This window comes from Bacillus sp. FSL K6-3154, from assembly GCF_040869395.1.
Classification (GTDB): Bacteria; Bacillota; Bacilli; order Bacillales; family Bacillaceae; genus Bacillus; species Bacillus safensis.
The window spans coordinates 283,873-514,558 of sequence record NZ_CP152033.1 but is presented as its reverse complement, the minus strand read 5'-3'; the positions used below and the strand labels follow the sequence as shown (position 1 = coordinate 514,558).

Genomic DNA, 230,686 nt, shown 5'->3' with positions numbered 1-230,686 from the left:
GTCTGAGCTCATGGAAATTGCAGGACTATTATATGCTGTGAAGAATATGAAGCATTTTCTCAAGTCCATGTATGAAGATGGTGTAGACATACCACGACTTCATACATATGCAGAGACACTGATTTTACTGCCTGAAGTCAGAAAAGAAATCGAAAGCTGTATTGGTGATAATGGAGAAGTTCTCGACCATGCCACCCCGGCACTTCGTTCATTGCGCATACAATTACGTTCACTTGAATCAAAAGTTCGAGATAAATTAGAATCCATGATTCGCTCACAATCTGCTTCGAAAATGCTGTCAGACACGATTGTCACTATTCGTAATGATCGGTTTGTGATTCCGGTAAAGCAGGAGTACCGCTCGAATTACGGCGGAATTGTTCACGATCAGTCATCATCTGGGGCAACCCTTTTTATCGAGCCGCAAGTGGTCGTGGATTTAAATAACACCTTGCAGCAAACCCGTTTAAAAGAAAAACAAGAGGTCGAAAAGATCCTGCAAATGCTGACAGAGAGTGTGTCAGAACACATTGAGGAACTGCTTCACAATGTAAAGGAGCTTCAGACGTTAGATTTTATTTTTGCTAAAGCAAAATATGCAAAGGCAGAAAAAGCCACAAAGCCTGCTGTGAACGATCAAGGGGAAATTTATTTAAAGCGGGCAAGACATCCTCTATTGCCTAGGGATCAGGTTGTGGCAAATGACATCGAGCTCGGCAAAGATTTTTCAACCATCGTCATTACTGGCCCAAATACAGGGGGTAAGACAGTTACCTTAAAAACGCTTGGTCTTCTCACGCTGATGACGCAGTCAGGCCTTCATATTCCAGTTGAAGAAGGATCGGAAGTGGCGGTGTTTGACCAAGTCTTTGCTGATATTGGAGATGAACAGTCGATTGAGCAAAGCTTGAGTACGTTCTCATCTCATATGGTCAATATTGTGGATATCTTAAAGAATTTGACATCTAACTCACTCGTGTTATTTGATGAATTAGGGGCAGGAACAGACCCTGCTGAAGGTGCCGCGCTGGCCATGAGTATCTTAGATGAAGTGCATCAAACAAATGCACGCGTCATCGCAACGACTCACTATCCTGAGCTGAAGGCTTACGGGTATAACCGAGAAGGTGTCACAAATGCGAGCGTGGAGTTTGACATTGAAACCTTATCACCAACGTACCGCTTGCTCATCGGTGTGCCCGGACGAAGTAATGCATTTGAAATTTCTAAACGTCTTGGTTTGCCAGATCACCTCATTGACCGGGCAAAAGCGGATATGCATGCCGAACATAATGAAGTAGACCAAATGATTGCTTCATTAGAAGACAGCAAGAAACAAGCAGAAGAAGAGCTGCATGAGACAGAAATCTATAGAAAAGAAGCAGAAAAGCTTCATAAAGAATTGCAGAGACAAATTCTTGAATGGAATGAGCAAAAGGACAAACTGCTAGAAGAAGCTGAACAAAAAGCGGCAGAAAAAATTGAACAAGCCTCAAAAGAAGCAGAAGATATTATTCAAGAGCTTCGGTCGATAAAAAATGAGCATCGCTCATTCAAAGAGCATGAACTCATCGATGCGAGAAAGCGTCTTGAAGAAGCAGTTCCTGAGTTTGACCGGAAGAAAAAGCCAGAGCCGGTGAAAAAAGCAGCAAGACAGCTAAAATCAGGCGACGAAGTGAAAGTGCTCACCTTCGGGCAAAAAGGAACGCTGCTTGAACAAACAGGTGACAAAGAATGGAGTGTCCAAATGGGCATTCTGAAAATGAAAGTAAAAGAAAAAGATATGGAATTTATCAAATCAGCACCTGAATTTAAGCAGGAAAAAGCCATTACGGCAGTCAAAGGAAAAGACTATCATGTATCGCTTGAGCTTGACTTAAGGGGCGAGCGTTATGAAAATGCCTTAAGCAGAGTCGAGAAATATTTAGATGATGCTGTCTTAGCTGGTTATCCGCGAGTGTCAATCATTCACGGAAAAGGAACTGGCGCCCTTAGAAAAGGGGTTCAGGAATTACTGAAACAGCACCGAAGTGTGAAAAATGCTCGTTTTGGGGAACAAGGCGAGGGAGGATCAGGCGTTACCATCGTCGAATTAAAGTAAAAAGGAGAAAACGCATGAAAGCCTTTTGGGAAAATGAACTTGTGGAAATTGCCGCCTATTACAGCGTGGCCGTCCTATGTCTTGTCTTATTTCTAACCATTTTTGAACTCGTTACCTCCTATAAAAACTGGGAGGAGATCCAGCGTGGGAACTTAGCTGTTGCCATGGCAACAGGCGGAAAGATTTTTGGGATTGCGAATGTGTTTCAGCATTCAATCGCACAGCACAATTCCCTTCTGCAAATGGTTGGATGGGGCGTATACGGCTTTGTGATGCTGCTTGTCAGCTATTTCATTTTTGAATTTTTAACACCGCGATTTAAAGTAGACAAAGAGATTGAGAATGATAATAGAGCGGTCGGGTTTATTTCACTCATTATTTCAGTTGGGCTGTCTTACGTAGTAGCAGCCGGCATTTAAGGAGACGACATGGAAAAGCTAGCAAAAGTATTAATCGTAGTTGCCTGCACTTTTGCGGTCATTGGTGCCGTTTACATGTTCCTGTGAAATGAAGAAGACAAAGTGAGAAAGCTGTCAGGGGTCCCTTGGCAGCTTTTATCTCACCCAAAGGCGGCGAATCACATGAAGAAAATTCTGCAAAAAGACGAACTCATAAAGCGCATTGATACATGTCTCCAAATGACATCCCTGCCAAGAGACATATATGAACCGTATATTGCACGCCCATTTCAAACGACTGGATTTTTTGATGATTTGAGCCCTTATATTCAAATCGATCCGAGTGGCTATATTCTCATTCAATATGAACGAGGAATCCAAATGCTGCATAAAAGAACAAAAGCGGCGGATGAAGTCATTTACTGGATTTTAGAAGACACGATCTTTCTTACAGTCTACATAGACATGATGAGGCAGTATCAAGTCGACAACATCCAGACGCATTTACCTAATGACCCGAGTATCCATCAACAGATCGTGGAGAGAGTAAATGAGTCATTCCGTGCAATTGGTGGATTATATGAACAGTGGCATCATGAAGGAAAAAGAGCATCGATCGAAACACCAGCGAAGAAATAAAGATGGCATGGAACCAAGCTCTATTTGAAAAAAGCAAACTGCCTTAAGGAAAAGTTTGCTATAATAAAATAGTACGAAAGTTCAGGAAGGAGGGTTTTTATGCAGTCAGATAAACGTTGGCTTCTGCATTACCCGAATCAAATTCCCCACGAACTCACCATCCCAAATGAGACGTTACAATCTTACTTATTCAGCTCCGCAGAGGCTGCACCTGAGCATACAGCCATTCATTTTCTAGGAAAAAACATCACCTATGAACAGCTCCAGGAAGAAGCATTGAAACTAGCTGGTTACCTGATGAAAATTGGCGTGAAAAAAGGCGACAGAGTAGCGATCATGCTGCCAAACTGTCCTCAATCTGTCATTTCTTATTATGCTGTTTTAATTGCAGGCGGCATTGTTGTTCAAACGAACCCGCTTTATACGGAGAAAGAACTGGCATATCAAATGGAGGACAGTGGCTCAAAAGTGCTGATTACACTGGATTTATTGTATCCAAAGGCCTATAAAATGAAAGCGCTGACAAGTATGGAGCACTTGATCATCACCAAACTACAGGATTATTTACCATTTCCGAAAAACATTCTGTTTCCTATCGTCCAAAAAAGAAAAAATAAAATGGTCATCCAAGTGGAGAAAAGTGAGACCATTCATCACTTCTCACAAATTATGAAAGAATCGTCAGAAGAACAGATTCCGGCGCTTGCCTTTGAACCGAAAGAGGATGTCGCTGTTTTGCAATATACAGGCGGAACGACTGGTTTACCAAAAGGGGTCATGCTGACGCATGAAAATATTTTAGCGAATACTGAAATGTGCGCTTCTTGGATGTATAAAACGACAAGAGGCAAAGAACGAATCCTCGGCATCATTCCGTTTTTTCATGTATACGGAATGACGACCGTATTAAATCTTGCTGTCAAAGAAGGGCATTCAATGATTCTCCTTCCGCGATTTGACGCAGCTGATACCCTCAAAACGATTGAAAAACAGAAACCGACGCTCTTTCCAGGTGCACCCACCATGTATATTGCCTTGCTGCATCATCCGAACATTGAAAAATATGACCTGTCGTCCATCACTGCATGTTTAAGCGGCTCGGCGGCTCTTCCTGTTGAAGTCAAACAGAGCTTTGAGAAATTAACAGGAGGGCGTTTAGTAGAGGGGTATGGTCTTTCAGAAACTTCACCAGTGACCCATTCTAACTTTTTATGGGGAGCGAACAAAACAGGCAGCATTGGCTGTCCGTGGCCTGGGACAGACGCAGGCATTTATTGCGAGGAAACGGGTGGCCTTAAAGAGCCGTATGAGCACGGAGAAATTATCGTCAAAGGGCCGCAAATTATGAAAGGCTATTGGAATCAGCCAGAGGAGACAGCAGCTGTATTAAGGGATGGATGGTTTTTCACCGGAGATATTGGGTATATGGATGAGGACGGTTTTTTCTATATCGTTGACCGGAAAAAAGATGTCATTATTGCGAGCGGTTATAATATTTACCCAAGAGAGGTCGAAGAAGCCCTATATGAGCATGAGCTTGTACAAGAAGTCGTTGTCGCAGGTATACCAGATCCTTATAGAGGCGAAACAGTAAAAGCGTTTGTTGTACCGAAAAAGGATGCTTATTTAACAGAGGATGAACTCGATCGCTTTGTCAGAACGAGAATTGCTTCATTTAAAGTACCGCGCGTGTATGAATTTAAAGAATCACTGCCTAAAACGGCTGTCGGAAAAATTTTGCGCAGAGTATTAATTGAAGAAGAAAAAAGAAAGCAAGCTTCATCATCTGAGACACCTGTCGATCAATTGAAGAAATAACGGCCTTCATCATCCGGTCGAGCGGCCGGATGATTTGAATGCTGACAGTCTGCTCTGGTATGATAAAGGTTGAAAAGAAAGAAGAAGATCACTTGACAAATCACCCGTTTCTTTTTAACATAAAGTTATGAATGAATGCTCATTCAATTTAGAAAGGGACGAAGCACATTGAAGCAGAAAAGACCGAAGTACATGCAAATTATTGATGCAGCAGTTGTGGTGATTGCGGAGAACGGCTATCATCAATCACAAGTTTCAAAGATTGCGAAACAAGCAGGGGTGGCAGACGGAACCATTTATCTTTATTTCAAAAACAAAGAGGATATTCTCATCTCATTGTTCAAAGAAAAAATGGGACAATTCATCGAACGGATGGAGACAGATATTCAAAAGAAGCCGTCTGCCAAAGAAAAGCTACTACTGCTGATTGAGGAGCATTTTCGCATGCTGGCGCAAAATCATCATTTGGCTCTTGTGACACAGCTTGAACTCAGGCAGTCAAACCTTGAGCTGCGGCAAAAAATCAATGAGGTGCTAAAAGGGTATTTAAATATGCTCGAGTCGATTTTAACAGAAGGAAAGAAAACAGGAGAATTCAGACAAAATTTAGATGTCCGCTTAGCAAGACAAATGGTATTTGGGACGATTGATGAAACCGCAACAACATGGGTCATGAATGATCAAAAGTATGATCTGCCTGCACTCGCAGAAAGTGTACATGATCTGCTGTTAAACGGAATACATCAATCCTAAAGACAATGTGAAAAAGGATGATTGACATGGAAAAAATACTCAGCTTACATCATGAAGGAAAGACAGCGCTCATCACGATTCAGAACCCGCCTGCAAATGCCTTATCCTCTCAGCTGCTCACTGAGCTTAATGACATGTTCGATAAGCTCGAACAGAATGAAGAAGTAAGAGCGATTGTGATCCACGGAGAAGGCAGATTCTTCTCAGCAGGTGCTGATATTAAAGAATTTACGACTTTACAGGAAGAGTCTGATTATGCAAGCCTCGCTGATAGAGGACAGCAAGTCTTTGAACGGATTGAACAGTGTCCAAAGCCAGTCATTGCCTCGATTCACGGAGCAGCATTAGGCGGGGGCCTTGAGCTTGCTATGTCTTGTGATATCCGAATCGCAACAAAAGATGCAAAGCTTGGACTGCCAGAACTAAACCTTGGCATTATTCCAGGATTCGGCGGCACGCAGCGCCTCCCGCGCTACGTTGGTTCTGCTAAAGCGCTTGAAATGATGGGAACAGCTGAACCGATTACAGGTGAAGAAGCATTTACGTGCGGCCTTGTTACAAAGCTGGCAGAAACAGAGGAAGAAGCGCTCGAAGCGGCCAAAACACTTGCGGGGAAATTTGCCGCGAAAAGCCCAAAATCACTTGAATATGTGCTTGATTTATTGAACGCCACAAAATTGTATTCATATGACGGCGGAATGAAGCTGGAAGCCAAAAAGTTTGGTGAGGTTTTCCAATCAAATGACGCCAAAGAAGGCATCCAGGCCTTTATCGAAAAGCGCAAACCGAACTTTAAAGGGGAATAAGGGATAAGTACGACACAAGGGGGAGAAATAAATGAATATATTTGTTTTGATGAAGCGTACGTTTGACACGGAAGAGAAAATTTCGATTCAGTCTGGTGCAATTCAAGAAGATGGAGCAGAGTTCATTATTAATCCTTATGACGAGTATGCCATTGAAGAAGCTATTCAGCTTCGCGATGAGCACGGGGGAGAAGTGACCGTTGTGACAGTTGGCGGTGAGGATGCAGAGAAACAGCTGAGAACAGCGCTTGCTATGGGCTGTGACAGGGCCGTCTTATTAAATGTGGAGGATGACTTAGAAGAGTGGGACCAATATTCTGCTTCTACCATTCTTTATCACTATTTAAAGGACAAAGAGGCTTCCTTGATCTTAGCAGGGAATGTAGCAATTGACGGCGGCTCTGGACAGGTAGCCCCGCGTCTTGCTGAATTACTCGGTTTTTCATACGTGACTACGATAACAAGTATTCAAATTGACGGCGGCTCTGTATCGATTGAACGAGATGCAGAGGGGGATGTGGAAGTTATTTCTGCCGAACTTCCGCTTGTCGTCACAGCTCAGCAAGGACTCAATGAGCCTCGCTATCCATCATTACCAGGCATTATGAAGGCAAAGAAAAAGCCTTTAGAAGAATTGGAACTTGATGATTTAGATCTGGATGAAGACGATGTACCATATAAAATCAAAACAATTGAACGTTTCTTACCGGAGAAAAAAGAGGGTGGCAAGGTGCTGAGCGGCGAGCTTCAGGATCAAGTCAAAGAACTGACAGATCTACTCAGAAATGAAGCAAAAGTCATCTAAACATCCACTTTACGATATCACGAGAACAAGGGGGAGCTTGAAGATGAGTAAAAAAGTTGTTGTACTTGGAGAAAGTCGTGACGGTAAGTTAAGAAATGTGACATTTGAAGCCATTGCTGCCGCTCACAAAGTGGCAGAGGGCGGTGAGGTCATTGGCGTGTTAATAGGGGATGACGTCAAAGGCCTAGCGGATGAACTGCTTTACTATGGAGCGGATCATGTCATGATTGTGGAGCATCCGCACCTTTCATATTATACGTCAGATGGTTTTGCGCAGGCGCTTCAAGCCATATTAGATCAGGTTGATCCAGATGCTGTACTCTTTGGCCATACATCTATCGGAAAAGACTTGTCGCCGAAAATAGCCGCACGTCTCCAGACTGGCTTGATTTCAGATGCGATTGATGTAAGCGTTACCGGTGAACATCTTGTTTTCACTAGACCGATTTACTCTGGAAAAGCCTTCGAAAAAGTCATTTCGACAGACCGTCTGCTTCTAGCAACCATCCGGCCAAATAACGTGGCACCACTTGAGCGGGATACGTCACGAGGCGGAGAAGTCACACCAGTTACTGTCGACATTCAAAACCTTCGGACGATCGTGAAGGAAGTCATTAAAAAAACGTCAGAAGGTGTAGATTTATCAGAAGCAAAGGTCATTGTTGCTGGAGGGCGCGGGGTTAAGAGCAAGGAAGGCTTTGAACCGCTGAATGAACTCGCTGAGACGCTGGGTGCAGCAGTCGGAGCCTCGCGCGGCGCCTGTGACGCCGACTACTGTGATTATGCCCTGCAAATTGGCCAGACAGGAAAAGTCGTCACACCAGACCTTTATATTGCATGCGGGATATCAGGAGCGATTCAGCATTTAGCGGGAATGTCTAACAGTAAAGTCATTGTGGCCATCAACAAAGACCCAGAAGCGGAAATCTTCAAAATCGCCGATTATGGAATTGTTGGTGACTTGTTTGAAGTGGTACCGCTTTTGAATGAAGAGTTAAAAAAGATGAATATCCACTCGTAACGCTCATACACTCAGAATGCCTAGGTATTCTGGGTTTTTTTGTATGTTATTAAGAAGAAAAGGAGCGGTTGACAAGTGAAGGGGACAGTAAAAGTCAATGACGTGATCGGACGCATTTCTAAACACATTTACGGGCACTTTCAAGAGCATTTAGGAAGAGGGATTTATGACGGGATTTGGGTAGGAAAAGACTCAGAGATTGATCATATTGAGGGGATTCGTACTGATGTACTGAAGGCCCTTCAAGCATTACATATTCCGGTGCTGAGGTGGCCGGGGGGCTGCTTCGCAGACGAGTATCACTGGGCAAATGGTGTAGGTGATCTGAGTGAACGAAAGCCGATGGTCAATACCCATTGGGGTGGTACGGTTGAATCCAATGCATTTGGTACGCATGAATTTATGGCATTGTGTGAGCTGCTTGAATGTGAACCTTACATTTGCGGCAATGTGGGAAGCGGGTCTGTTCAAGAATTAGCCGATTGGGTCGAATACATGACATTTCCAAAAGGGATACCTATGTCAGATTGGCGCATTAAAAATGGAAAACAAGAACCTTGGAAGCTGACCTATGTTGGTGTAGGCAATGAAAGCTGGGGCTGCGGCGGGAATATGACGCCTGAATACTATGCAGATTTATATAAACGCTATCAAACGTACGTAAGAGAGTTTGCAGGGCAGCGTATTTATAAAATCGCCTGCGGCGCGAACTCTAATGACGTGAATTGGACGAAAGTATTGATGGAGCGGGCCGCACCGTGGATGGATGGGCTCAGTTTACATTATTACACCGTACCGGGTACATGGGAGAAGAAAGGATCAGCGACTGAATTCGATGAGGATGAATGGTTTATCACGCTGAAAAAGGCCTATGAGATGGAACGGCTTGTCGAAGACCATGGAGAAATCATGGATCGTTATGACCCAGACAAGCGAATCGGGATGATTATTGATGAATGGGGGACATGGTATGACCCAGAGCCAGGGACAAATCCTGGGTTTTTATATCAGCAAAACACACTAAGAGACGCCCTTGTGGCCGCACTCCATTTTCATATTTTTCATCGCCATTGCGAGCGGATTCATATGGCAAATATTGCTCAGACGGTCAATGTGCTGCAAGCGATGGTATTAACAAAGGACGAAAAGATGCTTCTGACACCTACGTATCATGTATTTCACATGTTTCAAGTGCATCAAGAGGAAGAAGCGCTTGAAGTGGAGTTCGTTTCACCGCCGTATGAACGAAGAGGTGAAAAAATTCCTCAGGTCAGTGTGTCCGCCTCGCGTTCATCAGGTAAGATGCATATTAGCTACTGTCACTTGAATCCGCATGAACAAACAGAGATATCCCTTGCCATTGCAGGGATTGAAGAACAAACGAAAGTCACTGGACGTGTACTGACGGCTGATCGCATGAATGCCCATAATACATTCGATGATCCTCATTCTGTTCAGCCAAAAGACTTTCAGCAAATGGCTGTAAAGTCCGGCGAATTAACGGTGGAGCTGCCGCCAATGTCAGTGGTCATGATAACTGTCGACCTCGCTTAATTGCATATTTCGATGTTTGATGAGAAGAATGTTGGGGCATCATACATTGTAAATGAAGCGGAAAGGGTGTCATGTCATATGCTTAGAACCATTCTTATGATCATCGGTGCGATTGTTGTTATTGGTGCGATTATACGGTTTGTTTTTTAATTCATTTCCTAAAAAATGATTCGTAAGCATTTCATTCGCAAGTCACATTGGTAGATGCTATACTAAAAAGCATAATTTACATTGGAGGAATGAATAATGGCAATCGTAAAAGCTACTGACGCAACATTTTCACAAGAAACTGCAGAAGGTGTTGTTCTTGCAGACTTTTGGGCACCATGGTGTGGACCTTGTAAAATGATTGCTCCAGTTCTTGAAGAACTTGATCAAGAAATGGGCGACAAAATGAAAATCGTAAAAATTGATGTAGACGATAACCAAGAAACTGCTGGTAAATACGGCGTTATGAGTATCCCAACACTTCTTGTTTTAAAAGACGGTGAAGTTGTAGAAACTTCTGTTGGTTTCAAACCAAAAGAAGCACTTGCTGAACTTGTCAACAAACATCTATAAACCGATCTATGTCCAAGCGGCATAATCATTGAAGCGGTTCTCGTAAAGACGAGAGCCGCTTTTCTTTCAGCATGGTATAAAACAAATGTTCGTGATACACTAGAAGGAGTGAAAGAGGAAAACAAGGACGGATGAAAATATGAACAAACTAATCAAAGAAAAGCTGTCAGTCCTGCCGGATCAACCAGGCTGTTACTTAATGAAAGATAGACAAAATACGATCATTTATGTAGGAAAAGCAAAGGTTTTAAAAAACAGGGTGCGCTCTTATTTCACTGGATCACATGACGCCAAAACGCAGCGGCTTGTCAGTGAAATTGAAGACTTTGAATACATTGTCACCTCTTCTAATATCGAAGCGCTCATTTTAGAACTGAATTTAATCAAAAAATATGACCCAAAATACAATGTCATGCTCAAGGATGACAAGACGTATCCTTTTATAAAAATTACGAATGAACGCCATCCTAAGCTGATCGTCACCCGCAATGTAAAAAAGGACAAAGGAAAATATTTCGGTCCATACCCAAACGTACAAGCAGCAAGAGAAACGAAAAAGCTGCTCGACCGCCTATATCCACTGAGAAAATGCGCCACCCTTCCTGATCGCGTCTGTCTTTATTATCATCTTGGACAATGTCTTGCGCCATGTGTGTATGACATTTCCGAGGAAACGAATAAGCAGCTCGTGGACGAAATCACAAGGTTTCTAAACGGAGGACATCAGCAAATCAAAAAAGAACTCACCGAAAAGATGCAGGAAGCCGCTGAAAATTTAGAGTTTGAACGGGCAAAAGAACTGAGAGACCAAATCGCATATATCGACTCAACGATGGAAAAACAGAAAATGACGATGAGTGATTTATCAGATCGAGATGTCTTTGCCTATGCCTATGATAAAGGCTGGATGTGTGTCCAAGTCTTCTTTATCAGACAGGGGAAATTGATTGAACGTGACGTCAGCCTTTTTCCAATGTATCAGGACCCTGAGGAGGAATTCCTCACGTTTATGGGGCAGTTTTATGAAAAGAACAACCATTTTCTGCCGAAGGAAATTCTGGTTCCGGACAGTGTTGATCAAGAGATGATTGAGCAATTGCTTGAGACGAACGTTCACCAGCCGAAAAAAGGAAAGAAAAAGGATCTGCTTTTACTTGCGCATCAAAATGCCAAAATCGCCTTAAAAGAAAAATTTTCGCTCATTGAGCGTGATGAAGAGCGGACAATTGGTGCGGTGAAGCAGCTCGGGGATGCGCTTAATATTTATATGCCATACAGAATCGATGCATTTGATAACTCAAATATTCAAGGAGCAGACCCGGTTTCTGCCATGGTCGTCTTTCAGGACGGGAAGCCCTATAAAAAGGAATACCGAAAATACAAAATAAAAACCGTCTCAGGGCCAGATGATTATGCATCCATGCGTGAAGTCATTAGAAGACGATATACCCGTGTGTTAAAGGATGAACTGCCGCTGCCAGATTTAATTTTAATTGACGGAGGAAAAGGACAGATCAACGCAGCCATCGATGTGCTTGAAAATGAATTGAATCTGTCTGTCCCAGTCGCAGGTCTTGTAAAAGATGAAAAACACCGGACATCGAATCTCATGATAGGAGATACACTTGAAATTGTTGCGCTGGAGCGGAATAGCCAGGCCTTTTACTTATTGCAGCGCATTCAAGATGAAGTGCACCGCTTCGCTATTAGCTTTCACAGGCAGCTCCGCGGAAAAAATGCATTCCAGTCTATTTTAGACGATGTACCAGGTATCGGAGAAAAGCGTAAAAAGCAGCTCCTCAAACATTTTGGCTCTGTGAAAAAAATGAAAGAAGCCTCTATCCAAGACTTTCAGGAGGCTGGCATTCCGAAACAGACGGCTGAACTTTTAATGGAAGCATTAAAAAAATAGATTGTACTTTTATTAAAAGTCTGTTAAGATGTGACTAATTTAATAAATGAACGTGTTGTTTGTTGAAGATAGAGGTGCGAACTTCAAGAGTAAGCCTTCGGAGATCGATGGGATCTAAGAAGAGGGCTGAAAGGGGAGCGTCGCCGAAGTGAATAAAATCCACTCATTTTATTCGCTGGCTGTACATTGAAGAAATGTAGGGCTGTCAAGAATTCATTTCTTGGAGGGCTATCTCATTGTTTGCATCGTTTAATGATGATTTTAAAGCAATGGGAGATTTGTTCTCTCATTGCTTTTTTATTTGCAGTGAGCGGACAGTCTCCAAGCTGCCTCTTCTCTCACACGTGAACTTTTGAAAAAGGGTGGTAGACATGGGACTAATTGTACAAAAATTTGGCGGAACTTCCGTTGGGTCGACAGAAAAAATTCGCAATGCCGCAGAGAGAGTGATCGCTGAACGCGAGGCAGGACATGATGTGGTTGTGGTTGTATCAGCGATGGGCAAATCAACGGATGTTCTAGTAGACCTAGCGAAAGAACTCACAGACGATCCAAGCAAAAGAGAAATGGATATGCTGCTCGCAACTGGTGAGCAGGTGACCATTTCATTATTATCGATGGCGCTACAAGCAAGAGGTTATGATGCCATTTCCTTTACAGGCTGGCAGGCTGGTATGAAAACAGAGCATGTACACGGAAATGCAAGAATCGTGGACATTGATGAATCAAGAATAAAAGAGGAATTAAGTGCGGGGAAAGTCGTTGTTGTGGCAGGCTTCCAAGGAATTGCAGATAACTTACATATCACAACTCTTGGCCGCGGCGGATCAGATACAACAGCTGTGGCACTGGCTGCCGCACTAAAAGCTGATAAATGTGATATATACACAGATGTACCAGGAGTGTTTACGACAGATCCGCGTTATGTATCATCTGCGCGGAAACTTGCAGGCATTTCATACGATGAGATGCTTGAGCTGGCTAATTTAGGAGCTGGGGTTCTGCATCCAAGAGCTGTTGAATTTGCGAAAAATTATCAAGTCCCACTAGAAGTCCGTTCTAGTATTGAAAATGAATCGGGTACGTTAATTGAGGAGGAATCATCCATGGAACAAAACTTAGTCGTCAGAGGCATTGCATTTGAAGATCAGATTACACGTGTGACAGTGTGCGGGCTTTCAAGTGGTTTAACAACATTATCGACCATTTTTACGACGCTTGCGAAACAGAATATCAATGTCGATATCATCATTCAGTCTGTCACAAGCACCAATCAGACGTCGATTTCTTTCTCTGTCAAAACGGATGATTTGTCCAAAACAGTTGAAGTATTAGAAGAATATAAAGGGGCGCTTGGCTACGAACAGATTGAGACAGAAAGCAAATTAGCGAAAGTATCCATCGTGGGATCTGGAATGGTCTCAAATCCAGGGGTAGCTGCTGAAATGTTTGCTGTGTTAGCGCAAAAAGACATTCAAGTGAAAATGGTCAGTACGTCTGAAATCAAAGTCTCAACGGTCGTTGGCCGTGATGATATGGTCAAAGCGGTTGAAGCGCTGCATGACGCGTTTGATTTATCAAAGGTGAGCGCCGCTGCTCACTCTTAAAAAGGTAAAGAGGTGATCTCACGAAAGAGGGTCGCCTCTTTTTTCTATATGGAAACGGCTGAAACGGGCGTAAACCCATTCATTAAGTATGCTATGATAGATGTAGACATATAAAAAAGGCGTGACCTGAAGTCCGCGCCTTTTATCAAGAGTATTAGCTAGGGTCTCTTAAATCCCATTTAACAGTTAAAATGACTTTCTCAGCACGCTTTTTCACTTGTTCGTAGGATTCAGCCACGTGCTCATTCAGAAGCTGAATTTGTTCAGCAATAAAACCCGCTTCCATCTGAAAGCATGGCTCCTTTTGATAGGTGAGACGATTGGATACTAGTGGACCTTCGAGCTCAAACTCAATTTCCTGTTTTTTCGAATGGACCATCGTGAGAGTCCCCCATCCGGCATCATGGAAAAATTCGGGGATCTTTTCCCATGACTCTTGAGGAAATTTACGAGCAAGCAGTTTACCCGCAAAATACATCATAGATGAATGGTCCTGACCAAGAATATCAGGCAGCAGAACTTCGCGTATCAGCTCGTAGGCAAATCCATTGACTTCAATTTCTTTTAGCTGTTCTAAGTTAGATTCGAATTTATTCATTGTACGGCTCCCCTCTTTCAACAATTTATTATAGCTTATGTGGGCATATGATGACAGAGTTTTCCCTGAAGTCTAAGAAATTCTTATTGTAGTAAAACGAATTTTGATTTAAAACTTTTAAATTTCGGAAAATTTTAATTTATGTACGCGGTTTCTTGACGCTTTTTTGACATAGGAGTAAAATGAAATTGTCAATAAATTTGAATAAAGTGCTTACAATTGAAAGAAGCGGGGGTAAGACAATTTTCAAGCAATTGCACTTTTTTTACTAGGGGGTAAAGTAATGTCGGGGAACAAAGAATTTTTTTATCGGAGATTGCATTCTTTGCTTGGCGTCATTCCGGTCGGTCTATTTTTAATACAGCACTTAGTGGTTAACCACTTTGCGACAAATGGACCAGAGGCGTTTAACAAAGCTGCACACTTTATGGAACAGCTTCCTTTCAGATATGCACTTGAGCTGTTCGTGATTTTCTTACCACTGATCTATCATGCTGTTTATGGGGTGTACATAGCCTTTACGGCACAAAACAACACGTCTCGCTTCAGTTACTTAAGAAACTGGCTGTTCAGATTGCAAAGGATTTCAGGTATTATCACATTGATTTTTGTCTCTTGGCACGTATGGGAAACACGAATTCAAGCTCAGCTTGGAGCTGAAGTCAACTATGACATGATGGCGAATATTTTAAGCTCTCCATTTATGCTAGGCTTCTATATTGTCGGCGTTTTATCTACTATTTTCCACTTTGCTAATGGCTTGTGGTCATTTGCTGTCAGCTGGGGAATTACCGTTTCACCACGCTCACAACGAATCTCCACATATGTGACATTAGGTATATTTATAGCGCTTTCATATGTAGGGCTAAGAGCAATTTTCGCTTTTGTTTAAGAGGAAATAGATTAGTAGAAGAGGGAGAGGGGCTACAATGAGTAATTCTAGCATCATCGTTGTCGGAGGCGGCTTAGCTGGTCTCATGGCAACTATTAAAGCAGCAGAAGCGGGAACAGCTGTTCAACTATTTTCAATCGTACCTGTGAAACGTTCGCATTCTGTATGTGCACAGGGCGGAATCAACGGAGCGGTCAATACAAAAGGTGAAGGGGATTCACCTTATGAGCATTTTGATGACACGGTATACGGCGGAGATTTCTTAGCCAACCAGCCGCCAGTAAAGGCAATGTGTGAAGCAGCACCGTCCATTATCCACTTACTTGATCGTATGGGTGTTATGTTTAATAGAACACCAGAGGGATTATTGGACTTCCGCCGCTTCGGGGGAACACAGCACCACCGTACAGCGTTTGCTGGAGCTACAACAGGCCAGCAGCTATTATACGCACTGGATGAGCAGGTTCGCCGCTATGAAGTAGCAGGACTTGTCACGAAATATGAAGGCTGGGAATTCCTTGGCGCTGTTTTAGATGACGAGGAAGTATGCCGCGGGATTGTCGCGCAAAACTTGACGACAATGGAAATTGAATCCTTCCGATCAGATGCAGTCATTATGGCAACAGGCGGTCCTGGAATCGTGTTCGGTAAATCAACAAACTCTATGATTAACACTGGATCTGCAGCATCTATCGTCTATCAGCAAGGTGCGCATTATGCAAATGGAGAATTCATTCAAATTCACCCGACAGCGATCCCAGGAGATGACAAGCTTCGTCTTATGAGTGAATCAGCTCGTGGTGAAGGCGGACGTGTTTGGACATATAAAGACGGGAAGCCTTGGTACTTCCTTGAAGAAAAATACCCAGCATACGGGAACCTTGTACCACGTGACATTGCAACGCGTGAAATCTTTGACGTATGTGTCGAGCAAAAGCTTGGCATCAACGGAGAGAACATGGTATATCTTGATCTTTCTCACAAAGATCCAAAAGAGCTTGATATTAAGCTTGGCGGAATCATTGAAATCTATGAAAAATTCATGGGTGACGACCCGCGTAAGCTGCCGATGAAAATCTTCCCGGCTGTTCATTACTCTATGGGCGGATTATGGGTCGATTATGATCAAATGACGAATATCAAAGGTCTATTCGCTGCCGGAGAATGTGATTACTCAATGCACGGCGGAAACAGACTTGGTGCAAACTCACTTCTTTCTGCGATTTACGGCGGAATGGTCGCTGGACCAAATGCGGTGAAGTACATTAACGGTCTTGAAAAATCTGCGGAAGACCTTTCTTCTGCACTATTTGACAGCGCCGTGAAGAAAGAGCAGGAGAAATGGGACAACATCCTCAGCATGGATGGTACTGAAAATGCGTACGTGCTTCATAAAGAGCTTGGAGAATGGATGACGGATAACGTTACAGTGGTTCGTTACAATGACAAACTCTTAAAAACAGATCAGAAGATCGAAGAACTAATGGAACGCTACAAGAAGATCAACATCAATGATACCGCATCATGGAGCAACCAAGGCGCTGCCTTCACGCGTCAGCTTGACAATATGCTTCAGCTGGCAAGAGTCATTACGATCGGGGCATATAACCGGAATGAAAGCCGAGGCGCACACTATAAACCGGAATTCCCAGAAAGAAACGATGAAGAATTCCTTAAAACAACGATGGCTACGTTCAAAGGGAAAAATCAAAAGCCTGCATTCCACTATGAGGACGTCGATGTATCGTTAATTGCACCTCGTAAACGAGATTACTCGAAGAAAAAGGTGGAGAAATAAGATGAGTGAAAAAAACACAATTCAATTCATTATCACACGTCAAGATACAGCAGATGGAAAGCCTTATGATGAGGAATTCGAAATCCCTTACCGTCCGAATATGAACGTCATTTCTGCACTCATGGAAATTAGACGTAACCCGGTCAATAAACAAGGTGAAAAAACAACGGCGATCAACTGGGATATGAACTGTCTTGAAGAGGTGTGCGGAGCCTGTTCTATGGTTATTAATGGAAAACCGCGCCAGTCATGTACAGCCTTGATTGACAAGTTAGATCAGCCGATCCGTCTCCAGCCGATGAAGACATTCCCGGTCGTGAGAGACTTGCAGGTTGATAGAAGCCGCATGTTCAACTCCTTGAAAAAAGTAAAAGCATGGGTGCCGATCGATGGCACATATGATCTTGGACCTGGACCAAGAATGCCTGAGAAAAAACGTCAATGGGCGTATGAGCTTTCTAAATGTATGACATGTGGTGTCTGCCTTGAAGCTTGTCCAAACGTAAATGATAAGTCTTCCTTTATGGGCCCTGCTCCGCTTTCGCAAGTTCGTCTATTTAACGCACATCCGACAGGTGCGATGAATAAGTCTGACCGTCTAGAAGAAATTATGGGAGACGGCGGTCTTGCGAACTGCGGGAACTCTCAAAACTGTGTGCAGGCTTGTCCGAAAGGAATCCCGCTGACAACGTCAATTGCAGCACTTAACCGAGATACAACATTACAAGCTTTCCGTAACTTCTTCGGAAGCGATCACGCAGAATAACATCACATTCAGTCCTCTTTGCCAATCATGATGAGTGTTTACAAGAGGCTGGATGGAACACAAAATAAACGCCTCTTCCAATATGGGAGAGGCGTTTATTGATGAATAAGGAGATGATGAAGTGAGACTTCCATCATATATTGAGGAACCATTTGAAGAATGGAGAGCATCCTTTCGATTTTATGTCGAAACGACTGTCCGTTTTTCAGAAACGGATATGTTCGGCCATATGAACAATGTCACCCCTTTTGTGTATTTTGAAGAAGCACGGATTGCCTTTTTTCAAAAAACAGGAATTGTGGATAAACGAATGAAACGTGTGAAAGAGACGATTACAGTCGTGGCAAACCTGCAATGTGATTACATCAAACAGGTGGAGATTGGGGAGCGGCTTCGTGTGTATGTAAAGCCGGAAAAAGTCGGATCAAGCTCACTTATCCTTCATTATTTAGGAGAAAACGAGCAGCAGGAACCATGCTTTACAGGCTCAGTCACCATGGTGCAAATTAATAAAGAAACAGGCGCATCTGTCCCATTTACAGAGGAAGAAAAAGAGACATTTCAAGCTCAGCGAAATGGGTAGCATGCAGCCTCAGCAACGTGTAAGCTTCATTTTGTTATAATAAAAAGATCATATCAAGAAGAACAAAAGGAGAACACATGAAGATTTTTCAATATGACACCATTGATAGTACAAATAATGAAGCGAAAAGGCTCATTCAGCAAGGAGAAAAACCTTCATTTGCTGTCTATGCACATCAGCAGACTGAAGGAAGAGGCAGGCTAGGCAGGCCGTGGGAAACGCCAGCAGGGAATGTCGCTTTGACCATGACGGTTTTGCCGCCAGAAGAACTCTCCACCCAGTCAACGATTGCTCCGCTGACGGCACTAGCGATCTACGATGTACTCAAACCTCTCATAAGGGCTGAGGATCAGCTGGCGATCAAATGGCCAAATGATATTCTCATCAATGAAGCAAAGGTATCAGGCACATTGATTGAAGCGGACCGTATCGCCATTTATATCGGGGTTGGCATCAATGTGAAGACAAAGCCGGAGCATGTTCCGTACAAAACCATTTGCCTATCAGAGCTTACAGAGGTAAAAGCTGATCAGCTTGTGAAAGAACTTGCCGCCGCTTTTGAAAAATATCATACACGCTGGAAGAATGAAGGGTTTGAAGCACTCACTTCCCTCTATAACAAACGGTTATATCGTCTTCATAAACCGCTGCGGATCTCGTTAGACCGTGAAAAACAAACATGGGAAGAGGGCATTTGCTGCGGAGTCAACCGCTACGGTCATCTCCAGCTCAAAGATGAGAAAGGGCAGATAAAAGCTCATTCTGCCGGAGATATCGATGCACCGCTACAGCATTAAAAAAAGCAGACGATATTCTCGTCTGCTCAGCGTGTAGACAAACCCTCGCATTCGTTGTCAGGTCTGCGCTCCGGTGCTCACGAATGTCACATTCGCTCCGCTCCTGTGCTCGTCCTTCCTAGACTTCAAAGGTTTTCTATCACGCTGAATAGAAGACAAAGGGCTAAAAGAAAACCCTTTTAGCCCTTTGTCAACAATCTGAGCAGACGATGTTCTCGTCTGCTTAAGCTTCTCTTTTAATATGAGGCTGAATCACATAGTCTTGTTTTGTGAAAACAACTCCGTCTAGAATTTCTCTTGCAGTTCGAATGACTTTGACTCTGTTTTGAGAGATGTCAATTTCCGTTTGCATAATCCCGGCAGGATGCCCAATACGAAGGGTGTCATCTTGACCTTGGAACAGCTGAGAAGGAAGCGTTTCATCCAAGAAACAGCTGGCCGTTACACAGACAGAACCAGTAATGGCAAGTGCTTGGTGTGGCCTTTGCATCGATAGCATACGAACGATGATGTCCATATCTTCTGCTCGTCTCAAGATTCCATTTGTATCTACATAATCAGCAGGCTCGCTGATGAGCGCAAGCTTTGGAACAGCTGGAGACTGTAATGTGGCCATTTCTTTTGGTGCAAAATGACACATTTCAGCAGCGAGAGAACGAATTTCTTCTAAATCATCCAGTAATTCGTCTGTAAACTCTTCAGGTAATTCAGTTCCTTTTAATTGAATATCTTTCGCGCGAATAAAGGCAATTGGATTTGCAATGTCAACGATCGAGATTGGAATCTCCCCAAACTTTGTTTGAATCGTATCAATTTTGTTTCCAGTCGGATAGGTTTTACCTGTGACAGCTCCTTCAGGTTTCTCAAAGGATAAATAAATGGGAGAACCAGTTCCTTTTACGCCTGGAATTTCTGCCTGTCCTTCAAATTTTACTTCCCCATTTTCAACTTCGACCTCTGCCGTAATGACTTTATTTGTATTGGTATTGAGGATACGTACAGTCGTAATGGGCTCAACTGCTTGAACAAGTCCTTTAATGATCGCATATGGTCCAACGGCTGATGAGATGTTCCCGCAGTTTCCTTTAAAGTCGACATATCTCTCATTAATACTGACCTGTGCAAATGTATAGTTCACATCCACATCCGGGCGTGTGGCTTTATCGATAATGGCCACTTTACTTGTTAAAGAATTACCGCCGCCGATCCCATCGACCTGCAGCCGGTCAGGACTGCCCATAATGTCTAATAGAAATGCCTCGAGCTCATCGTGTTCATATGGTGCATTGTCAGCGTGAATGAATACTCCTTTGCTTGTACCGCCTCGCATGATTGTGATTGGAACTTTTCTCATGACTCTCACCCTCAATTTTTAATTAACTGTTTATCTAACCAAAATGGTAAAGTATAATAAGAAATAAGTTAAATACATTATTTTAAGAGAAATCAATAAAAATATTTTATAATTAGTAAAAAAGGAGGGCATACAATGGATGAAAAAGATTGGCGGTTTTTAAAGGTACTTTATGAAGAAAAGAACATCACAAAAGCGGCAGAAAAATTATTTGTCTCTCAGCCTGCCTTAAGCTATCGATTGAAACAGCTTGAAGAGGAGTTTGATATGAAACTTTTCTTTAAAAGAAAACGAGGAATTGAATTTACATCAGAGGGCGAATACTTGGCTAAATACGCAAATGACATGCTCAAACAGCTGCAGCAAACGAAAGATGGCATGCTCAATATGCAAAAAAAGGTCAAAGGAACGATCCGGTTAGGGGTCTCAAGTAACTTTGCCCAGTATAAACTGCCAGAAATATTAAAAGAATTTTCTAAGCAGTATCCACATGTTCAATTTATGGTCAACACAGGCTGGAGCACAAAGGTAATGGATTTATTAGGAACATCAAGTGTGCATTTAGGGATTTTAAGAGGTGATTATGACTGGAATGGAGAGCGTTTTTTGCTTGATAAAGAGCGTCTTTGCATTATTTCAAAATCAGAAATTCAGCTAAAGGATCTCCCGAATCTGCCGCTCATTGACTATCATACAGACAGTTCATTAAAACGGCTGATTAACAGATGGTGGCAGGAAACATTCACAATGCCTCCGCTTGTCACGATGGAGACAGACCGTCAGGATACATCAAAAGAGATGGTGAAGCATGGTTTAGGCTATGCCATTGTCCCAGAAATTTGCCTCAGACCAAGTGATGAGTTATTTGTAAAAGGACTTTCGTATAAAGATGGACAGCCTGTTTTAAGAGATACATGGCTCATGTACCAGCCAGACTCACTTCATTTGTCTGTGGTGAAAGCGTTCATTGAGTTTTTAAGAAATCAGCAAGGTTGATTATAAAAGAAATTTATTGAATATACGAAAAAATCGATATTTTCATTATAAAAAAAGCTATTATATCCTTGAAATAGAAAGCGCTAACATATAGATCGCAAGTGCAAGGGGGCGCTTGCAGATCATGTAAAGAAGAGGATGGAGGGATATAAAGTGCTAGCTATTTTAGGGATCTTGATGGTCTTGACATTTACATTTCTCATTATGACAAAACGTATGCATCCGGTGGTGGCTCTAACCGTTGTACCTATCATATTTGCATTGATCGGCGGCTTTAACAAAGGGTTAGGGGACATGATGCTTGATGGACTGAAAACTGTTGCACCATCAGCTGCTTTATTGTTATTTGCGATTTTATTCTTCGGTGTCATGCTGGATGCTGGATTGTTTGATCCTCTGATTAAACTCATTCTACGTATTGTAAAAGGTGATCCTGTCAAAATTGCTTTTGGGGTAGCGATTTTGTCTATGCTTGTTGCATTAGATGGTGATGGAACAACAACGTACATGATTACCGTATCAGCTATGCTGCCACTTTTCTTAAGAATTGGGATGAACCCATTAATTTTAGGAACAATTTCATTATTATCATTAGGAATTATGAGCGGAATGACGCCATGGGGCGGTCCAGCTACTCGTGCAATCGCGGCGCTTGGATTAGATGCAGGCGAATTTTTCATTCCATTACTCCCAACGATGGTTGGAGGCGGTCTTTTTATACTTTTTACTGCTTATGTACTTGGGAAAAAAGAAAGAAAACGGATTGGGATTGCAGAGATTCAGTACAAAGAAGAGCCGTCCATCTCTCCTGAATTGGCTGCGTCAATTGAAGATGGAGTAGCCGATATCAAGAGACCGAATCTGATTTGGATTAACTTCTTCCTTACAGTTGCTGTCATGGTCACACTCGTCATGGATATCATACCAATTCCTGTACTCTTCTTAATTGGATTTGTCATCGCTCTGATGATCAACTATCCAAAGGTTGAAGATCAGCGCGAGCGAATTTTATCTCATGCAGGAAACGCATTAACGGTTATCACACTTGTATTTGCAGCAGGGATTTTCACAGGGATTTTTTCTGGAACAAAAATGGTTGAGTCCATTGCCAATTTGGTCATTTACATGATTCCGGATTCCTACAGCTCATTTTTCCCGCTGATTGTTGCTTTGACGAGTATGCCATTTACATTTGTGCTCTCAAACGATGCTTACTATTTCGGAGTACTGCCAATCCTGGCTGAAGCCGGCGCAGCTTACGGGATTGATCCGGTGGAAATTGCACGTGCCTCTATCATAGGGCAGCCTGTTCACTTACTGAGTCCGCTTGTAGCTTCAACATTGCTGCTTGTCAGTATGCTGAACAAAGATATTGGTGATTTGCAAAAATATGCACTGCTATGGACCGTGTTAACTGCCCTTTTTACAACACTTATTGCATTGTTAACAGGCGCCATTTCAATCTTTTAAATACCACGCAAAAAAGGACGATGTCTCGGGGAAGAGACTCGTCCTTTTTTGCGTGGAGGAAAGCGCATAAATTGGACGCTGATATGCGGGATTTCTTGATTTTAACGTCACCTACCTCAGGCACCCGGCATATGATATCTCGACTATACAGAATCCCATTCTATAGAGACTAGAGCTCTCACCTTAGCAAGGAGGGTTACAATACTTGAAGGAGAAAGAGTTTCAATCCAAGCCGCTATTAACCAAAAGAGAAAGAGAAGTATTCGAATTGCTCGTCCAAGATAAAACAACAAAAGAAATTGCAAGCGAGCTTTTTATTAGCGAAAAGACTGTTCGAAATCATATTTCGAATGCCATGCAAAAGCTAGGAGTCAAAGGCCGTTCACAGGCCGTAGTCGAGCTTCTGCGTATGGGTGAGCTAGAGCTCTAAAGTCAGCCGGTTTTCCTTCCATATTGGGGAGGAACCGGTTATTTCTATATGGTTTCCATGAGTCTCTTCTTGCATTTTCTTTAAAAAACGAGGAAAATAGACATATACGTTTTAATCAAAGTGAGATGCTATAGTGAGGTATCAATAAAATGGAAACGAATGAATCAGGCCATGTTGCAGAGATTGAAAAATCATTACGCCACATTGCCGCAATTATTAAGCAAAAAGGCAGAGAAATCCTCAATCAATATACGATTACACCTCCACAATTCATCGGGCTTCAGTGGCTTTATGAATTCGGAGATATGACAATAGGTGAGCTGTCACAAAAGATGTACTTGGCTTGCAGCACAACCACTGATTTAATTGATAGAATGGAAAAAAGTGAACTTGTCGAACGGGTGAAAGATCCATCTGACCGCCGCGTGGTTCGCATTCATTTATTGCCTGAAGGCGAGCGGATCATTCAAGAAGTGATTGCTAAACGCCAAGAATACGTCAGTGAACTTCTAGGGGCTTTCTCAGAAGAAGAAGCCATCGTTTTCAACCAATCCTTAACGAAACTACAGCAGCAAATGAAAAGAAAATGAGGCGATTTTGTTGGATCAACCAATCGGCGTCATTGATTCCGGCGTCGGCGGTTTAACCGTTGCAAAGGAAATCATGAGACAACTGCCAAAAGAAAAAATCATTTATGTAGGCGATACAAAACGATGTCCATATGGCCCGCGGAAAGAAGAAGAAGTTCTTCAATATACGTGGGAAATGGCACACTACTTACTAAAACACCACCATATTAAAATGCTCGTCATTGCATGCAACACAGCAACGGCGATCGCACTGGATGAAATCAAAGCAACGCTTGATATTCCGGTCATTGGCGTCATTCAGCCTGGCGCCCGTACAGCGATCAAGGTGACAAACAACCAGCATATTGGCGTTATTGGCACAATCAATACGATCAAAAGCGAGGCATACAAAGAAGCGCTGCTGTCACTAAAAGCAGGTCTAACGGTTCAAAGTCTGGCGTGTCCGCTCCTTGTCCCATTTGTGGAAAGCGGTACGTTTTTAGATCAGACAGCAGAGGCAGTGGTCAAAGATTCCCTTGAACCGATGAAAGAAACAGGAATTGACACTCTTATTCTTGGCTGCACACACTATCCGATTTTAAAAGAGCCGATTCAGCGCTTTATGGGCAGTGATGTCAGCATTATTTCATCAGGAGATGAGACAGCGAGAGAAGCAAGTACGATTCTTTCATATAAAGGGCTATTAAATACCTCTAAAGAAACGCCTGTCCATACATTTTACACAACAGGGCAGCAGCAAAATTTTCAAAACATCGCTCGTGACTGGTTTGGCTACCTGCCAGGGAAGGTCGAAACCGTGTCACTTGAACACATCTACCAGCAATAACCCGCTTCTATTTGAAGTGGGTTATTTTTTTATGAAAAGGGTCTAATCCTCTGGGGGAGCTCGTATACATAGTAGTACAAACTACTAGAGGAGGGTGAAGTATGCTGAAAAAAGGATCTACAGCAGCTGTTACGTGTATCGCGTCAGCCATGCTTTTGTCAGGATGCGGATTGTTTCAAACAGACCAAGCGAAAACAGAGATTGATCCACCACAAAACGTCACATATGTGAAAGAAAATAAAGACGATAAACAAACAGCCAAAGAAGGAAAAGAAGAGAAGCAGGCAGATACGGTCATGAGAGAATTATATTTAATTGATAAAAACGGGCATGTCGTCTCTCAATCCATTCCACTGCCGAAAAATGAAGGAAGTGCCAAACAAACCCTTGAATATCTCGTGGATGGGGGACCTATTTCTAACTTAATGCCGAATGGCTTCAGAGCAGTGCTGCCAGCGGATACGCGCGTATCTGTCGATATTAAAGACGGAACGGCGGTTGTCGATTTTTCAAATGAATTTAAAAACTATAAAAAAGAAGACGAGCAGCGCATTTTGCAATCTGTCACTTGGACGTTAACTCAGTTTGATTCCATAGCCAAAGTCAAATTGAAGATGAATGGACATGAACTAAAAGAAATGCCTGTGAACGGTACACCTATCTCAGATGATTTAAGCAGAGAAGACGGTATTAATATCCAGCACGAGGCTGCTGCTGATATGACAGCGACAAAGCCAGTGACGGTTTACTATTTAGCTGAATCTGATGAACAGACGTACTACGTTCCGGTGACCAAAAGAGCGCCAAAAGACGAGGATGATCCGATTACAGCAGCAATTGATGAGCTCGTCTCTGGACCAAGCAAAAAAAGCCATCTGCTTACAGACTTTGATCAAGATGTGAAGCTGAATGATGTACCAAAAGTAAAAGATGGCCATGTGACACTTGATTTCAACGAATCTATTTTTGGCAGTGCGGATGAAAAGAAAAAGGTCATTTCACAAAAAGTTCTTGATAGCATTGTGCTCACATTAACCGAGCTGCCGGACGTCAAAAGCGTATCTGTCAAGGTGAACGGCAAGGCTGAGCTTGTGAACGAAAAAGGAGCAGAGCTCACAAAGCCGGTTTCACGACCAGAACAAGTGAATACAGGTAGTTTTTAACGTCACACATTGATATAATGGAGAAAAAGAGGCATGCATATTCGCTGCCTCTTTTTTATTCCAAGCGATTAGAACGAGCTGAGGTTGTCAAAGTTAGTAGGAGAACCCCGCTGGCACTCGCGAGGAATGTATATCGTAACGGAGGTAAAACATGAGATTAGATGAAAGACAATATGACGAATTGAGAAAAATTGAAATAGAGGCAGGCTACATCACGCACCCAGAAGGCTCTGTCTTAATCTCAGCGGGAAATACGAAGGTGATTTGTAACGCATCGATCGAAGACCGCGTACCTCCTTTTTTAAGAGGAGAAGGAAAAGGCTGGATCACAGCAGAATATAGCATGCTTCCAAGAGCAACTGCACAAAGAACGATAAGAGAATCATCTAAAGGAAAAGTCACAGGACGTACGATGGAGATTCAGCGTTTAATTGGACGAGCACTCCGCGCAGTCGTTGACTTAGAAAAGCTTGGCGAACGCACGATTTGGATTGATTGTGATGTTATTCAAGCAGACGGCGGCACACGCACAGCATCCATCACAGGTGCTTTTGTTGCCATGACACTTGCGATTCAAAAGCTGCGAGCTGAAGGAGTCATCAAAGAAAACCCGATTACTGATTATTTAGCGGCGATATCCGTCGGAATTGATTCTCAGCAAGGTCTTCTGTTAGATTTAAACTATGAAGAAGATTCTTCTGCTGAAGTAGATATGAATGTCATCATGACAGGCGCTGGTCGCTTTGTTGAACTTCAAGGAACAGGCGAAGAAGCGACATTCTCAAGAGAACAGCTAAACGGACTGCTTGATTTAGCCGAAAAGGGCATCAAAGAATTAATCGAAAAGCAAAAAGCAGTAACAGGAGAAGTCATCGAATAAAGAGAAGGGTTTGATCAGGATGAAAACAGCCATCATTGCAACGCACAATGCGGGCAAAGCGAAAGAATTCAAAGCCATTCTTGAGCCAAAAGGATTCACGGTCAAAACACTAGCAGACATTGGCTTTACTGAAGAAATTGAAGAAACAGGACAAACCTTCGAAGAAAATGCCATCATCAAAGCGGAGGCCATTCAAGCCAAGGCAGGTGAAATGGTCATTGCAGACGATTCCGGTCTGTCGATTGATTATCTGGGCGGAAAGCCTGGCGTGTATTCAGCGAGATACGCAGGTGAGCATAAAGACGATGCGGAGAATGTGGAAAAAGTGCTGAGCGAACTTCAAGGCATTGAAAAAGAAGACCGAACAGCCAGATTCAGATGTGCCCTTGCTGTCAGCATACCGGGAAAAGAAACAAAGACGGTAGAAGGATCAGTAGAAGGCTTCATCGCAGAAAAACCAATCGGCGAAAATGGCTTCGGATACGACCCAATTTTCATCGTCAAAGACAAAGACCAGACGATGGCCGAATTATCACCAGAGGAGAAAAACAAGATCAGCCATCGAGCGGTCGCGCTTCAAAAGCTTTCATCACTGCTAGACGCAAATGAATAAGGGGGAATGAAGCCATGAAGATACTCATCATTAGTGACAGTCATGGACTCACAGACGAACTTCAAACCATTGCCAAACGGCATGCGGCTGAAGTTGACATGATGATTCACTGCGGAGATTCAGAACTCGAAACGAACCACCCAGCACTTGAAGGATACAAAGTCGTCAAAGGAAATTGTGACTTTATGGGCGATTTTGAAGAAGAGCTCCTGCTCCCACTTGATGGAGGCGGAAAACTATTTCTCACTCACGGACATCTGCATGGCATCAAACAATCCTTGCTTCAAGTCTACTACCGTGCAGAAGAGCTGGGCGCAGACATTATCTGCTTTGGCCACTCGCACATTCCAGGCAGTGAACTGCTAAGAGGAAAACTCCTCATTAACCCAGGCAGCGTGCACTTGCCAAGAGTGCGAAAAGAGCGCAGCTATGCTATACTGTCACTAGATGGAAGCGAAGCAAACGTACAGTTTTTCACGGACGAAGGTCAGGCCATACAAGACCTCGAAAACACTGTCACATTGGAAGGTATTTCATAAGGGTGCAGCATTTGCCCCTTATGAAAAAACTTTCGAAAAACCGTTGACTTTAAAGAACAATAGTAATATAATAAATCTTGTCGCTGAGGTAATACACCAAAGCACAATACATAACAACATGTCCCAGTAGCTCAGCAGGATAGAGCAACGGCCTTCTAAGCCGTCGGTCGGGAGTTCGAATCTCTCCTGGGACGTACTAAGAAAAAAGCCTGAAACCCTTTATTATCAAGGATTTCAGGCTTTTTTTGTTCTTTGGAACATAAGTTCGTAACTCGCTTCAAAACAGGGTGTTGGGAGCGGATTTATTTTTAAGTATTTCCGTTCCCTGTTTTTGTATCAAAGAAGCGTAAATTGACATAGTTGTATCCATTTTTGTATGCCCTAAACGTTCCTGCATAACTGCGATTTATTTAAATGATTGGATCATTCAGTTCGTAATTTGGGTAGCAATAATAAGGCGGTCTACGTCCAATTTCAGGCATTAGCCATGAATGTTCCAGATAAACCATGGTGACTTTTTCCATTGAATGATTCACAAGTAATAACTCTACTTCTGGATTAAATTCATATCTCAATCCAATGACCTCCTTATATTAGGAATGTGTGGATTCCCCGCCGTCAACATGCAGCACTTGACCTGTAACAAAACGTGAATCATCAGAAGCGAGATAAACAAATGTTGGTGCGAGTTCAAATGGATGCGCAACTCGTTCCATTGGGTTAAACGCTCCATATACAGCCACTTGATCTGACGAGAAACTTGCTGCAATGAGCGGCGTCCAGATTCGACCTGGAGCAACGGCGTTTACACGAATTCCTTTTTTTACAACATTTTTAGCCAAAGCACGTGTCCAACCAACAATTGCACCTTTTGTGGCTGTATAATCAATCATTTGTTGCTCACCTACATACGTTACGACTGAAGAAGTACCGATAATAGAACTGCCTGGTTTTAAGTAAGGAAGCGCTGCTCTGGTTGTGTAAAAATGTGAGTATATGTTGACTTTAAAGGTGTCATCGAATTGTTCGTCTGTAATGTCAAGAAGGCTTGGTTGTTGAAATTGGATACCAACGTGGTTACATAGAACATCTAGACGTCCGAAGGTTTTTACTGTTTTCTCTACAATGGTGATACATTGCCTTTTATCTCGCAAGTCTCCTGGCATCAATAAACAACGTTGCCCAAGTTCTTCAATTCTTGCTTTTGTTCTATTAGCATCTTCGTGTTCATCTAAGTATGCAATCGCAACGTCAGCACTTTCCTTTGCGAAGGCAATGGCTACGGCTGCACCAATACCGCTATCCCCTCCTGTAATAAGAGCAACTTTTCCCGCTAACTTACCACTCCCTTTGTAATTTGTATTTTCAATAATTGGAAGTGGTACCATTAAACCTTCTACACCAGGATGACGAAGTTGACGTTGTTCAGGTAAATTAATTGGGATTTCTTCATAGCGTGTGATTTTTCCGTAATTAGGGTACATGGGATAAGGTTGAGTTTTCATTTTCTCTAAAAACATCTGTTGCATTTGTTTTATTTGTTGCAACTTACTCTCATCAGAATCTTGTGTCATTGAATTCCCTCCAAACGTACTTATTCCCTTTTAATATCTATGTTGTTTACTGCTAATCCAAGTATTAATAATGAATAAACTTGTGAAGGAGTTATTTGAAGGGTTGCAGTAAGCTTTTATGAGTAGGTTGGAATTTCCATGTATTTGTACATGCGTCAGCAATCAAGGTTGGGAAGTAATAAAAGTTGCAGACAAATTTATCGGAAGTTGAAAAATGTATGAAGGCGAAGGAGAGTAGTTTACAGATCTTATTAGGTATCCCAATTTTGTTCATGAGATTTTCAAAGTAGGTGGTCAGACTTCACTCTTTAAATATGTAAAGCTAATTGCCGCAGAATTGGTTTCCCTTTCTCTTATTGGTAAAGAAACTTTTGAAGTTTCCGACCTTTACTTTGAGAAAGACATTTGGTTATTGGCACTATAAGAAATTCAAAGGCGTTGCCTTGTTGCAAGAAATATTCAATCATTCAACACCAGACGTTAGATTACGATATATCGGGATTATACAAGATACAACGGATAAGACAAAGGACAATTTCGGTTTATAGTCCCACATGTACTCATGACAGGTGGATGTTTAAATGTTTCAGTAATTAGTTTAAAAATGAAATTCGACTTTTTATCAGGAAACCCCATATTCCAAGAGAGTAGGCTTGTTGTAATAGGTCATAAATTTAAAGACTTTTTTATAGCAGAGGGTGTTTCGTTCGACAAAATTTGCATTTACTTCAAATTAGGCAATTATGTTCGATAATCATTATGAAATCTGTATAGGAGGAATTAGATTGAAAGAGAAATTTCGCGAATTTTATTTTGATAAAGAAGATAAAAATATTTGGGAAGAGTCAATAATTGTTATTGATACCAACGTTTTATTAAATTTATATAGATACACTAAGGAAACTTCAGATCAAATTCTCGAACTATTAGATAAATATAAAGAAAATTTATGGATGCCACATCACGTAGGATTAGAATATCATTACAATAGAAAATCAGTTATTTTAGAACAGAGAGGATCGAATGAAAAAGTATGTTCAGCTTTTCAACAGATACCTGACAAAATTAGAGACATACTCAATAAAGATCTGTCAAATTTTAAAAAAAGACATAAAGATGACTTAGATTCTTTAGTTTACGAGATTAAAAAAGTAATTGAGGTAAAGGTACATAATTTAAAAAAGATTAGTGAAGAAGATGATCTTTTACAAAGTGATTCGATAAAATCAAAAATCACTGATTTGTATAGTAATAGAGTCGGTGACCCCTATTCTGAAGAAGAATTAATAGATATTATGAAAGAAGCAGACAATAGATTTAATAACGAAATACCACCTGGATATAAGGATGTTAAAAATAAAAAAGGTATTAAATATTATAATGGGGTACAGATACAAAATAAGTATGGTGACTTCATTCTTTGGAAACAGGTATTGGATTATGCTGTCGAAAATAACACAAATATAATTTTCATAACTGATGAAAAAAAAGAAGATTGGTGGTATGAAGCTAAAGGAAGAATTATTGGTCCTAGAGTAGAATTGTTAAATGAATTCTCTAATAAATCAGAGAAAGATTTTTATATGTTTAGCTCTATTGGATTTATAGAAATAAAGGGTGGTTTAGATCAATCAGCTGTTTCAGAGGTTAAAGAAGTAAGTGAAGCGTTTAAAACCAAGTTGTTTGAAGAGAAATACGAAGATGCTATTTTTTATAATATGAAAGGTGAAAAATTTAAAATCCCTTTTTCATTTAAAATGAATGAATTAAGTGAAGAAGATAAGAGTGAATTAATGATTAAATTTTGCAAATTCATAGTAAATAAGCTGCACTATTTTAATGAAAAACCTCTTTACTTCGATGAGTTATTCAATCTACTTAAAAAGAAATTTGGTAGACCATATACTGAAATTATATTAGAAATTCTAATGAACGATATTGAAATTAAATTAATAAATGATGTGTCGGGCCTTATAGTAGATATTGATAGTTTTAGTCGTTATGTCTATAATGAGCTCTTTTAAAAAATAGGAGGATATAAATGAAATTTGATAAAAATTTGATTAGTTGTTTTAATATTTTTAAAAGGATTCAAATTAGTTATGAACCTGATATTCCAGGATTTGATGAGAGTATATGGCATAAAATACTTGGTCATGATTTATTTGTAACTAGAACAGGAGTACTTTTATTGATTCATTTGGAGAATCCAGAAAATGGTGAAGAGTATACATACAGTTTTCCCGATATCATAAAAGTGGAGTTAGCTAATTCCTCTAATAGTCATGAAAAATGGTATCTTTACTCTTTGGATAGGTCAAAATTTAAAGAAGATATTCGCAATGAAGAAATGATTTATCGACTTATTTTTAGTAAATAAAGCATCCTCAGGGGTGCTTTTTCTAACGATATGCTAAAAATCGGGTTATTTAGTCACTTTAACTTAAATAATATGTTGGAGGTTTCCAATGAAAAATTTTCTTCTTGTTTTATTCGTACTTTTAGTTGCTTTATTCGGATGCTCTAATCAAAATTTTACTAAGTTCAATGGAGATAAACTTAAAGAATCATCAAGAGAAGAAAAAATAACTCAAAAGAAACATGACCTCACTAAAGAAGACAAAAAAATTATTAATTTTATTAAAAATAAAGAATATGATCATGTTATTAAAAAGACAAGGGATTTAGAAAATGAATTTAAAAAAGATTATTATTTTATAGCTTCCGCATACAAAAAGTTAGAACAGTTAAAAGGTGCTAAAGTGAGTTTAGATAATTATGATGATTATACTTATGTTGATGCAATGTTAGATAAAGTAAAATACAAAAACAGTCATGCAGATTTAGATTTTCTTCAAACCCAAGAAAATAATAAAAAACACATAGATGCTTTGCAAAATGATAAAGATGACCAAATTCAAGAAAATATTAAGGAAGTGGAAGAAGCAGAAAAGTATTCTGCTATAAGAGAAAGAGCAACTGTGATAGAAGAGAGAACTAATAGTCCTCAAAGTGTTTCTGTTGGTATGTCTAAAGAAGAAGTATTAATTGAAGGATGGGGGAAGCCTGAAAAGATAAACAAAACTCAAACAGCAGATCATACTATGGAGCAGTGGATTTATAAAGGGAATAAGTATTTATATTTTGAGAATGGGATTCTAAGCACTATATCAAATTGAAATAGGTGTATAGAGTTAGTTGAAAGTCCTCGGTATTAAACGTGGGCTTTTTTTGAGATTATTTTCATCAACTCACCATAACGAGAAAATGTCCAGCTCATTTTAAATAAAATGGCTGAACAGCAAGAAGGGCAAAGGATTCAGCGATTCCCTGAGTTAGACACAATAATAGATATGGTTAATTGGTGGATTGTGTGGATTAATAACTATTCTAGTTATATAATGTCTTTAAAAAGAGAATGGGGATTTATGGTGATAAATAAAAAAATAGGCATTGGTCATTTTGTATACAATATTATTATTGCACTCTTAATCATTACATTTACATTAGTATTAGCTTTTGGTAGCGATAAAGATGCCGGAAATCAAGTTAATGTTATGGCTACAGGAATTTCTATAATACTAGCGGTTATAGCTATTTTAATGACTTTAGTAGACGTAGCTGGTCAAAGGCAGTCTATCGTTGATATTAGAGAGACTGCTGAGAAATTAGCTGAGTCACAATCAGTTTCTCAAGATACTATACAGAAATTAAAAGAAACATTAGAAGAATTAATTGATTTTAGACAAGAATTATTAAAATCTGTTTCAGATTACAGAAATGGCACCGAGGAATTAATACAAGGATTATTTAAAAAGGAAGAGCAATCTATAAGCAGAGAAGAATTAGACGAATTATTAATTAAACTTAATAAGAAAACTTCAGATTTAGACACAAAAATTGCTAAAGGTGAATCCATTAGAATTATCCCAGAAAAAGTAATAATTAATGATTTTAAATACTGGGTTAGAAAAAAATACGAAAATCAGGAAAAAATAGACATTATCAGTTTTTTAAATGAAATCAATCGAAACTTTTCTTCTCGAGATTCTCAAGTAATTACTGTGTTCATCAAATATAAACACTTTACATATTACGATACACAAGAAGAAGGTGAATATGTTGACTTAGAAGCGATAAAGAAAGTTGAATATACAGGGACAGGTAGTGGTTTCAAGCCAATTATATAAGTTTTAATAAAATGGCACACTTTTGGCAAAGCATTTTGTCTGAGTGCGGTTATGATGGTATTAGGTGATAAATTGAGAGCGGCTTCCATTGTAGAGGTCGTTTTTCGTTTGACAAATTTCGAAATTCACCGGTAAAAATAAAAGGGGGAGATTTAATGAATGAAGTTATAACCGCTGCAATTATTGCAGGTATTGTTTCTGTTGTTACTGGTATTATAACAATTGTGATTCAAGTAAAAAATGCAAGAAGGACGTCTATTGTGGACACTATAAGTAGTCAAAGAATTGAATGGGTTAATAAAATGAGAGATAATTTTGTGGAAATTAATGACTTGATATTTCTACATATTGTCAAATGGGATTCGTTATTGAGACATTCACAAGAAGAGAAAGAATGGAAGGATGATTTCAACTTCGGTGAGAGTATCGCAACAATAAGGAGATTACAAATTAATATCAGTTTACTGGTCAATCCAACAGAGGAATATGCGAAAAAACTTATTAATGAATTCAATTATGTTCTCTTGTTATTATTAAAAAATGACGAATTTGATAAAGATGTTGCAATGAAACATCAAAAAGAAATAATAATGTTTCAGCAAGTAATCCTAAAATCAGAATGGAGTCGAACTAAGCAAGAAATACAAGATGGAAAAGTTTTGTCAGATAAGGAAGTTAAAGCGATATATACTAAAAAGGCAAAAGATTTAAATTCAAATTAAGTTAGATATATTATTATGCTATAAAACGTTTATCTTTAGCCTCTCTTTTAAGAGAGGCTTTTTATTTTATAGAGGGGATAAAGAACATGAATGAAAAAGTCATTAAAGCCGTGTAATGAACCTGGATGTCCTCAACTAACGTGCGAAGGATATTGCCAGCAGCATAGGACATCAAAGCCTTTATATGATCTGTTCCGTGAATCATCGTCACGCCGTGGGTATAACAGCCGATGGCGTAAAGCGCGTGAAGGTGATCTAGCAAAGCATCCTTTGTGTCAGTCTTGTATGTTACAAGGCAAACGGATTGCTGATACAGTAGTGGATCACTTCAAACCACATAAGGGAGATAAAAAATTATTCTGGGATTCTTCTAACTGGCAGCTGCTATGTGTATCCTGTTACGGTAGGAAGACAGCTAAAGAAGATGGAGGGTTTGGAAATGGATTATAAAAAATGCACATGTGATCAATGTGGAACTATCTTTATAATCAAGTTCTGTTCTAGGATTATGAAAATCGGACGTGGCATTAAACGACATCTTCTTTGTCCAGGGTGTAAAGCTGAGTACACATCCTACTAAAATATGTTGAAATAAAGCAGAAGTAAAAGAAAAGCCCTTCCGACGGGACTGACCCCATAAGATGAGACAAATAAAAAACACCTTCAAGTTTGAAAACGGATCGTTGTAATCCGAAATAAAACATGGAGGTGTTTTTTCTATGGGGACAAGAGTGAGTTATCCGGTTGAAGTCAAACAGAAGGCTGTAGAAATGAGATTGGCAGGCGTATCAATGAAAGAGATTTTGCGGGAATTGAATATCAAAAATAAAACGCAGGTTCAGACATGGGTGAGGTGGCATAAGGCTGGGGATACACACCGGTTCGAACAGCCTGTTGGAAAACAATATACCCATAGAAAGGGTCCCGAGTACTCTTCCGAATTAGAGAGACTGCAGGCAGAAAATCGCTATCTGAGTCAACAGAATGAAGTTTTAAAAAAGTACAACGAATTGGAAAGGAAGTTGATAAGGAAACGTCAATCAAACTGGTAGAAGAATTGTGCAAAACAATGACAGTACAGGACATCTGTGTCCATTTAGGCGTCTCACGCGCTTCGTACTATAGATGGAAAAAAGATCTGACTCAGAATCATTCTAAAAAACAACTAGAGGAACAAATCGGCACGTTGTGCCGAGAGCACAAGTATCGATATGGATATCGAAAAATCACAGCCATACTAAAAATGAGGATGCATATTAACCATAAAACTGTTCAACGTATCATGCAGAAAAACCAGTGGCAGTGCCGGGTTAAAATGAAAAAGCGTAAGAAGAATGGGCAGCCCTATGCCGTGGCCGGTAATATACTGGATCGGAACTTTCAGTCTGATCGCCCTCTTGAAAAACTAGTAACGGACATCACGTATTTGCCTTATGGACAGAAACAATTGTACCTTTCCAGTATATTGGATTTATATAATGGAGAAGTGATTGCGTTTACGATTGGTGATAAGCAGGACACAGACTTTATTTTAAACACACTTGATCAGCTCCCAGCACTGCCTGAAAACTGTGTGTTACATAGCGACCAAGGTTCTGTGTATACATCTTACGAGTATCAGAAAGCTGTTCATATAAAAGGCATTACCATGAGCATGTCCCGTAAAGGGACGCCCGCTGATAATGCCTCCATCGAATCGTTTCATTCCTCGCTAAAGTCTGAAACGTTCTATCTTCACAGCATTGATCGAACTACAACCAACATTGTAGAACGCACTGTCAAAGAATACATTTATTATTATAACAACATTCGTATTCAAACGAAACTAAACAACCAATCACCGATCAACTATCGGCAATTGGCTGTATAAAGGTGTTTTGATCCCTGTCTCAAAAACGGGGGTCAGTCCCGACATGGAGGGGCTTTTCTTAGTTATTCATCACTGGCCAATTCCCATATTTTTTGACCGTCTGTTATATAAACTGCACGTGGTGTATCTTCATAAAGAGAAATCTCAAACAAAGTGTTTCCCTCAATTAACCAAGTATATAAACTGTCTTTTTCATTATTAAGGGGAGGCGATAAAATTTTATTTACTTGAAAGACTGTAGCGTAATATTCTTTATAATTGATGTCATCATCTTCTAGACCGTTATCAGTTTCAAAAAATGTATCAGTTCTACCGATTAGCCTTAATCCATTTTCATATTCCAATGTAAGGTCTCTATTTTTGTATTTTGATAATGTTTTAAATAAAGAATCAGGTTCCATGTCAATCCTCTTTTCTCATATTTATGATGGTTGTGAAGGCACGATGTGAGCACCGTTTTTACTATAATGTATAATGCCTCTTGTAGTCTCTTCATACTTATTGGTCTCTGTATTGTAATGCTTTCCTATGACTTGACCAAAATCCACTCTTTCTTTATTTTTTGTTTTTAACATATCACCAGTACCTGCATGTTTATCAAGCAATTTTTGTGCTTTTTTATTATCTCCAAAGAAGATACTCTTTGTTTTACCATTAGCTATCTCCTGTTTATAGTTAGGTGCATCAGGAATATGTTTTTCTTGAGCGCCTGGTTTTACTTTTACAGGGAAACCATTTACTTCACGATACGGACCTTTTGGTACGGAGTGTTTGCCGAAGGAAGGTGTTTTGACAATCTTCTTGGCTACTTTCTCTCCTTTCATTATTTTAAATACGTATTTTCCAAGTTTAGCGATTTTAGCTCCGGGTATCATGTACAAGCTTGATACTAGACGGTCCATGTCAGCGACTTTGTCACCTGTTACAGGGTCTCTTCCTGTGATGACTCGAATGGCATCATTTATTCCTGTAAATTCAACTGTTGTATTTAAAATGTTTGAGGTTTGTTTCAAGTCAGAAATCTTTGTGATGCTTTCAATATTCACTTTGTTTTGATCCGATATTCGTAACCGATATAGCATTCCATCTCGAATAACTTCAACTGTTTTGGCATTTGCGAAGTCAATCTTTTCATTTGTATTATATACTTTTCCATTTACGAATACGGCGTTTTGATTGATTTTATTAGACGGTTTCTTCTTCACAAGAGTATCCACATTCGATTGCTCTTTATCATTCAGCTTGTTCAGCATGATCATCATTGGGTTTTCTTTAGGGTTGTCTATTTTTTCATTCAATCCGCTGATGTTGCTGCTGATTTTTTCTTCTTTTCCATCTTTGAAAATAGAGCCCTTTTGATAACTGGTAATCTCAATTTTCGGGCTAGTGAACATCGGGCTTAAGGTGTCCAAATATTGTTTCATTGTGTGAAGCGAACTTTTTGTTTCATTTAGTGCACTTGTTTGTTCTCTGTCAAATGCATGAAGTAGACCAATGGTTTTGGACGTCTCAAGCCATGCTTTTTGATAGCTTTGTTGGAAAGTAGATTCGTCTACATGAGGCAAATGCTCAATATGGCTGACCCTGCTGAGGGCTTGATTCACATCTGATACAATATCAGAAATGGTCCGTTCGGCTTTTTTTAATCCTTGGTCAAGCTCGTGTTCAATGAATGATTGAGAGATAAAACCATTCGGGTTTGATTCAAAAGCATGAAGTGCCTGTTTTGTCTTTTTTAGCGCTCCGCTGTATTCTTCAATGACGATCTGAAAGAATTGCAAAAAGGGAATGTGACACTCCGTATAAAAATCTTTTATCGCTTGTCCAGCTTCTCCCTTTAATGCGCCATCTAAAGAGATGATTTGATTGATTTGTTTTTCTAGGGACTTAACATTATGTGATTGCTGCTTTAACTTGTTCAGCGTTTGGTCAATTCCATCCTTCAACTCAATGACATCAAGGGTTTTCATTCCGTTCTCCTTTACTTTCTGTTAGTACTCGAAGCAATTAAGCGTCCACATAAAGAAAGGGAGCTGCATAAACGACAGCTCCCAAGATGAGGAGTTAATTTTTCTTTTTTCTGTAGTCTTTTACTAAGCTTGAAACAACTAAACCCATCACACTAAAAGCCACAAGATAAAATAAAACATTTGTTACAGGTGTATCAATTTTCCCTAAGATCATCACAAGGGCAATAATAGAGGCGGGTAAAGTAATTAATAACATTTTGGATGGCGTGCTTTGCTGTGACACTTAATGACCTCCTGATTAATCCATTAAATAGATATTTTAGTTGATTTTAACATATGGAAATTGTGCGAACAACATAAGGGGGATAGCAATCTACTTTAAGAGCGGACAAATGAAACTTACTGATTTTATGGAAATCATTTCAATTAAACCTTTTGTGTAATAAAATGTATATGATTTATACAAAGGGGTGAGATGGCGGTGCAGCATTTTTTAACGGCAATCGTAGTGGCTATCATTGTGGGGATCATTGTATATGTTGCTGATGATCGTTTAAGCATGTTTCCGTTGATGCTGATTATAGCGGTTGCGATCTATATCGTAAGCAGGTTTAGCGAATCATTGATTAAGAAATACTTAAAAGAAAATAGTTAATAGCACCGCCCTCCATTGGAAGGGCATTTTTAAATTAACCTCCCTAATGAAAAAGGCATTGTAAAGCGGTAAACGTTCAAAAGAGAGAATATTCTTTCTCCCACTAAAAAAAGTAAGGTGTATAAGATGAAAACGAAGAACCAGTTTGTCTTGTGACGGATTTTCTTATCATGCAATACGAGAAACCCATGAAATCATGGGTTCTTTTATTTCTCTAGTCAAACTAAATTAAGGTGCCACCAATTCAACTTTCATTCTATCAGGATCTTCAAAATAAACAGCGTAATGTTTATCGCCGCCTGCGAAGGGGTGTGTATCGGTATAAAGAATTTTAACACCCATGCTTTTTAACTTTTCAGTCATATCATCTACTTGCTGCCGGGAACTGGCATGAAAAGCCAGGTGGTTTAGACCTGCCCTGCGTCTATGATAGGGTATGTCCATAAATCGTTCCTCCGTTTGTACGAAAACGATATAAGTTTCTCCCAATTTCCAACTTCGACCGCTTTCCCAGGTTTGATACGGCTCGTAGCCTAACTCCTCTAAAAACCACCCCCAAAAAATAATCGAATTCTTTAAATTCAAAACATTTAGTTCAATATGATGAATAAGTCCTTTTGACAATAGAAGAACCCCCATTTAGAAGATTAATGATTATATGACTTAATGTAACTTAATTCAGATGAATATGGAACTCTATTTAATGGTTTAACTGTTAATGAATACATCTAAAGAAGAATATGCTGCTTCTCGACAGCTTTCAGCAATTTTAAGGCAAATTTAAGATCGGATTTCATTTCAAATTTATTAAATCTTTGTTACAATAAGACAGCTTTGCTCAAAAGAGACGTTCCAAGGTTCGACATTTTTTTAGTATTTCTTAAAAATTTTATGGTTTGATATGAAACTCTTTGATTGAGTCATGCGTCTCTATAAGTGTCAAAAGAAAAGAGGTTATCAATATGCTATTCAAAAAGCTATCAGAAAATAAGTCTGTAAAATGGATAGGATATACAAGCTTTTACTTACTTATTTTGCTATTATTGTTCTTTATTTACGGATTCCACACAGCAAATACGGGATCATTCATTTACAACGATTTTTAATTGGAGATTAAATTATGAAACTATTACAAACGATTCATGAATACCAGCAAACGAAACCAACACAGCCAGCATTTGTTTCTCAACATGCGTCGATCACATATGATGAGCTTTGGCATTTATCAGACCAAATGGCTGGTGCGATCGATGCAGTCGCAGCTGGCAGTGAACCTGTCATTGTATACGGTCATATGGAGCCAGAGATGCTGATTTCTTTCTTAGGCAGTGTGAAATCAGGCAGACCGTATATTCCGGTCGATATCTCAATACCTGTCGAGCGCATCATCTCAATTATTGAAAGCTCAAAAGCCGGTCTATTGATTTGTGCAAATGAGCAGAATGTATTAGATGTAGAAGAACACATTGAAGTGAAGAGTGCGGCATCGCTTTTAGCACTTGAAAAAGAAGCACCGCCATCCACGCAGTGGGTTCAACAAGATGATGTTTTTTACATTATTTATACGTCTGGCAGTACCGGAAAACCGAAGGGCGTTCAGGTAACCGCCAATAATTTAGAAAGCTTTACAGAGTGGATGTGCCGTGACTTTCCAATTGGTGAGGGACGCACATTCTTAAATCAAGCACCATTTTCTTTTGACTTATCAGTGATGGATCTCTATCCAGCGCTTCAATCAGGCGGCACGCTTTACTGTTTAGTAAAAGATCTCGTCAACAAGCCAAAGGATATGTTTGCAGCACTTGGTCAATCTGACGTTGAAGTGTGGACATCAACACCTTCTTTTGTGCAAATGTGCTTAATGGACCCTTCCTTTACAGGGGAGCTTTTACCTGAGCTGAAAGTTTTCTTGTTCTGCGGTGAGGCGCTTCCTGTAGCTGTAGCAAGTGCACTTCTGGAGCGTTTTCCAAAGGCGCAGGTCTTTAATACGTATGGTCCAACTGAAGCAACTGTTGCGATCACATCGATTGAAGTCACACAGGAGATTCTTGATCAGCACGATTCTTTACCAGTCGGCTATGCCAAACCTGATACAGATATCGTCATTTTAGATGAAGAAGGCAGGACACTTCCTGATGGTGAAAAAGGCGAAATTGTCATCTTGGGGCCAAGCGTCACGAGCGGCTATTTAGGTGAACAAGCCTTGACAGATAAAGTGTTCTTTGAATACGAAGGACGTCCTGCTTACCGAACAGGTGACGCGGGTGTGGCGCAGGATGGTTTAATTACGTGCCATGGCCGTCTCGACTATCAAATTAAGCTTCATGGATACCGGATGGAGCTTGAAGAAATTGAATATCATGTGAGCGAGACAACCTATGTCAATGCTTGTGTGATTGTGCCATTCCAGCCAAACGGTCATGTCGAGTACTTGATTGCAGCGATTGTTCCAGCAGCTCATTCATTTGAAAAAGAGTATCAGCTGACAAGCGCGATTAAGAAAGAAATGGCGGATTCACTGCCAGCGTACATGATCCCAAGAAAGTTTGTCTATCTTGAGCAGCTGTACATGACGCCAAACGGGAAGGTTGACCGTAAGAGAATCGCGAAAGAGGTTCTTCTATGATTCCGTTTAGTTCATTCTTTTTCTTCATTCTAATTGGTATTCTTCTTTTGCCGACGATCATTCTTGGTCTTCGCGGCAAAAGAATGCAGGGCTACAACATGTTTGCAACGGTTGTGGCGCTGGCACTTATTTTCTCAAAGGATGCCCATGGCGCGTTGCTGCTCTTCTTGTTCACGGTGTGGCAAGTCTTCATCATCCGCCTGTACCTTGCATACAGGTTAAAGGCGAATCAGGCATCTGTTTTCTATGCAGCAGTGGTGGCATCTATTTTGCCGCTTGTGCTTTCAAAGATTTTACCGTTCTTTTTAACTCATCAGCCGCACCAGCCGCCGCCAATGAACTGGCTGAGCTTTTTGGGGATCTCGTACTTAACATTTAAAGGTGTTCAGTTAATTATCGAGACAAGAGACGGCTTGATTAAGAAGAAAATTCCGATTCACCGTTTGGTCTATTTCATTGTCTTTTTCCCGACGATTTCATCAGGTCCGATTGACCGTTACCGCCGATTTGAAAAGGATATGGATACGCCGCCTGAAAAGGAAGCATACAGTGATCTTCTATATGCCGGTATTCATAAAATTTTCATTGGCTTCTTATATAAGTTCATTATTGGTTATCTAATTCACACATATATTCTGATGAATATTCATCATATTAGCAGCAGTCACTTTGTTCAGCAGTTAACGTATATGTATGCTTACAGCCTGTATTTGTTCTTTGACTTTGCTGGATATACAATGTTTGCTGTAGGTGTGAGTTATATTATGGGTATTAAATCGCCAGAGAACTTTAATAAACCGTTTATCAGCCGAAATATTAAAGACTTCTGGAATCGCTGGCACATGTCCCTGTCCTTCTGGTTCAGAGACTACGTGTTTATGAGATTTGTGTTCTTTATGACTAAAAAGAAGTGGATTAAGAACCGTATGGCTGTATCAAATATCGGGTACTTTGTCCTCTTTCTATTGATGGGTGCTTGGCATGGTCTTGCCCTTCAATATATTATTTACGGACTATATCATGCAGTTGTCATGTCCGGTTACAATTTATTTGAGAAATGGAATAAAAAGCACAAGTGGTGGCCGGATAATAAGGTCACAATGGTTGTGTCAATCATTATTACATTCCATGTGATTTGTTTCGGATTTTATATTTTTTCAGGAAAACCATTTCATCATTAATGATTAAGGGAGTAGAAAATTATGGAATTTAAAAATCAAGTATACGGTATTATTGCAGAGGTTTGTCAGGATGACGTTGTGAAAGAAAATCCAGAGATTGCGATTTTTGAAGAAGGTCTTCTTGATTCATTTGGTACAGTAGAACTGCTTATGGCAATTGAAAGTCAACTCGGAATCACTGTTCCGATTACAGAATTCGATCGTGATGTGTGGGATACGCCGAATCATATTGCTGAGCAGCTGGCAGAGATGAAGTAATGAAAAAGCGTTTTTTTGGGCCGCTTATTTTAGCGGCTGTTCTATTCATTGGTGTTCTTCTTGTACCAAATGCATGGCTCTCACACCTGATCCCAAAAGACAAATTACAAAAGTCAGCCACAGAATTAGATCCAGGGATGTTCCAAGGGCTCTATTTACAAGATGAAATGCTAAAAGATCCAACTTATTTGCCGATCTATGGTTCTTCTGAACTTTCACGTTTTGATCCATATCACCCTTCGAATTTCTTTCATGAGAATCCTCAAGGGTTTACACCTTATCTTATTGGAAAAGGTGGATCGCAATCATTAATTCATGCGATGAACTTCGCAGCGCATATGGATGAATTAAAAGGGAAGAAGCTTGTATTTATCGTGTCCCCGCAGTGGTTTGTGAAATGGGGATCTGACGAGAATCACTTTGCACCTAACTATTCAGCGCTTCAAGCGCTGAATCTCGCCTATAATAAAGAAATTGATCCAACTGTGAAAAAAGAACTGATTAAAAGAATTATGAAGTTTAAAGCAGTCAAAAACGACATGGTGATTACAGAGCTTTTTAAGGCAGAGCTATCTGGGAACAAGTTCGCTTATGGCGCGATTTCTCCTATTGCGAAAATGTACTATGGCATGCTTCAAAAGAAAGACATGTACTATACGATTGGATCGGGGCATGAGCGCAAGCTTCAACCGTCTCCTTCAGTCAAAGGAAAAACATGGGCTGAGCTTGAAAAAGAAGCGAGCATTTTTGGTGCGAAAAGAGCAGGGGACAACCCGTTTTATATTAATCAAAAACTGTTTGACCACAAGCTGAAACCGATCATGAAAAAGATGAAGGATTCCCGTGAAGGTCATTCTTATGCGGAATCACCAGAATACAAAGATTTTCAAATCATGCTTGATATTTTAAAACAGGCAGGGGCAAAGCCTTTGTTTGTAACGATTCCTGTCAACGGAAAGTGGTATGACTACACCGGTTTTCCGAAAGAAGGCCGTACAGGTTATTATGAAAAAATCAATCGTCAAATTCGAGATAATGGGTATGAAGTCGCTGATTTGACTAAGCATGAGTACGATCCTTATTTCTTTAAAGATACGATTCATGTGTCTTATAAAGGATGGGTGTACATCGATAAGGCAATTGAAAAGTTTTACAAAGAGCAGTAGAATGCAGCAGCTTTCTGCTGCTTTTTGTTTGTCGAATCGGCGGATATCTTGTATAACTAAGGGAAAAGGGCTATGCTGTAGATGGAGGCGATATGATGAATCGTTCTGAGAAAAAAGAACTATTAAAGCGTTCGAAGAAGCATTTTAATGATCATGCCTTTTGGGAAAAGTTAAAAAAGACGGCACAAAAAGCTGGTGTCTCTCTTGTCTATGCTGTGCTATTACTTTACTATACATTGCAAAAACCCGAAGTGCCGGTCAAAGCAAAGACCTTGATTATTGGAGCACTCGGCTATTTTATCCTTCCACTTGATCTTATTCCGGATACATTGGTTGGTGTCGGCTATACAGATGATTTAGGAGCCATTACATTTGCTTTGCTTCAAGTAGCAATGTACATTGATGATGATGTGAAAGGGAAAGCAAAAGACAGGCTGTCAAAATGGTTCGGCGAAAAAACCGATACGTCTTTGATTGATCAAAAGCTTGAGGATGGCGGTATGCCGTCTGTATAAAGAAAAGCCTCCGTTATTGGAGGCTTTTTTCTTTACCCTAAAAATTTCACACAAACTGGATGAGGGACGGTAATGTCTGATTGTAAGACAGTGAGTCGTCCTGTTTCTTTGTCGCGTTTGTATAACACAAGATTGCTAGATTCTTGGTTTGAACCGACGAGGAATTCTTCTGTTGGATCAAGTACAAAATCTCTAGGCCAGTTTCCTTCAGAAGAAGCAATCTCGACAAGGCTTAATTGGCCGTCAGCGTCTGTTTTAAAAATCGCAATGCTGTCATGACCGCGATTTCCTGCATAAACAAATTGTCCGTCTGAAGAGACATGAATGGCACTGCCTTGATTGTTTTCCGTAAAATCGCTTGGAATGGTCGCGATTGTTTGGATCTCTTCAAAATGGCCATCTTCAAAGTAACGAAGCACAATGACCTCTGAGCTTAGCTCTGTCATGACATATGCCACAGGTTTCGTTGGGTGGAATGTGATATGACGAGGTCCGCTGCCTGGCTTTGTTTCAAATGTATGAGCAAGCTCAAGTTTGCCGTCTTCTTTCTTATACGTATAAATTCCATCTGTTCCAAGGTCAACAGCCACTGCAAATTGTTCATCTGGCGTGAGACCCATAAAGTGAGTGTGCGGCTTTTCCTGACGATCTTCGTTAGGGCCAGTTCCTTCATGCTGCGCCTGTGAGAGCGTGCGGATCACTGAGCCGTTTTCAGCATCGATTTCATACATCTCTGCTGTCCCTTTATGATAGTTCGCTGTATACGCCGTTTTCGTTTGACTGTCCACGCTGACGTGGCAAGGAGAAGCTCCATCGGCAAGCTCTTGGTTGATGAAGTGAAGTCTGCCTGTTGTTGAATCAATTTGATACGCAGCAAGGCCGCCCTGTGATCCTTTTTTCACAACAGCATAAACAAACTTTTGATCCTCTGACACGGTTAAATATGTAGGATTTTCAAGCTCAGCAGCGACTTCTACTTGCTCAATCTGCTGCTTGTCCGTATTTAATGTAAACGTATAAACACCTTTACTGTCTCCCTTTGTATACGTACCGATATAACCTCTGATGTTAGCCATGTATTGCCCTCCTTCTATTAGATGCTCTCATTCTATCATAAATTCATAGGAAAACGCTTTAGAAAGGCATGCCAAAAGAAAAACAAAGCCAAAGAAATCTCACAATATTCATCAAAAATGTCGTGAAAAAATATCACAAAAGTTTTCTCAAAAGAAAACCGTTCATGTAAAGTAAATAAATTGAAGAAAAAATACAAAAAATTTTAAGTTTTTTCATTCCTTGTCTAGCAAAGGTGTAAGCGTATACATTTAATTTTGATTAGTCTAAATTGTCTAATAATTTTAAAAATGCTGTTGACACTGTATGGAAAGCGGCGTAAGATGGGTTCAACAAAAGCTAAACAAACACGCAGTGCAAGCGAGAGACACTTCAATATAAAGTGTCTGAAAATTCAACTACTTTTTGTTTGAAAGAGAGGGTGCTCACTGAAAATGGAAGACCAAAAGGAACAGTGGATCTTTTTAAACGATGAACTCGTGAAAAAAGAGGATGCGAAAATTTCAGTTTACGATCATGGCTTCTTATATGGCGACGGTGTTTTCGAAGGGATTCGCGTGTATAACGGAAATATCTTTCGAATGAAAGAACATTTAGACCGCCTGTATGATTCCGCTAGATCTATTATGCTGAACATTCCATATTCACTTGAGGAACTCACGGAAAAAATGATTCATACAGTTGAAAGGAACGGCTTAAAGGACGCCTATATCCGCCTTGTCGTCTCAAGAGGAGCAGGTGATCTTGGATTAGATCCTAACAACTGCGGGAGAGCCAATACAGTGATCATTGTAGAGCCGCTGGCCATTTTTCCAAAGCACCTATATGAAACGGGTATTGATATTGTAACGGTTCCAACAAGACGAAATCGTCCAGATGTCCTTAGCCCAAAAGTGAAATCATTAAATTATTTGAATAACATTCTTGTCCGAATCGAAGCCCATATGGCCGGTGTGAGTGAAGCGCTGATGCTGAACGATCAAGGGTACGTGGCGGAAGGTTCTGCAGACAACGTGTTTATTTATAAAAAAGGCAAGCTTTATACACCGCCAGGTTATATCGGCGCACTTGAAGGCATCACAAGAAATGCCATCATGGAGATTGCAGAAGACTTAGGCTACGAAGTGAAAGAAGAACCATTCACAAGACATGATGTGTATACAGCTGAAGAAGTATTTCTAACAGGAACCGCAGCCGAAGTCATCGCCGTTGTAAAAGTTGACGGCCGTACAATCGGTGAAGGAAAACCTGGGTTCCACACAAACAAACTTCTTGAACAATTCCGTAAGCGAGTAGTTGAAGAGGGAGAAAAAGTCGTTTTTGCAGATGAAAACATTCATGCAAGTTAAATAGATATCGATAAACGTTGAAGAGGACTAGTAGCTTTAGAGTCAGTATCTACAGAGAGCCGGTGCTAGCTGGAAACCGGTGTTACTTTCTAAAGTGAACTCACCTCTGAGTGTCTGCTTGAAATGATAGTAGGGCAGACCGAGTGACATTGCTCACTCGTTACCAAAATGGACGAAAGATGTCCATGAGACGGCAGCAGGGTTTGCCGTGAACAAGGGTGGTACCGCGAAAAACAAAGCTTTTTCGCCCCTTTGACCTAGTGAAAAGTAGTGTCATTGTGGGGTGAGAAGGCTTTTTTATATGGTCTCATATCTCTATCTTGAATAGAAAAGGGTGAAAGGACTTGACTGAAGCAAGACAAAGAGGAGGAAATCAAATGGGGACAAATGTACAAATGGAGACGGAAAAATCAAAAGCACCACAAACGATGAACGGTGCACTCATGTTAATTGAAGCACTCAAAAGAGAAAAAGTAGAAGTCATTTTTGGATATCCAGGTGGAGCGGTTTTGCCGATCTACGATAAAATTTACAATTCTGGTTTGTTTCATGTCCTGCCAAGACATGAGCAGGGAGCAATTCACGCAGCAGAAGGATACGCAAGGGTATCTGGTAAACCGGGAGTTGTCATTGCAACATCAGGGCCGGGAGCGACAAACCTTGTCACAGGAATTGCAGATGCGATGATTGATTCACTTCCCCTTGTTGTATTCACAGGGCAGGTGGCAACCTCAGTCATTGGATCGGATGCTTTCCAAGAAGCAGATGTACTCGGCATCACAATGCCAATTACTAAGCACAGCTACCAGGTAAGAAATCCAGAGGAATTGCCGGGTGTCATTAAAGAGGCATTCCATATCGCAACAACAGGCAGACCTGGTCCAGTTTTGATTGATATTCCAAAAGATGTCGCAGGCATTGAAGGAACGTTTGAATATGATCAGCCAATTGATTTACCTGGTTATCAGCCAAAAGTAGAGCCGAACTATTTGCAAATTCGCAAATTAGTAGAAGCTGTCAGCAGAGCGAAGAAACCAGTCATTCTAGCAGGAGCAGGCGTTCTTCATGGCAAAGCATCTGAAGAATTAAGACAGTATGTAGAGCAGCAGCAAATCCCAGTCGCTCATACACTGCTTGGACTTGGCGGATTCCCGGCAAAGCACCCTCTTTTCCTAGGGATGGCTGGTATGCATGGCACATATGCAGCGAACATGGCTCTTCATCAATGTGACCTGCTCATTTCAATCGGAGCGAGATTTGATGACAGGGTAACAGGAAACCTCAATCATTTTGCGAAACATGCGAAGGTCGCTCATATTGACATCGACCCAGCGGAAATCGGCAAGAACATTCATACCCATATCCCAGTTGTTGGAGACAGTAAGCTAGTCCTTGAAGAACTGATCAAGCAAGACGGGAAACAAGCAGACGCTGACGAATGGAAAAATCAATTAGATCAGTGGAAGGAAGAATATCCACTCTGGTACGTTGAAAACGAAGCTGAAGGCTTTAAGCCTCAAAAGCTGATTGAATACATTCATCAATTCACTAAAGGTGAAGCCATTGTCGCAACTGATGTCGGACAGCATCAAATGTGGGCAGCACAGTTCTATCCATTTGAAAATGCTGATAAGTGGGTAACATCTGGAGGCCTTGGCACAATGGGCTTCGGATTACCAGCAGCCATCGGCGCTCAGCTGGCTGATCAAGAGGCAACCGTTGTAGCGATTTTAGGAGACGGAGGTTTCCAAATGACCCTGCAAGAACTTGCCGTTATCCGTGAGCTGAACCTTCCAGTCAAAGTGATTGTACTCAATAATCACTGCCTTGGAATGGTAAGACAATGGCAAGAAATTTTCTACGAAGAACGCTACTCGCATTCTAAATTTTCAGATCAGCCAGACTTCGTCAAATTATCTGAAGCTTATGGCATTAAAGGAATCAGAATCTCATCAGACGAAGAGGCGAAAGAAAAGCTTGAAGAAGCCTTAACCTCTAGAGAGCCTGTTTTCATCGATGTCAATGTAGCGAGAGATGAAAAAGTATTCCCGATGGTAGCACCGGGGAAAGGACTTCATGAGATGGTGGGGGTGAAACCTTGAAAAGAATTATTGTGTTGACTGTATTAAATCGATCAGGCGTACTGAACAGAATCACAGGCCTCTTTACCAAAAGACACTACAACATTGAAAGCATTACGGTCGGCCATTCTGAGATTCAAGATGTATCACGCATCACGTTCGTCGTCCATGTAGACCAGGAGAAAGACATCGAACAGCTGACAAAACAGCTGAACAAACAAATCGATGTTCTGAAAGTAACAGACATTACAAACCAATCAATCGTTCAGCGAGAGCTGGCTTTGATAAAAGTCGTATCTGCACCAGCATCTAGAATGGAGATCACAGGGGTCATTGAACCTTTTAGAGCTTCTATTGTAGATGTGAGCAGAGAGAGTGTCGTCATTCAGGTGACAGGTGAGTCTTCAAAAATTGAAGCACTCATTGAATTACTTAAGCCATACGGCATTAAAGAAGTCGCCAGAACTGGCACTACGGCCTTTGCGAGAGATAATCAGCAAAAGCCGCAAACAAATAAAACAATTTCAATTGTCTAAACAAAAGGAGAGAGTCAAATGGTAAAAGTATATTATAACGGTGATATTCAAGAAAACGTATTAAATGGTCAAAAGGTAGCAATCATTGGTTACGGTTCACAAGGTCATGCACATGCATTGAACTTAAAAGAAAGCGGCGTAGATGTGATCGTCGGCGTAAGAAAAGGCGGATCTTATACAAAAGCACAAGAAGACGGTCATCAAGTATTCACAGTAAAAGAAGCAGCGGCACAAGCAGACGTCGTGATGGTACTACTTCCAGATGAGCAGCAAAAGAAAGTATATGATGAAGAAATCAAAGATCAATTAGAAGCTGGCAACTCACTTGTATTCGCACACGGATTCAACGTTCACTTCCATCAAATTGTTCCTCCAAGTGACGTAGACGTGTATCTTGTAGCTCCAAAAGGACCAGGACATCTTGTGAGAAGAACATATGAGCAAGGCGCTGGTGTACCTGCCCTATTTGCTATCTATCAAGATGTATCTGGCCAAGCGAAAGACAAAGCACTTGCTTATGCAAAAGCGATCGGCGGAGCAAGAGCGGGCGTTCTTGAAACAACATTTAAAGAAGAAACAGAAACGGATCTATTCGGTGAGCAGGCAGTTCTTTGTGGAGGCCTTACTTCACTAGTAAAAGCAGGATTCGAAACGTTAACAGAAGCTGGTTATCAGCCAGAGCTTGCATACTTCGAGTGTCTGCATGAACTAAAATTGATCGTTGACCTTATGTATGAAGAAGGCTTAGAAGGCATGAGATATTCAATCTCTGATACAGCACAATGGGGTGACTTCGTATCAGGACCACGCGTTGTAGATGCAAAGGTAAAAGAGTCAATGAAAGCTGTTTTGACTGATATCCAAAACGGAACATTTGCAAAAGAATGGATTGTTGAAAACCAAGTGAATCGTCCACGTTTCAATGCGATCAATGCAAATGAAAATGAGCACCAAATTGAAATCGTTGGTAGAAAGCTTCGTGAAATGATGCCTTTCGTTAAACAAGGAAAGAAAAAGGAAGCGGTGAGCGTCGGTGCGAAAAATTAATTTTTTTGACACAACACTTCGGGATGGAGAGCAATCACCAGGAGTGAACTTAAATGCACAAGAAAAGCTAATCATTGCAAAGCAGCTTGAGCGCCTTGGGGTTAATATCATTGAAGCGGGATTTCCCGCTTCATCCCGAGGGGATTTCTTAGGCGTACAAGAAATTGCAAGAACGATTAAAAACTGTTCTGTTGCTGGTCTTGCACGATGTGTGAAAGGTGACATTGATGCTGCATGGGAAGCATTAAAAGATGGAGTGGAGCCAAGGCTTCATGTCTTTATTGCCACTTCTGACATTCACCTGAAGCATAAACTAAAGAAAACACGTGAAGAAGTCGTAGAACAGGCTGTCGCAATGGTGAAATATGCGAAAGAACGTTTTCCAGTTGTCCAATGGTCAGCAGAAGATGCGTGCCGTACAGATCTTGCTTTCTTGGCAGAAATTGTAGAAAAGGTCATTGACGCTGGGGCGAGTGTCATTAACTTGCCAGATACAGTTGGATACCTAGCGCCAAAAGAGTACGGAAACATCTTTAAATATATGAAGGAACACGTTCCAAATATCGACCGCGTCAACTTGTCCGCTCACTGTCACGATGATTTAGGAATGGCTGTAGCAAACTCACTTGCTGCCATTGAAAATGGAGCAGATCAAATTGAAACGGCTGTCAACGGAATTGGCGAGCGCGCTGGAAATGCCGCGTTAGAAGAAATTGCAGTAGCTCTTCATATTCGAAAAGACTTTTACCAGGTCGAATCAACGATTCAATTGAATGAAATTAAGCGTACAAGTGATGTAGTGAGCAAATACTCAGGAATGATTGTGCCGCGTAATAAAGCAGTCGTTGGAAACAACGCATTTGCACATGAATCAGGTATTCACCAAGATGGCTTCCTCAAAGAAAAAACAACCTATGAAATTATTTCTCCAGAGCTTGTCGGCGTGACAACAGATGTGCTTGTCCTTGGAAAACACTCCGGAAGACACGCGTTTAAAGACCGTATGAAAACACTAGGCTTTAAACTAACGGAAGACGAAATCAATAAATTCTTTGAGACTTTCAAGAACTTGACAGAGAAGAAGAAAGAAATTACAGATGATGACTTGATCTCTATTATATTAGAAGAAAAAGTAGCAGACCGAAAAATTGGCTACGAATTTGAAAGTCTGCAAGTACACTATGGAACAGAACAAATGCCAACAGCAACAGTTTCTCTGAAAAATCAAGAAACACAGGAAGTCATTCAAGAAGCAGCCACAGGTGCAGGCAGTGTAGAGGCTGTGTACAACACGCTTGAGCGCTGTATGGAAGAAAGAATTCATTTGCTGGACTACCGCATTCAATCAAATGGAAAAGGCAGAGATGCACTAGCAGAAGTATATGTCACTGTTTCAATAGAAGGAAAAGAAACAGCAGGACGCGGTGTAGCGCAAGATGTACTTGAAGCATCTGCAAAAGCTTACGTCAATGCAGTGAACAGACATTTAATCTTCAAATCAAATCTGATTGAAATTGAGAAACATCACGCGATCTCATAGGAAAGGAGGAAGGTTCTCATGAAAAAGAAAATTGCACTTTTGCCCGGCGATGGAATCGGACCGGAAGTCGTGACATCTGCAGTCGCAGTCCTTCAAGAGACAGCGGCTCAATTTAGACACGAATTCGAATTTGAAACTGCGCTTATTGGCGGTATCGCAATAGATGAAAAAAACAACCCGCTTCCAAAGGAAACAGTAGATGTATGCAAAAACGCTGATGCGATTTTATTAGGAGCAGTCGGTGGACCAAAGTGGGATCAAAACCCGCCAGAGCTTCGTCCAGAAAAAGGCCTGCTCGCCATTCGTAAACAGCTGGACTTATTTGCCAATATCCGCCCTGTAAAGGTGTTCGATAGCTTAAGCGAGGCATCTCCGTTAAAACAAGATCACATTAACGGAGTCGATTTCGTCATCGTTCGTGAATTAACAGGCGGTCTCTATTTTGGTGAACCAAGCGAACGCTATACGGATGATGAAGGAAAAGAAGCTGCCGTTGATACGCTCCTTTATACAAAGGAAGAAATTGTCCGCGTATTAAAAGAAGCGTTCGACATGGCCTTAACAAGACGGAAAAAAGTGACGTCTGTGGATAAAGCGAATGTCCTTGCTTCTAGTAAACTATGGCGGGATGCAGTAGAAGAAGTTGCTGCTCAATATCCAGAAGTTGAATTTGAGCATATGCTCGTCGACAATGCTGCCATGCAGCTGATTTACAAGCCCGCTCAATTTGATGTCATTGTGACGGAGAATATGTTCGGTGATATTTTAAGTGACGAAGCTTCTATGATTACTGGATCACTCGGCATGCTGCCATCTGCTAGTTTATCAAGCACTGGCCTTCATTTATATGAGCCAATTCATGGTTCAGCACCCGATATTGCGGGGCAAAACGTTGCAAACCCTCTGGCAACCATTTTATCAGCAGCAAGCTTGCTTAGAACATCCTTTGCATTAGAAGAAGAAGCGGCTGCAATAGAAGAAGCTGTCGAAGCTGTTCTTGTCTCTGGCAAACGAACAAAAGATTTAGCAGCAAAAGAGGGAACTTATCAAACGACTGAAGAAATCACTAATGCGGTTGTAGACGCACTCAAGCAGCGCGTGCAAACCATTGTGTAAATAGAATCTTGTGGAATTAGGTAGAGGGAGGAAAAGGGTTATGCCTCGAACAATCATCGAAAAAATATGGGATCAGCATGTAGTCAAAAGCGGCGAGGGAAAACCAGACCTTTTATATATTGATCTGCACTTGGTGCATGAAGTGACATCACCTCAAGCATTTGAAGGATTAAGACAAAAAGGGCGCAAGGTGAGAAGACCTCAAAACACGTTTGCGACGATGGATCACAACATCCCAACTGTGAATCGATTTGTGATCAAAGATGAGATTGCTAAAAAGCAAGTAAGTGCCTTAGAGCGCAACTGTGCGGAATTTGGCGTTCGTCTTGCTGACCTTCACAGTGTTGACCAAGGAATCGTCCATGTCGTTGGACCTGAGCTTGGATTGACACTTCCGGGGAAAACAATCGTTTGTGGAGATAGTCATACATCAACTCACGGCGCGTTTGGTGCACTTGCCTTTGGGATCGGTACTAGTGAGGTTGAACATGTACTTTCTACACAAACACTTTGGCAGCAGCGTCCGAAAACGCTAGAAATTAGAGTAGACGGAAAGCTTCAAAAAGGGGTAACCGCCAAAGATGTCATTTTAGCCGTCATTGGTGCGCACGGCGTGAAGTTCGGCTCAGGTTATGTCATTGAATACACTGGGGAAGTATTCAGAAACATGACGATGGATGAGCGGATGACCGTTTGTAATATGTCAATTGAAGCAGGCGCAAGAGCAGGATTGATTGCACCTGATGAAGTCACCTTCGAATATTGCCGCGGCCGCAAATATGCACCGCGGGGTGAAGACTTCGAAGCAGCTATTAAAGAATGGGAAGAACTTAGAACAGATCCAGGTGCAACTTACGATAAAACCATTGTATTAGATGGAAATCAGATTTCACCAATGGTTACGTGGGGAATTAACCCAGGAATGGTACTGCCTGTGGATGCATCAATCCCAGGACCTGAGGACTTTGCACAAGAAGATGATCAAAAAGAAGCGATTCGTGCTTACGAATACATGGGTGTCCACCCGCATCAGCGTATAGAAGATATTACGATTGAGCATGTCTTTATCGGCTCATGTACGAACTCAAGAATGACTGATTTACGCCAAGCCGCTTCTATGATTGAAGGACAAAAAGTAGCAGATCATGTCAGAGCGATTGTGGTGCCTGGCTCTCAAAGTGTCAAATTGCAAGCAGAAAAAGAAGGTCTTCATGAAATCTTCCTTGAAGCTGGATTTGAATGGAGAGAATCAGGCTGCAGTATGTGCCTTAGTATGAATAACGATGTGGTACCGGAGGGCGAACGCTGCGCGTCCACATCAAACCGTAACTTTGAAGGGCGTCAAGGGAAGGGTGCGAGAACACATCTTGTCAGCCCGGCAATGGCTGCAATGGCTGCGATACATGGCCGCTTTGTCGATGTCAGGAAGTTTAATCAAGAGAAAACAGTCGTGTAAGGAGTTGTCATAGATGGAGCCTTTAGTCACTCATAAAGGAAAAGCCGCTGTGCTTAACCGTATCAATGTAGATACAGATCAAATTATTCCGAAACAATTTTTAAAAAGAATCGAACGAACAGGATATGGCCGCTTTGCCTTTTTCGACTGGCGTTATTTAGCCGATGGCAGCCCAAATCCAGATTTCGAACTAAATCAGCCGATCTATGAAGGAGCATCCATTTTGATCGCAGGGGAGAACTTTGGCTGCGGATCATCTAGGGAACATGCTCCTTGGGCGCTTGATGATTATGGCTTTAAAATTGTCATCGCACCATCATTCGCAGATATATTTCATCAAAACTGCTTTAAAAATGGGATGCTTCCGATTCGCCTTGATTATGATGTGTGGAAAACCTTCGCTGCGTCATATGAGAACAAAGGGTATGAGATGACGGTTGATCTTGAAAAACAGCAGATAGAAGATCATGAAGGGAATATCACCCCTTTTCAAGTCGACCCTCACTGGAGAGAAATGCTCCTAAATGGTTATGATGAGATTTCATTAACATTACTTCTAGAAGATGACATTCAAGCATTTGAAGAAAAGCGCAGCAGCTGGCTGCGCGCTTAAGCAACGAGAAGCTGTCCGCCCGAGGTGTGACGGCTTCTTTTTTGCATGAAAACCTCTCGTTACTTGTGTTTACTAATCTTCGTTGGTAAACTGATAAAAAATATGCGCCCGAAAGGAACGTAAGCATGAAGCATGACAAGAAGAAAGATAATGTCATTTTGTTTCCTGGTCTGAAAGAAAGACTGATTGAAAAAGGAATGGCAGCATTAAAAGATAAGCAGTATCAAGAGGCGCTTCACTTGTTTTCAGAAGCTAAATCGTACGATGACGATGAAGAATCCGATATTCACCTTGGAATGGCCATTTGTTTTCTGGAGCTGGGTGAGCTACAGGATGCAAAGCGTGTTTGTGAAAAAATGCTGCATGAAGGATATGGCCACTATTTCACTGTGCTCCAAGTGTATATGACGATCCTCATTCAGCTGAAAGAATATGAAGAAGTCAAACAGACAATTGAGGCTGTGCTCGAGGAAAACCATCTTCCGGCAGAAAGTGCGGAGCATTTTTACAAGCTGCTCGAATTTAGCAGAAAAATGATCGAATCACCTGAAGAGATTTTAGATGAAGATGAGGACGCCGGAAGTGAGGTCAACATAGATGATATGCTGAAGCGTCCGGAAGAACAGGTCCAGTTCATTCATTCATTGAAAGACCGGAATATTACACCGCATATGGGTCTATTAAATACCATCTTACAAAATCCTGATGGGAACCCTTTGGTCAAATCAATGATCCTGCAGCTTCTGGCAGAGCATGATGTGGCAAAACCGGTTCATGTGACAAAATTCGGTGATTCTTTAACCCTTATTCCTTCTGAGGCTGTAAAGCCAGAGCAGATGCCGCTTCTTCAGCAAGTCCTTCGTATGCTTGATGACACGCTTGGCAATGAGAATCCGACCCTTTACCAAGCCGTGGAAGAGTTATGGCGCCGGCACTTATTTGTGCTGTATCCATTTCTTCCTAAATACACAGATCCTAGTCTTTGGGCAGCGGCACTTCATAAAGTCGGCTATGAAATGCATGGGATTGAGATTGAACTCGAAGAATTGCATCTATTGTATGAATTTAACGAACGAGAGCTGAGAGAAGCTTGCACAATGCTGAAAGATATTGAAGAAATTTCTTATTTGTAATTTGTCGATTTAGTTGAAAGACGGACTTGTTATGTTATAATATAATGGTTGTATTTGTGCATATATAGTGCAGTTGTCAGATTCCAACGGTTGAAAGACGATATGTATAATCAAGTCAAATGTTGTATACATAATGCAAGCTTCTTAGCGGAGTGCGTGGTTTTTGATTGGACGAAGTCTTTATGATGCTTTAGAATGGAGCAACGCACAATCTGAATAGATTTTTGGAGGGAAACACACATGTCAGTAAAATGGGAAAAACAAGAAGGTAACGAAGGCGTACTAACTGTAGAAGTTGACGCTGAAACATTTAACAAAGCACTTGATGATGCATTTAAGAAAGTGGTTAAGCAAGTATCGATCCCTGGATTCCGTAAAGGGAAAGTACCACGTGGTCTTTTCGAGCAGCGTTTTGGTGTAGAATCTCTTTATCAAGATGCATTAGATATTCTTCTTCCGGTTGAATATCCAAAAGCAATCGACGAAGCTGGTATCGAGCCAGTTGACCGCCCTGAAATCGATGTTGAGAAAATCGAAAAAGGCGAAAACTTAATCTTCACTGCAAAAGTAACAGTGAAGCCTGAAGTAAAACTTGGTGACTACAAAGGTCTTAACGTAGAAAAAGACGACACAGCTGTTACTGATGAAGATGTACAAGAAGAGCTTAAAGGCATGCAAAACCGTCAAGCTGAGCTTGTTGTCAAAGAAGAAGGCGCAATCGAAAACGGCGATACAGTTGTTCTTGATTTCGAAGGATTCGTTGATGGAGAAGCATTCGAAGGCGGAAAAGCTGAGAACTACTCTCTTGAAGTAGGTTCTGGTTCATTCATCCCTGGTTTCGAAGAGCAATTAGTTGGTCTTGAAGCTGGCGCTGAAAAAGACGTAGAAGTTACATTCCCAGAAGAATACCATGCTGAAGACCTTGCAGGTAAACCAGCTGTATTCAAAGTGAAAATTCATGAAATCAAAGCAAAAGAACTTCCAGCACTTGACGATGAGTTCGCTAAAGATGTTGATGAAGAAGTAGAAACGCTTGCTGAGTTAACTGAAAAAACGAAGAAACGTCTTGAAGAAGCAAAAGAAAACGAAGCAGAAGGAAAACTTCGTGAAGAGCTAGTTGCGAAAGCTTCTGAAAATGCGGAAGTTGACATCCCACAAGCGATGGTTGACACTGAGCTAGACCGCATGATGAAAGAATTCGAACAACGTCTTCAAATGCAAGGAATGAACCTTGAGCTTTACTTCCAATTCTCTGGACAAGATGAAGATTCGCTGAAAGAGCAAATGAAAGAAGATGCTGCTAAACGCGTAAAATCTAACCTAACACTTGAAGCAATTGCTGCTGCAGAAAACTTACAAGTGTCTGACGAAGAAGTGGAAGAAGAACTTTCAAAAATGGCTGAAGCATACAACATGCCAATTGAAAATATCAAACAAGCGATCGGATCTACTGAAGCAATGAAAGAAGATCTAAAAGTTCGTAAAGCAATTGATTTTCTTGTAGAAAACCGTTAATATGGTGCATAATAATAAAACAGGGCGCGAGTGACTCGTGCCTTGTTTTGTACAATTTTTGACTTATCATCGCTTCTTTTGGAAACGATAGTGTAAGTCGCATCTTTCTGTCATACATATCTCAATGTGCAGTGTTAGAAACACATCGTTACCGTCTTTTAGGAAAGTATGGTAAAATGCATACATACTGGACCCAGAAAGGTAGCTGACTGTTAGCTACAGGCAAGTGAAGAAGAATAAGGGGTGAAAGAATGTTTAAATTCAACGAGGAAAAAGGTCAATTAAAATGCTCGTTTTGCGGAAAAACGCAAGATCAAGTGCGTAAACTGGTCGCAGGACCTGGCGTATATATATGTGATGAATGTATCGAGCTTTGCACGGAAATAGTTGAAGAAGAGCTCGGCACAGAGGAAGAAGTTGAATTCAAGGATGTTCCGAAGCCTCATGAAATTCGGGAGATTCTTGATGAATATGTCATCGGACAAGACAATGCGAAAAAATCCTTAGCTGTAGCGGTGTATAACCACTACAAACGGATCAATTCCAACAGCAAGATTGATGATGTTGAGCTTTCGAAAAGTAATATTTCTATGATTGGACCAACAGGAAGCGGTAAAACATTACTTGCTCAAACACTTGCACGTATTTTAAATGTGCCATTTGCGATCGCAGATGCAACATCATTAACTGAAGCGGGTTATGTTGGTGAAGACGTAGAGAATATTTTACTAAAGCTGATCCAGGCAGCGGATTATGATGTAGAAAAAGCGGAAAAAGGCATTATCTACATCGATGAGATCGATAAAGTAGCAAGAAAATCAGAAAACCCTTCTATCACTCGCGATGTATCTGGGGAAGGCGTCCAGCAAGCCCTTTTGAAAATTCTTGAAGGAACAGTCGCTAGTGTACCGCCTCAAGGTGGACGTAAGCATCCGCATCAAGAATTCATTCAAATTGATACGACGAACATCCTCTTCATTTGTGGAGGAGCCTTTGACGGGATTGAGCAAATCATCAAACGCCGCTTAGGTCAAAAAGTAATTGGATTCGGTGCGGAAAATAAAGTCGAAGATCTTGAAAAAGAAGTCCTTCTATCAAAAGTACTGCCAGAAGACTTGCTTCGCTTCGGTTTAATTCCAGAATTCATCGGTCGTCTGCCGGTTATTGCAAGCCTAGAGCCGTTAGATGAAAAAGCACTTGTAGAAATCTTGACGAAGCCTAAAAATGCGCTTGTTAAGCAATATACAAAAATGCTTGAGCTTGACGATGTAGAGCTTGAATTTGAAGAAGATGCTCTTAGCGAAATTGCGAAAAAGGCAATTGAGCGTAAAACAGGAGCTCGTGGTCTTCGCTCGATCATTGAAGGCATCATGCTTGATGTCATGTTTGACCTTCCATCTCGTGATGATATTGAAAAATGTGTCATCACTGGTGCAACGGTTGCTGATGGTGAGCCGCCGCGTCTTGTGTTAAAGGATGGCACAGTCGTCAACAAAGATACTAAAACATCTGCATAAGAGAAGTCTCGCTCCTGAATCATTTTGATTCAGGAGTTTTTTATTTATCGTCGAAGACGTGTTTATTCCGTCCAGCTCTAGGAAATACTAGCAGACAGAAACCAATACATACGATAGATGAAGGAGGGAGCACCGATTGAGCTGGACAGGAATCGTATTATTTATACAGCTGTTCTTTGGTATCGTCATCGGGCTGTACTTTTGGAACTTACTGCGAAATCAGCGCACACAAAAGGTGACGATAGATAAAGAATCAAAAAAAGAAATGGAAGCACTCAGAAAGATGCGGTCAATCAAGCTGAGTGAGCCTTTATCAGAGAGAGTCCGGCCAAAGGGGTTTCAAGATATTGTAGGGCAGGAAGACGGCATTCGTGCTCTAAAAGCAGCGCTGTGCGGACCGAATCCTCAGCATGTCATTGTCTATGGACCACCGGGGGTTGGAAAAACAGCCGCTGCCCGTCTTGTCATGGAAGAAGCGAAACGTCATGCTGATTCACCGTTTAAGAAAGATGCGGTATTTGTGGAGCTCGATGCCACAACCGCAAGATTCGATGAACGGGGCATCGCAGACCCGCTCATTGGTTCTGTGCATGACCCAATTTACCAAGGGGCGGGAGCGATGGGACAGGCAGGCATTCCGCAGCCAAAACAAGGAGCCGTTACGCATGCGCATGGCGGGGTTCTGTTTATCGATGAAATTGGGGAACTGCATCCGATTCAAATGAACAAAATGCTGAAAGTCCTTGAAGATCGGAAAGTATTTTTAGATAGCGCCTACTACAGTGAGGAAAACACTCAAATTCCGAATCACATTCATGACATTTTTCAAAATGGACTTCCGGCTGATTTTCGATTGATTGGCGCCACGACAAGAACACCTGAAGAAATTCCCCCAGCGATTCGATCGAGGTGTTTGGAAATTTTCTTTAAGGACCTTGACCAGCATGAACTGAAAATTGTCGCTGCTAAGGCTGTCCAGAAAATCCAAAAGGAATTATGTGATGAAGGGCTGAACCTGTTAACCTCTTATGTGAAAAATGGCCGTGAAGCAGTCAATATGGTGCAGATCGCTGCTGGAATGGCCGTCACGGAAAACAGAAAAGACATCACGATCGCCGATGTCGAGTGGGTCATTCACTCAAGCCAGCTGACACCAAGATATGAACAAAAAGTACCGGAAAAGCCAAAAGTCGGTGTAGTGAATGGTCTGGCAGTCTACGGACCAAACAGCGGTGCCTTGCTCGAGATTGAAGTGAATATATGTAAGGCACTCGAAAAAGGAAGTATCAACATTACAGGCATTGCAGAAGAAGAAAGCATTGGCAGTCAGTCTAAATCTATTCGACGAAAAAGTATGGCAAAAGGATCTGTTGAAAATGTATTAACAGTGCTGAGAAACTTAGGGATACGGACAAATGAATATGACATCCATATTAATTTTCCAGGCGGTGCCCCTATTGATGGACCGTCTGCTGGGATTGCCATGGCGGCGGCGATTTTCTCTGCCATTCATCAAATCCCGATTGATCATCTGACAGCAATGACAGGTGAAATCGGATTGCAGGGTCAGGTGAAGCCGATCGGCGGTGTGATACCGAAGATTAAGGCGGCGAAACAAGCTGGTGCCACAACCGTGATTATTCCTTATGACAACCAGCAGTCGATCTTAAAAGAGATTGAAGGCGTCACTATTGTGCCTGTGAAGCACTTCCAAGAGGTGCTGGATCACTGTTTGGTCAACCCGCCAGACGAGAAGAAAGATGGACTAGAAGAGGAAATGAAAAGAAAATCTGTTTAATCCCCATCACATATGGGGATTTTTTAGTGAAATAGATCTTTTTTTCTTTTTCAAGATAAAAAGAAAGGGTATACTACGGTAAGATCATCATTTCTCAAGTCTTTTACATTGTACAAGACTGAAACAGGTATATTATAATGATTCATACTAGTGACGGAGGTGTCAATCAACATGGCAGATGAAATCAAAAAGAATGTTCCGCTCCTCCCATTGCGAGGCTTGCTTGTTTATCCAACAATGGTCTTGCATTTGGACGTTGGACGCGAGAAGTCTGTTCAAGCTTTAGAACAGGCGATGATGAACGATCATATGATTTTTCTAGCAACACAGCGGGAAATTTCAATAGATGAACCAGGTGAAGAGGAAATTTTCAAAGTCGGCACCTACACAAAAATCAAACAAATGCTGAAGCTGCCGAATGGAACGATTCGTGTACTCGTTGAAGGCTTAAATCGAGCGCAGATCGAGTCATATGTGGAGCTTGAGGACTATACGTCCGTCGATATTAAAGAATTGGCAGAAGAAGAGTTAAAGGACGCAGAAGCAGAAGCACTCATGCGCACTTTGTTAGATCATTTTGATCAGTACATAAAAATTTCAAAAAAAATCTCAGCTGAAACATATGCAACGGTGACGGATATTGAGGAACCGGGGAGAATGGCAGATATCGTCGCTTCTCACCTGCCGCTCAAATTAAAGGACAAACAAGAAGTACTGGAAACAGTGGATGTCAAAAAACGTCTGAATCGTGTCATCAGCTTAATCCACAATGAAAAAGAAGTGCTGGAAATTGAAAAGAAAATTGGCCAGCGTGTCAAACGTTCAATGGAACGAACGCAAAAAGAATATTATTTGCGTGAACAAATGAAAGCCATTCAAAAGGAGCTTGGAGACAAGGAAGGAAAAACAGGCGAAGTCAGTTCATTAATGTCTAAAATCGAAGAGTCCAGCATGCCTGAGTCTGTTCGTGAAACGGCGTTAAAAGAATTGAACCGTTATGAAAAAATTCCTTCAAGCTCTGCGGAGAGCTCTGTCATTCGAAATTATATTGATTGGCTGATCAATCTTCCATGGGGCATCTATACAGAAGATCGTCTAGATTTAAAGCTTGCAAGTGAAATTTTAGATGATGAGCATCATGGGCTGGAAAAAGTCAAGGAACGTGTGCTTGAATACCTTGCTGTACAGAAGCTGACCAATTCATTAAAAGGACCGATTCTTTGCTTAGCAGGACCTCCTGGGGTAGGGAAAACGTCACTTGCCAAATCGATTGCTAAATCACTTGATCGAAAGTTTATCCGTATCTCTCTTGGCGGGGTGCGTGATGAATCTGAAATTCGCGGACATAGAAGAACGTATGTAGGGGCGATGCCAGGCCGTATCATTCGCGGGATGAGTAAGGCAGGCACAATGAATCCAGTGTTTCTTTTAGATGAAATCGATAAGATGTCCTCTGATTTTAGAGGTGATCCGTCTTCTGCGATGCTTGAAGTGCTGGATCCAGAGCAAAATCACAACTTTAGCGATCACTATATTGAAGAGACATTTGATTTATCGCAGGTGTTATTTATTGCCACTGCCAACAATTTAGCAACCATTCCAGGTCCACTTCGTGATAGAATGGAGATTATCACGATTGCAGGGTATACAGAGGTTGAAAAAGCAGAGATTGTGAAAGATCATCTTCTGCCGAAGCAGCTAAAGGAGCACGGATTAAAGAAAGGGAACTTGCAGCTTCGTGAAGCAGCGATTTATGATATGATTCGCTATTACACAAGAGAAGCAGGAGTTCGTGGATTAGAGCGTCAGCTTGCGGCCATTTGCCGAAAAGCGGCAAGAGCGATTGTGGCTGAAGACCGCAAGCGCATCACAGTGACGGAAAAGAACTTATCTGAATTTCTCGGAAAAAGACTTTACCGTTATGGTCAGGCTGAAACGACAGACCAAGTCGGGGTTGTCACAGGACTTGCGTATACGACTGTTGGCGGAGACACCTTATCAATTGAGGTATCGCTTTCTCCTGGTAAAGGCAAGCTCTTGTTAACAGGTAAGCTTGGTGATGTCATGAGAGAATCTGCACAGGCGGCATTCAGTTATATTCGATCCAAAGCAGATGAACTGAACATTGATCCTAATTTTAATGAAAAGCACGATATTCATATCCATGTTCCAGAGGGTGCGGTTCCAAAGGACGGGCCATCAGCTGGTATCACCATTGCGACGGCTCTTGTATCAGCACTCACAGGACGTCCTGTGTCAAAAGAGGTTGGTATGACAGGAGAGATAACGTTAAGAGGAAGAGTGCTTCCGATTGGCGGACTAAAAGAAAAAGCATTAGGCGCACATCGTGCAGGATTGAAAACCATTATTCTTCCAAAGGACAATGAGAAGGATATTGATGATATTCCTGAAAGTGTGAGAGAAGGACTAACCTTTATTCCGGTCTCACATTTAGATGAGGTGCTTGAGAAAGCGTTGGTAGGAGAGGGAAGATGAAAGTAACAAAATCAGATATCGTCATTAGTGCGGTGAAACCAGAGCAGTACCCGAGCGGCGGACTGCCTGAAATTGCGCTTGCTGGACGATCAAATGTTGGAAAGTCCTCGTTCATCAACTCATTGATTAATCGTAAAAATTTAGCGCGTACGTCTTCTAAACCAGGTAAGACCCAGACGCTTAATTTCTACATTATTAATGATATGCTCCATTTTGTGGACGTTCCGGGCTACGGTTTTGCCAAAGTATCAAAAACAGAGCGCGAAGCCTGGGGTAGAATGATCGAAACGTATATTACAATGCGTGAAGAATTAAAAGCAGTCGTCCAAATTGTGGATCTGCGCCATAAGCCATCAGTAGATGATGTGAACATGTATGAGTTCCTTAAATATTACGGAGTTCCCGTGATCGTCATCGCAACAAAAGCGGATAAAATTCCAAAAGGCAAATGGGAAAAACATGCGAAAGTCGTCAAACAGACGCTCGACATTGACCCTTCAGATGAACTCATCCTATTCTCTTCTGAAACAAAAAAGGGGAAAGATGAAGCCTGGAATGCGATTCTTGCGAAGGTAAACGGCTAAAAAAAGCATCTGCGATGAGCAGATGCTTTTTTTATTCTTTGTCTTCTTTTCAGCGTGATAAGAAAACCCTTGAAGTCTAGAAAGGACGAGTACTGGCGCGGAGCGAATTTGTGATTCGTGAGCACCAGCACGCAGGACTGACACCGAATGGGAGGGTTTGTCTTTACGCTGAAGGCATCTGCCATGAGCAGATGCCTTTTTTATTGTATAAGTTATTTCCTTTTTAAAAATAATAAGAGGAGACTGACAGCAATCAGTACATAAGGCCAGTACAATTCAAAGCCGGAAGTAGGGATCGAAAGGGAACTTAGCTGTTTTGTAATTTGCTGAAAGAAATAAAGGAACAAACCGAGTGCGATCAGCACAACACTTTCAATTCGATATTCTTTTTTCTGAGATGATTTCACAAAGAGTGCAAGTCCTACGATGAACACAATCATTGTAAATGTGTCAGGCCAGTGGTCCAATTTAGGCTGTAGAATAAAGTGTAGCGAAAGGCCTGTCATGAGCATACCGATAAACACATGAGCGCTTTCTTGCTCCTTTTTTCCTTGATATAAGAACGCGAGGCCAAAAAGCAGTACAAGTGTATACCATTTCTCTTGATCCTTCCAAATGTCAAATTGACCTCCTGAGAGAATGGCATATAGCGCTACAGCCAATAAAGTGAGCGGCAGCAAAATGGATTTCTTCTTCAAAGATGTCACCTTCTTTTAAGCAGATCATTTGTCCGCACGCGCCAAATCTGGTAAATTGCTTGAAGTGATGATATGGCATAATTGGTGTCGAACATTTTTCTACTATATCACAACATTTTTGAAATCTGTTCACAATTTTTATCCAGTTAAAAATGAATATATGTTATAATCATTATAAATAATAAATTCTATATTGTAATTATTATAAATTAGACAGGGCGTTGGGGGTGCAAGCTGAAGTTATGCATATTCTTGTTGTGGGTTTAGATTATAAAACAGCCCCTGTTGAGATACGGGAACAGCTGAGCTTTGAACCGAGTGAGCTCGGAACAGCGATGTCCAAGCTTAAAGAAGAAAAAAGCATTCTAGAGAATATCGTCATCTCAACATGTAATCGAACAGAGATCTACGCAGTAGTAGATCAGCTTCATACTGGACGGTTTTATATAAAAAGATTTTTAGCCGATTGGTTCGGTTTAGAAAAGGAAGATGTCTCTCCATATTTGAAGTTTTATGAAAACGATGGAGCGGTTGAGCATTTATTCCGTGTGGCTTGTGGACTTGATTCCATGGTCATTGGTGAAACGCAAATACTCGGTCAAGTGCGTTCCAGCTTTAAAGTAGCTCAAGAGGAGAAGACCATTGGTACCGTTTTCAATTATTTATTTAAACAGGCGGTAACCGTTGCAAAGCGCTCTCATGCAGAAACGGATATTGCGTCTAATGCCGTATCTGTCAGCTATGCAGCTGTTGAGCTTGCCAAAAAAATCTTTGGACGTCTTTCTGATAAGCATGTCCTGATTCTTGGTGCGGGCAAAATGGGCGAACTGGCGGCTCAAAACCTTCAAGGTCAAGGAATTGGCCAAGTAACGGTCATTAACCGAACGTTTGAGAAGGCAAAGGAATTGGCGGGTCGTTTTTCAGGAGAGCCTAAGAGCTTAAACCAATTAGAAAAAACATTATCCGAAGCGGACATTTTAATCAGCTCAACAGGAGCGAAACAATTTGTCATTACAAAAGAAATGGTCGAAAGTGCGAATAAAAAGCGGAAGGGCAGACCTCTATTTATGGTGGATATTGCTGTACCCCGTGATTTAGATCCAGCTATTTCTGAAGTAGAAGGTGCTTTTTTGTATGACATTGATGACCTTGAAGGCATCGTGGCTGCCAACTTAAAAGAGCGCCGTGCAGTGGCTGAGCAGGTTGAGCTTCTGATTGAAGCAGAAATTGTGGAATTTAAGCAATGGCTGAATACGTTAGGTGTTGTTCCGGTCATTTCTGCACTTAGAGAAAAAGCACTCACAATTCAAGCCGATACGATGCAGAGTATTGAGCGGAAGCTTCCAAACCTCACAAACCGTGAAATGAAGCTGTTAAATAAACATACGAAAAGCATCATCAACCAAATGCTGAAAGATCCTATCTTAAAGGCAAAAGAAATTGCCGCGGAGCCGAATGCAGAGGAAAAGCTTTTACTCTTTAAAGAAATCTTTGATTTACAGGTTGAAGATGAAGAGCAAAAGGTCGAGCCGATGCAGGTGGAGCAAGGATCATTTCAGCTGTTCAAACCAAATATGGCGCAAGGCTTTGCTACAGTTGCCAGTGAGTGATTAAGCGATGATGGAATCCATTGTAGCGAGACTCAATGAAGCAACGATCTTAATCTATGCACTAAGTGTCTTGTTCTATTTCATAGATTTTCTTCAACACAACCGGAAGGCTGGAAAAATGGCTTTCTGGTTGCTTTCTATTGTCTGGCTGCTGCAAACAGTCTACATGTTCTATATTATGATGGAAACAGACCGATTCCCTGTGTTGAATGTGGCAGAGGGGTTATATTTTTATACGTGGGTGCTTGTGACACTTTCTCTTGTGCTCACAAAGGTATTGCGCGTTGAATTTATTGTCTTTTTTACAAATGTGATCGGTTTTTCCATGATGGCGATTCACACCTTTACACCATCTGATCTCCATTCAGCAGAACTAACGGGGAAGCTGACGAGTGAACTGCTCGTGATTCATATTACGATGGCGATTTTATCCTACGGTGCCTTTTCACTTTCATTTGCGTTTTCACTGCTTTATCTCTTTCAATATCGTTTACTGAAAAAGAAAAAATGGGGAAAATGGCTTCTGAGAATTGAAGACTTATCAAAGCTGGATCATATGGCGTACGTATTAAACATTATTGGTGTGCCTATGCTCTTGCTTAGTTTAATTCTTGGCATCATATGGGCATATATTTCGTATGATACGTTGTACTGGACAGATGCAAAGGTGCTTGGTTCGTTTATTATGCTGTTTTTATACGGCTTTTACTTATATATCAGATTGGTGAGAAATATGCAGGGCAAAATCGTGGCACTATGGAATGTCGCTTCATTTCTTGTGCTGATGATTAATTATTTTCTGCTTGGTAGCTTATCAACCTTTCATTGGTTTCAATAATGATGAGTCTTAAAGGCATTGTCGGGAGGAAGACGTATTGCGTACAATTAAAGTAGGTTCTAGACGAAGTAAGCTGGCAATTACACAAACAAAATGGGTCATTCAAAAGCTGTCTGAACTAAACCCTTCTTATTCTTTTGAAATAAAAGAAATTGTGACAAAGGGTGATCAAATTTTAGATGTGACTTTATCTAAGGTTGGCGGAAAAGGACTGTTTGTTAAAGAGATCGAGCAGGCGATGCTGAATCATGATATCGATATGGCGGTGCACAGCATGAAGGATATGCCGGCTGCTCTTCCAGAAGGTTTAGTTATTGGCTGTATTCCTGAGCGTGAAGATGTGCGGGATGCACTTATTTCGAAGGATCATCTAAGTCTCAGCGAACTGCCTAAGGGCGCAATTGTAGGAACAAGCAGCTTACGGCGCAGCGCCCAGCTTCTTCAGGAAAGACCAGATCTTGAGATTAAATGGATTCGAGGAAACATTGATACGAGATTGGAAAAGCTGAAAAATGAAGAGTATGATGCCATTATTCTAGCGGCTGCCGGTCTGTCCAGAATGGGATGGAGCAAAGAGGTCGTGTCGGAATTTTTATCTCCTGAGACTTGCCTTCCTGCCGTTGGACAAGGCGCGCTATCGATTGAGTGCCGCGGGGATGATGAAGAACTGCTTAAGCTTCTTGCTCAATTTACGAATGAATATACGAAGAAAACAGTCCTTGCAGAAAGAGCCTTCCTCAAACAAATGGATGGAAGCTGTCAGGTGCCGATCGCTGGCTATGCAACGATGAATGAGCATCATGAAATTGAACTAACAGGTCTTGTTGCATCTGCTGATGGCCACACGATTATTCGAGAAACCGTCACAGGCACTGACCCTGAAGCCATTGGAACAGCGTGTGCGAAGCAGATGGCCGATAAGGGAGCAAAGGATTTGATCGACAAGGTGAAAAAGGATCTGTCTCAATGAGCATAGGCAAATCGCTTCACGGACAGACGGTGCTTGTCACTCGAAATGAACGTCAAGCGGGCGTGTTTCAGCAAAAGATCGAAGCGCTGAACGGCCATGCGGTTTTAACCTCTCTTATTCGGTTTGAGGCTACGCTCACAAAAGAAAAAGCGCAGGCCTTTTTAAAGGACTTACAAAATAGCCAATGGCTTGTTTTTACGAGTGTGAATGGTGCGTCTTTTTTTCTGAATTACATAAAAGACCATCATTTACATAAGAGCTTAACCCATTTGAAAGTGGCTGCTGTAGGAGAGAAAACTTCTGCCTATCTTGAGCAGCACGGCTTGAAGGTGGATGTGGTGCCAGAACGATTTATAGCGGAGGAACTGGCAGATGCATTACTTGACCATGTACGCCCAGGAGAGCGTGTGTTTGTAGCAAAAGGGCATCTGTCACGAGATGTGGTGAAAGAAACCCTCATTCCGCTCGGCATAGAGGTAAAAGAATGGATTTTATATGAAACAGTCAAGGATGAGGAAGGAATTGCTGCTCTTAAATCGGCAATGACGAAGCAATCATTTGATTTTATTACATTTACTAGCTCATCCACTGTTCATTCTTTTATGCATGTGATGGAACAAGACGCAGCGAAGCTTGCTGCATCTGACACCTGTTTTGTGACGATCGGTCCTCTGACAAAAGAGGCACTGCTTCAATACGGGATTTCTTCTGAAACCCCAGATACTTATACGATAGACGGAATGCTTGATTTAATGTGCCGTTTATCTGAAAGGAAGTTGAACCATTGATGAAATTTAACAGACACCGCAGATTGCGGACAAGCGCAGGAATGAGAGAATTAGTCAGAGAAACCTTTTTAAGACCATCTGATTTCATTTACCCGATCTTTTTTGTAGAGGGAGAAAATGTCCGAAAAGAAGTCTCTTCAATGCCGGGTGTATATCACATTTCTGTAGACCTCGTGAAAGAAGAAGTCCAAGAGCTTGTTGATCTTGGCATCAAATCGATCATTGTATTTGGTGTGCCGGATCATAAAGATCATGTAGGCAGTGAGGCGTATCACGATCATGGCATTGTTCAAAGAGCAACGCTTGAAATCAAAAAGCATTTCCCAGAGCTCGTGGTCATTGCAGACACTTGCTTATGCCAATATACAGATCACGGACATTGCGGAATCGTTGAAGATGGAGAAATTTTAAATGATGAATCTCTTCAGCTATTAGCGAAAACTGCTGTCAGCCAAGCGCGTGCAGGTGCAGATATCATCGCGCCTTCAAATATGATGGACGGATTTGTTGTTGCCATTCGTGAGGCACTTGATGAAGCAGGCTTTATTCATGTACCTGTCATGTCATATGCGGTGAAATATGCAAGTGCTTTTTACGGTCCGTTTCGTGATGCGGCACATAGTACACCGCAGTTTGGAGATCGTAAAACATATCAAATGGACCCTGCAAACCGTTTAGAGGCTCTAAGAGAAGCGCAATCTGATGTAGAAGAGGGAGCTGACTTCTTGATTGTCAAACCATCTCTTTCTTACTTAGACATTATGCGTGATGTGAAAAATGAATTTACACTCCCTGTTGTTGCTTATAATGTGAGCGGAGAGTATGCAATGGTGAAAGCCGCCGCTCAAAATGGCTGGATTTCTGAAAAAGAGCTTGTTCTTGAAATGCTGACAAGCATGAAACGTGCAGGAGCAGAACTCATCATTACGTATCATGCAAAAGATGCAGCAAAATGGCTCTCAGAATAAAGAACGGATAGACAGGAGGACGTTGAAATGGGACGTAGCTATGAAAAATCAAAGCAAGCATTTGAAGAAGCACAGCAATTAATGCCTGGTGGTGTCAACAGCCCTGTGCGTGCATTTAAATCAGTCAACACAGGCCCGATTTTTATGGAACGAGGCAAAGGCGCCAAGATCTATGATATTGATGGAAATGAATACATCGATTATGTCTTATCATGGGGACCGCTTATTTTAGGACATACGAATGATCGTGTCGTTGAAAGCATTCAGCGAGTAGCGGAAAATGGGACAAGCTTCGGTGCTTCTACGTTAGTTGAAAATGAATTAGCTAAACTTGTATCAGAACGGGTTCCTTCCATCGAAGTTATTCGCATGGTCAGCTCTGGTACAGAGGCGACGATGAGTGCACTTCGTCTAGCTCGTGGTTTTACAGGCAGAAATAAAATTGTGAAATTTGAAGGCTGCTATCATGGCCACGGTGATTCTTTGCTCATTAAAGCTGGTTCTGGAGTAGCAACGCTTGGACTGCCGGATAGTCCTGGTGTTCCTGAAGGGACTGCAAGTAACACAATCACAGTACCGTACAATGATTTAGAAAGTATTCAAGTTGCTTTTCAAGAATTCGGAGATGATATCGCTGGTGTTATTGTAGAGCCGGTCGCAGGAAATATGGGGGTTGTCCCTCCGCAAGAAGGTTTCTTGCAAGGACTAAGAGACATCACGGAGCAATACGGATCATTGCTTATTTTTGATGAGGTCATGACAGGCTTCCGTGTGGATTATCACTGCGCGCAAGGCTATTTTGGCATCACACCTGATCTGACGTGCCTTGGTAAAGTGATTGGAGGCGGTCTTCCAGTCGGTGCTTATGGCGGAAGAGCGGATATTATGAGACAAATTGCGCCAAGCGGTCCAATTTATCAAGCAGGAACGTTATCTGGTAACCCTCTTGCGATGACAGCAGGCTTAGAAACCCTAAAACAGCTGACACCTGAGTCTTATGAAGAATTTAAACGAAAAGGTGATCGTTTAGAAGAAGGCATTTCGAAAGCGGCAAAAGCATACGGAATTCCATTAACGTTTAACCGTGCGGGTTCCATGATCGGATTCTTCTTTACAAATGAAGAAGTGATCAATTATGACAAAGCGAAAACAGCTGATCTTGCTTTATTCGCTGAATTTTACAAGGAAATGGCCGATCACGGCATCTTCCTCCCGCCTTCTCAATTTGAAGGACTATTCCTGTCAACAGCTCATACAGACGAAGACATCGAATATACGATTGAGACAGTGGAAAAGGTTTTTCAAAAACTACGTCGATAAAACAAAAGGCCGATATGGAGACATATCGGCTTTTTGCATTAGAGAAAACCAATCATATTTTCACTTCCTCCCTCATACAACTGTATTGACATCTAATTTTATTTTTTAAGGATTAGATGAAAGGAGGACACCGACTTGTCTCAAAACAATCGATTACAGTTTTCGGTAGAAGAATCCATTTATTTCAAAAGCGGACAGGAAGTCAGTGAGCTGCTGTCAATTTCTCTCGACCCTGACATTCTCGTTCAAGAAGTGAATGATTATGTTTCTATTAGAGGTTCACTCGAGCTAACAGGAGAATACAACATAAATCAAGAGGAGCTATTGGGTGAATTGAGTTCCTTTCCAACATACAGGGAAGCAGATGAGGTAAAGGTCAGAGAAGACGGAACGGCGGAGCTTTTGCATCAATTTCCAGTCGATATCACCATTCCGAAGAACAAAATTAGTCATTTAAATGATGTGTTTGTGTTTATTGATGCGTTTGATTACCAGCTGACAGAGAATCGTTTGCTCACCATTCAGGCTGATTTGGCCATTGAAGGCTTATTAGACGAGGAAACGCCTCCGGCGCCTGTAGAGGAGCCGTATGAATTTGTCCATCGTCCTGAAGTGGATTATGGCGATATGGCCTACGATTATCAGTTGCAGCCAGAACAAGAAGAACAAGAAGAGCTGCAAGGCGAAGAACGTGAGCATGATGAGAATCAGCCTGTATTCCAACATGATACGCGCGCGGAGCAAGAGGAACAGGAAGTGCAGGAAGTACAAGAAGAAGAGGAAGAAGAAATTAAGATAGAATTGGTGAACAGGGAAGTAGAGGAAGCGTCCGACGAACCTGAAGAATTAGAAGAACCTGAAGAGCCAGAACAGCCAGAACAGCCAGAACAGCCGAATAATCAAGAAGAAGCTGTGGCGCTTGGTTATCGATCCATCCCTGAAGCTCAGGTGCAGGAACCGCCATTTTTTGAACCGCCAAAGCTATTAGAAGAAGAGGAGCGGGAAGAGCCGTTCTTTGAAGTGGAAGTAAGAAAGGATCCGGAAGCTGCTGAAGAGCAGGAAGAAACGGTACAGTCGTATCCGGCTTTTGAATCACCTGCTGATCAAGTGGAGCCTGAGCTTGAGGCGCACGATGATGAATATCAGCTCGGGCGGTTATATGAACGGGAAGCACCTAAAATATATGAGTCAGCTCAAGAAGAAGAGGAGCTTGAAGAAGACGTGAGAGAAACGTCTGGCAGTGAGAATTCTCTTTATTTAACAAAGCTGTTCGCTAAGCAGGAGGAGGAAGATTTTTCCCGCATGAAAATATGTATAGTTCAGCAAGAAGATACGGTCGATCGTATTTGTGAGAGATATCAGTTGAATGTGCAGCAGCTTCTTCGCACAAACTCATTATCGATTGATGCGGAGCTTGAGGAAGGGCAGATTCTTTATATTCCTGAATATCAAAAAAGCAATGCATAGCAAGCGATGACTGACCGAGAAAATGTGGTGAGTGAACGTGGATGAAATCCAATCTGTCTTATACGAATACGGACTTGAGGCTGAATATATTGAACCTGTCAGTCCTGCTGTCATTAAGGTATATACAAAGCAGGGTGTATTTGCTCTAAAGCGAGTAAAAGCCAGCCGGCATATGCAATTTACAGAACAAATGCTTGAACTGGAATCAAAGGGCTATCGCTCCTTTGTGCCGATTTATCGGACGACGAGCGGTTCCTTTTTCTCAAGTCATCGGGAAAGCCAGTATGCATACTATCTGATGCCGTGGCTGACGAATGAAAAGAGAGAAGAGCAGGACGATAAGCACGAATATTTATTTCAAGAGATTGCAAGACTTCATAAGCGGACTGAAGTCATGATGGATATCACAGAGCAAGAGATAGAAGCACATTACACACAAATCAAGACCAAATGGGAAACAGAGAAAGACATGTATGAACGATTCATAGAGCGGGCAGAACAAACGTGGTATATGTCGCCATTTGAGCTGGCCGCTGCTATGTATTTTTCAGAGGCGATGTCTGCCAGTGAATTTGCGCTTGAACGTTTAGAAGATTGGCATGAAGAAATGAAAGACAAAGAGACAACGCGTGTTGTGCTAAATCATGGGCAGCTATCGATCCATCACTTTTTGTATAACGATGTAGGGACAGGACATTTCACCAATTTTGAGCGGTCTAAAAAAGCCGCCCCCATTTATGATCTTCTAACCTTTTACTTTCGGACTTTCAAAACCTATCCCACGTCTTGTCCTGAATGTACTTCCTTGTTTTATACGTACCAAAAAGGAAACCCTCTTCGGGAGGAAGAATTGCATTTATTTCTGAGCTACCTTGCTTATCCGCAAGGTCTGTTTGATACGATAAAAGCCTATGAAGCAGGCGGGCAGGATGAAATGGAAAGCTGCCAGCAGCTGTTAAGAGCGTATTGGCAGATGAAAAATTCTGAGCCGACCGTCATGAAAATTCACGAAATTGAGCAGGCTAGACGGCTTGAAGAAGAACAAAGTGCCTCGTCATCGGCGGAATGACGAGGTTATACTGCGTTAGCTTTATATGGGCAGGTACATAATGATGAGTTTTTAAAACCAATCAAGATGAAAGGCACAGGCGAGAAAAATAAGAATACCTAGAATGAGGACGTCAAATGTCGTAGGGAAAATGATCGTACGAAATCCTTGAAATATAGCAATCGGGAGAACGACTTGGGAAGCAACTGCCCGAATTTGTCTCAGCCAGGGGGGAAGTGTGTAAGGATTGATCTTCTTCAAATCAAACGCCCTCCTTCTTCATTTTGTTATTATCATATGGGCAAAAGGGCGAAGGGTGCCTGCCCAATTTGTATAAAGAAGAAGAAAAGCGGAAAAGATGATTGACGAAAACAAAAGGCATTTAGTAATATTAATAAAAGATGAGTATGTGCTGATGAACGTGATATATCGTAAGCGTGGATCAGGAAGAGTACGAGCAAGACCCTAAAGAGAGGGAAGCCAAGAGCTGAAAGGTTTCCTAGGATGTACTTGTTTGGAAGGTCGCCTGTGAGCTTAATTTCTTGAATGAACAAGTAGAGAAATTCGGGAGAACCCCGTTATCCTTTAGAGTGTATGGGACACGTGTATGTGTCTCGTGAAAAAAGGTGGTACCGCGAAAAAGCTTTTTCGTCCTTTTATAAGGATGGAAAGGCTTTTTTTATGTTTCATCAGCCGAAAAAATGTGGAGGTTACACAAATGGGAACAAATAATCAAGAAATGCCAACAAAGTACGATCCAAATGCGATTGAAAAAGACCGCTATACGTACTGGCTTGAAGGGAAATTCTTCGAAGCACAAAATGACAAAACGAAAGATCCATATACAGTCGTCATTCCTCCACCAAACGTGACAGGAAAACTGCACCTTGGGCATGCATGGGATTCTACACTCCAAGACATCGTGACACGTATGAAACGGATGCAGGGGTATGACGTTCTTTGGCTTCCAGGTATGGACCATGCCGGTATTGCGACTCAAGCAAAAGTCGAGGCAAAGCTTCGCGAAGAAGGCGTAAGCCGGTATGACCTTGGCCGGGAGAAATTTGTGGAAGAAACGTGGAAGTGGAAAGAAGAATATGCAGATTTTATTCGCAGCCAGTGGGCGAAAATGGGACTTGGCCTCGATTACTCCCGTGAACGTTTTACTTTAGATGAAGGTCTGAATAAAGCCGTTCGCCAAGTGTTTGTTCAATTGTATGAAAAAGGGCTTATTTATCGCGGAGAGTACATCATTAACTGGGATCCAGCAACGAAAACGGCACTTTCTGATATTGAAGTGATTTATAAGGATGTTCAAGGTGCATTTTATCACTTGAGATATCCGCTTTCAGATGGAACAGGTTCAATTGAAATTGCGACAACAAGACCTGAAACTATGCTGGGAGATACAGCCGTAGCCGTACACCCTGATGACGAACGCTATCAGCATTTGATTGGAAAAACAGTGGTTTTACCAATCACAGGCCGTGAAATCCCAATCGTCGGTGATGATTATGTCGATATGGAGTTTGGCTCAGGTGCTGTGAAAATTACACCTGCTCATGACCCGAATGACTTTGAGCTTGGAAACCGCCACGGGCTAGAGCGTATTCTTGTCATGAATGAAGATGGCACAATGAATGCGAATGCCCTGAAATACAAAGGAATGGACCGTTTCGAATGCCGCAAACAGCTTGTGAAGGATTTACAAGAGGAAGGCATTTTGTTCAAAATTGAAGACCACATGCATTCAGTTGGTCATAGTGAGCGAAGTGGAGCTGTCGTTGAACCGTATTTATCGACACAATGGTTTGTGAAAATGCAGCCGCTGGCAGACGAAGCCATTCATCTGCAAAAAGGAGACGACCAAGTTCAATTTGTTCCAGACCGATTTGAAAAGACATATTTACATTGGATGGAAAATATCCGTGACTGGTGTATTTCTCGTCAGCTATGGTGGGGACACCGCATTCCGGCTTGGTATCATAAAGAAACGAAAGAAGTATACGTTGGACTTGAAGCGCCAGAAGATATTGAGAACTGGGAACAGGATAACGATGTACTTGATACATGGTTTAGTTCAGCGCTGTGGCCGTTTTCTACAATGGGCTGGCCAGATGCAGACAGTGAAGACTTCAAGCGCTACTACCCAACCAATCTGCTTGTAACAGGCTATGACATCATTTTCTTCTGGGTATCCCGCATGATCTTCCAAGGTCTTGAATTCACAGGAGAAAAACCGTTTAAAGATGTCCTCATTCATGGGCTCATCCGCGACGAACAAGGACGTAAAATGAGTAAGTCGCTTGGCAACGGAATTGATCCAATGGAGGTCATCGACAAATACGGTGCGGATTCATTAAGATATTTCTTAGCGACTGGAAGCTCACCAGGTCAGGATCTTCGTTTTAGCTTTGAAAAGGTTGAATCCACTTGGAACTTTGCGAACAAAATTTGGAACGCATCCCGTTTTGCTTTAATGAATATGGATGGTTTAACGTATGATGAGCTTGACTTATCAGGAGAAAAATCAGTTGCTGATCAATGGATTTTAACACGCTTAAATGAAACAATTGAAAGTGTCACACAGCTTGCTGACAAGTATGAATTCGGTGAAGTGGGCAGACATTTATACAACTTCATTTGGGATGATTTCTGTGATTGGTACATTGAAATGGCGAAGCTTCCGCTTTATGGTGAAGACGAAGCAGCAAAGAAAACGACTCGTTCGATCCTTGCGTATGTATTAGATCAAACAATGAGACTTTTACATCCGTTTATGCCGTTCTTAACAGAAGAAATCTGGCAGCATCTACCGCATGAAGGTGAGTCTATTACTGTAGCGGCATGGCCTGAAGTGAAGCCGGAGCTTTCCAACGAACAAGCTTCTGCTGATATGAAGCTGCTTGTTGAACTCATTCGTTCTGTTCGTAACATTCGCAGTGAAGTGAACACGCCAATGAGCAAACAAGTTGAGCTTTACATTAAAGCATCTACGTCTGATGTTCAGGAACGTTTAGAGAAAAATCGTTCATATATTGAGCGATTCACGAACCCAAGTGTTCTTGAAATTGGCACAGATGTCCCAGCTAGTGATAAAGCGATGACGGCTGTCATTTCTGGAGCAGAACTCATTCTGCCGCTTGAAGGCTTAATCAACTTAGATGAAGAAATTGCTCGTCTGCAAAAAGAGCTTGATAAACTGACAAAAGAAGTGGAACGAGTTCAGAAAAAGCTTGGCAATGAAGGCTTTATGAAAAAAGCGCCTGAAAGTGTCGTAGAAGAAGAGCGTGCGAAAGAACGTGATTATGTCGCAAAACGCGAAGCTGTTCAAAAACGTATTGAAGAGCTGAAAGCATAAGAGTGAAAAGACGGCTCCTAATGAAATGGAGTCGTCTTTTTTGAAAATTTCGTATGAAATGAGAGATGACATTGTTTACAAACTACCATGAAGCAATTGAGTGGATTCACAGCAGATTGGCCTTTGGCGTAAAACCGGGTCTTGAACGAATGAAATGGCTGATGAACAGACTAGGAAATCCGGAACAAAGCATAAAAGCAGTACATGTTGCAGGTACAAATGGCAAAGGATCAACCATTGCGTTTACACGTTCTGTTTTACAGGAAGCCGGCTATTCAGTCGGAACCTTCACCTCTCCGTTTATACTAACGTTCAATGAAAGAATCAGCGTGAACGGAGCGCCTATAGAGGATGAAGAATGGCTGAGTTTGGTGAATGAAATCAAGTCTCTTGTTGATGAATTAGATCAAACAGAGCTTGGTGCAGCAACAGAATTTGAAATCATTACAGCATGTGCATTTGCTTATTTTGCTCATGTGCACCAAGTAGACTTTGTCCTCTTGGAAACAGGGCTTGGCGGAAGGCTTGATTCTACAAATATTGCTGTGCCAATCTTAACAGCGATTACGTCGATTGGTCATGATCATATGTCCATTTTAGGTGACACACTTGAACAGATTGCAGCTGAAAAAGCGGGTATTATCAAAGAGGGTATTCCAATGATTACGGCAGTCCACCAGCCAGAAGCTCTTGCTGTCATTCGAAACACAGCAAAAGAAAAGAATGCCGAATGTATTTCCTTACAAGATACTTGCAGCTTTGATGAGCAGCAGCCGACAGAAACAGGTGAACGTTTCACGTTACGCACATTGAAAAGGCAGTATCCTCAGCTTGAAACAGGATTAATTGGAACGCATCAAAGGCAAAATGCTTCCCTTGCTGTTTTACTCATTGAATGGCTGGAGCAAGAAGGCTATATTAGCGTGACAGAAGAGCAAATATATGAAGGCATTCGGCAGGCAGTTTGGGCTGGGAGGTTTGAAAAGGTCAAAGATCATCCTCCAGTGTATTTAGACGGCGCACATAATGAAGAAGGGATCGACCGTTTAATTGAAACCGTACAAGCTCATTTTTCTAGTAAACAGGTGCATATTTGTTTTAGTGCTTTAAAAGATAAGCCGTACAAGAAAATGATTCAAAAGCTTGAAGCTGTAAGTTCTTCTATCCATTTTGTTTCATTTGATTTTCCAAGAGCCGAATCAGCTGAAAAGCTTTATGTATGCAGTCATTTAGAAGCAAAGTCGTATGATGATGACCCTCGTACAGTGCTTGAGTTCATTCAGAAAAAAAGTGATGATCCTTCAGCGGTGATTCTTGTGACTGGCTCTCTTTATTTTATTTCAGATATAAGAAATCGTATGATCGGATAACAAAAAACGCAAATGGCTTCAATGCCTCTTGCGTTTTTTTCTTTTGATACGCAGAAGAGAAGTAAAATCATATTTTTGCTATGTGCACAATGAATACGGTCATGGTAAAATCCGGTCTATCTTATTCTCGGAAGGGGTCACGATATATGATAGGTATTTTTGTGTTTCTTGCGGGCGTCACCATGGGGTCATTCTTTCATCTAGTCGGTGAAAGGCTGCCACTGAAGCGGTCTATTCTTTTTCCTCGTTCTCACTGCACAGCCTGTAAACAGCCGCTTTCCTTGCGCGAGATGATTCCGCTAGTTTCGTATGCATTATTGAGGGGGACTTGTAAACATTGCGGCACTCGGCTGCCAATGCTATATCCACTGATTGAGCTGCTGTCAGGCAGTCTTTTTTTGCTCATGTATAGAATCGCTGGTATTTCGTTTGAAGGTCTTTTTCTTGTGATTCTTTGTAGTTTATTTGTGATTGCTGTCGTGAGCGATCTCCTTTATATGAGGGTGCCAAACGAGCTGTTTCTCTTCTTTTTCCCTCTTTTCGTCATATACCGCACGCTTGAACCTCTTCTTATTTGGTGGGAAGGAGCGGCTTCGCTTCTTTTTTGCTTTCTCTTGTTTTATAGTTTAGATCGTTTCAAGCCAAATAGCATGGGCGGAGCTGATATGAAGCTGTTCGGTGTGCTTGCATTTTGCTTTGGCTTAAAGCCATTCCTTCTCATTCTTTTTCTCTCGTGTATCGCTGGAATCGTCTATGCGAAGGTTTTTTCTTTTCGATTAGATGAGCCATTTCCCTTTGTTCCTGCGATCTCTTTTTCTTTTTGGCTGTATCTCTATGGAGTTCATGTCATGCTCCCGTTGGCCGGGTCGATCGGTTGAAAAAATTGGCGAACACTTTTTTTCCGTGCCGACAAAAGTCTTGTTCTTTTTTTTATCTGCTATGTTAAAGTGTGAAACAGAAAGAAGGACGGGTTACATTCGCGCTGATTCATTGGACAAAAAGGTCTTTCTTACAAACAATGTCAGAAAGCGGGGAATGACAGTGAAAAAAAGGCAGGCAAAAAAACAAGGGTTAAAAGTCAATATTAATGGCAAAGAAGAAATGCTTCATGAAGATGACCACCAGCCGCCAAAACAGCAAGAGGATGATCAAGTGACGTTTTCGAATTGGGAGGAAAAAAGGCAGTCAGAACAGGAGACAGCTGCTTCTGAGGAAGAACCGGCTAAACCGAAAGAAGAAGACTTCCAGTGGGATGACGCAGCTGATCATATTTATCATTCTGACCCAAAGGTCGTCACACCTTATCAAAAGAAAAAAGGCTCCTTTGACCAGAAGTTCGGTAAAAACCGCGGCCCGTTTAAGAGAGTGATGACAACGATTGTGTTTGCAGTGGTTCTTGGGACAGGCCTTGGTGTGTTTGCCCTTAGCTTAAGTCAAGATGGTTCTCAGAATCCATCAGGGGGAGATATCAGCGTTTCAGCGTCCGGAAATCAATCATCAATGAAAGCGGGCGGGGATGCGCCGCCAGCAGATACTGCTGATGAATCAAAAGAGAATAAGGATGAAAAAAGCGCCTCTGGCAGTTTTTCAACCTATGTCGTACAGGCTGGAAAGTTTTCCTCTGAAAAAGGAGCAGATGAATTAGTTGGCAGTTTAAAAGAAGCAGGATATGCGGGGAAAAAGGTCTCGATGGATGATGGCTATTATGTCATTGCCGGGCTTGCGACAGAACAGGGCATGACAAGTGCTGTTGGGAAGAAGCTGATTGATCAGCACTTTGAGGCGTGGGGAGGCAAGGAGCTCTCATTTCAAGTACCGGAGGAGCTGACTAGTTTAATAGAAAAGGCATCTGTTTTATCCTCTAAGGTCATTGCAGGGGATGATGTGGATCAAAAGGACGTTGCACAGCTAATCTCTGAGCTTGAAAGTGCCAAAACAACGGACGCACCAGCTAAAAGCAGTTTGCTGAAAGCGGTGCAGCTGTTAAATGAACCTACTGCTGAAAACGGGTGGAAATCTCAGCAGGCACTGCTTGATCAATTAAATACGTAAATTCATATTTTAAGAAACCAAACTAGTCAAAAAATGACTAGTTTTTTTCTTTTGCATCCAACATAATGATGAAGGAACATGAAAAATGAATTTTCGTAAATTGTCGGTAAGATGTACATTTGATAGGATGAATGGGTATCTTACTTCTTAGGCTAAACCCTGAAAGGATGAACAAACATGAACCAATTGATTCTCGCATCTCAATCCCCTAGAAGAAAAGAATTGCTTGATCTAGCAGGGTTTTCTTATGACATTCAAGCAAGTCAATTAAAAGAAGAAATAAATCGAAACTTTTCTCCTGCAGAGAACGTCCAATGGTTGGCAGAACAAAAAGCAAGTGATATTCAAAGATTATATCCCGAAGCTGTGATTATTGGTGCAGATACGATTGTTGCAATTGACGGCAAATGTCTTGGGAAACCAAAAGACAAGGAAGAAGCGGCCTCAATGCTTCAATTATTGTCAGGAAAGACACATCAAGTCTTGACGGGTGTCACGATTCAGTCAGAGAATAGAAAAGAAACATTTTATGAACAGACAGAAGTGACGTTTTGGACACTTACGCAAAATGAAATAGACCGCTATATCGAAACGGGAGAACCGCTTGATAAAGCGGGAAGCTATGGCATTCAAGGAAAAGGCGCACTGTTTGTTCAAAAAATAGATGGTGATTATTTTTCCGTTGTAGGTCTCCCTATTGCCAAAACAGTTAGAGTGCTCGAAACATTTGGAATCACCCCTTTTTGATGACAGGAAGGAATCTAAAAGGAGTGGGCATCATGAACGATTTCCCTATGTTGCTAAAGCATTTTCCTCAAGATGAAAAGCCGAGAGAACGATTGATCAAATATGGTCCCGGCAGTCTGTCAAACCATGAACTTGTTGCGATTCTTTTAAGGACAGGCACAAAAAAGGAATCAGTTCTTCAAATTTCTGCAAGACTTCTGCAAACATTTGGCGGTCTTCGCTCTGTAAGAGAAGCCTCAATTGAAGAAATGTCGAAGATTCGAGGAGTTGGAAAGGCGAAGGCGGTCTCTCTTTTAGCTGCTTTAGAACTCGGCACTAGATTACACCATCAAACGACGGACAACCGCTATGTGATCCGCACACCAGAGGATGGGGCAAACTTTGTGATGGAAGATATGAGGTTTTTACAACAGGAAAATTTCGTTTGTCTTTATCTCAATACTAAAAATCAAGTCCTTCATAAACATACCGTGTTTATTGGCAGTTTGAACTCATCCATCGTTCACCCGCGTGAAATTTTCAAAGAGGCCTTTAAACGGTCCGCTGCTTCATTTATATGTGTGCACAACCATCCATCAGGAGATCCGACGCCGAGCAGGGAAGATATTGAAGTCACACAGCGACTTTTTGAATGTGGAAAGCTGATTGGAATACAGCTGCTTGATCATCTTGTCATAGGTGATCAAAAATTTGTGAGTTTGAAGGAAAAAGGGTATTTGTAACACTTTTTTTTTCAATGTTTTACGATATAATAGAGTTTATGAGTTTTTCCCTAAGGGAATTTTGGTTTAAGAAAGGAAGATACATACATATGTTTGGAATTGGTACAAAAGACCTTGGAATAGATCTTGGCACAGCGAATACGCTTGTTTTTATTAAAGGAAAAGGCATTGTTGTAAGAGAACCTTCGGTCGTAGCCTTGGAAACTGATACGAAGTCTATAGTGGCAGTCGGAAATGATGCTAGAAACATGATTGGCCGTACACCTGGTAATGTTGTGGCACTACGCCCAATGAAAGACGGTGTCATTGCAGATTACGAGACGACAGCAACAATGATGAAATATTACATTAATCAAGCATTAAAAGGCAAAGGGCTTTTTGCTCGTAAACCTTACGTCATGGTATGTGTACCATCTGGTATTACAGCTGTAGAAGAGCGTGCAGTCATTGATGCAACAAGACAAGCTGGTGCACGTGACGCATACCCTATTGAAGAACCATTTGCTGCGGCAATCGGTGCTAACCTTCCTGTATGGGAACCAACAGGAAGTATGGTTGTAGATATTGGCGGCGGTACAACAGAAGTAGCGATTATTTCTCTTGGCGGCATTGTGACATCACAATCAATCCGTGTGGCAGGAGATGAGATGGATGATGCGATCAGCAGCTACATCCGTAAAACGTATAATCTAATGATCGGTGATCGTACATCAGAAGCGATTAAAATGGAAATCGGTTCTGCGCAGCCTGACGTACATGATGAGATGGACATTCGCGGACGTGACCTTTTAACAGGTCTGCCAAAAACAATCTCTATTACGGCAGAAGAGATTGCAAAAGCGCTTCGCGATACGGTGGAAACAATTGTCGATGCAGTGAAAATGACTCTTGAAAAAACCCCGCCTGAGCTCGCAGCAGATATTATGGACCGCGGAATTGTTTTAACAGGAGGCGGTGCATTACTGCGTAATCTTGACAAAGTCATTAGCGATGAAACGAAAATGCCAGTCATTATTGCAGAAGACCCGCTTGACTGTGTGGCAATCGGGACAGGGAAAGCACTAGAACATATTCATTTGTTCAAAGGAAAATCAAAAGATAATCGATAATCGGGCGTAATTAAAGAGGTGTAAGACATGCCGCAGTTTTTTATGAATAAAAGATTAATGTTGCTCCTTGTCTGTGTCATCGTACTGGTGGCCATGATTGGTTTTTCAGTGAAAAGCGGCAGAGGTGCTTCATGGCCGGAAAAATTAGTGGGGGATACGACAGGCTTTTTTCAAGGTGTCTTTCATAAACCATCACAATTTATTGCCGGTATTTATGGGAACGTACAAGATTTAAAGAACACATATGATGAAAACGAGCGTCTTCGAAAAAAACTTGATGGACAAACTCAATATGAGGCGAAACTTCAAGAACTAGAAGATGAGAACAAAAAGCTTCGCAAACAGCTTGGCTATGTGAACTCTATTCGTGACTACACGCCAATTCTATCAACTGTTATCGCAAGAAATCCTTCTCTTTGGGATAGCTTTGTGATGATTGATAAAGGGAAAAAACAAGGCGTGGAAAAAGATATGGCAGTCACAAATGAAAGTGGCGCATTAATTGGGAAGATTGAAAGTGATAAGCTCAACAATTTTACTTCGACTGTAAGATTGCTAAGCTCTACTGACCAAAATAATAGAATTTCAACGAAAATTTTTGCGAAAAAGGGCAAAGAAGAACTCAATGGAATCATTAACGGTTATGACAGCAAGAAAAAAATGCTGACTATGAATATTCTGAAATCCGATGCAGATGGGGATGTCAAAAAAGGAGATCTTGTTGAAACATCTGGAGCAGGGGGCGTATTCCCGCAAGGCTTAACGATTGGTAAGGTAAGTGAAATCGAGCCAGACCATTACGGCCTGACAAAGATCATTTACGTAGAACCAGCGGCTGAACTCAACAATTTAGACCGCGTGATTGTGGTGAATCGCAGCACAAGTACAGCAGATGCATCTGAATTGACGAAGGAGGAAGGCTCGTGAAACGTGTCCTTCTTGCTTTCGTCATGTTGTTTATCTTCGTATTTGACAGCATTTTTGTTGATTTAGTGAAGCTCCCATTTGTTTCAGAGAATCAAATTTTAGCTCCTCATTTCATTTTACTCGCACTTGTATTTATGACTGCTTTTGTGAATCAAAAATATGGTGTGATTTACGGATTTATCTTTGGACTTTTATATGATATTTCATATACAGGCATACTTGGTGTTCATATGTTTGGCTTTGGGGCGCTTTGCTATTTGTTAGCAAAAGCCTTTAAAGTTCTGCAAACGAATATGTTAGTCGTTGTCTTTCTGTCGATTATTGCTGTTTCCGTGATGGAGTTTTATGTATACGGCGTTCAAGCGACAATTCAACCAGGGATTATGCCGTTTAATACGTATGTCATCGAACGCTTTATTCCAACGATTCTTTTAAATACTGCTGCGTCTCTCATACTTGTTGTGCCGTTTAGGCTCTTTTTCACCCACGTGAAACAAGGACTGATCGACGAATAAAAGCAGGAGTTTGTCCAATTACGGCGAAATGAGTATGTTGTTGAGGTGAGCATCTTGAAAACTCAAAAACAGCAATATGTGACGATAAAAGGTACAAAAAACGGATTAACATTACAGTTAAATGATGACTGTTCGTTTGATGACCTTCTTTCCGGCTTGCGAGAGGTTCTATTACTTGAGCAATATACAGATGGAAGAGAAGGACATAAGGTCAATGTGCATATTAAGCTTGGTTTTCGGTATTTAACAGAGGATCAGGAGACGCGTTTGACTGAAGCGGTGTCTGAAAATGAACATCTCGTCATCCACTCCATTGAAAGTGAAGTCATGTCAACTGAAGAGGCGAGACGATTAAAAGCAGAGGCTGAAATTACTTCTGTAGCAAAAATTGTACGCTCTGGACAGGTGCTGCATGTCGAAGGAGATCTTTTATTAATAGGAGATGTCAATCCTGGCGGAACGATTCGCGCAGGAGGAAATATTTTTGTGCTTGGCGCTTTAAAAGGTGTGGCGCATGCTGGATGTAATGGCAACAAACAGGCTGTTATTGCAGCATCTCATATGATTCCAACACAGCTTCGCATCGCACAAGTTTTTAACCGCGCGCCAGACCAAAAAGAAGATGGAAATGAAATGGAATGTGCTTATTTAGATATAGATGGCAATATGATCATTGAACGCCTGCAGCAATTGGCTCATATAAGACCTAATCTGACAAGGCTTGAGGGAGGAATGTGAAATTGGGCGAGGCTATTGTGATTACCTCAGGAAAAGGCGGCGTTGGCAAAACAACAACATCTGCAAACTTAGGCACAGCACTAGCAATTCAAGGAAAAAAAGTGTGTCTAGTTGATACCGATATCGGCCTTCGGAATCTGGATGTCGTGATGGGGCTAGAAAACCGCATTATTTATGATCTAGTCGATGTAGTAGAAGGAAGATGCAAAATTCATCAAGCGCTTGTAAAAGATAAGCGTTTCGAGGATCTTTTGTATCTTTTACCTGCTGCTCAAACAAGTGATAAAACGGCTGTAGAGCCGGAACAGATCAAAGAATTAATTCAATCATTGAAACAAGACTTTGATTATGTTGTTATTGACTGCCCTGCTGGAATTGAGCAAGGCTTTAAAAATGCTGTATCCGGTGCAGACAAGGCCATTGTCGTGACGACGCCTGAAATCTCAGCTGTGAGAGATGCGGACCGAATCATCGGTTTGTTAGAACAAGAAGATATCGAACCGCCTCGTTTGATTGTCAATCGTATTCGTACACACATGGCGAAAAATGGCGATTCAATGGATGTAGATGAAGTGGTACATCACTTATCGATTGATCTACTTGGCATTGTAGCAGATGATGATGATGTGATTAAGGCTTCAAACAATGGTGAACCAATTGTTATGGATGCTAAAAACAAAGTATCGATTGCCTATCGCAATATTGCCCGCCGGGTACTAGGCGAATCTGTTCCGCTTCAATCTTTTGAAGAAGAAAACAAGGGAATGTTTGCAAAGCTCAAAGCATTTTTTGGTGTAAGAGCATAATCACTGAACCGTGATAGAAAACCTTTGCAGTCTAGGAAAGACGGCTACCTTTGCGAAGCGAATTTGACATTCGTGAGTACCGGAGCGCAGACCTGACACCGAATGCGAGGGTTTGTCTGTACGCTGAGGCCGATTCGATGAGAATCGGTCTTTTTGTTGCATATCAGATGGGGTTGTCACATAAAATGTACAAACTGTTTGTATGTAAAGGGTGATCTCATGAAAAGAGTGGACGAGTACCGAAAGAAAATCGCACAGCGCCGCAAAATGATGCAGCCAGCTGCTCCCCCTAAGAAGACGGCTTTCAAGAAAAAAGAAGATATCCCGCCATGGGTTATGATGACAGAGGAAGAAAAGCATTCTGGCTCGACCTCCTATGAACCGGCGTCCCATCAGCCAAAGAAATATCGTCATCCCTTATTTAACCCGAATACCTTTGTGCTTAAATGCTTATTATCAGCGTCCCTTGTTTTGATTGCAGCCATTTCATTTAAAGGTCAGACAGGTCCGTTTCAGCAGCTGAAGCCGATGATTACTCAGACTTTTGAGCAAGATTTTCAATTTGCTGCTGCTAACCGCTGGTTTGAAAAAACAGTTGGACATCCGCTGGCTTTTTTAACAGAGAAAAAAGATGGCCAAAAGGACGTACAAGCGAATCAAGAACTAGCTGTTCCTGCCTCTGGTAAAGTGCAGGAATCCTTTACGCAAAATGGAGCAGGTGTCAAAGTGGAGACATCCGCTGAAGCCATTGATAGTATGAAGGAAGGCTATGTGGTCGAGGTGAAAAAGCAAAGCGATACAGGGCTTACCGTTGTAGTGCAGCATGCAGATAACAGCTATAGCTGGTACGGTCAATTAAAGAAAGCCGATGTGGCCTTATACGATTTTGTCGATAAGGGTGAAAAAATTGGCCAGATTTCGCTTGATGATCAAGGGAAGGGCACGTATTACTTTGCTATTAAGCAAAATGAACAATTTATCGATCCTATTCAGGTGATGACCTTTGAATAGATGGCTGCTCATGCTGACGAAAATTCACATCCATCCGCTGCTGTGGATTGTGATGGCGTTTGCGATTCTGTCAGGTCAAATCAAGCCGCTGCTTTGTCTGCTCGTGATTGTCTGTGTCCATGAACTTGGACATGCAGCGGCTGCCTGCTATTATCATTGGCGCATTCGGCGGATTTTTTTACTGCCATTTGGCGGAACGGTGGAAGTAGAGGAACATGGGAACCGTCCGTTAAAAGAAGAGCTGGCGGTCATTTTGTGCGGGCCGCTTCAGCATGTACCGCTCCAGCTCATGGCATGGCTTTTCATGGAGGCTTCTCTTATCTCGCACGACGTCTTTACGATGTTTACCTTTTATAATATGGCGATTTTCCTTGTGAATCTTTTGCCCGTTTGGCCGCTTGATGGCGGAAAATTATTCTTTTTGCTCTTATCTGTTTTTTACCCTTTCCAACGTGCACATGCCCTAGCAATAAAAGGCTCACTTGTCTTTTTCGGTCTATTGACAGGAGGGTTACTTTTGTTTGCACCGCTGCAATTCAATGGCTGGGTGCTGCTTACTTTTTTAGCTTATTCACTCGTGATGGAGCACAGGCAGCGGCATTACGTCAGGGTTCGCTTCTTACTAGAACGGTATTACGGTAAAAAAGAGCAAAAGGTAGAAAAACTGATTCCGCTGAGAGCAAGTGCAGAGGAAAAAGTATACGAAGTGATGGCACGATTTCAAAGGGGCTGCAAGCATCCGATTATTATTGAAAGAGATGGCGTGAAGATGAGCCAGCTTGATGAAAATGAACTGCTCCATGCGTATTTTTCAGATCGCAGAACCACCTCCTCAATGGAAGAGCTTCTTTTACCGTACTAATAGTGAAAATACATTGACATTCTGCGTCTAGTTTGATATATTTTTTAATGTTATGGATATGTAGCACCCGTGCTACAACCGCGCGGAGCAGGTGTAAAGTGCCTATGGCCCCCTGTATTCGGCGAGTCTGAGTTTATTAGGAGGTGCAGAGATGTACGCAATTATCGAAACTGGTGGTAAACAAGTAAAAGTTGAAGAAGGTCAAACTGTTTATGTTGAAAAACTAGCTGCTGAAGCAGGTGAAACAGTAACTTTCGAAAACGTATTGTTTGTCGGCGGAGACACTGTCAAAGTGGGTAACCCTTCAGTTGCTGGAGCAACAGTAACGGCTAAAGTTGAAAAACAAGGTCGCGGTAAGAAAATTACTGTGTTCAAGTACAAACCGAAGAAAAACAACCACAAGAAACAAGGTCATCGTCAACCTTACACTAAAGTTGTTATCGAAAAAATCAACGCTTAAGGCGTGTGAGTGATATGATCAAAGCAACCATTACTCGGTCTTCAGCAGATGAAAGCATTACGTCTTTTCAGATGACTGGACATGCCGAGTTTGCTGAAAAAGGTCAGGATCTCGTTTGTGCAGGTGTATCTGCTGTTGTTTTTGGCTCAGTCAATTCAATTATTGCACTGACAGGATTGGACCCACTGCTTGATATTGGTGAAGATGGCGGCTACTTCTCTTTTGAACTGCCGGCTGATACAGATCCAGTATCCTTTGAAAAAGCCCAGCTGCTTTTAGAAGGCATGGTCGTTTCCTTAGAGACAATTGAACGAGATTATCACGATTATGTGAGAATATCAACAAAAAAATAGGAGGTGAACTTCATGCTTAGATTAGATCTTCAATTTTTCGCATCTAAAAAAGGGGTAGGTTCTACAAAGAACGGACGTGACTCTGAGTCTAAACGTTTAGGCGCTAAACGTGCTGATGGTCAATTCGTAACTGGTGGTTCTATCCTTTATCGTCAACGTGGAACGAAAATCTATCCAGGTGAAAACGTTGGACGCGGAGGCGACGACACTCTTTTCGCTAAAATCGACGGAACAGTTAAATTCGAACGTTTCGGTCGTGACCGTAAAAAAGTGAGCGTATATCCTGCGGCACAATAATTGCTAAAAACTCCGGTCATTGACTGGAGTTTTTTCACTTTTTACAAGCAGTACCGAAGATGATAAAAGAAGATGCACTCCATAAATATCAAAGAACGTTTGCTGACTTTGCCTCATTTTCTCCTATACGATCAGAAAAAACAACCTTTCCTCACATAACTAGTGTTTTTCTATGCTGTCTTCTCTGTTATAATTCAGGGAGACATATTGATGATAAGACTCCTAAAAGAGAGACCAAACGATTGGGAGTGCGATAATGGAAGAGATACCAAGTAAAGAAAATGAAAAATTAACTCACGTTGCATTAACAAATGAATTGATCTATCTGCTCAGTCGTTCAAGACACGACTGGATGAATAAATTACAGCTGATCAAAGGCAACTTGACATTAGAAAAATATGACCGCGTGTTTGAAATTATAGAAGAAATGGTCATTGAAGCACAGCATGAATCCAAACTCTCAAATTTAAAAATTCCCCAATTGGCCTATTACTTTCTAACATTTAATTGGGAGTCGCATTTTATCACCTTAGAATATGAAGTGCTTGGTGAAACCCGAGACTTATCAGCATATGAATCGCAGCTGCTAACGGTATCACAGGAGTTGTTTTCGATATTCGATCAATCAGTTTGCCAAAAAACTGAAAATCATTTAACGGTCACTTTCCAAACAGATCATGAAGAAAATGATGTGATCTTATATTTTGATTTCAAAGGAAAATTAACAAGTTTGGATGCGTTAAATGCGTTTCATGACGCAAACTATCCATGTATGAGTATAACGCAATTTCATGTGACGCCTCATGAGTCCATGATTGAGCTTTGTTTGAGGCAAGAACGAGATATGTGATGCAGAGAAACGGAGGAAGTTATGTTTGTAGATCAGGTTAAAGTGTATGTTAAAGGCGGTGACGGCGGAAACGGTATGGTGGCGTTCCGTCGTGAAAAATATGTACCAAAGGGCGGCCCAGCAGGCGGCGACGGCGGAAATGGTGCAGATGTTGTATTTGAAGTAGACGAAGGGCTTAGAACGTTAATGGACTTTCGTTATAAGCGCCATTTCAAGGCTGACCGCGGCGAGCACGGAATGAGTAAAAACCAGCATGGCCGAAATGCGGAAGAAATGATTGTCAAAGTTCCGCCGGGTACGGTTGTGACAGATGCAGAGACGGAACAAGTACTAGCTGACTTGACAGAGCATGGGCAGCGGGCTGTAATTGCCAAAGGCGGACGTGGCGGACGTGGGAATTCACGCTTCGCAACACCAGCAAACCCTGCACCACAGCTGTCTGAAAACGGTGAGCCAGGTAAAGAACGTGACGTCATCTTAGAATTAAAAGTACTTGCAGATGTTGGACTTGTTGGTTTCCCAAGTGTCGGGAAGTCAACGCTGCTCTCGATTGTCTCTTCTGCGAAACCAAAAATTGCGGATTATCATTTTACAACGCTTGTACCGAACCTCGGGGTTGTTGAAACAGACGATAACCGAAGCTTTGTTATGGCGGATCTGCCAGGACTGATCGAAGGAGCGCACGAAGGCGTTGGCTTAGGTCATCAATTTTTACGTCATATTGAGCGTACACGTGTCATTGTCCATGTCATTGATATGTCTGGACTTGAAGGACGTGACCCATACGAAGACTACGTGACGATTAATGAAGAGCTTGAGCAGTACAATATGAGATTGACAGAGCGTCCGCAAATCATTGTTGCGAACAAAATGGACATGCCAGATGCAGCTGACAATCTAGAGGCATTTAAAGAAAAATTAACGGATGACTATAAAGTGTTCCCGATTAGTGCGATCACAAGAGAAGGGCTTCGTGAGCTCTTATTTGAAATCGCCAATCAGCTTGAAACAACACCGGAATTCCCGCTCTATAATGAAGAGGAGCTGTCGGATAACCGCGTGATGTACAGGTTTGATGAAGGCGATGCACCATTTGAGATCTCTAGAGATCCTGATGGCACATTTGTCTTAACGGGTAAAGCACTTGAGCGTCTGTTTAAGATGACAGACTTCTCAAGAGATGAATCTGTTAAACGATTCTCTAGACAGCTGCGCGGAATGGGTGTCGATGATGCCTTGCGTGAGCGCGGAGCAAAAGATGGCGACATCATTCGTCTGCTTGAATTTGAATTCGAATTTATTGATTGATCAAAAGGAGGGTCCAGACCATGGGCTCTCCCGTTTTTAAAAGGGGAGAAAACAGGTGAAAGAAGAAACGTTCTATTTAGTAAGAGAGGATGTACTTCCAGATGCGATGCGAAAAACGCTTGAAGTCAAAAAGCTTCTCGATCGCAAAAAAGCGGATTCAGTTGCCGATGCTGTTCAAAAAGCGGATTTAAGCCGCAGTGCTTTTTATAAATACCGAGATGCTGTTTTTCCATTTTATACAATGGTGAAAGAGCAGATCATCACATTGTTTTTCCACCTTGAGGATCGGTCTGGGGCTTTATCAAGACTGCTTCAAATTGTGGCTGACTCTGGCTGTAATGTGTTATCCATTCACCAAACGATTCCGCTGCAAGGAAGAGCGAATGTCACCTTATCAATTAGTACAGCTGGTATGGCAGATGATATCAACACCGTCATGAATCAATTAAGAAAGCTTGAATTTGTCGAAAAAGTCGAAATTCTCGGTTCTGGGGCGTAAAAGGAGAGATCATAGCAGATGAAGCAATTAACTGTAGGTTATTTTGGACCAGAGGCAACATTTACTCATTTGGCCGTATGCTCTTGTTTTCCAAAAGATGCGGTGCAGCGTGCCTATGCAACGATTCCGCAATGTATGGATGCTGTGTCAAAAGGCGAAGTCGATTTGGCGGTCGTTCCACTTGAAAATGCACTCGAAGGCTCTGTGAACTTAACGATTGATTATTTAATTCATGAAGAAGCGCTGTCCATTGTGGGGGAGATGACAGCACCAATTCGGCAGCATTTGCTTGTCCACCCATCAAGAGCGGAGAGCTGGGAGACGTTAGATGTCATTCAATCGCATCCTCACGCGATTGCCCAGTGTCATCAATTTCTGAAAAAGCAGTACCCTCATATTCCTCATCGGCCAGTGGAATCAACAGGCTATGCAGCAAAATACATCAGTGAGCATCCAGATGAAGCTGTCGGGGCTATTGCCAATGAAATTGCCGCAAAAACGTATGGTTTGGCGATTGCAAAAAAAGACATTCATGATTATCCGCACAACCATACACGCTTTGTGATTTTACATAAAGATCCTAACGCATCGTTCCCAATGAATTCTGGTTTCTCATCAAAGCCAAAAACGACCATTGTGGTCAGTCTGCCTAAGGATGACCAATCAGGCGCATTGCACCGCGTGCTGTCTGCTTTTTCTTGGCGGAATCTTAACTTGTCAAAAATTGAATCTCGTCCGACAAAAACAGGTCTTGGACATTATTTATTTATTATTGACATTGAAAAAGAAATGGATGATGTCCTCGTCCCTGGTGCGATTCAAGAATTAGAAGCGATTGGCTGTGAGGTCAAGCTGCTTGGCAGCTATCAAACATATGAATTAACGAATGAAAAATAGTGTCCCGTGCAGGACACTATTTTTTTAGTCTTTTATTAAAAACCCAGCGTCATCCAGCGCTTGAATGGCTTGGTCAAGCTGCTTTTGGCTGTAAGAAGTGAGAGTATGCAGATGCACGCCGTCTGTTAGTTCTGACAAGTAGGACGCGCGGGTGTTAGAAATATGATGGACAAAATCAGCGACTTGTTTCCGTGTGCTGACGCGAATAGAGGCCGTTAGTTCACCATAAACAGGGTGCTCAATGATCACATCTTTCACCGTCACTCCAAAGTCTACAATCAAGGTCAGTTCCTCTTCTGTACGAGCAGGATCATGTTTGCAGGCGATGATTTGTTCAATTTCTCTTTCTGGCGCATGCTGCGCTGCCATATACACATAGCCTTGGCTTGTGGCAATAATGGGTTCGTTTTTTGCTTTTAATAATGAAATATCTTGTACAATGACTTGCCGAGAGACAGCAGCCTTTTTAGCTAAAAAGCTTCCAGTAAGGGGTGTATCTGTTTCTTTCAGCCACTCTAAAATGGCGTTTCTTCTTTCTTCGCCAATGAGTTTCCTCTCTTGCTCCACGTCCTAAGCTCCCTTCTTCTCCTTTTGCAAATGCTCAAATGTATGCAAAAGCTGATCGATGTCATCTTTTGATGACTGATATCCAAATGATAGTCGAATAAATTGTAGGGCATCACGATCTGATACACGCAATGCCTTCACAGCAGGGGAAGGATGGTGATAACCGGAAGCACATGCGCTTCCAGTAGATAGACAAATCCCATGCCGGTTACATGCTAACATTACATATTGTCCTTCAAACCCTTCAAAAAAACAACCAATAATATGAGGAAGCGTGCGGCGATTGTCATTGTCCTGAAGTGTACGAACTGGCAGCTGTCTTATTTTTAATTGCTGAAGAAAATAATCACGCAGCTGCTTATCTAATTTTTGCTGTTCATCCAGCCTAAGCATCGCTTGTTCACTTGCGGCAGCAAAAGCACCGATACATGGAACGTTTACTGTCCCTGGACGTAAGCCATTTTCCTGAACTGCTCCTGTATATAAAGGTTTCCAAGGAACATGAGCGCCCATATAAACGGCACCAGCGCCTTTAGGAGCATACACTTTATGACTTGAGATGGACACAGCATCGACTCCAAGTTCTTTGATGGACACACGAATCTTTCCAAATGTTTGCACAGCATCTGTATGAAAAAGAATGTTCCTTTCTTTTAAAAGAGGCGCTAATTCAGCAAGCGGCTGGATAATTCCTGTTTCTGAATTAGCATGCTGAATAGATACTAGTCCTGTTTCAGGCAATAATGCTTTTTTGAGAATGTCCTTTGTTATGATTCCATCCTGATTCGGTTCAATGATCGTGACTTTTATGCCAAGACGCTCTAAGCTGCTAACTGCATAATGAACAGAAGGATGCTCAACTGAAGTTGTGATGACATGCTGTTGATGTGCTGGCAGTCCATTGATGATCGATTGAATCGCAAGGAGATTGGATTCAGTTCCACCGCTTGTAAAATAGATCCCATCCGGTTCACCCTCGATCATGGCAGCGAGTGATTGTCTGCTGTAAGTCAATATGTCATTTGCTTTTCCCCCAGCATCATGAAGGCTGCTTGCATTTCCGTAGAAATTTTTGCTTAGCTGCTCAAAAACATGCAGCGCTTCCTCTGAAACAGGTGTAGAAGCTGCGTAATCTAAATAAACCAACCCATCCATCTCCCGTGTGAAAATTTTTTCTTGTATTTATTTTAGTGTTGTGTAATGATATGTGTCAAGACAGGTGTAAATGACAGGAGGGGCAATGGTGTCATCAATCAAAAAAGTTATTGTGGTGGGATCAGGCATTGCAGCGCTTTCCTTTGCAAAAACCATTTCGAAAAGCTGCCAGGTCATCATGATGACAAAAAAACAATGTTCATCTAGTAATTCCATGCTGGCTCAAGGAGGAATCGCTGCTGCCTTTTCAGCACATGATTCAGCTGAGCAGCATGTGCAAGATACACTAGCTGCCGGCTGTGATCACAATGATGAAAGAACGGTACAAGAAATCGTGAGACTTGGAAAACACCTTGTGGAGCAGCTCGTAGCAGAAGGTTGTCCATTTGATCAAGATGAGGCGGGAGAGCCGCAATTAGGCAAAGAGGGAGCACATACCACTCATCGCATCTTGCATGCAGGAGGAGATCAATCAGGTAAAACTCTTGTACAGTTTCTGAAAAGTCAGCTCGGCTCACATATTCATTTATACGAATATCATCATGTCATTGATCTATTGATTCATGAAGGGACATGTACGGGTGTTGTATGGAAAGACGAGACAGGACACGTACATACGATGACCGCAGATGCCGTTGTTTTATCAACTGGCGGCTGCGGCTCCCTATATGAGACAAACACAAATGATCCTTCTATAACAGGAGACGGACTGATGATGGCCTATCGAGCCGGGGCACAATTAGTGGATCTCGAATTTGTTCAATTCCATCCAACTCTTTTAACAATCGCTGGAAAAGCAGTTGGCCTCATTTCAGAGGCAGTACGGGGAGAGGGAGCTTATTTAGAAGATGAAACAGGCAGGCGGATCATGAAAGGTATTCACCCACAAGCTGATTTAGCACCTAGAGATGTGGTCGCTAGAGCTATTTTTCATGAGCAGCAATTAGGTCATCAATTGTATCTTAACATCCATGATATCCCGCATTTTTCAGCTCGTTTTCCGGCCATAGCTCAGATGTGCCAGCGTGCAGGCGTCGATATGGAAAGCGGCAGGCTGCCAATTTCCCCCGGTATGCACTTTTTAATGGGCGGCATCAGCGTCAATGAATATGGAGAAACGACTGTTCCAAAGCTATTTGCCATTGGAGAAGCGGCCTGTACTGGCTTACACGGTGCGAATCGATTGGCGAGTAATTCTCTTCTGGAAGGTCTCGTGTTAGGCAGCAAAGCGGCACAGAGAATTGAACAACTGCCTAAACAGAAAGAAACAAGTCCACCTTTTTCAATTCAAGAAATATGGATGGTCCCAATGATTTCAACATCTCAACTGAGACAATGGATGACTACATATGCAGCCATTGTGAGAGATGAAAAAGGTTTACAGACTTTGCTTCATTCGTTGCAGCGTGTCAATTTTCAGCAAATTAATGTGAAGGATATCACAAATGAACAGATCGAATTAAGCAATCAATGGGCATTAGCGGTTTGCCTTGCCAAATCTGCATTACTCCGTACAGAAAGCAGAGGCGGCCATTATCGAATGGATTATCCAGAGCGGAGCGATGCGTTGTGGCGGGGCAGGCAGATTGTTCATGAAAAAGGTCACATTCATATCATGAAAAATGAAAGGATCGGTGCCAAATGGAACGTTTACAGTTAAAACAGATGCTCACTCATTTTTTCACAGAAGATATTGGCTTTGGAGATGTATCAGCAGATGCCATCTTTGGGGACAAGAAGGGAACAGCTTTTATCATTGCGAAACAATCTGGTGTATTGGCAGGATCACAAGTGATTGATCTAGGGTACCGCCTGTTGAATGAACAGATTCAAACGGAGCTGTATTTTCAAGAAGGTGATTGGATTCATTCAGGCGCTGTACTGGCGAAAATAAAGGGCCCAGTCAACGACTTATTAAAGGGAGAGAGGGTCATTTTAAATCTTTTGCAGCGAATGACAGGTATCGCCACCTTAACACATGAGGCGGTGCAGCGATTAGGCGACCCGTCTATTACGATTTGTGATACGAGAAAAACGACACCCGGCCTGCGTATGTTAGAGAAATACGCAGTGAAGACAGGCGGTGGAAAGAATCATCGCTTTGGCTTATCGGATGGGGTGATGATTAAAGATAATCATATTGCCGCATGCGGTTCTATTCGTGAAGCTGTAGAGAAAGCAAGAGCATATGCCGGTCATATGGTGAAAATTGAAGTGGAAATTGAATCAGAAACGCAGCTTATAGAAGCCATTGATGCAAAAGCGGATGTCATCATGTTTGATAACTGCTCTCCGGACGAAGTAAAACGTTTTAAACAAATGACGCCAGAGTCCATTCTGACAGAGGCTTCAGGGGGCATCACGCTAGAGACATTGCCAAGCTACAGGGGGACAGGAGTCGACCTTATTTCACTTGGTTTTCTGACTCATTCTGCTCCAGCATTTGATTTTAGTATGAATATGGAATTCAGTCATAAAGGGGGAACAACTCATGTCCATGCTTAATGTATTAGCCAATCAACATGCAGTCATGATGCCAGATGAATATAAACACCGCTCTGATGATGAGATGAAGCAGCGAGTGTTAGACATTAAGCGGGCTTTTGGTTCAAAGCTTTTTATACCAGGCCACCATTATCAAAAGGATGAGGTCATTGAATTTGCAGATGCAACAGGAGATTCATTGCAGCTGGCACAAATAGCGGCTGACAATCATGAGGCTGAATACATTGTATTCTGCGGTGTTCATTTTATGGCAGAAACGGCAGATATGCTGTCAAACAAGAATCAGAGCGTTGTATTGCCAGATATGAGGGCAGGCTGTTCCATGGCAGATATGGCAAATATGAAACAAACAGACAGAGCATGGGAGCAGCTCACTAATTTGTTTGGGGATACAATACTTCCGCTTACGTATGTCAATTCAACAGCAGACATTAAAGCATTTGTTGGCAAACATGGCGGGGCAACAGTGACTTCATCAAATGCTAAAAAAGTACTCGAGTGGGCGCTGACACAAAAAGAGCGGATTCTGTTTCTCCCTGATCAGCACCTAGGACGTAATACAGCATTTGATTTAGGTATTCCGCTAGAAGAAATGGCTGTCTGGGATCAGATAGAAGAAAAGCTTATCACCGATCAGCCGCTTTCCCGGATCAAGATGATTTTATGGAAAGGCCATTGCTCTGTACATGAGAAGTTTACCGTTCGGAATATAGAAGAAATGAGAAAAAAAGATCGTGACATTCAAATTCTTGTTCATCCTGAATGCACGCATGAGGTCGTAAGGGCTTCTGACCTAGCAGGTTCAACGAAATTTATTATTGATACGATCAAACAGGCGCCAGCAGGAAGCAAATGGGCGATTGGAACAGAGATGAATTTAGTCAAACGGATCATAGCGCAGCACCCAGATAAACAAATTGAATCCCTTAACCCAGATATGTGTCCATGTTTGACTATGAACCGGATTGATCTGCCTCATTTGCTATGGTCACTGGAAAGCATTGAGAAGGGTCAGCCGGCCGGGTTGATACAGGTCAATGAAGACATCACGAAAGACGCTTTGCTTGCACTTGAGAAAATGCTCGCCATTAAATAATGAATCAGCCCCTCCTATCAGAAAACAAGTTTTTATCATATCGGCTTGTAAATAGGCATAAATTTATGTTGAAACATATTGTACTTCTGACATAACCGTTACGTTCACGTTTTGCATAGGAGGGGAAAACGTTGAAAATTCATATTGTGCAAAAAGGAGACTCCCTTTGGAAAATTTCAAAGAAATACGGAGTCGACTTTCAAGAATTGAAAAAACTAAATTCACAGCTCAGTAATCCTGATTTAATCATGCCGGGTATGAAGATTAAAATTCCATCTAGTGGTGTTCCTGTAAAAACAGATCATCACAAAGCAAAAGAAATGCCAAAAACGAAAGAACATCCGTATGTGAAAGAAAAGCCAAAAGATGTCGTGCAAGTGCAAGATACGAAACCGAAGGAAAAGCCAAATGAACCGGTACCATATGTACCGCCAGTGCCAAAAATCGAGCAGCCAGTTTTTCCGCAAGTGGATGTGAACTATTATCAGACCAATCTCTACCAGCCATTCACACCTCCTCCCAAAAAAGATCATCATGAAAAAAAAGATCACGTTCATGAGAAGAAAGATCATGTTCATGACAAAAAGGATCACAAGGATCATTTTCATCATGAAAATAAAGACCACAAAGATAACAAGGGTCATGTCCATCATGAAAATAAGGAACATAAAGATCACAAGGACCATTTTCATCATGAAAATAAAGGTCATCTAAAAGATGAAGTGGCAAAGGGGTATGATCCGTTTATTCATATTCCGCATCAAAAAGAGGAGGGAAAAGACATGGAGCATGGCAATTATCCGAACCTTCCTAACTTCCCGCAAATGCCAAATGTGGGAGGGGCAGCGGTAGGGGGAATGGCTGAAAATAACGAGCATCATCACCAGCATCATCATCATGAACCATATGATCCTTATTTTGGTTATGGTCATGGTCATTACATGCCGGCGATGTATCCATATCCGCAGCAAATGGTGCCGGCATCGCCAATTTTACCGGGATCAGGCTTATGTTATCCTATCCATCCATATTATCACCATCATATGATGCCATATCCATACCCGGCTCATCCTTATTATCCTGCGTATCAAGCGCCTGCTTACTACGGAGAAAATCATGAGCACCATGCAAACGACGGACATCACTGGCATCACCATACGCATCCAAACGCCAATGCAAATGCCAACGCAAATGCCAACGCAAATCAAGGCTTTTTTCCAAACGTTTCAAATGCAGCATATGGCAAGGAAGATTGCGGATGCGATGATGGCATGAAGCATCATCAGCCTTGGCCGGGACATTATCCGAATCCTGTTCCTTATGGCCAAATGGGGGCTTATCCAGCTCAGCCTTACATGCAGCCATATCCAGGTCAATCCGTTTTTGCAAGGCCGGAGGAAGAAGAAGAAGATTAATGACAGAAGGAACGATCTCAATCGTTCCTTTCAGCGTGTAGACAAACCCTCGCATTCGGTGTCAGGTCTGCGCGCCGGTACTCACGAATGTCAAATTCGCTCCGTTCCGGTGCTCGCCTCCTAGATTGCAAAGGTTTTCTATTACGCTGAAAAGAAGACAAATGGCTAAAATCAAGAACATTTTAGAATTTGTCACCAGTCAGAAGGAACGATCTCAATCGTTCCTTTTTTTGTTTATAACTGACAGCTTGATTTTTTTCCTAACTGTACATGCTAAAACAGAGCCTGTTTCGCGCTCATGAGATTGAATTTGTACAGGGGGTTTTTCGTTTGAGACAAAAATGGCAAAAAACAATCGCATTAGTGCTTCTTCCTATTGGTTTAACGGCATGTGGTGCAAATAATAACGCAGGTGTCGATACACGTCATAATCAATCAGGCCAGCCGGTTGGTTATCATTCGAATCAACGAGCGGAAGACAACAACCAAGATCATCAAGGACCAGTTTCTGAACTCATGGAGGGAATGAACGGGAGAAATACAACAAATGTTGATTACCGTACACGTCCTCAAGCTGATGATCGAATGCCTCTCACAGGTGGAGATGGACGCTACAGTCATGGAGATATGAACTATCATAACCAAATGTCGTTCTCAGGCTACGATAAACAAGAGAACATCCAGCGTTCAAGAAAAATTGCCAACCGCATCAATAAAATGAATCACGTGGCAGACTCTCAAGTCATGGTGACGGATGAGAATGTGTATATTGCCATTAAATCAGATGGCCGCCTGACGTCAGAAGGCGTATCACAAGTAGAAGAAGCAGCGACTCGTTATGCGGATGGAAGAGCAGTCCAAGTCATAAAAGATGAAGGTGCATTCACACGCTTTAGAGACATGAGAAGAACGCAATTTGAAACAGGCCAAACAGGCATGACCCGATAGTTTGACACAAAAAGGCTAAAGTTCATTACGAACTTTAGCCTTTTCTTAAAAATAAACCTTGATGCCTATATAAAATTCGTAAAAGAAATAACAGCCAAACCCTAGTAATAAAATACCAGCAATAATGGATGTCCACTTGATCATCGTTCGATTCATCACTTTTCTTGTTAAGGATACAAGTGTGAGAAGACCGATGTCATGAAGGAGAATCCCTGCCAAAATACCGCCGGCAGCCAGCATAAATTCAGATGAATCTGTTTTTGTATACGCATCCGCAAGTACAGCACCAAAAACAGAAACCCAGAACACAAGATTTCCAGGAGATACCGCCACGAGCAAGCCGTTTCGATATGTTTTTGCGAATGATTTATTGACCTTTTCTCCTGCTAAATGGATATCTTGATCCGCATTTTTAATGGAATCGTATGCGAGAATCATTAAAAATACAGCTCCGATCAGCCAGAGCGGGATTTGAACAAACGGCAAAGATAAAAACTGAGCAAATCCAGCATATAAAGCCATAATAAGTAATAAGTCTATGGTCATACCGCCTGCTCCGACAGTTAAACCATGAAAGAATCCGTTTTTGAGTCCCTGTTTTGTCATTTCAACCGTGATTGCTCCAACAGGCAGAGCAATTGAGAATCCTACGACGATAAATGTGAGAAATGTTTGCAATCGACTAGAACTTCCTTTGAATAAATTGTATAAAAATTCTCCGTTTAGATTAATTATACATAATAGGAGAAAAGGATCAATGTTTATTTCAGATTTGATTGAAATGATAGAGATAGATGATGTATAGAAGACTGTATATCAACATGATCCATAACGCTTGTAGGGGAAAGGAACTATTTTCCTGAATCTTCTTTTCTTCATGATGTCTCTATGCTACACTGATGTGGAAATCAATTAAAGTGACTAGGGGTGCCCGTAAATGGGCTGAGAGAGAAGCATAAGCTTCTTAACCCTTTGGACCTGATCTGGCTCGTACCAGCGTGGGGAAGTTAAAGATGATGCATGTATCCTATCAATGATATGCATGTTTATTTCTGACGACGAAACCAGGTTCTTTAAATAGAGCCTGGTTTTTTGCTGGTGCTGATTCCATCCTGTCCGGTGACAAGAAGAAAAGGAGAGAACAGCAAATGAAGGAAAAGAAAAGTGTCCCATCCAACCAATCATTATTATCCAGCTTTGACGGCAGCCGAAAGGTGTATGAGAAAGGATCAAGGCCCGATATCTTAGTACCGAAAAGAGAGATTGTGCTCTCACATACTGTGACAGAGGCGGGCGACATAAAAAATGAACCAGTCCGAGTATACGATACGAGTGGACCGTACACTGATGAGAACGTTCATATTGACGTCACAAAAGGATTAAAGCGTCTTAGGGCAGCATGGATTGAAGAAAGAGGAGATACAGAAAGCTATGAAGGGCGTCATGTAAAACCGGAAGATAACGGATATCGGTCAAGGGAGAAGGAGTCCTTCCATTCTGTCCAAACTGATTTTCATCATAAGCCGCTCCGCGCGAAACAAGGAGCACGCGTGACGCAAATGCATTATGCCAAAAAAGGCATCATTACGCCTGAAATGGAGTTTATCGCAATAAGAGAAGAGCTAAGCCCTGAGTTCGTTAGAGAGGAAGTAGCGAGCGGAAGAGCCGTTATTCCTTCGAATATTAACCATCCAGAAAGTGAACCAATGATTATCGGAAGGAATTTTCATGTCAAAATCAATGCGAATATTGGCAATTCAGCTGTCACGTCATCCATTAATGAAGAGGTAGAAAAGATGACGTGGGCGATCAGATGGGGGGCAGACACAATGATGGATCTGTCTACTGGAAAGGATATTCATACAACGAGAGAATGGATCATTCGGAATTGCCCAGTTCCAGTAGGAACCGTTCCTATCTATCAGGCCCTTGAAAAAGTGAATGGAGTCGCAGAAGATTTGACGTGGGACGTGTACAGGGACACATTAATTGAACAAGCAGAACAAGGTGTAGATTATTTTACAATTCATGCGGGCGTGCTGTTAAGATATATTCCGCTCACAGTTGATCGGGTGACCGGAATTGTTTCAAGAGGCGGGGCAATTATGGCAAGATGGTGTCTTGCTCATCATCAAGAGAATTTCCTCTACACGCACTTCGAAGACATTTGTGAAATTATGAAAACGTATGATATTGCCTTTTCACTTGGAGATGGACTAAGACCAGGTTCGATTGCTGATGCCAATGATGAGGCGCAGTTTGCAGAGCTGGAAACGTTAGGTGAGTTAACAGAGATCGCTTGGAAACATGATGTGCAGGTGATGATTGAAGGGCCCGGCCATGTCCCAATGAATAAAATTAAAGAGAATGTGGACAAGCAAATGGACATTTGCAAGGAAGCCCCATTTTATACATTAGGGCCTCTTACAACAGATATTGCGCCGGGGTATGATCACATTACATCCGCCATCGGTGCGGCCATGATCGGCTGGTACGGAACAGCCATGCTATGCTATGTAACGCCAAAAGAGCATTTAGGTCTGCCGAATAAAGAAGATGTGAGAGAAGGCGTGATCGCCTATAAAATTGCCGCACATGCCGCTGATCTAGCAAAAGGACATCCTGCGGCTCAAAAGCGCGATGATGCATTATCAAAAGCGAGATTTGAATTTAGGTGGCGGGACCAATTTAACCTGTCACTTGATCCAGAAAGAGCCTTGGCGTTCCATGATGAAACATTGCCTGCCGAAGGTGCTAAGACCGCTCACTTTTGCTCGATGTGCGGACCGAAGTTTTGCAGTATGAAAATTTCTCATGATATCCGCAATCAATCTGAAGAAGTGAAAAGAGAGATGGAAAAGAAGGCGAAGGAGTTTGTCAGCCAGGGAAGTCAAATTTATCAGCCCTAAAAAAAGAACCTCGCACGATGCTGTGCGGGGTTTTATCAAACGGCTGAGAAGGCTTTTCTTAAAAGGTGAAAAAATGCCTTTACTGCATATGCCATCATGTCCACACTCGGAATGAGGGCATCTGTTAAATGAAAAAAGACTGTTTTTCTTTCTGGAGATGTTCGTTTCTTTTTCTGCTTCATCAAGGGCAGCCTCCTTTTTAACTAATATACTTCTTTGCAGATTTGAGAGATAGATGTTTGTTTGAATTTAAACAAAATTTAAACTTCTTGGGTTTGAATGGAAACAAGGAGGGGAAACGAGTTCAATAGAGAATGAATGAAAAGAGCTGATCTAATTGACCAGCGAACAAGAAGAGTGGAAGGTGATCTTATGATGAAAGTATTTAAGGTAACATTTCATATGAACAATGGGGAAGTGCTTGATTTCGAGCTCAAACGTCCAGCTACCTATGATGTGTATAAAAAAATTGAAGAAGCCAATCATTGGTTTAAGCTGAATAATGAAATCATTAACCTATTAAACGTCAATAGTATCCATGTAGAAACAGAATAACGCAGAAAGCCGCTCAGATAGAGCGGCTTCCATTATGCAGAAAAATCATTTCGATTATTAAGCTGCCCGCGGGACAGCCAGTTCTTTTTATACAAATAAGCAATAACTTCAAGCCACAGACGCGGTGCTTTTTTAGGGAAAAAAGGTTTTTGGTAATAGGCATAAGCGGCTTTTAAATCATCCCATTGATGACATGCTTTCGTTTGCGTGAACCTGGCAACGTCAATGACCCTGATCCGCCCTTCTTTTGTTAAGATCAGATTGCGCAGATGAATATCAGAAGGATTCAATCCTTTCTCGCGCGCTTCCTCCAGCGCATCATCGACTTGTTCAATCATTTGTTTTTTAATAGGAATTCCTTTTGTAAGGCATTCATAGAATGTGTAGCCTTTAATATATTCCATTAAAATATACTGATCCCCAGACTCATAAATCTCAGGGTAGTAAGACGAACCAGAAAGTTTTTCGTAAATGGCAGCCTCTTTGCGGGCAATATGCTGATAAGAAGGGAAAAAGACTTTTAGTGCCATTTTCTTGCCGTCTTTTTTGTATAAAAAGACATAGGCACTTCTTCCTTTGCCGCACAGTTCAAGCTCTGCCGGTTTATAGGCAAGCTTATGAAAACGTTTCTCTTCATGATACTGAATCGATTCGGCTAATCTTTTGACCTCTGACATTGACTTCACCTTCTTTGGTTTCAGTTTATGCGGCTGAAAAACGAATGATGAAAAAACCGTGTCATTCGATAAAGCAATGGATTGTATAAAACATAACATTTACGAATGAAGGATACAACGAAAGACTCTTAACATACATTTGAATCATCGATTTGGTTAATGTTTAGAAAAATGGGTCAAACTACATATGTCATGCATCGATCTCATGTTCTAAAGAGGTGTAAATAGTGAAAGTGAAGATGAAATGTTTCGTTACAGGACTTATCATGACAAGTGTGCTTTTTTTCGCTGCGGATATGGAAGGAAAAGAACACTTGCAAAAGCAGTCAAACTCTATTACCGTCCAGCTTGAAAAAGTCTATCTAGACGGCGATGTGAGTATTGAAAGACACCGGGCATCATTAGAAGACAAAGACACATTCTGGGCGCAGTATAAAGGCTGGACGCTGGTAGAACAAAAAGAGGATTTTGCCCTTTTTAGAAAGCAAATTGATGATATCTCTCCATTAAGTAAAGCAAATGGATATATCGGATTATCAGAGGACGGTGTGATTTCTACGTTTCATGGAAGGCCTGACGGCTGGGCGGAGCCTATTCATCTCTTTTTTCAAATTGATACGTCCCGTTTAGAAAGCCATGTGGAAAAGCAGCTTGAGCAAGGCATTCCTTTTCGAACAAAGGATGAATTTGAGCATGTGCTTGAAGTCATGAAGCCTTATCGAAATGAAATATCGTTTTAAAGCGTGTAACAGCTTGCTGGTGTGAAGACCGCAAGCTGTTTTTCGTGATTTCATCATAAAAATGTACTGAGCGAACGTATGTTAACTTTTATTGCGGTTTTCTCTTCGATTTATGTTACAATGAAGAACAGTCAAAGAGGTGAAAACGGTGATAGAGTTTGTAAAAGGGACCATTGATTATGTGTGCCCGCAATATGTTGTCATTGAAAACGGCGGAGTGGGATATCAAGTCTATACCCCAAACCCGTTTATCTATCGAGTAAATAAACAAGAAACGATTTATACGTATCATTACATAAAGGAAGACGCCTTTTCGTTATACGGTTTTCAAACACGAGAAGAAAAAGCGCTGTTCACAAAACTGTTAAATGTCACAGGAATTGGGCCAAAGGGTGCACTCGCGATTCTTGCTTCCGGTGATCCTGGCGCTGTCATTTCAGCGATAGAACGTGAAGATGAAGCCTTCCTGATTAAATTCCCTGGTGTAGGCAAAAAAACAGCACGTCAAATCATTCTGGATCTAAAAGGAAAACTGGCAGATGTGGTGCCAGAAATGATTGGCAACTTATTTAATCACGAGGACCACATTCAGGTCGAAACGCAGCAAACTGCATTAGATGAAGCGCTTGAAGCCTTAAGTGTCCTTGGATACGGTGATCGTGAAATCAAAAAGGTTCTTCCATTATTAAAAGAAGAAAAGAATCTCACAACCGATCAATATGTGAAAAAAGCTTTACAAAAAATGTTGAAATAGGGTGATGTCTCATGGATGAACGGCTCGTCTCAACTGAAGCAGACAACCATGAATCAGCCATTGAGCAAAGTCTGCGGCCACAGACACTTAGCCAATATATCGGTCAGCAAAAAGTAAAGGATAACCTCAGCGTATTTATTGAAGCTGCCCGCATGCGGCAGGAAACGCTTGATCACGTCCTTTTATATGGACCTCCTGGACTTGGGAAAACAACGCTTGCGTCGATCATTGCCAATGAAATGAATGTTCAGCTGCGTACAACGTCAGGACCAGCGATTGAGCGTCCTGGTGATTTGGCGGCCATCTTAACATCTCTAGAGCCAGGTGATGTATTGTTTATTGATGAAATTCACCGCTTGCAGCGCTCAATTGAAGAAGTGCTGTACCCAGCAATGGAGGATTTTTGTTTAGATATTGTTATTGGAAAAGGAGATACAGCACGCTCTGTACGGCTTGATTTACCGCCATTTACGCTTGTAGGTGCAACGACTCGTGTCGGGCTGTTAACAGCGCCGCTTCGTGATAGGTTTGGGGTACATGCAAGATTGGAATACTATGAGCAAAGAGATTTGGCTCACATTGTGGCAAGAACAGCCGAGCTGTTTGAGATTGGGATCGATATTCGCTCTGCCGAAGAGATTGCGAGACGTTCCCGGGGAACACCGAGGGTTGCCAATCGTTTGCTCAAAAGAGTAAGAGATTTTGCGCAGGTGCTTGGGAATCATGCCATTACGCAGGACATTGCGGAAGATGCCCTTGAGCGTCTTCAAGTCGACAGGTTAGGCCTCGATCATATAGACCATAAGCTCCTTTTAAGTATGATCGAAAAATTTAGAGGCGGTCCTGTTGGGCTTGATACGATCTCAGCGACAATAGGAGAAGAATCACATACGATTGAAGATGTGTACGAACCGTACTTACTGCAAATTGGTTTCCTGCAAAGAACGCCAAGAGGACGGGTCGTCACAAGAGAAGCGTATGAACATTTTCAAATGGAGGTTCCGATTCGTGACTGAATTCCCTAAAATATTAATGATTTTAGGTGGTGTCCTTTTTGCCGCAGGATTAGTGTTTCAATTGGTTGGTAAGCTTCCAGGTGATATTTTTGTGAAAAAAGGGAATGTAACGTTCTTTTTTCCTGTCATTACCTGCATTGTCATTAGTATCGTACTGACCATATTACTGAATATCTTTGGACGGATGAAATAACGTTAACTAGTTAACTACAGAATAGGTGAAGGAAATGAAGCTAGAACTATTTGATTTTGATTTACCAGAAAGATTAATTGCACAAGTGCCGCTTGAAAAAAGAGATGCATCAAGACTGATGGTCTTAAACAAACAAACGGGTGCGATTACACATGATACATTCTCACAAATCATCGATTATTTTCAAAAGGGTGATTGTCTCGTTCTAAACAACACGCGCGTTCTGCCTGCACGTCTGTTTGGGATGAAAGAGGATACAGGTGCCAAAGTTGAACTTCTTCTATTGAAACAAGAAGAAGGAGACAACTGGGAAACACTTGTCAAACCAGCCAAACGGGTGAAAAAAGGGACGGTTATCACGTTTGGTGATGGACGGCTCCAAGCTGTATGTACAGAGGAAATGGAACATGGTGGAAGAAAAGTCGAGTTTCAATATACAGGCATTTTTTATGAAGTGCTTGAATCCCTTGGTGAAATGCCGCTGCCTCCATATATTAAAGAGCAGCTTGACGACCGTGAACGCTATCAAACCGTTTATTCAAAAGAGGTTGGCTCCGCTGCTGCGCCAACTGCCGGTCTCCACTTTACAACCGAGCTGCTGGATGCGCTGAAAGCGAAAGGTGTACACATTGCTTTCATTACGCTGCACGTAGGGCTTGGCACGTTTCGTCCGGTAAGTGCAGAACGTATTGAAGAACACGAAATGCACGCAGAGTTTTATGAAATGAATGAAGAAACAGCTGATGAGCTTAATCGCGTTCGCAATGAAGGCGGACGGATTATTTCAGTCGGCACAACGTCGACAAGAACGCTTGAAACCATTGCAAGTGCACATGATGGTGCGTTCAAAGCCTCGAGCGGCTGGACGTCGATCTTTATTTACCCTGGCTACACATTCAAGGCAATTGATGGCATGATCACGAATTTCCATCTGCCAAAATCCTCGTTAATTATGCTTGTCAGCGCATTAGCTGGACGAGAGCACGTACTAAAAGCGTACAATGAGGCTGTGAAAGAGGAATACCGATTCTTCAGCTTTGGCGATGCCATGCTGATTCAATAACATTATACAACGAAGACAGGAGGGCTCATTTTTGTCGCAATTACCGATACGTTATGAGTTCATTAAATCATGCAAACAGACAGGTGCACGTCTTGGCCGCGTTCATACACCGCACGGCTCCTTTGAAACACCTGTATTTATGCCAGTAGGTACACTGGCTACAGTCAAGACAATGGCGCCTGAAGAATTAAAGGCAATGGATGCAGGCATCATCTTAAGCAATACGTACCACTTATGGCTCCGTCCAGGTCACGATATCGTAAAAGAAGCAGGCGGTCTGCACAAATTTATGAACTGGGATCGAGCAATTCTAACTGATTCAGGCGGATTCCAAGTTTTTTCATTGAGTGAATTTAGAAAAATTGAAGAAGAAGGCGTTCACTTCCGTAATCATTTAAACGGAGACAAGCTGTTCCTATCTCCTGAAAAAGCGATGGACATCCAAAATGCACTTGGCTCTGATATTATGATGGCATTTGATGAATGCCCGCCGTATCCTGCAGAGTACGATTACATGAAACGTTCTGTGGAGCGGACAAGCAGGTGGGCAGAGCGCTGTCTAACAGCGCACCAGCGTCCTGAAGATCAAGGGCTGTTTGGAATTGTCCAAGGCGGAGAATACGAAGAGCTTCGAAAACAAAGTGCAAAAGACCTTGTTTCACTTGATTTCCCAGGCTACGCCATCGGAGGCTTATCTGTAGGGGAACCAAAAGATGTGATGAATCGTGTACTTGAATTTACAACGCCATTCTTACCAGCAGACAAACCGAGGTACTTAATGGGTGTCGGCTCACCAGATTCCTTAATTGACGGCGCCATTCGCGGTGTAGATATGTTTGATTGCGTACTGCCGACGCGAATTGCAAGGAACGGTACCTTAATGACAAGTGAAGGCCGTCTTGTTGTGAAAAATGCAAAATATGAGCGTGACTTTAGACCAATCGATGAAAACTGCGACTGCTATACATGTAAAAACTATACACGCGCCTATATTAGACATTTAATTCGAACAAATGAAACGTTCGGAATTCGATTAACAACTTATCATAATCTTCATTTTCTGTTAAAATTAATGGAGCAAGTGAGAGAAGCTATCCGTGAGGATCGTTTAGGTGATTTTAAAGAAGAGTTTTTTGAGCGTTACGGCTTTAACAAACCGAATGCGAAAAACTTTTAACGCATAAACGAAAGGCTTTACAATGCTTTAGAAAGGGGTGAAATAGAATGGATGGTGGTATGGGTTCAATCATTATGATTGTTGTCATGTTTGCTGTGCTTTACTTCTTGTTAATCCGTCCACAGCAAAAGCAACAGAAAGCTGTGCGTCAGATGCAGCAATCTTTATCAAAAGGCGATAAAATCGTCACAATCGGTGGTTTACACGGTGAAATCGACTCAATTGATGAATCAAAAGTGGTCATCAAAACAAGCGAAAACAACCGTTTAACTTTCGATCGTCGTGCTATTAGAGAATTAGCTGACAAAGGCTAATCCTCTGATACATAGCCATAAAAAAAGAGCGATATGACCGCTCTTTTTTTATTTGCCTCGAAGATTGACGCCAATCATTCCCCCCAGCATACAAATGCCTAAAAATGCTCCATGATAGATAAACTGCTCTGGTGAAAACGTTTTTCCAAACCCTAAATATTGAAATAAAAAGACAGTGAGAGAAAAAATGATAGATGTGACCGCACCAATCAGCCAGCCGCGCTCCTTTGCTTTCCCGCCAGAAATGATGCCTCCTAATAAAAGGGCAGCAAAGGACAAAATCATAATCATCCATTTAAATGATGATTCCTGCATACTTGTGAATGTAAGCATGAGCGACACAAGTAAACTGGTGACAACCATCACGACAAAAATGGCAATTAAGCCGGATAAAATGCCTTTTCCAATTTGTTTCGTTTCCTGCATGTAGATTCGTCTCCTCTCCAATTGAACGAAGCTTGTCTTTTACTAAAATGTATTCACAGTGAAGAAAAAATAGACATGTTTCAGACGTTTCTTTTCTACATAAATAAAGTGTTTTGACACAAGCTATGTTGGAGAAGGAGGGTTTACATCACATGCAGGACATCTTGATCATTTCCATGAGAACCATCATCTTATATTTTCTTATTTGGTTTATATTTCGCTTAATGGGCAAAAGGGAAATTGGCGAGCTGAGCATTTTAGATCTAGTCATTTTTATGATGATCGCAGAAATTGCGGTTCTCGCCATAGAAGAAGTAGAGGATAACATGTTACATACGGTATGGCCAATCCTGCTGTTAACCTTCATTCAAATCACACTTGCCTACCTCTCATTAAAATTTCAAGGTGTCCGGCGCTTTCTTGACGGAAAACCGGCCCTGCTTATCATCAATGGGAAAATAGACGAAGGTGCAATGAGAAAACAGCGATACAATTTTGATGATCTGCTCATTCAATTAAGAGAAAATAACATCGACAGCATTCAGGATGTCTCTTACGCCATTTTAGAGCCGTCTGGAAAGCTCGCCGTCGTCGAAAAAGAAAACAAGCGCAAACATGCAGCGCTTGAGCTTCCACTTGTTGCGGATGGTGTGGTGCAGCATGACCACCTAAAGCAAATCAATCAAAATGAACAGTGGCTGAAAGATGAGCTTGCTAAAAGAGGCTATCATGATATCGAACAAATCTCTTACTGCAGCTTTAATCAAAAAACATTTTATATTGATTTGAAAGATGAAGTGATCAAAAAGAGATGAGCTAAAACAGCTTCCCAATGAACGGGATGCGGCGCAGCTCTTCTCGTTTCACTAGACCTAGGCAGATTAATAGAATGACATACAGCGTGCACGTAACAAAAATGAGCGTCACAAGTTCAATAGGAGCAGAAAAGAGTCCGTTTACTTGAGATTTCAGCCAAAGGCTGACAGCCCCCGTACCGATAATCACAAGGACGCATAGTCCATATTCCTTTAATGGTAAATGAATAGGCAGCACCTTTCCAACAGTTGCCGCATGGAGCAGTGTGACAAGGATGATACCGATTAATATCGCCAGTGCAGCGCCCATAATGCCAAAGCCTGGCTGTGAAGCAAGAACAAAAATCATCCCTGTTTTTACAATAGCGCCAATCAGGCTGTTGGTCATCGCCGCACCAGCTAAATTGAGTGCTTGAAGCACGGCTTGAAGGGGCCCCTGAAAATAATATAGAAGGAAAAATGGCGCCATGAATTTCACATAAATGGCCGCGTGCGATGAACCATACATAAAGAGCGTTAAATCTTCGGCGTAAACGAAAAGAATAATACATGAAATGCCTCCGCTGAGTAAACATAGGCGCATCGCCTGCTTCAGGCGGTATTCGACCGTTTTACGTTTGTTCTGCTCCATTCCTTCACTGATCGCCGGAACTAATGCAGTGGAGAGTGAATACGTAATAAAACTAGGCAGTGTCAAAAGGGTCAGAGCAAGCCCGGTCAACTCCCCGTACTGTCTTGTCGCCTCTACAGCCGCATAACCAGCAATGGCAAGACTTTGCGCGACAACAATCGGCTCTAAAAACCACGAAATATTCCCGATAAAACGGCTGCCTGTTGTTGGCAGGGCAATGCTCATCAGCTGTTTAAATGTGTCCTTCCCGTCATGAATCGCTTTAAAAAATCGTTTTCGAATACGAATGGTCTTTTTATAGCGAAAGGCGATCAGTAAGTAAGCAAGGGAAATCATCTCTCCAATCACAGATGACACCATCGCACCTGCTGCCGCAAATTCAATCCCGTAAGGAAGGAAAGCCGTTGTACATACCGCCACTAGCGAAATTCTTGCGACCTGCTCCAGAACTTGAGACATCGCAAGCGGACTCATTTGCTGTCTGCCCTGGAAATAGCCTCTTAACACACTGGAAATGGCGATGACTGGTACGACAGGTGTAATAGCCAGCAGTGGATAGACCGTTCTAGGGTCTGTCAGCATATTTTCTGCCATGATGGGCGCAAACCATAAAAAGAGCGGCGTGAAAATCAGACTGAGTGTTCCTGTTATCGCAAGGGACATGACCAGAATACGTTTTGTTTTCTGTTTGTCACCCCGGGCTTCTGCTTCTGCGACAAGCTTACTAATGGCGACAGGCAGTCCGAATTGTGTGAGTGTCACGGCGAGAAAAAAGGTTGGTGCAGCCATCATATAAAGCCCGACCCCTTCTTCGCCAATGAACCTCGCAATGACAATTCGATTGACAAAACCCAATATTCTCGTGATAAAACCTGCTAAAATTAAAATAATGGTCCCCTTTAAAAACGTTTGCTTCGTCAAATCACAGATCACCTGCCTTCTCAAACGACATAGAATCATATACAATAAGATATGCGTGTATATCGTCCAAGCATGACAAGTCTCTCGATAAAAAACTGAAAAGGGGGAGCTACGCAATGACACAACACCCAGCTGCTATTTACAAAGACCATTTAAAGCCTTTTCTGTTCAGTAAGCTTGAAGAATTCATCGTTTTGGGCTATAAAGATGTAGATTTAGAGGAATTATGGTCATACTTAGAGAATAAGAAGTGGAAGAAAAAACAAGAGTATCCGATTCATGAAATGGTTGCAGATATTTTATCTGTGAAAATAGGCGAATTTATGAACTATGCAACCGTTCAGTCGTTTAAAACGTCTGCTTTTTTGGACAGTGAAGATGGCAAGAATATGCTTGATGAACTGTTGAAATAAGCCATCTTAATGGATTTAGGTGTTTAAGGAGGAAATACATAATGAAAAAAGGGCGCATTCTTGCGTTTTTCTTAGTGGTTCTGTTAATCGGAACTGGCGTGGGCTTACTGACAAAGCCTGTTGCGAAAGATATGACGCTAGGGCTGGATTTACAGGGTGGATTTGAAGTCCTGTATGAAGTACATCCAGTGAAAAAAGAGGACAAGATCACAAATAGTGTTCTCGTTAGTACAGTGGAGGCTCTTAACCGAAGAGCGAACGTGCTTGGTGTAAGTGAGCCGAACATCTCGATTGAAGGCAACAACCGTATCCGCGTGCAGCTTGCGGGGGTAAAAGATCAAAACAGAGCAAGGGAAATTCTTTCCACTGAAGCGCAGCTATCCTTCAGAGATACGAATGATAAAGAACTCCTTAACGGGGCTGACCTAGTCGAAAACAGTGCAAAACAAACATTCAGTCAAACGAATGAGCCAATTGTGACGGTTAAACTAAAAGATGCGAAAAAATTTGGTGACGTCACAAGAAAAGTAGCAGCGATGGCACCAAATAATCAGCTTGTCATTTGGCTTGATTACGACAAAGGAGATTCCTTCAAAAAAGAAGTCTCAAAATCAAACCACAAATATGTATCTGCACCAAATGTGAATCAAGAGATTAACAGCAGTGACGTACAAATTGAAGGGAAATTTACTGTCCAAGAGGCAAAAGACCTTGCAAGTATTTTAAATGCTGGTGCATTGCCAGTAAAATTAACAGAAAAATATTCCACATCTGTAAGTGCACAGTTTGGTGAACAAGCACTGAACGAAACAGTGTTCGCAGGAATAGTAGGAATCGCATTTATCTTCTTATTCATGCTGTTTTATTACCGATTACCTGGTCTTATTGCAGTCATCACACTCTCAGCTTATATCTACATTACGCTGCAAGTGTTTGACTGGATGGGTGCGGTCATGACACTGCCTGGAATTGCTGCACTGATTCTAGGGGTAGCGATGGCTGTCGATGCCAACATTATTACTTATGAGCGGATCAAAGAAGAGCTGAAACTCGGCAAATCTGTCCGGTCTGCTTTTAGATCAGGGAACCGCAGATCATTTGCGACCATCTTTGATGCCAACTTAACAAGTATTATTGCCGGCGGAGTGCTGTTCTTCTTCGGGACAAGCTCTGTAAAAGGATTTGCAACAATGCTCATCCTCTCAATTTTAACAAGCTTTATCACAGCTGTTTTCCTATCAAGATTCCTTCTTGGACTGCTTGTAGAGAGCCGCGCGCTCGACCGCAAAAAAGGCTGGTTTGGTGTCCGCAAAAAAGACATCATGAATATCCACGAAACAACAGAAAATACCGAACCGAAAACGCCATTTGATAAATGGGATTTTGTCAGCAAACGTAAAGGCTTTATGATTTTCTCAATAGCTGTTACCATTGCGGGAATCATCGTCCTTTCGATCTTCAAGCTTAATGCTGGTATTGACTTTGCTAGTGGAACGAGAATTGATGTTCAAAGCGATCACAAGCTGACAACTGCACAAGTAGAGCAAGACTTTAAAAAGCTTGACCTTGAAGCAGACAGTGTTGTGCTATCGGGGCAAAATGAAAATCAGGCAGCGGTTCGATTTGTCGGGGTGCCGAATAAAGAAAAAATTGCTGAAGTAAAAGATTACTTCAAAGATAAATACGGCACTGAGCCGAACGTAAGTACAGTATCACCGACTGTCGGAAAAGAGCTTGCCCGTAATGCGCTATATGCCGTCATCATTGCTTCAATTGGGATCATTATATATGTATCCATCCGCTTTGAATATAAAATGGCGATTGCGGCGATTGTCTCATTGCTGTACGATGCATTCTTTATTGTCGCCTTCTTTAGTATTACGCGCTTAGAGGTGGATGTCACCTTCATTGCCGCGATCCTCACAGTCATTGGATACTCGATCAACGACACGATCGTTACCTTCGACAGGGTTCGTGAACAAATGAAGAAACGTAAACCGAAAACCATTGAAGATCTATCTTACATTGTGAACTTAAGCTTACAGCAAACCTTTACGCGATCTGTCAACACGGTGCTGACTGTAGTTGTCGTTGTTATCGCACTGCTTATCTTCGGATCAGCGTCGATTACAAACTTCTCCATCGCCTTACTTGTCGGCTTATTAACAGGGGTATACTCATCCCTTTACATCGCGGCACAAATTTGGCTGATGTGGAAAGGCCGTGAGCTGAAAAAACCAGCTAAGATAGATACAGATCAAGATATTTAATCTAGAAAGACTGCCTTTTCGGCAGTCTTTTTCTATCGTTTTTTCCCGAAAAGTAGACGCTTTGAAAAAACATTTTGGGTTTCATTGATCTTGAAATGGTCTTTTGCTATAATGACTTACGTTTAGACCAGTATAGAAAGCAAGTGTCTGTTTAGGGCATTTGGCTTTATTCATTGGAGGGGCTGTTATGAAGGTTCGGGAAACTGAACTGCCAGGTATCGGTCATAAAGCCGAAATGATCACAAGAAATAATGAGAAGCTTGCCATCATTACACATGATGACGGCAGAAGAGAAATGTATCATTTTCAGGAGGACGACCACGAAGAAACGATTTCTGGCATCCTGCTAAACGATGAAGAAGCAAGACAAATCGCGGCTATTTTAGGCGGCATGGTCTATAAGCCGAAAGCGCTTGAAACCGTGGAGGTAGCCATTGATGAACTAGTGATTGAATGGTTTAAAATTGAAAAGAATGCACCAGCTGTTCAGAAAAGCATCGGTGACCTCAATGTTCGCCAAAACTATCAAGTAACAGTCATCGCCATTGTGAGAAAATCACATGAGAAGATTTTAAATCCAGGACCAGATACCATTATCGAAGAAGGGGATACCCTTGTCATTTCTGGAGAAAGAAAAGAATTAAAGAATCTGATTAAAGAAAAACTCAGCAGCTGATCATGCCCATGCTGATAGGTTTTCTTCCACTGCTTTCTTTCGGTGTTTAAAAAAGGCAGTGAAAAGGGAAGAATAAAAGAAAAAGCTTGGGGGATTTGTAGATGAACAAACAACAATGGACCATCATACTCGCATTTATTTTCGTATTAATTGTCTCAGTATTTGCCGTGATTAATGTACGGCCTGTCGAGGTACACTACTTATTTGGAACGGCTGAATGGCCGCTGATCCTTGTCATTATCGGTTCAGTTTTAATGGGCGGACTGATTGTGGCATTTGCAGGGATCTTCCAAATTGTGAAACTGAAACGTGAACTAAAGGCATTAAAAGCTGAGCGTGCAGCCGCTGCACCTGCTGCTTCGACGAAAAAGGCAGACAAAGATCTTCCAAAAAAATCTCATGTCACGCCTTTAAAAGAACAGCCAGCATCATTTGACCGGAAGGAAAAATAATCTTCCAGCACAATTTCATAAAATAAAAATTGAAACCCCTCAGGCCACTCTAGTATAATAGTGTGGTTGAGGGGTGAATTTATGTTATTATCCAAAATGCGCTGGGAATATGAACATCCAAGCGAAGAAAAAGTGAAATCACTCTCTGAAAATCTGAATATTTCAGCGCTGACTGCATCGCTTCTCGTAAAAAGAGGATTTGAAGAAGTAGAAGAGGCGAGGTCTTTTTTATTTGATCAAAAAGCCGAATTTCATGATCCATTCCTATTAAAAGGAATGAAAGAAGCAGTAGAGCGCATCAACAAAGCGATCGAAGAGCAGGAATCGATTGTGATCTTCGGAGACTATGATGCAGATGGTGTGACAAGTACGTCTGTACTTTTACATACATTAAAAGAGCGGTCTGCGATAGTAGACTTTTATATTCCAGATCGATTTAAAGAAGGCTATGGACCTAATGAACAGGCTTTTCGATATATCAAGGAGCAAGGAGCATCGCTTGTCATCACGGTCGATACAGGCATTGCTGCTGTAAATGAAGCACGTATTGCAAAAGAAATAGGGTTAGACCTGATCATTACAGATCACCATGAACCAAGTGAGGAGCTGCCTGAGGCACTTGCCATTGTCCATCCTAAGCAGCCTGGCTGTGAGTATCCCTTTAAAGAACTTGCTGGTGTAGGTGTCGCGTTTAAAGTGGCGCATGCACTTCTTGGAGAGCTGCCAGTTCATCTGTTAGATCTTGCAGCAATCGGGACAATCGCGGATCTCGTACCGCTTCACGATGAGAATAGATGGCTCGCCAAAAAAGGGCTTGTGCAGCTTCGGCAGTCGAATAGACCGGGGCTGAAAGCGTTATTGAAAGAAGCGGGAGCCACTCTAGAAGAAGCGAGCGAGGAAACGGTCGGCTTTCAAATTGCGCCAAGGCTGAATGCTGTTGGGCGAATTGAACAGGCAGATCCTGCCGTTCATCTTCTGATGACTGAGGATAAGGATGAAGCAGAAGAGCTCGCTCGTTTTGTACAGGAACTGAATAAAGAACGTCAAAAGATTGTCAGTACGATCACAGAAGAAGCCATTCAAATGGTGGAAGAGGCAGGTGATGACCAGTCTGCGATCGTTGTAGCGAAAGCTGGCTGGAATCCGGGCGTTGTCGGAATTGTTGCCTCTAAATTGACGGATACTTTTTCTCGTCCGGCGATTGTGCTTGGAATAGATGAAGAGACGCAAATGGCAAAAGGATCAGCCCGGAGTATTCCTGGTTTCGATCTATTTTTCCATCTAAGCAAATGCCGCGACATCCTGCCGCATTTCGGCGGGCATCCGATGGCAGCAGGGATGACACTTCGAGCGGATGATGTATCTTTACTAAGGGAAAGATTAAATCAATATGCAAATGAAACATTGACGGAAGAAGATTTTATTCCAATTCAGCGGGTCGATGCCGTGTGCAAGGTAGACGAATTGACGGTTCAAGCGATTGAAGAAGCGGGGATGCTGTCACCATTTGGTATGTCAAACCCAAAACCGTTCATTATGATTGAAGATGCGAAGCTTGAAGATATCCGAACGATTGGGGCAAATCACAACCATATTAAAATGTCTCTGAAAGACGAAGACACACTGCTTGACTGTGTTGGCTTTCACCAAGGGAAATTAAAAGAGGAAATTGTTCCAGGAAGCCGCATTTCTGTGATTGGAGAAATGTCTGTCAATGAATGGAATAACCGGAAGAAGCCCCAGCTGATGTTAAAAGATGCACGAGTTGATGAATGGCAGCTGTTTGATCTGCGCGGGAAAAAGGATTGGGAGAAGAAAGTTTCGACACTTGATTCAGAAAAATCATTGGTTGTCTGTTTTGATGAAGCAACAAAACAGGACGTCGATCTCCCCATTCATCATGTTCATGCAGAAAATGTAACAACATTTGATGTACAAGGAAAGTATGTGGTCTTTGCAGATGTTCCCGCAGATGAGCAATTGCTGAAGCAGCTTTTAGAAAATCAAAAGCCTGCGAGAATTTATACGGTTTTTCAAAGAAAAGAAGATCATTTTATGTCCTCTTTCCCAAGCCGTGACCAATTCAAATGGTTTTATGGGTTCTTGTTTAAACGGGGAAGTTTTCCTATCAAAGAACAAGGAATGGAGCTTGCCAAACATAGAGGCTGGACAAAAGATACAATCATTTTTATGACAAAGGTGTTTTTTGAACTCGGTTTTGTTAAAATAGAGAATGGTGTGCTGTCAATAGTACTTGATGCCCCTAAAAAAGATTTAACGGCGTCAGCGTCCTATACAGCAAAACAACGATTGATGGAACTCGATCAAACACTAACATATTCCTCAGCTAAAGAGCTGAAGGAATGGCTGAATAGCATGATGAGCGAAGTCTCACCTGTGCTTTGACGTACGAGGAGGAAAAGGAAAAGATGGATTTAAAACAATATGTGACAGTTGTACCTGACTACCCAAAGGAAGGTGTACAATTTAAAGATATTACAACGTTAATGGATAAAGGCGAAGTGTACCGTTATGCAACGGATCAAATCGTTGAATACGCGAAGGAAAGAGACATTGATCTCATTGTTGGACCTGAAGCGCGTGGATTCATTATTGGCTGCCCTGTAGCATACGCACTTGGTGTAGGTTTTGCACCGGTTCGTAAAGAAGGAAAGCTTCCTCGTGAAGTCATTAAAGTCGATTACGGCTTGGAATATGGTAAAGATGTATTAACGATTCATAAAGATGCGATTCGTCCTGGTCAGCGTGTCCTGATTACAGATGACTTACTGGCAACTGGTGGAACAATTGAAGCGTCCATCAAGCTTGTAGAGGAATTAGGCGGCGTTGTGGCAGGGATTGCATTTTTGATTGAGTTGACGTATCTGGACGGCAGAAAGAAGCTTGACGGCTACGATATCATGACGTTAATGCAATACTAATGGAGTTTTTCGTAAAAAGCACTCAGTAAGAAGGGTGCTTTTTTCCTATCAAAAATCTTTTAGCGGACTTCTTCTCTTTACATCTATCGAATTTTTCTTGATAATAAACTACAATACAGTTTTCATTTAAAAAGGTGATTCCATGGCGAACGAACAAGTTTTAACGGCGCAGCAGGTCATTGACAAGGCAAGAGAATACCTGTCCGCTGAACATATTCAATTTATAGAGCGAGCATATGAATATGCTGAAAATGCACACAAGGAGCAATACCGGAAATCTGGTGAGCCCTATATTATCCATCCAATTCAAGTGGCGGGTATTCTTGTTGATCTTGAAATGGACCCATCAACCATTGCAGGCGGTTTCCTGCACGATGTAGTTGAGGATACAGATGTGACATTACAGGATTTAAAAGAGCATTTTAACGAGGAAGTAGCAATGCTTGTTGATGGTGTCACAAAGCTCGGGAAGATTAAATATAAATCACAAGAAGAACAGCAGGCCGAAAACCATCGAAAAATGTTTGTTGCAATGGCGCAGGATATTCGCGTGATCTTGATTAAGCTGGCAGACCGTCTTCATAATATGAGAACGCTCAAACACCTTCCGCAGGAAAAGCAGCGGAGAATTTCAAATGAAACACTTGAAATCTTTGCACCGCTTGCGCACAGATTAGGGATTTCAAAGATTAAGTGGGAGCTTGAAGATACAGCACTCCGCTATTTAAATCCGCAGCAATATTACCGGATTGTGAATCTGATGAAGCGTAAACGAGCGGAACGTGAGGAATACTTGGACGAGGTTGTCAATGAAGTGAAAGACCGCGTGTCTGAGGTGAACATCAAGGCTGAATTTTCTGGCAGACCAAAACATATTTATAGCATTTATCGCAAAATGGTCTTGCAAAATAAGCAGTTTAATGAAATTTATGATCTGCTTGCCGTTCGTATTTTGGTCGACAGCATTAAAGACTGTTATGCGGTGCTCGGAATTATCCATACATGCTGGAAGCCGATGCCGGGCAGGTTTAAAGATTATATTGCGATGCCAAAGCCGAACATGTACCAGTCTCTTCATACAACGGTGATTGGGCCAAAAGGTGATCCGCTTGAAGTTCAAATCCGTACAGTGGAAATGCATGAAATTGCAGAATACGGAATTGCGGCACACTGGGCATACAAAGAAGGCAAAGAGTCAGCAGAATCAACGGAAGAAGCGGTATTCCAGAAGAAGCTCTCTTGGTTTAGAGAAATTCTTGAATTCCAAAATGAATCCACAGATGCAGAAGAATTTATGGAGTCGTTAAAGATCGATCTCTTCTCTGATATGGTGTTTGTGTTTACGCCAAAAGGAGACGTCATTGAACTGCCGTCGGGCTCAGTTCCGATTGATTTCTCTTACCGGATTCACTCGGAAATTGGGAATAAAACGATCGGTGCCAAGGTCAATGGCAAGATGGTCACACTCGATCACAAACTAAAAACAGGTGACATTATTGAAATTCTGACATCAAAGCACAGCTACGGGCCAAGTCAGGATTGGGTCAAGCTTGCCCAAACCTCCCAAGCGAAGCACAAGATCAGACAGTTTTTCAAAAAACAGCGCCGTGAAGAAAATGTCGAAAAAGGCCGAGAGCTCGTGGAAAAAGAAATCAAAAACCTTGAGTTTGACGTCAAAGACATTCTGACCGCTGAAAACCTGCAAAAAGTGGCTGACAAATTTAATTTTTCAAACGAAGAGGACATGTATGCAGCTGTTGGATATAACGGCATTACTGCACTGCAGGTCGCCAATCGTTTAACGGAAAAAGAAAGAAAACAAAGAGACCAAGAAGAGCAAGAGAAAACCGTTCAAGAAGTGACGGTGGAACCAAAGACGTATCACGGGAAAAAACGGGAAGCTGGCGTAAGGGTCAAAGGGATTGATAACCTGCTTGTCCGCTTATCTAAGTGCTGTAATCCTGTTCCTGGTGATAGCATTGTCGGTTTTATTACGAAGGGCCGAGGTGTATCTGTTCACCGCGACGATTGTCCGAACGTGAAGACAGGAGAAGCGCAGGAGCGGTTAATTCCCGTCGAGTGGGAGCATGAGCAGCCTGCTCAAAACCGTAAAGAATACAATGTAGAAATTGAAATATTAGGATATGATAGACGCGGCTTACTCAATGAGGTGCTTCAAGCAGTCAACGAAACCAAAACGAACATCTCCTCTGTTTCTGGGAAGTCTGATCGTAACAAAGTGGCGACGATCCATATGGCGATCTTTATTCAAAATATTAATCACTTGCACAAAGTGGTCGAACGCATTAAACAAATCAAAGACATTTACTCTGTTCGCCGATTCATGAATTAGAAAGGAAGTATATCGTCTATGAGGCTTGTTGTGCAGCGTGTGACAAATGCATCTGTGAAGGTAGAAGAAGAGATCACAGGTGCCATCAACGAAGGATATATGGTGCTTGTTGGTGTCACACACGAAGATACAGAAGAAGATGTGCTTTACTTAGCTGAAAAGCTTGCACATTTACGTATTTTTGAAGATGAAAATGGGAAAATGAATCGTTCATTATTGGACATAAAAGGAAGCGTTCTGTCTGTATCACAATTTACCCTATATGGTGATACGAGAAAGGGCAGACGGCCGAATTTTATGAAAGCCGCCAAGCCGGATGCAGCCAACTCGCTTTATGAATGTTTCAATAAAACCCTTAGAGAAAAAGGCATCCATGTCGAAACTGGCCGTTTTGGTGCGATGATGGACGTGTCATTGACCAATTCAGGACCAGTCACGATCTTGATGGACAGCAAAGAATAGATTCTCTTTAGACTGTAGATGAACTCATGCGGGAGTTTGTTTAGAGTCTTTTTCTTTTGCGGATAAACAAAAAAGAGGCGCAGCGGCCTCTTTCTTTTTAACGGAAATATTGTTTTAATCCTTCAGTCATTCCTTCTGTGACTCGTTCTTGGTAAGAGGCGCTATAAATGATCGCTTCCTCCTGAGGATTGCTTAAGTACCCGAGTTCATATAAAAGGGAAGGGCGTTTGTTTTCTCTTAAAACAAAGTAATCTCCGAATTTGACACCCTTATCAGGGATTTGAGAGCGTTTGGCGACTTCGGAATGAACGCTTGACGCTAATTGCTGATCTTTTGCTGCTTGATAATAATACGCTGTACTTCCTCTAACACTTTGATCCATAAAACTATCGTAATGAAGACTAATAAATGCATCTGCATTTCGGTAATGAGAGGTTGCCACCCTTGATTGAAGGCTGATAAAGGTATCATCACTTCTTGTTAAATATACATTTGCACCAGAAGCCCTTAATTTGCCTGCCAGTAAATTGGCGGTTTTGATGGTGATGTTCTTTTCAAAAGCACCGTCTGCGCCAATTGTGCCGCTGTCTTTTCCGCCATGACCAGGATCAAGAACAATCGTTTTTCCTTTTAAAGAACCAGTTCCAGACGATGAATCGTGCTGAGGTCTTGGCGCGTCGCTGCTATTTTTCTTCGTTTGAACGACCCAGCTCGCCACATAGCCGGTTCCGCCGTTTGATAGTGTCACCTCGTACCAGTCACCTTGCGTCCGAACGATTTGATAGGCAGCTCCTTTTGTTGCTCTTTCTGCAATCCCAGCAGAGGTAGAAGCGCTTTTTCGAATATTGGTGCCATCATAGACAATGTACGCTTTTTGTTCAGAAGCCGAAGAGGATGAACTCTTTTCAGGTGCAGAGCCTGCTCCTTTGCCTGTGACAATGTAATAGCTTGCAACCCAGCCTTTTACGCCTTTCCCCTCAATTTCATACCAGCCGTTCTGCTCTCGCAAAATGGTGATCTGTGTGTTGCGGGCAAGTGAAGCGACGACTTGTGCATTTGGTGCGGCCGATTGCCTTACATTCAAGCTCGATACGCCAACTGTGCCTGTCTGGTTAGAGCGAGAGGACTCGCCGGAGCTTGATTGAGAAGTTTTCTGCCCCCCTGAAACATAATCAGAGTGAACCCAGCCTTCTGCTTGTTTATACGAAATTTTCGTCCATTCGCCGCTTGTCTCGAGCTTTTTAGCGGTAGCACCTTTCGGGAAAGTACCAATCACTTGATAGGAAGTCCCAGGGCCTGTCCGGATGCGAAGGTCGGAAGCTGTCGATGTAATTGTACTGCCTCCAGCCGTGCTTTGCGCCTTTGGTTTCGCGGATTTTTGAGCGCCGGATGATGTGGTAATCAGCCATGAGACGACCCAGCCTTTTTGTCCGTTTGATAATTGGATCTGCACCCATTCTCCTTGTTCAGTGAGTATAGGATAACTTTCGCCGCGTTTCACAACAGCTGCAATTCCATAGCTTAAACCAGGGCCCGTTCTCACATTGATTTCATCTGTTGCGACAACAGCTTGATCTGTTTGTGCTGTAGCATGTGTTATAGGCAAAGAACTCGCGATGAGAACAAAACAAGTAAGCAGCATCATCATTTGATTGTGTTTTTTCAGATTCAAAACGGTGTTTTCCCCTCCCTTGTAAAACCGATGAATGTTAATTCGTTATGTAGTGGATGAATTCCTTGCAGTTTCCCTAATAAAAATGAATCAATCTGTTTATACTAAATAAAAATGTGATAAAAGGATGTACAAACATGAGATTAAGCAGAAAATTAGGACGAGTGCAATATAATGGACATCGTGATATCGACCGCTGGCAGCACGACGAAATGGATCAGCCAGGCTTCCTTGAAGAGACCGCATCTGAATACGGATGTACGTCAAAAGAAGAGCTGGAAAAGAAAAAGAGGCACGGCAAGGGTTGACAGAGTGGCAGCACCGACCTTATTATAATATAAATCAACACACTTGAAAATTTAAAATGTGGAACTGATGATAGAGAATAGTAGGGTAAATTGCGTGAGCAGAGAGGACTCGCCTTAGGCTGAAAGCGAATCCGCATGGCATTTATCACGAAAGAACACTCTGTAGGTTTCCTGCTGAACGCTCTAAAAATGAGTCAATAGGCGGAGAACGTGAATCTGCGTTAAGGATTTGAGCGGGAACATGGCTGGATCATGTTCCAACTAGGGTGGCACCACGGGTATAACTCTCGTCCCTACTATACACATAGTAGAGGCGGGGGTTTTTTATATGTCCACATAAAAAATGAATGATGGTCGTAGGAGGACGAAAAATGAGTTTTAATATTCCAAGAGGCACACAGGATATTTTACCTGGAGAGTCAGAACGCTGGCAGTATGTTGAACAAATTGCGAGAGATACATGTGCAGCCTTTCAATACAAAGAAATCCGCACACCGATTTTTGAGCATACAGAGCTGTTTGCACGGGGAGTAGGCGAATCAACTGATATCGTTCAAAAAGAAATGTACACATTTGAAGACAAAAAAGGACGCAGCATCACACTTCGTCCAGAGGGAACAGCTTCAACTGTACGCTCTTATGTTGAAAATAAATTGTTCGCACAGCCGGCTCAGCCAACAAAGCTTTATTACATCGGACCAATGTTCCGCTATGAACGTCCGCAAACCGGAAGATATCGTCAATTTTATCAATTTGGAATCGAAGCGATTGGTTCCAAGGATCCTGCTATTGATGCAGAGGTCATTTCACTTGCGATGAGTGTGTATGAGAAAGCAGGCCTTTCTAACTTAAAGCTCGTCATTAACAGCCTTGGTGACAAAGAGAGCCGTGCAGACTACCGCACAGCACTGGTCAAGCACTTTGAACCAAGAATTGAGGAATTCTGTCACGACTGTCAAACGCGTTTACATCAAAATCCGCTGCGCATTCTTGATTGTAAAAAGGATCGTGACCATGAACTGATGGCAACAGCCCCATCCATTCAAGATTACTTAAATGAAGAATCTCGGACGTATTTTGAAAAGGTCAAACAATACTTATCAGATATAGGCATTGAGTATGTCGTCGATCCAAATTTAGTACGCGGTCTTGATTACTACAATCACACAGCATTTGAGATCATGAGTAATGCAGAAGGCTTTGGTGCGATTACAACATTAGCCGGCGGCGGCCGTTATGATGGACTCGTTGAAGGAATTGGCGGTCCTGAATCACCAGGGATTGGATTTGCGATGAGTATTGAGCGTTTTTTATCTGCGATCGATGCTGAAGGAATTGAGCTTCCTCTCCAGGATGGTATTGATCTATACATTGCTGCTCTCGGAGATGAAGCGAAGGATTATTCTGTTTCATTATTAAACCGTCTGAGAAAAGAAGGTATCTCAAGTGAAATGGACTATACAGGGAAGAAACTAAAAGGACAATTTAAAGCGGCTGATCGATTAAAAGCCAAATTTATTGCAGTTCTTGGTGAAGATGAGCTAGCGCAGCAAATTGTGAATGTGAAAGATACAACAACGGGTGAACAAATTGAAGTGAAGCTTGATGAGCTGATTCAAATGTTGAAGGCCCACCAGAAAGCGTAAAGAAGGAGTGGAATGTTTGTGTTTGGTAGAACTTTTTATTGTGGAGAAGTAACAGAAGACCAAATTGGTCAGTCAGTTGTATTAAAAGGATGGGTTCAAAAAAGGCGTGACCTAGGCGGATTAATCTTTATTGATTTGCGCGATCGTACAGGGATTGTACAAGTTGTCTTCAATCCAGACTTATCAAGAGAGGCGCTTGAGACAGCAGAATCAATTCGTAATGAATATGTCCTTGATATTAAAGGAACGGTTGTCGCAAGAGAAGAAGCAACGATCAATCCAAATTTAAAAACGGGCAAAATTGAAATTCAAGTCGAAACGGTTACCGTTTTAAATGAAGCGAAGACTCCTCCATTTGTGATTTCAGATCAAGCAGACGAGGTATCAGAAGATGTTCGTTTAAAATATCGTTACCTGGATCTTCGCCGCCCTGCAATGTTTGAAACAATGAAAATGCGACATGAAGTCACAAAAGCATTCCGCCATTTCTTAGACGACAACGGCTTTCTAGACATTGAAACGCCCATTTTAACAAAAAGTACGCCAGAAGGTGCGCGTGACTATCTTGTTCCAAGCCGTGTACACGAGGGAGAATTTTATGCACTGCCTCAGTCTCCGCAGTTATTTAAACAATTGCTGATGGTTTCTGGGATGGACCGTTATTATCAAATTGCCCGCTGTTTTAGAGATGAAGATTTGCGTGCTGACCGTCAGCCGGAATTTACACAAGTCGATATTGAAATGTCCTTCATGAGTCAAGAGGACATCATGACGCTTGCTGAAGAGATGATGGCGAAGGTGATGAAAGATGTCAAAGGTGTAGACCTTACATTGCCATTACCTCGTATGACATATGATGAAGCGATGAATTCCTATGGATCTGATAAGCCGGATACTCGCTTTGAGATGAAGCTCGTGAACATTTCAGACACGGTAAAAGACTCAGATTTCAAAGTGTTTAGCGGAGCTGTGAAAAATGGTGGAGCTGTGAAAGCCATCAATGTCAAAGGGGCTGCAGCAAACTACTCAAGAAAAGACATTGATGCACTTGGTGCATTTGCAGCGAACTACGGTGCAAAAGGTCTAGCTTGGCTAAAAGCAGAAGGGACTGAATTAAAAGGTCCGATCGCTAAATTCTTTGATGAAGCAAAGCAAGCTGAATTAAAAGAACAGCTGCAAGTTGAAGAAGGCGACCTTTTACTCTTTGTTGCAGATAAGACGTCTGTTGTCCATGATGCGCTTGGTGCACTTCGCTTAAAACTTGGTAAAGAGCTTGAACTGATTGATGAGTCTGTATTCAATTTCTTATGGGTTGTCGATTGGCCGCTGCTTGAAAAGGATGAAGAAGAAGGCCGCTTCTATGCTGCCCATCATCCATTCACAATGCCGGTTCGCGATGATCTTGAATTAATTGAAACAAGCCCAGAAGACATGAAGGCCCAGGCTTACGATCTTGTGCTGAATGGCTACGAGCTTGGCGGAGGTTCTATTCGTATTTTCGAAAAGGACATTCAAGAAAAGATGTTTGGCTTACTTGGTTTTTCAAAAGAAGAGGCTTACGAACAATTTGGCTTCCTGCTGGATGCGTTTGAGCATGGTGTTCCTCCGCATGGCGGAATCGCGCTTGGGCTTGACCGTTTAGTGATGCTGCTTGCAGGCCGCTCTAACTTAAGAGATACGATTGCATTCCCTAAAACGGCAAGTGCGAGCTGCGTTCTTACAGATGCCCCTGGCCATGTAAGCGAGGCACAGCTTGATGAGCTGAGTTTAGCGATTAAAACAAAAGTAAAACAGTAAAATAGGCGCATGTTTATAGGTATGTAAACGCTTGAAAAAGAAATATGCCTATGATATGCTTTCATCAATCAATAAATAAAGTCCTGATACGTACGGTGGTTACCTAGTTTTGACCGAACATTTTTTTATACGGGAGCTTGCCTTTCCTTTCTGCATAAATGCCTCTTTAGAGGACTTATAAAGTCAGGAAGAAAGCACCCACCTGCATGGTGCGGGGTTCAAAACGAAGGAAATGCTGGCGGCGTCATCGGGACTTTTTTGTGTTTTTTTCTTTTAGAGAAGGATGACGGAGAAGTCTGAATATGATATGATTCTTTCGATTCATTTTAAATAAAGGTGGAGTGAGGCACTTGTTACATCAGTTTTCAAGAAACGAGCTTGCCATTGGCAAGGAAGGCTTAAATATACTAAAAAACAGTACAGTTGCAGTGCTTGGTGTGGGCGGCGTTGGTTCATTCGCAGTAGAGGCACTCGCGCGTTCAGGCGTTGGCCGTATTGTTCTTGTTGATAAAGATGATATTGATATTACAAATGTAAACCGTCAGCTTCCAGCATTGCTATCAACAGTTGGCCAGCCAAAGGTTGACTTAATGCAGGCGAGAATCGCTGATATTAATCCAGAATGTGAAGTTGTTGCGCTGAAGATGTTTTATACAGAGGAAACATACGAGCAATTTTTTGAGTATCCGCTTGATTATGTCATTGATGCCTCAGATACCATTCACTATAAAATTCATTTAATGAAAGAGTGTCTGAAACGAGGTGTGAACATCATTTCAAGTATGGGAGCTGCGAACAAAACAGATCCGACACGCTTCAAAATTGATGATATTTCAAAAACACATACCGATCCTATTGCAAAAGTTGTGAGAACACGTTTGCGTAAGGAAGGGATTCGTAAAGGAATTGAAGTCATTTTCTCTGATGAAAGTCCAATTGTCATTCGCGAAGATGTCAGAAAAGAAGTTGGAAATGATGAAGCGAAGATTCGCAAGGCGCAAATGCCGCCATCATCTAATGCATTCGTTCCGTCTGTTGCCGGACTGATCATGGGTGGTCATGTCATTATGAAGCTTTTAAAAGATATTCCGATTACACGTGTGAAGGATAAATAAACAGCCCGCCTGCTAACATGCAGGGGGCTTTTTTTATTTCTGGCGTTTTAAATTTTCATAGACCTGTTTCAATGCACCTTCAAATTTTCCGGTTTGTTTCGGTACATAGTATTGCTTGTTTTTCAGCGGATCAGGTAAATATTGCTGCTTCACCCAGCCGTTTTCGTAATCATGTGGGTATAAGTAATCGACGCCTCTTCCGAGTGCTGTGGCGCCTTTGTAGTGAGCATCCTTTAAATGAACTGGAACTTCTCCAATTTTCCCTGTACGAATGTCACCAAGTGCCGCATCAATCGCCTTATATGCCGAATTAGACTTAGGAGAAAGACACAGCTCAATCACTGCGTTCGCCAGCGGAATCCGTGCTTCTGGGAAACCGATTCTTTCTGCTGTTTGTACTGCGCTTAACACGCGGGGGCCTGCCTGCGGACTGGCTAAGCCAATGTCCTCGTAAGCCATCACGAGTAATCTCCTTGTAATGCTTTCAAGGTCTCCTGCTTCGATCAGTCTGGCAAGGTAATGCAGCGCCGCATCTGTATCAGATCCTCTAATGGATTTTTGAAAAGCCGAGAGGACATCATAATGAGCATCACCATTCTTGTCATGTGAGAAGCTCTTTTTTTGTAAGCATTCTTCTGCTGCGGCAAGAGTGATTGTGATATGCCCTGTCTCATCAGCTTTTGTCGATAAGACAGCGAGCTCGAGTGCATTTAAAGCAGAACGCACATCTCCTCCGCATCCATTGGCAAAATGATTCATCGCTTCATCGTCCACTGTCACCTCATAGCCGCCAAGCCCGCGATGCTCATCCTGTAAGGCTCTTGTTAACGCAGCTTTGATTTGCTCTGTTTCAAGCGGCTTCAGCTCGAATATTTGTGTCCGGCTTCGAATGGCAGGATTGATCGCATGATAGGGATTAGCCGTTGTTGCCCCAATTAAAATGATCATGCCATTTTCTAAATAAGGAAGAAGAAAATCCTGCTTTCCTTTATCAAGCCGGTGGACTTCGTCTAAAATAAGGATCACCTGGCCGCTCATTTTCGCTTCAGCGGCAACAGCTTCCATATCCTTTTTGTTATGAATGACCGCATTCAGCGTTCGAAAAGCAATGCTTGTACTGCCAGCAATCGCGGTTGCAATCGATGTTTTGCCGATGCCCGGCGGTCCATATAAAATCATCGAGGATAAATGTTTTGCCTCGACCATTCGCCTAATAATTTGACCTTCTCCAACAAGATGCTCCTGCCCAATAATGTCTTCAATATGACTTGGGCGCATCCGGTACGCTAAAGGTTTCATAATTATCTCTCCTATAGCAATGTCTTGTTTGTATAGAGTACCGAAATTTCTTCAAATAGAAAAGGGATTCGTCCTTCTATCATGCTCAGAACCCGTAAATGAAAGTTGGCTGAAAGTATGATATAATTGCTTTTGGTCTATATATCAGCGTATATGAAATCAGAAAAATAATTGATGACATAGAATAGAAAACGCAGAGGTGTTTAACTTGAAAATATCAACTAAAGGCAGATACGGTCTGACGATCATGATCGAATTAGCCAAAAAACATGGCGAAGGCCCTACATCATTAAAATCAATCGCTCAAAACAATGATTTGTCTGAGCATTATTTAGAGCAGCTTGTATCACCACTCCGCAATGCCCGTCTTGTAAAAAGTATCCGCGGAGCGTATGGCGGCTATGTTCTTGCACATGAACCAAACGAGATCACAGCAGGTGATATTATTCGTGTATTAGAAGGACCCATTAGTCCTGTTGAAGTCATCGAAAACGAAGAACCAGCAAAGCGTGAACTATGGATTCGTATTCGTGATGCAGTAAAAGACGTACTAGACAATACAACTCTTGAAGACTTGGCAAGCTACACAGATGACGGGGATCAAGACTCGTATATGTTCTATATTTAGATCAGAGGTGTACCGGAAATGGAACGAATCTATTTAGATCATGCGGCCACTACGCCGATGGATCAGCGTATTGTGGACAAGATGATGCCGTACTTTACAGAGATATTTGGCAATCCCTCTAGTATTCATTCATATGGGCGCGAGGCAAGAAAGTGGCTCGATGAAGCAAGAGAAGTCATTGCAGGAGAATTACACTGTAAACCGCAGGAGATCATCCTCACAAGCGGTGGAACCGAGGCGGACAACCTGGCAATTACAGGTGTTGCCATGGCAAGACAGCATGAAGGAAAACATATCATCACAGTGAAAACAGAGCATCATGCGGTGCTGCATACATGTGAACGCCTAGAAAAACTAGGATTTGAAGTGACATATTTAGATGTGGACGAAACAGGATTGATTCATCTTGATCAATTAAAACAAGCATTGAGAGATGATACAATTCTTGTGACCGTCATGTACGGCAATAATGAAACAGGTGTGATTCAGCCAATCAAAGCCATTGGCGAACTTCTGCGTGATCACACGGCTCATTTTCATACAGACGCAGTGCAGGCGTTTGGCACAGTGCCTATTGATGCAGCAGATCTCCATATTGATCTTTTATCTGCTTCTGGCCATAAGCTGAATGGTCCGATGGGAACAGGTTTTTTATATGTAAACGAAGGCGTGAAGCTTTCTCCGCAAATATTCGGAGGCGAACAAGAAAGAAAGCGCCGTGCTGGCACTGAAAATGTGGCAGGAATTGTTGGGCTTGCAGAAGCTGTTCAATTAACGAAGCAAAATAGAAGAGAAAAAGCGATGCATTATGGTAAGCTCAAAGAAACCATGCTGCAAGTATTCGAAGAGGAATCTCTCAATTTCTCTATCAATGGACATCCGAAAGAGACATTGCCGCACATTTTAAATGTTCATTTCCCGGGCGTCTCCATTGAATCGCTGCTTGTGAATTTAGATATGGAAGGAATTGCTGTTTCAAGCGGATCGGCATGTACGGCTGGATCTGTCCTTCCTTCGCACGTGTTAAGCGCCATGTATGGCGAAGAAGCAAAAGAGCTGACGTCCTCAGTCAGAATAAGCTTCGGTCTTGGGAATGAAGAGGATCATGTGAAGCAGGCGGCACGTAAGATAGCGGCTGTTGTCAAACGCCTAGCCAAATAAATACTTCCTTTTGTTCGTGTGTGAAAAATGAAACAGCGAAGCACCTGAAGAACGAAACGCGCATGTTGTTTCATTGAAATTGGAGTTGATGAAGATGACAAAAAGACCAGAAGATACAAGAGTTGTGGTCGGTATGTCCGGAGGAGTCGATTCATCAGTTGCCGCTCTTATGTTAAAGGAGCAAGGCTATGATGTCATCGGCATATTTATGAAAAACTGGGATGACACTGATGAAAATGGTGTTTGCACAGCAACGGAAGACTATGAGGATGTCATCCGCGTATGTAACCAAATTGGAATCCCTTATTATGCAGTGAATTTCGAGAAGCAATATTGGGACAAAGTGTTTCAATATTTTCTTGATGAATATAAAGCGGGCAGAACGCCAAACCCAGATGTCATGTGTAACAAAGAAATTAAGTTCAAGGCATTCCTTGAGCATGCACTTTCACTTGGAGCGGATTACTTGGCAACAGGACACTATGCCCGTGTTGACAGAACAGGCGATGAAGTCAAAATGCTGCGAGGTCTTGATGCAAACAAAGACCAAACGTATTTCTTAAATCAGCTGACTCAGGAACAACTTGATAAAGTCATGTTCCCAATCGGTGATTTAGAGAAAAAAAGGGTTCGTGAATTAGCTAAAGAAGCAGAGCTCGCAACAGCAGCGAAAAAAGATTCAACTGGTATCTGCTTTATCGGAGAAAGAAACTTTAAAACGTTCCTTAGTCAATATTTGCCTGCACAGCCTGGTGTGATGCAGACAATGGACGGAGAAGTAAAAGGGGAGCACGATGGACTGATGTATTACACGATCGGTCAGCGCCAAGGACTTGGCATTGGCGGCAGCGGTGATCCTTGGTTTGTCGTTGGAAAAGACTTGGAGAAAAACATCTTGTTTGTTGAACAAGGCTTCCACAATCCACTTTTATACTCTGAAAGCATTTCAGCCGTTAATATCAGCTGGACTCGTCCTCATATTGTCGGAGAAAACGGTGAATTAACCTGCACAGCAAAATTCAGATACCGTCAAGAAGATCACCATGTGAAGGTCAAAATGACAGGTGAGCAAGAAGCGATGGTTATCTTTGATGAACCTGTTCGTGCTGTTACCCCGGGACAAGCGGTTGTTTTTTATGATGGCGACGAATGTCTTGGCGGCGGTACAATTGACGATGTCTTCAAAGATGGTCAAAAGCTGTCGTATGTGTAGCATGTTTCAAAACCTCAACGTCGCTGTTGAGGTTTTTTAATGAAAGGATGAGAGAGCGAATGAATCATAACGAAATCGGCATAGAAGCCTTGAATCAAGGGAATATCGAAAAAGCAGCTGAAGCTTTTACAAAAGCGATCGAAGAAAGCCCGAAGGACCCGGTTCCATATATTAACTTTGCGAACTTACTTTCAAGTATCAATGAATTTGAACGTGCTTTAAACTTTTTTCAAAAAGCAATTGAACTTGATCATACCGCAGCTGCAGCCTATTATGGAGCAGGAAATGTATATACGTTAAAAGAAGACTTTATGAAAGCGAAAGACTACTTTGAACAAGCACTAAAAGCCGGCATGGAAAATAGTGATTTGTTTTATATGCTCGGGCAGACGCTCATCAAATTAGAGCAGCCAAAGCTTGCGATGCCATATCTTCAGCGTGCCGTTGAACTAAACGAAGAGGATAATGAAGCAAGGTTTCAATTTGGCATGTGTTTAGCCAATGAACACATGCTGGAAGAAGCGGTGACAACTTTTACTGAAGTCATCACGCGTGATCCGCAGCATGCAGATGCCTTTTATAATTTAGGGGTTGCGTATGCGTACTTAGAGAAAAAAGACGAAGCACTTGAGATGCTGGGTAAAGCCATTGACGTGCAGCCTGACCATATGCTGGCACTACATGCGCAAAAGCTGATTCAAGAGGCAGAATAGATGGAAGGAGGGAAGACCTGTGCAGGAACATCCAGATCAAATGAAGCTTGAGGACGAACCGTTTTTAAAGGGGACCATTCAAGCCGTTATTTTCCATAATGAAAGTAATTTATACTCGGTGTTAAAGGTAAAAGTCATTGAAACATCGGAAAACTTAGAGGAAAAAACTGCATCTGTCACAGGCTACTTCCCCGCACTTCATGAGGAGGAAACCTACACCTTTTATGGCAAAGTGACAAGCCATCCGAAATTTGGTGAACAGTTTCAGGCCACTCATTTTCAAAAGGAAGTGCCGACAACGAAGCAAGGCATCATACATTATCTCTCAAGTGATTTATTTGAGGGGATAGGAAAAAAGACGGCGGAAGAAATTGTGGGACAGCTTGGCAATCAGACGCTTCATAAGATTATGCGTGACCCAGCTGTTTTGTATGATGTACCGCGCTTATCAAAAAAGAAGGCGGATAAGCTTGCCGCAGCGCTTCAGGAGCATCAAGGGCTGGAACAAATCATGATCAGCCTGAATCAGTATGGCTTTGGTCCGCAGCTCAGCATGAAGATTTACCAAGTATACGAGAGTGAAACACTGCAGAAAATCGAGGAAAATCCCTATCAGCTCGTTAAGGATGTTGAGGGAATCGGGTTTATTAAGGCGGATGAGCTTGGCGCTAGAACAGGCATCTCAGGAAATGACCCAGAACGGATTCGCGCCGCCTTGCTATATACAGTGGAGACAGCCAGTCTACAAGACGGTCATACGTACATACAAACGAAAGATTTGATCGTCGAAACCCGCAAGCTGCTCAACCAAACCGGCAATGATTACAAAGTGACTGAAATGGATGTTGCCAATCAGATCATTGCACTTGGCGAAGGAAAAGAAATGATCATTGAAGATGACCGCTGCTATCATCCATCCTTATTTTATGCGGAGCAAAGTGTCGCCAAACGCATTCAAAAAATCGTCTCCCAAACAGAATATGCAGATCAATTTCCTGAATCAGAATTCCTGCTAGCACTTGGCGAGCTGGAGGAGCGGTTAGGCGTCCAATATGCACCGACACAAAAGGAAGCGATTCAAAAGGCACTCATGTCCCCGATGCTGCTTTTAACAGGCGGGCCTGGAACAGGGAAGACGACGGTCATTAAAGGAATTGTCGAGCTTTACAGTGATCTTCACGGTGTTTCTCTTGATCCGAGTGATTATAAAAAAGATGAATCCTTCCCATTTGTGCTTGCGGCACCAACTGGACGGGCGGCTAAACGGATGACAGAATCAACAGGGCTTCCAGCTGTCACCATTCACCGGCTGCTAGGCTGGAACGGTTCGGAGGGCTTCTCTCATGATGAGGAACAGCCGATTGAAGGAAAGCTTGTCATCATTGATGAATCAAGTATGCTGGATATTTGGCTGGCGAATCATTTGTTTAAAGCGATTCCTGATCATATCCAAGTGATTATGGTAGGGGATGAACATCAGCTGCCATCTGTCGGACCAGGCCAAGTTTTACGGGATTTGCTTGCCTCAAAAGCCGTGCCGGCTGTTACCCTGACAGATATTTACCGGCAGGCAGACGGCTCAACCATTGTTGAACTTGCACATGATATGAAAAATGGTGTGCTGCCAAAGGATATCACTGCACGCTCAAAGGATCGGTCCTTCATTCAGTGTTCAGCTGATCAAATGAAAGAAGTTATTGAGAAAGTTGTCAGCAATGCTGCTCAAAAAGGGTTTTCAGCAAAGGATATTCAAGTGCTGGCACCGATGTATAAAGGAAAAGCAGGCATCAATGAGCTCAACAAAATGCTGCAGCACATTTTGAATCCTAAAAAACCAAAGGGCAGAGAAATCCCGTTTGGTGATGTGGTGTACCGGACAGGTGATAAGGTGCTTCAGCTTGTGAATCAGCCGGAGAACAACATTTTTAACGGCGATATCGGTGAAATTGTCTCGATTTTTTATGCAAAAGAAAATACAGAAAAAGAAGACATGGCTGTGATCTCCTTTGATGGAAATGAAATCACCTTTACAAAAAAAGATTTTCATCAATTTACACATGCTTATTGCTGCTCTATTCACAAATCACAAGGAAGTGAATTCCCGATTGTTGTGCTGCCAGTCGTCAGGAGCTACTACCGAATGCTTCGGCGGAATCTGCTGTACACAGCCATTACACGCAGTAAAAAGTTTTTAATACTGTGCGGCGAGGAATCAGCGCTGGAGTGGGGCGTGAAAAACAATGAGGATTCCCTCAGACAAACGTCCTTAACGATGCGGCTAGTACAAACCGAACAAATCATGGATGCAGAACTTGAAGCGCTCCAAAAAGAGCTTCCGTTTAGCGTACATGACGCAAATATTGGCATGGAGGGAATCACTCCATTTGATTTTATGCATGAGTAGAAGGTTCAGATTGTTGACAAAGGGCTAAAATGATTTTTATTTTAGCCCTTTGTCTTCTTTTAGCGTGAAAAGAACTTCACCCATTCCGTTCATGGAAGCCATTTCTTCGTATGAGTCATGAAGCAAACGCACACGATAAGACTGTTCCGCAAAAGGTGGTTGAGCACATTTTGAGAACATGCCGAGAACTTGAAGGAATGACGATCTATACAGATGAGCTGTCCCAATCGCTTGGTTCCATAAAAGATATTTGCTTTTTAGCCGGAGGCAGCTGCGGAGGATATGTGTTAGAGGGGAAAAAGAAAGACTGTGCACTCGTTCCATTTTCTGCTTTTGATCAGCTGACAGACAAAGGTTTGTATGTGAGCTGCCAGGAGGGAGTGGGCATGGATTCCTCTGCTCCATTCTTGTTATTTTCGAAATTAAAGAAGAAAATGATGCAGTCGCCTGATGGTGAAAATTTAGGCATTTTGGAAGATGTATACTTTTGCTCAAATTCGGGCACAATCGTAGCATATGAACTCTCGGATGGCTTCTTTACAGAGCTATCAGGGATTCGGAAACAGCTGCAGGCTGCCGGAACCTTGATGAACGTTCAAAAGGAAGCACTGGTTCTAAACCGAACGTAAAGAGGTGCTGATTATGCTCATTTGCCCAAATTGCAAATGTAAAGACATCGGAAAAATTGGGGTCAATCAATATTATTGCTGGGGCTGTTTTATTGAATTGACGCTGTCAAAAGGCAAAATATCTACACACCAAGTGGAGGAAGACGGGACACTAAGCAGCTTAGATGATCTGTTTAGTGACGATGAACGTTCAATTCAACTATAAGTGTTAAGGGGGAATTTCGAATGGGCAAAATGACTTCTTCACTATTAACGCTTGGTGCAGGTGCACTCGCATATCACTTTGCAAGCCGATATGATATGCCATCAAAGCGGGATATGAAAAAGCTAAGAAAACGTGTTATGAGAATGATGTAAACAAAAAGGGCTAAAATGATCTTCATTTTAGCCCTTTGTTTTGCGTGATAGCCAACCGGTCTATACGCTGGCATTCGCCAAGAGCGGATGTTCTTTTTATGCCTGCCTGTATTCTAATCGTCTTGCAAGAATGGATAAGCTGAAATTGACGACAAAATACATCATAGCTGCCAATAAGAAAATCGGCAGTAAATAGGATTGGCTTTGACCGTTTAATATTTGAGCGTGATGTAATAATTCTGGAAGCGCAATGACAACGGCAAGCGACGTATCTTTCAAAAGAGATATGAACTGACTGACAATTGGCGGCACCATTCGGCGCAGAGCCTGCGGCATAATAATCATTTTTAATGTTTGAATATAGGTTAAACCAGAAGACCTGGCTGCTTCGATCTGCCCCTTATCAATTGATTTAAGACCGCTCCGAATAATTTCTGACAGCATCGCGGATTCAAACACGGTTAAAGCCGCAATAGCAGAGGCTGTGATACTCAGCTTGATGCCGATCTCAGGCAATGCAAAATACGTGAAAAAGATGATCAGCAAAAGCGGCAGGTTCCGAATGGTTTCTACAACAACCGCAAGCACCTTTGATAAAACCGGAATTTGAGCGAACCGTAATGTGCCAACGACTAATCCAATGATAAAGCTCAAAATGATGGAGATAAAAGCCACTTTTAAGGTGACAGCAAATCCTTCAAGTAAAAAGGCGAGATGATCAGGCTGGTAGGCACCTATAAAATCCATGATGTTTCCTCCTTTCTAGTGGCTTCTTGCTAATCTTCTTTCTAAATAACCAACACCTAGACTGAGCGGAATGGTTAATAGCAGATAGAACATCGCAACAAAGATGTAGACATCAAACGTCACAAATGTTCTAGATGCAATAAGGTCTCCTTGATACATGAGATCAAACCCTGCAATGACACCTAAAATAGAGGAGTTTTTAACAAGGTTTATAAATTGATTCCCAAGAGGAGGAATGACGATTTTAATTGCCTGCGGCAAAATGATATACCGCATCGTCCCACCATATGACAGACCTGAGGCGCGGGCTGCTTCCATTTGTCCAAGGGGCACAGCTTGTATCCCTGCACGAATGGCTTCAGCAATAAAGGCAGAGGTATAAATGGCAAGAGCAATCGTACCAGCAGTAAAGCCATCTGCTACAATACCTAACACGGGTAAACCAAAGAAGAAAACAAAGGTGATCAATAATAACGGAATATTCCGAATAAATTCCACGTAAGCCGTCCCTAACCAGTTAAGCGGCCTGAGTGGCGCAATTCTCATAATGGCAATGAGTGTACCGATCAAAAAGCTTCCAATCAGAGCAATCACACTTGCACCAATGGTATATTTAAAGCCTTCTAAATAAAGATGAACATTTTCAGTGAGAATGGAAAACCGCAGCAATCAGTTCACTTCCTTCCTGATCAACAGGGGAGCCATGGAGCGGCTCACCTGAGGCATCGATCTTGACGAAACAAACGTTATTCTTTGATCCATTTTTTAAGAATCTTGTCATACTCTCCATTGTCTTTTAACGTTTTTAAGGCTTTATTGATCGCATCTGTTAATTCTTGATCGCCTTTTTTCACAGCAATGCCATAAGGCTCATCTGTAAAGGTGCCGCCGACCACTTCGTAATTTGAATCCTCATCTGCCATACCAAATAAGATCGCATTATCAGTTGTCAGCACTTGCCCTTGATTTGATTTTAATGCTGTAAAAGCCTCCTGATAGTTCTCAAATTCTAATACGGATGCTTCAGGTGCTTTCTCGCGGATATTTTGAGAAGAAGTAGATCCTTTCACGGCCAGCACCTTCGTTCCTTTTTTAAGATCATCAATGGATTGAATGTCGCTTCCTTTTTTCACAAGCAGTGATTGTCCTGCTTCAAAGTAAACATCTGAGAAATTGACTTCTTTTTTACGCTCTTCTGTAATTGTCATGGTCGCAACAATCGCATGGATATCCCCTTTTTGAAGCAAAGGAATTCTTGTTTTAGATGTCACTTCCTTAAATTCTGCTTTTCCTTCATCGCCGAGTATTTCTTTTGTAATGGCTTTTGCAATGTCAATATCAAATCCTTCAATATCACCGCTGCTCGGATTTTTTAAACCGAATAAACGTGTGTCATTTTTTACACCGAAAATGATTTTTTTGTCTTTCTTAATGGCTTCTAAAGAACTTCCTTGTTTTGCATCAGTTGACCCTTTTTCAGTAGATCCACAAGCAGCCAAAGCGGCGATGCAGCAAGTCATAAAGAGCAGCAGGCCAAAGCGTTTCATTTTTTTCATCAAACCATTCCCCCTAGTGATTTAATATACGGCTTAAAAATAATTGAGCACGTTTCTCTTGCGGTTTTTCATAAAATGCAGCCGGTGTTGATTCTTCAAGAATTCTGCCTTCATCAATAAAGACAATACGGTCAGCCACTTCGCGGGCAAAGCCCATCTCATGTGTGACGACAACCATGGTCATGCCTTCACGAGCCAGCTGCTTCATCACATCTAATACCTCGCCGATCATCTCTGGATCAAGTGCAGATGTCGGTTCGTCGAAAAGCATCACCTCCGGCTTCATCGCAAGCCCTCTTGCAATGGCAACGCGCTGCTGCTGTCCGCCCGAGAGTCGTGAAGGGTAGGTGTCTGCCTTTTCAGGAATGCCGACTTTATTTAAATAAAATTCAGCTGTTTCCTTTGCTTCTTCCTTGCTCACTTTTTTGACCTTCATCGGCGCAAGCATAATGTTTTCAAGCACCGTCTTATGCGGATAGAGGTGAAAATGCTGAAAGACCATTCCGATATTTTGCCTGACAAGATTGATGTTGGTCTTCGGATGCTGAACAGACACTTGGTTGACGAGAACTTTTCCCGCATCAATGCTTTCAAGACGATTGATACACCTGAGCATCGTGCTTTTACCAGACCCTGAAGGACCGATGATCACAACAACCTCCCCTTTTTGAATATGTAGGTTAATGTCCTTAAGTACATGGAACTGGCCATAATGCTTGTTGACTTCTTCGAATGTGATCATGAAGAACCTCCTCTTGTGTTTCATTGGCTAAAGCTAAAGTGGATTCTAGCACAACTTGTGTAAAAAGAAGTAAATAATGGAATATTTTCTGACGAGATTTTACAGCAAACAGTGACTTTGGATGGAGCTGTATGTTTCATGTGTATTCATTTTTAACAAAGTTAGGACAAATTTTATTTACGTGGATAATTGCAGAAGATGGTTAAACAATAAGAAAAGAGGTGAAAAAGGTGAAGAAACGTCCGATCCAATTTCTAATATATGCTGCAGGGGTCCTGCTTGTCCTTGCATCCTTGCTCATTTTACTGCAGCTCGACGAGTTATGGATGCCTGTTTTTTTATTGCTGAAGGCGGTTCTCATTCCGCTTCTCATCGCTATTTTTATTTCTTATCTGCTTTATCCGATTGTGGAAAGACTGCATGCACGAGGGCTGCCGAGAACAGTCAGTCTCTTACTCATCTATGTCCTGTTTTTTGGCGGGATTGGTTTTGCGGTATATAAAGGAGCGCCTGTTATGATCGCACAGTTAAATGAGCTGTCAGAACAAATTCCTGTCATCGCTGAAACGTATAATGGCGCATTATCACATATTCATCATCATACGAGCCACTGGCCTGACGGACTTCATGACCGCTTGGACCGCTTCATTGTTCAATCGGAGACATATGCAGCCAATAGCGCTGAGCGGATGATTCTTAGCTGTAAAGTTTTATTTGATTACGCTTTAGTTGCAGCACTCATCCCTTTTCTTGTTTTTTATATGGTAAAAGACATGAACACGATGAAGCGGGCGGCATGGTATTTAACGCCGCCGTCATTTAGGAAGAGGGGGCATGCCTTTGTGAAAGCAGTGGATGAATCGCTTGGTGATTATATTCGAGGGCAGCTGCTTGTCTGTTCTTTAATCGGGGGTGCAGCAGCCATTGTGCTTTGGCTTTTTCATATCCCGTATCCGCTCGTTCTTGGCATGCTGATAGGAGCAACGAACGTGATTCCGTATTTTGGACCGATAATTGGCGCAGTTCCTGCCATCTTTATTGCGTTTACTATTTCGGTGAAATCGGTCATCATTGTATTGATCACAGTAGCAGTGCTGCAATTTTTAGAGAGCAATGTTCTCAGCCCGATCATTGTAGGACGAAGTCTTCATATGCATCCTGTCGTTATTATGCTTGTCTTGCTTGCAGGAGGGGAGCTGTTTGGCTTAATTGGGATGATTTTAGCTGTACCAGCAGCTGCGATTATCAGGGTGATCATTGTGCAATATATCCTGATGAGACGAAGCGTTCATTGACAAGACGAGCCGAGTTGTCTATAATAATTTCGATTCATACATATTGAAATTCAATGACGGACCCGAGTACGTTAAAAAGCTGTTGCAGAGAGAGGCTTTATTTGCTGAGAAAAGCCTTATCAGACCTTTAACGGAAGCTAGTCCCGAGTGCAGATAAACACTGCCGCTCTCTTCCGGCGTTATCGGATGTGAAGGTGATAGACGAATGTGTCTATAATCAGGGTGGTACCGCGAGAACATCTCGTCCCTGTGTAAGTCGTTTTGTGCTTGCATAGGGCGGGATGTTTTTTCGTTTGTGTGGAGATTGATGAATGATAAGGGAGGATTTTTGAATGAAAACTTTAACTTCAGCTCAAGTACGTCAAATGTTTTTAGACTTTTTTAAAGAAAAAGGACATGCTGTAGAACCGAGTGCGTCACTTGTACCGCATGACGATCCAACACTTTTATGGATCAACAGTGGGGTGGCAACATTAAAAAAATACTTTGATGGCCGCGTCGTACCTGACAATCCGCGTATTTGCAACGCGCAAAAATCGATTCGTACGAATGATATTGAAAATGTAGGGAAGACAGCACGTCATCACACGTTCTTTGAAATGCTTGGCAACTTCTCTATTGGTGATTATTTTAAAGAAGAGGCCATTGAATGGGCGTGGGAATTCCTCACAAGTGAAGAGTGGATTGGCTTTGATCCGAATTTGTTATCTGTGACAGTCCACCCAGAGGACGAAGAAGCATATATCCTTTGGAGAGATAAAATTGGTGTGCCTGAAGAACGTATTATTCGTCTTGAAGGCAACTTCTGGGATATTGGCGAGGGCCCAAGCGGACCGAATACAGAAATTTTCTATGACCGCGGTGAATCATACGGTGACGACATGAACGATCCAGAATTATATCCAGGCGGAGAAAACGAGCGTTATCTAGAAGTATGGAATCTCGTGTTCTCTGAATTCAACCATAATCCAGATGGATCATACACTCCACTGCCGAAGAAAAACATTGATACAGGGATGGGCCTTGAACGAATGGTATCTGTCATTCAAAATGTGCCAACGAACTTCGATACAGACCTTTTCATGCCGATTATTCGTGCAGTCGAAACCATTTCTGGAGAAAGCTATGGTTTGGCGAAGGAAAAAGATACAGCATTTAAAGTCATTGCTGACCACATCCGGACAGTTGCCTTTGCTGTAAGTGACGGAGCACTTCCTTCCAATGAAGGCCGCGGATATGTATTAAGACGTTTGCTGCGCCGCGCTGTGCGTTATGCAAAAACGATCCATATCCACCGTCCGTTTATGTATGATCTAGTGCCAGTTGTTGCTGAGATCATGAAGGATTTCTACCCAGATGTACAAGCAAAAGAAGAATTTATTGCGAAAGTCATCAAAAACGAAGAGGAACGTTTCCACGAAACACTGAACGAAGGGTTAGCTATTTTGTCAGAAGTGATTAAAAAAGAAAGAGACAAAGGAAGCTCACAGATTTCAGGTGAAGATGTATTTAAGCTGTATGACACGTATGGATTCCCTGTCGAGCTGACAGAAGAATATGCAGAAGATGAGAACATGACAGTTGATCGAGAAGGCTTTCAAGCGGAAATGGAGAAGCAGCGTGAACGGGCAAGAAATGCGAGACAAGATGTCGGCAGTATGCAGGTTCAAGGCGGCGCATTAGGCGATATTAAAGTGGAAAGTACCTTTGTTGGCTACGAAAATTTAACTGCGGATACTCGCATTATCGAATTGCTTCAAAATGGTGAAATTGTCTCGGAAGCACATGAAGGAGACACGGTGCAAATCTTGTTAGATGAAACACCTTTCTATGCGGAAAGCGGCGGACAAGTAGCGGATAAAGGAACACTAAAAAGTGCAGAAGCCATCATTGAGATCAAAGATGTGAAAAAAGCGCCAAACGGTCAGCATGTCCATGAAGGAGTCGTTGTAAGCGGTACGGCTCAAAAAGGTCTCGAGGTCACTGCTGAAGTGGAATCAGCTCTTCGAAAAGGGATTGTCAAAAACCATACAGCGACACACCTTCTGCATCAGGCGCTCAAAGATGTATTAGGAAGCCACGTAAACCAAGCAGGTTCATTGGTAAATGAAAACAGACTTCGCTTTGATTTCTCTCACTTTGGACAAGTGACGAAAGAAGAATTGTCTCAAATTGAAAAAATCGTCAACGAAAAAATTTGGGAAGGCATCTCTGTTGCCATTGACCTGAAACCAATTGCTGAAGCAAAAGAAATGGGTGCAATGGCGCTCTTTGGCGAGAAGTATGGCGATATTGTCCGTGTTGTCCAAGTGGGCGATTACAGCATCGAGCTATGCGGCGGCTGTCACGTGCAAAACACTGCGGAAATCGGTTTGTTTAAAATTGCATCTGAGTCGGGTATTGGTGCTGGAACACGCCGTATTGAAGCTGTGACTGGTAAAGGCGCTTATGAAGAATTAAATGACCAGCTGGCGATTTTAGAACAGGCAGCAAATGAGCTGAAGTCAAATACGAAGGATGTACCAAAACGGATTGCTTCATTACAGGCAGATTTAAAAGAGGCTCAAAGAGAAAACGAATCTCTCCTTGCGAAATTAAGCCAAGCAGAAGCTGGCTCTATTTTAGAGAAAGTGACAGAAGTTGGCGGAGTGAAAGTATTAACTGAAAAAGTAAATGCTAAAGACATGAACCATTTAAGAACAATGGTTGATGACTTAAAAGCTAAATTAGGATCAGCTGTCATCGTCCTGGGAGCCGTTCAAAACGGAAAAGTAAACATTTCAGCAGGAGTAACAAAAGACGTGATCGAAAAAGGTCTGCATGCAGGGAAGCTTGTGAAGCAAGCAGCTGAAATCTGCGGCGGAGGCGGAGGCGGACGTCCAGACATGGCACAAGCAGGCGGAAAACAACCAGAAAAGCTTGAAGAAGCACTGGCAACTGTCGAAGAATCTGTCAAATCCGTTTTATAATCAGGCAATGTAGTGTAGAATAATGGTATTAGATGAGCGGTTAGAAAAAAGCTTGCTAGTAGAATGTTGGAAGAGAGGTGCAAGAAGCAGTGAGTTCATTTGATAAGACAATGAAGTTTAACTTCTCTGATGATTCAGCTGAAACCAATGTGAATGAAGTGCTCATTACAGTTCATGACGCACTCCAAGAAAAAGGATACAACCCGATCAATCAAATTGTCGGATACTTGCTGTCAGGCGACCCTGCTTATATTCCAAGACATCAGGATGCACGCAACCTAATTCGTAAACTAGAACGAGACGAATTAATTGAGGAATTGGTTAAATCGTACTTAGAGACACATAAAGAGGCGTAAAACATGAGAATTTTGGGCTTAGATTTAGGCACGAAAACCCTTGGTGTTGCGATCAGTGATGAAATGGGATGGACAGCGCAAGGGGTTGAAACAATTAAAATTGATGAAGCAGGCGGAGACTTTGGTCTCAGCCGCCTGTCTGAGATCATAGCGGAATACGGAGCGGATAAAATTGTACTTGGCTTTCCAAAAAATATGAACGGTACGGTCGGTCCTAGAGGCGAAGCCAGCCAATCATTTGCGAAAGTGCTAGAAAACACGTACAATGTTCCTGTTGTGCTTTGGGACGAGCGTCTGTCAACAATGGCAGCGGAAAAAATGCTCATCTCTGCAGATGTGAGCAGACAAAAGCGTAAAAAAGTCATTGATAAAATGGCGGCTGTCATGATCCTGCAAGGATATTTAGACAGCTTAAATTAAAATGAGGTGAATCAAATGGAACACGGAGAAAAGCAAATTACAATCGTTGATGATAATGGAAACGAACAGCTTTGCGAAGTACTATTTACTTTTGAAAGCGACCATTTTAACAAATCTTATGTCCTTTACTACCCAATTTCTGAACAAGACAATGAGGAAATTGAAATTCATGCATCAAGCTTTACACCGAACGAAGACGGTGAAGATGGCGAGCTAGAGCCGATTGAAACAGATGAAGAATGGGACATGATTGAAGAAACGTTAAATACGTTCTTAGATCAAGAAGACGAAGAATAGAACAAATAAAAGGCCTGTGAACAGATCTTCTTGATCTTTCTTCACTGGTCTTTTTTTACGATCAATATGTTAACTTAATTTTATTTTATGTTGACATAATGAATTGTACCTTTTACTCTGTTTTTAACAATAAATTGAGTGAGGGGCATGGAGATTGAAAATACAAGATATGATGCAAATAGCGTTAATGACAGCGGTCATCGGGATGTTAGGCTTGATCCCGCCGATTTTACTTACATTTACACCTGTACCGATTACATTGCAAACCGCAGGTCTTTTGCTTGCTGGGGGGCTGTTAAAGCCAAAACAAGCACTGATCAGTTTATGTCTTTTTCTTTTGGTTGTGGCAGCAGGCGCACCTCTTTTGTCAGGCGGGAGAGGCGGGATAGGGGTCTTCTTTGGTCCAAGCGGTGGTTTTCTTCTTGCTTATCCTGTTGCTGCCTTCATGATCAGCTTATGGGTGAACCGGCTGAAAAAAGTAACCGCACTGCGTCTTTTTGTGATCTATGCGGTTTGCAGTATTGTGATTTTGTATATGTGCGGCATCCCCTTTCAAGCCATGATGATGCATATTAAGGTGTCGCAGGCCGCTTTCCTTAGTTTGATTTATCTTCCAGGTGATCTCATCAAAGCGGGAATGTGTGCTGTCTTTACGGTCAAAATCATACAGGCCATGTCATATCGAAATTGGGATCTGCATAAAGGGAGGCGTGCAGTTTGAACAGAATAACGGAAAGCTATGCAGTACATGCAGAAATGAAACCAGATCAGATTGCCATCATAGATGAGCAAGAAAGCATTACATATCAAGATTGGTACGAACGTGTACAGAGATCAGCGCAGTGGTTACAAGGAACGGCTCATCAGCAAAAAAGAATCGCTTTTTTATTATCAAATGGTGCTTCTTTTTTGCAAATATTTGCGGGCGCTGCTTGTGCAGGGTGGACAGCCGTTCCGCTTGATCCGAGATGGAGTCATGAAGAATGTGTTGAAAAGCTCTTGTTAAGTGAGGCGGATCTCGCCATTATAGAGGATCGATTGATGAAAAGATTTGAACAAAGCAGCGTAGACATACCGATTATTTCTTTATCTGAATGGAAGGAAAGAATGAGCCTTCTCACAGACAGTCCAGATAACAGCTGCGATACCGAGAAGGATCCTGTCTTTTATATGGGATTTACGTCAGGATCAACAGGCTCACCGAAAGCCTTTATTAGGCGTCAGCAGTCGTGGATCGAGAGCTTTCGAATGACCACCGCTTCATTTGGAATCACTCATCAAGATCATGCTCTTATATTAGGTACACTCTTATCCTCTCACTTTTTATATGGTACCATCAGTACATTATACTTTGGCGGCACAGTGACGCTTTTAGAAAAATTTGTGCCAGTAAAAGCGAAGAAAGCCTTAGAGACAGGTGATATCACCGTGATGTATACTGTCCCAACAATGACAGAAACGTTACTGCAAATCGATGCTTTTAGAGGGGACAATCCGCTTCTTGTCATGTCATCGGGAGCAGATTGGAGCAGCTCTTCAAAAGAACAGCTCGTCACCAACTATCCACATGTCACTTTTTTTGATTTTTATGGCACATCAGAGTTAAGTTTTGTCTCTTATTTGTCTTCAAATGATTTTCTGCAAAAACCTTCTTCTGTTGGACGGCCTTTCTCCTCCATTCAAGTAGAAGTAAGGAACCCCGATCAATCTGTCTGTCAGCCAAATGAAACAGGGAGGATTTATGTGAAAAGCCCAATGACTTTTTCAGGCTACTTACATGAGGAGAAACCGCCGCAGGAGTGGCTGACAGTTTACGACATGGGATGGTTGGATGAAGACGGTTATCTGTATATGAGCGGTCGTGAGAATGGCATGATTGTCTATGGAGGACTGAATATTTTCCCAGAGGAAATTGAGCGTGTGCTAAATGAACAGCCAGAGGTAAAACGGTCGATTGTGGTTGGCGTTCCTGACCCATATTGGGGTGAAATCCCTGTTGCCATACTGGAGCAAGTGCCGCAAATAAAGGCGGTTCGACAAGCTGTTAAAGAAAAGCTGGCGGCCTACAAGGTACCAAAAAAATGGCTTGTGATTGATCAAATGATTGAAACATCCGGCGGAAAAATAGCCCGCGCGAGCATGAAAAAGTGGGCGGAGGAGCAATTGTCATGCAAGCAGTGATCGTAGAAGCAAAACGAACACCCTTCGGTGACAAAAATGGGATGCTGAAAAATTATCGCCCAGAGCAATTAGCCGCTCCCCTTATCCGGCATTTGTCTCAGATCATGACACCGGATGACGTCATATTAGGCAATGTCGTCGGAGGCGGTGGAAATATGGCCCGTCTGTCCTCATTAGAAGCAGGTCTTCCTTTACACGTTCCTGGTATGACAATTGACAGGCAGTGTGCCTCTGGTCTTGAAGCGATCCGAACAGCTTGCGTCATGGTTCAATCGGGGGAGGGCACGATGTATATCGCTGGCGGGACTGAGAGCATTTCCAGCTCACCAATGAAAGAGAGAGCACGCTTTTCACCGGAGCGGATAGGAGATCCGCATATGGGAGAAGCAGCAGAGCTGACCGCGTCGGCATTTTCTGTTACGAGAAAAGAACAAGATGACTATGCCCTTTTGAGCTGGGAAAGAAGTTTAGCGGCATTCACACATGGTACATATTCAGAAGAAATCGTTTCGATTGACGGGATGAACATAGATGAAGCGGCTGCTAAAATAAGACCGATGGCAAAGCTGATCAAGCGGGCAAAGTCTGTATTTTTACCGGGAAAAGGAACTGTGACTGCCGCCAATAGCTGTAAGGAAGCAGACGGAGCAGCCGCCGTCGCTGTGATGGAAAGATCGCTAGCGGAAGCAAGTGGATATAAGGTGATGCTACGGTATGCCGGAAGTGCTGTGACAGCGATACATCCTCATTTTCCAGCTGCTTCACCAATTGATGCGATCAAGAAGCTTTTACATCAAGAGAACATCAAGGCAGAGGAAGTGGCGCTATTTGAAATCAATGAAGCGTTTGCGCTGAAAGCTGCACTTATTGCCCGGACGCTAGGGATACCATATGACCGAATCAATAGAAGAGGCGGTGCACTTTGCCTTGGGCATCCTTACAGCGCGTCAGGAGCTGCTATGATGGTGAGATTATTTTATGAAGGGCGCGCCTTACCGAATGGAAGCTATGTCATGGCTGCTATTGGAAGTGGTGGCGGCATTGGTTTAGCCGTGTTATGTCAAGTTCTGTCATGACATGCATAAGCAAGGAATTGCCGAACTCCGTCGAATCATGTACTATAAAAGCTAGATGTGAGGAGGGCCATGCATGTTTTCAGAACAAAAGAAACGACCATTCTTCAAGAGAAAAATGGGGATCGTCCTGTTATCTGTCCTTGCTGTCATCATCATTGCAGCATTATCAGGCTTTTTATATGTTAAATCAGCACTCGGACCGGTCGATCAAAAAAGCAAACAAACCATTAATATTCATATTCCAAATGGGACATCTGTCCGCGAAATTGCAGGCATTTTAAAAGAAAATGGGCTCATTTCGAATGACACGATTTTCACTTATTATGCAAAATACAAAAAGGCGTCCGGCTTTAAAGCGGGATATTTCCATTTAAAACAAACAATGGACGCAGACACGCTGATCAAAAAGCTGACATCTGGCGGGACAGATTACGCCTTTCAGCTTGTGATTCCAGAGGGAAGACAGCTGTCTGATATTGCAGTCATTATTGCAAATCAGACGAATTTTTCAGCGAAGGAAGTTGAAGCGAAGCTGGATGATCCTGCTTTTATTCAAACGTTAATGAAAAAATATCCGAAAACCGTGACATCACAAGTGAATGGAAAACAGGTGAAACATCCGTTGGAAGGTTATTTATTCCCTGCTACGTATCCATTTTATCGTGAGGATGAATCGCTCGAAACGATCATTGAAACGATGATTAAACAAACAGATCAATACGTGAAAACGTATGAAAAAGACATGAAAAAGAGAAACATGTCCATACATGATGTGTTAACGATGGCTTCACTGATTGAAATGGAAGCAACAGAAAAGACAGATCGGGCAAAAATCTCAAGTGTATTCTATAACCGGTTGAAAAAAGATATGCCGCTTCAAACTGATCCAACCGTTCTTTATGCACTTGGTGAGCATAAAACCCGCGTGTATTACAAAGACCTAAAAGTGAAATCTCCTTATAACACGTATAACAACAAAGGGCTGCCGCCTGGACCTATTGCAAATGCGGGTGAATCCTCTTGGAAAGCCGCACTGCTTCCAGAGAAAACGGATTACGTTTACTTCCTTGCGAAGAAAAATGGAGAAGTCGTATTTACGAAAACGTTAAATGAGCATAATAAAGCAAAAGCGAAATACATCACAGGCAGCAATTAATGGACAAGTGAATCGAAAAAGACTGTAGACAATATGAGATTGCCTGCAGTTTTTTTCGTTGGAATCTCCATTTTATAGGTTCGCAATTGCCACTTCTTTGTGGTAAAATATATCGGGTTGTTTTTACTTAGATGAACGAAAGATTGACGAGAAAGAGAGCTGCAATAGGCAGGACTCTTCTTTTTCAGGTCATGAAGGAGCTAGACAGATAATGACTATCGAAGATGATCGAATAAATGATTATATTGAACATTTAATTCACCCAAGTCCTGATGCAATCGCTCAATTAGAGATCTATGCAAAAGAGCATCATGTACCAATTATGGAAAAGGTGAGCATCGAGCTTTTATTGCAGCTGCTTTCGATGAAACAGCCGAAGAAAATTCTTGAGGTCGGGACAGCGATTGGCTATTCAGCAATTCGAATGGCAACAGCTCTTCCAGATGCTGAGATTTATACGATTGAGCGAAATGCAAAGCGCTATGAAGAAGCAACACGGAACATTGAGGAATTAAAGTTAAAAGAAAGAATACACGTGTTTTTTGGTGATGCGATGGAATCGGCTAAAACGGTCCAAACGATGGCGCCCTATGATGTGATCTTTATTGATGCCGCAAAAGGGCAGTACAAGCGTTTCTTTGAATTGTTTGAACCGATGCTCGCTCACGACGGAATGATTATCACAGACAATGTCTTATTCAAAGGCTTAGTGGCAACGAATTATGAAGAAGAAATTGAAGATAAACGAAAAAAACAATTAATTGGAAAAATTGATCGATACAATCAATGGCTCATGTCAAACCCTGATTTCCAAACGTGCATTATTCCAGTTGGAGACGGGATCGCCATTAGTACAAAAAGAGGTGACCAATCATGAAGAAACCAGAATTGCTTGTGACGCCAAGCAGCGTGTCAGACGTACTGCCATTAATTGAGGCAGGAGCTGATGCATTCTTAATAGGCGAACAAACATACGGTATTCGTCTTGCAGGTGAGTTTTCAAGAGAAGATGTGAAACAAACGGCTCTGCTTGCACATGCCCATGACAAAAAAGTGTATGTAGCGATGAATGCGATTTTTCATAATGACCGCGTGCAGCTGCTTGGAGATTATTTAACCTTTCTCGATTCATTAAGCGTGGACGGCGTCGTCTTTGGAGACCCAGCCGTGATCATGGCCGCAAAGGAAACAGGAGTGAACCTGAATCTTCACTGGAGTACAGAAACGACTGGGACAAACTATTACACTTGTAACTACTGGGGCAGAAAAGGCGCATCGCGTGCTGTTCTTGCAAAAGAGCTGAATATGGACAGTGTGATCGACATCAAAGAAAATGCTGAAGTGGAGATTGAAATTCAAGTCCATGGCATGACATGTATGTTTCAATCGAAACGTACGCTCATCGGCAACTACTTTGAATACCAGGGCAAACAAATGGACGTCGAAGGCAGAAATATGGAGGAAGGGCTATTCCTGCATGACCAAGAGCGTCAAAACAAATATCCTATTTTCGAGGATGCAAACGGAACACATATTATGAGTCCAAATGATGTGTGTATGATTGACGAATTAGAAGAGTTTGTTGACGCAGGCATTGACTCATTTAAAATTGACGGAATTTTAAAGTCACTTTCTTATATGACAGAGGTGACATCACTTTATAGAAAAGCAATTGATTTACTAACGACTGACAAAGACGCGTATGAAGATCAGAAAGAGGACTGGGTGAAGCGGATTGAAGAGATTCAGCCAGTGAATCGTTCGATTGATACAGGGTTCTTCTTTAAAGAAACGGTTTATTAAGATAAGAGGAGGCAGAGGAAATGGCATTATTGAAAGATGGTATTTCTGAAATGATTGATGGGAAACGTGTCATTACAAAAAAACCAGAACTGCTTGCACCCGCAGGAAACTTGGAAAAACTGAAAATTGCTGTACATTACGGAGCTGACGCTGTTTTTATTGGCGGGAAAGAATTTGGACTTCGCTCAAATGCAGATAACTTTTCAATTGAAGAAATGGCAGAAGGTGTCGCATTTGCAAACAAATATGGCGCACGCATTTATGTGACAACAAATATCTTCGCCCACAATGAAAACATGGACGGGCTGGAGGAATACCTTCAAGGGATCGAAGGCGCTGGAGTAGCAGGCATTATCGTAGCTGATCCACTGATCATTGAAACATGTAAACGTGTTGCGCCGAAGCTTGAAGTCCATTTAAGCACACAGCAATCTCTTTCAAATTGGAAAGCTGTTCAGTTTTGGAAGGAAGAAGGGCTTGAGCGTGTGGTGCTCGCACGTGAAACTAGTGCGTTAGAAATTAGAGAAATGAAAGAAAAGGTCGATATTGAAATCGAAACATTTATTCACGGTGCGATGTGTATCGCATACTCTGGCCGCTGCGTGCTCAGTAACCATATGACGGCAAGAGATTCTAACCGCGGAGGCTGCTGTCAGTCCTGCCGCTGGGATTATGATCTTTATAAACTAGAAGGTTCTGAGGAAGCGCCTTTATTTGGTGAGGAAGATGCGCCATTTGCAATGAGTCCAAAAGATTTGAAGCTTGTTGAATCCATTCCTCAAATGATCGAAATGGGAATTGACAGCTTAAAAATCGAAGGACGGATGAAATCCATTCATTATGTTGCCACTGTTGTAAGTGTATACCGCAAAGTCATTGATGCGTATTGTGCTGACCCAGACAATTTTGTCATTCAGCAGGAATGGTTAGATGAATTAGATAAATGCGCAAACCGTGACACAGCACCAGCCTTTTTCGAAGGCGTACCAGGAACGGATGAACAAATGTTTGGCATCCATGGGAAGAAAACGACATTTGATTTCGCAGGTCTTGTTCTTCATTATGATGAAAAAGAACAAATCGTGACATTGCAGCAGCGTAACTTCTTTAAGCAAGGCGACGAAGTCGAATTCTTCGGACCAGAAATTGAGAATTTCACGTGCAAAATTGAGACGATTTGGGATGAAAAAGGAAATGAACTAGATGCTGCTCGTCATCCGCTGCAAATCGTCAAATTCAAGCTTGATCAAAAAGTATACCCTAGCAACATGATGAGAAAGGGGAAATAACAGCCACATGAGGAGTAAACCAGTTGTCATTGGTATTGCTGGCGGCTCGGGTTCGGGTAAAACGAGCGTCACCAATTCAATCTATGAAAAATTTAAAGGACATTCCATCCTCATGCTTCAGCAAGATCTATATTACAAAAATCAAAGTCATATGCCATTTGAAGAGCGCCTGCTCACGAACTATGATCATCCGCTTGCATTCGACAATGACCTGATGTTTGAGCATTTGGAACAGCTCCTAAGATACGAATCCATTGAAAAACCAATATACGATTTTAAACTAAATACACGTTCAGAAGAGACGGTTCATGTTGAGCCGAAGGATGTCATTATCGTTGAAGGTATCTTTGCGCTCGAAGACGAACGTTTGAGAGACTTAATGGATATTAAACTGTATGTTGATACAGATGCAGACCTTCGCATCATCCGCCGCATTTTACGCGATACGAAGGAAAGAGGCCGGTCGATCGATTCTGTGATTGAACAATATGTATCTGTTGTCAGACCGATGCATAATCAATTCATTGAACCGACGAAACGATACGCCGATATCATCATCCCAGAAGGCGGCCAAAACCATGTGGCGATAGACTTAATGGTGACAAAAATTCAAACGATTCTTCAAAACCGAGCAGAGTAAATGGTGGAGAAGAAAAAGACCTTTACAGTGTAAAGGTCTTTTCAGCATCATCTTACCAAACTCTCACAAAAACTTGTCCTAAGACAGACGTTCCTTTAAAAAGAGTGATAGTGGCATGGCCAGTTGAATGAGCGGTTACTACTCCAAAAGAGTTAACAGATGCAACTCTCTGGTTGTCTGTCCAATAACGTGTTGCTGCAGCATTATAGACTGAGCACTCCTGACCAACTTTCATAGGTAAATCGTAATTTTGAATTGAAATCACATCTAATGTTTTCAATCCAGAAGTGCATATATTGTTATTGACTGTGAAATCCGCTGTTTCTTTGGCCGAAGCCATGCCCATTAGTGAAAAAGATAAGGTAGAGATGGATAGAACAGAAACAATTGTTTTCTTCATGTTCATTTAAAACACTCCCTAGCATGTATTTGGTCTTGCATTGATAGAATTCAATAAAAACCAAATATTCCCTTGTCAATATTTGTTAATAATGTGTGAACATTTATAAAAGCATCATTCTCGGAAAGAATCTTAAGGGTTTGATATGATAAGAAAACAATGAAGAAAAGAAGAGATGGAGAAATCACTACCACATAGCGAAAGAATGAAGTTGAAAAAGTATATTAAAAAAACGACAAACAAATCATCACAAATTTTCAAACAATTCTTGATCAAAATGCAATTTTGTAATAATATAGCATAGACATATCGTACACTGACCATATTATGTATTGGAAGATGGAGAATGGATAAGCTATTCTTCTACATATGATCGAAATGGCCGAACGAGGTACAGGAGCTTCCTGTGCCTTTCCACAGTTTGTGCGATTTTAGACCGCTGCAAGTGGTCCTGTCTAATAAAAGGCATAATAGTTGCATCTAAAAGGGACGCCATGTAAGATGGACTTTTACGAATATGGTACAGAAGGAATGAGGGCCTGAACATGTCCTCATTCTTGTATATTTCAGTCGTCACTCACGTGCAGAAAGTTTGTATGATGAGGATTAATAGAAGGAGTGAATGATTCATGGCACAAGAGAAAGTATTTCCAATGACAGAAGAAGGAAAACGTAAATTAGAAGAAGAGCTTGAATATTTGAAAACGGTTAAACGTAAAGAGGTTGTAGAGCGTATTAAAATCGCTAGAAGTTTTGGAGACCTCTCTGAAAACTCGGAGTATGATTCTGCTAAAGAAGAGCAGGCGTTTGTAGAAGGCCGTATTACAACGCTTGATAATATGATTCGTAATGCTAAAATTATCGAAGATGAAGGAAACTCAAATGTGGTTTCACTTGGTAAAACGGTGACATTCGTTGAATTACCAGACGGGGAAGAAGAGTCTTACACAATTGTTGGAAGTGCAGAAGCTGACCCGTTCGAAGGCAAGATTTCAAACGATTCACCTATTGCAAAAAGCCTTTTAGGTAAACAAGTAGACGACAAAGTAACCGTTCAAACACCTGGCGGAGAAATGTTCGTCCAAATTGTAAAAATTTCATAATCACGTTTATCAGGTAAACACCTCGTCCACAATAGGGACGAGGTGTTTTTATGCGCAAAAAAAGAAGAATTCAATGGACAGGTGCGATTATTTTTATACTATTGCTCGGTCTTCTGATGAGACTGGCAGAAATTCAGCTGTTCTTCACAGAATCGTTTTCAAAGCTTGATATCAATTTAATACAAGAAAGTGTCAAACAGCGAACAGAAGAAGTCGTTATTTCAGACGGGCGCGGTGAGTTTTTAGATCGAAACGGCCAAGCACTTCTTACAAAAGAACAGCCTGCGGTTATCTTATTTCCTTTCCTGCAATATGATCTTCCACGCTTACAGCAAACCGCCTCTATTCTTGAGATGGAAGAGGATGAACTCAAAAAACAGTTAACAGAAACGAAAAAACCTCTCATTTTAAAAGATGACATCACGAAAAAAAAGCTGAAAGACATCAATGATATGAAATATTCGGGTGTGTACGGCGTATATATGAAAGAGAAGGACAAAAAAAGACTTGCCCTCCACACATTAGGTTTCACAAGCGAAAATCCAGAACTATTGAGAAAGCGTTATCCTGACAAAAAAGAGCTTTCCATACGTACTGAAATCGGCACATTTGGGCTGGAAAGCACCTTTGACGAATTTCTATTACCCGAGCAAGACACAAAATTGTTATATCATGTGGACGGAAGGGGAAACCCTTTGTTCGGTATGGACGTCAAATATACAGCAGAAGCTCATTCCTTTTATCCACTTCAGGTACAGACAACAATAGATGAAGACATGCAGGCTGAAATGGAGAAGGTGCTCAAAGAACAAGGCGTTGAAAAAGGCGGTGCCGTTCTGCTCGACATTGAAAAAAGCAGTGTACTGGCGATGGCGAGTACCCCAAATGTCACAAGTAAAAACCGGCATGAGGCAAGAAATTACATGCTGACAGCCATTGCACCAGGCTCTGTCTTTAAAACGGCTGTACTTGCCGCAGCAATCGAAAAAAATCTTGACCAGCCACAAACCATGTATGACTGTCGAAAGAATTTATATGGAGAGCCTGAAGGAAAACAGGAAGTGCTGAATCTGACGGACAGTTTCTCAGAGAGCTGCAATTATACCTTTGCCACACTTGCTGAAAGGCTCATTCAAACAGATGATCAAATCATCGAAAAGACGGCTGCAAAGCTTGGACTCATAGATCGAGCTGGCTGGGAAGGGGATGTCTATCATAAGCAGCACTTCAAACAGTTTGATCGTGAAGAAACAGGCAGTGTGTGGGGAGATAAAAGAGACAAGCATGTCAAAAAAGCCATTGCACAAACCGCAATAGGACAAAAAAATGTGAAAACGACGCCTCTGCAAATCGCGAATATGATGGCTACGATCGCAAGAGGAGGAGAACGAAAAGAAGTGAAAATCGCAGAAAAAGTGCTGTATCAAAACGGAACAACGATGCTGTCCTTTCAAAACAAACGGCCTGAAGGGGGCAGCATAGACCGCTATACAGCTCAAAAGCTGCAAAAATTCTTAAGGCAGGTGGTGACCTCTGACAAGGGAACTGGAAGAAGGTTTCAAGATTTGCCATACGATGTAGCGGGAAAATCAGGTACTGCCCAAACCGGCAGTCAAGACAAAAAGGGGAATCCGCTTTATCATAAGTGGTTTGCTGGATACTTTCCGGTAGAAAAACCAAAATACGCCCTTGTTGTTGTTCACCTTGATGAGACAAGTGGCCGGGCTAAGACAAATGATGCGTTTTATGATATTGTAAAAAAGGTCAATGAAATTGAAAAGAAACAGACATAGAACATCCCTTCATGACATGTTAGAATAGTAACGACTTAGGGAACAGAGGCAAAGGAGTGCAGAGATTTTGAGTAGAAATTCTCGATTTGAACATCGTGATAAGCGCAGAAAGGCAAATATGGTGCTTAACATATTAATTGGTATCGTTGTGGTGCTTATTTTGGTTGTCGCATCGAGTTTGTTAATTTTTAATAAGCCGAAAGATACAGATGTAGCGAAAGAACCATCAAAAACGGCACCTGCAACAAGTGAAAATAAACAAAACTCACAAGAAGATGTGAAAGATCCAAAGAAAGACACATCCGATGATTCAGATGCAAAAAAAGATGATTCATCTGATCAAGACGACGAAACGAAGAAGACAGATGATGAAGAAAAACCTAATAAAGATGCGTTAAAAGACGCCAAAGAAACAGATGGCGGCAAAACGAGTGATGTAGACAAAACATACGAAAATGATGACTGGGAGCCTGTAGGAACAGAGCAATCCGGTTCACATACAGCAACCTATGATTCCAGCTCAAAAGACTGGAAAGAAATGATCAAAGCCATGTCCTATGCGACAGGAATTTCAGAAGATCAAATGACCGTTCTTTGGTTAGGAAATAACGGAGGTCCTCAAGATGCAAAAGGAACCATCCGTGATAAATCAACAGGTGAACGCTACCGCGTGGAAATTACGTGGGTAGATGAAAAAGGCTGGAAACCTGTGAAGGTTGAAAAATTAAGATAAACATGAAAAAAAGATAGCAGATTGTTGACAAAGGGCTAAAATGATGTTTATTTTAGCCCTTTGTCTTCTTTTCAGCGTGATAGAAAACCTTTGCAGTCTAGGAAGGACGAGTACTGGAGCGGAGCGAATTTGACATTCGTGAGCACCGGCACGCAGAACTGACAACGAATGCGAGGGTTTGTCTACACGCTGAGATAGCAGATATGCTATCTTTTTTGTTTAGACATTCGCTTTAAAATGAACAACTGCTGTATACAAAATCCGCTCATCGATCACAGTCGTTTGATGACTGACAGAATGAACAGTCAGCAGAATCGCTTGATTATGTTCAATTTGTTTTTGGATCTTTTGTTCAAGTTCTTTTAAAGATGTTGCTTCAAAAAATTCTATTTTATCCTTTAAAAAATCCAGCTGAAAATCCATTTGATTCACCTCTCTATACTCTTCATTCATCTTAATCTCTCTCCCTCAGAAGGGCAAATGTTTTTCGGTTTCTCCCAGTATTTTTTAGTAGGAAAGAAACAGAAGTTGTGGTAGGATAGGAACTGTTCGACGGAATAAAACATACTATACGCATAGGAATAAATAGATAAAGTGGAGGGAAAGAAAATGGGACGTGAATTTCTTTCTTTATTTGATCATTGGGCTGACTCTTATGACGACACGGTAATTGGTCATGACGAGCAGTATAAAGAAGTGTTTCGCCGGTATCCGGCTATTTTAAAAGAGATTGTCCGCCTTTCAGGCCAAGACGTTCTTGAGTTTGGAAGCGGTACGGGGAATCTAACAGCGCTGCTCCTTGCAGCTGATAAAAACGTGTTTGGTGTTGAACCATCAGATGCCATGAAGAAAGCGGCTCTTCAAAAAGGACTGCCAGATCTATTTCATGATGGGGATTTTTTATCATTCCCAGCGCCGCCTTTTGAGCCAGATACGATCGTCAGTTCATATGCATTCCATCATTTAACGGATGAAGAAAAAAAACAAGCCATTCACACCTATAGCAACATCCTTCACTCAGATGGTAAAATAGTTTTTGCTGATACAATGTTTCAAAATCAAGCAGCACATCAAGCTCAGATCGACAAAGCGAGAGCCGCAGGGTTCGATCAGCTTGCAGAGGATTTAGAAACGGAATATTATCCATCCATTGATGTGCTAAAGCAAATCTTTGAAGAAGAAGGTTTTAGCACGTCCTTTCATCAAATGAATGATTTTGTTTGGATCGTAGAAGCGAAGAAAAGGGAATGAAAGGATGTTTTTGATTTGAAAATCGCAGTTATAGGTGCAATGGAAGAAGAAGTGACGATTTTAAGAGATCAACTAAAAAATGCTACACAAGAAAACATCGCTGGGTGTGAATTTACAACAGGTGTTTATGAAAATAAAGAAGTGATTTTATTAAAATCAGGAATTGGAAAAGTAAATGCAGCGGTCAGCACAACATTACTGCTTGACCGCTTTCAGCCAGATTATGTGATCAATACAGGATCTGCTGGCGGTTTTCACCACTCATTAAATGTAGGTGATATTGTCATCTCTACTGATGTGAGACATCATGATGTAGATGTGACCATCTTTGATTACGAATATGGACAAGTGCCGGGACTTCCAGCTGCTTTCATTGCAGATGAAAAGCTTGTGAAGCTGGCAGAAGAATCTGCTTTAGAAATTGATCATATTCAAGTGGCAAAAGGAACGATTGCAACAGGAGATTCGTTTATGAATGATCCGGATCGTGTAGCGTTTGTGAGAGAGAAGTTTCCAGAGTTATATGCGGTGGAAATGGAAGCCGCAGCCGTTGCACAGGTCTGCCAGCTCTTTGGTACGCCATTTGTTGTCGTTCGTGCGCTATCCGATATTGCAGGGAAAGAATCCAATATCTCCTTTGATCAATTCCTTGAGCAAGCAGCGATTCACTCAACCGACCTTGTCTTGCGTATGATAAAGCAAACACAATAAAAGAAGGGGTTTCCCCCTTCTTTTCCATGCAAAGGAAGGGAATCATATGGCTGTCATAAAGGATATTACTGAATTAATTGGCCGCACACCGCTTTTAAAGCTGTCAGGGATTGGCGTCCCAGAAGGCGTTGAGGTGTATGCAAAGCTTGAGATGATGAATCCAGGTGGAAGTATTAAGGATCGTTTAGGTGACATGCTCATCAGAGAAGCATTAGCATCTGGCAAACTGCGTCCAGGCGGAACTATTATTGAAGCCACTGCTGGAAACACAGGAATTGGGCTTGCCCTAAGTGCAAGAAAGCATCAATTGCAGACCATTTTTTGTGTACCAGAACATTTTAGTCAAGAAAAACAACAACTGATGAAGGCGCTCGGTGCAGAGATTATTCATACGCCGAGAAAAGAAGGCATGAAGGGTGCGATTGATCGAGCCCTTGAATTAGAGGCAAGCCTTGACAATGCCTATTGTGTTTTACAATTTAAAAACCAAGTAAATCCATTGACTTACTACAGAACGCTCGGTCCCGAATTATGGTCCGACTTAAAAGGGAATATCGATGTATTCGTGGCGGGAGCAGGATCTGGCGGAACTTTTCAAGGTTGTGCCGCCTATTTAAAAGAGCAGAATCAGGCGTTAAAAACAGTGGTTGTGGAGCCTGAAGGATCAATTTTAAATGGAGGGGATCCGGGTCCGCATAGAACGGAAGGAATTGGCCTTGAATTTATCCCAGATTATATGGAGCAGGCTTTATTTGATGAGATTTACACTGTCAGTGATGATGATGCGTTTCGAATGGTGAAAGAAGCAGCTGAAAAAGAAGGTGTTCTCATCGGCAGCTCTTCTGGTTCCGCTTTATTTGCCGCTTTAGAGGAAGCAAAGAAAGCAGCACCTGGGACAGTCATTGTCACCATTTTTCCTGACAGCAGTGAGCGATATTTAAGTAAAGGAATTTATGAGGGAGGAAAATAGAATGAAACCAAAAACAATGATGATTCACAGTGGAACAACGGGTGATGAGAGAACAGGCGCCGTGTCTGTGCCGATTTACCAAGTGAGTACTTATAAGCAGCCGAAAGCAGGCGAACATACGGGGTATGAATACTCCAGAACAGCAAATCCAACAAGAACTGCCCTGGAAACAGTCATTCGTGATCTTGAAGGAGGAGCAAGCGGCTACGCATTTGGTTCAGGGATGGCAGCCATTACGGCTGTGATGATGCTGTTTAACAGCGGAGATCATATTGTGCTGACAGATGACGTGTACGGCGGAACCTACCGCGTCATCACAAAGGTGCTAAACCGCATTGGCATTACTGCAACTTTTGTTGACACAAGTGATCCTGAAGCAGTGAAAAAAGCCATTTTACCTGAAACAAAAGCCGTTTACATTGAATCGCCAACCAATCCTTTACTCAAAATGACGGATCTAAAAGCCATCGGCGAATTGACAAAGGAAGCCAACATCTTGATGATTGTCGACAATACATTTTTCACACCGTATTTCCAAAAGCCGATTGAATATGGCGCAGACATTGTCTTGCACAGTGCGACTAAGTATTTAGGCGGCCATAGTGATGTTGTAGGCGGGCTTGTCGTCACAGCGACGAAAGAGCTTGGAGAAGAACTGCACTTTGTTCAAAACTCGACAGGCGGAATTCTTGGGCCGCAGGATTCGTGGCTTCTCATGAGAGGGATGAAAACGCTTGGACTACGAATGGAAGCACATCAACAAAATGCACAGAAAATCGCTGAGTTTTTAAAGCAACATGCAGCCGTCACACGTGTTTATTATCCAGGTCTCGATACTCACCCTGGACATGAACTTGCGAAAACACAAGCATCCGGCTTCGGCGGCATGATCTCTTTTGATATTGGAAAAGAAGAACATGTCGATGTATTTTTAAGCCAGCTTAAGCTGTTTACAATCGCAGAAAGCCTTGGAGCGGTTGAAAGCTTAATTTCTGTCCCTGCCCGGATGACCCATGCGTCCATTCCAAAAGACCGCCGGGAGGAGCTTGGTATCACAGATGGTTTAATTCGTATTTCCGTCGGAATTGAAGATGTGGATGATTTACTACATGATATCAAGCAAGGACTAAGCGCACTGGCGAATGGATAGATTTACATGCTCCTCGCTTTCTCTCACTATGTTAAGCTATGAATAGACATTGATAACTGGAAGGTGAAACAAGTGAAGAAAAAGTGGAGTGATTTAGTGACAGATTACAAGCAGTACGCTTTTATTTTGCTTGCTGTCAGCACCTTTTTATATATTGGTACGATCTTACCGAACCAGCACATCGAAGCATCTCCAAAAATGGTGATGTTGGGAATAGATTGTGTTTTCTTATTAGCAGCTTTTGTTTGTGTTAAACGCGCGATTTTCTTTCAAAAGAAACTGCAAGAATTAGATGAAGATTAATTCGAAAGCCTCCTCATTTGCCTGAGGAGGCTTTTTTTATTGTATTGGACAATCGGACAAGAATAACTGTAGAAATTTAGTCAAAAACACAAAATTCATCTATATTACTAAAAACAGGTTTACAAAATGGTGCTTGCTGGATATACTTACAAAGTAATTAAAAAAACGTAAAGGAGGCTGAAGAATATGTTATTCGTATCTACTTGTGATCAATTCAACCAACAATTTCATCATGTCATCAGCCTGTGGAAGAGTTCGTGTCCTTCCTTTGCCTTATACGGTGCACGCTTCAAAACTGTTTAAGTAAACGAGGATTTCACACGTATCATCCATTGCAGGTTGGAAGACACTGTCTTTTGATCTGCATTTTTGTGTGCCCGCAGGTCAACTGATAAAGAAGATCTGCGGGCTATTTCGCGTGCTGCGAACTGAAGGGAGGTGAGCGTATATGACAATCCATTTATTTTTTATTACTTTGACGATTAAGCGGAAATACAAGGACATTGAGACCGTTCTTTACGAACAAGAAGTCGAAACAATTTATGAAGAAATGAAACAGAAACAACTAAAGTATATGAACTAAAACAGGAAATGAAAAATGTGAAAAGGAGGAGATTGACATGTTTATGATGCTTGCAATGCTTGATTGTTATACGATGGAGAAGGACCAGGTTTAGACACGCTCCACATTGATCACCTGCACATATGATACCGTAAAAGGTGATTGTGAGGTGATCAATGAATGTCGATGTCACCATATATGAGATTTCCGTCTGTGGGGCACGGGTATGCATCTATTCCGCATTCCTTAAAGCACGGATACGGCAATCCATACCGCATGCAAAGAGAGCAAGAGGAAATGCTCAGACGTTATATGTATCAGTACCGGACTTATTGGTATTAAAGAAAAGGAGCAGGAAACCATGACGTTTCCTGCTCCTTTTACGTTAGCAAATCCAGCTTGCACCAATGATGATCAACAAAATGAACAGTACAACAAGCAATGCGAATCCGCCTGCAAAACCGCCACCGTAGCCACCGCAGTAGCCTCCAGAATAACCGCCAAAGCCCATAATCTAGCACCACCTTTATCTAATCAAGATACATTTATAAATTATGCAGCTCATGCAGAAAACGAAATCAATCTGAGCACAAATAATGAAAACGCCTATTCAGGTTAAAAAAATTTTCACTTTCTGCGAAACATTTTCTGAAAAGGAGCGTCTTATAAGAGACAAATAAATTAGGACTAGGTCTTAATTTTTGTAAGGTGAGAGCCGATATGAAAAGTAAGGAAATTTGTAAATAGTTTTATTTACTGGTGAAAAGCAGGTGTTAACATTGATTCAAAGCTGGATTGGAAAACAAATGAGGGAACCAAAAGGCTTGTTCTCAAAATGGGTTGCCCGCTATATGGAAAAAAATCATCATAATATCAATGAATGGACGATTCAACTCTTAAATATACAAGAAAATGACCGAATTTTAGAAATTGGGACTGGAAGAGGCATCACCTTATCAAAGGTAGCTGAAAAACTTGACCGCGGAAAAGTATATGGAGTGGATGCCTCTCGCCATATGATTAAATATGCAAAAAGAAAACATAAGAAGCTTGCGGAACAGGACAAAGCCGTCATTACGCTTGGTAAGGCTGAGCAATTACCTTTTGAAGACAGATCATTCAATAAATTATTTACGGTGCAGACGATCTATTACTTGAAGGATATTGAGCAAGTCATGAAGGAAGTGTACCGCGTCCTTCAAGTGGATGGAGAAGTATTTTTATCTTTCCAAAAGCAGGAGCTGATCAACGAACAAAAACGGTCAACATCTTTTTCATCGTACAGTGAAGAAGAGATCAGCCGTCTGTTTTCAGCATATCACTTTAGAGAAGTCTCGGTTTATCACTATGATACATACATCTGTATCAAAGCCTTAAAATGATGAAAATATTTCCCAGGTAATGAACAAGCACTCAAAAAAGAGGCTCTTCGTCAGAGGAGCCTCTTTGCCTGCAATAAAAAAAGGTTCTTCATCAGAAGAGCCTTTTGTATGTGATATAGGCGCCAGCCAGGTGTGTAAGGAATGATAGTATATATAAGGAATTTGTTTGTCGATTAAGGATACCTGTCTGGCTTATTTCTTATATCGACACCGTTCTGCAAAAGTTTAGCTTTTTTTTCAATATTTTCTTTTTTATTTCGCTGAAAGACACATTTTTCTTTCTCACATAGACATGTGACTCCCTCTTTTTCACATAATGTGCTGTTTGAAGAAGGAAATTGCTTAAGAAATAGAGAAAATTGTAGAGACTTCATTTTTAAACAAAAGGGAGGAATGAAATCATGTCGGGAAACAAAGGTGTCGTTTATAAAGGAGCAGGAAAAGTAGCAGTTGAGGATATTGGATACCCTGATTTGGTCTTAAAAGACGGCCCGGGTGTACCTAAAGCCAATGTGGGGCGCAAATGTGAGCATGGCGTCATTTTAAAAGTAGTGACGACGAATATTTGCGGAAGTGATCAGCACATGGTGAGAGGGCGTACGACTGCACCTGAAGGACTTGTCCTTGGTCATGAAATTACAGGTGAAGTCGTGGAAGTTGGGCGAGATGTAGAGTTTATTCAAAAAGGAGATCTCGTGTCCGTTCCGTTTAATATTGCATGCGGACGCTGCGTCATGTGTAAGGAACAAAAAACCCATGTGTGCTTAAATGTAAACCCGGACCGCCCTGGCTCTGCCTATGGATATGTAGATATGGGCGGATGGGTTGGCGGCCAATCCGAGTATGTCATGGTTCCATATGCAGATTTTCAACTGCTCAAATTTCCAGACAAAGATCAAGCGATGGAAAAAATACTTGATCTCACGATGCTTTCCGATATTTTCCCGACAGGTTTTCATGGTGCTTATACGGCTGGAGTAAAGCCTGGTTCGACCGTATATATTGCAGGTGCTGGGCCAGTAGGTCTTGCAGCAGCACATTCGGCTCAGCTTCTTGGCGCATCTGCTGTGATTGTTGGAGATCTGAATGAGCAAAGACTGGAACAGGCAAGAAGCTTCGGCTGTGAGACGATCAATCTACGAAAACATGATCGAATCGGCGAACAAATTACGAATATTTTAGGGGAGCCAGAAGTTGATTGTGCCGTCGATTGTGTCGGCTTTGAAGCTTCGGGTCATGGAGACCAGGGAGAAGCACCAGCAACTGTTTTAAATACGATTATGGATATTACTAAAGTTGGCGGCAAGCTTGGAATTCCAGGGCTTTATGTCACAGAAGATCCAGGAGCAGTGGATGCCGATGCAAAAGTCGGTTCTCTGAAAGTGCGAATTGGACTTGGCTGGGCGAAAGCTCATACCTTTGTGACAGGTCAAACCCCTGTTATGCAATATCATCGCAGTCTAATGAAATCCATTTTAAGCGGCAGAGCACAGATCGCTAAAGCCGTCAATGCGACCGTCATTGACCTTGATCAAGCCCCTAAAGGATATAGTGACTTTGATTCGGGTGTGGCGAAGAAATTTGTCATTGACCCGCACGGGATGCTTTCTCGATAATTTTTAACATGAAAGGAGCCGCTCAATAAAATGGGACGGCTCTTTATTGTGGAAAATCACATAGAATATACAAATCCATTTCAAGGGGGAGGAATTAGATGAATTCAGATCAAGCCAAAAGAAGGGTTGTAGAACAATTTGGGAGAAATGCAGAAAAGTATGTGACGAGTCAAACTCATGCAAAGGGAGCAGACCTGGATCTAATCGTTGAATGGACAGCTCCAAAAGAAAGCTGGATCGTCCTCGATATAGCAACTGGTGGCGGGCATACCGCAAAAGCATTGGCTCCATATGTGAATCAAGTATTTGCGACGGATTTAACGAAAGAGATGCTTTCTCATACATCACTTCATTTAAAAGCGTATCCACAAATTTTTTATGTAGTAGCGGATGCAGAAAGCCTTCCTTTTTTAGATGGCACATTTGATATGGTCACATGCCGAATTGCAGCACACCATTTCCCGCACCCTGAACAGTTTGCCAAAGAGGCATCTCGCGTATTAAAGTCAAATGGTCTGTTTTTCTTTATTGATAATGTTTCGCCAAATGATGAAGAGCTTGCACTATTTATCAATGAGCTGGAAAGATTGAGAGACCCAAGTCATGTGTCCTGTCTATCTACAGAACAATGGCGGGAATTGTTTTATAAAGAGGGAATAAAAGAAGTAAGATCAATGGAACGAAAAAAACGTTACCCTTTTCAAGAATGGGTCAAGCGAACAACGAAAACTTTAAAGGAAGAAGAGATCGTTACAAAATACATGCTAGATGCTAACGAGAAAATAAAGCAATATTATAGATTGAACATGACAGAGGATCAAATAGAATCAATAGAGGTGGATGACTGGATTGCTCTTTTCAGGAAAGAATAAAAATGTCGATTAAACTTTGTGGAAAAAGCAGGGTCAAACATTTGTGAGTGGTGATCCCCCTTCTGTGATGTAATATGACTGAAATTAGTATTTGATCCGCATATATTGATTAAAAAACTTACAAGAACCTCTTGTAAGTTTTTTTGTGTTTTCAACATTTATAAAAGTCTGTACTATTCTCCTGCATTCCGTAACATGTTAAAATGAACGGATTGGAAATATTGATATTTAGTAGAATTTTATACCATATATTATAATTTGATTGGATGGTAAATATTTTTAGGTTTTTTATGTAAGAGAACGATATGCCGAATAGAGGAGAGAGATAGGTTGCTAAAAGTACATGACATTAAGAAAAATTATGAGAATAAGCAGGTATTAAAAGGGGTAACCTTTCACTTAAAAAAAGGAGAATCATTTGGTCTATTGGGACCGAATGGTGCTGGGAAATCCACATTAATTGGCATCTTGACAGGGCTTATCCGAGCAACTAGCGGCTCTGTAACGATTGAAGGTTTAGATTTAAACAAAGAAACAAATAGAGCACAGCAAATGATTGGTATTGTCCCGCAAGAGATCGCGTTATATTTACATTTGACAGCAAAAGAAAATTTAATATTTTGGGGGAGAATGTACGGACTCAAAGGAAAGGAGTTAAAAAGCAGAGTACAAGAAACACTTCAGTTAATTGGTCTTGAAGATAGAGCAAATGACAAAGTGAAAGTATTCTCTGGAGGAATGAAAAGAAGAGTGAATATCGGATGCTCGATTTTGCATCAACCGAAACTATTAATCATGGATGAACCGACTGTAGGTATAGATCCACAATCAAGAAATCACATACTAGAAACAGTAAAAATGTTAAATAATGAAGGGATGACAATTATATATACTAGTCATTACATGGAAGAAGTCGAATATTTATGTGAAAGAATGGCTATTTTGGACCACGGATCGATCATTGCAATGGGGGATCAACATGAATTAAGTGAGCTTGTCGGCAATCAAAGGGAAATTATTTTTACTATTAAACGTGAACATGGACAGAGCGAAATAGATCGTGTTTGCCAATACATACATGATGAAGATCCGTTAAAGGAAATCGTGATTCATGGAAATCAAATTAAAATATTTGATCAACATCCTCAGCAGCTATTAAGTCGTCTCATTCAAGGTGTGACTGCATTAAATGTTCAAATTATTTCAGCAGAAATCGTAGAACCAAACTTAGAAAATGTTTTTTTATATTTAACTAGTAAAAAATTGAGGGATTAGGCTGTTTGGAGGTGAGCATATGAGCATTTGGGTTGTACTGAAAGATCTATTATTGTTTTTTAGGGATAAGAAAAGCTTTTTTACACTTTTTTTTATGCCTATCATATTAATTGCTATTTTAGGTGCAGCATTTGGAGATAACATGCAGAAAGATAGTGAAATCAAGATCAATTCATTTCGAGTAGGAATAACAGATCAAGATAAGTCCGCTACAAGTAAAATGTTTCTTTCAACAGTGTCTAAGAGTGAACTAAGTGACATATTTGATGTGAAGGTCACCTCGAAAAATCAGCTAGAGAAAGATTTAAATAGTAGAGACATTACAATGGGGATAATCATCAAGCCGAATTTTGAAAAAAGTCTATTGAATCATGATCATGTGCAATTGAATATTTTGAAAGGGCCTAATTCAAACTTACAGGAAATGGTTCTGGAAAATGTGGTTTTGAAATTCTTTCAAAATTATCATATGAATCGTATTCTGGTGCCGTTGAATCAAGGTAAAGAAGTGGAGATCGTGTCTGATCAACTGAAAAAAGACCTGGTGAACGAGAGAAATATTCATATCAACAGCCAGCCGATTACATCCTTCCAATACTACGCAGGCGGGATGGGTGTGCTTTTTTTATTAATGACTGTTGTTTTTCTAGTTGGAAGTATGATAGAGGAAAAAGAGGAAGATGTTTATAAAAGGCTGATTGTATCAAAATTAAGCAATACTAGTTACATCGTTGGGAAGTTATTAGGTATTGTTTTGATGAGTATGATTCAACTTGCGGTCATTATTTTATTTACTAGTTTTGTCTTTAAGGTGAACTGGGGAGAGCCTTTTACTGTTGTTATGATCGGATGTAGTTTTATATTAAATGCTGCGGGTTTCGGGGTGCTGATTGGTTCTTTTATCAATAGAGAAAAAACGTTTAACAGTGTGGGGATTTTAGGAACTCAAGTGTTAGCTGCTTTAGGTGGGAGTATGGTGCCCTTATACTTATTCCCGCAATGGGTAATTGATATCAGCTATTTTTTACCTAATTCTCTTGCACTTCAAATGTTTTTGAAAAGTATGGCAGGTGCTGATTTTAGTGAAATTCAAAGCGGATTATTACTTAGCTGTGGGATGGGACTAGCTTTCTTCATCATTGCTTTATTAAGAATGTCTTTTGAAAGGAAGCATCGTTATGCATAAAATATTAGCCATTATAACGTTAAAGTTAAAAGAAACATTAAAGTCCCCATTGACCCTCATTTTTTTATTTGTTATGCCAATCGTATTTAGTTTTATCTTTGGCAGTACCGCATCTGATTCAAAGAAACCTACAGTTGCTTTTATTCTAGAGCCTAGTCAAGGGAAACTGGATCAAGAAATTTTTCAAATTCTCGAAAAAAACACCAAATTTCTCTGGGTAAAGGCGACTGAAAGAGACGCAAAAGATTTAGTATCTGAAGAAAAGGTAGTGGCGTCTGTAAAAGTCGCAAACCAATTAAAGTCCCATCTAAAAGAAAATAAAGAAATTTTTGATGTGACAGTTTATAAGAAAACTGAAGAATATGCAGTCTTATCTCCTTATTTAAAAGAGACAGCTACCATCATTTATCAAATCAATCAGGGTGTGAAAGAGCAGAAAAGTGTTTCTCTCACTAATGCATTGAACAAGTTAAATGAATCTGGCACCATTTCATTGATTGAAAAAAATCAAGATGATCAAGCAAGCCAGCAGCCAAATTTAATACCGCTTGGCTTTACCATTATGTTTATGATGTTTGCGATTTCAAGCTCTGTGTCATCTATTCATTTGGAATATAAAGATTATACATGGCAAAGATTGCTTTCGAGTCCAATTCATAAAATATATGTGCTTCTGGGCTATTTAGTGGCTTATTTCCTCCTTGGATGGATACAACTGGGTGTTCTTTTGACTGTCCTATCTGTGTTCTTTCATGTGTACTTAGGCAACGTAATTCATATTCTAGTGTTTGGATCATTTGTTATAGGGCTAGTCGTGAGTTTAGGTTTTATGATTGCCACCTTATCTCATACAAAAAAGCAAGCTGAAGTATTTAGTGCAATTGTTATTGTAGGATCGTGTATGCTGGGTGGTATTTATTGGCCTTTAGATATCGTTCCAGACATGATGAAGAAGATCTCTTTGGCTATACCGCAAACGTGGATGATGTCTGGTTTTGGTGAGATCATGAGTGGTACGGTCAACCAATCAATCTTATTATTAGACATAACAGTTTTAGCAGCTTTTACGATTGTTTTTATGGTGATTGGTTTGAAAAATATTAGATCCTATTAATCATTTTTCTTCGTTCCATTTGAGTTTTTAAAAAATCCCTCTATTGCTCTCAATTGCGATAAAGGGGTTTTTTATTCATGCGTACTCCTCAAAATGATATGATAGACGACAACATCTCATGGAGAAAGGATTGGATGAATGATGAATTTTCAACATAAAACCGTCATCATCACAGGCGCAGCCAATGGTATTGGTGAAGCGGTTGCCTGCGGTTATGCAAAAGAAGGGGCGCGTGTGGTGCTTGCGGATATAGATGAAGAGAAGGGGAAGCGTTTGGAGGAGCAGCTGAGAAAAGAGTCCTTTGAAGTTTATTTCATTAAAACAGATGTGAAACAGGAGAAGGATATTCAGCGCTTAATGTCGTTTGCGGTGGAGCACTGCAAAACAATTGATATTCTCATTAATAATGCCGGCGTCATGTGCACAGCATCGCCTTATGAGTTAACGGTCGATGAGTGGGATCATGTGCTGCATACAAATGTAAGAGGGACTTTTTTATGCGCTAGAGAAGCAGCACGTTATATCAAAGAGAATCCAAACGGCGGTTCCATTGTGAACATTTCATCTACCCGTGCGACCATGTCAGAGCCTCATACAGAAGCATATGCTGCATCAAAAGGCGGCATTTCCGCGCTTACTCATGCCTTGGCAGTTTCTTTTAGTCAGGATCACATTACGGTAAATAGCATTTCCCCTGGATGGATTGAAACGAAAGATGAGACAAGCCTTCGAGAAATTGACCATCAGCAGCATCTTTCCAATCGAGTCGGCACGCCAAAGGATATTGTGAAAGCCTGTTTTTATTTAACAGATGAAGACAATCAATTTGTGAACGGCACAGATTTGGTTGTTGATGGCGGCATGACTAGGAAAATAATTTATGCGGATTAACATGAAAAAAACATTGACGCTTTGACCGGGGCGCAGTACAATATGTAACAATTCAGCTGAAGATCGTGATGAAAAAAAGATACAGCGCAAATAGAGAAGAGTACATCATAGCTGCCCCACACAGAGAACTCCGTGAAGCTGAGAAGGAGCTGGGAAGCATGATGGAACCAAGCCTCTTAGCTCTGCACCGGATTCCTTCGGATGGTGGTGCAGCGAACTTCTCCCGTTACAGAGAAGGGTGAATGATCACCCGCTAAGGTTCATCTGGCAACAGATGAATGAACTGAGGTGGCAACGCGGAGTAAATCCCGTCCTCAAGACAGACATGTCTTGGGGGCGGGATTTTTTTATGACAAATAGGGGGGACAATGATGAAAAAACATTGGCGGGATATGAGTATTTTACTTGGAGCCATCGGGATTGCGAACATAGGAGAATGGATTTATATGATTGCCCTCCATCTGCTTATTTTTCAAGAAACGGGCTCTGTACTTGCTGTAACAGCAGTTTATTTGCTAAGACCGGCTGCGGCTCTTTTGACCAATAGCTGGTCCGGCAGTTTGATTGACAGGCTGAATCAGCGGAATGTGATGATCAGTTTAGATATTACCCGTGCTCTGCTCATTGCATGCATCCCTTTTGCCTTATTTTCAGGACATCTGCTCATTCTGTATGTCATGGTGTTTTTCATACAGATGGCACAAGCGATGTTTCATCCAGCGTCGATGGTGTATATGACAGGACTAATCCCGGCGGATAACCGAAAACGGTTTAATGCCATTCGCTCTTTATTACAATCCGGTGGATTTTTACTTGGGCCCGCAGCAGCAGGTCTGCTCTTTCTCATTGGGACTCCTGTTCTTTCAATTTATGTAAATGCCATCTGCCTGTTGATATCTGCTCTGTTAACGATGTGTTTACCGAATTTGCTCAAAACAGATGCTGCCCAAAAGCGGTTTTCCCTTTCAATGTTAAAAGAGGATGCAAAGCTTGTTCTGCGTTTTAGTCTGACGTCACGCCAGATCATGACGGTATATTTATTATTTAGTGCGGCGATAACGGTCCTTCCTACGGCCATAGACTCACTTGAAACAGCCTTTGCAAAAGAAGTATTGATGCTGACTGATACACAATATGGCCTTCTTGTCAGTATAGCTGGAGCGGGTATTATTGCAGGAGCAAGTCTTAATTCGGTCATTGTTGAAAGGCTGTCAGTTTCGCTGATGCTTGGAATCGGCAGTTTGTTTGTGGCGTTTGGCTATCTTATTTATGCATTTTCCAGCAGCCTAGTTGCAGCCGCCGGTGGATTTTTTATATTAGCCTTCTTTTTAGCATTTGCGAACACAGGCTTTATGACGTTCTATCAAACGAATATTCCTGTAGAGGTGATGGGGAGGGTAGCCAGCTTTTATGCTTTGGTTGAAGCCATTCTGACGATGACCATGACAGGAATATTTGGCGGACTCGCTCATATTTTATCGATCAGAATCTCCGTCATCATTGGGTGTATATGTATGCTTCTAATCTGTCTATTGTTATGTTTTGTCATCTTTCGTCCATTGACTGTCAAAAAAATAGTGCATCCTACTTAGAAAATTAAAAAAATTATGTTATCATTATTTAAGTAAGTTAATTAAATTGATGAGAAAAGGAGTCTTACAAATGAAAGCACTACGCTGGCACGATCAAAAGGACATTCGACTAGAGGAAATTGATGAACCAACAGTTGCTCCAGGAAAAGTGAAACTGAAAGTAAAATGGTGCGGCATTTGCGGTAGTGATTTACATGAATATTTAGGCGGACCGATCTTCATTCCTGTGAATGAACCTCATCCACTTACAAAAGAAAAAGCACCAATTACACTGGGACACGAGTTCTCTGGTGAAGTTGTTGAAGTAGGAGAAGGCGTGAGCAATTATAAAGTAGGCGACCGAGTGGTTGTTGAACCTATTTTTGCAACTCACGGACATCAAGGTGCTTATAACTTAGATGAAAACATGGGCTTTTTAGGACTTGCCGGAGGCGGCGGTGGATTCTCTGAATATGTATCAGTCGATGAAGAATTACTTCATTTATTACCAGACGAAATCTCATATGAGCAAGGCGCGCTTGTCGAGCCTTCTGCGGTTGCTTTATATGCGGTTCGTTCTAGTAAAGTACAAGCTGGGGATACAGCGGCTGTGTTTGGCTGCGGACCAATTGGTTTACTTGTCATTGAAGCATTAAAAGCAGCTGGTGCTACTGATATTTATGCAGTTGAATTATCAAAAGAACGTCAAGAGAAAGCAAAAGAGCTTGGAGCGATCATTGTTGATCCTTCTCAGTATGAAGATGTTGTTCAAGAAATTGCACGCCGCACAAACGGTGGCGTCGATGTTTCTTTTGAAGTGACAGGTGTACCTGTTGTATTGAAGCAAGCAATCCAATCAACTAGAATTTCAGGCGAAACAGTCATTGTAAGCATTTGGGAAAAAGGTGCAGAAATTATGCCGAATGACATTGTCATTAAAGAACGTACAGTAAAAGGAATTATCGGTTACAGAGACGTATTCCCATCTGTATTAAACTTAATGAGAAAAGGCTATTTCTCTGCAGACACACTCGTCACGAAAAAAATCAAGCTGGATGATGTGATCGAGGATGGCTTCCATGCATTAATCAATGAAAAAGATCAAGTGAAAATTTTAGTCAGTGCTGAATAAGTAAGATAACAAAGAGGATGGCATAAGCCGTTCTCTTTTTTTATGTATTCAGATCTTTTTCATAAAGGGAGCTGCGGTCGAATAGTGATAAGTGAAAAGATGTTTTTGATAAGGGAGATGACATCATGTTTTATCACATCAAAGAATTGCAATATGAAGCAAAGCCCTCAAAGCCTGATCCGGTGTATGCAAAGAAATTACAAGAAGTATTAGGCGGTCAATATGGTGAAATCAGTGTAATGATGCAATATTTATTTCAAGGCTTTAATTGCCGGGCAGACCAAAAATATAGAGATCTGTTATTTGATGTTGGAACCGAGGAAATTGGTCATGTCGAAATGCTGGCAACGATGATCGCACGTTTATTAGATAATGCACCCGTCAAAGACCAAGAACAGGCGTATCAAAGTGATCCAGCACTTGCGGCTGTTATGGGCGGAATGAACCCGCAGCATGCAATTGTTGCCGGTTTAGGGGCAATGGCAGCGGATAGTCAAGGATACCCTTGGAATGCCAAATACATCATTTCAAGCGGAAATTTAATGGCGGATTTCAGAGCCAATTTAAATGCAGAATCACAAGGGAGACTCCAGGTCACAAGACTTTACGAAATGACAGATGACCGCGGCGTCAAAGATATGCTCTCCTTCCTCATTGCTCGTGATACATACCATCAAAATATGTGGCTTGCTGCAATTAAAGAATTAGAAGAGCGAGAAGGGGATGTCGTCGTACCAACCACCTTCCCTCGTTCACTAGAAAAACAGCAAGTATCCTATGACTTGTTTAACTTCTCAAGAGGGGAAGAAAGTAAGCAAGGCAGATGGGCACATGGCCGCAGCATGGATGGAAAAGGAGAGTTCAGATATATTTCTGCACCTGTCGTTTTCGGCTCTGCACCAAAGCTCAAACCCGCACCAAAAGAACTGTTTAACACACCAAAAAAGGGTGAATAAAAAAGTCGATCAGGTTTTTGTGCCTGATCGACTTTTTAACGTCCGAGAGTTCTTCCGTATACGCTGACACGTTTCTCTAATAATGCAAAGGCTAATTCAAAAATAATGCTCAGCAGCCAATAGATCAAAGCAGAGACGAGATAAGTTTCTAAAAACTGATAGCCGTCATTTGCAATGATCCGGGAAATACCCATGATTTCGAGTACCCCAATTGTAAACGCAAGAGATGTCGCTTTTAATAACTGAACGAGCTGATTGCCTAGGTTTGGTAAGGCCACAACAAATGCCTGCGGCAAAATAATGCGTATCATCGCCTGACGTGTGGTCATGCCTACAATTTTTGCCGCTTCAAGCTGCCCTTTGTCTACTGCCAGAAGTGCACTTCGGACCACCTCTGTTAAATGAGCGGCTGAATGCAGGCTGAAGGTAATAAGAGCCACAGCTAAAGGGGAGACCATATCCGGATGAAAGGTCAGTCCGAATGTGCCGTTCATACTGGTTAGAAGAAAAGGGAGTCCATAAAAGAAAGCGAACAGTTGAACAATAAGCGGCGTTCCTCTAAAAAAGGAGACGTAGAGCGTAACAAGCTGTCTAAGTACAGGGATGCGAAAGAGGCGAATGAAAGCAAAAACAGATCCGATCACAAGACTTACAGCCATGGAAACAAGAGCAATTAATAAGGTGAAAGGAACACCTTTTAGAATATGTGGTACTTGGTCAATCGCAAATGGAATATCAATGGTTTGCATCAAATCGCCTCCTTAACGTGACAGACTGGTACGGCCTTTTACAAATTTCTTTTCAAGCAGCATGGTGACTAGTTCAATGCTCATACAAATGAGCCAGTACACAAGCGCGATGATCACATACACTTCAAACATGCCGATTCCATAGTTATTTCCTAAGATGATCTTCACCTGTCCCATAATATCGATGAGTCCGATCGTAAAGGCAATCGCCGTGTCTTTCACAAGATCAATGGTGTAATTTCCGAGGTTTGGCAGGGCAATGAGAAAGGCCTGCGGGATAATGATCCTGATCAAGGCCTGTGTATCTGTCATCCCAACAATGTAGGCGGCTTCCAGCTGATCCTTCCCAACAGACGAATACGCACTGCGAAAAACTTCAGATAAATAAGCCCCCGTATGTAAAGAGAACGTCATCATCACAAATAACACACGATCCCAATGATTGATTTGAATTCCTGCCACAAGTAAAAGCTGAGGAAGCCCAAAATAAATTAAGAATAACTGAACAATTAATGGCGTACTTCGTGTAAACGATAAATAGATAACAGCCAATTGCCTCAGCACTGGGATTTGTTTTATACGAATGCATGCAAATAAGAGCCCTATTATGATGGCGAAAAACAATGACACCGCAATAATGAGAAAAGTGAGTGGCAGGCGTTCAAGCACCTGTAAAAAAATTCGCAGCCAATCTCCAGCTGTAAACGTCATGACGCTTCCTTCCTTTCTTCATATTGATAGCCTTGCTCTGAGATGTAGTCAATATCTTGAAAGAAATCAACCCCAAACCACTTTTTCGCAAGCTTAGGCAGTGTTCCATCATCAATCATCTCTTGTGTGACCTGGTCCAAGTCTGCTGCAAGCTGCTTCTCACTAGGCTGTAAGACAAGATAGATCGGCTCCTTTGACACGATCCCGCCCACTTTGACCTTCAGATTCAGATGCTTTTGAATGGTATCGAAGGTCGAAATATTCATAAAGGCCGCATCGGACCGTCCGCTTTCAACACGCTTTAAGTTGAGTTCATTTGAAGGGCTTTCAATGGTTGTCAGCGAAATATCTGGATCATGTTCTTCATTATATTGATTTAATATGGAACGCAATCCGCCGCTGGGACTGACAGGAGCGAGCTTTTTTGATGTCATATCGTCAAGCGATTGAATATCCCGGTTTGATTCATTCACAATTAATCCTGTCATCGAATAGCCGTACGGAACTTTAGGGTAAAGAAACCGTTTTTCACGTTCAGGGTTACTGAAAAACCAATTAGCTGCCATTTCAAACTTCCCCGCGCCAACACCAATTAAATTGGATTCTTCCTCGCCAAATATGTAATCAAAATGTATATGTGGAAGTCTTTTTTCCACTTCATTTAAATAATCAATGTTATAGCCAATCGGTTCGTTTCGATCATTTGTGGCTAAAAAGGGTGGATTGACCTCTGCACTCAGTGCGACTTTCACAATTTGTTTTCCATCATCTGTTGTGGTTTTCACACTGCTGCAGCCAATCAGAGAGAGGAGAATCAGAAGGACACCAGCTGTCATGAATGCTGTCTTTTGCTTCATATGTCTTCCTCCGATCCTTGCCACATTCCGCGATGAATCCTGGATAAAAATTGTTTTGTTCGTTCATGCTGAGGCTTCATGAGGACGTCTTCTGGTGAGCCTTTTTCAACGATTTCTCCATCTGCCATAAAGATCACCGTATCCGCTACGTCTTTTGCAAACGAAATTTCATGCGTCACAATGACCATCGTCATCCCTTGGCTCGCAATATCTTTGATCATTTCAAGTATTTCTCCGACCATCTCTGGGTCCAGTGCGGACGTTGGTTCATCAAACAAAAGCACCGCAGGATTCATCGCAAGAGCGCGGGCAATTCCAATCCGCTGCTGCTGACCGCCAGATAATTCACTTGGAAATGCATCCTTTTTATGAAGCAGTCCAATCCGCTCTAAAAATTGCTCTCCAACCTTTTCTGCTTCTTTTTTAGACATGTTTTGGGACACAATCAATCCCTCTGTAATATTTTCAAGTGCGCGTTTATTTTGAAACAAGTGATAATGCTGAAATACCATGGAAGATTGCTGCCTTAGTTTTAAAAGATCTTTTTTATGATATCGTTCAAATTGAATCGTGGCTTCTCCAACAGTCAGCTCTCCTTTGTCTGGAATATCGAGGCTGTTTAAACTGCGGAGAAGTGTTGTTTTTCCTGATCCGCTCGGTCCAATAATTGCGACCACTTCACCTTCTTGTACGGTGAAATCAATGCCTTTTAACACATGGGTCTGCCCATAAGATTTATGTAGATTAGTAGCTGAGATCATAAAAGCATCACGTTCCTTTGACAGATGTACTTAATATTGATAAAATTTAACACATTAAATCCTATAAGTAAAGTGTGTTTTATTCATTCCAATTGGAAAAATGAGATATCATAGATTGTAAGAAACAGAGGAGTTGGATACGTTTTGTCTAAAGCATTATTTGTCGATACCGATTTTCAAAAAACATGGCTCAATCAGCTGGAATCTCTTCGTGAAACGATCGAACAAAACGCAAAAAAACATGATGAAGGCGCTTATTTTCCTAAACAGAATATCGAATCATTAGTAAACATGGGATATACAGCCCTGTCTCTTCCCGCTGAATATGGAGGCGGGGGTCAATCTGTAACGGATATGGTTCTATTTCAAGAAACCCTAGGCAGCATGGACGGAGCGACTGCCTTATCGATTGGCTGGCACCAAGGAGTTGTTGGTGAAATTTATGAAAAGAAACTATGGAATGAGAAGCAGCTGCAATTCTTTGCGGAAGAAGTGAAGAAGGGCGCCCTTGTCAACCGCGCTGTAAGTGAAGCGCAAACAGGCAGTCCAACAAGAGGCGGCAAGCCTGGGACAACAGCGATAAAATCAGGTGATCGCTGGGTGATCAACGGACGTAAAATTTTCACTACGATGTCACCAGCTCTCACATACTTTTTAGTCGGCGTATGGATCGAAGAAAAAGAAGCCATGGGATTTTTCTTAATTCACCGTGATACAGAAGGTGTTTCTATAGAAGAAACATGGGATGTTGTCGGTATGAGAGGAACAGAAAGCCATGATTTAATCTTAGATCAGGTTGTGGTTTCAGATGACATGCTTGTTGAAGTGCAAAAAGGACCTCGGGGCGGTACGTTAAACCCTTGGATCGCACATATTCCTTCCTGTTATTTGGGGATTGCGCAAGCGGCAAGAGATTATGCAGTTCAGTATGCCATCACACATTCACCGAACAGTATCAGCGGAACGATTAGCGAACTGCCGAATGTCCAAACATTGATTGGCGAAATTGATTTACTATTAAAGCAAGCACGCCACGTCATGTATTCAACGACAACATTGTATGAAAAGCCTGAGAAAAGAGAGCTGTTAATCAATGAATTCGGTGCTGTGAAGCATACAGTCGTTAATCATAGTCTGCAAGTGGTTGATAAAGCCATGCGTTTAGTCGGTGCAAAAAGCTTGAGCCTAGGCTGTCCGCTGCAGCGTTACTATCGAGATATTCGTGCTGGGCTCCATAACCCGCCAATGGATGATATGACGATTTCAAAAATCGCGAGGCAGGCCATAGAAGAGAAAAAAGAAAGCTAATATGATCAGAAAGCCGGATGAAACCGGCTTTTTTTATTTGGCAGAAAAGAGGACAAGCGTACCTTATGTCTCATCACTCAGGCATGCTACAATCGATACAAATCATAGGAAAAGGAGCGGTTTTTTTGAAGAAAAAGCATATGAAATGGCTGTTTTCAGGCTTCATGCTGATGGCACTTTGTATCGGCCAGCCTTCATCAAGTGAGGGAACATCACCAGCGTGGTCAGTAGATGAATTCATGAAAGACCGGGAAGGCACATTTGTGATACAAGAAGTAAAAGAAAAATCGCCATGGGTGTATAACAAAAAAAGAGCGAACAAGCGCTTTGCACCACAATCGACATTTAAAGTGGCAAATGCCCTCATCGGACTCCAAACAGGCGCAGTGAGAGATGAATACGACATCAAATATTGGGACGGAGTGAAAAGAGAGATTGATAACTGGAATAAGGATCATACACTGGGCTCTGGCATGAGAGATTCAGTCGTCTGGTACTATCAAGCCATGGCGCGTGATATCGGAGAAGAACGCATGAATCATTGGGTGAAAGCCATTCATTATGGGAATGAAGACACATCTGGCGGAATCGATCAATTTTGGTTAAGTAGTTCATTGCGCATTTCTCCAGTAGAACAAGTCCATTTCCTTAAACAGTTATATGAAGAAAGTCTTCCATTTGACCTGTCTGTCATGAGAAAGGTCAAACGAATGATGATCCAAGAAGAAGAGAAACATGCCACCCTATACGGAAAAACAGGCTCCGGCTCAGGCATCGGCTGGTACGTAGGCTTCATCAAACATGAAAACAAAACCTACATCTTCGCCACAAATATCGAAGGTACCGGTCTAGAAGCAAAAGAAATCACCTATCGTATTATGAAAAAATATCATTTGATTGAAGCATCCGTTTAGGATGCTTTTTTTATATATAAAAGGTGATATTTTGATAAGATGATGATATATGGGTTAGTTTTAGGAAAATAATAGTGAAATCACTTGAGTGTTGTAGAAAGGGGGTTTTTGCTTGAACCAGCCTGAGCACTTATTTGTTCGTTCAGAAAAAGAATTCAAGTTCTATCAGAATCTAGTGGATCATGTATTTAATCAAAATAAAAGGCTGCCGCAACAAGTCTTCCGTAAGAATTTTGATTGTTTTTTGTTTCAAGAGTTTGAGTGGGCATTAAGTGATGATATTTTACCTACAATCAAGGATTTATTAAATTCAACAAGTGATAGAGAATTTTTGACCGCAGTCCTTAAGCCAGATCCAGTTGATTATTATTTTAAGGAGTTTGGTTATTACAATTGGCTGAAAGCGAGTGTGAACATTTCCGGTGAGGATTATGTAAATGCACTATGGACGCACCCAAAAGGTTCTATAGCGGATAATATAATTACGAACTCAAACATAGTGGTTTGGTTATCCCGTTCTTTGCAGTGGGCGATTCTAGCAGATAGGGATTTGGAAATTTGTATAATAGGTATGGTATCAAAAAAAGATTGTCCCCAAAATATTTTATTAGAAAAAGAATGGAAACCACTGGATCATCCCGTTTTAGCAAATTGGTTAGAACTGTTATTGAAGGATCAAAAAACATTCAATGAATATTTCAGTCAATTCTTATCAAATTATTCGTAATGTTACTTGTGGTTTAAATTGGGAACTATCAATTACTAATGATAGACAAAGAAATGATTATCAGTAATGTCTATATATAAAAGGAGCATAAGGCCATGAACATCAGCCAAGATAAAACAGCATTAATCAATGATTTGAAGCAGCGCTATCAATATTGTTTTCATTCAGATTACCCTGAAGAGATCCTATCTTTTGAGGAGGAAACTGGTATCTGGTCCGATGGTTTTTATGAATTTTTCACTCTTGTGACAGGCAGCTTAAGTTATGTGATCGATCATAAACGAATACCAAAAAAACAGTTAAACGTGCTGCGTCAGTCATTTGAAGAGCAATACCCTCAAATCAAATCGTTTCAACACATCCTTGAATCGTATCCTTTATTACATTCCTATATCCAGTACCATGAAGAAACAAGAAAACGAATCATTGCATTTATAAAATAACCTCTTGGAGGATAAGCTATGACATTGGTTTTTAGATGAAAAATCCTGAATCTAATTTCTGTTTTCGATGTCAACCCTCTAGAGCAAATCAATGAATTTCACCACTTTAATGGGTATAATGAATATTACGACTTGATCAATTGTATTAGTCTGCACATCCCATATGAATCTAGTATCGAATTGAATGGTGCAAGTTTATCTTCATATCTGCTACTCATGCTTCCCCATCCCAACATAGAAAGGTGCAATGACATTGAATCGAATCATGAAATGGCTCTTATTTGCGGTTGTCATCGCTGGATTATTGGTATGCGCATTCTTTGTGTTCCGTTTCAACCAGCCTAAACCGACAACCAATATCCATTATGCAGACACACAAAATAAACAGCAAACACTCGATATGTATATGCCAAAGGGCAAAGATGAAGACAAAAAGAAGAAGCATCCTGTGATGATCTATCTCCATGGCGGAGGCTGGACAGGCGGCGATAAGAATAGAGTCGCTTCAAAGGCTGATTATTTTACAGGTCAAGGGTATGTGTTTGTTTCGATGAATTACAGGCTTCACCCTGATGCTAATTACGAGCAGATGGCAGATGATACAGCAAACGCCATTAAATGGGTGAAGGATCATGCGGATGAATATCAAATTGATTCATCAAAAATCAATGTCATGGGTCACTCAGCGGGCGGTCATTTGACGGCGCTGGTTGCCACAGATTCGACCTACTTAAAACGTGTGGGGCTGTCGCCAAAAACGATCAATTCCATCGTGATTTTAGATGGACCGTTAAACCTCAATCAATTTATACAAGCTATCCCATCGTACAAAAAAGTCTTTGGCAAACAAGAGAAGAACTGGACAAAGGCATCACCTGTCACTTATATGAATCAAGCGAATGTACCACCTGTCTATTTGGTCACGGGCTGGGAAAATCCTGAGGTGTACCGATTTGCTGAAAAACTGAATCATGACAAAGGCTCTCGGTTTGTTTTTCGGGTGCATACGCTAAGCCATAGTGACCTGAACAAATGGTTTGGATCAGACAGAGCGCCAAAAGAAGCACAAAAAATGACAGAGGCTGTGATGGCTTTTGTCAAAAAACAAAATCAATAACGAAGACCGTATGCTCGGGCAATTCTTTTTGCCGCAGTATAATGATAAAGTGGTTTGAAATTAAAGGAGTGTATGTTGTTGTCATCACGAATGGAAAATAAAGTGTTCAATTGCGAAAAAGAGCTGACGCTGAATATTATCGGCGGTAAGTGGAAAATGCTGATTTTATGGCACCTTGGCAGAGAAGGGACAAAACGGTTTGGTGAGTTAAAGTCGTTAATGCCTGGGATTACGCAAAGAATGCTTGTCAATCAGCTAAGAGAATTAGAGGAAGATCACATTGTGCACCGGGAGGTTTATCCTGTCGTTCCGCCAAAGGTTGAGTATTCTCTCACAGAACTAGGAGAAAGCTTAATGCCGATTTTAGAGGCGATGTATGATTGGGGAAAACAATATCTGGGCAGCAATTTCTTAAAGGATGATAAATAGAAAGGTGACCGATTGTAGACAAAGGGCTAAAATAACTTTATTTTAGCCCTTTGTCTTTACGCTGAGATACTGGCCAAAAGACAGTATCTTTTTTGTAACCATATGCGGAAAAGTATAGTATGTAAAAAAAAAGTGCGTACTTGGATTGCGTTATTCCTGTTGTTATACTCATTTCATCGTTCAAGATGCATCATCCGCGGAGCTCTTGAAGATGAGATGAAAAACGGGAGTGAAAGTTGATGAAATTACAATTAGCATTAGATTTAGTGAATATACCAGAGGCGATTGAGCTGATCAAAGAAGTAGAAGCATCCATTGATGTGGTCGAAATTGGGACACCTGTTGTGATTAACGAAGGGCTTCGTGCTGTAAAAGAAGTCAAGCAGGCTTTTCCGAATTTACGTGTACTCGCTGATCTGAAAATTATGGATGCTGCCGGCTATGAAGTGCAGCAGGCCTCCGAAGCAGGAGCAGATATCGTCACCATTCTTGCAGCGGCAGAAGATATGTCTATTCAAGGAGCGGTGAAAGAAGCAAAAGCAAGAGGAAAACAAATTTTAGTTGATATGATTGGCATCAAAGATATCGCAGGCCGTGCAAAAGAGCTGGATGCGCTTGGAGTCGATTATATTTGTGTGCATACAGGCTATGACCTGCAAGCAGTTGGTCAAAATTCATTTGCTGATCTTATGACGATTAAACAAGTTGTCAAGCAGGCGAAAACAGCGATTGCAGGTGGAATTAAGCTTGATACGTTACCTGAAGTCGTGAAATTAAATCCTGATTTGATCATTGTCGGCGGTGGTATCGCAAGTCAGGATAATAAAGCAGAAGTAGCCGCACAAATGAAGCAGCTGATCGCACAATCATGAAGACCAGTGACTATGTGAAAGCCATTTTGAATGAGCTTTCTGAGCATTTGTCAGCCATTCAAGATGAACAAGCAGAGCACCTGGTTACAAGTATTTTATCCGCACAAAAAGTCTTTGTGGCAGGTGCGGGCAGGTCTGGCTTGATGGGAAAATCGTTTGCGATGAGACTTACGCATATTGGCGTCAAGGCTTATGTGATTGGTGAAACGAATACGCCTTCCTTTACAGAAGAGGATCTTTTGATTGTCGGGAGCGGATCTGGCCGTACAGAGTCTTTGCTTGTCCTTGCAAAAAAGGCAAAAGCAATTGGCGGAAAAGTGGCAGCGTTCACGCTTTCTGCTGAGTCACCTTTAGCTGATCTATCGGATGAAGTCATCTTATTGTCAGGTGCACCGAAGGATCAACAGGATGGAAACCATCATACCATTCAACCAATGGGCTCACTATTTGAGCAGTCGCTTCTTCTGACATACGATGCGCTCATTTTAAGGTTAATGGAAATAAAAGAGCTCGACACACATACAATGTACGGTCACCATGCAAATTTAGAGTAGATATTTTCAAAACCTTTCCTTTCATAAAAGGAAAGGTTTTTTCATTTATCAAGAACAGAATCTTGACATCATCTATTTGATGTAACTATAATTGTTACATCGTTAAAGAAAAAGTGCAGCACGGAAGGAAGATGAAGATGAAAGTACAAATTTGGTCAGATATCGCCTGTCCTTTTTGTTATATAGGAAAAAAACAGCTGGAAACAGCGCTAGAACAATTCCCAGAGAAGGATCAGGTAGAGATAGAGTTTAAAAGCTTTGAGCTTGATCCCCACGCACCTGTTGATGTCGATCATGACGTTCATGATATGCTCGTCAAAAAATATGGCATGAGCCGCAGCCAGGCCATGGCGATGAATGAGCAGGTGAAGCAGGCCGGCAAAGAGAAAGGGATCGATTTTCAATTTGATCCGCTCGTGTTGACCAACACCTTTGATGCCCATCGATTGGCGCAATATGCTGGTCAAATGGGGAAAGGCGATTTCGTTATGGGAGAGCTGTTTCACGCATATTTTACAGATGGAAAGCATGTTGGTGATCGTCAAACTCTTTTAGACATTGCAGAAAAAGCTGGTCTTGATGAGAAGGAAGTACAGCAAGTTTTGGGCAGCGAAGCATTTGCCGATCATGTCCGAAAAGATGAACAAGAAGCGAGACAGCTTGGGATCAATGCTGTTCCGTTTTTCTTGATCAATGACAAGTATTCAGTTGCAGGTGCGCAGCCAGCCGATACGTTCCTGGGTGCACTTGAAACAGCTTGGAAAGAGGAAGCAGCTCAGGCAGAGAAAGCTGCTGACAATGCGTTTGAAGCGGCATGTGCAGAAGGCGTATGTGCGGTGCCTTCCCCTAAAGAAGAGGCGTAATAGATATGTTCCCTATCTTTTTATAAGATGGGGATTTTTTATTGTTTAAGGATGAGGGGAAATCATGTCTTTCATTTCAGGGATCCGACCTATTCACGCCTTATGCTGGAATTCTAAAATAAAATGAGCCACTTGGAGTAAGGGCTCATTTTATTCGTTTGATCGTTTCACCTGGAACCAATTCAGGCTCGTAAAACGTTTGATCAGGGAGATTCTTTTTCCCTTGTACTTTTTTAATCATCCAGTCTGCTGCATCACGGCCCATTTGCTCCTGAGGATGGGTCAGTGTTGTCAGCTTCACATGGGCATTTTTCTGGGCGATATACGAATTATCCTGTCCAATAATCGAGAGATCATCTGGAATGGACAGCCCGATTTCGCTGCATACATTGGCTACTTCTAAACCCACCTCATCGTTATAGCAAACAAGGGCAGTCAGCTCATGCTGGTGCGCCATCAGAAATGTGTTAATTTGTTCCCCTAAATGCTGCTTCGATTCTGTATCGAAAAAGAGCACATGCTCAGGCAGGAAATTAAGCTTAGCTTCACCTAGCGCTTGAATATAGCCCTTCATCCGATATTTTCCCTGTAAATCATCTGTTTTTGAAATAAGTCCAATTTGTTGATGGCCTGAGGTGATCAGCTCTTTTGTGGCTAAATAGCTGGATTTTACATCATCCAAACAGAGAAAAGGAACCTCTAGCTGCTCATAATAGGCATTGATCATAATGAGCGGTACATCCTGTTCTTTAAAGGATAAGTAGTACGAAATGTTTGGATTATATAAATTGCTTTTCGTCGGCTCGACAATAAGTCCGTCCACCCCAAACGACAGCATCATTTCCAGCGCTTTTTTCTCCTGCTCAACATCGTTATTTGTACTTGCCAGTAACAAGGAATAGTTCTCTTCGTTTAAACGGCTTTCAATGCCTCGAATGATAGAAGGGAAAATGTAATCGGATATGTATGTTGTAATGACACCAATCGTTTTCATATGTGCATGTCCCGCAGGTTTTGTTTGATATTGATTGGTCACAAATGTGCCTGAACCTTTTTCGCTGCGCAAAAATCCTTCGCTGGACAATTCCAAAATGGCTTTTCGAACTGTATGTCTGCTTACTTGATACATGTCTTGCAGGCTTGATTCGGTTGGAATACGCTCCCCGATCCGATAATCCCCTGTGAGTATTTTGCTTTTTATATCATCAATAATGATCTGGTACTTCTTTTTCATCGTTTCACTTCTTTCTCAGTTGATCATCTACTCGGATTGAGAAGAAATTGTATGGACATATTTTAACATGGTTGTCGGATCAAAAACAGGCGCTTCCCTTTTCTGTTATGACCCCTTCAGAAAAAATGAAAGTTTTTGTCGCATTATGTATGTACAACTATATTTATTATTGACATATGTACGTACAAATATTATATTGTGATTGTACAAGAGAATCAATGAATCTAGAAAAAGAAAATTGAAACCGCTATCAAAAATGGGGGTGAACGTAGAGTGGATCACAAAGAGACGGCCAAAGCCTTGAAAGAAGGACGGACATCTTTAGGCATTGAATTTGGTTCAACACGAATTAAAGCAATTTTAATAGATGAGGAATTTCAGCCAATTGCACAAGGTGCATATGAATGGGAAAGTTTTCTCCAGGATGGAATATGGACGTACAACTTAATTGATATTATTACAGGTCTGCAAGTGGCGTATCGAGAGATGAAAGAACAGGCCGAGCAAAAGTATGGTGTGACCATTCAAACCATTGGCTCAATCGGGGTATCAGCGATGATGCATGGCTATGTGGCATGTGATCATACAGGAGAGGTTCTCGTTCCGTTCCGAACATGGCGGAATGCAACGACCATCGAGGCGAGTCAAAAGCTGACAGACGTATTTCAATTTCATATTCCAGAAAGATGGAGCATTGCCCATTTGTATCAAGCAGTATTAGAAGATGAAAAACATCTATCCCGATTAGAATATATGACCACTTTGTCAGGATATATTCACTGGCTGTTAACCGGAAAGCAGGCCATTGGTATTGGCGATGCGTCAGGGATGTTTCCGATTGATGAACAAACGAAGGACTACAATGAAGAAATGCTCCAGCAATTTGAAGCATTGATTGCAGAAAAAGGCTATCCGTGGAAGCTTCGCCACCTTCTGCCGCGTGTCTATTTAGCAGGCGAAGAGGCTGGCGTGTTAACGGCAGCAGGGGCAGCCATTTTGGATCAAGGAAAACATTTGCAGCCAGGCATTCCATTTTGCCCGCCGGAAGGTGACGCTGGAACGGGCATGGTGGCGACAAACAGTGTAGAAAGACGGACCGGAAATATTTCTGTTGGGACGTCGGTTTTTGCCATGATTGTGCTGGAGCAGGATCTAAAAGGTGTGTATCCAGAAGTGGATATGGTTACGACGCCGGATGGACTGCCAGTTGCCATGGTTCATGCGAATAACTGTACAAGTGACCTAAACGCTTGGATGAATATATTCAAAGAGGCATTTGAAGCACTTGGCCTGCAAGTGGAGTCAGAAAGATTATACGAATCCTTATTGCAGCAAGCTTTAGAAGCAGATCGAGATGGCGGCGGACTCTTAAGCTATGGCTATTACTCTGGTGAAAATATTACGAGACTGCCAGAAGGAAGACCTCTTTTTGTCAGGTCTCCTGAAAGCCGCTTTAACCTTGCTAATTTCATGCGCACCCATTTGTTCTCTGCTTTTGGTGCTATGAAAATAGGCATGGACCGATTAAAGGAACAGGAACATGTAGTGATTGACCGCTTACTAGGGCATGGGGGATTATTTAAAACACCGCTCGTTGGACAAAAAATGGTTGCCGCAGCGCTGAATACACCTGTATCAGTTGTTTCAACAGCTGGAGAAGGCGGTGCGTTTGGGATGGCTGTCCTTGCTTCATATATGGTCCATCATCAGCAGCAAACATTGGCTGAATTTCTCACCCATCGCGTATTTGCCCATACATCAGAAGAGCTCATGGAGCCCGATCCACTCGATGTCAAAGGCTTTGACGAATTTTTAAAGCGCTATCAAAATGGGCTTGCGATTGAAGAAGCGGCGGTAGCGCATCTCATGCCAAAGAAAGGAGTGACGACGGTATGCTAGATCGCTTAAAAGAAGAAGTGTATCAAGCGAATTTAGATTTGCCAAAATACGGACTTGTGAAATTTACATGGGGTAATGTCAGTGCATGTGATCGTGACAGTGGTTTGTTTGTGATTAAGCCGAGCGGCATAGCGTATGACCAACTATCAGCAAAAGATATGGTCGTGGTGAACTTTGATGGTGAAGTGGTGGAAGGAGAATTCAGTCCTTCGTCAGATACAGCAACACATGCAGTTCTTTACAAACACTTTGAGGAAATTGGCGGCATTTCACATAGCCATTCCATGTGGGCAACCGTTTGGGCGCAGGCAGGACTTGATTTACCAGCAATGGGCACAACACATGCCGATACATTTTACGGCGCCGTTCCGTGCGCTCGTTTTCTAACAGAAGAAGAAGTCAATCGGGGTTATGAGGTAGAAACGGGGAAGCTGATCATCGAAACGTTTGAGAAAAGAAACCTAGATGTGATGGCGGTGCCGGGTGTATTGCTTCAAGGGCATGGTCCATTTACGTGGGGGAAGGATGCAAAAAGTGCGGTCACAAACAGTGTGATTTTAGATGAAGTCGCCAAGATGAACCTTTTTGCCAAGCAATTGAACGAATTTGCGGAGCCATTGCCGCAGCGAATTTTAGATAAACATTACTTAAGAAAACATGGAAAGCATGCGTATTACGGACAAAAACCTTCAACATAAAGAAAAGAGGGATATCTATGTTAACAAGTCAGAAAAAAGAGTTTTGGTTTATCGTTGGGTCACAGCATTTATATGGTGATGAAGCACTGCAAAAAGTAAAAGCAGATGCACAAAAGATGACGGATGCTTTAAATGAGAGCGGTTTACTTCCTTATCCAGTGATTTTGCAGGACCTGGCTGTCAGTGCCGATCAAATCACAAAGCTTATGAAAGAGGTCAATTATCGCGATGAAGTTGTCGGTGTGATGACGTGGATGCATACTTTTTCTCCAGCAAAAATGTGGATACGCGGCACCAGTCTTTTGCAAAAGCCTCTTTTACATCTTGTTACACAATATTATGAAAAGATTCCGTGGGACACGATCGACATGGACTATATGAATCTCCATCAATCCGCACATGGAGACAGAGAATATGGCTATATCAATGCACGTTTAAATAAACAAAACCAAATTGTGACCGGTCATTGGTCTAAGCCGGAAGTGCAGCAGCAAATTGCTGATTGGATGGACGTTGCGGCTGCCTATCATGAGAGCTTTCACATCAAAGTAGCCCGGTTTGGTGACAACATGCGGCATGTGGCTGTGACAGAAGGCGATAAAATCGAAGCGCAGATTCAATTAGGATGGACCGTTGACTACTTTGGAATAGGCGATCTCGTCGAATATGTAAATGCAGTAGAAGACGAAGAGGTAGATGCACTATTTGCTGAGTATTTAACGCAATATGATGTGAATTATGGAACGTATTCAGTTGAAGAGTGGGAGAAAAGTGTCAAGGTGCAGGCGCGATATGAGATCGCCATCAAACGTTTCTTAGATGAAGGCGGCTATCATGCCTTTACAACAAACTTTGAAGACTTACATGGGATGAAGCAGCTGCCTGGACTTGCGGTACAGCGGCTGATGGCAAAGGGATACGGCTTTGCGGGGGAAGGTGATTGGAAAACGGCTGCACTGGACCGCTTATTAAAAGTGATGAGCCATCATCAATCCACTGGTTTTATGGAGGACTACACGTATGAAATGACGTCTGGAGAGGAAGCAGTGCTACAATCTCATATGCTGGAAGTAGATCCAGCGCTCGCCCATACAAAACCAGTCATTGTCGTGTCTCCACTTGGGATCGGAAACCGGGAAGATCCAGCGCGTCTTGTGTTTGATGGAAAAGCAGGCGATGGTGTCGTTGTCTCCATTGCGGATTTTGGAACACATTTTAAATGGCTCATACAAGAAGTCGAAGCCTTTGAGCCAGAGGAAGCAGCACCTCATTTACCAGTTGCGCGTGTATTGTGGAAAATCAAACCGAATTTTCAGGATGGCGTCAAAGCATGGATTAAAGAAGGCGGAGGCCACCATACAGTCGTGTCTCTCAATTTAACGGTTGATCAAATTGTTCATTTTGCAAAGCTTGTCGATGCAGAATATGTGGTTTTATAGAATGGGGAAAGGTCTTCTACTGGTTACAGTAGAAGCACCGGCTGAAATGAAAGCGGTTAATTAAGTGAGGGGGTCATCCACTTGGAGAAAAAAGTGTCAAGCAAATTTATCTTCTTTTTCGGGTCTTTTGCAGGCATCTTATTTGGATATGATATTGGTATTATTGCAGGGGCGGAAGGACATATTCAGGAAGAATTTCAGCTCAGCCCATTATGGCTTGGAATCGTTGTCTCTTCATTAATGGGCGGGGCCATCATTGGCTCCATCTTAAGCGGTCTTTTAGGGGATAAATTTGGCCGCAGAAAACTCATTTTGGTCTCATCCGTGATCTTTTTTGTCGGGGCGATCGGATCAGCTGTCGCACCAGAAGAGATTTCACTCACCATCGCTCGAATCTTTTTAGGGACAGCAGTAGGAACAGCTTCATCTTTGGTTCCGGCTTACATGTCTGAAATCGCTCCTGCTAAAATCCGCGGGAAATTATCTGGGCTCAATCAGCTCATGATTGTAACTGGTCTATTGCTCAGCTATATTGTTGCGTTTGTGTTTGAGCCCATCCCAGACAGTTGGCGCTGGATGCTGGGAAGTGCCGCTTTATTTGCGATCGTGCTTTATATTGGTATGCTGAAGCTTCCTGAATCTCCGAGATATTTGATTAAACACGGCATGGCTCATAAAGCACGGGAAGTATTAGGATCACTGCGTTCTTCTCGTGAAGAAATCGAATCAGAAATGCAGGAAATTTTAGAAGTCGCAAAAGAAGAACGCTCGGGGATTCGTGAATTGTTTCAAAAGAAATTCAGAATGGCTCTTTTCATTGGGGTTGGAATGGCAACCCTTCAGCAAATTCAAGGCGCGAACTCCATTGTTTATTATGCAACGAGTATCGCTCGGAATGTAGGGCTTGCACCTCAGGTTGCCGCAGGTTTTACAGTCATTGTCGGTGTCATTTTTGTCGTCACGACCGTGATCTTTTTACAATTTGTTGACCGCTTCGACCGCCGAACGATTCTCACCGTAGGAGGATCGGGCATGGCTCTTTCTTTCTTTGCTCCCGCCGCATTAGGGGCACTTGGCGTCAGTGAAGGAATTTTAAACTGGGTAACATTGATTTCACTTTGCTGCTTTATTTTGTGCTATGCCTTCTCGTGGGCACCGATCACCTGGATCATCATCGGCGAAATCTTCCCGCTTTCTGTCAGAGGCATTGGAGCAGGTATCTCTTCTGCCTTTAACTGGACCGGATCGTTAGCAGTTGGACTCGTTTTCCCTATTCTGGCTGATCAATTCAGCTTTGGGGTCATTTTCTCCTCATTCGGAGTCATCTGCTTAATCGGGCTGTTATTCACCCGATTTGTGCTAGTCGAGACAAAGGGAAGAAGCTTAGAGCAAATCGAAACCGATATGGCTGCACGTGTATAAATAAAGAAAACCATCTATCCCATGTGGGTAGATGGTTTTTTTACTCAAGCGTCTGTTTGATCTCATTTGGCAGTAAATCAATCAATTGATCATAGGAAGACAAATCCAGCACTTCAAGCAGCGCGTAATATTTCGCATAGATTTCACTCAGCTGATCAGGATGGTTTGTTTGATATTGATTCAGATGTAATTGAGTTAGTTCAAGTGCAATGTCTATCTTGTTTCGTTCAAATGGCTGTGTCGTGTTGATCATATCGTTCACCTCTTATTTGATAATGAGTGGAAAAAATGCATTGAATAAAAAGAGCTGATGTTTTGTTTTCATGAATGTTCTTTCTTCTTAATGTACCATTTGTATAATATGTTAAAATTGTCCTTTTGTAAAGAAAGAGAAAAATAGATAGAAAGTGGATTTTTTTAAAAATAGACATGCATCTAATCACGAAAGGTAACTCTGACATACGATAGAGTGTAAGTGAAAGACAACTTGAAGGGGTGTTAAGATGAGCCGAAATCGATTAGATGATTTCTTCTTTGGACCTCGCAGAGGAAACCAAGGAGGAGACGAAACGGTTGTTTTCCCCACACGTCAAATTGTCAACACAAGAACGAATGAACAAACGATCAGAAAAATTCACCCAACGCATATCACAAACGTCAATAAAAACATCAAAAGAATCGAAAACTACTATCCGGTCACTGAATCGACTCACAACGAGTACATTGTAGAAGAATACGATTGCGGTAGTGATATCAAAAACCCTTGCTGCCGTCCGGTGAAGCGCTGTAAGTGGTAATGAAGGGGGCATCCTTTTATGGGATGCCTTTTTATATTCAGAAATAAAATTTTGATCAAAATCTCCTTTCAAGATAAAATTAGAAGTATCCATCATTCTTTTGGAGGCGATTTTCTGAATATTCGATTGTTAACACCAGATGATGCTGAAGAATATGCAGCACTCAGACTAGAAGCACTGCGATTAAATCCAGAGGGTTTTGCGATGAGCTATGAGGAAGAGCGAATCAATATAGAGGATAAATATAAAGTGCGTTTTGCTTCGGCGAAATCTATGTGGACTTTTGGTGCTTTTCATCAAGGGCAGCTTGTGGGGGCAGTCACGCTCCTCCAAGAAACCTTGCAGAAGTTAAAACACCGAGCGAATCTGACAGCGATGTATGTAACACCTAGTGCCCGCGGAAAAGGAGCAAGCCAGGCCTTGATGACAAAAGCTCTTTCCTTTGCGCGAGAACGGGAGGATATCGAGCAAATGTATTTATCAGTGGTGACAACTAATCACTCAGCCAAACGCCTCTATCGCTCCGTTGGATTTGAGTCGTACGCTGTCGAAGAAAAAGCGCTAAAATGGACTGATACATATGCAGATGAGGAAAAAATGGTTTTATTTTTTTTTTTTAGAGGCAGGGGCTACATCTTATTCGGCGCCGGATGATTACATCGATGGGAATGCAGCATTTATCTTTGTACTGACCATGCTGTACGAGCTTATTAACAATACAAAGACAGTCAGAGCGGCATTTGATCGAGCGCGTTCCATTGATGAAGAAACGAAATTATTTCAACTATATATGCAAAAGTAATCAAAGGACTGAGAAATCAAGTCCTTTTTTTATTCCTCTCTAAAAATGTGTCGAAAATGTGACAATTGTGTGATTTGCAAACTAAAAAGGGGGCATGCAAAGTCTATCCTACAAACACACGTCATTCAGGCATGACGGCATCACGAGAGGAGAATCATTGTGTCAATTAAATGGAAAGTCAGTCTCGTCCTATGCGGACTTGCGATGATCATCGGAATCGCTGCGTTTTATCATAATCAGCAGGCAAGCGGGACAGAGAAGAAGAAGGTAGAACCAGATGCGAGCTATAAAGAAGTTGAGATTGTAACTCTCGTGAATGACGGGAGATACTTGAGATATGCTGTGAACTATCCTGTGTTTCATCAAAAAAAGCTAGATCAAGAGATGAAAAGATTTGCAGAAACAGCGATCGATAAATTCAAAACATCGTTTAGTGAAGCAAGTGATGTCGATGAAGATCATCGATACGAATTAAACATAGATTATGAGATTACTCATTATGCCAAACAAACTGCTGCGATCAAATTCAATACATATGAATGGAAAGGCGGAGTAAAAGGCACACATGAAACGAAGATATTCAATTTTGATTTCAAGAAACAGCAGTTTTTATCAATAGATGATCTATTTTTATCAAAGAAAAAAAGTCTGCAAAAACTGTCTCAAATGACATTTGAGGAGTTAAAAAAAGATCGCTCTCTTGCGGAAAACGAGTATTTGCTTAAACAAGGAACATCTCCTGAGGCAGAGCATTATCAGTATTTTGCCATCAAAGATCGTTTTATTGAATTCTACTTCCCAGCAGGGCAAATTGCACCAGACAAAAAAGGTCCTCAAGTGCTGGCGATTAAGAAAACACTGCTTAAAGGAATGTTAAAGCCAGAATACATTAATAAAGAAAAGAACAAAAACGAGAAAAAAGAACCGATCGCAAAAAGAAAGATCGTAAAACTGCCAAAACAGGGAATATTCAACCCAAATCAAAAAGCCATTGCCCTTACATTTGATGATGGACCAAATCCATCAACAACTTCAAAAATCTTAACAGCTTTAAAAGAAAACAAAGGACGCGCGACATTTTTTGTATTAGGAAGCAGGGTTCAATATTATCCCGATATGCTAGGTGAAATCAGAAAAGGTGGAAATGAAATCGGAAATCATTCCTATAACCACCCTTTACTCACAAGACTGCCATTAAAACAAGCCATCAAACAAGTAGAAGATACGCAGCAAATCATTGAAAAAGCAGGCGGGTTCACACCGACTCACTTTAGACCGCCATATGGTGGAACAAACGGGCAGATTAACGCGGCTGTCAACATGAAAGTTACGCTTTGGGATGTAGATCCCGAAGATTGGAAATATCGCAACAGCCAATACGTTTCCAACTACATTCTTACACATGCGTCTAGTGGAGAAACCGTCTTAATGCACGACATCTATGACACCTCTGCCAACGCGGCTGTCACGATCATCAAGGAATTGACCAAACAAGGATATCAATTACTAACAGTCTCGGAGCTTGAGCAGTGGAAGGAAGCACGGGCGAAAAAGGTGAATTGAATACGTAAAAAAGATGCGAGTCTTAATGGATTCGCATCTTTTTTAAAGCCAATTATGAGAATGAAGGGAAAATATGTTAAAGTGATTGTAGAAAGGGAGGGCTTCGAATGGTGTTGATGAGGTTGATCAGCATATATATGCTGACAGCGTTTAGTTTGGGATTTGTCGTAAACTATGTACCTGGTTTGATGCTGCCCATCTATATTCTTGCGATGATTGGGCTCATTTTATGTCTTGCTCATATTGCGCTTCATTATATTCGGCGAATCAGAAATATGTTATTTGATGAGTAAGGGGAAGATTTCTCCTATGACAAAAACTTCCTGCTAGATGCGAGAGGTTTTATTTTTTCGGTTTTTACTGTTCTAACAGTTGGATGATTTTCTCGTTGGACGCTTTGGTTTGTCTCAAAAGAGAAACGATATTTCCTGTAAATCCCATGAAGTAAAATGATGATCATCCACATGCTCTGGCCTCAATCGCTGACTACTAATACAGTATAATAAGAATGTATAAAATGAACAGTTCGTGTCATATATCCGGCAATTGATGTGAATGGAGAATGTTGAGGGGGATTTATTTGAAACGAGTAGACGTGGTTTCAGCTATTATTTATGATGAGGAAGAAAATCTATTAACAGTCAAGAATGTAAAGGGATATTGGGAACTTCCAGGCGGTGCTGTGGAAAAAGGTGAACACCTGCAGCAGGCTGTCATCCGTGAAGTAAAAGAAGAGACAGGGTATGTTGTCAAAGTAAAGGAACTTCATTCGGTTCGAGAAGCGTTCTTTCAAGATAAAAAACATCATGCGCTTATCATTACGTTCTTTGCGGAAATGATCGGGGGAGAGATGAACATTCTAGATCCGGATCAGGATATTGAAGAAGTAAAATGGGTCAGCACTCAAACCTTTCAAAAGCTAAACCCAAAGCTATATCACATGCTAAAATTAAACCAACAAACAAAAGCTTTTTATGATTTTGAGGGAAATAGAACAATTGGTTAAATCCAAATTGATATAGGCATGAAGGAGCGATATTGATGTTTTTATACTACGGGCCTACAGGAGCTCCAGTAGAAAATCCGGGGGAAGAATTCATGAAAAGGATCTTCTTTCAGGAGGGTGAAGAGTATTGGAAACAAGGTAACGGGGAATCTTCCATTGAGATAGGGGAAGATGGTGAAAGTGAAAGTCTAGTTTTCTTTTATACTGAACCGTATGGATTCTTTATCATCAGATATCCAGATTTTTTAGTCCCTTTTCAAAAGGTAGAAAAGATCGAAACGATCGAGCATTTGATCGCAGGATCACCATTGTATGTGCCATCATGCAGCTATGTTGATCGTAATCAGGCGTATGAAATCGTTCAACATTTTGTGACGACAAAAAAGGTGCCTGAACTTGTTGAATGGGTCGAGTTGAGGAATATTCATTTTCAGCATGATGTGAAAAGGTAGGGGAGTAAGGTGAAAATGTGTACAGATGAAAGAATACATAGTTTAGATGAGAGTATGCATTTACATGTAGGATATTATGAGCTTGGTTTTGATTATGAAGGCATGTTTTTTAAGAGTTTAGATACAGGAAGATGGTTATTGTTTTTTGATCAAAAAAGTTACGGGTTGAATCTCTTAAAGAGTTATGAGGAATACAATCATTTAGGCTTATTCATTGGGGAATATTCAATTGAAGATGCTCAAATCGAAGAGAAAGGTCAGCAATTATTTGAGCATTTTTTAAAAGAAAACAACATAGTGGGATAAATGAATGGATCTTTAACAGACCTTACTTTTCATAAGAATGTACTGATTTTAACTTTCTACCGATAAAATTAGCAGATACAGGTGTTAATTGTTTTTCTCTTGCCCAAACAGAAAGTTGACCGATATGGTGAATTTCGTGGGCAATTATATGATGTAATATTTCATTTTTAGTGTATTCATTTTCATCCCAAGGAACTATTACCATTCGATCTTGTTTTTCATCTAAATGAGATTTTAAAAATTCAACTATTTCATGTCGTAAAGTCATTGAGAGTGTTTTTACTTTCGCCAGAGTCTTGTAATCATCAAAATCTAATACCACGTCTTCTTTACCCTGAATACCACGAATCCAACTATATTCAACATCAATAATGTGAAAAATAGTGTATAAAATACTCCCTACTCCACCTATGCGGTCTTGTAACAACTCTTCTGTTGTTAGTTGATTACACCAGTTAACCCATTCGTCTCTAACCTGCCAGTTGTACTCAAAAAACTTAATCAATTATGATCACTCCAAAGTTAAATTGTTTGTTTAATTACTGCTATTTCTTAAAGATACTCTTGTAGAATTAAACGACACAATGTACATGATCTGGTGTCTGTTTAGAAACAATCATACTATCAACCTTGTTTTCATAACATGGCCCTTGGAAACTGAAACTGTTACGTTTATAGGGTCTCTTGCAGAAAGTTGTTCTTTTTGGTAAGTGGTAGTTTATCTACAATTACTAAACGTCTTGCTTCTAACGACCCGAATGTTTGTTCTTATATTGATTATACTAAGTTTTCTGACAGGTATCAAATAACAACATTTAAAATTGATTATCAAGAATACACGAAGCATTATATTTTATTTTTTCGTATTTACTTTTTTTAAGCTGCAGCTCTCTATATAGTGGGGCATGATGAATTGATTTCCTTCATGTCTTAGTTCATGAACATGATCAAAATCTTGCCATTGTTCTTGAGGGCTAAGGCGGTAGCTATTATCAAAAGAAATGAAGCGAGACAGTAGCTTATTGTCGAATTTAAAAACAGACCTAATGAGGTCTGTTTTTGTAAGAAGTTAGGAAGTTTATTTTCACTTCCCCTTCTCCCGCTTCCGTTTCTCCTTCTCCGCCCGGTAAAACTCATGAAACATCTTCATCAGCGCGCGCTTCTCAATACGTGACACATAGCTCCGCGATATCCCAAGCTCTTTGGCTATTTCCCGCTGCGTTTTTTCTTTCTTTAAATCAAGGCCGAACCGGCCGACGATCACTTCTTTTTCTCGGCCGTCGAGAATGTCGATATACTCCTTTACTTTTTCAAGCTCCATGTTGAGCTGAATGGTATCGATCACATCTTCATTTTCGGATTTTAAGACATCGATTAATGAAATTTCGTTGCCTTCTTTATCCTGACCGATGGGGTCATGCAAGGAGACGTCTTTTTTCGTTTTTTTGAGCGCGCGTAAATGCATGAGAATTTCATTTTCAATACACCGCGCCGCATACGTTGCCAGCTTTGTTCCTTTTCCAGAGGAATAGCTTTCGATGGCTTTAATGAGTCCGATCGTCCCGATGGAGATGAGGTCTTCAGCGTCTTCCCCGGTATTTTCAAATTTCTTTACAATATGGGCGACGAGCCGAAGGTTATGTTCAATCAGCATGTTTCTTGCGTGTTCATCGCCCTGTGCCATGAGGGCTAAGTATTTTTTTTCATCATCTCCCGAAAGGGGCTGTGGAAAGGCATTGTTTTTGACATAGGACACTAAAAACACCAATTCTTTGACCATCAATCCCATCGCTGTAAATACTCCTGCCACGATTTTCACCTCCACCATGTTTAGGCCGCTGCCTATATCCTCAAATGTATGTGAAGGAGGGATTGTCTGTGTCTGTACGATGAAAAAATCATCTTTTTCAAAAAAATCGTGCTTCAGTTCGTCTCTTTTTTATGTTTGCGGTTTCTTTGCGGTGCTTGGCGGTCAAGAAGCGTGCTAAAATATGTAATATTAGACCGAAAAGGAAGGGGTAATTTCGGAACATGGGGAAGGTTCTATCTTCACATGTAGGTATGAAAATTAATGAATGGTATCGAATGATACGGCAGTTCAGTGTTCCAGATGCGGAAATCTTGAAAGCGGAAGTTGAAGCGGAAATTGAACAGATGGAAGAGGACCAGCATTTACTGATTTATTATCAGCTCATGTGTTTTCGGCACCAAATCATGCTTGACTATATACACCCTTCAAAATATCAACCTTTCTCAGTATCTAATCTAGTCGATAAAATCGAAAACTCCAATCATGAGTTATCTGATATGCTGCATTATTACCATGCATTTTTTCGTGGCATGCATGAATTTAGTCAAAAAGAATATTTAGAAGCCGTCAAATATTATCGAGTCGCAGAAAAGCAGCTGTCCATGGTTTTCGATGATATTGAGCAGGCAGAGTTTCATTTTAAAGTGGCAGAAGCCTACTATATCATGAAACAAACACATGTCTCCATGCACCATATTTTAAAGGCGCTGGAAATATACGATCAGCATGATGCGTATACGATTCGCATCATTCAATGTCTCTTTGTCATCTCAGGAAATTATCAAGATTTAAAACGAAAAGATCGGGCGCTGCCTCATTTAAAAAAGGCAAAACAGCTCGCATCTCAAATTGATCACCCGCGCATATACAGTTCAGCGCTCTATAATTTAGGAAAATGTTATGGCGAGCTTGGCTATAGAGAAGAAGCGGAACGATATTTAACGGAATCCGCTGATCTTGCCCGCAAAGAGCTGCTCCCAACGCTTCCGCATACGCTCTATACGCTGGCGAAGCTGCTTTTTAGACAGAATGAACAGGCGGATGCCCTGCGCATATTAGAAGATGGGAAATTGGCTGCAAAGAAGCATGAAGACCAGCTGTTCTGTCATATGTTTGAGTATCTGGATGCTTTATATGTTCAGGAAATCAATGAAGACCAACTGCAAAAAACCATTGATTATTTGGAAAAACTTAGCCTATACTCTTATATAGAGGATATCTCACTAGAAATTGCGACAGCCTTAGAAGCCTCTCAACAATACAAAAAGTCCAACCAGTATTATCAGAAATTATTATGGGCTCAAAATCAAATCCAAGAAGGAGAGTGTCTGTATGAATTCTAAGCAACGTTCGACAGTTGAAGAGAGAAACCAAACGTGAAACAAAGAGCGGGCCAATATGGCCGGCTTTTTTTATTTGAAAAAGAAGCCGGATATCACCATGAAGCTTGCATGAATTGATGAGAAAGCGGGCAATTTATCGGTAATGATGTTCGGTGGAGGAGGCGGTCGAATGAGAGGGCTGCATATCTTGATGTGTATATGGCTGCTATGTGCTATTATTCCTAATAAAATAGAGGCACGTACATTAAAACGAGTGGATCTTGAAAAAACGGGACGTGCCTTTTGGGATGTGAGAGCGGAACGGAAAAAGATTGCGATCACCTTTGATGATGGACCTCATCCAGTGTATACAAATCAAATATTGGATGTACTGAAGGAGCATCAAGTGAATGCAAGCTTTTTTGTGATAGGGAGCCGAATTCATACATATCCAATGATCGCAGAACGGATTGTGGACGAAGGGAATGAACTCGGCAATCATACGATGAATCATACGTATTTTGACCTTTTGTCGTCAAAGGAGATCAAGCGGGAATTAAAAGAATCAGCGGCTCATATCGCTTCACTCCAGCCTGGCGGTCCCTTATTATTTCGCCCTCCTGGTGGACGCTTAACAATGAAATCATTCCGCATTCTATCAAAGCAAGGGTACGATGTGGTCATGTGGTCCTTTACGCAAGATCCGAAGGACTGGTCAAGACCAGGCGCACGTAAAATTGCAAGCCGAATTATTGATCATATTCAAGGCGGCGATATTATCCTTTTACATGATGGCGGGGGAAATCGCAAGCAAACGGTAGAAGCATTGAAACAAGTGATTCCTGAGTTGAAGAAGAGGGGCTATGAATTTGTAAAAGTAAGTGAACTGCTGCACCACGACAAAGCATATATGCCTGTTCAGATGCAATAGGCAGCATTCGTCAAAAACATTCATTCATTGAAACCAAAAGTCTTGTCGTTTACTATATGAAGAGGGCTTTTGGAGGTGAATGTTGTGAAGAAATATGTTTTCCTTTTCATCCTATTATGTGTTGCTGCTGGATGCTCTAAGCCAGTACAAGAAAGCGTCATTGCATTTGGTGACAGCAATACAAGAGGATCAAACTGGGACTTTCGAGATTATCCAACATCTGAAAAATGGGTGAATCTCATGAAAAACGTCGAGCGCGGCCAAATTCAAGTGAAGAATGCAGGCATTGGCGGGCAGACGACTGAAGACGCGAAACTGCGCTTTGAGCAGGATATTTTAAAACAGAAACCAACTTACGTCCTCATCATGTTCGGTACGAATGATGCGGCGATTTTAGACGGGAAACATCCCCGAGTGACGAAAAAACGGTTTAAAGAAAATTTAACCTACTTCATTTCTGAAAGTAGAAAAGAAGGCATTACCCCGATTCTCATGACCTGTGTGCCTGTTGTAGAAGGCGGGAAAAAGGGCTTGTATTATTACTCCAGATATAAGTCATCTTATTTTGCTGGGAGAGGCGGGGCAAGAGCTTGGCAAAACTCTTATAATGACATCACAAGAGAAGTAGCGAAGGATGAGCAGGTACCGCTTGTCGACAACTGGAAAGCTTTCATCCGAGAAGCTGGAGAAGATAGTGATCATGCCCTGATTCAGTCAGGCTTGATCGACCCTTCTGGCAATCATATGACACCAAAAGGGGCGAGAATTATTTATAACGAAATCAAAGAGCGTGATGTCATCAAACATTTTTAAATGGTGGCCATCTGCCTAAACAAGACCATCCATCCAGCATAGTCTAACAGTATATCTTCCTAGAAGGAGGTAACTGATATGTGGGGATGTCCTTATCCTTACCCTGCGTGTTCGCCTTATCCAGCACAAGGAGCAGGAATCGGTTACGCTTTTCTTGTTGTGTTCCTTGTGGTCATTTTAGTCGTAGGCGGAGGGTTATGGTTTTGGAATGAACAGCCTTGCAATTAAGACACCTCTTCTTTCATCAGAAGGGGTGTTTTTTACGGAAAATAGTAGTAAGCCTATAGCGCAAGTGATATAATATCAGTCACCTGAGTTTAAAAAAGGAGAGTGCTCGGGAGGCATGGTTCCTGTGATATGGAATTAAGAGGAAACAGAGAGCATATGCCCGAGCGAACGTCTTTTCATTTCTGTCTCAATTAATTCAATGAAGTCGCGATTTAAGTTCATTTCATTTGCTTTATAATACGATTCTATAAGTAAATCATCTGACAGCTTTTTCATACTAGAAACCCATATGATGGGAAAAACACCTCCCCTGAAAAAGTTGGCATAAAATTTGAGAAAAAGACATATCATCATAGGTTGATCGACTGTCTTTGAAGTACCTTTAATCTACCATGAATGGGAAACAAGAACAATCGTTCTGTTATCCACATGGTTAAGTGGATAACTTGTGGGTAGAGTGTTTATAATTGAATGAAAGCATGATGAAATATAGGTGGATAATGTGTGTAAAATTATCCACACCTGTTGAAGGTCCTCATCATATGTCGAAAACTTTTTCATTGTATTCGATAGACAGACAAATTGTGATTTGATTCGACACAATCGCTGAAAACCAATGGAAGAAAGGGTGCAAATTGTGCTAAAGAAGTATTTCTTACCGGATGAATTTGTGAAAAGTATTTTCCACATTTCGCCGCAAAAATTAAAAGAACGAAATGTAAAAGGAATTATTACCGATCTAGATAACACACTAGTAGAATGGGACCGTCCAAGTGCGACACCGCGCTTAATTGAATGGTTTCAAGAAATGAAAGATCACGGGATACAAGTGACGATTGTATCGAACAATAATGAAAAAAGGGTCAAGCTTTTTTCTGAACCGGTTCATATCCCGTTTATTTATAAAGCGCGAAAGCCTATGGGAAGAGCCTTTAATAAGGCAGTCGCTGATATGCAGTTGAAAAAAGAAGATGTGGTTGTCATTGGTGATCAGCTCATGACAGATGTTCTTGGCGGGAATCGTCATGGCTTCCATACGATTTTGGTCGTTCCTGTTGCTGCCTCGGACGGATTTTTTACAAAGTTTAACAGGCGGATTGAACGCAGAATTTTAGGAGCCTTAAAGCGTAAGGGCCACATTCAGTGGGAGGAAGAGTAATAATGGAAAAGGTTGTTTGTATTGGCTGCGGTGTAGCCATTCAGACGGAAGATAAAGATCAATTAGGATATGCGCCGGCAGCATCTCTATTGAAAGAAGATGTGATCTGTCAGCGCTGTTTTAGGTTAAAGAACTACAATGAGATTCAGGATGTTTCTTTAACAGAGGACGACTTTTTAAATATATTGCACAGCATTGGAGAGACAGATTCTCTCATTGTGAAGGTCGTTGATATTTTTGACTTTAACGGAAGCTGGATCAATGGGCTGAACCGTATTGTCGGCGGTAATCCGATTTTACTTGTCGGCAACAAAGTGGATATTTTACCGAAATCCGTGAAAAAAGATCGTCTGATTCATTGGATGAAACGGGAAGCAAAGGAAAACGGATTAAACCCTATCGATGTTTTCTTGATCAGTGCAAGCAGAGGCCAGGGTGTGCCTGAGGTGATGGAAGCGATCGATCATTACCGCGAGGGAAGAAATGTCTATGTCGTCGGCTGTACGAATGTTGGAAAATCAACATTTATCAATCGAATCATCAAAGAAGTATCTGGCGAAGAGAACGTCATTACTACATCCCAATATCCAGGTACTACACTTGATGCGATTGAAATCCCGCTTGATGACGGTTCTGCTTTATTCGATACGCCGGGCATCATCAACCGCCATCAAATGGCGCACTATGTCAGCAAAAATGACTTAAAGATTTTAACGCCGAAAAAAGAATTGAAACCGAGAACGTTCCAATTAAATGAAGCACAAACGCTTTATTTTGGCGGACTGGCTCGATTTGATTATGTAAAAGGCGGCAGAACATCATTTGTCTGCTATATGCCAAATGAGCTGAACATTCACCGGACAAAGCTGGAGAATGCAGATGATTTATATGAAAAACATGCAGGGGAACTGCTGTCACCGCCATCAAAAGAGGGAATGGAAGATTTCCCGCCGCTCGTTCCGCATACCTTTACCATTGATCAGCCAAAAATGGACATCGTCTTTTCAGGTTTAGGCTGGGTTACTGCAAATGATGCGGGCAAGCAAATCAAAGTTTATGCGCCAAAAGGCGTTCATGTGTTTATGAGACGTTCGTTAATTTAAATGTTCAAAGGGGGAGAGACCTTGAAACCTTTATACGGAGTAATCGGTAACCCTGTTGGCCACTCAATGTCTCCGGATATTCATAATGCAGCACTAAAGGACGCTGGAATTGATGGACATTATCATGGCTTTCAAGTAGAAAATGATGACCTGAAAGATGCGATTAGCGGCATGAAGGCGTTAGGAATCAGCGGCATTAACGTCACTGTTCCTCACAAGGTAGAAATCATGAAGTACCTTGACAAAATTGATGTGACAGCTGAACGCCTCGGTGCCGTCAATACGGTGCGGCTCGAAGGGGATCAGCTCGTTGGGTACAATACAGATGGAGAAGGCTTTCTTCATTCATTGCTTGAAGCCTTGGATCAGCCGTTATCAGAGCTGTCATTTCTCTTGATTGGTGCTGGCGGAGCCGCAAGAGCGATTTATACGACAATTGCTCAGTATGCACCGAAGAGCTTTGATATTACGAACCGCACCATTGAAAAAGCTGAAGCTTTAATTGAAACTGCAGAGGGAAAAATCACATCTCAAGCAATCACATTAAATGCAGCAGAAGAGCGGCTTGGGGAATATGATGTCATCATCCATACGACCTCGATCGGCATGTATCCGAATGTTGAAGAAACCCCGATTTCTTTAGCGAACGCAAAAAAAACAGCGGTCGTTTGTGATATTGTGTATAATCCAATAGAAACAAAACTGCTTAGGGAAGCAGCAGGTTTAGGCTTGAAAACAGTGGATGGGGTTGGCATGTTTGTCGGACAAGCAGTAAGAGCCTTTGAACTGTGGACAGGCATTACGCCTGACGCCGGAAAAATGAAGTCAATTGTCATAGAGAAATTAGGAGGAACACCATGTTAAAAGGTAAGCAAAAACGTTTTTTACGTGCACAAGCACATCATTTATCACCTATTTTTCAAGTTGGAAAAGGCGGGGTAAATGACAATATGGTCAAGCAAATTTCCGAGGCGCTTGAAGCAAGAGAACTGTTAAAGGTCAGCGTATTGCAAAATTGTGACGAGGACAAAACGGAAGTTGCGAAAGCACTTGTAAAAGGTGCAAAGGCTGAGCTCGTTCAAACGATCGGAAATGTGATTGTCCTTTACAAAGAATCTAAGGAAAATAAACAAATTAAGCTGCCGTAAAGGTGGATGCGATATGAAAAAAATAGGGTTGTTCGGCGGTACGTTTGATCCTCCCCATAACGGGCATTTGCTGATGGCAAGTGAGGTGCGGATTCAAGTGGGGCTTGATGAAATTTGGTTTATCCCAAACCATATGCCTCCTCATAAAACTGGACGGAAACGAGCAGATAGTCATCACCGCATAAAAATGGTGGAGGCAGCGATTCAATCAAATCCATATTTTCGGCTCGAGCTCATTGAAATGGAGCGGGAGGGTCCGTCTTATACGGTAGATACAGTGAATCTGTTAAAGAAGCGTCATCCAGAAGATCAGTTCTTTTTTATGATAGGAGCGGACATGGTCGAGTATTTGCCAAAATGGCATCGGATCGATGATTTGCTTCAAATGATCACCTTTATTGGGATGAAAAGGCCGGGTTACGTTGGAAGTACGGCATATCCTCTTTTATTTGCAGATGTTCCAGCTTTTGATGTATCATCGACATTGATTAGGCAGCGAATAGAGCAGGGGAACCCTGTCGATTATTTGATTCCGAAAGCTGTTGAGCGTTATATAAAGGAGCATCATTTATATGAATCGTGAAGAAGCATTGAACTGTGTCAAAGAGCAGTTAACAGAGCATAGATATACACATACACTCGGAGTCATGGAGACAGCCATTTCATTAGCGGAACGGTTCGGTGCAGATGTGAAAAAAGCAGAGATCGCCGCTATTTTTCATGATTATGCGAAATTTAGGCCAAAAGAAGAAATGAAGGGGATTATCCAAAAAGAACAGATGAACCCTTTATTGCTTGAATATTCGCCCGAGCTTTGGCACGCCCCGGTTGGTGCCTATTTGGTCAAAAAAGAAGCTGGAATTGACGATCAAGATGTGTTAACAGCTATTGAATTTCATACTTCCGGCAGACCAGACATGACCTTACTTGAAAAAGTCATTTATGTCGCAGATTATATTGAACCAGGACGTCATTTCCCTGGTGTCGAAGAAGTAAGGGAGTTAGCAGAAAATGATCTAGATCGTGCACTGATCCAATCATTAAAAAACACCATCAGTTTTCTAATGAAAAAGAATCAGCCAGTTTTTCCAGATACGCTTGCTACTTACAACTCGCTTGTGCATAAGAACAACTAAGGAGGAATTTTGGATGGATTCATCATCAATTTTAAACGTCGCAGCAGGAGCATGCGATGATAAACGGGCTGAGGATATTATTGCCCTTAATATGCAAGGAATCTCACTTGTTGCGGATTATTTTCTCATTTGTCACGGGAATTCTGATAAACAAGTGCAAGCCATTGCAAGAGAAGTAAAACATCTTGCAGAGGAAAGCGGAATCGAAGTGAAGAAGATGGAAGGCTTTGATGAAGCAAGATGGGTATTGATTGACCTAGGTGATGTCATTGCCCATGTGTTCCACAAAGAAGAAAGAGGATACTACAATCTAGAAAAGCTATGGGGAGATGCGCCGAGAGAAACGCTTTCACTTGGCATTAACTCATGATTTATCAAGGGTTTGCAGGTGTGTATGACGAGCTCATGACACATGCACCTTATGATGAATGGGTTCAGTGGATCGAGCAGTATATGAAGCCGAATGCTGCCATCATCGATGTAGGCTGTGGAACTGGAGAGATTTCTCTTCGGTTAGCTGAAAAGGGCCACAAGGTCACAGGAATTGACCTCAGTGAAGAAATGCTGGCCTTTGCGCAGCAAAAAGCGCAGGCGAAAAAGCAGTCGATTCAATTTTTACATCAAGATATGAGAGAGGTTACGGGCTTTGAGCAAGCCTTCCAGGCAGCCGTTATTTGCTGTGATTCCTTGAATTACTTAAAAAACGAAAATGACGTCAAAAAAACCTTTAAAAACATGTTTCAGCTTTTAGAGGCAGATGGGGTTTTACTTTTTGATGTTCATACGCCTTATAAAATGGAAGAGGTATTCCCAGGTTCGACTTATGCAGATCAAGATGAAGAGATCAGCTATATTTGGCAGAGTGATAAAGGGGATGACATGTATTCGGTCATACATGATTTAAGCTTTTTTGTAAAAGATGGAGACATGTATCAGCGTTATGATGAGACACATGAACAGCGCACATTTCCATTTGAAACATATGCAGCGTTCCTTGAGTCCGCTGGCTTTGAACAAATAGAAGTGACTGCTGATTTTACAAATGAAGCCCCCGGTGAATTTGCCGAAAGATATTTCATCTCAGCTAAGAAACCAAAAACCATCGTTTAATAGAACGATGGTTTTTTAAAACCCTTTTTTCGTTTGTTGCAAAGATGATTAATTTCTGCGATCATCAGTGAACACACTTGGCGGATATTGATGCGCAACCGCTTCTAGATCTTCATCGAATTTTTCATGGGTATTTTGAAAGAGACGGTGAAACATATCTTGCACACCTGCTTCAAGTGCTTTAATGCCTTCACCAGTGACGCCGCCTTTCACACATACTTTGTCTTGCAGTGTCGGAAGGGTATAGACTCTTTTTTCAATCAAACGGCCAAGACCAACAAGCATATCCTCTGATAAGGTGGTGGCTTCTTCTTTGGAAATATCCGTTTCTTCTACGGCTGCTTCAATCATTTTCTGAACGAGAAAACTGATAAAAGCAGGTCCGCAGCTGACAATATCGGAAGCCGCTCTAGTAATTGAATGATGGATCTCGATAGGTGTTGAAATACACGAAGCTAACTGTCTTAACGCAGATTTCGTCGCGGCATTGCATGATGAACCAAAAGTTAAAAGTGATGCGCCTGATAAAGCGCGGTTTGTAATGCTTGGAATCAGCCTGGCTGTTTGACAAGGAACGATATCCTGAAGCTGTTCAGGATGAACCGGACTTGTAATGATGACAATGGTTTGCTGCTCCGTTAAAAGAGGGCTCAGCTCTTTTAAAAGTGGATAAATATCAAGTGGCTTGACACAAACAAAAATGAAATCTTTATTCGTGACAGCCCCTGAAAGCTGTTTCGTTACTTCAAGCTCTGGATGGTTCTTTTTTATATTGAACGCTTTTTCAATGGTTCGGTTTGTAATGGTGATCGATGAGGGATTGACTGCCTTTGATTCAATAAATGCCTCAGTAAGTATGGTACCCATGTTTCCTGTACCGATTAACCCTATATTCAAACGTTCTCCCTCCTTAGACGCATAGGATCTGTTATCTTCTAAACAGTATGTTGAGCAGTAGAAAAATATGATTGAAAGAAGCGTGAGTAAGTGAAACGACTCATTTCATTAAAAAAATACAGTCTTTATATCGCCGCTGGACTCATAGTCGTGATCATCTTCAGTTTCTTCTTTTTCACTGGAAAAGGAGAGGGCAGCAGAGAGCCAAGTGTATTGAAGGAAAATAAAGACATACAAGTCACATTAGAAGACAAACAAGAAAAGACAGAAAAAGAGCCATCGACGATTTTTGTAGAGGTCAAAGGAGCTGTAAGGAAGCCAGGTGTTTATACGTTTCAATCTGATGCTCGGGTAGAGGAAGCGATTCAAAGGGCAGGAGGCTTTACCAGCAAAGCAGACTCGATTGAAATCAACCAAGCAGCTAAATTAGAGGATAGTATGATGATTTATGTTCGGAAGCAGGGGGAAGCGGAAAGAGAGAGGCAAACAGCATCAGCTGACGCATCAGCGGGCGTTGAAAAGAGTGAGGGTGTGAATGTCAATCAGGCCGATGCAGCCGAATTGCAAACCATTAACGGCATAGGACCAGCTAAAGCCGAAGCTATCATTACGTATAGAGAGGAACACGGAGAATTTCAACAAATTGAAGACTTGCGGAACATTTCAGGTTTTGGGGAAAAGACGATTGAACGGCTGAAAAGTCAATTGACCGTGAAGTAGAATTGACGGTAGAGAAGAAAGGCATGTACACTTAATATCAACCATCATTCTGGAGGGATCAGTTCGTGGAAAGAATTTCATGGAATCAATATTTTATGGCACAAAGCCATTTGCTTGCTTTACGAAGCACCTGTGAGCGGTTAGCTGTTGGGGCGACCATCGTAAGGGACAAGCGCATCATTGCAGGGGGGTATAATGGCTCCATTGCCGGTGATGTTCATTGTGCGGATGTAGGGTGCTATGTCATTGATCATCACTGTGTTCGCACCATCCATGCGGAAATGAATGCTATTTTACAATGTGCCAAATTTGGTGCACCTACAGCTGATGCTGAAATATATGTCACACATTTTCCTTGTTTACAGTGCTGTAAAGCCATCATTCAAGCGGGCATACGAACAGTGTACTATGCAAAGGATTATAAAAATCATCCATATGCGATTGATTTATTCGAGCAGGCGGGTGTTCAAACAGAGCAAGTTGAATTAGATGAAATGATCATCGACTTAAAAAATCAAGAAAAATTGGCCTTTGTTGCAGATTTAATTGGGAAGCTGAGTGAATCAGGACTTAGCGAAACAGAAATTCGCGATATGCATGAGAAGGCGAATCAATTATTTACTTCCTATGTTTAAATATTTGCCGTTTGGGGCAATTTCAGCAGCTGTTGGAATTGCTCTGGCTGCATATCATCTTCATATGTATTTCCTTCTCTTTCTTCTCATCATATTACTTCTCAGCCTACTGAAAAAAATGCCTCAGCTCTTTTTAATGGTCAGCCTATGCGGTGCTGTCTATATACTCATTTTTATGATTCATGAGTCTCTTGAAACGGATCAACCCGTACTAGAAAAATTCCTATCTGGTTCCGTTGTGATTGAAAGTATTCCGAAAACAGATGGCAATCGTTTTTCAGCGACTGTTTCAACAGAACATGAACAACTAGCCACTTTTTATACAATTCAAACAGAGCGTGAAAAAGAGGCATTAAAAGAGATAGAACCTGGTATGAGCTGTCACATGACAGGTGATGTTCGTCCAGCAAAGCACGCAACCATTCCTAACGGGTTTCAATACGATCAATTTTTAAAATCAAAAGGCATTGACGCCATTTTTCTGCCACAGTCGATCAAAAACTGTACAAAAAAAGACAGTTCTTCCTATTATCTTCAAGTGATAAGGCAAAAGGGGTTGAAATTTTTAGAAGATCATGTGCCTAAACACTCTGTTGGCATTGTACAGGCACTTATTTTTGGCGATCGTGAGTTGATAGACCCTGACACATTAAGAGATTATCAAATGCTTGGCATTATTCATTTACTAGCGATCTCAGGATTGCATGTACAAACGCTTCTTGCATGTTTATTTTGGTGTCTCCTTCGTGCGGGCGTGACAAGAGAGACAGCACGTATTCTTCTATTATGCTTTCTTCCTATTTATGCTTGTTTGACAGGTGCTGCACCATCTGTTTTAAGAGCTTGCCTCATGGCAGGAATCTATTTAGTGATGACTAGTCTGCCAAAAGAAATGAAACAGCCCTCTGCTGTGGTATTAAGTGCAACGTTTTTACTCTTATTAGCAATTCATCCTCTTTATTTATTTGATATTGGATTTCAGCTTTCATTCGCGGTCACGTTTTTTATTTTGTTATCGACTAGGATTTTATCAAAAGCAAAAAGTTCAGTCATGCAATTATTCCTGATTTCCTTTATTGCACAGCTTGCTTCACTTCCTGTTCTTTTATATCATTTTCACCAATTCTCTTTACTGAGCGTACCTTTGAACATGATATTTGTTCCTTTATATACGACGGTCGTTATGCCGCTATCCTTACTCTTTTTTATTCTCACTACTATTTATCTTCCGCTTGGACAAACATTGTTTCAGCTGCTTGATTCGGTGATTCAGCTTAGTCATCAATTGTCAGCCTATATGGCTGTTTTTGATGAATTTAACTTGATTTTTGTGAAGTCTGCTTGGTGGCATATTGTTCTTGAGGTGAGCGCCTTAATTGTTCTGTTATTTGTGATGGAGTGCAAAACTTCTGTGAAATCCTATGCACTGCCGATCCTTTTTCTTATTGGTGTCTTGAGTGCACACTATTTCACCCCGAATTTTTTCGAAAAAGGGGAAGTGACGATGCTGGATGTAGGACAGGGGGATAGTTTGTTTATTCAGCTGCCCTATCGAAAGGGGCACTTGCTTGTGGATACAGGAGGCAGACTTTCTTTTGAAGAAGAACCGTGGAAAAAAAGGCGTAAAGTGTCTTCGATCGGTGATCAAACGCTGATCCCGTTTCTGCATTCTAAAGGTATTGCAAAACTTGATGTTCTTATTCTTACACATGCGGATCAAGATCATATGGGAGAAGCAGCTCGTTTAATCAAACGAAATAAAGTAAGGCGGCTGGCTATTCCAAAAGGCTTTGCACGAAGTCCAGAGGATGCGGAGCTGTTAAAAGAAGCAGCTGATCAAGGGATCATGATTGATGAATTAGAGAGAGGAGATCAGCTTCAGATTGGAGAGCAAATATTGAAGGTCCTTCATCCATCGCGTGATCGGGTAACAACTAAGAATAATGATTCACTCGTTTTGACATTTACTCTAGGCGGGAAGCGGTTTATGCTCACTGGAGATCTTGAACAAGAAGGGGAGCGAGACATTATAGAAGCCTATCCTGATCTGCAGGCAGATATCTTAAAGGTTGGACATCACGGGAGTAAAGGGTCAACAAGCGAAGAATGGCTTCAGCATCTCAAGCCCTCACATGCACTCATTTCAGCAGGTGAACGCAATCGTTATCAGCATCCACATCAGGAAGTTTTGAAAAAATTAAAGGACCAGCAAATGAAGGTGTATCGAACAGATACCGACGGGAGCGTGACGTATGAATTTCTCGATGAGGAAGGAACGTTTTACACTCACCCTCCATATGATATCTTACAAACTCAATAAAAAAACTGCCAAAACGGCAGTCATGTAACTTAAGATCCAACGAGGTGTATAATGGTTGCCAAAATAAACATTGAGGCGAAAAATCCGAATGTGACGATAAAACCAACGGCTGAGTCGGTCACATCATTCCGCTTGCTTTGAACATTTTTTTCAAATTCATTCATTTTCATCCCTCCTGGCTAATTTTAGTATACTTGAACTCATTTGGAATTGCTAGAAGGTAAAGTAACCGTTTTCCATTTTATGATCATTTTATGAATATCGTCTGACAGCAGGCTGACCCGGGAGCTTGCGCCGGACGTTTACTATAAATGAGGAGGCGGCACTTTCAGCTTCCTCTTTACTAATGTCTTCACACACTTTAGGATAGAGGAGGAAGTGAAAGAGAGGGATTCAATTGATGGTCTTTGATGTATGGAACAATTTAAAACGAGGGGATATCCATCCCGTTTATTGCTTATATGGGAAAGAAACATATTTACTGCAAGAAACCGCTGCTAAATTGAGACAAGCTGTAGTAGACGAAGAAACGAAGGATTTTAATTACTCCGTCTTCGATATGGAAGAAGTACCGCTTGAACAGGCTGTAACGGATGCAGAAACATTTCCGTTTATGGGAGAAAGACGTCTCGTCGTGATCAAGAATCCTTATTTTCTTACAGCTGAAAAGAAAAAGGAAAAGATTGAGCATGAGCTTTCTGTATTAGAAGCTTATTTAGAAAAGCCAGCGCCCTATACCATTCTCGTGTTATTGGCACCATATGAAAAGCTGGATGAGCGTAAAAAAATCACCAAATTGCTAAAAAAGAAAGCTGCTGTCGTTGAGGCGAAAGAGTTAAACCCAAAAGAAACAACTGATTTCACCATCACACTGGTGAAGACAGAAGGAAAGACGATTACATCTGAAGCGGCTGAGCAGCTTGTGATGCTATGCGGCGGGAGTCTCTCCTCTCTATTCCAAGAGGTTCGGAAGCTAAGTACATATATTGGAGAGCGGGAGGAAATTGAGTTAGCGGATGTCAATCAGCTCGTTGCAAGAAGCTTAGAGCAAAATATTTTCGAGCTGATTAATCAAATTGTAAACAGACGCCGCTCTGAGGCCATGCAGATGTTTTATGACCTGCTGAAGCAAAATGAGGAACCCATTAAAATATTAGCACTCATTTCAACTCAATTTCGATTGATTTTGCAGACGAAGTACTTCGCTCAGCAAGGCTATGGACAAAAACAAATTGCTTCAAATCTAAAAGTCCATCCATTCCGGGTCAAACTTGCGATGGATCAGGCAAGACTGTTTTCAGAAGAAGAGCTCAAGCAGATCGTCAAAGAGCTTTCAACGATTGATTATGAAATGAAAACGGGTAAAAAGGACAAGCAGCTGCTGTTAGAATTGTTCCTGCTTCGTTTGTTAGGCGCTTGAATATAAAAAAACGACCTTCTAAAAAGAGGGTCGTTTTTGTTTAGATGTATAATTGCCAGTCTGTCCTTAAGGCTCGGCCGGTCAGGACGGACGTACAGTTAAACAGGTGCCTCATCACTGAGGCGTTGCAAGCATTATGCAGAAAGTCCGTTTACTTGTTTAGCAAGTCTTGATTTGTAACGCGCAGCTGCGTTTTTGTGTACAAGACCAGTTTTAACGGCTTTGTCAATGCGTTTTGCAGCAGAAGCAAGAGCAGCTTTTGCTTGCTCAGCATCGTTGTTAGCTACAGAAACTTCAACTTGTTTAATCGCAGTACGCATCGCAGACTTGATTGTTACGTTATGTGCACGGCGTTCGTTATTCGTTTTTGTACGTTTGATCGCTGATTTAATATTTGGCATGTGTTTCACCTCCTAAGATACAACCTAAACACAATTGTCTTAAGGTTAAATCTTCACAATAGAACAAATTGTATTCTATCAAACACACCTTTAGAATGCAATATAAATGTAAAGTATTTTTCATTGATGACGTGCTCGAATGTTTCTTTCAAGAGATGGAAAGACTACTGTTAATTACTTGGTGGAAGGAGTCTTTTTATGGAGAAACAGAAACTCGATTTAAGCGTTTATCAAATCCGGACAGACCTCGCTGTTGAAACAAAAGAGATACTAGAACAAGAGAACGATCCGAAAGTCGTCAAAAAGGACGGGATCCAAGGGATTGTCGAAAAGGAAAAAGAAGAGCAAGGCATCCGCATACGTACTGTGGAAATCACGAAAGAAGGGGAGGAGCTGACCGGCAAAAAGGCAGGGACATACTTGACGTTTGAGGCACAAGGCATTCGGGAGAAAGACTCTGAGATGCAAGAAAAAGTCGTTGAAGTCTTTGCCCATCATTTTGCTCAGTTTCTAAAAGACAGAGGCATTCAGGCTGATGCAAGCTGCCTTGTAGTAGGGCTGGGAAACTGGAATGTCACGCCAGATGCATTAGGTCCTCTCACAGTTGAAAACCTGCTTGTAACCCGCCATCTCTTTGAATTGCAGCCGGAAAATGTTCAGGAAGGCTATCGCCCGGTTTCCTCTTTGTCTCCAGGGGTGATGGGACTGACCGGTATTGAAACAAGTGACATTATCCAAGGCGTGATCGAGCGGTCTAAGCCTGATTTTGTCATTGCGGTCGATGCCCTTGCTGCTCGAGCGGTAGAACGAGTGAATACAACCATTCAAATTTCTGATACAGGTATCCATCCCGGCTCTGGTGTAGGGAATAAGCGAAAAGAATTAAGCAAAGAAACATTGGGTATTCCAGTGATTGCGATTGGCGTTCCGACAGTGGTGGATGCAGTAACGATTGCTAGTGACACAATTGATTATGTCTTAAAGCATTTTGGTAGAGAACTAAAAGATGATAGACCATCCCGCTCTCTTGTGCCGGCTGGTTTGACATTCGGGAAGAAAAAAGTACTTAACGAAGAAGACTTGCCAGATGAAGAAACGCGTCAGTCATTCTTAGGCATCGTAGGAACCCTTCCTGAAGAAGAAAAAAGGCAGCTGATCCACGAAGTGCTTGCGCCCCTGGGGCAAAATTTAATGGTCACGCCTAAGGAAGTCGATACATTCATTGATGATATGGCAAACGTACTTGCCAACGGATTAAATACAGCGCTTCATCAAAAAATCACTCAAGATAATATGGGTTCATATAATCATTAATCGGTTCTACTTTCTCTAGCTCGCTCATAGTGTAATTACTAGAAAGCGTGCTGGAGGGAGTAAATCATGAAAAAAAGACCCCGCCGTCCTCGACAGTTGGTCGTTGCGATTAATGGAACGAAAGTAGTAAAAAGCATCTTCTTATTTATTGCCTCTCTTGTTGTGGTGTTTGTGATGTCAGGGGCTTTGACCTCTTTAAAACCCGAGCTGAGGCCGCAAGCCTCGTTATATGGTGTAGCAGATGAGCTCTCTGGCGCATTTTTTGCCACATTAATGGGCATGGAAAACCAATATTTCGCCTCAGCAGTTCCAGAAGATCAAAAAGGATTTCATTTCTCTGGGCTGTCATTGAAGCTTGCAACCAGTATTAATTTAGAAGACCCGCGCAGTTTCCTAGGAAGAGAGCTCCCAGGCTTTGAACATTTTGATACAAAAATCATCTTAGCGGGTGAAGGAACAGACTATACCAATATGCCGATGGAATCGCCGCCGCCTAGTGAAGTGATCCAAGATGAAAAAGAAGCAAATTTGGCGGAGCTGGACAAGCTCGATGATGATGCGCCGAAAAAGCCTGCCAAAGAACCGGACCGGTCAACAGGAAAACGAAAAGCTGTGTACATTTACCACACACATAATACGGAATCATATTTACCATTTTTAAAAGGAGAAACGAATCCAAATAATGCACGGCACTCAAAAGTGAATGTCACCCTTGTCGGCGACATGTTTGGAAAGGCGCTTGATCAGCAAGGAATCGGCAATACAGTCGACAAAACGGAAATTGAAAAAAGACTGGTGAAAAAAGGATTAAAATATCCGCAGTCTTATAATGAATCAAGATTGGTCGTGAAAGAAGCCTTAGCGAAAAATGATGACCTCGATTATTTAATTGATATTCACCGGGACTCAAGAAGAAAGAAAGATACGACTGTCGAAATCAAAGGGAAAAAATATGCGAGAATTGCGTTTGTTGTTGGGAAGAAGAATCAAAGCTATGAGAAAAACTTAAAGCTTGCGACAGAGTTCCACCATTTGATGGAGAAAAAATATAAAGGTCTTAGTGTCGGTGTGTTTGCCAAAGGAGAAATTGGCGATAATGGAATCTATAATCAAGATTTATCCGACAAAGCCCTTCTTTTAGAATTTGGTGGAGTAGATAATAATATGGAAGAATTAAGAAATGCATCCAATGCGGCAGCTGATGTATTCAGCGACATTTTCTGGGACGCGGAAAAGGTGGACGGCAAAGCAAAGGATGAGAAAAAACGCTCTTAAGGTGGTGACGGGGATGGGCTCATTTATTGGAAAAACCATTATTTTAGGATTGGTCTTGCTGTTTGGTGTCTTTTTAGGAATGCAGCAAGCGAATAATGGCATGCTGCAAATGAAGGGCTACCATGATCCGCAATTAAAAGGAGCTTTCTCCATTCAAATGAACGACAATGAAGAGAAGGAAGCTTCTATCTTAGGAACGGCTGTTACAGAAAAGGATCTTGCCGAAAAACAAAAACAGCTGGAGGAAATAGAGGGCTTTAATGCCTTTTCCAAGGCAGGAAAAGCCCTGTCTGATGGCATGACACATGCAGCCCGTTCTCTTTATGATTGGGTGAATGGGAAATAAACGAATTTCATGAGATATCACCCTTTTGATCAAAGCCGCTGACCGATAAGCGGCTTTTCTTGATTTCGATTGAATCTTTACAGCCCTATTGATATAATCTAACCTAGCGCAACCCGCGTTTTATAGTAGGAGTGATAGATTGTGACAGATAAAGAAAAACGATTAGAGCGGCAATCAAGAATTCGAAATTTCTCCATTATCGCCCATATTGACCATGGGAAATCCACATTGGCAGACCGTATTTTGGAAAAAACAGCGGCGATTACTCAACGGGAAATGAAAGAACAATTGCTTGATTCCATGGATTTAGAGCGTGAACGCGGCATAACGATTAAATTAAACTCTGTCCAGCTGAAGTATAAGGCGAAGGATGGGGAAGAATATATCATGCACCTGATTGATACACCAGGGCATGTCGACTTCACCTATGAGGTATCTCGAAGCCTAGCTGCCTGTGAGGGTGCGATTCTTGTAGTAGATGCAGCACAAGGAATTGAAGCACAGACACTTGCGAACGTTTATTTAGCTCTTGATAACAACTTAGAAATTCTTCCGATTATCAACAAAATCGATCTGCCAAGTGCAGAGCCTGAGCGTGTAAGAGAAGAAATTGAAGATGTCATCGGGTTGGATGCGTCTGAAGCTGTTCTCACCTCTGCTAAGGCGGGTATTGGAATCGAGGATATTTTAGAACAAATCGTTGAAAAGGTGCCGGCTCCCGCTGGAGATCCAGAAGCACCACTTCAAGCCCTTATTTTTGATTCTCTTTACGATGCGTATCGCGGCGTTATTGCGTACATACGAATTGTCGAAGGAACCGTCAGACCGGGTCAGAAAATTAAAATGATGGCGACGGGGAAAGAATTTGAAGTACTTGAAGTTGGCGTTTTCACACCAAAAGCCATGCCAACAGACGAACTCACCGTTGGAGATGTTGGCTACTTAACCGCTGCGATTAAAAATGTCGGTGATACACGTGTAGGGGATACGATCACAAGCGCGGTAAACCCTGCGAAAGAAGCACTTCCAGGATACAGAAAGCTAAACCCAATGGTATACTGCGGACTTTATCCAATTGATACTGCGAAATACAACGACTTACGTGAAGCGTTAGAAAAGCTTGAATTAAATGATTCTTCACTTCAATATGAGGCAGAGACATCCCAAGCACTTGGCTTCGGTTTCCGCTGCGGCTTCCTTGGAATGCTTCATATGGAAATCATCCAGGAACGGATTGAACGTGAATTTAAAATTGATCTGATTACGACAGCGCCAAGTGTTATTTATGATGTATATATGACAGATGGAGAAAAAATTGTCGTAGATAACCCGTCCAATCTGCCTGATCCGCAAAAGATTGAGCGAATTGAAGAACCGTATGTAAGAGCAACAATGATGGTGCCGAATGACTATGTAGGCTCTGTGATGGAGCTTTGCCAAGGAAAGCGCGGGAATTTCATTGATATGCAGTATCTTGATGCGAACCGCGTGAGCATTGTGTACGAAATTCCTTTGGCAGAGATCGTATACGAATTCTTTGATCAGCTTAAGTCCAACACAAAAGGCTATGCGTCCTTTGATTATGAGCTGATTGGCTATCGTCCTTCGACGCTGGTGAAGATGGATATCATGCTGAATGGCGAAAAAATCGATGCCCTTTCCTTTATTGTTCACCGCGATTATGCATATGAACGAGGCAAGATCATCGTAGAAAAGCTAAAAGAACTGATTCCACGCCAGCACTTTGAAGTGCCGGTTCAAGCAGCGATCGGTCAAAAAATCGTTGCTCGTTCCACCATTAAAGCGATGCGTAAAAACGTACTTGCTAAATGTTATGGTGGAGACATTTCCCGGAAAAGAAAGCTTCTTGAGAAGCAAAAAGAAGGGAAAAAGCGCATGAAGCAAGTGGGCTCTGTTGAAGTCCCGCAAGAAGCATTTATGGCTGTGCTGAAGATGGACGACAGCACACCAAAAAAATAACATCCTCAAGGCTACCTGCTTTACAATGTCTGCCTTGACGTTTATAGTCGATAACAAACAAAGACGCCGCAGCGATAAACTGCGGCTCTTTACCTGTAAAGAAGGTGTCATCTAATGAAAGCAGCATACATTCACATTCCATTTTGTGAGCATATTTGCCACTATTGTGATTTCAATAAATTTTTCATCAAAACGCAGCCAGTCGACGAATACTTAGCGGCTCTTGAGAAAGAGATGCAGCACACGATCGAGCAAAAAGGCGAGCAGGAACTAAAGACAATTTTTATTGGCGGGGGAACTCCGACATCACTGACTGTCAGTCAGCTAGACAAGCTCATGAACAGCATTCACAGCGTATTAAAGCCGACAAAAAATCTGATTGAATTTGCAGTAGAAGCAAACCCAGATGAATTATCGCTTGAGAAACTGCATGTGCTTAAAGCAGCCGGCGTGAATCGGCTGAGCTTTGGCGTTCAAACTTTTGAAGACGATTTACTCAAGAAAATTGGACGAGTTCATCAAAAGAAGGATGTCCTTACATCCTTTGAGCGAGCTAGAGCGGTTGGATTTGACAATATTAGCCTCGATCTCATGTTTGGCTTGCCGCATCAAGAAAAGCATCATGTGATGAATTCACTTGAGACGGCTTTCTCGCTGGGGGCAGAGCATTATTCGGTTTACTCACTCATCGTCGAGCCGAAAACCGTTTTTTATAACTTAATGCAAAAAGGAAAACTTCATTTACCGCCGCAAGAACGTGAGGCTGAAATGTATGAGCTTGTGATGGATGAAATGGAGCGCCATGGATTAAAGCAGTACGAAATTAGCAACTACGCCAAACCTGGCTTTGAAAGCCAGCATAACCTGACCTATTGGAGCAATGAAGATTACTTCGGTTTTGGTGCAGGCGCACACGGGTATGTAGATGGCATCCGAAATGTGAACGCAGGGCCGGTGAAACATTATTTGGAGCTGATTGACCAAACAGGGTTTCCGTATAAGGAAACACATCAGGTCACAAAAGCAGAGCAAATAGAAGAGGAAATGTTTTTAGGTCTTCGAAAAATCGAAGGGGTGAAAAGCGCTGATTTCCAAGCAAAATATGGTGCTGCACCAGAAGCACTTTTTTCCACTGTTCTTGAAGATTTAGAAGAAAAAGGCCTCATTGTAAAAGATGACAAGGGGATACGTTTAACAAGAAAAGGAAAATTGTTAGGCAATGAAGTATTTCAAGCGTTTCTCGGTGAGTTATAATTGACATTTTAATTTGAGTTTGGTAATTTTGTTTATACAATTAGCACTCGTTGAAAGAGAGTGCTAACAGGGGTGATGATGATGTTAACAAATCGTCAGCTTTTGATTCTGCAAGTCATCATTAATGACTTTATTCGTTCGGCGCAGCCAGTTGGATCAAGGACTCTTTCTAAAAAAGAAGACATTACATTCAGCTCTGCGACGATTAGAAACGAAATGGCTGATTTGGAGGAACTTGGTTTTATTGAAAAGACCCATTCTTCATCAGGAAGAATTCCTTCCGAAAAAGGATATCGTTATTATGTAGATCATTTGCTCTCTCCGCGAAAACTGTCGTCTAAAGAGCTAGTACTCATCCAGTCGGCCTTTCAGGAGAAAATTTTTGAGCTGGAAAAGACAGTTCAAAAATCGGCGGAAATTTTATCAGATCTCACAAACTATACATCGATTGTGCTTGGTCCGAAGCTAAGTGAAAATCGATTAAAGCAAATTCAGCTTGTCCCTGTTCAGCCAAACAAAGCAGTGGCGATCATGATTACAGACAGCGGACATGTTGAAAACAAAACCATTACCTTCTCTGAGCATCTCGATGTCTCCGATATTGAGAAGCTGATGAATATTTTAAACAGCCGCCTAGCCGGAGTCCCGATGGATCAGCTGAAGGACAGAATGTATAAAGAAGTTGTGATGCTTCTTCGTACGCATTTAAAAGATTATGATCATATTTTAGATGCGCTCGGCAATACATTTACATCGACTCAAAATGAATCAAAACTTTTCTTTGGCGGGAAGATTAATATGTTGAATCAGCCGGAGTTTCATGACATTGACCGCATCCGTTCACTCATGATGCTTATTGAGCAAAAGAATGATGTCATGCAGCTGTTTCATCCAAATCAGCAAGGAATCACTATTAAAATCGGTTCAGAAAACAATTTGGAAGCGATGGAGAACTGCAGCTTAATCACAGCTACTTATTCGATTGATCAAAAATCACTCGGCTCCATTGCCGTCATTGGTCCAACCCGTATGGATTATGGCAGGGTTGTCAGTCTCTTGCATCATGTATCAAAAGACTTGTCAAACGCACTTTCCAATTTGTATGATGAGTAGGGTGATAAAAGATAGGGGCACAGCCCCTTCGTATTTTTGAATCTTTTGAGGGAGGTGAACACAATGTCAGAAGAAAAACAGACACCTGAGCAAGAAGCAGAGGTTGAAGCACAAGAAGAAGCAGTTCAAGCAGATACTGAGGAAGTAACAAATGATGAACAGTCTGCCTTCCAAGAAAAAATCGATGAATTGCAGCAGCTTCTAGATGAAAAAGAAAACAAAATTCTGCGTGTTCAAGCAGATTTTGAAAACTATAAACGCCGTGCTCGAACTGAAGTGGAGACCGTGCAAAAATATCGTTCTCAACATGTTGTCAGTGATCTTCTCCCAGCTCTTGATAACTTTGAAAGAGCGCTTGGAATTGATCCAGACAATGAGCAGACGAAAAGTTTGTTAGAAGGAATGCAAATGGTTTACCGCCAGCTGGTAGAAGCGTTGAAAAATGAAGGCGTTGAACCAATTGAAGCTGTCGGCAAAGAGTTCGATCCAAACCTTCATCAAGCCGTCATGCAAGTTGAAGATGAAAACTACGATTCAAATATCGTTGTAGAAGAATTGCAAAAGGGCTATAAACTCAAAGACCGAGTTATTCGTCCATCAATGGTAAAAGTAAATCAATAACTACATAATGGGAGGTCATCGAATATGAGTAAAATCATTGGGATTGACTTAGGAACAACAAACTCATGTGTTGCAGTACTTGAAGGCGGCGAGCCAAAAGTCATTGCTAACGCTGAAGGAGCACGTACAACACCATCTGTTGTCGCTTTTAAAAACGGAGAGCGCCAAGTGGGTGAAGTAGCAAAACGTCAATCAATTACAAACCCGAACACGATCATGTCTGTTAAAAGACATATGGGTACTGATTATAAAGTAGAAGTTGAAGGTAAGAACTATACACCGCAGGAAATCTCTGCAATTATTCTTCAGCACCTTAAATCTTACGCTGAAGGCTATCTTGGCGAAGAAGTAACAAAAGCTGTTATCACAGTTCCTGCTTACTTCAACGATGCAGAACGTCAAGCAACGAAAGATGCTGGTAAAATTGCTGGTCTTGAAGTAGAACGTATCATCAACGAACCAACAGCAGCTGCACTTGCGTATGGTTTAGATAAAACAGAAGAAGATCAAACGATTCTTGTATACGACCTTGGCGGCGGTACATTTGACGTATCGATCCTTGAGCTTGGAGACGGCGTCTTTGAAGTGCGCTCAACTGCTGGGGACAACCGTCTAGGTGGAGATGATTTTGACCAAGTCATCATTGATCACCTAGTGGCTGAATTCAAAAAAGAAAATGGCATTGATCTTTCTAAAGATAAAATGGCGCTTCAGCGTTTAAAAGATGCTGCTGAAAAAGCGAAAAAAGATCTTTCTGGTGTATCTTCTACACAAATCTCACTGCCATTTATCACAGCTGGAGAAGCAGGACCTCTTCACCTTGAATTAACGTTAACACGTGCTAAATTCGAAGAGCTTTCTGCAGATCTTGTAGAGCGTACAATGACACCTGTACGTCAAGCACTGAAAGATGCTGGTTTATCTGCTAGCGAGATTGATAAAGTCATCCTTGTTGGTGGATCAACTCGTATTCCTGCAGTACAAGAAGCAATCAAAAAAGAAACAGGCAAAGAGCCTCATAAAGGTGTAAACCCTGATGAAGTAGTTGCACTTGGTGCAGCGATCCAAGGTGGAGTGATCACAGGAGATGTCAAAGACGTTGTTCTTCTTGACGTAACACCACTTTCTTTAGGAATTGAAACAATGGGCGGCGTATTCACGAAGCTGATTGAACGCAATACAACAATTCCAACAAGTAAATCTCAAGTATTCTCAACAGCTGCTGACAACCAAACAGCTGTAGATATCCATGTCCTGCAAGGTGAGCGCCCAATGGCTGCAGATAACAAAACATTAGGCCGCTTCCAATTGACTGATATCCCGCCAGCACCACGCGGCGTACCGCAAATCGAAGTATCTTTTGATATCGATAAAAACGGTATTGTCAACGTACGTGCGAAAGATATGGGTACAGGCAAAGAGCAAAACATCACAATCAAATCTTCTTCAGGTCTTTCTGATGATGAGATCGAAAAAATGGTAAAAGAAGCAGAAGAAAATGCTGAAGCAGATGCGAAGAAAAAAGAAGAAATCGAAGTGCGCAACGAAGCAGATCAATTAGTGTTTACAACTGAAAAAACATTAAAAGATCTAGAAGGCAAAATCGATGAAGAGCAAGTGGAAAAAGCAAATGACGCGAAAGATGCGCTAAAAGCTGCGATCGAAAAAGGCGAGTTTGAAGACATCAAAGCGAAAAAAGATGAGCTGCAAACAATCGTTCAAGAATTAACGACAAAGCTCTATGAAGAAGCTGCAAAACAAGCACAAGCTCAGCAAGAAGGCGCTGAAGGTGCTCAAAAAGCAGATGACAATGTAGTGGATGCAGAATACGAAGAAGTAAACGACGATCAAGAGAAAAAATAATCACCTTTACTTTTGAAAAAGACTGCTGAAACGTACTCGTCAGAAAGTCAAAGTCAGGATCTCTTGGCTTTGACTTTTTTTCTTTTCAACGATGAAAGGAATTGAAAAAGGTTAAATCAAAATGATACAATCGTATTTATGTGAGAAAATCGGGAGTGTGAAGAGATGAGTAAGCGTGATTACTATGAAGTGCTTGGCGTAAGTAAGAGCGCCTCAAAGGACGAAATCAAAAAGGCATACCGCAAGCTTTCAAAAAAGTATCACCCTGATATTAATAAAGAAGCTGGCTCAGATGAGAAATTCAAAGAAGTAAAAGAAGCCTATGAAACCCTTTCTGATGATCAAAAACGTTCGCATTATGACCAGTTCGGTCATACCGATCCAAACCAAGGCTTTGGCGGCGGCGGTTTTGGCGGAGGAGGAGACTTTGGCGGCTTCGGCGGCTTTGATGACATCTTCTCTAGTATTTTTGGCGGCGGAGCCAGAAGAAGAGATCCAAATGCACCGCGCCAAGGAGCGGACCTGCAATATACAATGACGCTTTCGTTTGAAGAAGCGGCATTTGGAAAAGAAGCAACCATTGAAATCCCTCGTGAAGAAACTTGTGAAACATGTCATGGATCAGGTGCAAAGCCTGGTACGCAGGCAAAAACCTGTTCACATTGCGGCGGTTCTGGTCAATTAAATGTTGAGCAATCCACTCCGTTTGGTAAAGTGGTCAATCGCAGAGTATGTAACTACTGCAGCGGAACAGGGAAACAAATTGACCATAAATGTTCAACATGCGGCGGATCTGGCAAAGTGCGTAAGCGTAAGAAAATTAACGTGACGATCCCTGCAGGTGTTGATGATGGCCAGCAGCTCAGAGTGTCTGGCCAAGGTGAACCAGGTGTAAATGGAGGACCTCCAGGCGATCTATTCGTTGTGTTCCATGTGCGTGCGCATGAATTCTTCGAACGTGATGGAGATGACATTTACTGCGAGATGCCGCTCACCTTTGCCCAAGCTGCATTAGGTGACGAAATTGAAGTGCCGACATTACACGGAAAAGTAAAATTAAAAGTTCCTGCTGGCACTCAAACTGGCACGAAGTTTAGACTTAAAGGTAAAGGCGTGAAAAATGTACGCGGCTACGGCCAAGGCGATCAGCATATCGTTGTACGTGTTGTCACACCGACAAATTTAACAGACAATCAAAAAGATATCATTAGAAAATTTGCTGAAGTGAGCGGAAATAAACCAGACGAACAAGAAATGAGCTTTTTCGATAAGGTAAAACGCGCATTTAAAGGCGAGTAAGACGGATAAGGAGTTGGTAGTATTGAAGTGGTCAGAAATTAGCGTCCATACAACAAATGAAGCGGTGGAACCGATCACCAATATTTTGCATGAAGCAGGTGCAAGTGGTGTCGTGATTGAGGACCCGCTTGATTTAATCAAGGAACGTGAAAATGTATACGGTGAGATCTACCAGCTCGATCCGAATGACTATCCGGATGAAGGTGTCATTGTGAAAGCCTATCTTCCAATGAACAGCTTTTTGATGGAAACGGTAGATGAGATCAAAGAAGCCATCAACAATCTTCTTCTATACGATATTGACCTTGGACGCAATACACTGTCAATTTGTGAAGTAAATGAAGAAGAATGGGCCACCGCCTGGAAGAAATACTATCATCCTGTGAAAATCTCTGAAAAATTCACCATCGTTCCAACGTGGGAAGAATATACACCGGTTCATTCTGATGAACTGATTATTGAAATGGATCCTGGAATGGCATTTGGAACAGGTACGCATCCAACAACCGTCCTTTGCATTCAGGCGCTTGAGCGCTACGTGAAGGAAAACGATACGGTGATTGATGTTGGAACAGGCTCTGGAATTTTAAGTGTGGCAGCAGCGATGCTTGGTGCAAAGGACATTCAAGCCTTTGATCTCGACACCGTTGCGGTAGAAAGTGCGAAGCAAAACATCGAACTAAATGGTGTAAGTGAACAAGTGACGGTCAAACAAAACAATTTGCTTGATGGGATTTCAGGTGAGCGTGATGTGATTGTCGCCAACATTCTGGCAGAAGTGATTTTGCGCTTTACAGATCAAGCCTATGACCTATTGAAGAAAGATGGCTATTTCATTACATCAGGCATCATTGGACAAAAGAAATTACAGGTCAAAACAGCATTAGAAGAAGCAGGTTTTGACATTGTTGAAGTGCTGTCAATGGAAGATTGGGTCAGCATTATAGCGAAAAAATAAAGCGAGTAGGTGTCAGGACACGTATGCAACGATATTTTATCGACCTCACGAAAGAAGAAGTGACGTTAAAGGGAGCCATCGTTATAAAAGGTGAAGATGTACATCATCTTTCCAATGTCATGCGGATGAAAGCAGGGCAGGAAATCCTTTGTTTAACGACAGACGGCTTTGAAGCGCTCAGTAAAATTGATACAATAACAAAGGAAGAAGTGATTTGCCACCTTGAAAGCTGGACAAATCAGAACAGAGAACTTCCGATTAGGGTGACGATTGCAAGCGGTCTTCCAAAAGGAGATAAGCTTGAGCTCATTATCCAAAAAGGCACAGAGCTTGGCGCAAGTGCTTTTATCCCGTTTCAAGCGGCTCGTTCTATTACAAAGCTTGACCAAAAAAAGTCACATAAAAAACGAGAGCGCTGGGAGAAAATTGCGAAAGAAGCAGCCGAGCAGTCCTACCGGAATATCATTCCCCGTGTTTATTCAGTATCAACGTTTAAAGAGCTGACGCAATTAGCTGGTGAATTCGATAAATGTGTCGTTGCATACGAAGAATCATCGAAAGAAGGAGAGCAAAGCCGTTTTCAAACTGTGCTTCAACAGATGAAAGGCGGACAAACCTTGCTAGTGGTTTTTGGCCCTGAAGGCGGTTTGGCAGAAAAGGAGATTGAAGAGCTTGAAACGCTTGGTGCAGTCATTTGCGGGCTTGGACCACGCATTTTAAGAACAGAAACTGCTCCTTTATATGCGCTTTCTGCTATATCTTATCAAACAGAGTTATTAAGAGGTGAATCATGATGGGAACAGTAGCGTTCCATACACTTGGCTGTAAGGTCAACCACTATGAAACAGAGGCGATCTGGCAACTGTTTAAAGAAGCTGGCTATGAAAGAAAAGAGTATGAATCAAAAGCAGACGTATATGTCATTAATACATGTACGGTCACGAATACAGGCGATAAGAAAAGCCGCCAAGTCATTAGAAGAGCCATTCGTCATAACCCGGATGGTGTCATTTGTGTAACAGGCTGCTATGCGCAAACATCACCAGCAGAAATCATGGCGATACCTGGTGTTGATATTGTGGTTGGAACACAGGACCGACATAAATTACTAGGTTATATAGAAGAATACCGCAGAGAAAGACAGCCGATCAACGGGGTTGGCAATATTATGAAAGCACGTGTGTTTGAAGAACTTGATGTTCCTGCCTTCACAGACAGAACGCGCGCTTCATTAAAAATCCAAGAAGGCTGTAACAATTTCTGTACATTCTGCATTATTCCTTGGGCGCGCGGCCTTCTTCGTTCTCGTGATCCAGAAGAGGTCATCAATCAAGCGCAGCAGCTTGTTGATGCGGGCTATAAAGAAATTGTGCTTACAGGTATTCACACAGGCGGATACGGAGAAGACTTAAAGGATTATAACTTTGCAAAGCTTCTGAGAGAATTAGATGAACGTGTTATTGGCTTGAAACGAATCCGTATTTCATCTATTGAAGCTAGTCAAATTACAGATGAAGTGATTGAAGTGCTTGATCAATCAGAGAAAATTGTCAGACACTTACACATCCCGCTTCAATCTGGCTCAAATACTGTGCTGAAAAGAATGCGCCGTAAATATACGATGGAATTCTTTGCAGAGCGTTTAACAAAGCTGAAAAAAGCATTGCCAGGACTTGCTGTCACCTCTGATGTAATCGTTGGATTCCCTGGGGAAACAGAAGAAGAGTTCTTGGAAACGTACAATTTTGTCAAAGACCATCAATTCTCTGAGCTGCACGTATTCCCTTACAGCAAACGTACAGGTACCCCGGCTGCAAGAATGGAAGATCAAGTGGATGAAAATGTGAAAAACGAACGTGTCCACCGTTTGATCGCTCTTTCTGACCAGCTTGCGAAAGAGTATGCATCAGCATACGAAGGTGATGTGCTAGAAATTATTCCGGAAGAATCCTTCAAAGAACAAGAAGGAAACCACAATCTTTATGTTGGTTATACAGATAACTACATGAAAGTTGTTTTTGAAGGGACAGAGGACATGATCGGACGTCTGGTCAAAGTGAAAATTACGAAAGCGGGCTATCCTTATAACGAAGGACAATTCGTTCGCATCAGCGATGATGTGCAGCCAGACAAAGTGAGAATGACATCATAATAGATAAAAAACCGGCTGCCAAAAGGGCAGGCCGGTTTCTTTTATTTTGACTGATTCGGCATGAGACACAAGATCAATCCGTGAAAAGGGCGAATGAACGGAAAGAAGAGGAGAGAGCTTGCCGCATTAAACAGCAGGCTGAAATGCGCAATCTGCTGGGCAGGAGAGCTTGCGAGAAGGGCGACAACCTCTGTGATCAGGGCGAGAAACGGCAGGCATAAAAGAACCCCAAGCACATTAAACACGACGTGTGCATAAGCCGTTTGACGTGCTGCGTAGCCGCCGGATATCGCAGCCATCACAGCCGTAATACATGTCCCAATATTGGACCCCAACACAAAGCTGATACCTTCCTGAAGTGCCACAGTTCCCTCATTCATAAATCCCATTAAAATACCGATACAGACTGAGCTCGAATGAACTATTGCTGTGAAAATGGTACCCGAAAGCAGCGCTGTCCAGTCTGAATGCTGCATCATTTCAAGAAAACGCAATGTCTCAGGCTGGCTTGTCATCATCCCTGCAATTTTTGAAAAGCCTTGTATGCAAAAAAAGATCATCCCGAGCCCAAATAAACTTTTTCCTGCATGTTTAAAAGATGTCCTGCCAAAAAGGATAAATACAAGACCGGCTATGATCAAAACCCACATGAACACGTCCATTTTAATGGCGATAAATTCTGTCGTAAACGTGGAGCCGATATTGGTTCCAAGAATCATTGGGATCGATTTTTTAAAAGAGAGAATGCCAGTACTGACAAAGCCAATGACGATAACCATAAACGCTGAACTGCTTTGTAGAACCCCTGTAAACACAATGCTGACCAAGAATGCTTTGACCGGGTGATCTGTAAAGAGAAGAAGTGATTTCTCAATACGAGACGAAGCAAGCGCCATTAATCCTTTTCTCAGCAAGCCCATTGACCATAAAAAAATGAAAATAAGTGCACAAAAATAAATGATCGCCATCATAGAAAAGTCCTCCTCTTACCAATGAATATATGGACTTGTCTACCTGCTCATGACGAAAATATATTTCCAAATCACTTAGTTGACCTCACACTGGGCTTATATTATAATGTCTAGGTACATGTTTTGCATGTATATCTTTTTTTAATGCAGTCGATTGGTGTATTCGGAGGGAGGGAAAGAGAATGTCAAAAACGGTCGTTAGAAAAAACGAATCGCTTGAAGATGCTCTTCGTCGCTTTAAACGCAGTGTATCCAAAACTGGAACATTGCAAGAAGCAAGAAAGCGTGAATTTTATGAAAAGCCTAGCGTAAAGCGCAAGAAAAAGTCTGAAGCTGCTAGAAAACGTAAATTCTAAAGAGGGTGGATTTTATGAGTCTTCTTGAGCAATTAAATTCTGATATGAAGCTTATGATGAAAAACCGTGAGAAAGACAAGCTTGTTGTCATTCGTATGGTAAAGGCTTCGCTGCAAAATGAAGCAATTAAGCTTAAGAAAGACAGTTTGACCGGCGATGAGGAACTAACCGTCCTTTCCCGCGAGATTAAGCAACGTAAAGACTCCCTCCATGAATTTTCGAAAGCTAATCGCTTAGATTTAGTAGATAAAGTTCAAAAAGAGATTGACATATTAGACGTTTATTTACCTGAACAGCTTTCTGAAGAAGAACTGCAAACGATCGTGAAAGAAACGATTACTGAAACAGGTGCTTCCTCGAAGGCTGATATGGGTAAAGTCATGAGCGCTATTATGCCAAAAGTAAAAGGTAAAGCTGATGGAGCTGTCATTAACAGACTTGTCAGCGAGCAGCTGTCTCAATAAAAAAGTATCCTTCTATTGTTAGAAGGGTACTTTTTTTATGCCCTCGTGATTCTGTCATATAAAAATGAAACCTATGATACATTTGTAACGTATGTAAAGGAACGGTAAAATGGAAGAAAGAGAGGAGGGATCACCAAATAGATGAAAAAAATAAAAATTTCTATTGCTCTCTTCAGTTGTTTTATAATATGCTTGTTATTAGGGGTTCAATTGACCGCGAAATCAGCAGATCAGAAAGTTCATGTTATCCCAATTGAAGATACAGTAGAAAAAGGACTTTCTAAATTCATTGAACGATCGTTTGAGCAGGCAAAGT

The 230,686-nt window shown here is 41.7% G+C and carries 240 protein-coding genes, 1 tRNA gene, 1 other RNA gene, 2 pseudogenes, 2 riboswitches and 6 other annotated features (2 of these 252 running past the window's edge); of the genes and pseudogenes, 204 read left to right on the top strand and 40 right to left on the bottom strand.

The window, feature by feature from the left end; all coding sequences use genetic code 11:
* From MHH61_RS02835 to MHH61_RS02780, 12 genes are all read left to right on the top strand, one after another.
* Nucleotides 1-2,101, top strand: partial view of an endonuclease MutS2 gene (locus tag MHH61_RS02835; RefSeq protein WP_024423224.1) — the 3' portion only. The gene continues 257 nt to the left of window position 1, outside the view; only the last 2,101 of its 2,358 coding nucleotides appear in the window; the start codon falls outside the window, past its left edge; the stop codon is at nt 2,099-2,101.
* Between the two features lie 14 nt (nt 2,102-2,115).
* A complete protein-coding gene (locus MHH61_RS02830; RefSeq protein WP_007501637.1) occupies nt 2,116-2,520 on the top strand; it encodes a DUF350 domain-containing protein in 405 nt (134 codons plus the stop codon).
* Nucleotides 2,521-2,682: 162 nt separating this feature from the next.
* Nucleotides 2,683-3,138: an immunity 63 family protein gene (locus tag MHH61_RS02825; RefSeq protein WP_122631840.1), complete on the top strand. Its 456-nt coding sequence runs from the start codon at nt 2,683-2,685 to the stop codon at nt 3,136-3,138.
* A 99-nt stretch (nt 3,139-3,237) separates the two neighbouring features.
* On the top strand, nt 3,238-4,956 hold the full coding sequence (locus MHH61_RS02820; RefSeq protein ID WP_025092455.1) for an AMP-binding protein: 1,719 nt from the start codon (nt 3,238-3,240) through the stop codon (nt 4,954-4,956).
* 168 nt (nt 4,957-5,124) lie between these two features.
* Complete coding sequence (locus MHH61_RS02815) at nt 5,125-5,709, top strand: TetR/AcrR family transcriptional regulator (protein ID WP_024427175.1); 585 nt, start codon at nt 5,125-5,127, stop codon at nt 5,707-5,709.
* A 26-nt stretch (nt 5,710-5,735) separates the two neighbouring features.
* The gene (locus MHH61_RS02810) at nt 5,736-6,515 is read left to right on the top strand and encodes an enoyl-CoA hydratase (RefSeq protein WP_087978439.1); all 780 of its coding nucleotides are present in this window, start codon (nt 5,736-5,738) and stop codon (nt 6,513-6,515) included.
* 31 nt (nt 6,516-6,546) lie between these two features.
* Nucleotides 6,547-7,320, top strand: coding sequence for an electron transfer flavoprotein subunit beta/FixA family protein (locus MHH61_RS02805; protein WP_024427173.1), 774 nt, complete (start codon nt 6,547-6,549; stop codon nt 7,318-7,320).
* Between the two features lie 43 nt (nt 7,321-7,363).
* Nucleotides 7,364-8,341, top strand: coding sequence for an electron transfer flavoprotein subunit alpha/FixB family protein (locus tag MHH61_RS02800; protein ID WP_065214554.1), 978 nt, complete (start codon nt 7,364-7,366; stop codon nt 8,339-8,341).
* A 75-nt stretch (nt 8,342-8,416) separates the two neighbouring features.
* Nucleotides 8,417-9,895, top strand: a complete 1,479-nt coding sequence (locus MHH61_RS02795) for an alpha-N-arabinofuranosidase (protein ID WP_125587583.1) — start codon at nt 8,417-8,419, stop codon at nt 9,893-9,895.
* Nucleotides 9,896-10,141: 246 nt separating this feature from the next.
* On the top strand, nt 10,142-10,456 hold the full coding sequence (trxA, locus tag MHH61_RS02790) for a thioredoxin (RefSeq protein WP_007501629.1): 315 nt from the start codon (nt 10,142-10,144) through the stop codon (nt 10,454-10,456).
* Between the two features lie 139 nt (nt 10,457-10,595).
* Nucleotides 10,596-12,368 (top strand): excinuclease ABC subunit UvrC, encoded by a 1,773-nt coding sequence (gene uvrC, locus MHH61_RS02785; protein ID WP_125587584.1) that lies wholly within the window; start codon nt 10,596-10,598, stop codon nt 12,366-12,368.
* 61 nt (nt 12,369-12,429) lie between these two features.
* Nucleotides 12,430-12,607, top strand: a riboswitch (Lysine riboswitch).
* Nucleotides 12,608-12,739: 132 nt separating this feature from the next.
* The gene (locus MHH61_RS02780) at nt 12,740-13,975 is read left to right on the top strand and encodes an aspartate kinase (protein WP_125587585.1); all 1,236 of its coding nucleotides are present in this window, start codon (nt 12,740-12,742) and stop codon (nt 13,973-13,975) included.
* A 154-nt stretch (nt 13,976-14,129) separates the two neighbouring features.
* On the opposite strand, the gene MHH61_RS02775 is transcribed toward MHH61_RS02780, so the two are convergent.
* Nucleotides 14,130-14,573 carry a YslB family protein gene (locus MHH61_RS02775; protein WP_024423214.1) on the bottom strand — a complete coding sequence of 148 codons (444 nt, stop codon included), beginning with the start codon at nt 14,571-14,573 and terminating at the stop codon, nt 14,130-14,132.
* Nucleotides 14,574-14,856: 283 nt separating this feature from the next.
* On the opposite strand from MHH61_RS02775, the gene MHH61_RS02770 reads away from it, so the two are divergent.
* The 5 genes from MHH61_RS02770 (at nt 14,857) to MHH61_RS02750 (ending at nt 19,409) form a co-directional block, all read left to right on the top strand.
* A complete protein-coding gene (locus tag MHH61_RS02770; protein WP_024423213.1) occupies nt 14,857-15,465 on the top strand; it encodes a succinate dehydrogenase cytochrome b558 subunit in 609 nt (202 codons plus the stop codon).
* A 37-nt stretch (nt 15,466-15,502) separates the two neighbouring features.
* The gene (gene sdhA, locus MHH61_RS02765) at nt 15,503-17,263 is read left to right on the top strand and encodes a succinate dehydrogenase flavoprotein subunit (protein WP_024423212.1); all 1,761 of its coding nucleotides are present in this window, start codon (nt 15,503-15,505) and stop codon (nt 17,261-17,263) included.
* Nucleotide 17,264: 1 nt separating this feature from the next.
* A complete protein-coding gene (gene sdhB, locus MHH61_RS02760; RefSeq protein WP_034279749.1) occupies nt 17,265-18,029 on the top strand; it encodes a succinate dehydrogenase iron-sulfur subunit in 765 nt (254 codons plus the stop codon).
* Between the two features lie 121 nt (nt 18,030-18,150).
* On the top strand, nt 18,151-18,612 hold the full coding sequence (locus tag MHH61_RS02755) for a thioesterase family protein (protein ID WP_024423210.1): 462 nt from the start codon (nt 18,151-18,153) through the stop codon (nt 18,610-18,612).
* 77 nt (nt 18,613-18,689) lie between these two features.
* The gene (locus MHH61_RS02750) at nt 18,690-19,409 is read left to right on the top strand and encodes a biotin--[acetyl-CoA-carboxylase] ligase (protein ID WP_125587586.1); all 720 of its coding nucleotides are present in this window, start codon (nt 18,690-18,692) and stop codon (nt 19,407-19,409) included.
* A 223-nt stretch (nt 19,410-19,632) separates the two neighbouring features.
* Here the strand turns inward: MHH61_RS02750 and MHH61_RS02745 are convergent, their stop codons facing one another.
* Entirely contained in the window at nt 19,633-20,763 is a 1,131-nt protein-coding gene (locus tag MHH61_RS02745; protein ID WP_024427166.1) for a 2-methylaconitate cis-trans isomerase PrpF family protein, read from the bottom strand.
* A gap of 135 nt (nt 20,764-20,898) precedes the next feature.
* On the opposite strand from MHH61_RS02745, the gene MHH61_RS02740 reads away from it, so the two are divergent.
* The 10 genes from MHH61_RS02740 to MHH61_RS02695 all read left to right on the top strand — a co-directional run bounded on the left by MHH61_RS02740 (nt 20,899) and on the right by MHH61_RS02695 (nt 28,464).
* The gene (locus MHH61_RS02740; protein WP_024423208.1) at nt 20,899-21,759 is read left to right on the top strand and encodes a LysR family transcriptional regulator; all 861 of its coding nucleotides are present in this window, start codon (nt 20,899-20,901) and stop codon (nt 21,757-21,759) included.
* Between the two features lie 153 nt (nt 21,760-21,912).
* Nucleotides 21,913-23,229 carry a CitMHS family transporter gene (locus MHH61_RS02735; RefSeq protein WP_024423207.1) on the top strand — a complete coding sequence of 439 codons (1,317 nt, stop codon included), beginning with the start codon at nt 21,913-21,915 and terminating at the stop codon, nt 23,227-23,229.
* Nucleotides 23,230-23,434: 205 nt separating this feature from the next.
* The gene (gene gerE / locus MHH61_RS02730) at nt 23,435-23,659 is read left to right on the top strand and encodes a spore germination transcription factor GerE (protein WP_003184172.1); all 225 of its coding nucleotides are present in this window, start codon (nt 23,435-23,437) and stop codon (nt 23,657-23,659) included.
* Nucleotides 23,660-23,808: 149 nt separating this feature from the next.
* The gene (locus tag MHH61_RS02725; RefSeq protein ID WP_024423206.1) at nt 23,809-24,249 is read left to right on the top strand and encodes a MarR family winged helix-turn-helix transcriptional regulator; all 441 of its coding nucleotides are present in this window, start codon (nt 23,809-23,811) and stop codon (nt 24,247-24,249) included.
* A 10-nt stretch (nt 24,250-24,259) separates the two neighbouring features.
* Nucleotides 24,260-25,075: a glutamate racemase gene (gene racE, locus MHH61_RS02720; protein ID WP_024423205.1), complete on the top strand. Its 816-nt coding sequence runs from the start codon at nt 24,260-24,262 to the stop codon at nt 25,073-25,075.
* 101 nt (nt 25,076-25,176) lie between these two features.
* On the top strand, nt 25,177-26,238 hold the full coding sequence (locus tag MHH61_RS02715; RefSeq protein ID WP_125587587.1) for a GerMN domain-containing protein: 1,062 nt from the start codon (nt 25,177-25,179) through the stop codon (nt 26,236-26,238).
* A 151-nt stretch (nt 26,239-26,389) separates the two neighbouring features.
* Nucleotides 26,390-27,118 carry a ribonuclease PH gene (gene rph, locus MHH61_RS02710; protein ID WP_024427165.1) on the top strand — a complete coding sequence of 243 codons (729 nt, stop codon included), beginning with the start codon at nt 26,390-26,392 and terminating at the stop codon, nt 27,116-27,118.
* Nucleotides 27,119-27,128: 10 nt separating this feature from the next.
* On the top strand, nt 27,129-27,731 hold the full coding sequence (locus MHH61_RS02705; protein ID WP_162860205.1) for an XTP/dITP diphosphatase: 603 nt from the start codon (nt 27,129-27,131) through the stop codon (nt 27,729-27,731).
* Between the two features lie 14 nt (nt 27,732-27,745).
* Complete coding sequence (locus MHH61_RS02700) at nt 27,746-28,270, top strand: YfcE family phosphodiesterase (RefSeq protein WP_125587588.1); 525 nt, start codon at nt 27,746-27,748, stop codon at nt 28,268-28,270.
* Nucleotides 28,271-28,390: 120 nt separating this feature from the next.
* Nucleotides 28,391-28,464: transfer RNA gene (locus tag MHH61_RS02695), tRNA-Arg, on the top strand.
* Between the two features lie 216 nt (nt 28,465-28,680).
* Here MHH61_RS02695 and MHH61_RS02690 read toward each other — a convergent pair.
* Nucleotides 28,681-28,845: a hypothetical protein gene (locus tag MHH61_RS02690; protein WP_164512189.1), complete on the bottom strand. Its 165-nt coding sequence runs from the start codon at nt 28,843-28,845 to the stop codon at nt 28,681-28,683.
* Between the two features lie 18 nt (nt 28,846-28,863).
* Complete coding sequence (locus MHH61_RS02685) at nt 28,864-29,844, bottom strand: SDR family oxidoreductase (RefSeq protein ID WP_034621177.1); 981 nt, start codon at nt 29,842-29,844, stop codon at nt 28,864-28,866.
* 316 nt (nt 29,845-30,160) lie between these two features.
* On the opposite strand from MHH61_RS02685, the pseudogene MHH61_RS02680 reads away from it, so the two are divergent.
* The 8 genes and pseudogenes from MHH61_RS02680 to MHH61_RS02645 all read left to right on the top strand — a co-directional run.
* Nucleotides 30,161-30,392 (top strand): annotated as a pseudogene (locus MHH61_RS02680) (hypothetical protein); the annotation flags it as partial.
* 237 nt (nt 30,393-30,629) lie between these two features.
* Complete coding sequence (locus MHH61_RS02675; RefSeq protein ID WP_125587589.1) at nt 30,630-31,868, top strand: PIN-like domain-containing protein; 1,239 nt, start codon at nt 30,630-30,632, stop codon at nt 31,866-31,868.
* 17 nt (nt 31,869-31,885) lie between these two features.
* On the top strand, nt 31,886-32,224 hold the full coding sequence (locus MHH61_RS02670) for a hypothetical protein (protein WP_125587590.1): 339 nt from the start codon (nt 31,886-31,888) through the stop codon (nt 32,222-32,224).
* Between the two features lie 88 nt (nt 32,225-32,312).
* Complete coding sequence (locus MHH61_RS02665; RefSeq protein WP_125587591.1) at nt 32,313-33,023, top strand: hypothetical protein; 711 nt, start codon at nt 32,313-32,315, stop codon at nt 33,021-33,023.
* 111 nt (nt 33,024-33,134) lie between these two features.
* Nucleotides 33,135-34,034: a hypothetical protein gene (locus MHH61_RS02660; RefSeq protein WP_125587592.1), complete on the top strand. Its 900-nt coding sequence runs from the start codon at nt 33,135-33,137 to the stop codon at nt 34,032-34,034.
* Between the two features lie 155 nt (nt 34,035-34,189).
* Nucleotides 34,190-34,756: a hypothetical protein gene (locus MHH61_RS02655; RefSeq protein WP_125587593.1), complete on the top strand. Its 567-nt coding sequence runs from the start codon at nt 34,190-34,192 to the stop codon at nt 34,754-34,756.
* Between the two features lie 90 nt (nt 34,757-34,846).
* Nucleotides 34,847-35,206: an HNH endonuclease gene (locus MHH61_RS02650; RefSeq protein WP_125587594.1), complete on the top strand. Its 360-nt coding sequence runs from the start codon at nt 34,847-34,849 to the stop codon at nt 35,204-35,206.
* Nucleotides 35,207-35,475: 269 nt separating this feature from the next.
* A protein-coding gene (locus tag MHH61_RS02645; protein ID WP_368004461.1) for an IS3 family transposase occupies nt 35,476-36,626 on the top strand; the annotation gives its coding sequence in 2 pieces (ribosomal slippage) (nt 35,476-35,749 and nt 35,749-36,626; 1,152 coding nt in all).
* 62 nt (nt 36,627-36,688) lie between these two features.
* Here MHH61_RS02645 and MHH61_RS02640 read toward each other — a convergent pair.
* From MHH61_RS02640 to MHH61_RS02630, 3 genes are all read right to left on the bottom strand, one after another.
* Entirely contained in the window at nt 36,689-37,027 is a 339-nt protein-coding gene (locus MHH61_RS02640) for a hypothetical protein (RefSeq protein WP_024423199.1), read from the bottom strand.
* 21 nt (nt 37,028-37,048) lie between these two features.
* The gene (locus tag MHH61_RS02635) at nt 37,049-38,596 is read right to left on the bottom strand and encodes a T7SS effector LXG polymorphic toxin (RefSeq protein WP_125586716.1); all 1,548 of its coding nucleotides are present in this window, start codon (nt 38,594-38,596) and stop codon (nt 37,049-37,051) included.
* A gap of 94 nt (nt 38,597-38,690) precedes the next feature.
* The gene (locus tag MHH61_RS02630) at nt 38,691-38,879 is read right to left on the bottom strand and encodes a hypothetical protein (protein WP_024427817.1); all 189 of its coding nucleotides are present in this window, start codon (nt 38,877-38,879) and stop codon (nt 38,691-38,693) included.
* A gap of 192 nt (nt 38,880-39,071) precedes the next feature.
* On the opposite strand from MHH61_RS02630, the gene MHH61_RS02625 reads away from it, so the two are divergent.
* Nucleotides 39,072-39,251 (top strand): hypothetical protein, encoded by a 180-nt coding sequence (locus MHH61_RS02625; RefSeq protein ID WP_125586714.1) that lies wholly within the window; start codon nt 39,072-39,074, stop codon nt 39,249-39,251.
* 228 nt (nt 39,252-39,479) lie between these two features.
* Here MHH61_RS02625 and MHH61_RS02620 read toward each other — a convergent pair whose 3' ends face one another.
* Nucleotides 39,480-39,875: a VOC family protein gene (locus tag MHH61_RS02620; protein WP_125586712.1), complete on the bottom strand. Its 396-nt coding sequence runs from the start codon at nt 39,873-39,875 to the stop codon at nt 39,480-39,482.
* Between the two features lie 332 nt (nt 39,876-40,207).
* On the opposite strand from MHH61_RS02620, the gene MHH61_RS02615 reads away from it, so the two are divergent.
* From MHH61_RS02615 to MHH61_RS02590, 6 genes are all read left to right on the top strand, one after another.
* On the top strand, nt 40,208-40,357 hold the full coding sequence (locus tag MHH61_RS02615; protein WP_024427820.1) for a teichoic acid D-Ala incorporation-associated protein DltX: 150 nt from the start codon (nt 40,208-40,210) through the stop codon (nt 40,355-40,357).
* Between the two features lie 14 nt (nt 40,358-40,371).
* Complete coding sequence (gene dltA / locus MHH61_RS02610; RefSeq protein WP_125586710.1) at nt 40,372-41,877, top strand: D-alanine--poly(phosphoribitol) ligase subunit DltA; 1,506 nt, start codon at nt 40,372-40,374, stop codon at nt 41,875-41,877.
* Nucleotides 41,874-43,058 carry a D-alanyl-lipoteichoic acid biosynthesis protein DltB gene (gene dltB / locus MHH61_RS02605; protein WP_025092476.1) on the top strand — a complete coding sequence of 395 codons (1,185 nt, stop codon included), beginning with the start codon at nt 41,874-41,876 and terminating at the stop codon, nt 43,056-43,058. Before dltA ends, dltB begins: the two co-directional genes overlap by 4 nt.
* A gap of 21 nt (nt 43,059-43,079) precedes the next feature.
* Nucleotides 43,080-43,316 (top strand): D-alanine--poly(phosphoribitol) ligase subunit 2, encoded by a 237-nt coding sequence (gene dltC, locus MHH61_RS02600; protein ID WP_024423191.1) that lies wholly within the window; start codon nt 43,080-43,082, stop codon nt 43,314-43,316.
* A complete protein-coding gene (dltD, locus tag MHH61_RS02595) occupies nt 43,316-44,482 on the top strand; it encodes a D-alanyl-lipoteichoic acid biosynthesis protein DltD (protein ID WP_025092477.1) in 1,167 nt (388 codons plus the stop codon). The genes dltC and dltD overlap by 1 nt, the downstream gene beginning before the upstream one ends.
* Nucleotides 44,483-44,577: 95 nt before the next feature.
* Nucleotides 44,578-44,997, top strand: coding sequence for a YkvA family protein (locus tag MHH61_RS02590; protein WP_034621160.1), 420 nt, complete (start codon nt 44,578-44,580; stop codon nt 44,995-44,997).
* A 32-nt stretch (nt 44,998-45,029) separates the two neighbouring features.
* On the opposite strand, the gene MHH61_RS02585 is transcribed toward MHH61_RS02590, so the two are convergent.
* Nucleotides 45,030-46,073 (bottom strand): lactonase family protein, encoded by a 1,044-nt coding sequence (locus tag MHH61_RS02585; RefSeq protein ID WP_034621158.1) that lies wholly within the window; start codon nt 46,071-46,073, stop codon nt 45,030-45,032.
* Between the two features lie 432 nt (nt 46,074-46,505).
* Between MHH61_RS02585 and ilvE the strand changes: the two genes are divergently transcribed.
* The 14 genes from ilvE (at nt 46,506) to yihA (ending at nt 64,852) form a co-directional block, all read left to right on the top strand.
* Nucleotides 46,506-47,420 carry a branched-chain-amino-acid transaminase gene (gene ilvE, locus MHH61_RS02580; protein ID WP_024427825.1) on the top strand — a complete coding sequence of 305 codons (915 nt, stop codon included), beginning with the start codon at nt 46,506-46,508 and terminating at the stop codon, nt 47,418-47,420.
* An 8-nt stretch (nt 47,421-47,428) separates the two neighbouring features.
* Nucleotides 47,429-47,675 (top strand) — a binding site (T-box leader).
* Between the two features lie 122 nt (nt 47,676-47,797).
* Nucleotides 47,798-49,522: an acetolactate synthase large subunit gene (gene ilvB, locus MHH61_RS02575; protein WP_125586707.1), complete on the top strand. Its 1,725-nt coding sequence runs from the start codon at nt 47,798-47,800 to the stop codon at nt 49,520-49,522.
* Nucleotides 49,519-50,037 (top strand): acetolactate synthase small subunit, encoded by a 519-nt coding sequence (gene ilvN, locus MHH61_RS02570; RefSeq protein ID WP_007501584.1) that lies wholly within the window; start codon nt 49,519-49,521, stop codon nt 50,035-50,037. Before ilvB ends, ilvN begins: the two co-directional genes overlap by 4 nt.
* An 18-nt stretch (nt 50,038-50,055) precedes the next feature.
* Nucleotides 50,056-51,084 carry a ketol-acid reductoisomerase gene (ilvC, locus tag MHH61_RS02565; RefSeq protein WP_007501581.1) on the top strand — a complete coding sequence of 343 codons (1,029 nt, stop codon included), beginning with the start codon at nt 50,056-50,058 and terminating at the stop codon, nt 51,082-51,084.
* The gene (locus tag MHH61_RS02560; RefSeq protein WP_024423186.1) at nt 51,071-52,624 is read left to right on the top strand and encodes a 2-isopropylmalate synthase; all 1,554 of its coding nucleotides are present in this window, start codon (nt 51,071-51,073) and stop codon (nt 52,622-52,624) included. Before ilvC ends, MHH61_RS02560 begins: the two co-directional genes overlap by 14 nt.
* An 18-nt stretch (nt 52,625-52,642) precedes the next feature.
* Entirely contained in the window at nt 52,643-53,740 is a 1,098-nt protein-coding gene (gene leuB, locus MHH61_RS02555; RefSeq protein ID WP_125586705.1) for a 3-isopropylmalate dehydrogenase, read from the top strand.
* 40 nt (nt 53,741-53,780) lie between these two features.
* Nucleotides 53,781-55,196 carry a 3-isopropylmalate dehydratase large subunit gene (gene leuC, locus MHH61_RS02550; protein WP_125586703.1) on the top strand — a complete coding sequence of 472 codons (1,416 nt, stop codon included), beginning with the start codon at nt 53,781-53,783 and terminating at the stop codon, nt 55,194-55,196.
* Nucleotides 55,197-55,209: 13 nt separating this feature from the next.
* Nucleotides 55,210-55,809 carry a 3-isopropylmalate dehydratase small subunit gene (leuD, locus tag MHH61_RS02545; RefSeq protein WP_024423183.1) on the top strand — a complete coding sequence of 200 codons (600 nt, stop codon included), beginning with the start codon at nt 55,210-55,212 and terminating at the stop codon, nt 55,807-55,809.
* A 125-nt stretch (nt 55,810-55,934) separates the two neighbouring features.
* Nucleotides 55,935-56,942, top strand: a complete 1,008-nt coding sequence (gene ddcA / locus MHH61_RS02540) for a DNA damage checkpoint antagonist DdcA (protein ID WP_024423182.1) — start codon at nt 55,935-55,937, stop codon at nt 56,940-56,942.
* 240 nt (nt 56,943-57,182) lie between these two features.
* On the top strand, nt 57,183-58,457 hold the full coding sequence (gene tig, locus MHH61_RS02535; protein ID WP_125586700.1) for a trigger factor: 1,275 nt from the start codon (nt 57,183-57,185) through the stop codon (nt 58,455-58,457).
* Nucleotides 58,458-58,708: 251 nt separating this feature from the next.
* Nucleotides 58,709-59,974, top strand: coding sequence for an ATP-dependent protease ATP-binding subunit ClpX (gene clpX / locus MHH61_RS02530; RefSeq protein ID WP_024423180.1), 1,266 nt, complete (start codon nt 58,709-58,711; stop codon nt 59,972-59,974).
* 136 nt (nt 59,975-60,110) lie between these two features.
* On the top strand, nt 60,111-61,772 hold the full coding sequence (gene lonB, locus MHH61_RS02525) for an ATP-dependent protease LonB (RefSeq protein WP_073206715.1): 1,662 nt from the start codon (nt 60,111-60,113) through the stop codon (nt 61,770-61,772).
* A 171-nt stretch (nt 61,773-61,943) separates the two neighbouring features.
* On the top strand, nt 61,944-64,268 hold the full coding sequence (lon, locus tag MHH61_RS02520; protein WP_024423178.1) for an endopeptidase La: 2,325 nt from the start codon (nt 61,944-61,946) through the stop codon (nt 64,266-64,268).
* On the top strand, nt 64,265-64,852 hold the full coding sequence (gene yihA / locus MHH61_RS02515; RefSeq protein WP_024423177.1) for a ribosome biogenesis GTP-binding protein YihA/YsxC: 588 nt from the start codon (nt 64,265-64,267) through the stop codon (nt 64,850-64,852). Before lon ends, yihA begins: the two co-directional genes overlap by 4 nt.
* A gap of 212 nt (nt 64,853-65,064) precedes the next feature.
* Here yihA and MHH61_RS02510 read toward each other — a convergent pair whose 3' ends face one another.
* Nucleotides 65,065-65,550: a hypothetical protein gene (locus MHH61_RS02510; protein WP_034279808.1), complete on the bottom strand. Its 486-nt coding sequence runs from the start codon at nt 65,548-65,550 to the stop codon at nt 65,065-65,067.
* 242 nt (nt 65,551-65,792) lie between these two features.
* Here MHH61_RS02510 and hemA point away from each other — a divergent pair, with 242 nt between their 5' ends.
* The 8 genes from hemA to ysxE all read left to right on the top strand — a co-directional run bounded on the left by hemA (nt 65,793) and on the right by ysxE (nt 74,580).
* On the top strand, nt 65,793-67,160 hold the full coding sequence (gene hemA, locus MHH61_RS02505; protein WP_024427831.1) for a glutamyl-tRNA reductase: 1,368 nt from the start codon (nt 65,793-65,795) through the stop codon (nt 67,158-67,160).
* Nucleotides 67,161-67,167: 7 nt separating this feature from the next.
* A complete protein-coding gene (locus MHH61_RS02500; RefSeq protein ID WP_024423174.1) occupies nt 67,168-67,998 on the top strand; it encodes a cytochrome c biogenesis protein in 831 nt (276 codons plus the stop codon).
* Nucleotides 67,999-68,035: 37 nt separating this feature from the next.
* Nucleotides 68,036-68,968: a hydroxymethylbilane synthase gene (gene hemC / locus MHH61_RS02495; protein ID WP_025092449.1), complete on the top strand. Its 933-nt coding sequence runs from the start codon at nt 68,036-68,038 to the stop codon at nt 68,966-68,968.
* On the top strand, nt 68,965-69,756 hold the full coding sequence (locus MHH61_RS02490; RefSeq protein ID WP_025092448.1) for a uroporphyrinogen-III synthase: 792 nt from the start codon (nt 68,965-68,967) through the stop codon (nt 69,754-69,756). The genes hemC and MHH61_RS02490 overlap by 4 nt, the downstream gene beginning before the upstream one ends.
* On the top strand, nt 69,756-70,724 hold the full coding sequence (hemB, locus tag MHH61_RS02485) for a porphobilinogen synthase (protein ID WP_029706177.1): 969 nt from the start codon (nt 69,756-69,758) through the stop codon (nt 70,722-70,724). Before MHH61_RS02490 ends, hemB begins: the two co-directional genes overlap by 1 nt.
* 27 nt (nt 70,725-70,751) lie before the next feature.
* Nucleotides 70,752-72,044 (top strand): glutamate-1-semialdehyde 2,1-aminomutase, encoded by a 1,293-nt coding sequence (gene hemL, locus MHH61_RS02480; RefSeq protein ID WP_125586698.1) that lies wholly within the window; start codon nt 70,752-70,754, stop codon nt 72,042-72,044.
* A gap of 135 nt (nt 72,045-72,179) precedes the next feature.
* On the top strand, nt 72,180-73,511 hold the full coding sequence (locus tag MHH61_RS02475) for a LysM peptidoglycan-binding domain-containing protein (RefSeq protein WP_125586697.1): 1,332 nt from the start codon (nt 72,180-72,182) through the stop codon (nt 73,509-73,511).
* A 37-nt stretch (nt 73,512-73,548) separates the two neighbouring features.
* Entirely contained in the window at nt 73,549-74,580 is a 1,032-nt protein-coding gene (ysxE, locus tag MHH61_RS02470) for a spore coat protein YsxE (RefSeq protein WP_025092446.1), read from the top strand.
* Between the two features lie 51 nt (nt 74,581-74,631).
* Here the strand turns inward: ysxE and MHH61_RS02465 are convergent, their stop codons facing one another.
* Nucleotides 74,632-74,820, bottom strand: a complete 189-nt coding sequence (locus MHH61_RS02465; protein WP_003216497.1) for a hypothetical protein — start codon at nt 74,818-74,820, stop codon at nt 74,632-74,634.
* Nucleotides 74,821-74,988: 168 nt separating this feature from the next.
* Nucleotides 74,989-75,218 (top strand) — a binding site (T-box leader).
* Nucleotides 75,219-75,277: 59 nt separating this feature from the next.
* Here MHH61_RS02465 and MHH61_RS02460 point away from each other — a divergent pair.
* The 20 genes from MHH61_RS02460 (at nt 75,278) to pheA (ending at nt 93,443) form a co-directional block, all read left to right on the top strand.
* Nucleotides 75,278-77,920 carry a valine--tRNA ligase gene (locus tag MHH61_RS02460; protein ID WP_073206700.1) on the top strand — a complete coding sequence of 881 codons (2,643 nt, stop codon included), beginning with the start codon at nt 75,278-75,280 and terminating at the stop codon, nt 77,918-77,920.
* Between the two features lie 65 nt (nt 77,921-77,985).
* Nucleotides 77,986-79,290 carry a folylpolyglutamate synthase/dihydrofolate synthase family protein gene (locus MHH61_RS02455; protein ID WP_125586695.1) on the top strand — a complete coding sequence of 435 codons (1,305 nt, stop codon included), beginning with the start codon at nt 77,986-77,988 and terminating at the stop codon, nt 79,288-79,290.
* 146 nt (nt 79,291-79,436) lie between these two features.
* Nucleotides 79,437-80,168, top strand: a complete 732-nt coding sequence (locus tag MHH61_RS02450; protein ID WP_125586693.1) for an A24 family peptidase — start codon at nt 79,437-79,439, stop codon at nt 80,166-80,168.
* 157 nt (nt 80,169-80,325) lie between these two features.
* Nucleotides 80,326-81,342, top strand: coding sequence for an SPOR domain-containing protein (locus tag MHH61_RS02445; protein ID WP_241218561.1), 1,017 nt, complete (start codon nt 80,326-80,328; stop codon nt 81,340-81,342).
* Between the two features lie 177 nt (nt 81,343-81,519).
* Complete coding sequence (locus MHH61_RS02440) at nt 81,520-82,089, top strand: nucleoside triphosphate pyrophosphatase (protein ID WP_024423165.1); 570 nt, start codon at nt 81,520-81,522, stop codon at nt 82,087-82,089.
* 47 nt (nt 82,090-82,136) lie between these two features.
* Complete coding sequence (gene radC, locus MHH61_RS02435; RefSeq protein WP_034667393.1) at nt 82,137-82,811, top strand: DNA repair protein RadC; 675 nt, start codon at nt 82,137-82,139, stop codon at nt 82,809-82,811.
* Between the two features lie 89 nt (nt 82,812-82,900).
* Nucleotides 82,901-83,920, top strand: coding sequence for a rod shape-determining protein (locus tag MHH61_RS02430; protein WP_007501538.1), 1,020 nt, complete (start codon nt 82,901-82,903; stop codon nt 83,918-83,920).
* A gap of 27 nt (nt 83,921-83,947) precedes the next feature.
* Nucleotides 83,948-84,847, top strand: a complete 900-nt coding sequence (mreC, locus tag MHH61_RS02425) for a rod shape-determining protein MreC (RefSeq protein ID WP_024423163.1) — start codon at nt 83,948-83,950, stop codon at nt 84,845-84,847.
* Entirely contained in the window at nt 84,844-85,362 is a 519-nt protein-coding gene (gene mreD, locus MHH61_RS02420; RefSeq protein ID WP_024423162.1) for a rod shape-determining protein MreD, read from the top strand. The genes mreC and mreD overlap by 4 nt, the downstream gene beginning before the upstream one ends.
* Nucleotides 85,363-85,416: 54 nt before the next feature.
* Nucleotides 85,417-86,100, top strand: coding sequence for a septum site-determining protein MinC (minC, locus tag MHH61_RS02415; RefSeq protein ID WP_024423161.1), 684 nt, complete (start codon nt 85,417-85,419; stop codon nt 86,098-86,100).
* A 2-nt stretch (nt 86,101-86,102) separates the two neighbouring features.
* Nucleotides 86,103-86,906 carry a septum site-determining protein MinD gene (gene minD, locus MHH61_RS02410; RefSeq protein WP_017358134.1) on the top strand — a complete coding sequence of 268 codons (804 nt, stop codon included), beginning with the start codon at nt 86,103-86,105 and terminating at the stop codon, nt 86,904-86,906.
* 219 nt (nt 86,907-87,125) lie between these two features.
* Complete coding sequence (locus tag MHH61_RS02405; protein WP_041115090.1) at nt 87,126-87,917, top strand: M23 family metallopeptidase; 792 nt, start codon at nt 87,126-87,128, stop codon at nt 87,915-87,917.
* Nucleotides 87,910-88,779, top strand: a complete 870-nt coding sequence (locus MHH61_RS02400; RefSeq protein ID WP_024423159.1) for a M50 family metallopeptidase — start codon at nt 87,910-87,912, stop codon at nt 88,777-88,779. The genes MHH61_RS02405 and MHH61_RS02400 overlap by 8 nt, the downstream gene beginning before the upstream one ends.
* A 66-nt stretch (nt 88,780-88,845) precedes the next feature.
* Nucleotides 88,846-88,918 (top strand) — a sequence feature (ribosomal protein L21 leader region).
* Between the two features lie 12 nt (nt 88,919-88,930).
* Nucleotides 88,931-89,239, top strand: a complete 309-nt coding sequence (rplU, locus tag MHH61_RS02395) for a 50S ribosomal protein L21 (protein ID WP_003216781.1) — start codon at nt 88,931-88,933, stop codon at nt 89,237-89,239.
* Nucleotides 89,240-89,253: 14 nt separating this feature from the next.
* A complete protein-coding gene (locus tag MHH61_RS02390; protein WP_034621123.1) occupies nt 89,254-89,592 on the top strand; it encodes a ribosomal-processing cysteine protease Prp in 339 nt (112 codons plus the stop codon).
* Between the two features lie 12 nt (nt 89,593-89,604).
* Nucleotides 89,605-89,889 carry a 50S ribosomal protein L27 gene (gene rpmA, locus MHH61_RS02385; RefSeq protein ID WP_003216586.1) on the top strand — a complete coding sequence of 95 codons (285 nt, stop codon included), beginning with the start codon at nt 89,605-89,607 and terminating at the stop codon, nt 89,887-89,889.
* Between the two features lie 256 nt (nt 89,890-90,145).
* Nucleotides 90,146-90,739 (top strand): sporulation initiation phosphotransferase B, encoded by a 594-nt coding sequence (locus MHH61_RS02380; RefSeq protein WP_024423157.1) that lies wholly within the window; start codon nt 90,146-90,148, stop codon nt 90,737-90,739.
* 21 nt (nt 90,740-90,760) lie between these two features.
* Nucleotides 90,761-92,047 carry a GTPase ObgE gene (obgE, locus tag MHH61_RS02375; protein WP_024423156.1) on the top strand — a complete coding sequence of 429 codons (1,287 nt, stop codon included), beginning with the start codon at nt 90,761-90,763 and terminating at the stop codon, nt 92,045-92,047.
* A gap of 55 nt (nt 92,048-92,102) precedes the next feature.
* Complete coding sequence (locus MHH61_RS02370) at nt 92,103-92,546, top strand: ACT domain-containing protein (RefSeq protein ID WP_008342790.1); 444 nt, start codon at nt 92,103-92,105, stop codon at nt 92,544-92,546.
* An 18-nt stretch (nt 92,547-92,564) separates the two neighbouring features.
* Nucleotides 92,565-93,443 (top strand): prephenate dehydratase, encoded by an 879-nt coding sequence (pheA, locus tag MHH61_RS02365; RefSeq protein WP_024427846.1) that lies wholly within the window; start codon nt 92,565-92,567, stop codon nt 93,441-93,443.
* A 24-nt stretch (nt 93,444-93,467) separates the two neighbouring features.
* Here pheA and MHH61_RS02360 read toward each other — a convergent pair whose 3' ends face one another.
* Together MHH61_RS02360 and MHH61_RS02355 are read right to left on the bottom strand one after the other, a co-directional pair.
* Nucleotides 93,468-94,010: a transcription repressor NadR gene (locus MHH61_RS02360; protein WP_125586686.1), complete on the bottom strand. Its 543-nt coding sequence runs from the start codon at nt 94,008-94,010 to the stop codon at nt 93,468-93,470.
* 3 nt (nt 94,011-94,013) lie between these two features.
* On the bottom strand, nt 94,014-95,165 hold the full coding sequence (locus MHH61_RS02355) for an IscS subfamily cysteine desulfurase (protein WP_081372088.1): 1,152 nt from the start codon (nt 95,163-95,165) through the stop codon (nt 94,014-94,016).
* An 85-nt stretch (nt 95,166-95,250) separates the two neighbouring features.
* Between MHH61_RS02355 and nadB the strand changes: the two genes are divergently transcribed.
* From nadB to MHH61_RS02330, 5 genes are all read left to right on the top strand, one after another.
* The gene (gene nadB, locus MHH61_RS02350) at nt 95,251-96,825 is read left to right on the top strand and encodes an L-aspartate oxidase (RefSeq protein WP_029707986.1); all 1,575 of its coding nucleotides are present in this window, start codon (nt 95,251-95,253) and stop codon (nt 96,823-96,825) included.
* Nucleotides 96,807-97,670 (top strand): carboxylating nicotinate-nucleotide diphosphorylase, encoded by an 864-nt coding sequence (gene nadC, locus MHH61_RS02345; RefSeq protein ID WP_125586684.1) that lies wholly within the window; start codon nt 96,807-96,809, stop codon nt 97,668-97,670. Before nadB ends, nadC begins: the two co-directional genes overlap by 19 nt.
* On the top strand, nt 97,657-98,766 hold the full coding sequence (nadA, locus tag MHH61_RS02340) for a quinolinate synthase NadA (RefSeq protein WP_025092436.1): 1,110 nt from the start codon (nt 97,657-97,659) through the stop codon (nt 98,764-98,766). The genes nadC and nadA overlap by 14 nt, the downstream gene beginning before the upstream one ends.
* A gap of 131 nt (nt 98,767-98,897) precedes the next feature.
* Complete coding sequence (safA, locus tag MHH61_RS02335) at nt 98,898-100,181, top strand: SafA/ExsA family spore coat assembly protein (RefSeq protein WP_125586682.1); 1,284 nt, start codon at nt 98,898-98,900, stop codon at nt 100,179-100,181.
* 330 nt (nt 100,182-100,511) lie between these two features.
* Nucleotides 100,512-101,129 carry a YhcN/YlaJ family sporulation lipoprotein gene (locus MHH61_RS02330; protein ID WP_024423149.1) on the top strand — a complete coding sequence of 206 codons (618 nt, stop codon included), beginning with the start codon at nt 100,512-100,514 and terminating at the stop codon, nt 101,127-101,129.
* Between the two features lie 45 nt (nt 101,130-101,174).
* Here the strand turns inward: MHH61_RS02330 and MHH61_RS02325 are convergent, their stop codons facing one another.
* The gene (locus MHH61_RS02325) at nt 101,175-101,807 is read right to left on the bottom strand and encodes a LysE family transporter (protein WP_056767994.1); all 633 of its coding nucleotides are present in this window, start codon (nt 101,805-101,807) and stop codon (nt 101,175-101,177) included.
* A gap of 235 nt (nt 101,808-102,042) precedes the next feature.
* Nucleotides 102,043-102,151: riboswitch (TPP riboswitch) on the top strand.
* 126 nt (nt 102,152-102,277) lie between these two features.
* On the opposite strand from MHH61_RS02325, the gene thiC reads away from it, so the two are divergent.
* Complete coding sequence (thiC, locus tag MHH61_RS02320; RefSeq protein ID WP_125586680.1) at nt 102,278-104,038, top strand: phosphomethylpyrimidine synthase ThiC; 1,761 nt, start codon at nt 102,278-102,280, stop codon at nt 104,036-104,038.
* Between the two features lie 35 nt (nt 104,039-104,073).
* On the opposite strand, the gene MHH61_RS02315 is transcribed toward thiC, so the two are convergent.
* The gene (locus MHH61_RS02315) at nt 104,074-104,220 is read right to left on the bottom strand and encodes a hypothetical protein (RefSeq protein WP_164512168.1); all 147 of its coding nucleotides are present in this window, start codon (nt 104,218-104,220) and stop codon (nt 104,074-104,076) included.
* Nucleotides 104,221-104,410: 190 nt separating this feature from the next.
* On the opposite strand from MHH61_RS02315, the gene MHH61_RS02310 reads away from it, so the two are divergent.
* Nucleotides 104,411-104,593, top strand: a complete 183-nt coding sequence (locus tag MHH61_RS02310; protein ID WP_008342761.1) for a hypothetical protein — start codon at nt 104,411-104,413, stop codon at nt 104,591-104,593.
* 32 nt (nt 104,594-104,625) lie between these two features.
* Here the strand turns inward: MHH61_RS02310 and MHH61_RS02305 are convergent, their stop codons facing one another.
* Complete coding sequence (locus MHH61_RS02305; RefSeq protein ID WP_024427853.1) at nt 104,626-105,270, bottom strand: serine/threonine protein kinase; 645 nt, start codon at nt 105,268-105,270, stop codon at nt 104,626-104,628.
* A 239-nt stretch (nt 105,271-105,509) separates the two neighbouring features.
* Between MHH61_RS02305 and MHH61_RS02300 the strand changes: the two genes are divergently transcribed.
* The 7 genes from MHH61_RS02300 to yajC all read left to right on the top strand — a co-directional run bounded on the left by MHH61_RS02300 (nt 105,510) and on the right by yajC (nt 110,527).
* Nucleotides 105,510-106,010, top strand: a complete 501-nt coding sequence (locus tag MHH61_RS02300) for an intercompartmental signaling factor BofC (RefSeq protein ID WP_073979823.1) — start codon at nt 105,510-105,512, stop codon at nt 106,008-106,010.
* Between the two features lie 148 nt (nt 106,011-106,158).
* A complete protein-coding gene (gene ruvA / locus MHH61_RS02295) occupies nt 106,159-106,764 on the top strand; it encodes a Holliday junction branch migration protein RuvA (RefSeq protein WP_024423144.1) in 606 nt (201 codons plus the stop codon).
* Between the two features lie 11 nt (nt 106,765-106,775).
* Nucleotides 106,776-107,780 carry a Holliday junction branch migration DNA helicase RuvB gene (gene ruvB / locus MHH61_RS02290; RefSeq protein ID WP_125586678.1) on the top strand — a complete coding sequence of 335 codons (1,005 nt, stop codon included), beginning with the start codon at nt 106,776-106,778 and terminating at the stop codon, nt 107,778-107,780.
* Nucleotides 107,773-107,973 carry a DUF2905 domain-containing protein gene (locus MHH61_RS02285; RefSeq protein ID WP_012010741.1) on the top strand — a complete coding sequence of 67 codons (201 nt, stop codon included), beginning with the start codon at nt 107,773-107,775 and terminating at the stop codon, nt 107,971-107,973. Before ruvB ends, MHH61_RS02285 begins: the two co-directional genes overlap by 8 nt.
* A gap of 34 nt (nt 107,974-108,007) precedes the next feature.
* Complete coding sequence (gene queA, locus MHH61_RS02280) at nt 108,008-109,036, top strand: tRNA preQ1(34) S-adenosylmethionine ribosyltransferase-isomerase QueA (RefSeq protein ID WP_125586676.1); 1,029 nt, start codon at nt 108,008-108,010, stop codon at nt 109,034-109,036.
* A 31-nt stretch (nt 109,037-109,067) separates the two neighbouring features.
* A complete protein-coding gene (tgt, locus tag MHH61_RS02275; RefSeq protein ID WP_024423141.1) occupies nt 109,068-110,213 on the top strand; it encodes a tRNA guanosine(34) transglycosylase Tgt in 1,146 nt (381 codons plus the stop codon).
* A 47-nt stretch (nt 110,214-110,260) separates the two neighbouring features.
* Nucleotides 110,261-110,527: a preprotein translocase subunit YajC gene (gene yajC, locus MHH61_RS02270; RefSeq protein WP_008360993.1), complete on the top strand. Its 267-nt coding sequence runs from the start codon at nt 110,261-110,263 to the stop codon at nt 110,525-110,527.
* Between the two features lie 48 nt (nt 110,528-110,575).
* Here the strand turns inward: yajC and MHH61_RS02265 are convergent, their stop codons facing one another.
* Entirely contained in the window at nt 110,576-110,953 is a 378-nt protein-coding gene (locus MHH61_RS02265) for a TIGR04086 family membrane protein (protein ID WP_075622125.1), read from the bottom strand.
* 152 nt (nt 110,954-111,105) lie between these two features.
* Here MHH61_RS02265 and MHH61_RS02260 point away from each other — a divergent pair, with 152 nt between their 5' ends.
* Nucleotides 111,106-111,768, top strand: a complete 663-nt coding sequence (locus MHH61_RS02260; protein WP_024423139.1) for a DUF421 domain-containing protein — start codon at nt 111,106-111,108, stop codon at nt 111,766-111,768.
* A 1-nt stretch (nt 111,769) separates the two neighbouring features.
* On the opposite strand, the gene spoVB is transcribed toward MHH61_RS02260, so the two are convergent.
* Complete coding sequence (spoVB, locus tag MHH61_RS02255) at nt 111,770-113,320, bottom strand: stage V sporulation protein B (RefSeq protein ID WP_056767987.1); 1,551 nt, start codon at nt 113,318-113,320, stop codon at nt 111,770-111,772.
* Nucleotides 113,321-113,436: 116 nt separating this feature from the next.
* On the opposite strand from spoVB, the gene MHH61_RS02250 reads away from it, so the two are divergent.
* From MHH61_RS02250 to dtd, 8 genes are all read left to right on the top strand, one after another.
* Nucleotides 113,437-113,733 (top strand): post-transcriptional regulator, encoded by a 297-nt coding sequence (locus tag MHH61_RS02250; RefSeq protein WP_003216788.1) that lies wholly within the window; start codon nt 113,437-113,439, stop codon nt 113,731-113,733.
* A 41-nt stretch (nt 113,734-113,774) separates the two neighbouring features.
* Nucleotides 113,775-116,003 carry a protein translocase subunit SecDF gene (secDF, locus tag MHH61_RS02245; protein WP_125586674.1) on the top strand — a complete coding sequence of 743 codons (2,229 nt, stop codon included), beginning with the start codon at nt 113,775-113,777 and terminating at the stop codon, nt 116,001-116,003.
* 187 nt (nt 116,004-116,190) lie between these two features.
* Nucleotides 116,191-116,679 carry a cation:proton antiporter regulatory subunit gene (locus MHH61_RS02240; RefSeq protein WP_024423136.1) on the top strand — a complete coding sequence of 163 codons (489 nt, stop codon included), beginning with the start codon at nt 116,191-116,193 and terminating at the stop codon, nt 116,677-116,679.
* Between the two features lie 101 nt (nt 116,680-116,780).
* Nucleotides 116,781-117,131 (top strand): lipopolysaccharide assembly LapA domain-containing protein, encoded by a 351-nt coding sequence (locus tag MHH61_RS02235; protein WP_125586672.1) that lies wholly within the window; start codon nt 116,781-116,783, stop codon nt 117,129-117,131.
* An 81-nt stretch (nt 117,132-117,212) separates the two neighbouring features.
* Nucleotides 117,213-119,537: a single-stranded-DNA-specific exonuclease RecJ gene (gene recJ, locus MHH61_RS02230; protein WP_125586670.1), complete on the top strand. Its 2,325-nt coding sequence runs from the start codon at nt 117,213-117,215 to the stop codon at nt 119,535-119,537.
* Nucleotides 119,538-119,560: 23 nt separating this feature from the next.
* Nucleotides 119,561-120,073, top strand: a complete 513-nt coding sequence (locus MHH61_RS02225; RefSeq protein WP_024423133.1) for an adenine phosphoribosyltransferase — start codon at nt 119,561-119,563, stop codon at nt 120,071-120,073.
* A gap of 142 nt (nt 120,074-120,215) precedes the next feature.
* Nucleotides 120,216-122,426, top strand: coding sequence for a bifunctional (p)ppGpp synthetase/guanosine-3',5'-bis(diphosphate) 3'-pyrophosphohydrolase (locus tag MHH61_RS02220; protein ID WP_034279902.1), 2,211 nt, complete (start codon nt 120,216-120,218; stop codon nt 122,424-122,426).
* Nucleotides 122,427-122,444: 18 nt separating this feature from the next.
* Nucleotides 122,445-122,888, top strand: a complete 444-nt coding sequence (gene dtd, locus MHH61_RS02215; RefSeq protein WP_024427859.1) for a D-aminoacyl-tRNA deacylase — start codon at nt 122,445-122,447, stop codon at nt 122,886-122,888.
* 97 nt (nt 122,889-122,985) lie between these two features.
* Here the strand turns inward: dtd and MHH61_RS02210 are convergent, their stop codons facing one another.
* Nucleotides 122,986-124,560 carry an SH3 domain-containing protein gene (locus tag MHH61_RS02210; RefSeq protein ID WP_125586668.1) on the bottom strand — a complete coding sequence of 525 codons (1,575 nt, stop codon included), beginning with the start codon at nt 124,558-124,560 and terminating at the stop codon, nt 122,986-122,988.
* Nucleotides 124,561-124,697: 137 nt separating this feature from the next.
* Between MHH61_RS02210 and MHH61_RS02205 the strand changes: the two genes are divergently transcribed.
* From MHH61_RS02205 to MHH61_RS02185, 5 genes are all read left to right on the top strand, one after another.
* Nucleotides 124,698-124,868 (top strand): YrzK family protein, encoded by a 171-nt coding sequence (locus tag MHH61_RS02205; protein WP_003216250.1) that lies wholly within the window; start codon nt 124,698-124,700, stop codon nt 124,866-124,868.
* A gap of 58 nt (nt 124,869-124,926) precedes the next feature.
* Nucleotides 124,927-125,166: a binding site (T-box leader), on the top strand.
* Nucleotides 125,167-125,239: 73 nt separating this feature from the next.
* Complete coding sequence (gene hisS, locus MHH61_RS02200; protein WP_125586666.1) at nt 125,240-126,514, top strand: histidine--tRNA ligase; 1,275 nt, start codon at nt 125,240-125,242, stop codon at nt 126,512-126,514.
* 18 nt (nt 126,515-126,532) lie between these two features.
* Nucleotides 126,533-128,311, top strand: coding sequence for an aspartate--tRNA ligase (aspS, locus tag MHH61_RS02195; protein ID WP_125586664.1), 1,779 nt, complete (start codon nt 126,533-126,535; stop codon nt 128,309-128,311).
* A 77-nt stretch (nt 128,312-128,388) separates the two neighbouring features.
* Nucleotides 128,389-128,569, top strand: a non-coding RNA gene (ssrS, locus tag MHH61_RS02190) — 6S RNA.
* Between the two features lie 92 nt (nt 128,570-128,661).
* On the top strand, nt 128,662-129,426 hold the full coding sequence (locus MHH61_RS02185; RefSeq protein WP_024423127.1) for a ThiF family adenylyltransferase: 765 nt from the start codon (nt 128,662-128,664) through the stop codon (nt 129,424-129,426).
* 33 nt (nt 129,427-129,459) lie between these two features.
* Here MHH61_RS02185 and MHH61_RS02180 read toward each other — a convergent pair whose 3' ends face one another.
* Complete coding sequence (locus tag MHH61_RS02180; RefSeq protein ID WP_025092426.1) at nt 129,460-130,725, bottom strand: replication-associated recombination protein A; 1,266 nt, start codon at nt 130,723-130,725, stop codon at nt 129,460-129,462.
* A gap of 208 nt (nt 130,726-130,933) precedes the next feature.
* On the opposite strand from MHH61_RS02180, the gene MHH61_RS02175 reads away from it, so the two are divergent.
* From MHH61_RS02175 to MHH61_RS02140, 8 genes are all read left to right on the top strand, one after another.
* Nucleotides 130,934-131,353, top strand: a complete 420-nt coding sequence (locus MHH61_RS02175; RefSeq protein ID WP_024423125.1) for an Rrf2 family transcriptional regulator — start codon at nt 130,934-130,936, stop codon at nt 131,351-131,353.
* A gap of 18 nt (nt 131,354-131,371) precedes the next feature.
* Nucleotides 131,372-132,514 carry a cysteine desulfurase family protein gene (locus tag MHH61_RS02170; protein ID WP_041086402.1) on the top strand — a complete coding sequence of 381 codons (1,143 nt, stop codon included), beginning with the start codon at nt 131,372-131,374 and terminating at the stop codon, nt 132,512-132,514.
* A 94-nt stretch (nt 132,515-132,608) separates the two neighbouring features.
* Nucleotides 132,609-133,727, top strand: a complete 1,119-nt coding sequence (gene mnmA / locus MHH61_RS02165; protein ID WP_024423123.1) for a tRNA 2-thiouridine(34) synthase MnmA — start codon at nt 132,609-132,611, stop codon at nt 133,725-133,727.
* A 59-nt stretch (nt 133,728-133,786) separates the two neighbouring features.
* Nucleotides 133,787-134,440 carry a lipopolysaccharide assembly protein LapB gene (locus tag MHH61_RS02160; protein WP_025092425.1) on the top strand — a complete coding sequence of 218 codons (654 nt, stop codon included), beginning with the start codon at nt 133,787-133,789 and terminating at the stop codon, nt 134,438-134,440.
* Nucleotides 134,441-134,459: 19 nt separating this feature from the next.
* Nucleotides 134,460-136,844, top strand: coding sequence for an ATP-dependent RecD-like DNA helicase (locus MHH61_RS02155; RefSeq protein WP_024423121.1), 2,385 nt, complete (start codon nt 134,460-134,462; stop codon nt 136,842-136,844).
* A gap of 110 nt (nt 136,845-136,954) precedes the next feature.
* A complete protein-coding gene (locus tag MHH61_RS02150; protein ID WP_051582016.1) occupies nt 136,955-137,473 on the top strand; it encodes a PRC-barrel domain-containing protein in 519 nt (172 codons plus the stop codon).
* 13 nt (nt 137,474-137,486) lie between these two features.
* Nucleotides 137,487-137,678, top strand: a complete 192-nt coding sequence (locus MHH61_RS02145; protein ID WP_003216308.1) for a hypothetical protein — start codon at nt 137,487-137,489, stop codon at nt 137,676-137,678.
* A gap of 20 nt (nt 137,679-137,698) precedes the next feature.
* Entirely contained in the window at nt 137,699-137,830 is a 132-nt protein-coding gene (locus MHH61_RS02140) for a YrzQ family protein (protein WP_003216198.1), read from the top strand.
* A 96-nt stretch (nt 137,831-137,926) separates the two neighbouring features.
* Here the strand turns inward: MHH61_RS02140 and MHH61_RS02135 are convergent, their stop codons facing one another.
* The 4 genes from MHH61_RS02135 to MHH61_RS02120 form a co-directional block, all read right to left on the bottom strand.
* Complete coding sequence (locus MHH61_RS02135) at nt 137,927-138,577, bottom strand: amino acid ABC transporter permease (RefSeq protein WP_024427867.1); 651 nt, start codon at nt 138,575-138,577, stop codon at nt 137,927-137,929.
* A gap of 15 nt (nt 138,578-138,592) precedes the next feature.
* Nucleotides 138,593-139,246, bottom strand: coding sequence for an amino acid ABC transporter permease (locus MHH61_RS02130; RefSeq protein ID WP_024427868.1), 654 nt, complete (start codon nt 139,244-139,246; stop codon nt 138,593-138,595).
* A gap of 77 nt (nt 139,247-139,323) precedes the next feature.
* Nucleotides 139,324-140,133, bottom strand: coding sequence for a transporter substrate-binding domain-containing protein (locus MHH61_RS02125; RefSeq protein WP_025092422.1), 810 nt, complete (start codon nt 140,131-140,133; stop codon nt 139,324-139,326).
* Between the two features lie 13 nt (nt 140,134-140,146).
* Nucleotides 140,147-140,875, bottom strand: coding sequence for an amino acid ABC transporter ATP-binding protein (locus tag MHH61_RS02120; protein WP_024423116.1), 729 nt, complete (start codon nt 140,873-140,875; stop codon nt 140,147-140,149).
* 230 nt (nt 140,876-141,105) lie between these two features.
* Here MHH61_RS02120 and MHH61_RS02115 point away from each other — a divergent pair, with 230 nt between their 5' ends.
* From MHH61_RS02115 to udk, 13 genes are all read left to right on the top strand, one after another.
* Entirely contained in the window at nt 141,106-142,170 is a 1,065-nt protein-coding gene (locus MHH61_RS02115; protein ID WP_024423115.1) for an AI-2E family transporter, read from the top strand.
* A 44-nt stretch (nt 142,171-142,214) separates the two neighbouring features.
* Nucleotides 142,215-142,422, top strand: a binding site (T-box leader).
* 80 nt (nt 142,423-142,502) lie between these two features.
* Nucleotides 142,503-145,139 carry an alanine--tRNA ligase gene (gene alaS / locus MHH61_RS02110; RefSeq protein WP_125586662.1) on the top strand — a complete coding sequence of 879 codons (2,637 nt, stop codon included), beginning with the start codon at nt 142,503-142,505 and terminating at the stop codon, nt 145,137-145,139.
* 89 nt (nt 145,140-145,228) lie between these two features.
* Nucleotides 145,229-145,495 (top strand): IreB family regulatory phosphoprotein, encoded by a 267-nt coding sequence (locus tag MHH61_RS02105; protein WP_008358522.1) that lies wholly within the window; start codon nt 145,229-145,231, stop codon nt 145,493-145,495.
* Between the two features lie 3 nt (nt 145,496-145,498).
* Nucleotides 145,499-145,915, top strand: a complete 417-nt coding sequence (ruvX, locus tag MHH61_RS02100) for a Holliday junction resolvase RuvX (protein WP_025092420.1) — start codon at nt 145,499-145,501, stop codon at nt 145,913-145,915.
* A gap of 15 nt (nt 145,916-145,930) precedes the next feature.
* On the top strand, nt 145,931-146,212 hold the full coding sequence (locus MHH61_RS02095) for a DUF1292 domain-containing protein (protein ID WP_024423112.1): 282 nt from the start codon (nt 145,931-145,933) through the stop codon (nt 146,210-146,212).
* A gap of 154 nt (nt 146,213-146,366) precedes the next feature.
* Nucleotides 146,367-146,933: a biotin transporter BioY gene (locus MHH61_RS02090; RefSeq protein ID WP_125586660.1), complete on the top strand. Its 567-nt coding sequence runs from the start codon at nt 146,367-146,369 to the stop codon at nt 146,931-146,933.
* A complete protein-coding gene (locus tag MHH61_RS02085; RefSeq protein WP_125586658.1) occupies nt 146,930-148,393 on the top strand; it encodes an acyl-CoA synthetase in 1,464 nt (487 codons plus the stop codon). The genes MHH61_RS02090 and MHH61_RS02085 overlap by 4 nt, the downstream gene beginning before the upstream one ends.
* Nucleotides 148,381-149,469, top strand: coding sequence for an acetyl-CoA C-acyltransferase (locus MHH61_RS02080; RefSeq protein ID WP_125586656.1), 1,089 nt, complete (start codon nt 148,381-148,383; stop codon nt 149,467-149,469). Before MHH61_RS02085 ends, MHH61_RS02080 begins: the two co-directional genes overlap by 13 nt.
* A 73-nt stretch (nt 149,470-149,542) precedes the next feature.
* Complete coding sequence (mltG, locus tag MHH61_RS02075; RefSeq protein ID WP_125586654.1) at nt 149,543-150,625, top strand: endolytic transglycosylase MltG; 1,083 nt, start codon at nt 149,543-149,545, stop codon at nt 150,623-150,625.
* 211 nt (nt 150,626-150,836) lie between these two features.
* Nucleotides 150,837-151,502 carry an O-methyltransferase gene (locus MHH61_RS02070; protein ID WP_024423109.1) on the top strand — a complete coding sequence of 222 codons (666 nt, stop codon included), beginning with the start codon at nt 150,837-150,839 and terminating at the stop codon, nt 151,500-151,502.
* The gene (locus tag MHH61_RS02065; protein WP_125586652.1) at nt 151,499-152,428 is read left to right on the top strand and encodes a peptidase U32 family protein; all 930 of its coding nucleotides are present in this window, start codon (nt 151,499-151,501) and stop codon (nt 152,426-152,428) included. Before MHH61_RS02070 ends, MHH61_RS02065 begins: the two co-directional genes overlap by 4 nt.
* 20 nt (nt 152,429-152,448) lie before the next feature.
* Nucleotides 152,449-153,717 (top strand): U32 family peptidase, encoded by a 1,269-nt coding sequence (locus tag MHH61_RS02060; protein WP_024423107.1) that lies wholly within the window; start codon nt 152,449-152,451, stop codon nt 153,715-153,717.
* A gap of 7 nt (nt 153,718-153,724) precedes the next feature.
* Nucleotides 153,725-154,357: a uridine kinase gene (gene udk, locus MHH61_RS02055; RefSeq protein WP_024423106.1), complete on the top strand. Its 633-nt coding sequence runs from the start codon at nt 153,725-153,727 to the stop codon at nt 154,355-154,357.
* A 52-nt stretch (nt 154,358-154,409) separates the two neighbouring features.
* Here the strand turns inward: udk and MHH61_RS02050 are convergent, their stop codons facing one another.
* Nucleotides 154,410-154,763: an Ig-like domain-containing protein gene (locus MHH61_RS02050; RefSeq protein WP_125586650.1), complete on the bottom strand. Its 354-nt coding sequence runs from the start codon at nt 154,761-154,763 to the stop codon at nt 154,410-154,412.
* A gap of 623 nt (nt 154,764-155,386) precedes the next feature.
* On the opposite strand from MHH61_RS02050, the gene greA reads away from it, so the two are divergent.
* From greA to MHH61_RS02035, 3 genes are all read left to right on the top strand, one after another.
* Nucleotides 155,387-155,860, top strand: coding sequence for a transcription elongation factor GreA (greA, locus tag MHH61_RS02045; protein ID WP_008358505.1), 474 nt, complete (start codon nt 155,387-155,389; stop codon nt 155,858-155,860).
* Between the two features lie 50 nt (nt 155,861-155,910).
* Nucleotides 155,911-157,653 (top strand): penicillin-binding protein 2, encoded by a 1,743-nt coding sequence (locus MHH61_RS02040; RefSeq protein ID WP_111926413.1) that lies wholly within the window; start codon nt 155,911-155,913, stop codon nt 157,651-157,653.
* A gap of 67 nt (nt 157,654-157,720) precedes the next feature.
* Nucleotides 157,721-158,386 (top strand): YrrS family protein, encoded by a 666-nt coding sequence (locus MHH61_RS02035; protein ID WP_024427892.1) that lies wholly within the window; start codon nt 157,721-157,723, stop codon nt 158,384-158,386.
* A 219-nt stretch (nt 158,387-158,605) separates the two neighbouring features.
* Here the strand turns inward: MHH61_RS02035 and MHH61_RS02030 are convergent, their stop codons facing one another.
* The gene (locus MHH61_RS02030) at nt 158,606-158,809 is read right to left on the bottom strand and encodes a YrzA family protein (RefSeq protein WP_024423103.1); all 204 of its coding nucleotides are present in this window, start codon (nt 158,807-158,809) and stop codon (nt 158,606-158,608) included.
* A 186-nt stretch (nt 158,810-158,995) separates the two neighbouring features.
* Between MHH61_RS02030 and MHH61_RS02025 the strand changes: the two genes are divergently transcribed.
* From MHH61_RS02025 to MHH61_RS01995, 7 genes are all read left to right on the top strand, one after another.
* Nucleotides 158,996-159,637 (top strand): class I SAM-dependent methyltransferase, encoded by a 642-nt coding sequence (locus tag MHH61_RS02025; protein WP_368004460.1) that lies wholly within the window; start codon nt 158,996-158,998, stop codon nt 159,635-159,637.
* 15 nt (nt 159,638-159,652) lie between these two features.
* Complete coding sequence (gene mtnN, locus MHH61_RS02020) at nt 159,653-160,348, top strand: 5'-methylthioadenosine/S-adenosylhomocysteine nucleosidase (protein WP_024427894.1); 696 nt, start codon at nt 159,653-159,655, stop codon at nt 160,346-160,348.
* A gap of 46 nt (nt 160,349-160,394) precedes the next feature.
* On the top strand, nt 160,395-161,318 hold the full coding sequence (locus tag MHH61_RS02015; protein WP_024427895.1) for a PLP-dependent cysteine synthase family protein: 924 nt from the start codon (nt 160,395-160,397) through the stop codon (nt 161,316-161,318).
* A gap of 1 nt (nt 161,319) precedes the next feature.
* A complete protein-coding gene (locus MHH61_RS02010) occupies nt 161,320-162,468 on the top strand; it encodes a bifunctional cystathionine gamma-lyase/homocysteine desulfhydrase (RefSeq protein WP_024423100.1) in 1,149 nt (382 codons plus the stop codon).
* Between the two features lie 72 nt (nt 162,469-162,540).
* Complete coding sequence (locus tag MHH61_RS02005; protein ID WP_024427896.1) at nt 162,541-162,771, top strand: YrhC family protein; 231 nt, start codon at nt 162,541-162,543, stop codon at nt 162,769-162,771.
* A 448-nt stretch (nt 162,772-163,219) separates the two neighbouring features.
* Nucleotides 163,220-163,354: a YrzI family small protein gene (locus MHH61_RS02000; RefSeq protein ID WP_065214597.1), complete on the top strand. Its 135-nt coding sequence runs from the start codon at nt 163,220-163,222 to the stop codon at nt 163,352-163,354.
* A 165-nt stretch (nt 163,355-163,519) separates the two neighbouring features.
* Complete coding sequence (locus MHH61_RS01995; RefSeq protein ID WP_223251019.1) at nt 163,520-163,675, top strand: hypothetical protein; 156 nt, start codon at nt 163,520-163,522, stop codon at nt 163,673-163,675.
* 43 nt (nt 163,676-163,718) lie between these two features.
* Here MHH61_RS01995 and MHH61_RS01990 read toward each other — a convergent pair.
* Nucleotides 163,719-163,793: pseudogene (locus MHH61_RS01990) on the bottom strand (YjcZ family sporulation protein); the annotation flags it as partial.
* A gap of 319 nt (nt 163,794-164,112) precedes the next feature.
* Between MHH61_RS01990 and MHH61_RS01985 the strand changes: the two are divergent.
* The 10 genes from MHH61_RS01985 to MHH61_RS01940 all read left to right on the top strand — a co-directional run bounded on the left by MHH61_RS01985 (nt 164,113) and on the right by MHH61_RS01940 (nt 175,328).
* Nucleotides 164,113-164,715, top strand: a complete 603-nt coding sequence (locus MHH61_RS01985; protein ID WP_024427897.1) for a class I SAM-dependent methyltransferase — start codon at nt 164,113-164,115, stop codon at nt 164,713-164,715.
* Between the two features lie 401 nt (nt 164,716-165,116).
* Nucleotides 165,117-166,331: a formaldehyde dehydrogenase, glutathione-independent gene (gene fdhA, locus MHH61_RS01980; RefSeq protein ID WP_024423097.1), complete on the top strand. Its 1,215-nt coding sequence runs from the start codon at nt 165,117-165,119 to the stop codon at nt 166,329-166,331.
* A gap of 98 nt (nt 166,332-166,429) precedes the next feature.
* Nucleotides 166,430-167,203, top strand: a complete 774-nt coding sequence (locus MHH61_RS01975; RefSeq protein ID WP_056767935.1) for a class I SAM-dependent methyltransferase — start codon at nt 166,430-166,432, stop codon at nt 167,201-167,203.
* Nucleotides 167,204-167,533: 330 nt separating this feature from the next.
* Nucleotides 167,534-168,478 (top strand): ABC transporter ATP-binding protein, encoded by a 945-nt coding sequence (locus MHH61_RS01970; protein WP_169510670.1) that lies wholly within the window; start codon nt 167,534-167,536, stop codon nt 168,476-168,478.
* Between the two features lie 19 nt (nt 168,479-168,497).
* The gene (locus tag MHH61_RS01965) at nt 168,498-169,664 is read left to right on the top strand and encodes an ABC transporter permease (protein WP_125586646.1); all 1,167 of its coding nucleotides are present in this window, start codon (nt 168,498-168,500) and stop codon (nt 169,662-169,664) included.
* Nucleotides 169,657-170,778 carry an ABC transporter permease gene (locus MHH61_RS01960; protein WP_034622662.1) on the top strand — a complete coding sequence of 374 codons (1,122 nt, stop codon included), beginning with the start codon at nt 169,657-169,659 and terminating at the stop codon, nt 170,776-170,778. Before MHH61_RS01965 ends, MHH61_RS01960 begins: the two co-directional genes overlap by 8 nt.
* Nucleotides 170,779-170,919: 141 nt before the next feature.
* A complete protein-coding gene (locus MHH61_RS01955) occupies nt 170,920-171,669 on the top strand; it encodes an SDR family oxidoreductase (protein WP_125586725.1) in 750 nt (249 codons plus the stop codon).
* 78 nt (nt 171,670-171,747) lie between these two features.
* Nucleotides 171,748-171,988 (top strand) — a binding site (T-box leader).
* A gap of 52 nt (nt 171,989-172,040) precedes the next feature.
* Nucleotides 172,041-173,261, top strand: a complete 1,221-nt coding sequence (locus MHH61_RS01950; RefSeq protein WP_103131913.1) for an MFS transporter — start codon at nt 172,041-172,043, stop codon at nt 173,259-173,261.
* A 70-nt stretch (nt 173,262-173,331) separates the two neighbouring features.
* Nucleotides 173,332-174,372 carry a 2,3-butanediol dehydrogenase gene (locus MHH61_RS01945; protein ID WP_017358082.1) on the top strand — a complete coding sequence of 347 codons (1,041 nt, stop codon included), beginning with the start codon at nt 173,332-173,334 and terminating at the stop codon, nt 174,370-174,372.
* A 125-nt stretch (nt 174,373-174,497) separates the two neighbouring features.
* A complete protein-coding gene (locus tag MHH61_RS01940; protein ID WP_025092842.1) occupies nt 174,498-175,328 on the top strand; it encodes a manganese catalase family protein in 831 nt (276 codons plus the stop codon).
* 35 nt (nt 175,329-175,363) lie between these two features.
* On the opposite strand, the gene MHH61_RS01935 is transcribed toward MHH61_RS01940, so the two are convergent.
* Genes MHH61_RS01935 through MHH61_RS01920 form a run of 4 tightly spaced genes read right to left on the bottom strand, consistent with a single transcriptional unit; the run spans nt 175,364 to nt 178,406 of the window.
* Nucleotides 175,364-176,077 carry an amino acid ABC transporter permease gene (locus MHH61_RS01935; RefSeq protein WP_125586644.1) on the bottom strand — a complete coding sequence of 238 codons (714 nt, stop codon included), beginning with the start codon at nt 176,075-176,077 and terminating at the stop codon, nt 175,364-175,366.
* 12 nt (nt 176,078-176,089) lie between these two features.
* Complete coding sequence (locus MHH61_RS01930) at nt 176,090-176,788, bottom strand: amino acid ABC transporter permease (RefSeq protein WP_125586642.1); 699 nt, start codon at nt 176,786-176,788, stop codon at nt 176,090-176,092.
* Nucleotides 176,785-177,645 carry an amino acid ABC transporter substrate-binding protein gene (locus MHH61_RS01925; protein WP_034622805.1) on the bottom strand — a complete coding sequence of 287 codons (861 nt, stop codon included), beginning with the start codon at nt 177,643-177,645 and terminating at the stop codon, nt 176,785-176,787. The genes MHH61_RS01930 and MHH61_RS01925 overlap by 4 nt, the downstream gene beginning before the upstream one ends.
* Nucleotides 177,642-178,406, bottom strand: a complete 765-nt coding sequence (locus tag MHH61_RS01920) for an amino acid ABC transporter ATP-binding protein (RefSeq protein ID WP_024423086.1) — start codon at nt 178,404-178,406, stop codon at nt 177,642-177,644. Before MHH61_RS01920 ends, MHH61_RS01925 begins: the two co-directional genes overlap by 4 nt.
* A gap of 144 nt (nt 178,407-178,550) precedes the next feature.
* Between MHH61_RS01920 and MHH61_RS01915 the strand changes: the two genes are divergently transcribed.
* The 9 genes from MHH61_RS01915 to MHH61_RS01875 all read left to right on the top strand — a co-directional run bounded on the left by MHH61_RS01915 (nt 178,551) and on the right by MHH61_RS01875 (nt 185,633).
* Complete coding sequence (locus MHH61_RS01915; protein WP_125586640.1) at nt 178,551-179,714, top strand: acyl-CoA dehydrogenase family protein; 1,164 nt, start codon at nt 178,551-178,553, stop codon at nt 179,712-179,714.
* Between the two features lie 170 nt (nt 179,715-179,884).
* A complete protein-coding gene (blaBPU, locus tag MHH61_RS01910) occupies nt 179,885-180,628 on the top strand; it encodes a BPU family class D beta-lactamase (protein ID WP_241218563.1) in 744 nt (247 codons plus the stop codon).
* A gap of 112 nt (nt 180,629-180,740) precedes the next feature.
* Complete coding sequence (locus MHH61_RS01905) at nt 180,741-181,355, top strand: hypothetical protein (RefSeq protein ID WP_125586637.1); 615 nt, start codon at nt 180,741-180,743, stop codon at nt 181,353-181,355.
* Nucleotides 181,356-181,450: 95 nt separating this feature from the next.
* Nucleotides 181,451-181,798, top strand: coding sequence for a YxiJ family protein (locus MHH61_RS01900; RefSeq protein WP_125586636.1), 348 nt, complete (start codon nt 181,451-181,453; stop codon nt 181,796-181,798).
* A 247-nt stretch (nt 181,799-182,045) separates the two neighbouring features.
* Nucleotides 182,046-182,915, top strand: coding sequence for an alpha/beta hydrolase (locus MHH61_RS01895; protein WP_125586635.1), 870 nt, complete (start codon nt 182,046-182,048; stop codon nt 182,913-182,915).
* Nucleotides 182,916-182,987: 72 nt separating this feature from the next.
* Nucleotides 182,988-183,344: a helix-turn-helix domain-containing protein gene (locus MHH61_RS01890; RefSeq protein WP_029706158.1), complete on the top strand. Its 357-nt coding sequence runs from the start codon at nt 182,988-182,990 to the stop codon at nt 183,342-183,344.
* Nucleotides 183,345-183,583: 239 nt separating this feature from the next.
* The gene (hxlA, locus tag MHH61_RS01885; RefSeq protein ID WP_024423080.1) at nt 183,584-184,216 is read left to right on the top strand and encodes a 3-hexulose-6-phosphate synthase; all 633 of its coding nucleotides are present in this window, start codon (nt 183,584-183,586) and stop codon (nt 184,214-184,216) included.
* Nucleotides 184,213-184,770, top strand: a complete 558-nt coding sequence (gene hxlB / locus MHH61_RS01880; RefSeq protein WP_125586634.1) for a 6-phospho-3-hexuloisomerase — start codon at nt 184,213-184,215, stop codon at nt 184,768-184,770. Before hxlA ends, hxlB begins: the two co-directional genes overlap by 4 nt.
* Nucleotides 184,771-184,907: 137 nt before the next feature.
* Nucleotides 184,908-185,633, top strand: a complete 726-nt coding sequence (locus MHH61_RS01875; RefSeq protein ID WP_125586632.1) for a DsbA family oxidoreductase — start codon at nt 184,908-184,910, stop codon at nt 185,631-185,633.
* A gap of 145 nt (nt 185,634-185,778) precedes the next feature.
* Here the strand turns inward: MHH61_RS01875 and MHH61_RS01870 are convergent, their stop codons facing one another.
* Nucleotides 185,779-186,867 (bottom strand): GntR family transcriptional regulator, encoded by a 1,089-nt coding sequence (locus tag MHH61_RS01870; protein WP_034622791.1) that lies wholly within the window; start codon nt 186,865-186,867, stop codon nt 185,779-185,781.
* A gap of 273 nt (nt 186,868-187,140) precedes the next feature.
* Here MHH61_RS01870 and MHH61_RS01865 point away from each other — a divergent pair, with 273 nt between their 5' ends.
* From MHH61_RS01865 to MHH61_RS01850, 4 genes are all read left to right on the top strand, one after another.
* Nucleotides 187,141-188,766, top strand: a complete 1,626-nt coding sequence (locus MHH61_RS01865; RefSeq protein ID WP_125586630.1) for a xylulokinase — start codon at nt 187,141-187,143, stop codon at nt 188,764-188,766.
* Nucleotides 188,760-189,464: an L-ribulose-5-phosphate 4-epimerase gene (locus tag MHH61_RS01860; protein ID WP_025092857.1), complete on the top strand. Its 705-nt coding sequence runs from the start codon at nt 188,760-188,762 to the stop codon at nt 189,462-189,464. Before MHH61_RS01865 ends, MHH61_RS01860 begins: the two co-directional genes overlap by 7 nt.
* 17 nt (nt 189,465-189,481) lie before the next feature.
* Nucleotides 189,482-190,903 carry an L-arabinose isomerase gene (gene araA, locus MHH61_RS01855; RefSeq protein WP_125586628.1) on the top strand — a complete coding sequence of 474 codons (1,422 nt, stop codon included), beginning with the start codon at nt 189,482-189,484 and terminating at the stop codon, nt 190,901-190,903.
* An 81-nt stretch (nt 190,904-190,984) separates the two neighbouring features.
* Nucleotides 190,985-192,325 (top strand): sugar porter family MFS transporter, encoded by a 1,341-nt coding sequence (locus MHH61_RS01850; protein WP_034280034.1) that lies wholly within the window; start codon nt 190,985-190,987, stop codon nt 192,323-192,325.
* 40 nt (nt 192,326-192,365) lie between these two features.
* Here the strand turns inward: MHH61_RS01850 and MHH61_RS01845 are convergent, their stop codons facing one another.
* The gene (locus MHH61_RS01845) at nt 192,366-192,578 is read right to left on the bottom strand and encodes a hypothetical protein (protein WP_125586626.1); all 213 of its coding nucleotides are present in this window, start codon (nt 192,576-192,578) and stop codon (nt 192,366-192,368) included.
* 250 nt (nt 192,579-192,828) lie between these two features.
* Between MHH61_RS01845 and MHH61_RS01840 the strand changes: the two genes are divergently transcribed.
* The 7 genes from MHH61_RS01840 (at nt 192,829) to MHH61_RS01810 (ending at nt 197,251) form a co-directional block, all read left to right on the top strand.
* A complete protein-coding gene (locus tag MHH61_RS01840) occupies nt 192,829-193,122 on the top strand; it encodes a spore coat protein (protein WP_024423071.1) in 294 nt (97 codons plus the stop codon).
* Between the two features lie 18 nt (nt 193,123-193,140).
* Nucleotides 193,141-193,776: a GNAT family N-acetyltransferase gene (locus MHH61_RS01835; protein ID WP_169510669.1), complete on the top strand. Its 636-nt coding sequence runs from the start codon at nt 193,141-193,143 to the stop codon at nt 193,774-193,776.
* Between the two features lie 307 nt (nt 193,777-194,083).
* Nucleotides 194,084-195,487: a polysaccharide deacetylase family protein gene (locus tag MHH61_RS01830; RefSeq protein WP_125586624.1), complete on the top strand. Its 1,404-nt coding sequence runs from the start codon at nt 194,084-194,086 to the stop codon at nt 195,485-195,487.
* 107 nt (nt 195,488-195,594) lie between these two features.
* Nucleotides 195,595-195,780: a hypothetical protein gene (locus MHH61_RS01825; RefSeq protein ID WP_044332168.1), complete on the top strand. Its 186-nt coding sequence runs from the start codon at nt 195,595-195,597 to the stop codon at nt 195,778-195,780.
* 287 nt (nt 195,781-196,067) lie between these two features.
* The gene (locus MHH61_RS01820) at nt 196,068-196,493 is read left to right on the top strand and encodes an NUDIX hydrolase (protein WP_125586622.1); all 426 of its coding nucleotides are present in this window, start codon (nt 196,068-196,070) and stop codon (nt 196,491-196,493) included.
* A gap of 35 nt (nt 196,494-196,528) precedes the next feature.
* On the top strand, nt 196,529-196,945 hold the full coding sequence (locus MHH61_RS01815) for a hypothetical protein (protein WP_125586620.1): 417 nt from the start codon (nt 196,529-196,531) through the stop codon (nt 196,943-196,945).
* Nucleotides 196,946-196,960: 15 nt separating this feature from the next.
* Nucleotides 196,961-197,251, top strand: coding sequence for a DUF3986 family protein (locus MHH61_RS01810; RefSeq protein WP_241218558.1), 291 nt, complete (start codon nt 196,961-196,963; stop codon nt 197,249-197,251).
* Nucleotides 197,252-197,273: 22 nt separating this feature from the next.
* Here the strand turns inward: MHH61_RS01810 and MHH61_RS01805 are convergent, their stop codons facing one another.
* Together MHH61_RS01805 and sigK are read right to left on the bottom strand one after the other, a co-directional pair.
* Nucleotides 197,274-197,756: a DinB family protein gene (locus MHH61_RS01805; protein ID WP_125586618.1), complete on the bottom strand. Its 483-nt coding sequence runs from the start codon at nt 197,754-197,756 to the stop codon at nt 197,274-197,276.
* Between the two features lie 579 nt (nt 197,757-198,335).
* Complete coding sequence (gene sigK / locus MHH61_RS01800) at nt 198,336-199,064, bottom strand: RNA polymerase sporulation sigma factor SigK (protein ID WP_034738387.1); 729 nt, start codon at nt 199,062-199,064, stop codon at nt 198,336-198,338.
* Between the two features lie 218 nt (nt 199,065-199,282).
* On the opposite strand from sigK, the gene MHH61_RS01795 reads away from it, so the two are divergent.
* From MHH61_RS01795 to MHH61_RS01780, 4 genes are all read left to right on the top strand, one after another.
* Nucleotides 199,283-200,404: a tetratricopeptide repeat protein gene (locus MHH61_RS01795; RefSeq protein WP_024427938.1), complete on the top strand. Its 1,122-nt coding sequence runs from the start codon at nt 199,283-199,285 to the stop codon at nt 200,402-200,404.
* Nucleotides 200,405-200,573: 169 nt separating this feature from the next.
* Complete coding sequence (locus MHH61_RS01790; protein WP_125586616.1) at nt 200,574-201,314, top strand: polysaccharide deacetylase family protein; 741 nt, start codon at nt 200,574-200,576, stop codon at nt 201,312-201,314.
* An 84-nt stretch (nt 201,315-201,398) separates the two neighbouring features.
* Nucleotides 201,399-202,127, top strand: a complete 729-nt coding sequence (locus tag MHH61_RS01785) for a GDSL-type esterase/lipase family protein (RefSeq protein WP_024423053.1) — start codon at nt 201,399-201,401, stop codon at nt 202,125-202,127.
* Between the two features lie 78 nt (nt 202,128-202,205).
* Nucleotides 202,206-202,355 carry a hypothetical protein gene (locus MHH61_RS01780; protein WP_162842499.1) on the top strand — a complete coding sequence of 50 codons (150 nt, stop codon included), beginning with the start codon at nt 202,206-202,208 and terminating at the stop codon, nt 202,353-202,355.
* Between the two features lie 135 nt (nt 202,356-202,490).
* On the opposite strand, the gene MHH61_RS01775 is transcribed toward MHH61_RS01780, so the two are convergent.
* Entirely contained in the window at nt 202,491-202,631 is a 141-nt protein-coding gene (locus tag MHH61_RS01775) for a sporulation histidine kinase inhibitor Sda (RefSeq protein WP_003217327.1), read from the bottom strand.
* 361 nt (nt 202,632-202,992) lie between these two features.
* On the opposite strand from MHH61_RS01775, the gene MHH61_RS01770 reads away from it, so the two are divergent.
* From MHH61_RS01770 to MHH61_RS01735, 8 genes are read left to right on the top strand one after another with little or no spacing between them, the layout of a single operon-like run.
* Nucleotides 202,993-203,514, top strand: coding sequence for a YqeG family HAD IIIA-type phosphatase (locus MHH61_RS01770; protein WP_125586614.1), 522 nt, complete (start codon nt 202,993-202,995; stop codon nt 203,512-203,514).
* Between the two features lie 2 nt (nt 203,515-203,516).
* On the top strand, nt 203,517-204,617 hold the full coding sequence (yqeH, locus tag MHH61_RS01765) for a ribosome biogenesis GTPase YqeH (RefSeq protein ID WP_025092936.1): 1,101 nt from the start codon (nt 203,517-203,519) through the stop codon (nt 204,615-204,617).
* 21 nt (nt 204,618-204,638) lie between these two features.
* Complete coding sequence (aroE, locus tag MHH61_RS01760; RefSeq protein ID WP_025092937.1) at nt 204,639-205,481, top strand: shikimate dehydrogenase; 843 nt, start codon at nt 204,639-204,641, stop codon at nt 205,479-205,481.
* Nucleotides 205,475-205,765, top strand: a complete 291-nt coding sequence (gene yhbY, locus MHH61_RS01755) for a ribosome assembly RNA-binding protein YhbY (RefSeq protein WP_008342507.1) — start codon at nt 205,475-205,477, stop codon at nt 205,763-205,765. Before aroE ends, yhbY begins: the two co-directional genes overlap by 7 nt.
* 13 nt (nt 205,766-205,778) lie before the next feature.
* Nucleotides 205,779-206,348, top strand: coding sequence for a nicotinate-nucleotide adenylyltransferase (locus tag MHH61_RS01750; protein ID WP_034622820.1), 570 nt, complete (start codon nt 205,779-205,781; stop codon nt 206,346-206,348).
* A complete protein-coding gene (gene yqeK / locus MHH61_RS01745; RefSeq protein WP_087975784.1) occupies nt 206,338-206,901 on the top strand; it encodes a bis(5'-nucleosyl)-tetraphosphatase (symmetrical) YqeK in 564 nt (187 codons plus the stop codon). Before MHH61_RS01750 ends, yqeK begins: the two co-directional genes overlap by 11 nt.
* A 13-nt stretch (nt 206,902-206,914) precedes the next feature.
* Nucleotides 206,915-207,271, top strand: a complete 357-nt coding sequence (gene rsfS, locus MHH61_RS01740; RefSeq protein WP_003217467.1) for a ribosome silencing factor — start codon at nt 206,915-206,917, stop codon at nt 207,269-207,271.
* Nucleotides 207,268-208,011: a class I SAM-dependent methyltransferase gene (locus tag MHH61_RS01735; protein WP_125586612.1), complete on the top strand. Its 744-nt coding sequence runs from the start codon at nt 207,268-207,270 to the stop codon at nt 208,009-208,011. Before rsfS ends, MHH61_RS01735 begins: the two co-directional genes overlap by 4 nt.
* Before the next feature lie 48 nt (nt 208,012-208,059).
* Here MHH61_RS01735 and comER read toward each other — a convergent pair whose 3' ends face one another.
* Nucleotides 208,060-208,908 carry a late competence protein ComER gene (comER, locus tag MHH61_RS01730; protein WP_125586610.1) on the bottom strand — a complete coding sequence of 283 codons (849 nt, stop codon included), beginning with the start codon at nt 208,906-208,908 and terminating at the stop codon, nt 208,060-208,062.
* Nucleotides 208,909-208,998: 90 nt separating this feature from the next.
* Between comER and MHH61_RS01725 the strand changes: the two genes are divergently transcribed.
* The 3 genes from MHH61_RS01725 (at nt 208,999) to MHH61_RS01715 (ending at nt 212,583) form a co-directional block, all read left to right on the top strand.
* On the top strand, nt 208,999-209,628 hold the full coding sequence (locus tag MHH61_RS01725) for a helix-hairpin-helix domain-containing protein (protein WP_125586608.1): 630 nt from the start codon (nt 208,999-209,001) through the stop codon (nt 209,626-209,628).
* 65 nt (nt 209,629-209,693) lie between these two features.
* Nucleotides 209,694-210,263 carry a ComE operon protein 2 gene (locus tag MHH61_RS01720; protein WP_024423045.1) on the top strand — a complete coding sequence of 190 codons (570 nt, stop codon included), beginning with the start codon at nt 209,694-209,696 and terminating at the stop codon, nt 210,261-210,263.
* Nucleotides 210,256-212,583: a DNA internalization-related competence protein ComEC/Rec2 gene (locus tag MHH61_RS01715; protein WP_125586720.1), complete on the top strand. Its 2,328-nt coding sequence runs from the start codon at nt 210,256-210,258 to the stop codon at nt 212,581-212,583. Before MHH61_RS01720 ends, MHH61_RS01715 begins: the two co-directional genes overlap by 8 nt.
* A gap of 29 nt (nt 212,584-212,612) precedes the next feature.
* Here the strand turns inward: MHH61_RS01715 and MHH61_RS01710 are convergent, their stop codons facing one another.
* Complete coding sequence (locus MHH61_RS01710; protein WP_012010638.1) at nt 212,613-212,747, bottom strand: YqzM family protein; 135 nt, start codon at nt 212,745-212,747, stop codon at nt 212,613-212,615.
* A gap of 236 nt (nt 212,748-212,983) precedes the next feature.
* Between MHH61_RS01710 and holA the strand changes: the two genes are divergently transcribed.
* Nucleotides 212,984-214,003: a DNA polymerase III subunit delta gene (gene holA / locus MHH61_RS01705; protein WP_046311824.1), complete on the top strand. Its 1,020-nt coding sequence runs from the start codon at nt 212,984-212,986 to the stop codon at nt 214,001-214,003.
* 134 nt (nt 214,004-214,137) lie between these two features.
* Here the strand turns inward: holA and rpsT are convergent, their stop codons facing one another.
* The gene (gene rpsT, locus MHH61_RS01700) at nt 214,138-214,404 is read right to left on the bottom strand and encodes a 30S ribosomal protein S20 (protein WP_024423042.1); all 267 of its coding nucleotides are present in this window, start codon (nt 214,402-214,404) and stop codon (nt 214,138-214,140) included.
* A gap of 198 nt (nt 214,405-214,602) precedes the next feature.
* On the opposite strand from rpsT, the gene gpr reads away from it, so the two are divergent.
* From gpr to mtaB, 12 genes are all read left to right on the top strand, one after another.
* Nucleotides 214,603-215,718, top strand: a complete 1,116-nt coding sequence (gene gpr, locus MHH61_RS01695; RefSeq protein WP_125586606.1) for a GPR endopeptidase — start codon at nt 214,603-214,605, stop codon at nt 215,716-215,718.
* Nucleotides 215,719-215,784: 66 nt separating this feature from the next.
* The gene (locus MHH61_RS01690; protein WP_024427950.1) at nt 215,785-216,993 is read left to right on the top strand and encodes a stage II sporulation protein P; all 1,209 of its coding nucleotides are present in this window, start codon (nt 215,785-215,787) and stop codon (nt 216,991-216,993) included.
* A gap of 13 nt (nt 216,994-217,006) precedes the next feature.
* Nucleotides 217,007-217,339, top strand: coding sequence for a YqxA family protein (locus MHH61_RS01685; protein WP_024423039.1), 333 nt, complete (start codon nt 217,007-217,009; stop codon nt 217,337-217,339).
* A 141-nt stretch (nt 217,340-217,480) separates the two neighbouring features.
* On the top strand, nt 217,481-219,319 hold the full coding sequence (gene lepA / locus MHH61_RS01680; RefSeq protein WP_125586604.1) for a translation elongation factor 4: 1,839 nt from the start codon (nt 217,481-217,483) through the stop codon (nt 219,317-219,319).
* A gap of 114 nt (nt 219,320-219,433) precedes the next feature.
* Nucleotides 219,434-220,573, top strand: a complete 1,140-nt coding sequence (hemW, locus tag MHH61_RS01675; RefSeq protein WP_024423037.1) for a radical SAM family heme chaperone HemW — start codon at nt 219,434-219,436, stop codon at nt 220,571-220,573.
* An 81-nt stretch (nt 220,574-220,654) separates the two neighbouring features.
* Nucleotides 220,655-221,686, top strand: coding sequence for a heat-inducible transcriptional repressor HrcA (hrcA, locus tag MHH61_RS01670; protein WP_003217350.1), 1,032 nt, complete (start codon nt 220,655-220,657; stop codon nt 221,684-221,686).
* Between the two features lie 63 nt (nt 221,687-221,749).
* Nucleotides 221,750-222,307: a nucleotide exchange factor GrpE gene (gene grpE / locus MHH61_RS01665; protein ID WP_024423035.1), complete on the top strand. Its 558-nt coding sequence runs from the start codon at nt 221,750-221,752 to the stop codon at nt 222,305-222,307.
* A 24-nt stretch (nt 222,308-222,331) separates the two neighbouring features.
* Nucleotides 222,332-224,170, top strand: coding sequence for a molecular chaperone DnaK (dnaK, locus tag MHH61_RS01660; protein ID WP_125586602.1), 1,839 nt, complete (start codon nt 222,332-222,334; stop codon nt 224,168-224,170).
* Nucleotides 224,171-224,335: 165 nt separating this feature from the next.
* Nucleotides 224,336-225,469 (top strand): molecular chaperone DnaJ, encoded by a 1,134-nt coding sequence (gene dnaJ / locus MHH61_RS01655; protein WP_024423033.1) that lies wholly within the window; start codon nt 224,336-224,338, stop codon nt 225,467-225,469.
* Nucleotides 225,470-225,491: 22 nt separating this feature from the next.
* A complete protein-coding gene (gene prmA, locus MHH61_RS01650) occupies nt 225,492-226,427 on the top strand; it encodes a 50S ribosomal protein L11 methyltransferase (RefSeq protein ID WP_125586600.1) in 936 nt (311 codons plus the stop codon).
* A gap of 23 nt (nt 226,428-226,450) precedes the next feature.
* Complete coding sequence (locus MHH61_RS01645; RefSeq protein ID WP_034622835.1) at nt 226,451-227,221, top strand: 16S rRNA (uracil(1498)-N(3))-methyltransferase; 771 nt, start codon at nt 226,451-226,453, stop codon at nt 227,219-227,221.
* The gene (mtaB, locus tag MHH61_RS01640; protein ID WP_034622837.1) at nt 227,221-228,579 is read left to right on the top strand and encodes a tRNA (N(6)-L-threonylcarbamoyladenosine(37)-C(2))-methylthiotransferase MtaB; all 1,359 of its coding nucleotides are present in this window, start codon (nt 227,221-227,223) and stop codon (nt 228,577-228,579) included. The genes MHH61_RS01645 and mtaB overlap by 1 nt, the downstream gene beginning before the upstream one ends.
* Before the next feature lie 41 nt (nt 228,580-228,620).
* Here the strand turns inward: mtaB and MHH61_RS01635 are convergent, their stop codons facing one another.
* Entirely contained in the window at nt 228,621-229,550 is a 930-nt protein-coding gene (locus MHH61_RS01635; RefSeq protein ID WP_125586598.1) for a Na/Pi symporter, read from the bottom strand.
* Between the two features lie 182 nt (nt 229,551-229,732).
* Between MHH61_RS01635 and rpsU the strand changes: the two genes are divergently transcribed.
* From rpsU to MHH61_RS01620, 3 genes are all read left to right on the top strand, one after another.
* Nucleotides 229,733-229,906 carry a 30S ribosomal protein S21 gene (gene rpsU, locus MHH61_RS01630; RefSeq protein WP_003152957.1) on the top strand — a complete coding sequence of 58 codons (174 nt, stop codon included), beginning with the start codon at nt 229,733-229,735 and terminating at the stop codon, nt 229,904-229,906.
* 14 nt (nt 229,907-229,920) lie between these two features.
* Nucleotides 229,921-230,370: a GatB/YqeY domain-containing protein gene (locus MHH61_RS01625; RefSeq protein ID WP_024423028.1), complete on the top strand. Its 450-nt coding sequence runs from the start codon at nt 229,921-229,923 to the stop codon at nt 230,368-230,370.
* 141 nt (nt 230,371-230,511) lie between these two features.
* On the top strand, nt 230,512-230,686 hold the start of the coding sequence (locus MHH61_RS01620) for a nodulation protein NfeD (protein ID WP_125586596.1). The gene runs 1,139 nt beyond the window's last position; only the first 175 of its 1,314 coding nucleotides appear in the window; its start codon is at nt 230,512-230,514; the stop codon falls past the right edge of the window.

Bases quoted from the DNA above. Each gene is read 5' to 3' on its own strand.
- MHH61_RS02490 (WP_025092448.1), top strand. From the start codon at position 68,965: ATGAGCATAGGCAAATCGCTTCACGGACAGACGGTGCTTGTCACTCGA.
- hemW (WP_024423037.1), top strand. From the start codon at position 219,434: ATGAAAGCAGCATACATTCACATTCCATTTTGTGAGCATATTTGCCAC.
- MHH61_RS01920 (WP_024423086.1), bottom strand. From the start codon at position 178,406: ATGATCTCAGCTACTAATCTACATAAATCTTATGGGCAGACCCATGTG.
- leuB (WP_125586705.1), top strand. From the start codon at position 52,643: ATGAAAAAGAAAATTGCACTTTTGCCCGGCGATGGAATCGGACCGGAA.
- MHH61_RS02140 (WP_003216198.1), top strand. From the start codon at position 137,699: ATGGGCAAAATGACTTCTTCACTATTAACGCTTGGTGCAGGTGCACTC.
- MHH61_RS01945 (WP_017358082.1), top strand. From the start codon at position 173,332: ATGAAAGCACTACGCTGGCACGATCAAAAGGACATTCGACTAGAGGAA.
- dnaK (WP_125586602.1), top strand. From the start codon at position 222,332: ATGAGTAAAATCATTGGGATTGACTTAGGAACAACAAACTCATGTGTT.
- MHH61_RS02160 (WP_025092425.1), top strand. From the start codon at position 133,787: ATGAATCATAACGAAATCGGCATAGAAGCCTTGAATCAAGGGAATATC.
- MHH61_RS02390 (WP_034621123.1), top strand. From the start codon at position 89,254: ATGATCAAAGCAACCATTACTCGGTCTTCAGCAGATGAAAGCATTACG.
- greA (WP_008358505.1), top strand. From the start codon at position 155,387: ATGGCACAAGAGAAAGTATTTCCAATGACAGAAGAAGGAAAACGTAAA.
- hxlB (WP_125586634.1), top strand. From the start codon at position 184,213: ATGAAGACCAGTGACTATGTGAAAGCCATTTTGAATGAGCTTTCTGAG.
- MHH61_RS01775 (WP_003217327.1), bottom strand. From the start codon at position 202,631: ATGAAAAAGCTGTCAGATGATTTACTTATAGAATCGTATTATAAAGCA.
- MHH61_RS02235 (WP_125586672.1), top strand. From the start codon at position 116,781: ATGAACAAACAACAATGGACCATCATACTCGCATTTATTTTCGTATTA.
- MHH61_RS02015 (WP_024427895.1), top strand. From the start codon at position 160,395: ATGGCTGTCATAAAGGATATTACTGAATTAATTGGCCGCACACCGCTT.
- hemA (WP_024427831.1), top strand. From the start codon at position 65,793: ATGCATATTCTTGTTGTGGGTTTAGATTATAAAACAGCCCCTGTTGAG.
- sdhB (WP_034279749.1), top strand. From the start codon at position 17,265: ATGAGTGAAAAAAACACAATTCAATTCATTATCACACGTCAAGATACA.
- MHH61_RS01955 (WP_125586725.1), top strand. From the start codon at position 170,920: ATGAATTTTCAACATAAAACCGTCATCATCACAGGCGCAGCCAATGGT.
- MHH61_RS02805 (WP_024427173.1), top strand. From the start codon at position 6,547: ATGAATATATTTGTTTTGATGAAGCGTACGTTTGACACGGAAGAGAAA.
- MHH61_RS02220 (WP_034279902.1), top strand. From the start codon at position 120,216: ATGGCGAACGAACAAGTTTTAACGGCGCAGCAGGTCATTGACAAGGCA.
- MHH61_RS02820 (WP_025092455.1), top strand. From the start codon at position 3,238: ATGCAGTCAGATAAACGTTGGCTTCTGCATTACCCGAATCAAATTCCC.
- MHH61_RS02265 (WP_075622125.1), bottom strand. From the start codon at position 110,953: ATGCAGGAAACGAAACAAATTGGAAAAGGCATTTTATCCGGCTTAATT.
- MHH61_RS02050 (WP_125586650.1), bottom strand. From the start codon at position 154,763: ATGAACATGAAGAAAACAATTGTTTCTGTTCTATCCATCTCTACCTTA.
- rplU (WP_003216781.1), top strand. From the start codon at position 88,931: ATGTACGCAATTATCGAAACTGGTGGTAAACAAGTAAAAGTTGAAGAA.
- MHH61_RS02780 (WP_125587585.1), top strand. From the start codon at position 12,740: ATGGGACTAATTGTACAAAAATTTGGCGGAACTTCCGTTGGGTCGACA.
- MHH61_RS01875 (WP_125586632.1), top strand. From the start codon at position 184,908: ATGAAAGTACAAATTTGGTCAGATATCGCCTGTCCTTTTTGTTATATA.
- ruvX (WP_025092420.1), top strand. From the start codon at position 145,499: ATGAGAATTTTGGGCTTAGATTTAGGCACGAAAACCCTTGGTGTTGCG.
- MHH61_RS01960 (WP_034622662.1), top strand. From the start codon at position 169,657: ATGCATAAAATATTAGCCATTATAACGTTAAAGTTAAAAGAAACATTA.
- blaBPU (WP_241218563.1), top strand. From the start codon at position 179,885: ATGGCACTTTGTATCGGCCAGCCTTCATCAAGTGAGGGAACATCACCA.
- rpsT (WP_024423042.1), bottom strand. From the start codon at position 214,404: ATGCCAAATATTAAATCAGCGATCAAACGTACAAAAACGAATAACGAA.
- MHH61_RS01645 (WP_034622835.1), top strand. From the start codon at position 226,451: ATGCAACGATATTTTATCGACCTCACGAAAGAAGAAGTGACGTTAAAG.
- MHH61_RS01710 (WP_012010638.1), bottom strand. From the start codon at position 212,747: ATGAATGAATTTGAAAAAAATGTTCAAAGCAAGCGGAATGATGTGACC.
- mltG (WP_125586654.1), top strand. From the start codon at position 149,543: ATGTTTTCAGAACAAAAGAAACGACCATTCTTCAAGAGAAAAATGGGG.
- rph (WP_024427165.1), top strand. From the start codon at position 26,390: ATGAGATTAGATGAAAGACAATATGACGAATTGAGAAAAATTGAAATA.
- recJ (WP_125586670.1), top strand. From the start codon at position 117,213: ATGTTATTATCCAAAATGCGCTGGGAATATGAACATCCAAGCGAAGAA.
- MHH61_RS01690 (WP_024427950.1), top strand. From the start codon at position 215,785: ATGAAAAAAAGACCCCGCCGTCCTCGACAGTTGGTCGTTGCGATTAAT.
- MHH61_RS02180 (WP_025092426.1), bottom strand. From the start codon at position 130,725: ATGAAACCTTTAGCGTACCGGATGCGCCCAAGTCATATTGAAGACATT.
- hrcA (WP_003217350.1), top strand. From the start codon at position 220,655: ATGTTAACAAATCGTCAGCTTTTGATTCTGCAAGTCATCATTAATGAC.
- ilvB (WP_125586707.1), top strand. From the start codon at position 47,798: ATGGGGACAAATGTACAAATGGAGACGGAAAAATCAAAAGCACCACAA.
- MHH61_RS02010 (WP_024423100.1), top strand. From the start codon at position 161,320: ATGAAACCAAAAACAATGATGATTCACAGTGGAACAACGGGTGATGAG.
- MHH61_RS02310 (WP_008342761.1), top strand. From the start codon at position 104,411: ATGATGAAAGTATTTAAGGTAACATTTCATATGAACAATGGGGAAGTG.
- MHH61_RS02655 (WP_125587593.1), top strand. From the start codon at position 34,190: ATGAATGAAGTTATAACCGCTGCAATTATTGCAGGTATTGTTTCTGTT.
- hemB (WP_029706177.1), top strand. From the start codon at position 69,756: ATGAAATTTAACAGACACCGCAGATTGCGGACAAGCGCAGGAATGAGA.
- MHH61_RS02430 (WP_007501538.1), top strand. From the start codon at position 82,901: ATGTTTGGAATTGGTACAAAAGACCTTGGAATAGATCTTGGCACAGCG.
- MHH61_RS02225 (WP_024423133.1), top strand. From the start codon at position 119,561: ATGGATTTAAAACAATATGTGACAGTTGTACCTGACTACCCAAAGGAA.
- MHH61_RS02065 (WP_125586652.1), top strand. From the start codon at position 151,499: ATGAAGAAACCAGAATTGCTTGTGACGCCAAGCAGCGTGTCAGACGTA.
- ddcA (WP_024423182.1), top strand. From the start codon at position 55,935: ATGAAGCATGACAAGAAGAAAGATAATGTCATTTTGTTTCCTGGTCTG.
- MHH61_RS02685 (WP_034621177.1), bottom strand. From the start codon at position 29,844: ATGACACAAGATTCTGATGAGAGTAAGTTGCAACAAATAAAACAAATG.
- ruvB (WP_125586678.1), top strand. From the start codon at position 106,776: ATGGATGAACGGCTCGTCTCAACTGAAGCAGACAACCATGAATCAGCC.
- gpr (WP_125586606.1), top strand. From the start codon at position 214,603: ATGGAGAAACAGAAACTCGATTTAAGCGTTTATCAAATCCGGACAGAC.
- MHH61_RS02590 (WP_034621160.1), top strand. From the start codon at position 44,578: ATGAATCGTTCTGAGAAAAAAGAACTATTAAAGCGTTCGAAGAAGCAT.
- yhbY (WP_008342507.1), top strand. From the start codon at position 205,475: ATGTTAAAAGGTAAGCAAAAACGTTTTTTACGTGCACAAGCACATCAT.
- rpmA (WP_003216586.1), top strand. From the start codon at position 89,605: ATGCTTAGATTAGATCTTCAATTTTTCGCATCTAAAAAAGGGGTAGGT.
- MHH61_RS02120 (WP_024423116.1), bottom strand. From the start codon at position 140,875: ATGATCACATTCGAAGAAGTCAACAAGCATTATGGCCAGTTCCATGTA.
- MHH61_RS02460 (WP_073206700.1), top strand. From the start codon at position 75,278: ATGGGAACAAATAATCAAGAAATGCCAACAAAGTACGATCCAAATGCG.
- MHH61_RS02770 (WP_024423213.1), top strand. From the start codon at position 14,857: ATGTCGGGGAACAAAGAATTTTTTTATCGGAGATTGCATTCTTTGCTT.
- MHH61_RS01780 (WP_162842499.1), top strand. From the start codon at position 202,206: ATGTGGGGATGTCCTTATCCTTACCCTGCGTGTTCGCCTTATCCAGCA.
- MHH61_RS01795 (WP_024427938.1), top strand. From the start codon at position 199,283: ATGGGGAAGGTTCTATCTTCACATGTAGGTATGAAAATTAATGAATGG.
- MHH61_RS02455 (WP_125586695.1), top strand. From the start codon at position 77,986: ATGACATTGTTTACAAACTACCATGAAGCAATTGAGTGGATTCACAGC.
- MHH61_RS02445 (WP_241218561.1), top strand. From the start codon at position 80,326: ATGACAGTGAAAAAAAGGCAGGCAAAAAAACAAGGGTTAAAAGTCAAT.
- MHH61_RS01900 (WP_125586636.1), top strand. From the start codon at position 181,451: ATGAACATCAGCCAAGATAAAACAGCATTAATCAATGATTTGAAGCAG.
- MHH61_RS01890 (WP_029706158.1), top strand. From the start codon at position 182,988: ATGTTGTTGTCATCACGAATGGAAAATAAAGTGTTCAATTGCGAAAAA.
- queA (WP_125586676.1), top strand. From the start codon at position 108,008: ATGAAGCTAGAACTATTTGATTTTGATTTACCAGAAAGATTAATTGCA.
- MHH61_RS02150 (WP_051582016.1), top strand. From the start codon at position 136,955: ATGAGTCATGAAGCAAACGCACACGATAAGACTGTTCCGCAAAAGGTG.
- MHH61_RS01860 (WP_025092857.1), top strand. From the start codon at position 188,760: ATGCTAGATCGCTTAAAAGAAGAAGTGTATCAAGCGAATTTAGATTTG.
- MHH61_RS02440 (WP_024423165.1), top strand. From the start codon at position 81,520: ATGAACCAATTGATTCTCGCATCTCAATCCCCTAGAAGAAAAGAATTG.
- yajC (WP_008360993.1), top strand. From the start codon at position 110,261: ATGGATGGTGGTATGGGTTCAATCATTATGATTGTTGTCATGTTTGCT.
- MHH61_RS02030 (WP_024423103.1), bottom strand. From the start codon at position 158,809: ATGGATTTTCAGCTGGATTTTTTAAAGGATAAAATAGAATTTTTTGAA.
- MHH61_RS01925 (WP_034622805.1), bottom strand. From the start codon at position 177,645: ATGAAGCAAAAGACAGCATTCATGACAGCTGGTGTCCTTCTGATTCTC.
- MHH61_RS01870 (WP_034622791.1), bottom strand. From the start codon at position 186,867: ATGAAAAAGAAGTACCAGATCATTATTGATGATATAAAAAGCAAAATA.
- dltB (WP_025092476.1), top strand. From the start codon at position 41,874: ATGATTCCGTTTAGTTCATTCTTTTTCTTCATTCTAATTGGTATTCTT.
- MHH61_RS02260 (WP_024423139.1), top strand. From the start codon at position 111,106: ATGCAGGACATCTTGATCATTTCCATGAGAACCATCATCTTATATTTT.
- MHH61_RS02500 (WP_024423174.1), top strand. From the start codon at position 67,168: ATGATGGAATCCATTGTAGCGAGACTCAATGAAGCAACGATCTTAATC.
- MHH61_RS02740 (WP_024423208.1), top strand. From the start codon at position 20,899: ATGGATGAAAAAGATTGGCGGTTTTTAAAGGTACTTTATGAAGAAAAG.
- udk (WP_024423106.1), top strand. From the start codon at position 153,725: ATGAGGAGTAAACCAGTTGTCATTGGTATTGCTGGCGGCTCGGGTTCG.
- MHH61_RS01810 (WP_241218558.1), top strand. From the start codon at position 196,961: ATGTGTACAGATGAAAGAATACATAGTTTAGATGAGAGTATGCATTTA.
- MHH61_RS02315 (WP_164512168.1), bottom strand. From the start codon at position 104,220: ATGAAGCAGAAAAAGAAACGAACATCTCCAGAAAGAAAAACAGTCTTT.
- MHH61_RS02625 (WP_125586714.1), top strand. From the start codon at position 39,072: ATGGCGGTGCAGCATTTTTTAACGGCAATCGTAGTGGCTATCATTGTG.
- yihA (WP_024423177.1), top strand. From the start codon at position 64,265: ATGAAAGTAACAAAATCAGATATCGTCATTAGTGCGGTGAAACCAGAG.
- dltC (WP_024423191.1), top strand. From the start codon at position 43,080: ATGGAATTTAAAAATCAAGTATACGGTATTATTGCAGAGGTTTGTCAG.
- lon (WP_024423178.1), top strand. From the start codon at position 61,944: ATGGCAGATGAAATCAAAAAGAATGTTCCGCTCCTCCCATTGCGAGGC.
- MHH61_RS02750 (WP_125587586.1), top strand. From the start codon at position 18,690: ATGAAGATTTTTCAATATGACACCATTGATAGTACAAATAATGAAGCG.
- MHH61_RS02355 (WP_081372088.1), bottom strand. From the start codon at position 95,165: ATGGATGGGTTGGTTTATTTAGATTACGCAGCTTCTACACCTGTTTCA.
- MHH61_RS01735 (WP_125586612.1), top strand. From the start codon at position 207,268: ATGATTTATCAAGGGTTTGCAGGTGTGTATGACGAGCTCATGACACAT.
- MHH61_RS02715 (WP_125587587.1), top strand. From the start codon at position 25,177: ATGCTGAAAAAAGGATCTACAGCAGCTGTTACGTGTATCGCGTCAGCC.
- clpX (WP_024423180.1), top strand. From the start codon at position 58,709: ATGTTTAAATTCAACGAGGAAAAAGGTCAATTAAAATGCTCGTTTTGC.
- MHH61_RS02635 (WP_125586716.1), bottom strand. From the start codon at position 38,596: ATGAAAACCCTTGATGTCATTGAGTTGAAGGATGGAATTGACCAAACG.
- MHH61_RS02775 (WP_024423214.1), bottom strand. From the start codon at position 14,573: ATGAATAAATTCGAATCTAACTTAGAACAGCTAAAAGAAATTGAAGTC.
- MHH61_RS02240 (WP_024423136.1), top strand. From the start codon at position 116,191: ATGAAGGTTCGGGAAACTGAACTGCCAGGTATCGGTCATAAAGCCGAA.
- secDF (WP_125586674.1), top strand. From the start codon at position 113,775: ATGAAAAAAGGGCGCATTCTTGCGTTTTTCTTAGTGGTTCTGTTAATC.
- ilvC (WP_007501581.1), top strand. From the start codon at position 50,056: ATGGTAAAAGTATATTATAACGGTGATATTCAAGAAAACGTATTAAAT.
- MHH61_RS01790 (WP_125586616.1), top strand. From the start codon at position 200,574: ATGAGAGGGCTGCATATCTTGATGTGTATATGGCTGCTATGTGCTATT.
- rsfS (WP_003217467.1), top strand. From the start codon at position 206,915: ATGGATTCATCATCAATTTTAAACGTCGCAGCAGGAGCATGCGATGAT.
- MHH61_RS02250 (WP_003216788.1), top strand. From the start codon at position 113,437: ATGACACAACACCCAGCTGCTATTTACAAAGACCATTTAAAGCCTTTT.
- MHH61_RS01845 (WP_125586626.1), bottom strand. From the start codon at position 192,578: ATGATCAACACGACACAGCCATTTGAACGAAACAAGATAGACATTGCA.
- hxlA (WP_024423080.1), top strand. From the start codon at position 183,584: ATGAAATTACAATTAGCATTAGATTTAGTGAATATACCAGAGGCGATT.
- MHH61_RS01965 (WP_125586646.1), top strand. From the start codon at position 168,498: ATGAGCATTTGGGTTGTACTGAAAGATCTATTATTGTTTTTTAGGGAT.
- radC (WP_034667393.1), top strand. From the start codon at position 82,137: ATGTTGCTAAAGCATTTTCCTCAAGATGAAAAGCCGAGAGAACGATTG.
- hisS (WP_125586666.1), top strand. From the start codon at position 125,240: ATGAGTTTTAATATTCCAAGAGGCACACAGGATATTTTACCTGGAGAG.
- MHH61_RS02825 (WP_122631840.1), top strand. From the start codon at position 2,683: ATGAAGAAAATTCTGCAAAAAGACGAACTCATAAAGCGCATTGATACA.
- MHH61_RS02305 (WP_024427853.1), bottom strand. From the start codon at position 105,270: ATGTCAGAGGTCAAAAGATTAGCCGAATCGATTCAGTATCATGAAGAG.
- MHH61_RS02170 (WP_041086402.1), top strand. From the start codon at position 131,372: ATGGAACGAATCTATTTAGATCATGCGGCCACTACGCCGATGGATCAG.
- MHH61_RS01840 (WP_024423071.1), top strand. From the start codon at position 192,829: ATGAGCCGAAATCGATTAGATGATTTCTTCTTTGGACCTCGCAGAGGA.
- mnmA (WP_024423123.1), top strand. From the start codon at position 132,609: ATGACAAAAAGACCAGAAGATACAAGAGTTGTGGTCGGTATGTCCGGA.
- MHH61_RS02830 (WP_007501637.1), top strand. From the start codon at position 2,116: ATGAAAGCCTTTTGGGAAAATGAACTTGTGGAAATTGCCGCCTATTAC.
- MHH61_RS02025 (WP_368004460.1), top strand. From the start codon at position 158,996: ATGGGACGTGAATTTCTTTCTTTATTTGATCATTGGGCTGACTCTTAT.
- MHH61_RS02145 (WP_003216308.1), top strand. From the start codon at position 137,487: ATGCTCATTTGCCCAAATTGCAAATGTAAAGACATCGGAAAAATTGGG.
- MHH61_RS01835 (WP_169510669.1), top strand. From the start codon at position 193,141: ATGGGATGCCTTTTTATATTCAGAAATAAAATTTTGATCAAAATCTCC.
- MHH61_RS01930 (WP_125586642.1), bottom strand. From the start codon at position 176,788: ATGACGTTTACAGCTGGAGATTGGCTGCGAATTTTTTTACAGGTGCTT.
- dltA (WP_125586710.1), top strand. From the start codon at position 40,372: ATGAAACTATTACAAACGATTCATGAATACCAGCAAACGAAACCAACA.
- MHH61_RS02040 (WP_111926413.1), top strand. From the start codon at position 155,911: ATGCGCAAAAAAAGAAGAATTCAATGGACAGGTGCGATTATTTTTATA.
- MHH61_RS02585 (WP_034621158.1), bottom strand. From the start codon at position 46,073: ATGGCTAACATCAGAGGTTATATCGGTACGTATACAAAGGGAGACAGT.
- leuD (WP_024423183.1), top strand. From the start codon at position 55,210: ATGGAGCCTTTAGTCACTCATAAAGGAAAAGCCGCTGTGCTTAACCGT.
- MHH61_RS02135 (WP_024427867.1), bottom strand. From the start codon at position 138,577: ATGGATTTTATAGGTGCCTACCAGCCTGATCATCTCGCCTTTTTACTT.
- MHH61_RS01625 (WP_024423028.1), top strand. From the start codon at position 229,921: ATGAGTCTTCTTGAGCAATTAAATTCTGATATGAAGCTTATGATGAAA.
- grpE (WP_024423035.1), top strand. From the start codon at position 221,750: ATGTCAGAAGAAAAACAGACACCTGAGCAAGAAGCAGAGGTTGAAGCA.
- MHH61_RS02745 (WP_024427166.1), bottom strand. From the start codon at position 20,763: ATGAGAAAAGTTCCAATCACAATCATGCGAGGCGGTACAAGCAAAGGA.
- MHH61_RS02725 (WP_024423206.1), top strand. From the start codon at position 23,809: ATGGAAACGAATGAATCAGGCCATGTTGCAGAGATTGAAAAATCATTA.
- MHH61_RS01975 (WP_056767935.1), top strand. From the start codon at position 166,430: ATGAATTCAGATCAAGCCAAAAGAAGGGTTGTAGAACAATTTGGGAGA.
- MHH61_RS02095 (WP_024423112.1), top strand. From the start codon at position 145,931: ATGGAACACGGAGAAAAGCAAATTACAATCGTTGATGATAATGGAAAC.
- nadC (WP_125586684.1), top strand. From the start codon at position 96,807: ATGGAACGTTTACAGTTAAAACAGATGCTCACTCATTTTTTCACAGAA.
- ilvE (WP_024427825.1), top strand. From the start codon at position 46,506: ATGGAAGACCAAAAGGAACAGTGGATCTTTTTAAACGATGAACTCGTG.
- dltD (WP_025092477.1), top strand. From the start codon at position 43,316: ATGAAAAAGCGTTTTTTTGGGCCGCTTATTTTAGCGGCTGTTCTATTC.
- MHH61_RS01635 (WP_125586598.1), bottom strand. From the start codon at position 229,550: ATGATGGCGATCATTTATTTTTGTGCACTTATTTTCATTTTTTTATGG.
- obgE (WP_024423156.1), top strand. From the start codon at position 90,761: ATGTTTGTAGATCAGGTTAAAGTGTATGTTAAAGGCGGTGACGGCGGA.
- nadB (WP_029707986.1), top strand. From the start codon at position 95,251: ATGGTGTCATCAATCAAAAAAGTTATTGTGGTGGGATCAGGCATTGCA.
- MHH61_RS02380 (WP_024423157.1), top strand. From the start codon at position 90,146: ATGGAAGAGATACCAAGTAAAGAAAATGAAAAATTAACTCACGTTGCA.
- MHH61_RS01715 (WP_125586720.1), top strand. From the start codon at position 210,256: ATGTTTAAATATTTGCCGTTTGGGGCAATTTCAGCAGCTGTTGGAATT.
- MHH61_RS02810 (WP_087978439.1), top strand. From the start codon at position 5,736: ATGGAAAAAATACTCAGCTTACATCATGAAGGAAAGACAGCGCTCATC.
- MHH61_RS02000 (WP_065214597.1), top strand. From the start codon at position 163,220: ATGACAATCCATTTATTTTTTATTACTTTGACGATTAAGCGGAAATAC.
- uvrC (WP_125587584.1), top strand. From the start codon at position 10,596: ATGAACAAACTAATCAAAGAAAAGCTGTCAGTCCTGCCGGATCAACCA.
- fdhA (WP_024423097.1), top strand. From the start codon at position 165,117: ATGTCGGGAAACAAAGGTGTCGTTTATAAAGGAGCAGGAAAAGTAGCA.
- MHH61_RS02070 (WP_024423109.1), top strand. From the start codon at position 150,837: ATGACTATCGAAGATGATCGAATAAATGATTATATTGAACATTTAATT.
- MHH61_RS02450 (WP_125586693.1), top strand. From the start codon at position 79,437: ATGATAGGTATTTTTGTGTTTCTTGCGGGCGTCACCATGGGGTCATTC.
- MHH61_RS02080 (WP_125586656.1), top strand. From the start codon at position 148,381: ATGCAAGCAGTGATCGTAGAAGCAAAACGAACACCCTTCGGTGACAAA.
- MHH61_RS02300 (WP_073979823.1), top strand. From the start codon at position 105,510: ATGAAATGTTTCGTTACAGGACTTATCATGACAAGTGTGCTTTTTTTC.
- MHH61_RS01895 (WP_125586635.1), top strand. From the start codon at position 182,046: ATGACATTGAATCGAATCATGAAATGGCTCTTATTTGCGGTTGTCATC.
- MHH61_RS02665 (WP_125587591.1), top strand. From the start codon at position 32,313: ATGAAAAATTTTCTTCTTGTTTTATTCGTACTTTTAGTTGCTTTATTC.
- mreC (WP_024423163.1), top strand. From the start codon at position 83,948: ATGCCGCAGTTTTTTATGAATAAAAGATTAATGTTGCTCCTTGTCTGT.
- MHH61_RS02405 (WP_041115090.1), top strand. From the start codon at position 87,126: ATGAAAAGAGTGGACGAGTACCGAAAGAAAATCGCACAGCGCCGCAAA.
- alaS (WP_125586662.1), top strand. From the start codon at position 142,503: ATGAAAACTTTAACTTCAGCTCAAGTACGTCAAATGTTTTTAGACTTT.
- nadA (WP_025092436.1), top strand. From the start codon at position 97,657: ATGTCCATGCTTAATGTATTAGCCAATCAACATGCAGTCATGATGCCA.
- MHH61_RS01685 (WP_024423039.1), top strand. From the start codon at position 217,007: ATGGGCTCATTTATTGGAAAAACCATTATTTTAGGATTGGTCTTGCTG.
- rpsU (WP_003152957.1), top strand. From the start codon at position 229,733: ATGTCAAAAACGGTCGTTAGAAAAAACGAATCGCTTGAAGATGCTCTT.
- MHH61_RS02660 (WP_125587592.1), top strand. From the start codon at position 33,135: ATGGCTGAACAGCAAGAAGGGCAAAGGATTCAGCGATTCCCTGAGTTA.
- yqeK (WP_087975784.1), top strand. From the start codon at position 206,338: ATGAATCGTGAAGAAGCATTGAACTGTGTCAAAGAGCAGTTAACAGAG.
- MHH61_RS01935 (WP_125586644.1), bottom strand. From the start codon at position 176,077: ATGCAAACCATTGATATTCCATTTGCGATTGACCAAGTACCACATATT.
- araA (WP_125586628.1), top strand. From the start codon at position 189,482: ATGTTAACAAGTCAGAAAAAAGAGTTTTGGTTTATCGTTGGGTCACAG.
- pheA (WP_024427846.1), top strand. From the start codon at position 92,565: ATGAAGCAATTAACTGTAGGTTATTTTGGACCAGAGGCAACATTTACT.
- MHH61_RS02060 (WP_024423107.1), top strand. From the start codon at position 152,449: ATGGCATTATTGAAAGATGGTATTTCTGAAATGATTGATGGGAAACGT.
- MHH61_RS02125 (WP_025092422.1), bottom strand. From the start codon at position 140,133: ATGAAAAAAATGAAACGCTTTGGCCTGCTGCTCTTTATGACTTGCTGC.
- MHH61_RS02800 (WP_065214554.1), top strand. From the start codon at position 7,364: ATGAGTAAAAAAGTTGTTGTACTTGGAGAAAGTCGTGACGGTAAGTTA.
- hemL (WP_125586698.1), top strand. From the start codon at position 70,752: ATGGGACGTAGCTATGAAAAATCAAAGCAAGCATTTGAAGAAGCACAG.
- MHH61_RS01825 (WP_044332168.1), top strand. From the start codon at position 195,595: ATGGTGTTGATGAGGTTGATCAGCATATATATGCTGACAGCGTTTAGT.
- MHH61_RS01815 (WP_125586620.1), top strand. From the start codon at position 196,529: ATGTTTTTATACTACGGGCCTACAGGAGCTCCAGTAGAAAATCCGGGG.
- tig (WP_125586700.1), top strand. From the start codon at position 57,183: ATGTCAGTAAAATGGGAAAAACAAGAAGGTAACGAAGGCGTACTAACT.
- MHH61_RS02700 (WP_125587588.1), top strand. From the start codon at position 27,746: ATGAAGATACTCATCATTAGTGACAGTCATGGACTCACAGACGAACTT.
- MHH61_RS01750 (WP_034622820.1), top strand. From the start codon at position 205,779: ATGAAAAAAATAGGGTTGTTCGGCGGTACGTTTGATCCTCCCCATAAC.
- dnaJ (WP_024423033.1), top strand. From the start codon at position 224,336: ATGAGTAAGCGTGATTACTATGAAGTGCTTGGCGTAAGTAAGAGCGCC.
- trxA (WP_007501629.1), top strand. From the start codon at position 10,142: ATGGCAATCGTAAAAGCTACTGACGCAACATTTTCACAAGAAACTGCA.
- MHH61_RS02650 (WP_125587594.1), top strand. From the start codon at position 34,847: ATGAAAAAGTCATTAAAGCCGTGTAATGAACCTGGATGTCCTCAACTA.
- MHH61_RS02670 (WP_125587590.1), top strand. From the start codon at position 31,886: ATGAAATTTGATAAAAATTTGATTAGTTGTTTTAATATTTTTAAAAGG.
- MHH61_RS01995 (WP_223251019.1), top strand. From the start codon at position 163,520: ATGTCACCATATATGAGATTTCCGTCTGTGGGGCACGGGTATGCATCT.
- leuC (WP_125586703.1), top strand. From the start codon at position 53,781: ATGCCTCGAACAATCATCGAAAAAATATGGGATCAGCATGTAGTCAAA.
- MHH61_RS02205 (WP_003216250.1), top strand. From the start codon at position 124,698: ATGAGATTAAGCAGAAAATTAGGACGAGTGCAATATAATGGACATCGT.
- holA (WP_046311824.1), top strand. From the start codon at position 212,984: ATGGTCTTTGATGTATGGAACAATTTAAAACGAGGGGATATCCATCCC.
- yqeH (WP_025092936.1), top strand. From the start codon at position 203,517: ATGGAAAAGGTTGTTTGTATTGGCTGCGGTGTAGCCATTCAGACGGAA.
- MHH61_RS01950 (WP_103131913.1), top strand. From the start codon at position 172,041: ATGAAAAAACATTGGCGGGATATGAGTATTTTACTTGGAGCCATCGGG.
- thiC (WP_125586680.1), top strand. From the start codon at position 102,278: ATGAAGGAAAAGAAAAGTGTCCCATCCAACCAATCATTATTATCCAGC.
- dtd (WP_024427859.1), top strand. From the start codon at position 122,445: ATGAGGCTTGTTGTGCAGCGTGTGACAAATGCATCTGTGAAGGTAGAA.
- MHH61_RS01940 (WP_025092842.1), top strand. From the start codon at position 174,498: ATGTTTTATCACATCAAAGAATTGCAATATGAAGCAAAGCCCTCAAAG.
- sdhA (WP_024423212.1), top strand. From the start codon at position 15,503: ATGAGTAATTCTAGCATCATCGTTGTCGGAGGCGGCTTAGCTGGTCTC.
- mtaB (WP_034622837.1), top strand. From the start codon at position 227,221: ATGGGAACAGTAGCGTTCCATACACTTGGCTGTAAGGTCAACCACTAT.
- MHH61_RS02640 (WP_024423199.1), bottom strand. From the start codon at position 37,027: ATGGAACCTGATTCTTTATTTAAAACATTATCAAAATACAAAAATAGA.